This is a genomic window from Vibrio gazogenes, from assembly GCF_002196515.1.
GTDB lineage: Bacteria > Pseudomonadota > Gammaproteobacteria > Enterobacterales > Vibrionaceae > Vibrio > Vibrio gazogenes_A.
In genome coordinates this window covers 2478803-2709488 of the sequence record NZ_CP018835.1, presented here as the reverse complement: position 1 = coordinate 2709488, position 230686 = coordinate 2478803, and the positions used below count along the sequence as shown (strand labels likewise).

207 protein-coding genes, 6 tRNA genes, 3 rRNA genes and 1 pseudogene (2 of these 217 cut by a window edge) are annotated in these 230686 nt (G+C 45.8%); 81 read left to right on the top strand and 136 right to left on the bottom strand.

Annotation, left to right across the window (positions count from 1 at the left end):
- Both BSQ33_RS12385 and BSQ33_RS12380 read right to left on the bottom strand, forming a co-directional pair.
- Window positions 1-400: the 5' portion of a tyrosine-type recombinase/integrase gene (locus tag BSQ33_RS12385; protein ID WP_088134198.1), read on the bottom strand. It extends 554 nt beyond the left edge of the window; the window shows 400 of its 954 coding nt (coding positions 1-400); the start codon lies at window positions 398-400; its stop codon lies beyond the left edge, outside the window.
- Window positions 397-1026, bottom strand: coding sequence for a LexA family transcriptional regulator (locus BSQ33_RS12380; RefSeq protein ID WP_198298100.1), 630 nt, complete (start codon window positions 1024-1026; stop codon window positions 397-399). Before BSQ33_RS12380 ends, BSQ33_RS12385 begins: the two co-directional genes overlap by 4 nt.
- Window positions 1027-1193: 167 nt before the next feature.
- On the opposite strand from BSQ33_RS12380, the gene BSQ33_RS12375 reads away from it, so the two are divergent.
- Window positions 1194-1421, top strand: coding sequence for a hypothetical protein (locus BSQ33_RS12375; protein ID WP_021020732.1), 228 nt, complete (start codon window positions 1194-1196; stop codon window positions 1419-1421).
- The gene (locus BSQ33_RS12370; RefSeq protein WP_021020731.1) at window positions 1418-1615 is read left to right on the top strand and encodes a hypothetical protein; all 198 of its coding nucleotides are present in this window, start codon (window positions 1418-1420) and stop codon (window positions 1613-1615) included. The genes BSQ33_RS12375 and BSQ33_RS12370 overlap by 4 nt, the downstream gene beginning before the upstream one ends.
- A 110-nt stretch (window positions 1616-1725) precedes the next feature.
- Here BSQ33_RS12370 and BSQ33_RS12365 read toward each other — a convergent pair whose 3' ends face one another.
- Entirely contained in the window at window positions 1726-2046 is a 321-nt protein-coding gene (locus tag BSQ33_RS12365; RefSeq protein ID WP_021020729.1) for a hypothetical protein, read from the bottom strand.
- Between the two features lie 27 nt (window positions 2047-2073).
- Between BSQ33_RS12365 and BSQ33_RS12360 the strand changes: the two genes are divergently transcribed.
- From BSQ33_RS12360 to BSQ33_RS12285, 17 genes are all read left to right on the top strand, one after another.
- Window positions 2074-3954 carry a replication endonuclease gene (locus BSQ33_RS12360; RefSeq protein ID WP_088134196.1) on the top strand — a complete coding sequence of 627 codons (1881 nt, stop codon included), beginning with the start codon at window positions 2074-2076 and terminating at the stop codon, window positions 3952-3954.
- A gap of 2 nt (window positions 3955-3956) precedes the next feature.
- Complete coding sequence (locus tag BSQ33_RS12355) at window positions 3957-4136, top strand: hypothetical protein (protein ID WP_088134195.1); 180 nt, start codon at window positions 3957-3959, stop codon at window positions 4134-4136.
- Window positions 4129-4512 (top strand): hypothetical protein, encoded by a 384-nt coding sequence (locus BSQ33_RS12350; RefSeq protein ID WP_088134194.1) that lies wholly within the window; start codon window positions 4129-4131, stop codon window positions 4510-4512. Before BSQ33_RS12355 ends, BSQ33_RS12350 begins: the two co-directional genes overlap by 8 nt.
- A complete protein-coding gene (locus BSQ33_RS12345; protein WP_088134193.1) occupies window positions 4512-4994 on the top strand; it encodes a hypothetical protein in 483 nt (160 codons plus the stop codon). The genes BSQ33_RS12350 and BSQ33_RS12345 overlap by 1 nt, the downstream gene beginning before the upstream one ends.
- Window positions 4981-5640 (top strand): ATPase, encoded by a 660-nt coding sequence (locus BSQ33_RS12340; RefSeq protein WP_088134192.1) that lies wholly within the window; start codon window positions 4981-4983, stop codon window positions 5638-5640. Before BSQ33_RS12345 ends, BSQ33_RS12340 begins: the two co-directional genes overlap by 14 nt.
- A 244-nt stretch (window positions 5641-5884) precedes the next feature.
- On the top strand, window positions 5885-6691 hold the full coding sequence (locus tag BSQ33_RS12335; protein ID WP_088134191.1) for a major capsid protein P2: 807 nt from the start codon (window positions 5885-5887) through the stop codon (window positions 6689-6691).
- Between the two features lie 10 nt (window positions 6692-6701).
- Window positions 6702-6968 (top strand): hypothetical protein, encoded by a 267-nt coding sequence (locus BSQ33_RS12330; protein ID WP_021020721.1) that lies wholly within the window; start codon window positions 6702-6704, stop codon window positions 6966-6968.
- Between the two features lie 9 nt (window positions 6969-6977).
- On the top strand, window positions 6978-7136 hold the full coding sequence (locus BSQ33_RS21590; protein WP_157721391.1) for a hypothetical protein: 159 nt from the start codon (window positions 6978-6980) through the stop codon (window positions 7134-7136).
- Window positions 7133-7354, top strand: coding sequence for a hypothetical protein (locus BSQ33_RS12325; protein ID WP_088134190.1), 222 nt, complete (start codon window positions 7133-7135; stop codon window positions 7352-7354). The genes BSQ33_RS21590 and BSQ33_RS12325 overlap by 4 nt, the downstream gene beginning before the upstream one ends.
- A complete protein-coding gene (locus BSQ33_RS12320) occupies window positions 7351-7764 on the top strand; it encodes a hypothetical protein (protein ID WP_088134189.1) in 414 nt (137 codons plus the stop codon). Before BSQ33_RS12325 ends, BSQ33_RS12320 begins: the two co-directional genes overlap by 4 nt.
- Window positions 7764-8240, top strand: a complete 477-nt coding sequence (locus BSQ33_RS12315) for a hypothetical protein (protein ID WP_088134188.1) — start codon at window positions 7764-7766, stop codon at window positions 8238-8240. Before BSQ33_RS12320 ends, BSQ33_RS12315 begins: the two co-directional genes overlap by 1 nt.
- A complete protein-coding gene (locus BSQ33_RS12310; protein WP_157721390.1) occupies window positions 8237-8851 on the top strand; it encodes a hypothetical protein in 615 nt (204 codons plus the stop codon). Before BSQ33_RS12315 ends, BSQ33_RS12310 begins: the two co-directional genes overlap by 4 nt.
- Window positions 8848-9690 carry a hypothetical protein gene (locus tag BSQ33_RS12305; protein WP_088134186.1) on the top strand — a complete coding sequence of 281 codons (843 nt, stop codon included), beginning with the start codon at window positions 8848-8850 and terminating at the stop codon, window positions 9688-9690. Before BSQ33_RS12310 ends, BSQ33_RS12305 begins: the two co-directional genes overlap by 4 nt.
- A gap of 61 nt (window positions 9691-9751) precedes the next feature.
- The gene (locus BSQ33_RS12300) at window positions 9752-10162 is read left to right on the top strand and encodes a virion protein (protein WP_088134185.1); all 411 of its coding nucleotides are present in this window, start codon (window positions 9752-9754) and stop codon (window positions 10160-10162) included.
- 91 nt (window positions 10163-10253) lie between these two features.
- Entirely contained in the window at window positions 10254-10475 is a 222-nt protein-coding gene (locus BSQ33_RS12295; RefSeq protein WP_088134184.1) for a hypothetical protein, read from the top strand.
- Between the two features lie 300 nt (window positions 10476-10775).
- Window positions 10776-11138, top strand: a complete 363-nt coding sequence (locus tag BSQ33_RS12290; protein ID WP_157721389.1) for a hypothetical protein — start codon at window positions 10776-10778, stop codon at window positions 11136-11138.
- Complete coding sequence (locus tag BSQ33_RS12285; protein WP_088134182.1) at window positions 11135-11455, top strand: hypothetical protein; 321 nt, start codon at window positions 11135-11137, stop codon at window positions 11453-11455. Before BSQ33_RS12290 ends, BSQ33_RS12285 begins: the two co-directional genes overlap by 4 nt.
- A gap of 44 nt (window positions 11456-11499) precedes the next feature.
- On the opposite strand, the gene BSQ33_RS21585 is transcribed toward BSQ33_RS12285, so the two are convergent.
- The 11 genes from BSQ33_RS21585 to rluD all read right to left on the bottom strand — a co-directional run bounded on the left by BSQ33_RS21585 (window position 11500) and on the right by rluD (window position 22471).
- Complete coding sequence (locus tag BSQ33_RS21585; protein WP_021020706.1) at window positions 11500-11667, bottom strand: hypothetical protein; 168 nt, start codon at window positions 11665-11667, stop codon at window positions 11500-11502.
- Window positions 11668-11999: 332 nt separating this feature from the next.
- Window positions 12000-12076 (bottom strand) — tRNA-Trp (locus tag BSQ33_RS12280).
- Window positions 12077-12105: 29 nt separating this feature from the next.
- Window positions 12106-12182 (bottom strand) — tRNA-Asp (locus BSQ33_RS12275).
- A gap of 91 nt (window positions 12183-12273) precedes the next feature.
- Window positions 12274-12389 (bottom strand): 5S ribosomal RNA (gene rrf / locus BSQ33_RS12270).
- Window positions 12390-12468: 79 nt separating this feature from the next.
- A 23S ribosomal RNA gene (locus tag BSQ33_RS12265) occupies window positions 12469-15358 on the bottom strand.
- Window positions 15359-15658: 300 nt separating this feature from the next.
- Window positions 15659-15734 (bottom strand) — tRNA-Ala (locus BSQ33_RS12260).
- A gap of 94 nt (window positions 15735-15828) precedes the next feature.
- Window positions 15829-15905 (bottom strand) — tRNA-Ile (locus BSQ33_RS12255).
- Window positions 15906-15967: 62 nt separating this feature from the next.
- Window positions 15968-17509: ribosomal RNA gene (locus BSQ33_RS12250) — 16S ribosomal RNA — on the bottom strand.
- The 16S, 23S and 5S rRNA genes sit together here with 4 tRNA genes alongside, the layout of an rRNA operon.
- A gap of 581 nt (window positions 17510-18090) precedes the next feature.
- Window positions 18091-20664 (bottom strand): ATP-dependent chaperone ClpB, encoded by a 2574-nt coding sequence (gene clpB, locus BSQ33_RS12245; protein WP_088134181.1) that lies wholly within the window; start codon window positions 20662-20664, stop codon window positions 18091-18093.
- Window positions 20665-20774: 110 nt separating this feature from the next.
- Window positions 20775-21494: a peptidoglycan editing factor PgeF gene (pgeF, locus tag BSQ33_RS12240; RefSeq protein ID WP_088134180.1), complete on the bottom strand. Its 720-nt coding sequence runs from the start codon at window positions 21492-21494 to the stop codon at window positions 20775-20777.
- On the bottom strand, window positions 21491-22471 hold the full coding sequence (gene rluD / locus BSQ33_RS12235; RefSeq protein ID WP_021020661.1) for a 23S rRNA pseudouridine(1911/1915/1917) synthase RluD: 981 nt from the start codon (window positions 22469-22471) through the stop codon (window positions 21491-21493). Before rluD ends, pgeF begins: the two co-directional genes overlap by 4 nt.
- A 151-nt stretch (window positions 22472-22622) precedes the next feature.
- Between rluD and bamD the strand changes: the two genes are divergently transcribed.
- The 8 genes from bamD (at window position 22623) to BSQ33_RS12195 (ending at window position 31380) form a co-directional block, all read left to right on the top strand.
- The gene (bamD, locus tag BSQ33_RS12230) at window positions 22623-23351 is read left to right on the top strand and encodes an outer membrane protein assembly factor BamD (protein ID WP_021020662.1); all 729 of its coding nucleotides are present in this window, start codon (window positions 22623-22625) and stop codon (window positions 23349-23351) included.
- A 366-nt stretch (window positions 23352-23717) separates the two neighbouring features.
- Window positions 23718-24047 (top strand): ribosome hibernation-promoting factor, HPF/YfiA family, encoded by a 330-nt coding sequence (gene hpf, locus BSQ33_RS12225; RefSeq protein WP_021020663.1) that lies wholly within the window; start codon window positions 23718-23720, stop codon window positions 24045-24047.
- Window positions 24048-24272: 225 nt separating this feature from the next.
- Window positions 24273-25448, top strand: coding sequence for a prephenate dehydratase (gene pheA / locus BSQ33_RS12220; protein WP_088134179.1), 1176 nt, complete (start codon window positions 24273-24275; stop codon window positions 25446-25448).
- A 178-nt stretch (window positions 25449-25626) separates the two neighbouring features.
- Window positions 25627-26676 (top strand): polyamine ABC transporter substrate-binding protein, encoded by a 1050-nt coding sequence (locus tag BSQ33_RS12215; RefSeq protein ID WP_088134178.1) that lies wholly within the window; start codon window positions 25627-25629, stop codon window positions 26674-26676.
- Window positions 26660-28984, top strand: a complete 2325-nt coding sequence (locus BSQ33_RS12210) for a putative bifunctional diguanylate cyclase/phosphodiesterase (RefSeq protein WP_157721388.1) — start codon at window positions 26660-26662, stop codon at window positions 28982-28984. Before BSQ33_RS12215 ends, BSQ33_RS12210 begins: the two co-directional genes overlap by 17 nt.
- Complete coding sequence (yjjX, locus tag BSQ33_RS12205; RefSeq protein ID WP_021020667.1) at window positions 28984-29532, top strand: inosine/xanthosine triphosphatase; 549 nt, start codon at window positions 28984-28986, stop codon at window positions 29530-29532. The genes BSQ33_RS12210 and yjjX overlap by 1 nt, the downstream gene beginning before the upstream one ends.
- Before the next feature lie 67 nt (window positions 29533-29599).
- Window positions 29600-29980 carry a hypothetical protein gene (locus tag BSQ33_RS12200; RefSeq protein WP_021020668.1) on the top strand — a complete coding sequence of 127 codons (381 nt, stop codon included), beginning with the start codon at window positions 29600-29602 and terminating at the stop codon, window positions 29978-29980.
- A gap of 17 nt (window positions 29981-29997) precedes the next feature.
- Window positions 29998-31380 carry a class II fumarate hydratase gene (locus BSQ33_RS12195; protein WP_088134177.1) on the top strand — a complete coding sequence of 461 codons (1383 nt, stop codon included), beginning with the start codon at window positions 29998-30000 and terminating at the stop codon, window positions 31378-31380.
- A 95-nt stretch (window positions 31381-31475) separates the two neighbouring features.
- Here BSQ33_RS12195 and trpR read toward each other — a convergent pair whose 3' ends face one another.
- Complete coding sequence (gene trpR / locus BSQ33_RS12190; protein ID WP_027694243.1) at window positions 31476-31775, bottom strand: trp operon repressor; 300 nt, start codon at window positions 31773-31775, stop codon at window positions 31476-31478.
- Window positions 31776-31834: 59 nt separating this feature from the next.
- Window positions 31835-33781 carry a transglycosylase SLT domain-containing protein gene (locus BSQ33_RS12185; protein ID WP_088134176.1) on the bottom strand — a complete coding sequence of 649 codons (1947 nt, stop codon included), beginning with the start codon at window positions 33779-33781 and terminating at the stop codon, window positions 31835-31837.
- 248 nt (window positions 33782-34029) lie between these two features.
- On the opposite strand from BSQ33_RS12185, the gene ettA reads away from it, so the two are divergent.
- Both ettA and BSQ33_RS12175 read left to right on the top strand, forming a co-directional pair.
- On the top strand, window positions 34030-35697 hold the full coding sequence (ettA, locus tag BSQ33_RS12180) for an energy-dependent translational throttle protein EttA (RefSeq protein WP_021020672.1): 1668 nt from the start codon (window positions 34030-34032) through the stop codon (window positions 35695-35697).
- Window positions 35698-35812: 115 nt separating this feature from the next.
- On the top strand, window positions 35813-36187 hold the full coding sequence (locus tag BSQ33_RS12175; RefSeq protein WP_021020673.1) for a PilZ domain-containing protein: 375 nt from the start codon (window positions 35813-35815) through the stop codon (window positions 36185-36187).
- A gap of 108 nt (window positions 36188-36295) precedes the next feature.
- Here the strand turns inward: BSQ33_RS12175 and tyrA are convergent, their stop codons facing one another.
- Together tyrA and BSQ33_RS12165 are read right to left on the bottom strand one after the other, a co-directional pair.
- Window positions 36296-37423, bottom strand: a complete 1128-nt coding sequence (gene tyrA, locus BSQ33_RS12170; protein WP_088134175.1) for a bifunctional chorismate mutase/prephenate dehydrogenase — start codon at window positions 37421-37423, stop codon at window positions 36296-36298.
- Window positions 37424-37434: 11 nt separating this feature from the next.
- Window positions 37435-38502: a 3-deoxy-7-phosphoheptulonate synthase gene (locus tag BSQ33_RS12165; protein WP_021020675.1), complete on the bottom strand. Its 1068-nt coding sequence runs from the start codon at window positions 38500-38502 to the stop codon at window positions 37435-37437.
- A gap of 247 nt (window positions 38503-38749) precedes the next feature.
- Here BSQ33_RS12165 and BSQ33_RS12160 point away from each other — a divergent pair, with 247 nt between their 5' ends.
- Both BSQ33_RS12160 and btsR read left to right on the top strand, forming a co-directional pair.
- Window positions 38750-40420, top strand: coding sequence for a sensor histidine kinase (locus tag BSQ33_RS12160; RefSeq protein WP_021020676.1), 1671 nt, complete (start codon window positions 38750-38752; stop codon window positions 40418-40420).
- Window positions 40421-40443: 23 nt separating this feature from the next.
- Window positions 40444-41154: a two-component system response regulator BtsR gene (btsR, locus tag BSQ33_RS12155; RefSeq protein ID WP_021020677.1), complete on the top strand. Its 711-nt coding sequence runs from the start codon at window positions 40444-40446 to the stop codon at window positions 41152-41154.
- 13 nt (window positions 41155-41167) lie between these two features.
- On the opposite strand, the gene nagZ is transcribed toward btsR, so the two are convergent.
- A complete protein-coding gene (gene nagZ / locus BSQ33_RS12150) occupies window positions 41168-42154 on the bottom strand; it encodes a beta-N-acetylhexosaminidase (protein ID WP_088134174.1) in 987 nt (328 codons plus the stop codon).
- Between the two features lie 218 nt (window positions 42155-42372).
- On the opposite strand from nagZ, the gene BSQ33_RS12145 reads away from it, so the two are divergent.
- Window positions 42373-43491: an anhydro-N-acetylmuramic acid kinase gene (locus BSQ33_RS12145; protein WP_027694246.1), complete on the top strand. Its 1119-nt coding sequence runs from the start codon at window positions 42373-42375 to the stop codon at window positions 43489-43491.
- 20 nt (window positions 43492-43511) lie between these two features.
- Window positions 43512-44432: an N-acetylmuramic acid 6-phosphate etherase gene (gene murQ / locus BSQ33_RS12140; RefSeq protein ID WP_021020680.1), complete on the top strand. Its 921-nt coding sequence runs from the start codon at window positions 43512-43514 to the stop codon at window positions 44430-44432.
- An 82-nt stretch (window positions 44433-44514) separates the two neighbouring features.
- On the opposite strand, the gene BSQ33_RS12135 is transcribed toward murQ, so the two are convergent.
- Window positions 44515-44871 (bottom strand): DUF2799 domain-containing protein, encoded by a 357-nt coding sequence (locus BSQ33_RS12135; RefSeq protein ID WP_021020681.1) that lies wholly within the window; start codon window positions 44869-44871, stop codon window positions 44515-44517.
- A 282-nt stretch (window positions 44872-45153) separates the two neighbouring features.
- Between BSQ33_RS12135 and BSQ33_RS12130 the strand changes: the two genes are divergently transcribed.
- Window positions 45154-46641 (top strand): carbon starvation protein A, encoded by a 1488-nt coding sequence (locus tag BSQ33_RS12130; protein ID WP_088134173.1) that lies wholly within the window; start codon window positions 45154-45156, stop codon window positions 46639-46641.
- An 84-nt stretch (window positions 46642-46725) separates the two neighbouring features.
- Here the strand turns inward: BSQ33_RS12130 and ispH are convergent, their stop codons facing one another.
- The 6 genes from ispH to murJ all read right to left on the bottom strand — a co-directional run bounded on the left by ispH (window position 46726) and on the right by murJ (window position 54345).
- Entirely contained in the window at window positions 46726-47688 is a 963-nt protein-coding gene (gene ispH / locus BSQ33_RS12125; RefSeq protein WP_039837488.1) for a 4-hydroxy-3-methylbut-2-enyl diphosphate reductase, read from the bottom strand.
- A 30-nt stretch (window positions 47689-47718) separates the two neighbouring features.
- Window positions 47719-48177, bottom strand: a complete 459-nt coding sequence (gene fkpB, locus BSQ33_RS12120) for an FKBP-type peptidyl-prolyl cis-trans isomerase (protein WP_088134585.1) — start codon at window positions 48175-48177, stop codon at window positions 47719-47721.
- A 90-nt stretch (window positions 48178-48267) separates the two neighbouring features.
- Window positions 48268-48768 carry a signal peptidase II gene (gene lspA, locus BSQ33_RS12115; RefSeq protein ID WP_088134172.1) on the bottom strand — a complete coding sequence of 167 codons (501 nt, stop codon included), beginning with the start codon at window positions 48766-48768 and terminating at the stop codon, window positions 48268-48270.
- A 22-nt stretch (window positions 48769-48790) separates the two neighbouring features.
- Window positions 48791-51652: an isoleucine--tRNA ligase gene (gene ileS / locus BSQ33_RS12110; protein WP_021020687.1), complete on the bottom strand. Its 2862-nt coding sequence runs from the start codon at window positions 51650-51652 to the stop codon at window positions 48791-48793.
- Window positions 51653-51713: 61 nt separating this feature from the next.
- The gene (gene ribF, locus BSQ33_RS12105) at window positions 51714-52649 is read right to left on the bottom strand and encodes a bifunctional riboflavin kinase/FAD synthetase (RefSeq protein ID WP_088134171.1); all 936 of its coding nucleotides are present in this window, start codon (window positions 52647-52649) and stop codon (window positions 51714-51716) included.
- A gap of 178 nt (window positions 52650-52827) precedes the next feature.
- Window positions 52828-54345 (bottom strand): murein biosynthesis integral membrane protein MurJ, encoded by a 1518-nt coding sequence (gene murJ, locus BSQ33_RS12100; protein ID WP_420070634.1) that lies wholly within the window; start codon window positions 54343-54345, stop codon window positions 52828-52830.
- Between the two features lie 492 nt (window positions 54346-54837).
- Between murJ and rpsT the strand changes: the two genes are divergently transcribed.
- The gene (gene rpsT, locus BSQ33_RS12095) at window positions 54838-55098 is read left to right on the top strand and encodes a 30S ribosomal protein S20 (RefSeq protein WP_021020689.1); all 261 of its coding nucleotides are present in this window, start codon (window positions 54838-54840) and stop codon (window positions 55096-55098) included.
- Window positions 55099-55178: 80 nt separating this feature from the next.
- Here rpsT and BSQ33_RS12090 read toward each other — a convergent pair whose 3' ends face one another.
- Together BSQ33_RS12090 and nhaR are read right to left on the bottom strand one after the other, a co-directional pair.
- Complete coding sequence (locus BSQ33_RS12090; protein WP_021020690.1) at window positions 55179-55472, bottom strand: ArsR/SmtB family transcription factor; 294 nt, start codon at window positions 55470-55472, stop codon at window positions 55179-55181.
- 192 nt (window positions 55473-55664) lie between these two features.
- A complete protein-coding gene (gene nhaR, locus BSQ33_RS12085; RefSeq protein WP_021020691.1) occupies window positions 55665-56555 on the bottom strand; it encodes a transcriptional activator NhaR in 891 nt (296 codons plus the stop codon).
- 189 nt (window positions 56556-56744) lie between these two features.
- Here nhaR and BSQ33_RS12080 point away from each other — a divergent pair, with 189 nt between their 5' ends.
- Entirely contained in the window at window positions 56745-57578 is an 834-nt protein-coding gene (locus BSQ33_RS12080; protein ID WP_088134170.1) for a thymidylate synthase, read from the top strand.
- A gap of 89 nt (window positions 57579-57667) precedes the next feature.
- Here BSQ33_RS12080 and BSQ33_RS12075 read toward each other — a convergent pair whose 3' ends face one another.
- Genes BSQ33_RS12075 through rppH form a run of 5 tightly spaced genes read right to left on the bottom strand, consistent with a single transcriptional unit; the run spans window position 57668 to window position 62876 of the window.
- Window positions 57668-58402, bottom strand: coding sequence for a hypothetical protein (locus BSQ33_RS12075; protein WP_088134169.1), 735 nt, complete (start codon window positions 58400-58402; stop codon window positions 57668-57670).
- Window positions 58403-58439: 37 nt separating this feature from the next.
- Window positions 58440-59246 (bottom strand): prolipoprotein diacylglyceryl transferase, encoded by an 807-nt coding sequence (gene lgt / locus BSQ33_RS12070; protein WP_021020694.1) that lies wholly within the window; start codon window positions 59244-59246, stop codon window positions 58440-58442.
- Between the two features lie 48 nt (window positions 59247-59294).
- Window positions 59295-60089 (bottom strand): sulfite exporter TauE/SafE family protein, encoded by a 795-nt coding sequence (locus BSQ33_RS12065; protein WP_021020695.1) that lies wholly within the window; start codon window positions 60087-60089, stop codon window positions 59295-59297.
- 19 nt (window positions 60090-60108) lie between these two features.
- On the bottom strand, window positions 60109-62355 hold the full coding sequence (gene ptsP / locus BSQ33_RS12060; protein ID WP_021020696.1) for a phosphoenolpyruvate--protein phosphotransferase: 2247 nt from the start codon (window positions 62353-62355) through the stop codon (window positions 60109-60111).
- A 2-nt stretch (window positions 62356-62357) separates the two neighbouring features.
- Window positions 62358-62876 carry an RNA pyrophosphohydrolase gene (gene rppH / locus BSQ33_RS12055; protein ID WP_027694250.1) on the bottom strand — a complete coding sequence of 173 codons (519 nt, stop codon included), beginning with the start codon at window positions 62874-62876 and terminating at the stop codon, window positions 62358-62360.
- Window positions 62877-63503: 627 nt separating this feature from the next.
- Here rppH and mutH point away from each other — a divergent pair.
- Window positions 63504-64169 (top strand): DNA mismatch repair endonuclease MutH, encoded by a 666-nt coding sequence (gene mutH, locus BSQ33_RS12050; RefSeq protein ID WP_088134167.1) that lies wholly within the window; start codon window positions 63504-63506, stop codon window positions 64167-64169.
- Window positions 64170-64404: 235 nt separating this feature from the next.
- Window positions 64405-65454 carry an NADP(H)-dependent aldo-keto reductase gene (locus BSQ33_RS12045; protein WP_021020699.1) on the top strand — a complete coding sequence of 350 codons (1050 nt, stop codon included), beginning with the start codon at window positions 64405-64407 and terminating at the stop codon, window positions 65452-65454.
- Window positions 65455-65555: 101 nt separating this feature from the next.
- Here the strand turns inward: BSQ33_RS12045 and BSQ33_RS12040 are convergent, their stop codons facing one another.
- The 5 genes from BSQ33_RS12040 to brnQ form a co-directional block, all read right to left on the bottom strand.
- Window positions 65556-65807 (bottom strand): DUF1127 domain-containing protein, encoded by a 252-nt coding sequence (locus tag BSQ33_RS12040; RefSeq protein WP_088134166.1) that lies wholly within the window; start codon window positions 65805-65807, stop codon window positions 65556-65558.
- Window positions 65808-66376: 569 nt separating this feature from the next.
- Complete coding sequence (gene vpsR / locus BSQ33_RS12035; protein WP_021020701.1) at window positions 66377-67708, bottom strand: cyclic-di-GMP-binding transcriptional regulator VpsR; 1332 nt, start codon at window positions 67706-67708, stop codon at window positions 66377-66379.
- A 354-nt stretch (window positions 67709-68062) separates the two neighbouring features.
- Window positions 68063-69595, bottom strand: a complete 1533-nt coding sequence (gene lysS / locus BSQ33_RS12030) for a lysine--tRNA ligase (protein ID WP_021020702.1) — start codon at window positions 69593-69595, stop codon at window positions 68063-68065.
- A 30-nt stretch (window positions 69596-69625) separates the two neighbouring features.
- Window positions 69626-70724, bottom strand: a protein-coding gene (prfB, locus tag BSQ33_RS12025) for a peptide chain release factor 2 (RefSeq protein WP_096325360.1) whose coding sequence is annotated in 2 segments (ribosomal slippage) — window positions 69626-70648 and window positions 70650-70724 — 1098 coding nt in all. Because the reading frame shifts where the segments join, the coding sequence is not laid out codon by codon here.
- Between the two features lie 213 nt (window positions 70725-70937).
- Complete coding sequence (gene brnQ / locus BSQ33_RS12015; protein ID WP_021020705.1) at window positions 70938-72254, bottom strand: branched-chain amino acid transport system II carrier protein; 1317 nt, start codon at window positions 72252-72254, stop codon at window positions 70938-70940.
- 616 nt (window positions 72255-72870) lie between these two features.
- Between brnQ and BSQ33_RS12010 the strand changes: the two genes are divergently transcribed.
- Together BSQ33_RS12010 and srmB are read left to right on the top strand one after the other, a co-directional pair.
- The gene (locus tag BSQ33_RS12010; RefSeq protein ID WP_088134165.1) at window positions 72871-73593 is read left to right on the top strand and encodes a tRNA1(Val) (adenine(37)-N6)-methyltransferase; all 723 of its coding nucleotides are present in this window, start codon (window positions 72871-72873) and stop codon (window positions 73591-73593) included.
- 152 nt (window positions 73594-73745) lie between these two features.
- A complete protein-coding gene (srmB, locus tag BSQ33_RS12005) occupies window positions 73746-74990 on the top strand; it encodes an ATP-dependent RNA helicase SrmB (protein ID WP_027694238.1) in 1245 nt (414 codons plus the stop codon).
- Window positions 74991-75079: 89 nt separating this feature from the next.
- Here srmB and prfC read toward each other — a convergent pair whose 3' ends face one another.
- From prfC to ubiT, 30 genes are all read right to left on the bottom strand, one after another.
- The gene (gene prfC / locus BSQ33_RS12000; protein WP_021020655.1) at window positions 75080-76669 is read right to left on the bottom strand and encodes a peptide chain release factor 3; all 1590 of its coding nucleotides are present in this window, start codon (window positions 76667-76669) and stop codon (window positions 75080-75082) included.
- A gap of 346 nt (window positions 76670-77015) precedes the next feature.
- Complete coding sequence (locus BSQ33_RS11995; protein WP_021020654.1) at window positions 77016-77999, bottom strand: hypothetical protein; 984 nt, start codon at window positions 77997-77999, stop codon at window positions 77016-77018.
- 351 nt (window positions 78000-78350) lie between these two features.
- Complete coding sequence (locus BSQ33_RS11990) at window positions 78351-78893, bottom strand: porin family protein (protein WP_088134164.1); 543 nt, start codon at window positions 78891-78893, stop codon at window positions 78351-78353.
- A gap of 276 nt (window positions 78894-79169) precedes the next feature.
- Window positions 79170-79892 (bottom strand): response regulator transcription factor, encoded by a 723-nt coding sequence (locus BSQ33_RS11985; protein WP_027694237.1) that lies wholly within the window; start codon window positions 79890-79892, stop codon window positions 79170-79172.
- A gap of 229 nt (window positions 79893-80121) precedes the next feature.
- Window positions 80122-81690, bottom strand: coding sequence for a polysaccharide deacetylase family protein (locus tag BSQ33_RS11980; protein ID WP_088134163.1), 1569 nt, complete (start codon window positions 81688-81690; stop codon window positions 80122-80124).
- Between the two features lie 351 nt (window positions 81691-82041).
- Complete coding sequence (locus BSQ33_RS11975; protein WP_088134162.1) at window positions 82042-82488, bottom strand: low molecular weight protein-tyrosine-phosphatase; 447 nt, start codon at window positions 82486-82488, stop codon at window positions 82042-82044.
- 19 nt (window positions 82489-82507) lie between these two features.
- Window positions 82508-83290, bottom strand: coding sequence for a DUF2057 domain-containing protein (locus BSQ33_RS11970; protein ID WP_157721387.1), 783 nt, complete (start codon window positions 83288-83290; stop codon window positions 82508-82510).
- A complete protein-coding gene (locus BSQ33_RS11965; RefSeq protein WP_021020648.1) occupies window positions 83262-84218 on the bottom strand; it encodes a porin in 957 nt (318 codons plus the stop codon). Before BSQ33_RS11965 ends, BSQ33_RS11970 begins: the two co-directional genes overlap by 29 nt.
- Before the next feature lie 265 nt (window positions 84219-84483).
- Window positions 84484-85914 carry an O-antigen ligase family protein gene (locus BSQ33_RS11960; RefSeq protein WP_232471921.1) on the bottom strand — a complete coding sequence of 477 codons (1431 nt, stop codon included), beginning with the start codon at window positions 85912-85914 and terminating at the stop codon, window positions 84484-84486.
- An 84-nt stretch (window positions 85915-85998) separates the two neighbouring features.
- Window positions 85999-86475, bottom strand: a complete 477-nt coding sequence (locus BSQ33_RS11955) for a hypothetical protein (protein WP_088134159.1) — start codon at window positions 86473-86475, stop codon at window positions 85999-86001.
- A gap of 301 nt (window positions 86476-86776) precedes the next feature.
- Complete coding sequence (locus tag BSQ33_RS11950) at window positions 86777-87592, bottom strand: polysaccharide deacetylase family protein (protein ID WP_157721386.1); 816 nt, start codon at window positions 87590-87592, stop codon at window positions 86777-86779.
- A 17-nt stretch (window positions 87593-87609) separates the two neighbouring features.
- A complete protein-coding gene (locus tag BSQ33_RS22115; protein WP_106406978.1) occupies window positions 87610-88053 on the bottom strand; it encodes an acyltransferase in 444 nt (147 codons plus the stop codon).
- 62 nt (window positions 88054-88115) lie between these two features.
- Window positions 88116-88589 carry a glycosyltransferase gene (locus BSQ33_RS11940; protein WP_021020643.1) on the bottom strand — a complete coding sequence of 158 codons (474 nt, stop codon included), beginning with the start codon at window positions 88587-88589 and terminating at the stop codon, window positions 88116-88118.
- On the bottom strand, window positions 88586-89035 hold the full coding sequence (locus tag BSQ33_RS11935) for an oligosaccharide biosynthesis protein Alg14 (RefSeq protein ID WP_021020642.1): 450 nt from the start codon (window positions 89033-89035) through the stop codon (window positions 88586-88588). Before BSQ33_RS11935 ends, BSQ33_RS11940 begins: the two co-directional genes overlap by 4 nt.
- Window positions 89025-89771, bottom strand: coding sequence for a heparin lyase I family protein (locus BSQ33_RS11930; RefSeq protein WP_157721385.1), 747 nt, complete (start codon window positions 89769-89771; stop codon window positions 89025-89027). Before BSQ33_RS11930 ends, BSQ33_RS11935 begins: the two co-directional genes overlap by 11 nt.
- 15 nt (window positions 89772-89786) lie before the next feature.
- Entirely contained in the window at window positions 89787-90812 is a 1026-nt protein-coding gene (locus BSQ33_RS11925; RefSeq protein ID WP_021020640.1) for a glycosyltransferase family 4 protein, read from the bottom strand.
- A gap of 2 nt (window positions 90813-90814) precedes the next feature.
- Complete coding sequence (locus BSQ33_RS11920) at window positions 90815-91354, bottom strand: serine O-acetyltransferase (RefSeq protein WP_021020639.1); 540 nt, start codon at window positions 91352-91354, stop codon at window positions 90815-90817.
- Window positions 91355-91463: 109 nt separating this feature from the next.
- Window positions 91464-92630 (bottom strand): glycosyltransferase, encoded by a 1167-nt coding sequence (locus BSQ33_RS11915; RefSeq protein WP_088134157.1) that lies wholly within the window; start codon window positions 92628-92630, stop codon window positions 91464-91466.
- The gene (locus BSQ33_RS11910; protein WP_088134156.1) at window positions 92627-93709 is read right to left on the bottom strand and encodes a glycosyltransferase family 2 protein; all 1083 of its coding nucleotides are present in this window, start codon (window positions 93707-93709) and stop codon (window positions 92627-92629) included. The genes BSQ33_RS11915 and BSQ33_RS11910 overlap by 4 nt, the downstream gene beginning before the upstream one ends.
- On the bottom strand, window positions 93699-95030 hold the full coding sequence (locus tag BSQ33_RS11905) for a flippase (RefSeq protein WP_088134155.1): 1332 nt from the start codon (window positions 95028-95030) through the stop codon (window positions 93699-93701). Before BSQ33_RS11905 ends, BSQ33_RS11910 begins: the two co-directional genes overlap by 11 nt.
- Window positions 95027-96262, bottom strand: coding sequence for a hypothetical protein (locus tag BSQ33_RS11900; RefSeq protein WP_088134154.1), 1236 nt, complete (start codon window positions 96260-96262; stop codon window positions 95027-95029). Before BSQ33_RS11900 ends, BSQ33_RS11905 begins: the two co-directional genes overlap by 4 nt.
- 71 nt (window positions 96263-96333) lie before the next feature.
- The gene (locus BSQ33_RS11895) at window positions 96334-96732 is read right to left on the bottom strand and encodes a VanZ family protein (RefSeq protein ID WP_021020634.1); all 399 of its coding nucleotides are present in this window, start codon (window positions 96730-96732) and stop codon (window positions 96334-96336) included.
- Window positions 96733-97443 carry a hypothetical protein gene (locus BSQ33_RS11890; protein ID WP_021020633.1) on the bottom strand — a complete coding sequence of 237 codons (711 nt, stop codon included), beginning with the start codon at window positions 97441-97443 and terminating at the stop codon, window positions 96733-96735. It abuts the gene before it with no gap.
- Between the two features lie 31 nt (window positions 97444-97474).
- Window positions 97475-99667, bottom strand: a complete 2193-nt coding sequence (locus BSQ33_RS11885; RefSeq protein WP_088134153.1) for a GumC family protein — start codon at window positions 99665-99667, stop codon at window positions 97475-97477.
- 37 nt (window positions 99668-99704) lie between these two features.
- A complete protein-coding gene (locus BSQ33_RS11880; RefSeq protein WP_088134152.1) occupies window positions 99705-100268 on the bottom strand; it encodes a polysaccharide biosynthesis/export family protein in 564 nt (187 codons plus the stop codon).
- A 46-nt stretch (window positions 100269-100314) separates the two neighbouring features.
- Complete coding sequence (locus BSQ33_RS11875; RefSeq protein WP_021020630.1) at window positions 100315-101718, bottom strand: undecaprenyl-phosphate glucose phosphotransferase; 1404 nt, start codon at window positions 101716-101718, stop codon at window positions 100315-100317.
- A 722-nt stretch (window positions 101719-102440) separates the two neighbouring features.
- A complete protein-coding gene (rimI, locus tag BSQ33_RS11870) occupies window positions 102441-102884 on the bottom strand; it encodes a ribosomal protein S18-alanine N-acetyltransferase (protein ID WP_088134151.1) in 444 nt (147 codons plus the stop codon).
- Window positions 102881-103285 carry a DNA polymerase III subunit psi gene (locus tag BSQ33_RS11865; RefSeq protein WP_088134150.1) on the bottom strand — a complete coding sequence of 135 codons (405 nt, stop codon included), beginning with the start codon at window positions 103283-103285 and terminating at the stop codon, window positions 102881-102883. The genes rimI and BSQ33_RS11865 overlap by 4 nt, the downstream gene beginning before the upstream one ends.
- Window positions 103286-103363: 78 nt before the next feature.
- Window positions 103364-103864, bottom strand: a complete 501-nt coding sequence (locus BSQ33_RS11860) for a GNAT family N-acetyltransferase (protein ID WP_021020627.1) — start codon at window positions 103862-103864, stop codon at window positions 103364-103366.
- Window positions 103848-104378 (bottom strand): ubiquinone anaerobic biosynthesis accessory factor UbiT, encoded by a 531-nt coding sequence (gene ubiT / locus BSQ33_RS11855; protein WP_021020626.1) that lies wholly within the window; start codon window positions 104376-104378, stop codon window positions 103848-103850. The genes BSQ33_RS11860 and ubiT overlap by 17 nt, the downstream gene beginning before the upstream one ends.
- A 193-nt stretch (window positions 104379-104571) precedes the next feature.
- Between ubiT and BSQ33_RS11850 the strand changes: the two genes are divergently transcribed.
- The 3 genes from BSQ33_RS11850 to BSQ33_RS11840 all read left to right on the top strand — a co-directional run bounded on the left by BSQ33_RS11850 (window position 104572) and on the right by BSQ33_RS11840 (window position 108641).
- Entirely contained in the window at window positions 104572-106623 is a 2052-nt protein-coding gene (locus BSQ33_RS11850) for an EAL domain-containing protein (RefSeq protein ID WP_088134149.1), read from the top strand.
- A gap of 103 nt (window positions 106624-106726) precedes the next feature.
- Window positions 106727-107740, top strand: coding sequence for a ubiquinone anaerobic biosynthesis protein UbiU (ubiU, locus tag BSQ33_RS11845; protein WP_021020624.1), 1014 nt, complete (start codon window positions 106727-106729; stop codon window positions 107738-107740).
- A 13-nt stretch (window positions 107741-107753) separates the two neighbouring features.
- Complete coding sequence (locus BSQ33_RS11840) at window positions 107754-108641, top strand: U32 family peptidase (protein ID WP_021020623.1); 888 nt, start codon at window positions 107754-107756, stop codon at window positions 108639-108641.
- A 41-nt stretch (window positions 108642-108682) separates the two neighbouring features.
- Here the strand turns inward: BSQ33_RS11840 and BSQ33_RS11835 are convergent, their stop codons facing one another.
- The 16 genes from BSQ33_RS11835 to rlmE all read right to left on the bottom strand — a co-directional run bounded on the left by BSQ33_RS11835 (window position 108683) and on the right by rlmE (window position 126108).
- A complete protein-coding gene (locus tag BSQ33_RS11835; protein ID WP_021020622.1) occupies window positions 108683-110008 on the bottom strand; it encodes an MATE family efflux transporter in 1326 nt (441 codons plus the stop codon).
- 126 nt (window positions 110009-110134) lie between these two features.
- On the bottom strand, window positions 110135-111037 hold the full coding sequence (gene nlpI, locus BSQ33_RS11830) for a lipoprotein NlpI (protein WP_021020621.1): 903 nt from the start codon (window positions 111035-111037) through the stop codon (window positions 110135-110137).
- Between the two features lie 115 nt (window positions 111038-111152).
- Window positions 111153-113288, bottom strand: coding sequence for a polyribonucleotide nucleotidyltransferase (gene pnp / locus BSQ33_RS11825; protein WP_021020620.1), 2136 nt, complete (start codon window positions 113286-113288; stop codon window positions 111153-111155).
- 270 nt (window positions 113289-113558) lie between these two features.
- Window positions 113559-113828 carry a 30S ribosomal protein S15 gene (gene rpsO, locus BSQ33_RS11820; protein WP_027694233.1) on the bottom strand — a complete coding sequence of 90 codons (270 nt, stop codon included), beginning with the start codon at window positions 113826-113828 and terminating at the stop codon, window positions 113559-113561.
- 131 nt (window positions 113829-113959) lie between these two features.
- Window positions 113960-114898 (bottom strand): tRNA pseudouridine(55) synthase TruB, encoded by a 939-nt coding sequence (gene truB, locus BSQ33_RS11815; RefSeq protein ID WP_021020619.1) that lies wholly within the window; start codon window positions 114896-114898, stop codon window positions 113960-113962.
- Window positions 114898-115293 (bottom strand): 30S ribosome-binding factor RbfA, encoded by a 396-nt coding sequence (rbfA, locus tag BSQ33_RS11810; RefSeq protein WP_021020618.1) that lies wholly within the window; start codon window positions 115291-115293, stop codon window positions 114898-114900. Before rbfA ends, truB begins: the two co-directional genes overlap by 1 nt.
- Before the next feature lie 122 nt (window positions 115294-115415).
- On the bottom strand, window positions 115416-118118 hold the full coding sequence (infB, locus tag BSQ33_RS11805; RefSeq protein WP_021020617.1) for a translation initiation factor IF-2: 2703 nt from the start codon (window positions 118116-118118) through the stop codon (window positions 115416-115418).
- Window positions 118119-118142: 24 nt separating this feature from the next.
- The gene (nusA, locus tag BSQ33_RS11800) at window positions 118143-119630 is read right to left on the bottom strand and encodes a transcription termination factor NusA (protein ID WP_021020616.1); all 1488 of its coding nucleotides are present in this window, start codon (window positions 119628-119630) and stop codon (window positions 118143-118145) included.
- Between the two features lie 21 nt (window positions 119631-119651).
- Window positions 119652-120107, bottom strand: coding sequence for a ribosome maturation factor RimP (gene rimP / locus BSQ33_RS11795; protein WP_021020615.1), 456 nt, complete (start codon window positions 120105-120107; stop codon window positions 119652-119654).
- Between the two features lie 235 nt (window positions 120108-120342).
- A tRNA-Met gene (locus tag BSQ33_RS11790) sits at window positions 120343-120419 on the bottom strand.
- A gap of 58 nt (window positions 120420-120477) precedes the next feature.
- Window positions 120478-120561 (bottom strand) — tRNA-Leu (locus tag BSQ33_RS11785).
- 9 nt (window positions 120562-120570) lie between these two features.
- Complete coding sequence (gene secG, locus BSQ33_RS11780; protein ID WP_021020614.1) at window positions 120571-120912, bottom strand: preprotein translocase subunit SecG; 342 nt, start codon at window positions 120910-120912, stop codon at window positions 120571-120573.
- A gap of 254 nt (window positions 120913-121166) precedes the next feature.
- The gene (glmM, locus tag BSQ33_RS11775) at window positions 121167-122507 is read right to left on the bottom strand and encodes a phosphoglucosamine mutase (protein WP_088134148.1); all 1341 of its coding nucleotides are present in this window, start codon (window positions 122505-122507) and stop codon (window positions 121167-121169) included.
- Window positions 122508-122526: 19 nt separating this feature from the next.
- Window positions 122527-123360 (bottom strand): dihydropteroate synthase, encoded by an 834-nt coding sequence (gene folP / locus BSQ33_RS11770; protein ID WP_088134147.1) that lies wholly within the window; start codon window positions 123358-123360, stop codon window positions 122527-122529.
- Between the two features lie 61 nt (window positions 123361-123421).
- Entirely contained in the window at window positions 123422-125380 is a 1959-nt protein-coding gene (ftsH, locus tag BSQ33_RS11765) for an ATP-dependent zinc metalloprotease FtsH (protein WP_088134146.1), read from the bottom strand.
- A gap of 98 nt (window positions 125381-125478) precedes the next feature.
- Entirely contained in the window at window positions 125479-126108 is a 630-nt protein-coding gene (rlmE, locus tag BSQ33_RS11760) for a 23S rRNA (uridine(2552)-2'-O)-methyltransferase RlmE (protein WP_027694231.1), read from the bottom strand.
- A gap of 122 nt (window positions 126109-126230) precedes the next feature.
- Between rlmE and yhbY the strand changes: the two genes are divergently transcribed.
- Complete coding sequence (gene yhbY, locus BSQ33_RS11755) at window positions 126231-126527, top strand: ribosome assembly RNA-binding protein YhbY (RefSeq protein ID WP_021020609.1); 297 nt, start codon at window positions 126231-126233, stop codon at window positions 126525-126527.
- Window positions 126528-126595: 68 nt separating this feature from the next.
- Here yhbY and greA read toward each other — a convergent pair whose 3' ends face one another.
- Window positions 126596-127069, bottom strand: coding sequence for a transcription elongation factor GreA (greA, locus tag BSQ33_RS11750; RefSeq protein WP_021020608.1), 474 nt, complete (start codon window positions 127067-127069; stop codon window positions 126596-126598).
- Between the two features lie 573 nt (window positions 127070-127642).
- Between greA and BSQ33_RS11745 the strand changes: the two genes are divergently transcribed.
- Entirely contained in the window at window positions 127643-128647 is a 1005-nt protein-coding gene (locus BSQ33_RS11745; RefSeq protein ID WP_088134145.1) for a porin, read from the top strand.
- 99 nt (window positions 128648-128746) lie between these two features.
- A complete protein-coding gene (gene dacB / locus BSQ33_RS11740; RefSeq protein ID WP_088134582.1) occupies window positions 128747-130198 on the top strand; it encodes a serine-type D-Ala-D-Ala carboxypeptidase in 1452 nt (483 codons plus the stop codon).
- A gap of 23 nt (window positions 130199-130221) precedes the next feature.
- On the opposite strand, the gene tyrS is transcribed toward dacB, so the two are convergent.
- Window positions 130222-131409, bottom strand: a complete 1188-nt coding sequence (gene tyrS, locus BSQ33_RS11735) for a tyrosine--tRNA ligase (RefSeq protein ID WP_088134144.1) — start codon at window positions 131407-131409, stop codon at window positions 130222-130224.
- A gap of 128 nt (window positions 131410-131537) precedes the next feature.
- Between tyrS and BSQ33_RS11730 the strand changes: the two genes are divergently transcribed.
- Window positions 131538-132830, top strand: a complete 1293-nt coding sequence (locus tag BSQ33_RS11730; RefSeq protein ID WP_021020604.1) for a peptidoglycan DD-metalloendopeptidase family protein — start codon at window positions 131538-131540, stop codon at window positions 132828-132830.
- Between the two features lie 170 nt (window positions 132831-133000).
- On the opposite strand, the gene erpA is transcribed toward BSQ33_RS11730, so the two are convergent.
- Window positions 133001-133342 carry an iron-sulfur cluster insertion protein ErpA gene (gene erpA / locus BSQ33_RS11725; protein WP_027694229.1) on the bottom strand — a complete coding sequence of 114 codons (342 nt, stop codon included), beginning with the start codon at window positions 133340-133342 and terminating at the stop codon, window positions 133001-133003.
- Window positions 133343-133734: 392 nt separating this feature from the next.
- Between erpA and hemL the strand changes: the two genes are divergently transcribed.
- The 3 genes from hemL to rsmC all read left to right on the top strand — a co-directional run bounded on the left by hemL (window position 133735) and on the right by rsmC (window position 137411).
- The gene (gene hemL, locus BSQ33_RS11720) at window positions 133735-135024 is read left to right on the top strand and encodes a glutamate-1-semialdehyde 2,1-aminomutase (protein WP_021020602.1); all 1290 of its coding nucleotides are present in this window, start codon (window positions 133735-133737) and stop codon (window positions 135022-135024) included.
- A 200-nt stretch (window positions 135025-135224) separates the two neighbouring features.
- Entirely contained in the window at window positions 135225-136298 is a 1074-nt protein-coding gene (locus tag BSQ33_RS11715) for an AI-2E family transporter (RefSeq protein WP_021020601.1), read from the top strand.
- Window positions 136299-136370: 72 nt separating this feature from the next.
- Entirely contained in the window at window positions 136371-137411 is a 1041-nt protein-coding gene (gene rsmC / locus BSQ33_RS11710; protein WP_088134143.1) for a 16S rRNA (guanine(1207)-N(2))-methyltransferase RsmC, read from the top strand.
- A gap of 89 nt (window positions 137412-137500) precedes the next feature.
- Here the strand turns inward: rsmC and BSQ33_RS11705 are convergent, their stop codons facing one another.
- The 6 genes from BSQ33_RS11705 to hrpB all read right to left on the bottom strand — a co-directional run bounded on the left by BSQ33_RS11705 (window position 137501) and on the right by hrpB (window position 147998).
- Complete coding sequence (locus BSQ33_RS11705; RefSeq protein WP_021020599.1) at window positions 137501-138730, bottom strand: ammonium transporter; 1230 nt, start codon at window positions 138728-138730, stop codon at window positions 137501-137503.
- A gap of 27 nt (window positions 138731-138757) precedes the next feature.
- Complete coding sequence (gene glnK / locus BSQ33_RS11700; protein WP_021020598.1) at window positions 138758-139096, bottom strand: P-II family nitrogen regulator; 339 nt, start codon at window positions 139094-139096, stop codon at window positions 138758-138760.
- A gap of 239 nt (window positions 139097-139335) precedes the next feature.
- Window positions 139336-139704: a YacL family protein gene (locus BSQ33_RS11695; protein ID WP_027694227.1), complete on the bottom strand. Its 369-nt coding sequence runs from the start codon at window positions 139702-139704 to the stop codon at window positions 139336-139338.
- Window positions 139705-139909: 205 nt separating this feature from the next.
- Window positions 139910-142510: a bifunctional aconitate hydratase 2/2-methylisocitrate dehydratase gene (gene acnB, locus BSQ33_RS11690; protein WP_021020596.1), complete on the bottom strand. Its 2601-nt coding sequence runs from the start codon at window positions 142508-142510 to the stop codon at window positions 139910-139912.
- Window positions 142511-142859: 349 nt separating this feature from the next.
- Window positions 142860-145127 (bottom strand): penicillin-binding protein 1B, encoded by a 2268-nt coding sequence (gene mrcB, locus BSQ33_RS11685; protein WP_232471979.1) that lies wholly within the window; start codon window positions 145125-145127, stop codon window positions 142860-142862.
- Window positions 145128-145559: 432 nt separating this feature from the next.
- The gene (gene hrpB / locus BSQ33_RS11680) at window positions 145560-147998 is read right to left on the bottom strand and encodes an ATP-dependent helicase HrpB (protein WP_088134141.1); all 2439 of its coding nucleotides are present in this window, start codon (window positions 147996-147998) and stop codon (window positions 145560-145562) included.
- 100 nt (window positions 147999-148098) lie between these two features.
- On the opposite strand from hrpB, the gene sfsA reads away from it, so the two are divergent.
- The 7 genes from sfsA to panC all read left to right on the top strand — a co-directional run bounded on the left by sfsA (window position 148099) and on the right by panC (window position 154179).
- The gene (sfsA, locus tag BSQ33_RS11675) at window positions 148099-148842 is read left to right on the top strand and encodes a DNA/RNA nuclease SfsA (protein ID WP_021020593.1); all 744 of its coding nucleotides are present in this window, start codon (window positions 148099-148101) and stop codon (window positions 148840-148842) included.
- A gap of 124 nt (window positions 148843-148966) precedes the next feature.
- Complete coding sequence (gene dksA / locus BSQ33_RS11670) at window positions 148967-149413, top strand: RNA polymerase-binding protein DksA (protein WP_021020592.1); 447 nt, start codon at window positions 148967-148969, stop codon at window positions 149411-149413.
- A gap of 125 nt (window positions 149414-149538) precedes the next feature.
- Window positions 149539-150411: a tRNA glutamyl-Q(34) synthetase GluQRS gene (gene gluQRS / locus BSQ33_RS11665; protein ID WP_088134140.1), complete on the top strand. Its 873-nt coding sequence runs from the start codon at window positions 149539-149541 to the stop codon at window positions 150409-150411.
- 107 nt (window positions 150412-150518) lie between these two features.
- Window positions 150519-151880, top strand: a complete 1362-nt coding sequence (pcnB, locus tag BSQ33_RS11660; protein ID WP_088134581.1) for a polynucleotide adenylyltransferase PcnB — start codon at window positions 150519-150521, stop codon at window positions 151878-151880.
- Window positions 151877-152377 carry a 2-amino-4-hydroxy-6-hydroxymethyldihydropteridine diphosphokinase gene (gene folK / locus BSQ33_RS11655; protein WP_021020589.1) on the top strand — a complete coding sequence of 167 codons (501 nt, stop codon included), beginning with the start codon at window positions 151877-151879 and terminating at the stop codon, window positions 152375-152377. Before pcnB ends, folK begins: the two co-directional genes overlap by 4 nt.
- Window positions 152378-152389: 12 nt before the next feature.
- A complete protein-coding gene (gene panB / locus BSQ33_RS11650) occupies window positions 152390-153184 on the top strand; it encodes a 3-methyl-2-oxobutanoate hydroxymethyltransferase (RefSeq protein WP_088134139.1) in 795 nt (264 codons plus the stop codon).
- Between the two features lie 86 nt (window positions 153185-153270).
- Window positions 153271-154179 (top strand): pantoate--beta-alanine ligase, encoded by a 909-nt coding sequence (gene panC, locus BSQ33_RS11645; protein ID WP_088134138.1) that lies wholly within the window; start codon window positions 153271-153273, stop codon window positions 154177-154179.
- An 87-nt stretch (window positions 154180-154266) separates the two neighbouring features.
- Here panC and BSQ33_RS11640 read toward each other — a convergent pair whose 3' ends face one another.
- The 17 genes from BSQ33_RS11640 to BSQ33_RS11560 all read right to left on the bottom strand — a co-directional run bounded on the left by BSQ33_RS11640 (window position 154267) and on the right by BSQ33_RS11560 (window position 171418).
- Window positions 154267-155013 (bottom strand): IclR family transcriptional regulator, encoded by a 747-nt coding sequence (locus BSQ33_RS11640; protein ID WP_021020586.1) that lies wholly within the window; start codon window positions 155011-155013, stop codon window positions 154267-154269.
- 174 nt (window positions 155014-155187) lie between these two features.
- A complete protein-coding gene (locus BSQ33_RS11635; protein WP_088134137.1) occupies window positions 155188-155676 on the bottom strand; it encodes a YhcH/YjgK/YiaL family protein in 489 nt (162 codons plus the stop codon).
- Between the two features lie 9 nt (window positions 155677-155685).
- Window positions 155686-156570 carry an SMP-30/gluconolactonase/LRE family protein gene (locus tag BSQ33_RS11630; protein ID WP_021020584.1) on the bottom strand — a complete coding sequence of 295 codons (885 nt, stop codon included), beginning with the start codon at window positions 156568-156570 and terminating at the stop codon, window positions 155686-155688.
- Between the two features lie 11 nt (window positions 156571-156581).
- Entirely contained in the window at window positions 156582-157697 is a 1116-nt protein-coding gene (locus BSQ33_RS11625; RefSeq protein ID WP_027694224.1) for a substrate-binding domain-containing protein, read from the bottom strand.
- Window positions 157697-158734: an ABC transporter permease gene (locus BSQ33_RS11620; RefSeq protein WP_021020582.1), complete on the bottom strand. Its 1038-nt coding sequence runs from the start codon at window positions 158732-158734 to the stop codon at window positions 157697-157699. The genes BSQ33_RS11625 and BSQ33_RS11620 overlap by 1 nt, the downstream gene beginning before the upstream one ends.
- Complete coding sequence (locus BSQ33_RS11615; RefSeq protein WP_021020581.1) at window positions 158721-160259, bottom strand: sugar ABC transporter ATP-binding protein; 1539 nt, start codon at window positions 160257-160259, stop codon at window positions 158721-158723. Before BSQ33_RS11615 ends, BSQ33_RS11620 begins: the two co-directional genes overlap by 14 nt.
- A gap of 338 nt (window positions 160260-160597) precedes the next feature.
- A complete protein-coding gene (locus BSQ33_RS11610) occupies window positions 160598-161467 on the bottom strand; it encodes an L-ribulose-5-phosphate 3-epimerase (RefSeq protein WP_021020580.1) in 870 nt (289 codons plus the stop codon).
- Between the two features lie 18 nt (window positions 161468-161485).
- Window positions 161486-162250, bottom strand: coding sequence for an IclR family transcriptional regulator (locus BSQ33_RS11605; RefSeq protein WP_021020579.1), 765 nt, complete (start codon window positions 162248-162250; stop codon window positions 161486-161488).
- A gap of 9 nt (window positions 162251-162259) precedes the next feature.
- Window positions 162260-162910: a 3-keto-L-gulonate-6-phosphate decarboxylase UlaD gene (locus BSQ33_RS11600; RefSeq protein ID WP_021020578.1), complete on the bottom strand. Its 651-nt coding sequence runs from the start codon at window positions 162908-162910 to the stop codon at window positions 162260-162262.
- Window positions 162907-164394, bottom strand: a complete 1488-nt coding sequence (locus BSQ33_RS11595) for an FGGY-family carbohydrate kinase (RefSeq protein ID WP_088134580.1) — start codon at window positions 164392-164394, stop codon at window positions 162907-162909. Before BSQ33_RS11595 ends, BSQ33_RS11600 begins: the two co-directional genes overlap by 4 nt.
- Before the next feature lie 46 nt (window positions 164395-164440).
- Complete coding sequence (locus tag BSQ33_RS11590; RefSeq protein ID WP_088134136.1) at window positions 164441-165139, bottom strand: L-ribulose-5-phosphate 4-epimerase; 699 nt, start codon at window positions 165137-165139, stop codon at window positions 164441-164443.
- 93 nt (window positions 165140-165232) lie between these two features.
- Complete coding sequence (locus BSQ33_RS11585) at window positions 165233-166207, bottom strand: DctP family TRAP transporter solute-binding subunit (RefSeq protein ID WP_021020575.1); 975 nt, start codon at window positions 166205-166207, stop codon at window positions 165233-165235.
- 12 nt (window positions 166208-166219) lie between these two features.
- The gene (locus BSQ33_RS11580; protein ID WP_021020574.1) at window positions 166220-167500 is read right to left on the bottom strand and encodes a TRAP transporter large permease subunit; all 1281 of its coding nucleotides are present in this window, start codon (window positions 167498-167500) and stop codon (window positions 166220-166222) included.
- On the bottom strand, window positions 167497-168015 hold the full coding sequence (locus BSQ33_RS11575) for a TRAP transporter small permease (RefSeq protein ID WP_021020573.1): 519 nt from the start codon (window positions 168013-168015) through the stop codon (window positions 167497-167499). Before BSQ33_RS11575 ends, BSQ33_RS11580 begins: the two co-directional genes overlap by 4 nt.
- Before the next feature lie 86 nt (window positions 168016-168101).
- Window positions 168102-169103, bottom strand: a complete 1002-nt coding sequence (gene yiaK, locus BSQ33_RS11570) for a 3-dehydro-L-gulonate 2-dehydrogenase (RefSeq protein WP_021020572.1) — start codon at window positions 169101-169103, stop codon at window positions 168102-168104.
- A 553-nt stretch (window positions 169104-169656) separates the two neighbouring features.
- On the bottom strand, window positions 169657-170427 hold the full coding sequence (locus BSQ33_RS11565; RefSeq protein WP_021020570.1) for an ABC transporter permease: 771 nt from the start codon (window positions 170425-170427) through the stop codon (window positions 169657-169659).
- 13 nt (window positions 170428-170440) lie between these two features.
- Entirely contained in the window at window positions 170441-171418 is a 978-nt protein-coding gene (locus BSQ33_RS11560; RefSeq protein ID WP_088134135.1) for an ABC transporter ATP-binding protein, read from the bottom strand.
- A 421-nt stretch (window positions 171419-171839) separates the two neighbouring features.
- Between BSQ33_RS11560 and can the strand changes: the two genes are divergently transcribed.
- Complete coding sequence (gene can / locus BSQ33_RS11555) at window positions 171840-172508, top strand: carbonate dehydratase (protein WP_021020568.1); 669 nt, start codon at window positions 171840-171842, stop codon at window positions 172506-172508.
- 97 nt (window positions 172509-172605) lie between these two features.
- On the opposite strand, the gene hpt is transcribed toward can, so the two are convergent.
- The gene (hpt, locus tag BSQ33_RS11550; RefSeq protein WP_021020567.1) at window positions 172606-173139 is read right to left on the bottom strand and encodes a hypoxanthine phosphoribosyltransferase; all 534 of its coding nucleotides are present in this window, start codon (window positions 173137-173139) and stop codon (window positions 172606-172608) included.
- 424 nt (window positions 173140-173563) lie between these two features.
- Here hpt and BSQ33_RS11545 point away from each other — a divergent pair, with 424 nt between their 5' ends.
- Window positions 173564-174184: a LuxR/HapR/OpaR family quorum-sensing transcriptional regulator gene (locus BSQ33_RS11545; RefSeq protein WP_021020566.1), complete on the top strand. Its 621-nt coding sequence runs from the start codon at window positions 173564-173566 to the stop codon at window positions 174182-174184.
- A gap of 126 nt (window positions 174185-174310) precedes the next feature.
- Here BSQ33_RS11545 and lpdA read toward each other — a convergent pair whose 3' ends face one another.
- The 7 genes from lpdA to xerD form a co-directional block, all read right to left on the bottom strand.
- Window positions 174311-175735 (bottom strand): dihydrolipoyl dehydrogenase, encoded by a 1425-nt coding sequence (lpdA, locus tag BSQ33_RS11540; RefSeq protein ID WP_021020565.1) that lies wholly within the window; start codon window positions 175733-175735, stop codon window positions 174311-174313.
- A gap of 245 nt (window positions 175736-175980) precedes the next feature.
- Window positions 175981-177852, bottom strand: a complete 1872-nt coding sequence (gene aceF, locus BSQ33_RS11535) for a pyruvate dehydrogenase complex dihydrolipoyllysine-residue acetyltransferase (RefSeq protein ID WP_088134134.1) — start codon at window positions 177850-177852, stop codon at window positions 175981-175983.
- A gap of 16 nt (window positions 177853-177868) precedes the next feature.
- Window positions 177869-180529, bottom strand: a complete 2661-nt coding sequence (aceE, locus tag BSQ33_RS11530) for a pyruvate dehydrogenase (acetyl-transferring), homodimeric type (RefSeq protein ID WP_021020563.1) — start codon at window positions 180527-180529, stop codon at window positions 177869-177871.
- A 65-nt stretch (window positions 180530-180594) separates the two neighbouring features.
- Window positions 180595-181365, bottom strand: a complete 771-nt coding sequence (gene pdhR, locus BSQ33_RS11525) for a pyruvate dehydrogenase complex transcriptional repressor PdhR (protein ID WP_021020562.1) — start codon at window positions 181363-181365, stop codon at window positions 180595-180597.
- A gap of 320 nt (window positions 181366-181685) precedes the next feature.
- Complete coding sequence (gene recJ, locus BSQ33_RS11520) at window positions 181686-183425, bottom strand: single-stranded-DNA-specific exonuclease RecJ (RefSeq protein ID WP_088134133.1); 1740 nt, start codon at window positions 183423-183425, stop codon at window positions 181686-181688.
- A gap of 323 nt (window positions 183426-183748) precedes the next feature.
- On the bottom strand, window positions 183749-184483 hold the full coding sequence (gene dsbC, locus BSQ33_RS11515) for a bifunctional protein-disulfide isomerase/oxidoreductase DsbC (RefSeq protein WP_088134132.1): 735 nt from the start codon (window positions 184481-184483) through the stop codon (window positions 183749-183751).
- A 14-nt stretch (window positions 184484-184497) separates the two neighbouring features.
- Entirely contained in the window at window positions 184498-185352 is an 855-nt protein-coding gene (xerD, locus tag BSQ33_RS11510) for a site-specific tyrosine recombinase XerD (RefSeq protein WP_420070633.1), read from the bottom strand.
- A gap of 254 nt (window positions 185353-185606) precedes the next feature.
- On the opposite strand from xerD, the gene fldB reads away from it, so the two are divergent.
- The gene (fldB, locus tag BSQ33_RS11505; RefSeq protein ID WP_088134131.1) at window positions 185607-186125 is read left to right on the top strand and encodes a flavodoxin FldB; all 519 of its coding nucleotides are present in this window, start codon (window positions 185607-185609) and stop codon (window positions 186123-186125) included.
- Between the two features lie 34 nt (window positions 186126-186159).
- On the opposite strand, the gene ampD is transcribed toward fldB, so the two are convergent.
- Window positions 186160-186705, bottom strand: coding sequence for a 1,6-anhydro-N-acetylmuramyl-L-alanine amidase AmpD (gene ampD, locus BSQ33_RS11500; RefSeq protein ID WP_021020557.1), 546 nt, complete (start codon window positions 186703-186705; stop codon window positions 186160-186162).
- Between the two features lie 145 nt (window positions 186706-186850).
- On the opposite strand from ampD, the gene nadC reads away from it, so the two are divergent.
- From nadC to BSQ33_RS11425, 15 genes are all read left to right on the top strand, one after another.
- A complete protein-coding gene (gene nadC / locus BSQ33_RS11495; RefSeq protein ID WP_088134130.1) occupies window positions 186851-187741 on the top strand; it encodes a carboxylating nicotinate-nucleotide diphosphorylase in 891 nt (296 codons plus the stop codon).
- A gap of 151 nt (window positions 187742-187892) precedes the next feature.
- On the top strand, window positions 187893-188459 hold the full coding sequence (locus BSQ33_RS11490; protein ID WP_157721384.1) for a hypothetical protein: 567 nt from the start codon (window positions 187893-187895) through the stop codon (window positions 188457-188459).
- 182 nt (window positions 188460-188641) lie between these two features.
- Window positions 188642-189082, top strand: coding sequence for a pilin (locus tag BSQ33_RS11485; protein WP_021020554.1), 441 nt, complete (start codon window positions 188642-188644; stop codon window positions 189080-189082).
- A gap of 84 nt (window positions 189083-189166) precedes the next feature.
- Complete coding sequence (locus BSQ33_RS11480; RefSeq protein ID WP_198298099.1) at window positions 189167-190999, top strand: GspE/PulE family protein; 1833 nt, start codon at window positions 189167-189169, stop codon at window positions 190997-190999.
- Window positions 190977-192203 (top strand): type II secretion system F family protein, encoded by a 1227-nt coding sequence (locus tag BSQ33_RS11475; RefSeq protein ID WP_198298098.1) that lies wholly within the window; start codon window positions 190977-190979, stop codon window positions 192201-192203. Before BSQ33_RS11480 ends, BSQ33_RS11475 begins: the two co-directional genes overlap by 23 nt.
- Window positions 192204-192309: 106 nt before the next feature.
- Window positions 192310-193182: a prepilin peptidase gene (locus BSQ33_RS11470; RefSeq protein WP_088134126.1), complete on the top strand. Its 873-nt coding sequence runs from the start codon at window positions 192310-192312 to the stop codon at window positions 193180-193182.
- A gap of 1 nt (window position 193183) precedes the next feature.
- Entirely contained in the window at window positions 193184-193792 is a 609-nt protein-coding gene (gene coaE / locus BSQ33_RS11465) for a dephospho-CoA kinase (RefSeq protein ID WP_021020550.1), read from the top strand.
- A gap of 32 nt (window positions 193793-193824) precedes the next feature.
- Window positions 193825-194565 (top strand): cell division protein ZapD, encoded by a 741-nt coding sequence (gene zapD / locus BSQ33_RS11460; RefSeq protein ID WP_088134125.1) that lies wholly within the window; start codon window positions 193825-193827, stop codon window positions 194563-194565.
- Between the two features lie 98 nt (window positions 194566-194663).
- Complete coding sequence (gene yacG / locus BSQ33_RS11455; RefSeq protein ID WP_021020548.1) at window positions 194664-194867, top strand: DNA gyrase inhibitor YacG; 204 nt, start codon at window positions 194664-194666, stop codon at window positions 194865-194867.
- A gap of 247 nt (window positions 194868-195114) precedes the next feature.
- Window positions 195115-195741 (top strand): RNA polymerase factor sigma-70, encoded by a 627-nt coding sequence (locus tag BSQ33_RS11450; protein ID WP_021020547.1) that lies wholly within the window; start codon window positions 195115-195117, stop codon window positions 195739-195741.
- A complete protein-coding gene (locus BSQ33_RS11445; protein ID WP_021020546.1) occupies window positions 195738-195935 on the top strand; it encodes a zf-HC2 domain-containing protein in 198 nt (65 codons plus the stop codon). Before BSQ33_RS11450 ends, BSQ33_RS11445 begins: the two co-directional genes overlap by 4 nt.
- 85 nt (window positions 195936-196020) lie before the next feature.
- Window positions 196021-196296 carry a DUF2282 domain-containing protein gene (locus BSQ33_RS11440; protein ID WP_021020545.1) on the top strand — a complete coding sequence of 92 codons (276 nt, stop codon included), beginning with the start codon at window positions 196021-196023 and terminating at the stop codon, window positions 196294-196296.
- Between the two features lie 15 nt (window positions 196297-196311).
- Window positions 196312-197262 (top strand): DUF692 domain-containing protein, encoded by a 951-nt coding sequence (locus BSQ33_RS11435; protein WP_088134124.1) that lies wholly within the window; start codon window positions 196312-196314, stop codon window positions 197260-197262.
- Window positions 197246-197995 (top strand): putative DNA-binding domain-containing protein, encoded by a 750-nt coding sequence (locus BSQ33_RS11430; protein ID WP_088134123.1) that lies wholly within the window; start codon window positions 197246-197248, stop codon window positions 197993-197995. The genes BSQ33_RS11435 and BSQ33_RS11430 overlap by 17 nt, the downstream gene beginning before the upstream one ends.
- Window positions 197996-198005: 10 nt before the next feature.
- Window positions 198006-198482, top strand: a complete 477-nt coding sequence (locus BSQ33_RS11425; RefSeq protein ID WP_021020542.1) for a DoxX family protein — start codon at window positions 198006-198008, stop codon at window positions 198480-198482.
- Between the two features lie 88 nt (window positions 198483-198570).
- Here the strand turns inward: BSQ33_RS11425 and parC are convergent, their stop codons facing one another.
- The 6 genes from parC to nudF all read right to left on the bottom strand — a co-directional run bounded on the left by parC (window position 198571) and on the right by nudF (window position 205526).
- The gene (gene parC, locus BSQ33_RS11420) at window positions 198571-200862 is read right to left on the bottom strand and encodes a DNA topoisomerase IV subunit A (protein ID WP_088134122.1); all 2292 of its coding nucleotides are present in this window, start codon (window positions 200860-200862) and stop codon (window positions 198571-198573) included.
- A 2-nt stretch (window positions 200863-200864) separates the two neighbouring features.
- Window positions 200865-202745, bottom strand: a complete 1881-nt coding sequence (parE, locus tag BSQ33_RS11415; RefSeq protein ID WP_021020540.1) for a DNA topoisomerase IV subunit B — start codon at window positions 202743-202745, stop codon at window positions 200865-200867.
- A 245-nt stretch (window positions 202746-202990) separates the two neighbouring features.
- Window positions 202991-203575 (bottom strand): esterase YqiA, encoded by a 585-nt coding sequence (gene yqiA / locus BSQ33_RS11410; RefSeq protein WP_088134121.1) that lies wholly within the window; start codon window positions 203573-203575, stop codon window positions 202991-202993.
- Between the two features lie 41 nt (window positions 203576-203616).
- Entirely contained in the window at window positions 203617-204438 is an 822-nt protein-coding gene (cpdA, locus tag BSQ33_RS11405; RefSeq protein ID WP_088134120.1) for a 3',5'-cyclic-AMP phosphodiesterase, read from the bottom strand.
- Between the two features lie 12 nt (window positions 204439-204450).
- On the bottom strand, window positions 204451-204909 hold the full coding sequence (locus tag BSQ33_RS11400) for a DUF1249 family protein (RefSeq protein WP_021020537.1): 459 nt from the start codon (window positions 204907-204909) through the stop codon (window positions 204451-204453).
- Window positions 204897-205526 (bottom strand): ADP-ribose diphosphatase, encoded by a 630-nt coding sequence (nudF, locus tag BSQ33_RS11395; RefSeq protein WP_021020536.1) that lies wholly within the window; start codon window positions 205524-205526, stop codon window positions 204897-204899. Before nudF ends, BSQ33_RS11400 begins: the two co-directional genes overlap by 13 nt.
- Window positions 205527-205759: 233 nt before the next feature.
- Here nudF and tolC point away from each other — a divergent pair, with 233 nt between their 5' ends.
- A complete protein-coding gene (gene tolC / locus BSQ33_RS11390) occupies window positions 205760-207067 on the top strand; it encodes an outer membrane channel protein TolC (RefSeq protein WP_021020535.1) in 1308 nt (435 codons plus the stop codon).
- 109 nt (window positions 207068-207176) lie between these two features.
- Here the strand turns inward: tolC and hldE are convergent, their stop codons facing one another.
- The 4 genes from hldE to BSQ33_RS11370 all read right to left on the bottom strand — a co-directional run bounded on the left by hldE (window position 207177) and on the right by BSQ33_RS11370 (window position 214802).
- Window positions 207177-208607: a bifunctional D-glycero-beta-D-manno-heptose-7-phosphate kinase/D-glycero-beta-D-manno-heptose 1-phosphate adenylyltransferase HldE gene (gene hldE, locus BSQ33_RS11385; protein WP_088134119.1), complete on the bottom strand. Its 1431-nt coding sequence runs from the start codon at window positions 208605-208607 to the stop codon at window positions 207177-207179.
- 77 nt (window positions 208608-208684) lie between these two features.
- Window positions 208685-211531, bottom strand: coding sequence for a bifunctional [glutamate--ammonia ligase]-adenylyl-L-tyrosine phosphorylase/[glutamate--ammonia-ligase] adenylyltransferase (gene glnE / locus BSQ33_RS11380; protein ID WP_021020533.1), 2847 nt, complete (start codon window positions 211529-211531; stop codon window positions 208685-208687).
- Between the two features lie 164 nt (window positions 211532-211695).
- Window positions 211696-212952, bottom strand: coding sequence for a methyl-accepting chemotaxis protein (locus BSQ33_RS11375; RefSeq protein ID WP_021020532.1), 1257 nt, complete (start codon window positions 212950-212952; stop codon window positions 211696-211698).
- A gap of 329 nt (window positions 212953-213281) precedes the next feature.
- On the bottom strand, window positions 213282-214802 hold the full coding sequence (locus tag BSQ33_RS11370) for an inorganic triphosphatase (RefSeq protein WP_021020530.1): 1521 nt from the start codon (window positions 214800-214802) through the stop codon (window positions 213282-213284).
- A 201-nt stretch (window positions 214803-215003) separates the two neighbouring features.
- Between BSQ33_RS11370 and BSQ33_RS11365 the strand changes: the two genes are divergently transcribed.
- The 4 genes and pseudogenes from BSQ33_RS11365 to BSQ33_RS11350 all read left to right on the top strand — a co-directional run.
- The gene (locus BSQ33_RS11365) at window positions 215004-215684 is read left to right on the top strand and encodes a TIGR00153 family protein (protein ID WP_021020529.1); all 681 of its coding nucleotides are present in this window, start codon (window positions 215004-215006) and stop codon (window positions 215682-215684) included.
- 130 nt (window positions 215685-215814) lie between these two features.
- Complete coding sequence (locus BSQ33_RS11360) at window positions 215815-217074, top strand: inorganic phosphate transporter (protein ID WP_021020528.1); 1260 nt, start codon at window positions 215815-215817, stop codon at window positions 217072-217074.
- A 156-nt stretch (window positions 217075-217230) separates the two neighbouring features.
- Complete coding sequence (locus BSQ33_RS11355) at window positions 217231-217839, top strand: TIGR04211 family SH3 domain-containing protein (protein WP_021020527.1); 609 nt, start codon at window positions 217231-217233, stop codon at window positions 217837-217839.
- 72 nt (window positions 217840-217911) lie between these two features.
- Window positions 217912-219129: pseudogene (locus BSQ33_RS11350) on the top strand (multifunctional CCA addition/repair protein); the annotation flags it as partial.
- A gap of 69 nt (window positions 219130-219198) precedes the next feature.
- Here BSQ33_RS11350 and eno read toward each other — a convergent pair.
- The 5 genes from eno to rlmD form a co-directional block, all read right to left on the bottom strand.
- On the bottom strand, window positions 219199-220500 hold the full coding sequence (gene eno, locus BSQ33_RS11345) for a phosphopyruvate hydratase (RefSeq protein WP_088134117.1): 1302 nt from the start codon (window positions 220498-220500) through the stop codon (window positions 219199-219201).
- 73 nt (window positions 220501-220573) lie between these two features.
- The gene (locus tag BSQ33_RS11340) at window positions 220574-222214 is read right to left on the bottom strand and encodes a CTP synthase (protein WP_021020524.1); all 1641 of its coding nucleotides are present in this window, start codon (window positions 222212-222214) and stop codon (window positions 220574-220576) included.
- A gap of 201 nt (window positions 222215-222415) precedes the next feature.
- Window positions 222416-223225, bottom strand: a complete 810-nt coding sequence (gene mazG, locus BSQ33_RS11335) for a nucleoside triphosphate pyrophosphohydrolase (RefSeq protein WP_021020523.1) — start codon at window positions 223223-223225, stop codon at window positions 222416-222418.
- Window positions 223226-223310: 85 nt separating this feature from the next.
- Window positions 223311-225530 carry a GTP diphosphokinase gene (gene relA, locus BSQ33_RS11330; protein ID WP_021020522.1) on the bottom strand — a complete coding sequence of 740 codons (2220 nt, stop codon included), beginning with the start codon at window positions 225528-225530 and terminating at the stop codon, window positions 223311-223313.
- A gap of 104 nt (window positions 225531-225634) precedes the next feature.
- Window positions 225635-226954, bottom strand: a complete 1320-nt coding sequence (gene rlmD / locus BSQ33_RS11325; RefSeq protein WP_088134116.1) for a 23S rRNA (uracil(1939)-C(5))-methyltransferase RlmD — start codon at window positions 226952-226954, stop codon at window positions 225635-225637.
- A gap of 345 nt (window positions 226955-227299) precedes the next feature.
- On the opposite strand from rlmD, the gene barA reads away from it, so the two are divergent.
- Window positions 227300-230089 carry a two-component sensor histidine kinase BarA gene (gene barA / locus BSQ33_RS11320; RefSeq protein ID WP_088134115.1) on the top strand — a complete coding sequence of 930 codons (2790 nt, stop codon included), beginning with the start codon at window positions 227300-227302 and terminating at the stop codon, window positions 230087-230089.
- A 2-nt stretch (window positions 230090-230091) separates the two neighbouring features.
- On the opposite strand, the gene acpS is transcribed toward barA, so the two are convergent.
- The gene (gene acpS, locus BSQ33_RS11315; RefSeq protein ID WP_088134114.1) at window positions 230092-230484 is read right to left on the bottom strand and encodes a holo-ACP synthase; all 393 of its coding nucleotides are present in this window, start codon (window positions 230482-230484) and stop codon (window positions 230092-230094) included.
- Between the two features lie 3 nt (window positions 230485-230487).
- Window positions 230488-230686: the 3' portion of a pyridoxine 5'-phosphate synthase gene (gene pdxJ / locus BSQ33_RS11310; protein WP_021020518.1), read on the bottom strand. It continues 533 nt past the right edge of the window; only the last 199 of its 732 coding nucleotides appear in the window; its start codon lies beyond the right edge, outside the window; the stop codon is at window positions 230488-230490.

Below are 230686 nucleotides of genomic sequence, written 5' to 3'. Positions count from 1 at the left end.
GGTTGTCATAATCGATCACACCGAGGCGCTTAAGCTCATTGAACATTGCCCGTAAGTAAGCGTGCTCTCGGTTCGCAGTGGTTGTACTGACTTCCTGTGTGCGCTGCTCGCGGTACTTGGCAAAGTGTTCATTGGTCAGGTCGGAAGCTATCGGATTACCGAGCCGTTCAGACATTCGATAAAGGAGTTTTCTCAAACGGATATGGTCACGAAGCGTCTTGCCGTGGAGCCGATACCAAATACTGACCATCTCATCGAGCCGTCGAGTATCTCGATTCGGGTGTAACTCTTCATCACGTAATGTCAGGGTGATTTCGTGGTTCTTGGCATCCCGTTCGCGAGCAAAAAAACGGTTTGGATCATGGGTGGTAAAAAACCCCCATTCGCTCGGCTTTATCATGCAACTTGCTTCACTCTCTGCAACACACGGACAACCTGACCAATAATTTTAAAATCCCCTTTAAAATCTTTACTTAATTCAATATTTTTATACCGCTCGTTATCGCTTGAAATCAGGAATTTCCCTTCCGCGTAGTCGTATTGAACCCGTTTGACTAAGACATCATTATCAATCCGAATCACACAAAGCCCGTCTCGTACTTCATCATGACGAACCAGAATCAAATCCCCATCATAAAGGCTGGGTTCCATACTATCGCCCATGACTTGAACAATAGAGAGCCTCTTACCATATAACCCCTGCTGACGTAACCAATCAGCACTAAAGCGAAATTCAGCAACAGGATTTTCATGTTCAACCAATGCACCATTTCCGGCACTCACCCGTAAATCATATTGGTAAATAATGACCATATTTTCATCTGGGATTTCGCCTGTGGTTAACCATTCTAATGACTTCCCAGAAGCATCAGAAATCGCAACTAATCGATCAAGCGTCGGATAGCTTTTTTCGTTCACATAATCGCGCAGGGTTGTGGCAGATACACCACTCATTTCAGAAAAAGAGCGATAAGAATGTTCTCCTAATGCCTCTTTAAGTCTTAAATGGAAATTTTTTAAGTACATTTTATTTTTATCCATCAATAACATAGGCCAAACCTTCCAAATTGTTCGCACGGATATCCGCGCAAAAAGTTGACTAGAGCGGATATTTGAAATAAATTAAAAAACGCGCGGATAATCGCGCACTGTATTTAAAAACCGATTACGCCCGATATTAGGAGGTTTGATCCATGTCTGCAAGCGTTCAGACAATCAATAAATTCTGTGAAGAAACCGGAATGAGCCGCACCAAAGTCAAAGAGCTAATCAATGACTGCATCATCCCCACCATTCCACAGGAGCAATCAGGCGGATTGGTATTGATCAACAAACTTGAGTTTGACCGACGGATCGCAGCAAATCAGATCATGCTGCCCATCCCGCCAAGAAAAAGAAAACTGTTGGATAGTGAAGCATGAAACACGAAATCAAATACCGCAAAAGCATGACAGGCGGCATTGTCTGCCAAGTCGGAAACATCAGCGTATTCATCGATGAAATCAAACGGGTAAACGGGGGCGAATGGCTCGCGCTGCACTCCTTTCACGGTGACATTATCGGTATGGCGGAAGGCCAGCAAGCGGATGATATAGAGGCGCAATTCTATGGATGAGCAGATACCAAAGCAACTCACTGAATTAAAACTGTTGGTAAAACGTAACCAGTACAAAAACGCCAAACTAGAACGAACCAAAGAGCTGATAAAGATGAAAGCTGAACGTATTAAGCGACAGGCCTAGGCAAAGGATAAACATAAATCATGTCAAAACCTTTTGTCGGATAGTTGTCTCGCTTGTTTATACATACAAAGCCTAACTGCTCCAATTTCTCGATTAATCCAAATCCTGCCATGAATTCAGATTCAATGATCCTGTAAGGCTCAGGGTTTCCAATTGTCTTCCAAGGTTTATCAAGGATGGCAAAACGCATAAAGCGACCATCATCATGATGGGATGACTGTTGATTATCAAGAAATGACATAAGCAAACGGTCAGCCTCAATCACGGCTGTTCTGTCGGATTCAAAAACGAGTTCTGTTTTCAAATTTATTTACCTGTATTGGATAAAGAAATGATTGTATCAACCTTTCAAACACATTTTTACCCGTTGTTACCGAAGCTTGTAGTCAGTGACATCAATAAGAAAGTGTATGCGCGTTCTCTGCGTGAAAACGCTACACGCGAAAGTCTTGAACGGTTTGCAATTGATATCACAAGAAAAAGCTTTCGTCTTGCTGAGTTCATCGAACATCGTTACCCGTTTACCAATCGCAGACTTGACCGTCAGGAATACAAAAAAATCAGCCGCTACAATGAGCGTAAAAAGAAGCGCACAGGCAAAATTCAGACAGGCATCAAAACAGAAATGCTTTCGCTCACTCATGACATTTTAATGATGGATGAGCAACGCAAAGAATACGGGCTTAAACTTGTTAATTACCTGCACAGACAGGTTTTGAATCATGAGGGTGACGGAGACGAAAAACATCTGGCACAAATCTTTGAGAACTTGGCTCAAATCGTACGCAGCCACCATATCACACCACCGCACGTATCGAAGAACCCGACCTTTGAGCAGTACTTTTCTGCAATCCAAAAGATGACTACTGACGACTGGATTCATACCCGTCTAGCACGTTTAAAGTTTGAATATATCGAATATTCACAAATCGCTCTGAACCGAGTTGGCCACCAAAAAAATCAGTCAAAATATGTCAGTGAAATGACGCTGAATAACTTCCTTGAAGCACAGGCCAGACAAGAAAAATTCTTAGCTGATTACTGCATTTACAACGAAGAGGATGATATCAGCGTCGATTTGCAAGAGGTGTTTAAATCCAGCACATCAAACCCTGAAAACCGCCGTATTGAAATGATGGTGAGAAGCCGAGGATTTGAAGAGTTAGCCGAATTGCAAGGCTATACCGCTGCTTTCATTACTTGGACGTTGCCAAGTAAATACCACCGCAACAGTGACAAGTGGAACGGAGCAAGCCCGAAAGATGGGAACAGAAACCTTATGGCGCAATGGGCCAGAGCCAGAGCGCAACTGGCGAAAAAAGGAATTGATTACTTTGGTTTTCGGGTCGCAGAGCCACATAAAGACGGCACCCCACACGCCCACTATTTTCTGTTCTGCAAAGCAGAAGAAAAAGAAATTATTGCTTCAACGTTGGAAGCCATTGCCATTGAAGAAGACAAAGACGAGCTGTTTTTCAAGGCCATGAAGGGTAAGCAGGTCAGACGGTTCAAGCCAGCGTTACGGGCGCGTTTCCTCTGCAAATACTGCGACCCGAAAAAAGGCGGGGCAACCTCCTACATTGCGAAATATGTAGCCAAAAACCTTAACGGGTCGCATATGTCTGACGCTGAGAAAAAATCCGCTCAATCAGTACGCGCTTGGGCGTCACTGTGGCGTATCCGTCAGTTTCAGCAATTCGGTGGTGCTCCGGTTTCAATCTGGAGAGCACTACGCAAAGTATCAGAAGAAGAAATTTTAACTTATGAGTGTGAACAGTTATCCGAGCTTCACAGCCATGCGGATAAATCACGCTGGAAAGAGTTTGTTCAGAATATTGGTAACGCCAAGATTGAGTATGAAGAAAAAACCAACCGCTATTTTGAGCCAGTAAAGAAAATCATTGGATTTTCATTCATGGGTAACACCATTTCGACTATCAAAGCGAAGTGGGAAATCATGCGTAAATCCGATGCGGAGGCTATCGCCAAAAGGCGCGGAGCGCCGTCTCGGAGCACTGAAAATAAGTGTAACCCTCCCTCAGAAACGGAAATTTCAACCCTTGAAAAAGCGCTTATCGAGGCCACCGGATGGAGCGTGAAAGGCGTTCAGTGTCTGATTGCCCCGTTGATGCGCGGGGCAACGATAGCCATTGACCGCTATGTCTCCCTGAAACTCAGCAATCACCGATTAATCACCGTTACAGACAGGTAAACATGAGCAAACTACAAGCAAAAACAAGCCAATTACTGGAAGAGATGGACACCGAAGCACAAGCCTATAAGCCCCCGTTAGGCTTCGGGTTTATCAAGCCGTGGCTGACCAAAACCATTTGGTTATTGAAGGCATTTAACCACCGACTCACCACACTTGAAGGAGACAACAAGCATGACTGAATCTGACGATATTCTCGGGTATGTGGTTTGCCATACCTGCAAACACCCCAAAGCCATTAAGCAAGGCAAAGGCAAACGCTCGGCCTTTGTTCACGGTCGCTGTGACTGTGGCCCAGATACCCGAACCGGCAAAGCAGCCCAAGCGGAAATGAAAGCCTTTCAGCCCCTTGAAGCGGTTCAGGCTCAGATTGACGAGATGAACCAACCGGAATCATTGCCAATCCAGACGGAAAAACAAACGGAAAATAAACCCAATCCGGAACCCAAACCAGAAGCGGAATCAAAGCCAATGACCACCCTTGCCTGCATGGGATTAGGGGGCGCTTTAGGCGTGGTGTTCGGGGGTCTGATTAAAGCAATCAAGGTGGTGTCTTAATGGAAAATCTAACGGAATATTCAGAAAACGATGCACAACATGAGATCGGTTTCGAAACCCATTCAAAAGCCGATGAAGATGCATTACTGAGTGAAATCACCGAGCAGGATTTTAACCCTGATGAAGCCATAGCCAAAACCGACCCCAAAGAGGCGGCAGCACTGGCAACAGGTGAAGCAACATCAATGGCGGTGATAGGCGTCACTGAAGAAGTGATCCGGCAGTTCGTACACAAAGATTTTGTATTTGATGAAGCCCAGGTTAAAGGGGTGGCAGGGGCAGCCGCGCCACTGTTTGTCAAATACGGGGGTGAGCTTCCCCCGTGGCTTGTCCAGTACAAAGAAGAGCTGACCTTTGTCATGGCTGCGGGGGCACTCGGGTTTTCATCGTATCATCAGGTGAAAGAACTCAAAGCCCTTGACCGAGCCAAAGAAATCCAAGCGGCCAAAGAGGACGGAGAGCCAGACCATGCAGCCGATTAACCCTAATAATGCGCTGCACAATGGTCATGTCTATGCGGTTGGGATGAGTGGCAGCGGTAAGACCTCAGCCGCAAAGAAACTCTTTATCCACGCCACCGATCAAGTCGCTATCTTTGATCCAGTCGGGGACTATACCGGCACACTGGCGGGGCGAGTCGTTCGGGGGTATGACAACATCAAAGACTTTGCCACCGCCATGATTGCAGGACGTAAAACACGGCAGGGGTTTAAGATAGCCTACCAACCGAAGCATGAAACCACCGTCAAAGACTTTGACCGCTTTTGTAGGGTGGTTTGGGGCTGTGGGAATGGTAAACATCCAAAGCCGCTCAAAATCATTTGTGAAGAAGTTGCCGAGCACAGCGAGAATGCAGGAAAAGCCACCGGTTATCATGGCAAAATTTTGCGACTGGGACGCAAGTTCAATCTGCATTCGATTAACCTGTTTCAGCGCGGTCAGGAGGTTTCCAAAACCATCATTGATAACTGTCAGCGCGCCTGTGTGATGATGCAAAAAACCCATACCAGTGCAATTTATTTAGAAAAAATGACTGGCATATCAGCCGATGAAATCGACCGGTTAAACCCGCTTGAGTATCTGCTACAGGATGGAAAAGCCTATCAAAAAGGGGCGATTCGATGGTGAAATGCGACTCAAATCACATTTATTCTAAACCCGATTCACAATCGGGTTAGGCATCGGTTGTGAATCGTGTGCTTTGATACAGACCGCCTAATGTTGGGCGGTTTTTTATTGGAGCAAACATGAGATTATCCGCAAAGAATATCGCTGTGGTCGGCCTGATTGCCGCAGTGGTTGCCGCTGGCGTGGTCTGGGCATCAAATAACGTTGATTCTGTTGAAGACGCGATCGGTTAAGGGGAGAGCGTATGAATTCAGTGATGCGACTTAATTCATTTACGGGCGTCGCCTACGGAGAAAAAGCCTCAATGGTGATCCCAACCGGCCCCGTCTATGAAGAAATCTTTCTTGAAACCAACCTGTCACCGGAGCAGATTAAACGGGTTTCGATTACCTTAAACGGTGATGAAATCATTGTCCTTGACGGCAAGTTGATGAAATCCCTTGAAGCTTACAAAGGGATGCCGTCAATTGATGGTTTTTATCATATTCCACTGGCTGACATTACCGCCAAAACGAAAAACGGGATGCGTTACACCGCCCTTGTGACCGAGGCCGGAGACAATATTATCCTTGAGGTGGAGATTGCACCGGATACGAGCGGCAATGCATCAGGTGTGGTGCTCAAAGGTCATGCGACCGTCTCCCCCGCTCAGGGTGTACGCATTGTCGTGCCGCAAATCAAAAAACAAACCATGCAAGCGACATCAACCGAAAACGAATTTCTCGATCTTGTATCAGGTCCGTTATTGCTGGTTCGTCGGATGCATTTCTTGTCAGAAACTGTGAACTCACTCGAAATTCACCGCGATTATATCAAGGTGTACGACACAACCCGCGCAGTTGAAACGATGCGTGCCAAACGCAATCGTCGATTCTGGCAATCAGGGATGTATCACTTCGATCCGATTATGCGCGGTTATTTTATTGATGAACTATTTCAGACCGCGCACACCAACGAGCTGAAATTTACGGTGAAAACCGACAGTGCTGTCGGCTCGATCCCGATCATTGTTGAGTCCGTCAAAATCGTTCGCCCCGACCTGATTAAGTAAGGGGGCAATCATGGCGTTCTTAGATGATTTAAGTAATTTTGGCTCCGGCTTACTCGATAGCGTCGGTGAAGGCTTCGACAACCTTGTCGGAGCCGCTACCAGTGATAACAGTTCGGTCAACGCCAATACCCAGCCACAGGCAACCCATCAGGCCGATGATAACGGCAACAAAGTCACACCGGCACCACAAGGCAATGACAAGACCCTCCTGTATATCGGGGGCGGTCTGGGTGCATTACTCCTGATTGGGATTGTGGTCATGGCGGCTAAAAAATAGGGGGCGGCAATGCCAATACCATTGATTTATCTGATCCCCGTTGCAACAGGGGTACTAGGGTTCGGGGGTGGTTTCTGGGCTGGCTCCGGTGTGGGGAAGTTAGTCAAGCTGTCAGCCATTGGGGGCGGGTGTTATCTCACTTACCGGCTGGTTAAGGAGATGAAATGATCCCAACTATCGGAGGCGGATTGACGAACTCCGGCACCATGCCGATTAATGCGGGCGGTGGTGCTGCCGGTGATGCAACGGCAACCGCCAGAAATTCCATCGGGGGCATCACCAACGGGGCGATTAACTTCAGCGGCAGTGCGGGACAGCGTTTGATGCAGAACCTGCCGATCATCCTTGTGATTGCTGCAATTACGTTTGTGGTGGTGAAGAAATGAAATTTACACTTATCCGCCCGAATCGGGCTGATATCAAAGCTCAGTTTTCTTTGCTCCGTCCGGCCTTCAACCGCCTGAAAGATGCAAAATATGAATACAAGTTTTGCTGTGATGCCGTCCTGAGTAAACGCGCCAGCTTCTACCAGTTAAAAGGTAAAGGGGTTGCGGTGCGCTTCGTCGGCTATGTGACCGATGAAAACGAATATCTGATTCTGGCGCTGACCGGCAAAGGGCTCAAACAAGCGGCACCCGTGATAATCGATGCGGTTCGCTCTCAAGGGTATCAATGCGTGAAATATCACACGGTTCGTCAAGGGATGACCCGAATTTTAAGACGCTTTGGTTTTGTGACGACTGAAACACACGGTGATGAGTCGGTCTTGTGTCTGCAATTTACAGGGGGTGATTAATGGGCGGTGGCGGAAAGTCAAACAGCAGTAACACAACCAATACCACATCGATCAGCGGCACCAATGCGGTACAAGGCGATAATCTGGGAATACTCCTGAGCGGGGTTCAAGGCAGTGTCGGAAATATTACCGTCACCGATCAAGGGGCGGTCAATGCGGCTAAAGAAACCGCCAAAAAAGCCCTTGAGACCAGTGCCGACACCACCAAAGAAGCGCTCTCTTTTGGTAAAAACTCGCTGAAAGAAGCATTTTCATTTGGTGAAAAGTCCCTGTCAGCCAATAAAAGCGCCATTGATGCAATCAAGTCGGTTGCAAATCAGGCCAGTGAAAACACACGCACCGCCCTTGCCGTTGCAGGTGCCGCCAAACAGCGTGAGCAGACAGGGCTGGATAACAGTAGTTACCTGACTCAGTTTGCAATCGCGGCCTGTGTAGTCGGTGGTGTTCTGGGTGTTGTCGCACTAAGGGGAAAATGATGATTTTACAACCCAATACTGAAACCCCGATCTCTGTCGGGGGACGGGGAAAATATTTGATTGTCCGGTCAACGACGGCACCGGTTTTTATTTCTGCCGACGGTCTGAAACCGCAGCGGCTTGAATCCGGGGACAGGATTCAGGTCACTGAGTTTGAGAATATGTTTCTGACCCATCATTCACCCGACACCGTGAATTTTGACTATCAGATTTCAGACTTAGAGCACAAACCGGCCTCCACGTCGGGGCTGGTTGTTCAGCGGATCATTGAACCGTTGAAATTTAATGCAAAGGTCACGGTTACTGACGGGCAAAAAGTAGAACTGATTTCCCCATCGGCCATGACCACTCAGCCAGATATTGAAATTGCTGCCGGCGAAAAAGCCAGACTGACCATAGGCGGGTATCGTCAACTGACAATTCAGGTCATCAGTGATGAAGTCACAACATTACGTATTGGTGACTTCAATGTGTCCAGCAATCGCGGCCTGATGGTGATGGGGAGTCATAATGCTGTCGGTTCTGTCTCATTGGATTTTTCAGGGGAGCTGTACGCCTATAACGCCAGTGCCACCCATGCACGCCTGACCGTTACCGGAGTGAAATCATGAATATTACTAATCCTGTATTCAATCAACCTCAAAACGGTATTGATGACATTACCGGTCTGAGTGAAAAGCTCACCGCACTGTCGAATAAGGATGCGCAGTTTATCAAAGATATTCTGAGTCTGAATCAGTCAAGCCAGCGTCTGACCCAAACCAGCCAGACGCTTGCAGACAGAGACAGCGAGCTGGAAAAGAAGATTGATGCAATCATCCATCAGACACCGGTCAGACCGACAAGTGCCCGGAATCTGTTGATTAATCCTGACTTTCAGGAAAACCAGCGCAATTTCAAAGGGGACTGGTCAGCACTCAAAACCGGGCAATACGGATTTGATTGTTGGTGCAAAACTGCATCGGGGATCGCCCAGATGGTTGAGGACGGAGACTATCAGCCTCAGACGGTTTATACACTGTCCGGGGAAAATATGACTACCCGGCAACTGACCAGCCCGTCATCGGGGCACTGGCGGATTGATGTTCCGGCAGGTGCCCGAAAAATCGTTCTCAGCGAAGGTAACACGGCAACGCCCTATCAGGCACCGGATCGGACGCTCAACCGTCTTATGTGCTGGGCGCGTTATTACGATGTCGGCAGCAAAGTCACCGCGACGCTGACTGAAGTTGGCGGCATGCGCTGGGCATATATTGAAATCACCCTGCCGGTACAGATGCGCACCAAGCCAACCGCCGGATATAACAGTTATAAGGACTTCAACCCAGCCCCGACTATCGGTACGTGGTCAAGCGGAAAACGGGTTTATGTCACAGGAAGAGCGACGCTCAGAGGGGCAGATCCGAGTGTTACAGGGCTGCGGTTTGATGCAGAAATCCCGCTGGCATAAGGCCATAACTATGACACTGAAATCAGTTTTAATTTTTATCGGAGCAGGAGGACTCACATATATGCTTTACCGCTCAACGCTTCCGCGTGGCGTTCGCAACAATAACCCGCTTAACATTCGTGACTCAGCGAATGATTGGGAAGGTAAATCAGGATTTAACCGTGATAAAGAATTCGAAGAGTTCAAACACCCTGTCTACGGCTTTCGGGCTGGCGCACGGATACTGAGAAGTTACAGCCGCCAAGGATACAAAACTCTCAGTCAAATGATTTACCGCTTTGCACCAGACAATGAGAATGATACCGCGCTCTATGTGCAGCAAATCAGCCAATGGACGGGGCTCGCTCCAAATCAGACGGTTGATGTCAATGATAATGGCCAACTCGCCCTCCTACTTTATGCCATGAGCCGTAAAGAGGTCGGCAATTATTACGGCCTGAGCATGGCACAACAAGGGGTTGCAATGGCATGACAAAGCAAGACATGAAACGGATCGCCCTGTCGGTTGCCGGTGCAATTCTGGCAGCGTACACCATCAAATATCTGAAAAGGAGCCATCTATTATGAGCGATTTTTTCAAAAACAAATTAGGCATCGATATTAGCCAAGCATCGACCAAAAAGGGATTCGCGTTAATCGGTGCCGGTGTCGCACTAGCGGCTGGACACCCTGAACTATTAACTGCCAGTATCACACCGGACGGGGTTCACTATGGCGGTTTAATTGGCACCGCTGCCCCTTTATTCATCGGTATCTGGGAAACGCTGAGGGATGAATTTAAGTAATGGGAGAATATCAGACTTTAATCATTGCGGCTGTCAGTGCATTATCCAGCGGCATAGGTGTCGGGGTTACACTAAAAACAGATGTGAAGTGGCTCCGCTTGATGATGGAAAAATTGGATGTTCGTATAACTCAGTTAGAACAGAGGAAATAAAAAGAGTTTTAAAATTAAATATATAGCTCTATTGGAACGAATATAGAACCAAAATCTCACCATAGCAATATTCCCCCTCTTAAAGGTCTCATATAGCTGAACGTATGATAATATGAGCTATCATTAGATCTATAAGATGGGGCTTCTCATGGCTAATAACAAACTAGCCGGTTTTATGTTTGTTTTCACTGTGCTATCTATCGCACTCGCAACAGCATTTGATTATATCGGTACAACGATTGAGCAGGTGATCCAGTTTATCACTCAATTAATGACATTTTTTGTGATTATTGCATTATTTGGGGTATGGAAGAAAATTGATTTATTTTCTCACAAATCAATGAAGATAATTGCCATTTTATACCCCGTTATAATTATAATTCGAACAATTTACCCTGTAATTGAGTATACAGAGCAAACTATACCTCGTGTTTATATTTTTGCTCAGTCAATAGAAATAATATTGTCTTTAGTTATTGCAGGTATCTTCCTTAGGGAGATAAAGAAATGAATAGTTTTGATACGGCAAAAAAATTGAAATCAAGCCCTTTGGGTAGCATCTTCATTGCAATGTTAGAAAGAATTAAAAATTTATATAATGCAAATGAACAATATAAGGAATTAGTCGTATCATTAAATGGCTTACTAGATGCCGGATATCATTTTAATTCGCCAGAAGTTCAGGGCATCGTGAATGTATTACGAGGTTTACCTTCATATGGGACAAGACAGCGTAATTTTGAAAGAATGTATCTGCAAGATGAATATACGTTGAGAAAACTTCCGCGTGACCCTCGTAAAATTCCTTATGGATATTGGGCAAGATAATAAAATTCAAATGATTTAAGGCTCACATTACAGTGAGCCTTTTTTTATCTCTGTGGATTTTCCTGCTCATCAAATGTGATCAGATTATTGAGATAAACCAACACTTCTCTTAATTCGTTTAAATCTTCTTGCTTAGCGTAAGCAATCAAATCAATAAGGTGTAAGCGTGCTGTATGAGCTAAATCGAGTCTTTTAAGGTTTGTTTCTGGCATCCTACCCTCTGAGTGAATATTTTAACCATAGACACCACCGCGAAGGTTCTAAGCTAAGGGGTGGTGAGCTGAATAAGGTTAGAACCCCGTCCACTCAGAAGACGGCGCGCATAAAGCGCCCTTACCCAACTCACCATAATATTGAAATGAGAGAGCAATACATAAAGCTCTTAAATTGCCTTTATGCTTCTGAGTTAAATTAAACAGGGTTCTACGCCTGTGGGTTTAAAAAATACTCACCACACAGATCTGTGTCAACTCTGTTACCACTCAAAACACAAAAAACCCGCTCAATGAGCGGGTTTCGTTTTGCATAATTATGCAATTTGTAATGGCAGGGGTGGAGGGATTCGAACCCCCAACACGCGGATTTGGAATCCGCTGCTCTGCCAATTGGAGCTACACCCCTGTAATCGCTAAAAGCGAAATATAAATAAGTGGCGGAGCGGACGGGACTCGAACCCGCGACCCCCGGCGTGACAGGCCGGTATTCTAACCAACTGAACTACCGCTCCACTCAATTTTTTACCAAATAAAGTCTTATTGATTAGATGCTTTATTTAGTTTTGCCTTCAGATGTTTCAAAATCTAAAAACAAGGAAGTAAGCCTGGCGATGTCCTACTCTCACATGGGGAGACCCCACACTACCATCGGCGCTGTTTCGTTTCACGTCTGAGTTCGGCATGGAGTCAGGTGGGTCCAAAACGCTATCGTCGCCAAGCAAATTCTTTCAATTCGAAAAGCTGATTCTCTCTACACAATCAAGTCTCTTATGAGCCCTAAAACCCCTTCGGTGTTGTATGGTTAAGTCTCACGGGCAATTAGTACAGGTTAGCTCAACGCCTCACAGCGCTTACACACCCTGCCTATCAACGTTCTAGTCTCGAACAACCCTTCAGGACGCTTTAAGCGCCAGGGAGAACTCATCTCAAGGCTCGCTTCCCGCTTAGATGCTTTCAGCGGTTATCGATTCCGAACTTAGCTACCGGGCAATGCGATTGGCATCACAACCCGAACACCAGAGGTTCGTCCACTCCGGTCCTCTCGTACTAGGAGCAGCCCCTTTCAATTCTCCAACGCCCACGGCAGATAGGGACCGAACTGTCTCACGACGTTCTAAACCCAGCTCGCGTACCACTTTAAATGGCGAACAGCCATACCCTTGGGACCGACTTCAGCCCCAGGATGTGATGAGCCGACATCGAGGTGCCAAACACCGCCGTCGATATGAACTCTTGGGCGGTATCAGCCTGTTATCCCCGGAGTACCTTTTATCCGTTGAGCGATGGCCCTTCCATTCAGAACCACCGGATCACTATGACCTGCTTTCGCACCTGCTCGAGCCGTCACTCTCGCAGTTAAGCGGGCTTATGCCATTGCACTAACCTCACGATGTCCAACCGTGATTAGCCCACCTTCGTGCTCCTCCGTTACTCTTTGGGAGGAGACCGCCCCAGTCAAACTACCCACCAGGCACTGTCCTCACCCCGGATAACGGGGCCAAGTTAGAACATCAAACATACAAGGGTGGTATTTCAAGTTCGGCTCCACAATCACTAGCGTGACTGCTTCAAAGCCTCCCACCTATCCTACACATGTAGGCTCAATGTTCAGTGCCAAGCTGTAGTAAAGGTTCACGGGGTCTTTCCGTCTAGCCGCGGGTACACTGCATCTTCACAGCGATTTCAATTTCACTGAGTCTCGGGTGGAGACAGCGTGGCCATCATTACGCCATTCGTGCAGGTCGGAACTTACCCGACAAGGAATTTCGCTACCTTAGGACCGTTATAGTTACGGCCGCCGTTTACCGGGGCTTCGATCAAGAGCTTCGACCTAAGTCTAACCCCATCAATTAACCTTCCGGCACCGGGCAGGCGTCACACCGTATACGTCATCTTACGATTTTGCACAGTGCTGTGTTTTTAATAAACAGTTGCAGCCACCTGGTATCTGCGACTCTCAATAGCTCCATCCGCGAGGGACTTCACCGTCAAGAGCGTACCTTCTCCCGAAGTTACGGTACCATTTTGCCTAGTTCCTTCACCCGAGTTCTCTCAAGCGCCTTGGTATTCTCTACCCGACCACCTGTGTCGGTTTGGGGTACGATTTCTTGTGAACTGAAGCTTAGAGGCTTTTCCCGGAAGCATGGCATCAATGACTTCACATCCGTAGATGCTCGACATCGTGTCTCAGCCTATTGTGGGACCGGATTTGCCTAATCCCACAGCCTACGCACTTGAACCTGGACGACCGTCGCCAGGCCCACCTAGCCTTCTCCGTCCCCCCATCGCATTCACAACAAGTACGGGAATATTAACCCGTTTCCCATCGACTACGCTTTTCAGCCTCGCCTTAGGGGTCGACTTACCCTGCCCCGATTAACGTTGGACAGGAACCCTTGGTCTTCCGGCGGGGAGGTTTTTCACCCCCCTTGTCGTTACTCATGTCAGCATTCGCACTTCTGATACCTCCAGCATGCTTTACAACACACCTTCAACGGCTTACAGAACGCTCCCCTACCCAATGCGATAAATCGCATTGCCGCAGCTTCGGTTTACAGCTTAGCCCCGTTACATCTTCCGCGCAGGCCGACTCGACTAGTGAGCTATTACGCTTTCTTTAAATGATGGCTGCTTCTAAGCCAACATCCTAGCTGTCTGAGCCTTCCCACATCGTTTCCCACTTAGCTGTAATTTGGGACCTTAGCTGGCGGTCTGGGTTGTTTCCCTCTCCACGACGGACGTTAGCACCCGCCGTGTGTCTCCCGGATAGTACTTACTGGTATTCGGAGTTTGCAAAGGGTTGGTAAGTCGGGATGACCCCCTAGCCTTAACAGTGCTCTACCCCCAGTAGTATTCGTCCGAGGCGCTACCTAAATAGCTTTCGGGGAGAACCAGCTATCTCCGAGTTTGATTGGCCTTTCACCCCTAGCCACAAGTCATCCGCTAATTTTTCAACATTAGTCGGTTCGGTCCTCCAGTTGATGTTACTCAACCTTCAACCTGCCCATGGCTAGATCACTCGGTTTCGGGTCTATATCCAGAGACTAAACGCGCAGTTAACACTCGCTTTCGCTACGGCTCCCCTAATCGGTTAACCTTGCCACTGAATATAAGTCGCTGACCCATTATACAAAAGGTACGCAGTCACACCACGAAGGTGCTCCTACTGCTTGTACGTACACGGTTTCAGGTTCTATTTCACTCCCCTCACAGGGGTTCTTTTCGCCTTTCCCTCACGGTACTGGTTCACTATCGGTCAGTCAGGAGTATTTAGCCTTGGAGGATGGTCCCCCCATCTTCAGACAGGATATCACGTGTCCCGCCTTACTCGTTTTCACTCAAACAACGCCTTCGGTTACGGGGCTATCACCCTCTATCGCGTGCCTTTCCAGACACTTCACCTAACGCTGTAAAAGCTTAAGGGCTACTCCGATTTCGCTCGCCGCTACTTTCGGAATCTCGGTTGATTTCTTTTCCTCGGGGTACTTAGATGTTTCAGTTCTCCCGGTTCGCCTCATCAGGCTATGTATTCACCTGATGATACATGCTGCTGCATGTGGGTTTCCCCATTCGGAAATCGTAGACTCAAGTGGCTCTTACTGCCTCATCTACGCTTATCGCAAGTTAGTACGTCCTTCATCGCCTCTGACTGCCAAGGCATCCACCGTGTACGCTTAGTCACTTAACCATACAACCCGAAGAAGTTTCGAGCTGCATTATCAGTAACCTAGGTGTCTCTCATTATTTTACATGAGTGAGAGACTGGTTTTGCCGGACTCAATTGAATAGACACTAAATCGTGTCATTCCAAGAACACTTGATTGTGTTGGTCTTTCTCTTTCGAGAAAGGATTGAGAACTTTTACAAATAATCGTCTGTTTCCAAAGAAACACACATTATTTTGTCAGCTTTCCAAATTGTTAAAGAGCAAAGATTTTGTATATTACAAAACCATTTTTAAAGATTCTGTCTTAAAAACCTTTAAAGATGGTGGAGCTATGCGGGATCGAACCGCAGACCTCCTGCGTGCAAGGCAGGCGCTCTCCCAGCTGAGCTATAGCCCCATCTATAGGTAAAATCATTGAAGAGCAAGGCAGTTTTCGAGGACGTGTATCGTTTATACACAACGAGGAAACTAACGCCGCTATTCGAAGATTTTGGTGGGTCTGAGTGGACTTGAACCACCGACCTCTCGCTTATCAGGCGAACGCTCTAACCACCTGAGCTACAGACCCAAACTCTCTTTGCTTATAAACCAAATCAATCTGTGTGGACACTCATCTCAAATATCTTTTCGTAAGGAGGTGATCCAGCGCCAGGTTCCCCTAGCGCTACCTTGTTACGACTTCACCCCAGTCATGAACCACAAAGTGGCAAGCGTCCTCCCGAAGGTTAAACTACCTGCTTCTTTTGCAGCCCACTCCCATGGTGTGACGGGCGGTGTGTACAAGGCCCGGGAACGTATTCACCGTGGCATTCTGATCCACGATTACTAGCGATTCCGACTTCATGGAGTCGAGTTGCAGACTCCAATCCGGACTACGACGTACTTTTTGGGATTCGCTCACTTTCGCAAGTTGGCAACCCTCTGTATACGCCATTGTAGCACGTGTGTAGCCCTACTCGTAAGGGCCATGATGACTTGACGTCGTCCCCACCTTCCTCCGGTTTATCACCGGCAGTCTCCCTGAAGTTCCCACCCGAAGTGCTGGCAATCAAGGATAAGGGTTGCGCTCGTTGCGGGACTTAACCCAACATTTCACAACACGAGCTGACGACAGCCATGCAGCACCTGTCTCAGAGCTCCCGAAGGCACACCAGAATCTCTTCCGGCTTCTCTGGATGTCAAGAGTAGGTAAGGTTCTTCGCGTTGCATCGAATTAAACCACATGCTCCACCGCTTGTGCGGGCCCCCGTCAATTCATTTGAGTTTTAATCTTGCGACCGTACTCCCCAGGCGGTCTACTTAACGCGTTAGCTCCGAAAGCCACGGCTCAAGGCCACAACCTCCAAGTAGACATCGTTTACGGCGTGGACTACCAGGGTATCTAATCCTGTTTGCTCCCCACGCTTTCGCATCTGAGTGTCAGTATCTGTCCAGGGGGCCGCCTTCGCCACCGGTATTCCTTCAGATCTCTACGCATTTCACCGCTACACCTGAAATTCTACCCCCCTCTACAGTACTCTAGCCTCCCAGTTTCAAATGCAACTCCGGGGTTAAGCCCCGGGCTTTCACATCTGACTTAAAAAACCACCTGCATGCGCTTTACGCCCAGTAATTCCGATTAACGCTCGCACCCTCCGTATTACCGCGGCTGCTGGCACGGAGTTAGCCGGTGCTTCTTCTGCAGCTAACGTCAAAATGTAACTCTATTAAAGCTACACCCTTCCTCACTGCTGAAAGTACTTTACAACCCGAAGGCCTTCTTCATACACGCGGCATGGCTGCATCAGGCTTGCGCCCATTGTGCAATATTCCCCACTGCTGCCTCCCGTAGGAGTCTGGACCGTGTCTCAGTTCCAGTGTGGCTGATCATCCTCTCAGACCAGCTAGAGATCGTCGCCTTGGTGAGCCCTTACCTCACCAACTAGCTAATCCCACCTGGGCATATCCCGACGCGAGAGGCCCGAAGGTCCCCCTCTTTGGTCCGTAGACGTTATGCGGTATTAGCCATCGTTTCCAATGGTTATCCCCCACATCAGGGCAATTTCCCAGGCTTTACTCACCCGTCCGCCGCTCGTCAGCAAAGAAGCAAGCTTCTTTCTGTTACCGCTCGACTTGCATGTGTTAGGCCTGCCGCCAGCGTTCAATCTGAGCCATGATCAAACTCTTCAATTAAAGTTTTTGTGACACCGAAGTGTCGGCTCAATGAATACTGCTTTTCGTCTCCGCTTAAAAAAAAGCAGAAGCAAAAAGTGACATTACATAAGTAATGTTGAATTGACTGTGCTCTTGTCAGATAACAGTAAACTGTTTTCCAACTTGATATTGGTCACTCGGTTCATTGATAAAATCTTATTGGATATTTATCGACGAGTGCCCACACAGATTGATTGGTCTATATTGTTAAAGAGCTTAGCTCCGAAGCGCTTAATCAGCACTTGAAGCGGACGGACATTTTAGCGAGATAAATCTTGGTGTCAAACACTTTTTTATTCTCTTTTTTGAGCACTTAAGACTCAAAATCCGTCATTGAATCGTGACTGAATCCCGAGACAACGAGGCGCATTATATGGCGTTAATTTAACTTAGCAATAGCAAAAACTATAAATTATCGCTTTTTTTGTCCAACAGATTAAATATCAATCGAAGCGGTTAGTTTTATAGCACTTTCATTCGGGTTATCACGTATTTTACGCACCTCTCATGTAAAAAGAGGTGCCATAAGACACCTCTTTTGTGATTTCAACCCAGCCGAACTACTGTGACATTACAATCTGACTATCTTCAACTGAAAGACGAATCGGTACCCCTGGTAGCAATTCTCCACTCAGAATTGATTTCGCTAATGGGTTTTCTATGGATTGCTGTATGGCTCGTTTAAGTGGTCTCGCACCATAAACTGGGTCATAACCAACTTGAGCAATCAATTCTAATGCGACATCTTCAACGTCAAGATCATAATCTTTTTCCTGCATCCGTTGACGCAGATGTTCAATCTGAATAGATGCAATCGACTTGATTTGCCCTCTGCCCAATGGATGAAATACCACACATTCATCAATCCTGTTGAGGAACTCAGGACGGAAATGTTTACTGACAACATCCATCACTTGTTCCTTCATTGATTCATAATTCAGTTCTTTAAAGTGTTCCTGAATATGTGAAGAACCTAAATTAGAAGTCATGATCACTACGGTATTACGAAAATCGACCGTTCGCCCCTGCCCGTCAGTTAATCGTCCATCATCCAAAACCTGAAGCAGAATGTTAAAAACGTCAGCATGTGCTTTCTCAACCTCATCCAATAAAATGACAGAATAAGGTTTTCTGCGGACGGCTTCTGTCAAATATCCACCTTCTTCGTATCCGACGTAGCCGGGAGGTGCACCAACTAAACGAGCGACAGAGTGTTTCTCCATAAATTCGGACATATCGATTCGCACCATGGCATCATCACTGTCGAACATAAAGTTGGCGAGCGTTTTACACAATTCTGTTTTACCAACCCCGGTTGGCCCCAAGAATAGGAACGAACCGATAGGTCGATTGGGATCTGATAAACCCGCCCGGCTGCGGCGGATCGCATTGGATACAACCTCAACGGCTTCCCCTTGCCCAATAACCCGTTTGTGCAACGCATCTTCCATACGTAGCAGTTTTTCTTTCTCAGCTTCAAGCATTTTTGAAACTGGAATACCAGTTTGCCTTGACAGAACTTCTGCAATTTCAGCATCCGTTACTTTATTCTTCAATAAGGTCATTTCCTGCATTTCGGCTTGAGTCGCGAGATCCAACTGCTTCTCTAATTCAGGAATGCGCCCATACTGAAGTTCTGACATTCGGTTTAGATCAGTTGCTCTACGAGCAACTTCAAGATCCAAACGGGCTTGTTCAAGTTCGGCTTTAATGTGTTGAGTACCAGAAAGCGCCGCTTTTTCAGCATTCCAGATCTCTTCTAGCTCCGCATATTCCCGCTCTTTCTCTTGCAATTCATCATTGAGAATATTCAGTCGTTTTTCACTGGCATCATCATGCTCATTACTGAGCGCCTGTTGTTCTATTTTTAACTGTACGATCTTACGCTCTAGTTTATCCAACGCTTCTGGCTTTGAATCAATTTGCAGACGAATGCTGGAAGCAGCTTCATCGATTAAGTCAATAGCTTTATCGGGAAGCTGCCGATCCGAGATATATCGGTGAGAAAGACTTGCTGCCGATACAATCGCCGGGTCAGTAATCTCGACGTGATGATGGAGCTCGTAACGCTCTTTCAGGCCACGTAAAATCGCAACCGTATCTTCAACACTCGGTTCAGAGACCAATACTTTCTGGAAGCGACGTTCAAGCGCAGCATCTTTTTCAATATACTGACGATATTCATCCAAGGTTGTGGCGCCAACACAGTGAAGCTCTCCTCTGGCTAATGCAGGTTTCAACATGTTACCAGCATCCATTGACCCTTCACCTTTACCGGCACCGACCATGGTATGTAGTTCATCAATGAACAGAATGACGTTCCCTTCTTCTTTAGCAAGCTCATTCAGGACAGACTTCAAACGTTCTTCAAACTCACCCCGATATTTTGCACCAGCGACCAATGCTCCCATATCAAGAGAAAGTACCCGACGTCCGCGAAGACCTTCCGGTACCTCACTATTGATAATTCGCTGCGCTAATCCTTCCACAATAGCGGTTTTACCCACCCCTGGCTCACCAATGATCACAGGGTTATTCTTAGTCCGGCGCTGAAGAACCTGAATCGTCCGTCGGATCTCATCATCACGACCGATAACCGGGTCTAATTTTCCCTGCTCTGCTCGCTCAGTCAGATCTATCGTATATTTTTCAAGCGCTTGACGTAGCTCTTCCGCATTCGGATCATTAACCTTCTGACCGCCACGGATTTTCTCTATTGCGTCTGAAACTTTTTTTTCAGTCAAACCGATTTCTTTCAGTAATTTTCCAAGAGGCCCTCTGTCTTCTAAAGCTGCTAACAGAAAAATTTCGGAAGAGATATAAGCATCTTGTCGTTTCTGGGCCACCTTGTCACACATGTTCAAGACTGTACCCATAGTATTGGACAATTGAACTTCACCACCAATACCACTGACTTTAGGAAGTCGATCGAGCATTTCTCCAAGTTTGGAGCGTAAATGCATAACATCGACATCCAACATGGTTAAAAGCGGTCGGATAGGACTGCCATTTTGATCAAGCAAAGCGACCATTAAATGAACAGGCTCTATATATTGGTGATCACGCCCAAGTGCGAGTGACTGGGCATCAGAAATAGCAATTTGAAATTTACTGGTAAATCGATCAAGACGCATATCTATCTCCTGCTTGTTTCGGAGCAATAAAATTTCACTGTTAGAAAAATGGATACGCCTGATCGTTTTTTCAAGGGGGGAGAGAACAAATCACCACCATAAAAAGATGGTTATTTGATCCAAATAAATGAAGCTTGTCTTCCCGTCACACCATCCCGTCGAAAAGAAAAAAAGTTATGGCTATCACTGTATGTACATAAACCACTGACGGCAACACGTTCAACCCCGATTCGGTGTAGTCGTTGTTGCGCCAATCGCACCAAATCCGCGGACCACTTTCCATCTTGCTGACGTGGTTGAAATGCTTGTTCTGCCAGTGGGTCTGCCTGAGTAAACGCGGCGACCACATCATCACCGACCTCAAAAGCAGCTTTACTGATCGCAGGCCCTACCCATACCATCACATCCTCGGAGAAGCAGGCGACAGCCTCTTCAAGAATACCGTGTGCTAACCCTCGCCAGCCGGCATGAACCGCTGCAACCTCAGTTCCTGACGTATTCGTCATCAGAACAGGTAAACAGTCTGCCGTCATCACCGCACAAACAACACCCGGTGTCCGAGTGAAAAGTCCATCGGCATCCAGCACATCAGTAGTTGGTTGATGAACAGGAAGCACTTGTGTTGAATGAGTTTGATTCATCCATACCGGTGTTGAAGGCATGTCTGCATAACCGATCATCCGTTGACGATTTTCTGCAACATGTTCCGCAGAATCACCGACATGCATTCCCAAGTTAAGGCTGTGATATTTCCCGGTGGACACACCCCGTTGGCGCGTCGAAGAAACTGCCCGAACATTTTGAGGAAGCTGCCAGTCCGGGATAATCATGATGAATACTCATCTTTTCCATATTTGTTGATATCATCACGTAATGCTTCGGTCAGAATCACCATATCTTCTGGCACAGGGGCATGAAATTCCAGTTCTTCTCCTGTCATCGGATGTTCAAACCGCAACATAACCGCGTGTAGCGCCTGACGATCAAAGTTTCTGATCAACGATACAACCTCGTCATCTGCACCTTTCGGAATTCTGACTCGCCCGCCATATGCAATATCGCCCAACAACGGATGCTGAATCGATGCCATATGTACTCGAATCTGGTGAGTTCGTCCGGTTTCCAAGCGCAATCTAATCCGCGTATGCTCACGGAAATGTTCTGCCACCCGGTAATGCGTCACGGCTGGTTTTCCCATCGGGGATACGGCCATCAATGTTCGTTTAGTCGAATGCCGACCAATCGGTTGATCAACCAACCCGCCAGCGGTCATTGTTCCGATTGCAATCGCTTCATATTCTCGGGTGATTTTTCGCTTCTGAAGCGCCCGAACCAAACGAGTTTGAGCCGGAACGGTCTTGGCAACCACCATCAGGCCAGTCGTGTCTTTGTCCAGACGATGGACAATTCCCGCTCTCGGTACTTCCGCAATTTGTGGGTAATGATGCAGTAATGCATTCAACACCGTGCCATCGGGTGTTCCTGCACCGGGATGAACCACAAAATTACGAGGTTTATTAATCACCAAGATATCATCATCTTCATAGACGATATCCAACGCAATATCCTGAGGAAGCCAGCGCTCTTCATCTTCCAGTTCAGCGTGAAGGACAATTTCTTCCCCTCCCATCACTTTCTGACGAGGTTTAATCACCACTTCGCCATCAACAACCACTTTGCCGGCAAGTAACCATTCTTTAAGACGAGAACGGGAAAAATCAGAAAACAGTTCGGCAATCGCCTGATCGAGGCGTTGTCCTAACTGGCTATCTCTTACGGTACTCTTTAATTCAATCTGCTGAGCCATATCGAACTTTTTAAAAAACAAGGAGACTAATAGTCCCTAGTATGGATAAAATGATGCACTATTGTATCTGTTACCACAGAGAAAGTAACGTAACCTTTTCCAAAGAGAACTTTCACTGAACTATTTTGAATTAAAGGAAGCCACTTCTGACATGAAATACCAAGCTTTATCAGGTCTACTTGCGCTGACACTTCTAGCGGGATGCTCCAGCAGTGAACACGTTGTTCCCGATATCCCTCCTTCACAGCTCTATTCAGAAGCCAAAGTCTCTTTGCAAAACGGTAATTGGACCAGTGCCATTGAAAAATTGGAAGCCATGGACTCACGCTATCCGTTCGGAGCGTATTCAAAACAGGTCCAGCTTGATCTGATCTACGCTTATTATAAAAGTGATCAGCTCGCGATGAGTCTGGCAACAATTGATCGCTTTATGCGCTTGAATCCAACGCACGATAAAATCGATTGGGTGCTCTATATGCGGGGCTTAACCAACATCGCCCAAGATGCCAATTTTATGCAGGATCTGTTTAATATTGATCGGTCAGATCGCGATCCTGAACCCGCGAAAGAAGCTTTTGCCGATTTTAAAAAATTACTTGAGCGCTACCCAAACAGCCCTTACGCCAAAGATGCTCATCAACGCCTTTTGGCACTAAAGAACAGGCTGGCTAATTACGACTTGGCAACGGCGGATTTTTATTTGAGAAGGGAAGCATGGATAGCAGCGATCAGACGTTGTCAGGAATTACAAAAAACCTTCCCAAATACTGAAGCTGCAAGAAAGTCATTGCAAATACAATTGCAAGCCTATCAACAACTGGGGTTAACTGACGCAGTGAAGCGGACGCAGACACTCATCAAATTAAACCCCGTCAAATAAACACACGAATAAAACAGGCTGATACAGATTGCTCTTCTTCACTTTGGAGGAGCAATCCATTTTTGGAGAAGCGATGCGAATTGGCTGAGCAGCCGGTTTGATGATGTTTTAACCAACGGCTTTTTATCAGGCTGAAAAAAACCACTAAAAAACAAATATTTTTCAGTTCAACCTTCTTCTAATCTAACGTGACGTAAAATATTCTCAACCCTTTTCTCACTTTCTCTCGATGACTCTTTGCGACAGATCACGTTTGGTTCGACGTCAGAATTTACCACCCATTTAAGTGATTTTGATCACATTTTTTCCATATCAAACAGGTAATCTGAAGGTAATCCAGATGGGATAGCTACAGAGGAATTATCTATGAATGTAAACATTATCGGTAAAAATATTGAAGTCACCTCTGCAATCCGTGAGCATATCGAAGGGAAAATCAAAAAACTGGAAAAATGGCAAGTTGATATCATTGGCTGTCAAACCACCTTCCAAGAAGAGCCGGATAAAAAGAAAAAATTCGAAGCTGTTATTTCGATTCCCAAAGGACAACTTGTTGCATCGGCCACACACGAAGATCTCTATATCGCTGTAAATGAAGTTGAACAGAAACTAGAACGTCAGCTCAATAAACTGAGACACAAACCAGAAGCTAAACGTACCGATAAAGACAAAATTGACCCATCGACAACCTTATAAAAAAGAAATCATTTCTCATATCAAACAGCGCTGAATCAGCGCTGTTTTTTTGCTTGACGCCTTATGACACCTTGCTTATTGTGTGACTACTTACGATTTTCGACTTTAGATTCACTGGATGAATCAGCGCTGAAACTCCGAATCAAATGACAATCATTGCGCATATAAAATAACAAATGGAGACCGCCTCTCTGTACGGAGGTCTTTTCTTATGAGGATATATTAATGACGTCTCAGAAGTACTCTTTGCAGGATATTCGCTTAAGACTGAACGAGTTAGACGATCAGTTACTTCAATTACTTTCAGAACGCCGTAAATTGAGCATTGAAGTTGCCAAAAGCAAGGTGGAAACAGCCAAACCCGTGCGTGATGCCGACAGAGAACAACAATTACTGGTGAAACTGATCAATAATGGTAAAGAAAAATACCAGTTAGATGCGCCCTATATCACCAAAGTGTTCTATACCATCATTGAAGATTCAGTATTACTCCAACAAAACTATTTACAAAATTTAGCCAACCCAGTGCACAGAAAACCAACATCTCGCGTCGCTTTTCTGGGGGCCAAAGGTTCCTACTCACATTTGGCAACGCGTGAATATTTTAGTCGGAAAAATGTCGAACTGATTGAGATGAATAGCGAGCAGTTCAAGGATGTGACCAAAGCGGTTGAGTCAGGCCATGCAGATTATGGTGTATTACCGATAGAAAATACCAGCTCTGGTTCAATCAACGAAGTGTATGATCTACTCCAGCGCACAACATTACACATTGTCGGGGAATTAACCTTACCGATAGAACATTGCCTGTTGGCAACGCAAGATATTCCTCTGGAAGAGATTAAAGTCCTTTACTCCCATCCACAACCTCTGCAACAGTGCAGTGAGTTTTTAGGTTATATGCGTCATGCCACACTCGAATCTTGCATCAGTACCGCGGATGCCATGCAAAAAGTCAAAGCGATGAATCGTCATGATGTTGTCGCCATCGGCAATGCTTCCAGCGGAAAACTGTATGGGTTACAACCGATCAAAACCAATATTGCCAATCAAACCGAGAATTATACCCGTTTCATTATCGTGGCTCGCAAATCGGTCGAAGTTTCCTTACAAATCCCCGCGAAAACAACCCTTATTATGGCAACATCCCAAGAAGCAGGCGCTCTGGTTTCAACGCTTCAAGTGTTACAAAAGCTGGGAATTAATATGACTAAACTAGAGTCGAGACCAGTAATGGGCAACCCTTGGGAAGAGATGTTCTATGTTGACTTAGCTGCACATTTGGCCTCTCCCGAAATGCAGAAAGCTTTGGAAGAACTGACCCACTTAACCAAATTCCTCAAAGTGCTGGGATGCTACCCGATTGAAAATGTAAAACCGACCCAAGTGGAACAATATTGAGAAACAGGTAATTTCCTGCCTTGGTCAAGCTGACAATACGACATCGACAACATAGAATGAATTTCCTCACCTCAACATAGTCTTTTGTCGTATTGTTATCTTAGATACAGGATAAAGTAGCAAATAGCACCTATCTCATTTTTAGGATCGGCATACGTCAGGTTCGAACGTATACATAATGGTAAAAAAACTGGTTAGAATACTGATTATTACCCTTGCGGCTTTTCCTTTAACCGTCACGGCTTCAGAACTTAATATTTATCTATGGGAAGACACACTATCAACACATGTCATATCGCAGTGGGGTAAATATTTAAATATCCCTTTACATCTGTTCCATTTTGATAATGATGACGAACGCAGCCTTCTCATGCTGAAAAGTTTTCAACTTCCTTTTGATATTATTGTTTTAGATAATGTTTCTGCGCAAATTTTTGCCCGCCAGGATGCTTTTGAAGATCTGTCATCGCTAGAAAACCGTCGATATATCGATCCGCGTTGGAATCAAGTCTGTGGGACTCATGCCATCCCTTATTTTTGGGGAAGTGTCGGGATTGTCTATCGAAAGAATAAAATATCTTCACCTCCGCGCACATGGTCTGAATTTATGAATCCATCACCAATGGTGAAAGGACACATCGGCATGATACAAGACAGTGTTGAAACATTATTACCTTTCTTATTTGCGCAGCACTTATCTCCGATAACCGATTCTTTACCTGAATTAAGAGCCGCTTATCATGCGATGGAACGTTTCAACGCCAATGTTATCACTTATGAATATGCACTCAGCTACGTGAGAAGCCACCACAAAGATAATGACAATCTTTACATGGCATTAGGATATAGTGGCGATCAATATTCACTCAATCGATATTTTAACAATAACAATTGGGAATTTATCACACCTGCTGGTCCGCTATTTATTTGGGTAGATTGTATGGCAATCAATAGTAATTCAGAAAACAAAAAAGCAGCGAAAGATTTCCTGAATTATCTGATGCAACCGGATGTCGCGGCTCAAAATGCGCTGGATATTGGTGCAGCAACACCCAATATGGAAGCACTCAAACGACTTCCAGCAAGTTTTGTTCATGATGAGAGTATATTTCCCCCTATCGGGAACGTGAAAAACATCATCATTGATACGGAACTTTCGCCCTTGAATTTAAATATTCGATCCAAAATAATCAATAGTTTAATTAATCAGCATGAAGCTCAGCCATAGAATATTATTACTGATCGCACCTGTTATTTTATTGAGTGCCGCAGCATCCAATTACATTATTTATGTCACGCAAAAAGATGCACTGATAAAACGAACCGATAGTTATTTACAACTCAACATGGAAAAATTAGCAGGGTATTATCGTCAGACGAATACACTGCTAAGTAGCTATGCCTACACACTGGCTAAAAGCGATATTATTCGCCACTATATTCACCATGAACAGAATCCGTTTCGGGAACTTGAACTGATTGATAATCTGAATGATACCATTTATGCACTTCAGCCCAAGCAGCAACAGTTCATCGCATTATCGATTTTGGACAGTCAACATAAGGTTCTTTACTACGCGGACACCAGTCATGATCCTTTTGCCCAGATGGATCCCAAACTTCTAAAAGACACCGAGCAAGTTTATCAGCAGACCAAAAAACCAACTTATGTTGGCTATAATGAAGATTCATCAGGCGAAGATGTTTTAATTCGTTATGATGTTTTAGATACCAAGACACTGCAAACACCGCTGAGCTATAACCAGAATGAAGTCTTTTTTGTGCTTGTCTACGCAACGCTTGATCGTTTCAATCATCTGAAAAAGGTCCTTGAATACGACAACCAAACCACCATTTTTTTCACACATCAACCTTCGGAAAATCAATCGGCCCAAAAAGAAGACCTGATTCAAACCGTTGAACTTCAGTCCGGCTGGTTCGCAACGTTGGCACCAGCACCATTGATTCTGAATCAACACCTCAATGCCATTCAGAAAGAATTAATCTTAGCATTTAATATCTCTGCATTTTTTACCGTGGTTCTGTTATTGCTTCTGCTGTACCGACATGTCATAAACCCTATAACCCGGCTGGATCATCAATTACAGCAAGTTGAAAATAAACAGCGCAAAAATATTGAAGTTCTGTCGAGTAACGATGAAATCGGACGCTTATCATCACGATTTTACGTGATGTATACCGAACTAGAAAAAACCTACCAGCAAACCAAGTTATTGGCAGAAAACGATCACCTCACCAACCTGGCGAATCGACATCAGTTTCAACGTCACGCGAAAGCCATTCTGGCTCAGGATCACACATATGTCTGGGCACTCTATATTGATTTAGATAACTTTAAATACGTCAATGATAAGTACGGACATCAAATCGGGGACTCTCTGCTGATTAACTTTGCCAATCATATCGAAACCCTATGCCAGCACTTTAATCAAACCTATCAAGTGCATTGTCTGGCTGCGCGGCTTTCCGGAGATGAATTTGCTATTCTGCTGCAGTCATCGACTCAACAATCGGAAATTGCAGATAGATTTGCAGAACAACTATTAGAACCCATACAAAACCGGACTCATTCACCAATCGGACATTTTCCGATTACCGCCAGTATTGGGATTGCGACCTTCCCGGAAGATGGTCAACATATAGAACAACTCCTCTCCAATGCGGATACAGCGATGTATCAGGCAAAGAATGCAGGTAAAAACCAGATCGCACACTACTCAAAAGCACTCGATAAAATTATTCAGCGTCAGGCGAATATTGAGCGAGCACTGAGAAACTGCACTTTCGATGATGAGTTTAGCTTGGTCTATCAACCCTATTTCACCTGCTCCGGAAAAACTATCACTGGATTTGAAGTTCTACTACGCTGGGAATCAGCTCAGTTGGGTGAGATCTCTCCTGACGAGTTTATTCCTATTGCAGAACAAACCGGATTGTTTGGTGATATCGACCGCTGGGTTATCCATAAGACCTTTGCAGAGTTTGCAATGCTTCAAGATATTCAGGATGAACCGAAAAAAATCGCAATCAACCTCTCTTCCGCAGAGTTGAACTCCTTACAACTAGCAGAGTATATCGAAACTCTTGCGTACACTTATCAGATTCCTGTCTATTTGGTAGAGTTTGAAATTACTGAAACATTCGCAGCTGAATCTCAGGGATTCCCTCTATTACACCAATTGTCGAAACTCGGATTTGGTCTGACGATCGATGACTTTGGCTCTGGATACACATCGATTTCTCAGTTAGTTCAATATCCAGTCCAAAAAATAAAATTAGATCGTCATTTTCTTGATACTTTAATAGCGACCCAAAAACATCAGGTCGTGAAACCATTAATTGACTTGTGCCACTCTCAAAGTATGGAAGTCACCGCTGAAGGGATCGAAACAGCAAGCATGTATCAATGGCTACAGAAATACCAATGTGATTATCTACAGGGCTATTACTTCGGTAAACCACTATCAATCACTCAACTGACGACACTTGCAGAACAATCAAAAGGAACAGCATGATGACCCGAATTATTGTTGCATCACTCAACCCAGTAAAAATCAAAGCTGTAGAGAATGCCTTTCAGGAAGTATTCCCGGCCGTTGAGGCACAAGTGATCGGTATATCCGTCCCCAGTGACGTTGCAGATCAACCCATGAGTGATTCAGAAACACGTTTAGGCGCATTAAACCGCGTTGCCAATGCCCGAAAGCAAGCCCCGGACGCTGATTTCTATGTGGGTCTGGAAGCGGGTGTAGAAGGACAATTTACTTACGCGTGGATGATTGTCGAATCAGGACAAAAAAGAGGAGAATCACGTTCTTCCAGTCTGCCGCTTCCACCTGAAGTGATTACCCAATTAGATACTGAAACCGAGCTCGGCAGTGTTATGGACGACCTGTTTCAGACCACTAATATCAAACAACAGGGCGGTGCTATCGGTTTACTCACCAACCATCTTCTCACTCGCGGCTCTGTTTATCATCAGGCTTTGATTCTGGCACTTGTACCTTTTGTCAATCCGGCACTTTATCCTGACAATCTACCCCTCGTACCGAATGCCTTCTAATGGGCAGAGTCCCCTTGCATTCGGCACAGTATAATGATAATAATTATCATTATACTGTGAGGTGACTATGCATCGAGAAGAGAACTTATATAACGCGTTTTTCAAAGCTCAGGACCGGTTCATTCAACATCACTCAATGCTGGGTTTCGAGCCTGAGATTATTCAGGAATATATTCAGAGTGGTCTGCTACTCGCGTCGTTTTACCGTCCCGAGACACATGATGAAAATGCGCTGCTCTATGAATTGTTTCTCCGGCAGGTATTCTTTCATCTTCTGGACGCAATTCAAGACCCCATTTACAGCCGAATTTTTCGCCGAATCTGTCTCGATTCGATCCACATTCCACTCCTCACACTCAAACGTTACTATCGTCAGTTAAATGATGGTGATATCAAACTGATGGCGTTACAACAACAGTTAAGAAGTATTCAGACCATACTCGATTAATCAATAGGAGCGCACTTATGAAACAAACATTCAGAACTGAAACCGACAGTATGGGAGAAGTGCTGGTTCCTGCGGATGCCCTCTATCAGGCACAAACACAACGCGCTGTGAATAATTTTTCCATCAGTAAACGGCCGATGCCTCGTGGATTCATTCAGGCTTTAGCATATATCAAACAAGCGGCAGCACAGACTAATGTCCAATTAGACTTGCTCGCTGACGATATTGCCAACGCAATTCATCTCGCATCTCAACAAATCATTGATGGGCAGCACCTTGAACAGTTTCCGATTGATATTTTTCAGACCGGATCCGGGACCAGTTCAAATATGAATGCCAATGAGGTGATTGCGACTCTTGCTTCCCAGATTCTCGGCACACAAATTCATCCGAATGACCATATCAACATGGGACAAAGCAGCAACGATGTCGTTCCGACAGCCATCCAAATCAGTAGTGCCCTTTCGATCGAACAACAGCTACTCCCTGCGTTAAATCACTTGGTTGAAACCCTCAATCATAAAAGTACTGAGATTGGTCATCATGTCAAAACAGGACGCACGCACCTGATGGATGCGATGCCGGTTACATTTGCTCAAGAACTCAGTGGCTGGGCACATCAGATTCAACACGCGATACAAGGCATTGAGCATAGTCTCACATCAGTGAAAGCTTTAGCACAAGGCGGAACAGCTGTAGGGACGGGAATCAATGCAGATCCTCGCTTTGCGGCAGCCTTTGTCGAACATTTATCTCAAAAAACCGGGATTCAGTTTGCCAGCAGTGAGAATTTCTTTTTCAACCTGAGTAGTCAGGATGCCATTGTTGCTCTGTCAGGCCAGTTAAAAACAACCGCTGTCGCGCTCATGAAAATATCCAATGACCTGCGCTGGATGAATTCAGGCCCACTCGCAGGTTTAGGAGAAATAGAACTACAAGCACTACAACCCGGATCTTCGATCATGCCCGGCAAAGTGAATCCCGTGATTCCGGAAGCCACAGCAATGGCAGCGGCTCAGGTCATCGGCAATGATGCAACCATTACCATTGCAGGACAGGCCGGTAACTTTCAGCTCAACGTCATGTTACCGGTCATTGCTCATAATATTCTGGAAAGTATCGAACTTCTGACCAACAGCGCTACAGCATTAGCCGATAAAGCCATCGCTACATTTACGGTTCGTCAGGATAATTTGGAGATTGCTTTAGCGAAGAATCCGATTCTAGTCACCGCACTCAATCCGGTCATCGGCTATTCCAAAGCGGCTAAAATCGCGAAACAAGCTTACCAACAACAACGGGCAATCATTGATGTCGCAGCTGAGGAAACCGATCTCAGCAGAAAAGAATTGGAAAAACTCCTCGACCCACAGAAACTGACTCAGGGCGGGATCGGCTAACAGATCGGGAATCACAAGTAAGACGCGAAAAACAAGCCGATTGGGGCGTGACCGAATTGCGGTTGCCAACATCAATCGGCTTGATTCAAATGAGGCTAATTCTCTCCAAGTAGCAGCGCTGTCAAAGCTGCTTTATTCTCTTCAGAACATGATTTCAGTTCGTTCGAACCTCTGGTAATCGTTGCGACACCAACCCCCAGCATTTGACTAATCTGTCGCTGGGACAAATCACCTTTGAGTAACTCATAAAATATATTGATTCTGGAAACTAACGTTTCCCGCTCATCTGAACTCATCATCATCGTCAACACCATTGCCATACGATCCTGTTCCGATGCTTCTCTCAGCAGCTCCAATAAAGCCTGCCAGTCAGTAAATTTTGGTTGCTGTAACATGACTGTACTCGTTGATTGATACACTTCATCCATTGTAGTAGTTTTATCGCCCAATGGAATCAATATTTTGTCTCCACTTCCATATGCTGTAAAAAATCGCCTTTCACTCCCATCAAATAGCGGTAATAGTTTTCGAACATCAGGACATTTTGCACATATCCCCGAGTCTCGTAGAAAGGGATCGATTCGATGAAGCGATATACATCCAACTCACCACCCGATTCTTTCAGCCATTGATCAACCCGGTATGGCCCGGCATTGTATGCAGCAAAGGCCAAGACCCGATTGCCATCATATCGCGTCAGCAATTCATGAAGGTACTGGCTACCCAGCTCAATGTTTTTTTCCACATTAAACAGATCACTGGCACTGTGATATTGCAATCGATACTTTTTGGCCACATGTCGGGCCGTAGATGGCATGATTTGCATCAGCCCCTTCGCTCCCACCGGAGAATGCGCTTCAATATCCATTGCACTTTCCTGCCTTGCCAAAGACATCAGTGAGATCGGGTCAACGTTGTTTTTATTACCAAAAAACTCAAACCATTTGAGATACGCTCTGGGAAAACGCAGATCCAAGTTTTCCCACAATTTGGCCTGAATCGAAGCCACCACGGCCAAATGATACCAATGGGCTGTGGCAGCATAACGTGCCAACATTGCACGTTCTTCCACTGAAACTCGCCGAAGTAGCCAACGCCATTCACTTTTAGATGCTGCTATCTTTTCCCGCTCAATCAATTCCTCAATCCGAATCAGCGCCTTTTGATAGGGTTCAATCAAATCAGGGTTGTAGTTCAGTGTACTGGTTCGATAGACAAATGGCTGTTGCAGGATTTCAGACGCTGCGACCCCATAGAAATTCCGCAATTCGGTAAGCGCAGCTAACTGATTGATCCCTTCAGCTTCATTGCCCAATTCGATCTCACTGCGACCAAGCCAGAATTGCCATCTGGGCAACTGTTGCAGCAATTCAGGCAAATAGCCGATCCAACGATGAATATGATGCCAGTCGCCCTGCCTGATTTCCTGACGAATACGCTGCTCAATTAACTGAATATCACCACTTTCTGCTATCACTTGATCCCGCCATTTGGTCATGCCTGATGTAGATTCTTCATCCAGCAATTGCTTGGCGATATAAAGCGCAAGATCATTCTGTTGTTCGGGAGTCAGCAACGTCAGGTGATGCTGTGCGATCAGTGAGTACACCGCAATAGGCTTCGCTGTGGCCCATTTTTTCAACCCAAGCAAGACAGTTTTAGAATCATCAGCACTCAATGTACTCTCGCTCATGAGTGCCAGAACCCGCTTCGGATGACGATAGACATCAAGTAATCGCTGCGCTTGAACATGCGCTTGATCTGTTTTCAACTGTCGATTCAAATATTTCATCAGAGAAAAATTTCGCTGTTCAAAAGCGAGAAACATTCGGTCAATCACTTGTCGGTCAGTAAAAAAACGAGTTTTCTGCCACTGAGAAAACAGAAAGTCACACGCATCATCAACGCTGTCACCACTCAACCACAGTGACTCAGCCCCCTGATATGCTTGATTTTTTCTGCCTGTATGCCACATCGCGGTATAGTAATAGCAACGATATTTTTCTTGTTTGGGCGTCGATTTTTGATAGGTCAGTAATACCGACCACTTCTTTTGCTGAGCCAACGCATCCAAGTAAGGCGCACTAATTCGTCCGGCAAATGGGAAGTTACGATGACTATCAATAAAATTTTTAATCACCAGAGGCGGCTTATCACCGATGTTGACCAAAATAGAGCGATAATCGAGATAAGGTGTTAAAGGATAATCCAGCAGTTGGTCACGGATACGATGGTATTTTTTGACTTCTTGTTGATCCAGCCAGAGTTGAGCACGCTCGTACAATTGGCGCTGTTGTGCCAGTGTCAAATCACTTTGAGCAAAACTACGTGGAGCAAAGCAACTACCGATAAAAATACCCATGACAATCGGCAATATGGCGCGACGCCAAGACTCGTTCATAAACGATATAATTGACCTGACTCCTCTAAAACGACTTTTTAACATTTTAGCCATAATTTCCTCATTTATTACATGAGAGAGGCTAAATTAACAAAAAATCTCAAACAACATTAATTTGCATATTTTTTCACAAATCATCTGATCCGCCCAAAGTCTGTATGAAAAAAATGTCTGTCAGTAACAAATGTCATCTGATTAGTATAAAATGGCCGTTTTGGTCTACGAGTAACAGTTAGGAACGATCAGTAATGGCTGAATACGTGTATACAATGTCTCGGGTGAGCAAAATCGTGCCGCCGAAAAGACAAATCCTGAAAGATATCTCTCTAAGCTTTTTCCCTGGTGCCAAGATTGGTGTTCTGGGCCTCAATGGTGCAGGGAAATCAACGCTACTGCGCATCATGGCTGGCATTGATACAGACATTGATGGCGAAGCACGTCCACAACCCGGATTGAATGTCGGCTATCTGCCACAAGAACCCGTACTGGACGAAAGTAAAACGGTCCGTGAAATTGTTGAAGAAGCCGTTTCTGATGTCAAAAATGCTCTTGAGCGCCTCGATGCGGTTTACGCAGCTTATGCAGAACCAGATGCAGATTTTGATGCGCTAGCCAAAGAGCAAGGGGATCTGGAAGCCTTAATTCAGGCAAAAGACGGCCATAATCTGGATAATATACTGGAACGTGCCGCAGATGCACTGCGTCTGCCTGAATGGGATGCAAAAATCAGTAACCTTTCTGGTGGTGAGCGACGCCGAGTGGCAATTTGCCGTCTGCTACTGGAAAAACCAGACATGCTGCTATTAGACGAACCAACCAACCACTTGGATGCAGAATCCGTTGCTTGGCTGGAACATTTTCTGGTCGATTACAGCGGTACCGTGGTCGCCATTACCCACGACCGTTACTTCTTGGATAATGCTGCGGGCTGGATTCTGGAGCTTGACCGTGGTGAAGGGATTCCATGGCAAGGGAATTATACCTCTTGGCTGGAACAGAAAGATGCGCGTCTGAAGCAAGAAGCATCTCAGGAAAAAGCTCGCCAGAAAACCATCGAGAAAGAGCTTGAATGGGTTCGTCAGAATCCGAAAGGTCGTCAGGCCAAATCCAAAGCCCGGATGGCTCGTTTTGAAGAGTTGCAAAGCGGTGATCATCAAAAACGTAATGAAACCAATGAACTATTTATCCCGCCGGGTGAACGTTTAGGTGAAAAAGTCATTGAAGTGGCAAACCTCACCAAGTCATTCGATGGCAGAGTGTTAATTGATGATCTGTCATTCTCTATGCCGAAAGGGGCGATTGTCGGTATCATTGGTCCCAATGGTGCAGGAAAATCAACACTGTTCAAGATGCTCAGTGGCACCGAACAACCTGACTCCGGAACCATCGACATCGGTGATACCGTGAAGCTTGCTTCGGTTGATCAGTTCCGTGACAGTATGAATGATAAGAATACGGTCTTTCAGGAGATTTCTGAAGGTGCCGATATCATTCGGATCAATAACTTTGAAGTGCCGGCGCGGGCTTACTGCTCTCGCTTTAATTTTAAAGGTGTGGATCAGCAGAAAGTCATCGGGGAGCTCTCTGGAGGAGAGCGGAACCGCGTCCATCTGGCAAAACTACTCAAAGCTGGCGGTAACGTCTTACTGCTTGATGAACCAACCAACGATCTCGATGTAGAAACACTCCGGGCACTGGAAGAAGCGTTGTTAGAGTTTCCGGGATGCGCCATGGTGATTTCGCATGACCGTTGGTTCCTTGACAGAATTGCGACACATATTCTTGATTACCGTGATGAAGGGCAAGTCAACTTCTATGAAGGTAACTATACTGAATACTCGGAATGGCTAAAACAGACTCTGGGTGCTCAGGCGGCAGAACCGCATCGCATTAAATACAAGCGTATTGCGAAATAGTGTTTTCTGTTGATGTAAGAGGCCGCAGTTGCGGCCTTTTTTATTAGGAAAAGACAAAATGACGGTGCATTTTCCGTAACTGGGTTCCCTTCCCCCCACATACAGAGGCAGAGATATGGCAGAAAAACGTCGATTTTCACGGATTATCTACCGAGCTCCGGCTTTACTGACCCAAGGGTCAGTCCACATTTCAACAACAGTTCAGGATCTCTCACTACACGGGATTCTGCTATCTATCCTTGGTGAATCGAGACTCGATCCACAACAACCTGTTTATATTGAATTTCCACTCCCCGAAAGTGACATCTCGATTCAAATGACGGCAAATATCGTCAATTTGGAAAACAATACATTGCACGCGAGTATTGCTTATATCGATGTTGAAAGTATTTCTCACCTGAAAAGACTGATTGAGCTGAATGTGGGGAATGACGCCCTCTTACATCGAGAACTCGAACACCTGACTGATTTAGGTGATGACGAGGATTGATGATACGTCTGGTGCAGACTCAATCGAGGGGAATATCGTGAACAATGTAAAAAGAGCGGGTGAACCGCTCTTTTTTCAGTGCTTTCCGTGAAGACTACGACTGAAAATTTACCCACGATGAATCGTATCATTGGCATGCTTGAGCAAACTCTGACTCTCTGACATAAACTTCTGCGAGTAATCACCAAACCACTGACTGGTTTTAGAAAAGCTCTCAATAAATCGCCCTTTGTCTTTTTCATCAATAATAGTCATTGCTTCCGTAAAGCACTGATAAAAACGACGAATCATGGCGATGTTTTCTTCTGAAGAGAAGATGATGTCACCATAAAGGTTCGGGTCCTGACCAAATAGACGTCCAACCATCACTAATTCCAGCCGGTAAATCGGAGAACTGAGCTGAAGGAGTTTTTCTAAATCTGGGCTTTCTTTCGATAGATGCAAGCCATAGACATAAGATGTAAAGTGTCTCAGCGCCTGAATCAATGTCATCCCATGATCATGATCTTCAGCCCGAATCTGACATAAGCTGGCTCCCCAAATCGAGATCTGCTGAATCAGCCACTGATAACACTCTGCACCACGGCCATCACAATAAACTACAACCTGCTTCGCAAGGCTTGGTACATCAGGACCAAACATCGGGTGTAATCCGACAACCGGTCCGGCATGCACATCCAACATCGCTTGTAATGGCTTCGATTTGATCGAAGTCAGATCGCACAAAATACAATCTTCAGGCAGGTGTTTAAGCTTTGATATAACGTCCAGTGTCAGATGAATCGGCACTGTCACAACCACCATTCCCGCATCATGCAGGAGATCGTCGGCACGATCCCAGTCCTGACTGCCGAGGATTTTTACCGTATAACCGGACAAACGGAACATCCGTGCGAATAATCCCCCTAATTGTCCATTCCCACCGACAATCACAATCGGACGCAACTCGGGATTCAAACACTTAAAACCCGCATCTTTCTCACTCGCATAAGACTCACGCATCGTCCGGCGCAGAATATCTTCAATCAGTTGAGCAGGAACCCCCTGTTTCTCAGCTTCTTCACGACGTGCCGCCAGCATCGCAGCTTCACGTTCCGGGGCATAAATCGGTAAACCGTGCTGACTTTTCACTTCACCGACTTTTTCAACCAACGCCAGACGACGGGCAAGCAGTTTGATCATCTGCTGATCGACTTCATCTATCTGATCTCGTAACGCGTTGAGCTCAACTGACATGAACAACCTCTTTAATCTTGCAAACGTTTCTCTAAGAATGGAACCAGATCCTGATGCGCACGACGCAGCAAAGAATCTGTCACTTCCCAACTGATACATGCATCCGTGATGGAGACACCGTACTGCATTTCCTCACGAGGCAAATCAGAGGATTGGTTCCCCTCATGAATATGACTTTCGATCATCAACCCGATAATCGAGCGATTTCCCTCACGGATCTGATGGATCACATCTTCAGCAACCAATGGTTGACGTCTGAAGTCTTTACGAGAGTTCGCATGGCTACAGTCTACCATCAATGCCGGGTCAAGTTTTGCATTGTGCATTTCTGCTTCACACTCGGCAACAGAAACTGAATCATAATTGGTTTGCTTACCGCCACGCAGAATCACATGCCCGTTTGAGTTCCCTTGGGTCGTGAGCAACGCAACCTGACCTTCAGCGTTAATTCCCATGAAACGGTGACTCGATGAAGCCGCCTGCATAGCATTGATTGCTGTCGATAAACTGCCATCTGTACCATTTTTGAACCCGATAGGCATTGAAAGACCGCTGGCCATTTCCCGGTGAGTCTGAGACTCCGTGGTTCTTGCCCCGATAGCAGCCCAGCTAAATGTGTCAGAGAGATATTGAGGGCTGATCGGATCAAGCGCTTCCGTCGCAAGCGGAATGTCCATTTCGGCCAGTTCGACGAGTAATTGTCGACCAACATGTAACCCGTGTTCAATATCAAAGGTACCGTCCATATGCGGGTCATTGATCAACCCTTTCCAACCCACGGTTGTCCGTGGCTTTTCAAAATAAACCCGCATGACTAAATACAGCTGATCACTGACAGCTTCAGATAATGCTTTAAAGCGTTTGGCATACTCTTTGGCCGCGTCCAGATCGTGAATCGAACAAGGGCCACATACAACCAGTAAACGGTGATCCCGTTTATGAATAATGTCAGCAATTGTCTGACGAGACTGATGAATGAATTGCTGTGCCTTCTCACTCAGAGGCAGCTTCGCTTTCAGTGCTTCTGGTGTAATCAAAACCTGTTGGTCAGTTATATTAATATCATTGAGTTCATTCATCGTTGCCACCTGTACAAAAAAATTTACACACCATTCTCTATTAACGAGAATTAAATCACATATGCGGCTTAAATTACCAGTAAAAACAGCCTTTGTGAATGTAAAATAATAATAACATTAAATGTAAAATATAGTTCACACAACTCTATCAACCTCATTCCATCACAATTCACTGATTGGTGAGTATTTTATTGCTGTACCTTCCCCTAGAATAAGCAAACAGTTTATAAGATGTTCTGTATGACCAATGGATGTGATTATTTCCCTGCTGCAACAAATGTGCGTTTACCTTGTTCTTGCTTATATGCTCAGTAAAACGCCGCTATTCCTGCCAATCCTGAACATTTCTTCTCGTTTAGAGCACAGACTGTCAATTTATGTGCTTTTCTCGCTGTTTTGCATTTTGGGAACCTACTTTGGCCTACAGATCGATGATGCTATCGCAAATACCCGGGCGATTGGTGCCGTCATGGGTGGATTGTTCGGCGGGCCGGTTGTCGGTTTTGCCGTTGGTCTGACCGGAGGGCTTCATCGCTACGCACTCGGTGGGTTTACCGACTTAGCCTGTGCGATTTCAACCACAACCGAAGGCCTCATCGGTGGATTACTGCATACTTATCTAATGAGAAGATGCCAACGGGAACGTTTGTTTCATCCGGGCGTGGTCTTCGGGGTTACTCTGTTCGCAGAAGTGATTCAGATGTTGATTATTTTATCGGTTGCCAAACCATATAACCAAGCATTTTCACTGGTTAGTACCATTGCTGCCCCGATGATTATTGCCAACTCAGTCGGAGCGGCACTGTTTATGAGTATTCTCAAAGATAAAAAATCGATTTATGAAGAATATTCTGCAACTTTTTCCCGCAAAGCATTACGCATCGCTGAACGTTCCGTCGGGCTACTATCCGAGGAGTTTACCGCCAAGACAGCAGGGCCAGTTGCCCGTATCGTCTATGAGGAAACCAATGTCGGCGCTGTATCAATTACAGATCGAGAAAAAATCCTCGCCTTCATTGGTATCGGAGATGATCACCATCATCCTAATACTCCTATCTCATCGCCCAAAACACTGGAGTCGATTGAACAAAATGAAATAATCTATCTCGACGGATACGAGCGCCCCTATCAATGCTCTCTGTCACCAGACTGTAAATTAGGCTCTGCACTAATCATTCCGCTCCGCGTCGATGATCGTGTCATCGGGACCATCAAACTTTATGAACAGAAGCGCAAACTATTTTCATCCATTAATATGTCAATGGCTGGCGGTATCGCACAGCTATTGTCGAGCCAAATCCTTCATGGTGAATATCAACAGAAGAAAACATTATTGGCTCAGTCAGAGATCAAACTCCTTCACGCGCAAGTGAACCCTCATTTTCTCTTTAATGCGTTGAATACGATCAGTGCGATCGTTCGCACCGATCCCGGTCAAGCTCGCGAACTGATTCAACATCTGGCCCATTTTTTTCGCAGCAACTTAAAGCAGAATATAGAAACGATAACCCTTGCAGAAGAGCTGGCCCATGTGAATGCTTACTTGATGATTGAGCAAGCTCGCTTTTGTGATCGCCTTGATATTGAGATTCAGATCGATCCCGCCCTGATGGAACGACAGTTGCCTACATTTACCCTCCAGCCTTTAGTCGAAAATGCTATCAAACACGGCACCTCCAATTTACTTGGACAGGGTAAAATTCGTATTTATAACCAGCCAACAGCACATGGACACCTTATCGTCGTTGAAGATAATGCGGGTCTGTTCCGTACTTCACCGAATCAAACACATGGGCTGGGAATGCAAATCGTTGAAAAACGGCTGATCAATTACTTTGGTCATTCATCGCAATTGCAAACCGACGTCCAACCGGATGTCTCGACCAAAATGCAATTTTTACTCCCAAACCTAACCTGAAATGCCTTTGAGAGAATATCTGAATGCAAGTACTGATTATTGATGACGAAATACATGCCAGAGAAGCACTAATCCAACTGCTTGAAGAAGATGAGACATTGACAATTGTCGGTCAGGCTGCGAATGCGATTGACGGCTTGAAACAGATTAATCAGCTCAAACCGGATGTCGTTTTTCTTGATATCCAAATGCCTCAACTCTCTGGTATCGAGCTATTAGCAATGCTCGATCAAGAAACGATGCCGAGAGTGGTGTTTGTCACCGCCTATGATCAATACGCGATTCAAGCCTTTGAAGACAACGCATTTGATTATCTGCTCAAACCCATTGATGAACAACGTCTGCACAAAACCCTGCAACGGCTCAAGCGAGACATGCAACGACAGGATTTTTCTCCCATTATTCCTAAATCACTGGAACAGATCCCCTGCACCGGACTCAACCGGATTGTGATTATCCCAATACAGGCGGTCGAGTTTGTCAGTAGTGATCTGGCAGGGGTGCATGTCCAGACCAGCGATAAAAAAGCCACCAGCCAGCTCACGCTGAAACATCTGGAAGAAAAGACCCCGCTGCTTCGCTGTCATCGTCAATATTTGATTCATCCGAAAAATATTCAGGAGATCAAACTCCTCGAGCATGGTCTGGCAGAAGTGCTGACCGTTTCGGGATATACCGTCCCTGTCAGTCGGCACTACCTGAAAAATTTAAAAGAAACGCTCGGCATCAGTTAAACGCAACACGCATTTACCGCTCCGTCAGTGGTTCAAGTGCTGCCACTGCGTGTTTCCATTGCGGCGTTGCTTTCAGTTCAGCCGGACTAAATGCGCGCTGCTTTTGCAGGCATTCAGCACCAGACACCGCCATCATCGGCAGATGATCCAAAACCCGGACAGACGCCGCACGATCATTACACAGCAGTAACATATCGCACCCGGCGGCCAAAGCTTGCTGGGAACGAGCAACCGCATCTCCCATAACAGAGGCACCTTCCATCGCCAAGTCATCAGAAAAAATGATGCCATGAAAGCCAAGTTTGTGACGCAGTATCTGCTTCAGCCAGAATGTTGAACCACTTGCAGGTTGTTGATCGTAATGAGAATAAATCACATGTGCTGGCATCATCGCATCTAATAAATTCGCCTGAATATGCTGCTGAAACACCTGCATATCGGTCTCAAAAATATCCTCACGATGATCATACGGGGTTTCTTTGTGTGAATCTTCCACTACACCACCATGTCCCGGAAAGTGTTTCCCCGTTGTCGCCATGCCCGCAGACTTCATTCCTTGCATATATGCCTGACTCATCGATATGACCGTCTCACGATCTTCACCAAAAGCACGATTCCCTATCGCCCGACAGGAGAATCCCGTATCAAGAACCGGGGCAAAACTTAAATCAATATCATGCGCAATCAGTTCACTGGCCATCAACCACCCGCCAAGTTGCGCGAGCTGTTCACTCTCTGCACAACGCGCATAGTTTGCGGCAGCCGGTAGCCGAGTGAATCCATCCTGAAAACGTTGAACACGACCACCTTCTTGATCGACACCAATCAGGATTGGCTTTTTTGCATACTGACGAATTGACTGAGTCAAAGCCTGTAGTTGTCTTGAATCAAAATAGTTTCTGGCGAACAAAATCACGCCACCAACAGTCGGATGTGCCAACATTTCTTTCTCTTCGGCACTCAACTCACATCCTTCCATATCTAGCCACAGCGGCCCCATACCTATCTCCCGAATCCGAATGATTGATTTGAGCCGATTATATACACAACCACACTCGGATGCAGTTCTATTCGCAATACCAACACCGCCTTTCCGCCGGATGATTAACGCTCTGAGCAGTCAATAAAAAAGAGCCATCCGCAAAGATTTGCATGCACAGTGGTGCTGCGACAAAAATCAATTACAATGCAATGATGTTCCACCAGTGGGAAGTAATCATGGCCCAGAAAGAATTGTTTATTGGCGTGATGTCCGGCACGAGCCTCGACGGGGTTGATGTTGCTCTGATTGAAATCGACGGTCGTGACATTCGGCTACTTTCATCCGCGATGTATCCTATACCGGAAGCAATCAAACAGAATATTCTGGATATTTGTACTGGTCAGCCGACCCATCTCCCTGCAATTGGCAGACTCGATCATCGTCTTGGTCATTTGTTTGCCGATGCAGTCAATGCACTATTGGCACAAAGCGGATACCAGGCTAAGGATATCCGAGCCATTGGATGTCATGGACAGACGGTCTACCATCACCCGACAGGGGATACACCGTTCACAATGCAGCTTGGTGATGCCCATATTGTCGCCACAAAAACAGGCATTGATACCGTTGCAGACTTTCGCCGTAAAGACATGGCGCTGGGCGGTCAGGGCGCCCCGCTCGTTCCGGCGTTTCATCGGGAAGTGTTTCCGCAGGATGACGCAACCTTGGTCGTGCTTAACATTGGTGGCATTGCCAACATTTCAGTGCTCAGACCGAATCAGCCGCTATTAGGCTATGATACAGGTCCCGGTAATATCCTGATGGATGCTTGGTGCCAATACCACACACGGGAAAAATTCGATCAAGATGCACAGATGGCCCGCAGCGGAGAAATCGATGGACCGCTGCTGGAACAGATGAAGCGGGATAGCTATTTCTCGGCACATGCCCCAAAAAGTACCGGCAGAGAATACTTCAATCTGGATTGGGTTCAGTCGAAAATCAGATTATTGAACCATCCCATCCCTCCCGAAAATGTGCAAAGAACACTGTGCCGGTTGACGGCTGAGACCATCGCCGATCAAAGCTGTTTATATGCCAGCGGTCTTCAGCCCCGACTATTTGTCTGTGGCGGTGGTGCCAACAATCCATTATTGATGCAGGAGTTACAAGCTCTGTTGCAAGACTGGCAGGTCTGTAATACATCGGCACAAGGTGTTGATAACGATTATATGGAAGCCATGGCTTTTGCCTGGCTGGCACATCAACGCATTCATGCACTTCCGAGTAACGTGCCTGAAGTCACTGGCGCGATCAAAGCCGTATCACTGGGCGTCATCTACACACCCCAATAAAATCAGAAGAGTAAAAGCTTATGACAAATGATGCTTTATTGTCCGCATTGTCTCAGTTGGTTTCTGAAGGCCGGAACCCGGAAACCATGGATATCGATTTGTTATCCACTGAAGCCATTCTTGAACGACTGAATCAACAGGATAAGACCGTGCCTTTTGCGGTAGAGAAAGTCATCCCGCAAATCGCCACAGCCGTCGATGCTATTACCACGGCATTTAAAAATAAAGGGCGGTTGATTTATATCGGTGCCGGTACCAGTGGCCGTCTGGGAGTACTGGATGCCTCAGAATGCCCCCCGACTTTCGGAGTGTCCGATCAGATGGTGATCGGTTTGATCGCCGGGGGGAAAGAAGCCATGTTTAAAGCACAAGAAGGCAGTGAGGATTCCCCGAGCGCGGCAAGTCATGATCTCCAAAACATTGCTCTGAGTCAGCACGATGTTGTCGTTGGTATTGCCGCCAGTGGCCGAACCCCTTATGTGATCGGTGGGCTGGAATATGCCAATCAAGTAGGTGCGACAACCGTTGCCGTCTCTTGTAATCCAGACTCAAGCATTGCGGCTATTGCACAGATAGCCATCTCACCGCTGGTTGGCCCGGAAGCATTAACCGGTTCTACGCGACTGAAGTCCGGTACGGCACAAAAGCTGATCCTGAATATGCTGACCACCGCGAGCATGATCCGCTTAGGCAAAAGCTATCAAAACCTGATGGTTGATGTACAGGCAACCAATAAAAAACTGAAAGCGAGGGCCGTGAGAATCGTAATGCAAGCGACAGACTGTGAGAAAACACGAGCGGAGCAGTTACTGACGCAGAGCCAAAACAATGCAAAAATCGCAATTCTGATGCAGTTGACCGATATGAGTTATCAGGAAGCGCTGGACAAACTCTCACAATCCGAAGGGGTCTTACGCAAAGCAATCCAACCGCCAGCTTAAAGACCCGACACCAGGCCGATTGACGGCCTGTTGCCCGTTTCAATACCGTGTCACTGAGAGACGGCCATACACAGGCCATCGCTCAGTGATTGGTATATTGCTCCCAACCCCGTTGCCACTCCATACGGAACTGATTCCCCGCTGGCGTTCCGGCACAAACGCCATCATAAAATTGACCGGACAACCCGATTTGATAGGCAAAATCTGGATTACAATATTGGGTAACACCGTCATCATATCCTTCATCATAATCGGCCATTTGGACGGCCCCCAACTGATGAAGTACTCTATAGGATCGCTGTTGATGCCCCGCAATCCCATCACGATAACCAATTTGATACCAGTCTCCTTGTGTAGCGAGTGATTGCTCCGATGCAGAACATCCTAACAGCAGCAAAGAAATCACGATTCCACTGAGCCAATTACGAAAATTTATCACGACATCAACACCTTGTTTTAAATTTATCTCTCTTCAACCATATACGCTTTCGACGAAAAACACCAAACAGCGATGTCCAGTTTCCGATACAGCGCATTGATATTGATATGAGAAATATCTTCCATTCAATCAATACACTATAAAAATAAAAACCACTTCCTGTGGATAGAAGACCACTTAATTCTTCATAGAACCACTCAGTTGACTTTCCCATGCATAACGCTTCTGGTCAGACTAGTCTATTGATAGAACGTCTCTGTCCACCAACAGAAGGAAAATAATATGCTGTGGTTCTTTGTCGCCTTAATCGCTTTAATCGGGGGTTACTTTATTTACGGTACTCTTGTCGAAAAAATATTTGGTATTAATGAGCAACGCCAAACACCAGCCTACAGTATGAGGGATGGTGTTGATTATGTCCCGATATCAACACCGAAGGTCTACCTTGTTCAGTTACTGAACATTGCCGGTGTTGGTCCGATATTCGGCCCGATAATGGGGGCGCTATATGGCCCGGCGGCATTATTGTGGATTGTCATTGGCTGTATTTTTGCCGGCGCAGTCCATGATTATTTCTCGGGGATGCTCTCAGTCAGAAACGGCGGCGCCTCAGTCCCGAACATCAGCGGTAAATATCTTGGCAATGGCGCAAAACATTTCATGAATGCCTTTGCGATTATTCTCTTACTGCTTGTTGGGGTTGTGTTTGTTTCTGCGCCTGCTGGTATGATTACCAACCTAGTCAATGAGCAATTATCACTCAATATCGGCACTGGTCTGATGGTCATCATCATTTTTGCTTACTACATTTTGGCAACGATCGTTCCAGTCGATAAAATCATCGGACGTTTATATCCATTATTCGGTGCCCTGCTCATCTTCATGTCTGTTGGATTAATCACTGCAATCATGGTCTCTGACAAACACACTATCATGGGTGGTTTCACCATCAGTGATCTGTTTAGCAACCTAAATCCGCGTGACATGCCATTATGGCCGGCTCTCTTCATTACAATTGCCTGTGGTGCAATTTCAGGGTTTCATGCCACCCAGTCACCGCTGATGGCACGCTGTATGGAAAATGAAAAAAATGGCCGCTTCGTATTCTATGGTGCCATGATTGGCGAAGGTGTGATTGCGTTAATCTGGTGTACGATTGCTTTGTCCTACTTCGGCTCACTAGACGGGCTTTCTGAAGCGATTGGTCAAGGTGGCCCGGGTAATGTGGTCTACAGCTCTTCGTTCGGCCTACTGGGCGTATTCGGTGGTATTCTCGCGTTCCTTGGTGTCGTCATTCTGCCTATTACTTCTGGTGATACCGCTTTCCGCTCCAGCCGTCTGATCTTAGCAGAGTATTTTAATATCGAGCAGAAAACCCTGCGCAACCGATTACTGATGGCAATGCCTCTCTTTGTCATTGGTGGCATTCTGACTCAAGTCGATTTCGCAATCATCTGGCGTTACTTTGGTTTTGCCAACCAAACAACCGCAGTCGTGATGTTGTGGACTGCTTCAGCTTACCTCTTACGCCACCAGAAATTCCATTGGATTACAACCGTACCGGCACTGTTCATGACGACAGTCTGTGTCAGCTTTATTCTCAACAGTAGTACGCTGGGATTAGGTTTGCCTATGCAGATTTCGACAATCCTTGGCTTCCTTGCTTCTATTGCGATGCTCGCCTACGTACTCAAAGTGGCAAAAGGCCATGATAATACGACCGTTTCAAACCCGAAAAACACATCAGATAAGCAGACGAAAACCGCGTAACTTAACGCTGTTCTCTGGCAATACTTCATATAAGAAGGGCTCCCTGAGGGAGCCCTGATTCGATCATCGCTAAAAAAATGCTGGTCAGTCAACCATCTTCATTTGCAACTCTTTCGGAACTTCAAAAAACATGTTTTCTTCTCGTCCCAACACTTCTTCAACGGAAACTGCGCCCAATTCTTTGATGCGATCAAGAATCTGATTGACCAGCGCTTCCGGTGCTGAAGCACCTGCTGTCACGCCGACAAGCTGGACATCGGATAACCACTCCGGTTGAATATCTTCCGGTCGGTCCGTGAGAAATGCAGCGGTCCCCAGTTTTTCAGATAACTCTTTCAAACGCGTCGAATTCGACGAATTCTTAGAGCCAACCACGATCATCACATCCACTTGCTGAGCCAGAATCCGTACTGCATCCTGACGATTCTGTGTGGCATAGCAAATATCATCTTTACGCGGGCCCTGAATGTCAGGAAAAATACGCCGCAATTCATCAATCACATCCGCAGTTTCATCAACTGAAAGCGTAGTCTGACTAACATAGTGAAGATTATCCGGATGTTTGACTCTCTCTTTCAGCCCGACAACATCTGCTGGTTTTTCAACCAAATACATACCACCAGTCTGACTGGCATACTGCCCCATTGTACCTTCAACTTCAGGGTGTCCGGCATGGCCAATTAAAATGACTTCCAGATGCTTTCTACTGGCTCTGGCGACTTCCATGTGAACTTTAGTCACGAGCGGACAAGTCGCATCAAAGACGGTCAATGCTCTGGATTTGGCTTCATTTCTGACCGCTTGAGAGACACCATGCGCAGAAAATATCACAATTTGGTTGTCAGGAACTTCATGCAACTCTTCAACGAAAATAGCGCCGCGCCGCTTCAAATCTTCAACAACAAACCGGTTGTGCACGACTTCATGACGGACGTAGATTGGTGGCTGATACATCTCCAAAGCGCGCTCGACAATACTGATGGCCCGGTCAACACCGGCACAAAAGCCGCGAGGGTTTGCTAATAGTATTTTCATATCATTGCTCATGGTTTTTTACTCAACTCACGACATCCGTCGTTATTCACCCGATTCAACAGCTAAAATTTCAACATCAAAAGTAACATCCTGACCAGCCAACGGATGATTAAAATCAACGGTGACGGATTCACCTTCAATGGCGGTCACAATACCGGGAATCTCCATGCCATCAGGGCCGCTAAACCCCATGATGACACCAACGTCAAGTTCTGCATCCCCAGCAAACTTCGTGCGATCCATATGGTGAATATTATCAGGATTTGGTAGACCGAATGCATCGGCTGCGTTCAGTTCGATCGTACGTTGATCACCCGCTTGCAAACCGAACAGACATTGCTCAAAGTTGTCGCTTAAGCTGCCATCCCCGATGACTAATTTCGCGGGTTTCCCCATCTGATGCGTACTGTCAGCAATCGAGCCATCTTTCAGTTTAATTGTAAAATGAAAAGTGACAGCACTCCCTTTCCGTATCAATTGAGCTTTGTTTGTATTTGTCATGTGACTTGCTTTCCCCTGCTTTGATGCAAAAAGCGCTATCCGGTTCAACAGACAGCGCTTCGGGTGATTCATTCAATGAATCTGGATAGACTATTTGGGTTCATCTTTACGACGGAAACCATCAAGAATGAGCATAATCGCGCCAATACAGATCGCACTGTCAGCCAGATTAAAAGCTGGCCAATGGTGGCCTGCCCAGTAGAAATCGAGGTAATCAACCACAAATCCATGCACAATGCGATCAAAGACGTTGCCCACAGCGCCGCCAATAATCATTGCATAAGCACTGTTTGTCCATCGTTCTGAGGCTGGTTGCTTGCGCATCCAGTACATCAGTAACAGCACAACAAGCAATGCAATACCGGTAAATAACCAACGCTGCCATCCGGTCTGATCACTCAGAAAACTGAATGCAGCACCATAATTATGAACGTACAACAGATTAAAAAACGGCAGCACCTCAATACGGTGTTGCCATCCATAATCCATATGATTCATGACGACCAGTTTGATGATAATATCAAGCGCGAAAACCACAACCGCCAGCCATAACCAGCGGATCCCTGAACGCTTAAGTGTCAGTTCTGTCATATTGATTCCGTCAGTCGACTGATTATGCAAATTTACGGACTTCGCCAGCACCTTCGATATTAGAGACACAGCGACCGCAAATGTGTTCATGTCCGGCAATCGTACCGACATCATCCGTATGGTGCCAGCAACGTTCACATTTCTCTGCTTCAGTCGCTGAAACCATGACAAACAAACCATCAATCTCGGTACTCTGCGCTTGTTCCGTTTTCTGCGAAACCGGTTGAACAACGGCTTTCGAGGTCAACAACACAAAACGGAGTTCATCTTCAAGTCGATTCAGTTTATCTGCCAGCTCACCATCAACGTACAGCGTTACTTCCGCTTGTAATGAACCACCGATGATCTTCTCACTCCGCGCTGTTTCCAGCAACTTATTGACGACACCACGGACATCTTGAATGCTACTCCAGAATGCGTGATCCAAAGACTCACCATCCTGCAAATCGAAAAGGCCTTCGTACCATTCTTCAGCGAAGACAAACGGATGACGTGTTGCACCGTTTGCTTGTAGTTCTGGCATTTCACGCCAGATTTCATCCGCAGTGAATGACATAATCGGTGCCATCCAACGAACCAAAGCTTCAACGATGTAGAATAATGCTGTTTGACAACTTCTTTGTGCATGTCCGCCGCACTTGGCAGTGTATTGACGGTCTTTAATCACATCGAGATAGAAAGAACCCATTTCAATCGAACAGAAATGCATTAAGCGCTGAACAACAGCATGCGTGTTATATCCATCATAAGCTTTGATGATTTCTTGCTGGGTTGCGAGCGCACGAGCGACAGCCCAGCGATCCAGTGCAACCATCTCTTCCATCGGAACAATATCTGTTGCCGGATTAAAGCCGTTCAGGTTCGCCAAGAAGAAGCGGGATGTATTACGAATCCGGCGATATGCATCCGCAGAACGCTTCAAAATCTCATCAGAAACGGCAACTTCACCGGTATAATCCGTAGAAGCAACCCACAACCGTAAAATATCTGCACCCAATTTATTGACGACGTCTTTCGGGGCGATGGTGTTGCCGATCGATTTAGACATCTTACGACCTTGTCCATCTACCGTGAAACCATGCGTCAACACTTCTCGGTATGGTGCTTTGTCTTTCATCGCAATCGATGAGATCAGCGAAGACTGGAACCAGCCGCGATGTTGATCGGACCCTTCCAGATACATATCCGCCTGTGCACCGTGGAACTCTTCACGGGAATCGACAACTGAATAATGAGTCACGCCAGAGTCAAACCAAACATCCAGCGTATCCAATACTTTTTCATACTGCTGCGCGTCATCACCCAACAGTTCTGCAACATCCAGATCCCACCATGCCTGAATACCTTTTTGCTCTACCCGTTGAGCAACCTGCTCAATCAGCGCAGAAGAATTCGGATGTAATTCAGACGTCTCTTTATGTACAAATAGTGCAATTGGTACACCCCACGTTCTTTGCCGGGAAATACACCATTCAGGACGACCTTCAACCATACTTTGAATACGGCCTTCACCCCAATCTGGCATCCATTTGATACCTTTGATTGCTTCCAGCGCTTTGTGGCGCAATCCCGCCTGATCCATCGACACAAACCACTGTGGTGTCGCGCGGAAAATAATCGGTGTCTTATGGCGCCAACAATGAGGATAGCTATGTTCATAAGCATGATGATGTAACAGCGCGCCTTTTTCTTTCAGGACTTCAATCACTGTATCATTGGCTTTAAACACGTGCTGACCAGCAAACAATTCAGTATCCGGCAGATAAACACCATTTGATCCCACAGGGTTTGCAACTTCCAGTTGATACTTCTGACCAACAACAAAGTCTTCCTGACCGTGGCCGGGCGCGGTATGCACCACTCCAGTCCCTGAATCTGTCGTAACATGATCGCCCAAAATAGCAGGCACAGTGAAATCATAGAACGGGTGATGGAAGCGGGTTAATTCTAAATCCGCTCCGCTTGCAAACCCTAGATGATGGAAATGTTCAATCCCGGCACGATCCATCACATCTTTGGCCAGCTCGGAAGCAACAATAATCCGCTCAGCCTGACGCCCTGTTGCTTCATCCGCTTCAATCTGAATCAAAACATATTCCAGATCATCGCGTAAACAGACAGCACGGTTTGCCGGCAAGGTCCATGGCGTTGTCGTCCAGATGACGATAGAGAGATCGCCATCGCCTTCATGCCCTTGATTTAAAGTGAATTTAGACAACAGCGCCGGTACATCAACCGCTTTGAAACGTACATCAATTGATGGCGATTGTTTATCTTTATATTCAACTTCGGCTTCGGCAAGGGCACTGCCACAATCAGTACACCAGTGAACCGGCTTAAAACCTTTGAGCAGATGCCCGTTATCAGCAATTTTGCCTAAAGCACGGATAATGTTCGCCTCAGTGGCAAAATCCATCGTGAGATAAGGTTTATCCCACTCACCAAGGATGCCGAGACGTTTAAAGCTCTCTTTTTGTCCTTCAACTTGGCCGGCAGCATACTCACGACATTTTTCACGAAATTCAGCGGCCGTGACTTTTTGTCCCGGTTTGCCCACTTTCTTTTCAACCATCAACTCAATCGGTAATCCGTGACAGTCCCACCCCGGAATATAAGGAGAGTCAAAACCGGAAAGCGTTTTGGATTTGATAATAATGTCTTTAAGAATCTTATTCAGAGCGTGACCAATATGAATATCACCGTTGGCGTAAGGAGGGCCATCATGTAATACGAAAGATTTTTTGCCTTTTTTAGCTTTACGGATAGCACCGTAAAGGTCCTCTTGATACCAACGTTTCAGCATATCCGGCTCGCGTTGCGCCAGATTGCCACGCATTGGAAACCCTGTTTCAGGTAAATTCAGGGTATCTTTATATTCACTCATCGATTCTTAATTCCGTTATACTGGGCGAAGTTAGACATTATGTCAGCCGAATATATCTCGGCTAACCCTCATACTGAAGCAACCACACCCTTGCAGCTTCAGCATCCAATTCTATTTGTTGTTTCAATGCTTCAAAGGAATCAAATTTATGCTCCCCTCGAAGTTTATGTAAAAGTGCGACTTCTAACTGTTTACCGTAAATATTGCCATGAAAGTCAAACAAATGAACTTCCAGTTGCTGACGAACACCGCTCACCGTTGGTCGGTGGCCGATATTTGCAACACCATTAATCGGTGTTTCAGTCAGCCCAGAAACCTGCACGGCATACACCCCGGAAACAGGTGAAACACATCGTTTCAACGGGATATTTGCAGTCGGAAAACCAATCGTACGTCCGAGCTTCCGCCCATGAGACACTCGGCCGCTGATACTGTAATGACGCCCAAGCATCTCTTTGGCAGCGGCAAGCTCATCATGCGCCAATGCCTCACGAATCGCAGTACTACTGACCCGCAGGCGATCAACACAGAAACTTTGTGTACTAACCACATCGAAACCGAATTTCTCTCCGGCTTGTTGCAACATCGCAAAATTACCGCGCCGTTGCCGACCAAAACAAAAATCATCGCCAATGACAAGAAACTTAACACCCAAGTGCTTGACCAACAAGTCATGAATAAAGGTTTCTGCATCTAACTGAGCAAATTGATGATCAAAATTAACACAAAGCAGGCGATCAATGTCGAGTCGACTCAACTGCACAAATTTATCGCGCAGGCGTGTCAAACGAGCCGGAGCATGATGTTGATTAAATAGCTCCATCGGCTGTGGTTCAAAAGTCATCACCATCGATGGAACACCCAATACACGGGCTTGTTCTGACACTAACCGCAGTACCTGTTGATGTCCGAGGTGGACACCATCAAAATTCCCGATTGTCAGCGCACAACCGTGGTGCTGAGTACGTATGTTATGAATACCTCGGATTAATTCCATATCGGACGTTTAAAACCTATGATTCAATTCTCTGGTGATGAAACCGACGGATTATATAACCTCAGCTCAGGAGAAGAAAGTCAATCAAGCCAACAAATGCGTTCCACATCCTGCTTTAATGATGTGACTGTCTCACAGAAAGACCAACTTTCCCCAATATAAACACGCGAGGCTACACCTACTGGGTCACTCGGATATCTTTCAACCGAATCCCGCTGATGAGGCTGACGCCCCCATAAATACAGGCACCGGACACGATCAACCCTGCCAACATAAGCGCCCGTTTTAACGTCCCCCACTCAGCCCAAGTCGCCAGATGGTCTGCTCCCAACGCAAGACATACACTCATGATGAGACTGGCAACAAAAATCCGGCCAATAAATAGAATGGTCGAACGCTGCATCCGATATACAGCGGCTAAATGTAGTCCTCGATATAGTAAGGACATGTTGACAAATGCTGACAATGCAGTCGCCATTGCCAAACCGACATAACCGAAAAACCAAGCAAATACAGCATTAAAAAACATGTTGGTGACCATTGCCACAATCCCATATTTGACGGGCGTTTTAGTATCTTGACGAGAGTAGTATCCCGGAGCCAGTACTTTGATCAACATAAAACACAGTAGACCGGAAGCGTATGCCTGTAGCGAAAGCGCAGCCTGCTGCACATCGACTAAAGTAAACTCACCACGCATAAACAAGACCATAATCATCGGTTGAGCTAACACGATCAAACCAAGCGTGGCAGGGATTCCCAACAGACAAACCATCCGGACCCCCCAATCCATTGTATTCGCAAATCCGATAGGCTCAGCATCGACATGCTTTCTTGATAATGCCGGCAAAATCACGGTAGCAATGGCGATACCAAATAATCCGAGCGGAAATTCCAACAAGCGGTCCGAATAATACAGCCAGCTAATTGACCCTGTTTGCAAAAAGCTGGCGATAAAGGTATCAAACAATAAATTGATTTGACTAACAGACACACCGAATAGCGCCGGGATCATCAAGGTTCTGATTTTTCGTACTCCGGGATCATTCCATCCCCATTTCGGCCAGACAAAAACACCAGCTTTAATCAGAAAAGGTAACTGAAACAGAAATTGAACCAGTCCACCGAGAAATACGCCACAAGCTAAACCAATCTCTGGTTGTGCCAGTCGAGGGGAAATCAACAGTGCTGAACCAATAATCATCACGTTCAGAAATACCGGCGTGAATGAAGAAACCGCAAATTTACCCAACGTATTTAAAATCGCACCAGACAACGCAACAAAGGTGATAAACCATAAATAAGGAAATGTAATTTTGAGAAGTAAGCTAGCCAGCTCAAACTTTGCGGCTGACGGTCCGCCATGTAACCAATCGAGGAACCAACCAGCCCCGAAAACAGCCGTCACAACACTAGACCCAAGAACCCCCAACAACGTGACGATCGAAACGAGAACGCCCAACGTCCCCGAAGCCCGGGCAATTAACAGGCGTGTTTTGTCCATATCCCCCTGAGCGTGATATTCGGTCAATACGGGGACAAAAGCCTGTGAAAAAGCGCCTTCAGCAAATAAACGGCGTAAAAAATTGGGGATTTTATTGGCAAAGAAAAACACATCGGCACTCGCACCGGCCCCCATAAGATTCGCAACCACGATATCTCGAAATAATCCTAAAACACGCGAGAGCAGTGTCATGGTACTGACAATCAGTCCAGACCTGAGAAGACGTTGACTCACCGTTACCTCTATTTATATGTCAAATCGCATCCGAGATAATCCCGGTGACTTTACTGATATAGCAGGATGAAAAGCATCGCGCTGGCTTTATCCGGCGTGCTGAAAATACTTTCTGCCTGTGTGCAGTTTTTTAACGTAGAATGCGCTGCTTTTCAAATCATAGTTGTGTCAACAATATGTCGATTGATTCAAACCGAACGATACAACATCACGCTTGTACAGAGACATATAAACACCAAAAAAGATGACGATTGAAAGAGCAGATTAAGTATTAGCATTCAAAAAAGAATGCTGTTAGAATCCCCGCCATCTTAACCGCGAATGTCCAACGATACCAAAAATGTTTTGGTCCGTTGTGTTTTTGCACAAATGAATTGACATTTTTAGGTAAATAAGGGATAGTTCCCGCCCTTAAAATGTCACTGAACTAAAGTTTTTGGGAGTAGACCCTTGGCAAATAGTAAATCTGCTAAGAAGCGCGCTATTCAGGCGGAAAAAAATCGTCAACACAACGCGAGCCGCCGCTCAATGATGCGCACTTATATGAAAAAAACTGTCGCTGCTATTAAAGCTGGCGACAAAGAAGCTGCAACTGCTGCACTAACTGAAGCAACACCAATTCTTGATCGTATGGCAACAAAAGGCCTGATCCACAAGAATAAAGCAGCTCGTCATAAAGCTCGTTTTGTTGCTGCAATCAAAGCGCTGTAATGCATTAATTGCTTCATACAAAAATAAAAAACCGACATTTTGTCGGTTTTTTTATTTCTCTGATATCAATCAACGCCTGTTTACGAACAATAAAGACGATACAACAACTCGATCATTTCTTTCACTTCATGACTACTGAGCGAATAGTAAACCGTCTGCGCTTCTTTCCGCGTCGCAACTAATTTCTCCCGACGGAGTAACGCCAAATGTTGCGATAATGCAGACTGACTCAACTCAAGCTTCTCACTCAACTCACCTACTGAAAATTCCTGTGCTAACAGTAAACATAATATCTGGAGGCGTCTCTCATTCGCCATTGCTTTGAGCAATACAACGGCTTTAGCTGATTTTTGTTCCATTTCCTGAAGATTCACGAAAGGCTCCCTTTATGGACAGGTTCATTTCATACATAGCGGCTACAACCCTGCAGCCTTACAAAATCACTCTACTTTCTGTTCATTCACCGCGATTAATGGTTATTATTTTCGCTACGGCATCACAAAACTTGTACTTATATAATAAGCAAGTACTAGATATTAAAGCAATTACTCATGGAAAAGAACCAATTATACTGATAAATAACTAAAATCTTCACTACATATACGTTTCACAGCCGGATGTTGAATCATCCGCTCAGCAAAGATAACGAAATATTCTTCCTTCAACTCATCAATTATATCGATCAAATGTATCGGCAAATCACCATTCCCTCCCTCTGTATAGAGTGACGGTGCTAAAAAAATGACCTCTCGATGTTCTCTGGCGAAGGCTTTCATCAGCGCGACATCATCAAACTCCCCCATAATATTAGGTTGAATGCCCTGGCTATCAAACCAGTGCATCACACTTCTTCCCATTGCGGTCCGACTCCCCGGAATTAGTATTTTTCCACCAGACAAGCATTCAATGAGTGAGCGCTCTTGAGGCATCGTATATGAGAAAAAGCACATTTGATTTTCCCCCAGCTTTTTACTAAATAAACCGGGACTACGAGCAGAATCCACTGGGCAATCAGACAGAATCATATCCAGTTTATGCTGCGAAAGCTGCTCAAGCAGCAGCTCATGTGTCGATTCAAAGCAACGCAAATGAATATGTTCATCTTCAGGAACGGCGCACGACAAAATCTTACTGACGATCTGTTTAGAAATGGCATCAGCAACCCCAACATCGAGTAATAGATTTGCCCGCTGACTATAGTTGACGATATCGAGCATCTCATAGCTCAAGCCATACATACGATCTGCATATTTATAAACCAGCTGTCCCAGCTCTGTCGGTTCAACCCGTCGCCCAGCACGTTTCATCAACTGACCATCCATACGTGCCTCAAGCGCTTTAATCTGCCCGGTCACTGTTTGTGGTGTCAGGAATAAAGCTTGGGCGGCTTTCGTGACCGATCCTTGTTTACAAACCATCCAAAAATAATATAAGTGATTGTAATTCAAATGAGACATATACCCAGACCATCAATCAGATTCAATTTAGAGTAGTACAGCGTATTCTATCATCAGCATGATCGAAATGATCGTCGTTTTCAATCTATAGCATCGATATATCCGAACATAAAAATATCTTCGATACTGCCCCTTACAAGTCTTCGGGAAATTCATTAAACTGATAAAAAATTCGTGAATAGGCAAGTTATGAAGCAGTACATTGCATTATTGGAAGATATTCTGGAAAACGGTGATGTCAAAGGTGATCGTACCGGCACCGGTACACTTTCGGTGTTTGGCCGTCAAATTCGACACAACCTCCAAGAGGGTTTTCCTCTCATTACAACCAAGAAGCTCCACTTCAAAAGTATCGCAAACGAATTAATTTGGTTCCTGAGTGGCGACACCAATACCAAATGGCTCAAAGCGAATGGTGTTTCGATCTGGGATGAATGGGCGACGGAAGATGGTGACTTAGGCCCGATCTATGGCAAGCAGTGGACAGCATGGCCAACACAATCAGGTGAGAGTATCAATCAAATCGATTATGTCGTGGATGCTTTAAAAAATAATCCCAACAGTCGCCGTATTCTATTCCACGGCTGGAATGTTGAATATTTACCGGACGAGTCCATGGCGCCTCAAGACAATGCCAGTCAGGGGAAAATGGCACTCCCACCCTGTCATTTGCTATATCAGTTTTATGTCTCAAACGGCAAGCTCTCTGCACAATTATACATTCGTAGCTCAGACAGCTTCCTCGGGTTACCTTATAACATTGCCTCATTGGCGTTGCTCACCCATATGCTCGCCCAACAATGCGATCTGATACCTCATGAAATTGTGGTCAGTTTTGGTGATTTACACGCGTATTCGAATCATATGGAACAAATTAAAACACAGCTCACCCGAGAGCCACGACAGTTACCGGAATTGCGCATTTCACGCCACCCCGAGTCGATTTATGACTATCGTTTTGAAGATTTCGAAATCGTTGGCTATGACCCGTATCCATCGATAAAAGCCCCCGTCGCAATATAACGACACAAGGCCTTCGACCAATAACTTAAGTCGAGGGCCTTTACTTGAGAATGTCTCAGCAAGTGCCCCCAAATACGCCTCATCCCCAACTAGCTTTCGACCGGACTAACAACGCCATGGGCATCAATTTGTTCCCCAACCCATACGAATAAACGGCCCAGAAACTGGTAAACCGCCTCTTCATACTCGTGTACAGGGTAGTCTAAGAGAATCATCGAAAGCCCCTCCTTATCGGCAAAACGAGGAAAAGCAGCCAAAGTACTATCAACCTGATAGAGATGTTTGATTTTATTGTTAACGACCCGAAGTTCATTAACGGTGTCGTAATGCGTGAGCAAATTCAGTGTCAAACCAAATTCATGATAAGCATTTTCGATCAAATCCCATCGATAAGGCGGATTCACCGTTGATGCTTCAACGCCGGATAAATTGGATTTCAGCAGCACATACGCCCGCTTAGAGAATTGCTCGACAATAGCCCACAAACCGATAATGGCTGATTCATCAGCAAGGTTTTTGACTCGCTGTACATCCATATCATTTGAACCAATAAATTGAGAAGCACGATACTGAAGATATTCTCGTTCTTCATCATCATCTGTCACTTCAAGCTGTGCCTTAACCTTCGCAGAAAAATGATTCAATGCTTCACATTTGCGGTTTAGTTCTTGATAAGCGACTTCATGAAACAGACAAAAATTATCGATCCTTTCGCCCAATTCAACACTCAAACTATGCGTTTTATAATGACAAGTATCAAACGGGGCTCTCGCATCCCCGGTCATATGTCTCGATAACTTCGTCTTTAATGCGTTTAAAGCCATTTAGCCAACCTAATAATCATTATTCTAAGATGTCGATTTATTGTGCTGACACACCTGAATGACGACGATAAGCCCAAACCATCAACAGTGCCCCGGCTAGAATCATCGGTAAAGAAAGAATTTGCCCCATCGAGATGAATCCGGCAAACAAGCCCAGTTGTGCATCCGGCTCTCTGAAATACTCAACAAATGTGCGGCATGCACCGTAACCAATCAGAAATAGTCCGGCAACCGAACCCGCTGGACGAGGTTTGCGAATAAAGAGGTTCAGGATGATAAACAAGAGGACACCTTCCAAAAAGAACTCATACAACTGGGAAGGATGGCGTGGCAGTGGCCCCGCACCGGGAAAAACCATTCCCCAAGGCACATGTGTCACTCTTCCCCACAACTCCCCATTCATAAAATTCCCTAAACGCCCCATCGCAAGTCCGAATGGAACCAGTGGTGCGACGAAGTCCGCAACGGCAAAAAACTGGCGATGATTGCGCCTTGCATACCAGAACATTGCCGTAATCACACCGAGTAAACCACCATGGAAAGACATCCCTCCGGTCCAGACCTTAAACAGATATAATGGATCGGCCAGAAAATATTCAAATCCATAAAACAGGACATAGCCTACACGCCCGCCAATCACCACACCTACAAATCCGGCAAACAAAAGGTCAGAAACCTGCTCTCTCGTCCACCCGCTGCCTTCCTTATCTGCTCTTCGGTTCGCAAGCCAAGTCGCAAAGAGGAACCCTAGCAGATACATAACACCATACCAACGGATCGAAAGTGGTCCAATGGAGACTAAAACAGGATCAATATTCGGAAAGTGCAGGAATTCCTGAGACATAAATCATTACTCTTTATTCAATATAAAATGGTTTATGACATACCACGCTCAGCGCAGCAACATATAAACAGATATAAACATCAGAAAAACAGAAAACACTTTTTTCAATACTGATGTCGGTAACTCACTCGCTAACTTGGCTCCGACTTTGGTCGTAAATATCGACGCACAGGAAACAAACAGCAAAGCAGGTAAATAAACATACCCGAGACTAAATTCAGGCAGGTTTTTCACTGAAAAACCGTGCCAGATAAACCCCACCATACCAGACAATGCAATCACACAGCCACAGAGTGATGATGTGCCAACTGCCTTACGCATTTCTACGCCATGTTTGTTGAGATAGGGCACCGATAGCGCCCCGCCACCGATACCAGCCAAACTGGCAATCATACCAATTAAGCTTCCACTCAATAACATCGCACCTTGCCCGGGCATCGGTTTCGTAACCTGCTGACGAATCGAGAGAAACATTTGTATCGCCAGAAAAAAAACAATCATCCCAAATACTTTGGGCAGGTATCCGCTCGGCATCTCGTCAGCAAGCGTCGCGCCAATCAATCCTCCGGCAACAATTCCGGGCGTCAGCCATTTCACGGCTAATAAATCGATATTGCCATAGCGTAAATGATTCAAGGCCGAAGAGCCGGAGGTCAGAATAATACAGGAGAGAGAGGTTGCCAAAGCCACTTGCATCGCGATATCAGGTGCGATGCCGATATGAGGAAATAACAATAACAGGGCCGGAACAATAATTAAGCCACCACCGATACCCAATAGCCCAGCCATCACGCCGACAAAAGCACCTAACACAATCAACAACAAGACAAAAGTGATGGTCACGCTCGTTCCTTACATTAATTTAATGTTTACCGGCGCGGATAAAGCCAGCAAAACCGAACTCTTCAAAATAAGTCCGCATCATACTATAAATATCATGACCATAGCTTTGCATCAGTGCTTGCGATGCAAGTTTTTCCAGCGTTTTGACTTCTGAATGACGAATGAGGTATTTCACTTTCGCAACGTTCGCGGTGTTCATACTCAATGTCTGATACCCCATACCGATCAGAAGCAATGCCCCTATCGGATCCCCTGCAAGCTCACCACACACACAGACATTAATCTGATGCTGATGGCACACATCAGAGATATGCTTTAACGCCATCAAGACTGACGGATGCATGGATTCATAGACATCAGCAACTCGGGCATTGTTCCGATCAACCGCTAATAAATATTGTGTCAGATCGTTTGTTCCCACTGAAATAAAGTCAACCCGATCAGCCATCTGAGGTAAAAGGTAAATCATCGATGGCACTTCAAGCATAATCCCGATTGCAGGCATTTTCACTCGGTCATCCACTGCCGAGACTTCCATAAATGCTTGTTCAATAAAAGCCAGCGCATCATCGAGTTCTTTCATGCCAGAAATCATCGGTAACAAAATACCCAGATTACTCGTCTCTATACTGGCTTTGAGCATTGCCCGAAGTTGAATCAGAAAAATATCCGGATGATCAAGTGTGAAACGGATACCACGCCACCCTAAAAATGGATTATCTTCTTCAATTGGCAGATAAGGTAAAGGCTTGTCACCGCCGACATCTAACGTTCTCATCACAACCATCTTGTCGGGGTGCGAGCATAGAACCTGACGATAAATTTGAGTCTGTTCTTCTTCGGAAGGAAAACGATTCTGTAATAAGAACGAGATTTCGGTCCGGTACAAACCGACACCATCCACCCCTTGATTCACTGCGGTATTGTTTTCGGTATTCAGCCCTGCATTCAGCAAAATATTGACCGGATATCCATCGCTCGTAATCGCTTTCTCAGCAAGGCTTTGATTGACCATTTCGGACAACTCACCTTCTTCTTCCATCAGCTCTTGGTATTCGGCCAGAACCTCAGAATCCGGTGAGATATGAATGAAGCCACTGTAACCATCGACAATCGCTAATTGATTATTAATTTCTTTAAAATTTAAGGAAACGCCCATGATGGCAGGAATTCCCAAGGCTCGGGAGAGAATCGCAGCATGGGAGTTAGCAGCACCTTCGAGTGAGACCACCGCCAAGAGTTTATCTTTTGGAATACTGGCCAGAATTGAGGCGGTTAATTCTCTGACAACAAGAATGATCGGCTTTTCCAGCGCCAACTCATCCTGTTCACTGTTGTACAAAAAGTACAACATCCGCTGCCCGAGCTCCCGGACATCTTGAGCTCTTTCTCGCAGGTAAACATCCGACATTTGGGAAAAGCGTTCGACATATGCCTCAACCACCTGACGTAAGGCCCAGTCCGCTCGATCACCTTTGAGGATCTGCTCTTTCAGATCTTTACGTAACATCGGATCATTGAGTAAATGGGTAAACAGATCAAAAATAGCCAGCGTTTCTTTGTGAATGTCACCATCCAATTTCTTACGCATTCGCCGAAAATCGCTCAGAGCCATTTCAACCGCTCTGGATAACCACTCCTGTTCTTTCTTGACGTCGAGCGTCGATGCTGGCAAAACATTCTCTAGCTCCGGTTGAGAGTTATCCCACCAGAACTCACCAATAGCGACCCCCGGAGACACCCCAATACCACGCACGACCGGTTGTTGTTTTGCCAGAGACCAAAGACCTTGAGACTGCGCATGGGCGACCAAAACAGCTAACTGAGCTGAAAGCGTCACCATAAAGGATTCTTCGATTTCACTAAATTGACGGGGAGAACGTTGCTGGACAACCAAAACGCCCAGCACTTGTTTGCGGTAAATAATAGGGGCACCTAAAAAGCTTTGGTACACCTCTTCGCCAAGTTGTCTGAAGTATTTGAAGCTAGGATGTTTAGAGGCTTCGGCCAGATTGATCGGTTCAGCAGAACGTTTAACTAATCCGACCAACCCCTCGTCAAAACCGATATGTATTTTGTTGCCTTTAAATTTCAGCCCTTGCGTCGCTATCAATTCAAGGCGTAATTTTTCTTCATTAGCGAGATAAATCGTGCAGCATTCAGTATTCATTGCTTCACAGGTTTGTTGCACCAGAATATCAAAGGCCTGATGAACATCTTCAACTTTTGAAACCTGTTCCATAATGTCCCGAAGCTGAGAGAGCATGTTTATCCTCTTTTCCCTTTCCGTTTACCTTTTACTTTCCGTGCTTTAAATGGCATCGCAATAGAGGCAAACTCTTTCATTGCTCGCCGATAAACATCGCGTTTAAAGGAAACAACCTGCCTTACCGGATACCAATAACTCACCCAACGCCAACCATCAAATTCAGGGGTTACTCCACGCTGCATGTTAATTTTAGACTCATGACACTCTAAACGCAGAAGAAACCATTTCTGTTTTTGTCCAATACAGACAGGTTGAGAATCCCAGCGTACCAATCGTTTGGGAAGTTTGTACTTTAACCAATGACGACTAGAACCAATGACCTTCACATCCGTTTTTGTTAAACCAACCTCTTCGTATAACTCTCGGAACATCGCTTGTTCCGGAGTTTCACCATGATCAATTCCGCCCTGAGGGAATTGCCAAGAGTGTTGTCCGTATCGTTTCGCCCAGAATACCTGACCATGGTTGTTGCAGATTACAATTCCGACATTCAGTCGATAACCATCGCCATCTATCACTGGCAAACCTCTAATAAAAATTAACTTCTCCTGATTTTTTCATAGATCCCCAGATGTAGCAAATATCCATTGACAATAAAAACAAAAATACCCGGTGGACTAAATTTGATATTTCATAGCAGATAAGTAACTTATTAACACAAGATGACAAATTTAGCGGATCTTATTCACCTTTTCTGTGAGTAACTATGTGAAAAAGTGATAGATTACTCACAATATTTAGATTCTATCCTCGCAACAAATCTTTTAACGACCACGACGCAAATTAAATTAGCCTTTATTTATCAATGATTTAAATTAAAATACATCACACTTATGATCCCAATTTGATTCACAAGGATCAATCACCTCACCACATTGAACAAAGATCAACCACCACCATATTTATCCACACGACAATCGCGATTTTGCTGAAAAAATAACAGAACCCGCCGAAAAAACCTGTATATACATCCATATCCTGAAGCAATAAATCATTACACATCAGCATCCTGTGGATAAACTGAGGACATCATCAGCGAAAAGCACTTTCAGAGAACCCATGACGACCTCTCATTTCATCTGTTAAACTAACGCGTATTACATCCTGAACGGATGCACTTCCACGACGAATATCCGAAAAATCTTATGAGACCAGAACCAAAGACAGAGCGTGAATTACTTGACAGAGCTTGGGAGATAGCCGGACTCAGTTTTGCAGAACTTGCAGACATGGCCCGGATGAAAGTCCCGATGGATCTGAAAAAAGATAAAGGCTGGGTCGGGCAACTTCTCGAATGGCATTTGGGGGCAACAGCAGGAAGTAAACCGCAACAAGATTTTGAAAAACTGGGCATTGAACTAAAAAGTATTCCCATCAGCTATGTTGGCAAGCCACTCGAAACCACATTCGTCTCCGTAGCACCACTCACAGGTGTCCATGGTTTGACGTGGGAAAACAGCCATGTCAGGAACAAATTGTCACGAGTCCTCTGGATCCCCGTTGAAGGAGAACGCGATATTCCGCTTTCTGACAGAAAAGTCGGTGCACCACTATTATGGAGTCCCTCACCAGAACAAGAGGCACAACTCAAAAATGACTGGGAAGAGCTCATGGAGTTCATTGTTCTAGGACAGATCGAGCAAATCACCGCCAGACATGGAGAGATCCTTCAATTACGCCCGAAAGCAGCCAATGGTCGTGTCAAAACGGAAGCTTACGGTTATAACGGAAAATTAATCCGTACACGTCCCCGAGGGTTTTATCTACGGACGCAATTTACCGCACAGATCCTCGCTCATCATTTCATATAGCGACAGTATCATTTACTCCTTACAACACACCACAACGCACAGCCCCCTCATCTTGAGTGATTCAGCGTGATACTGGTTATTCTTCATCAATGATTTACGATTAATTTCTATTTCCTTTTCGATAGGAATTTCGCTTATAGTGAATGGCGAAGCATATATAACCACGCTCAAACCTAATGAAGATATGCAGTCGGAGCTACTGGATAATTGGTCCTCTAACAAGAAAGGAAGTCATATGCATTATACAAAGCTGCCTCACTCAACATTAGAAGTCAGTAAAATCTGCCTTGGCACCATGACCTTCGGTCAACAAAATACATGTGATGATGCTTGCAGCCAACTTGACTACGCCCTCGAACGAGGCGTGAATTTTATCGATACCGCTGAAGTCTATCCCATCCCCCCTTCTCCGGAGACTCAGGGAAGAACAGAAGAATTTATCGGCCACTGGCTTGAAAAGTCAGGTAAGAGAGAGAAGATCGTTCTGGCAAGCAAAGTTGCCGGGCCAGTGAACGCCGGACCAAGAAATCCACTTCAGATCAGGGAAAATATGGCCCTGGATCACCGTAATATCCATCAGGCCATTGACGATAGTCTCGCGCGCTTGAAAACCGATTATATCGATTTGTACCAACTCCACTGGCCGCAACGCCAGACAAACTGTTTTGGAACACTCAACTATCCCGAACTTCCGCAACAAGAAGAAGTCACATTGATTGAAACGCTGGAGGCGATGACGGATCTCGTCCGGGCAGGAAAAATTCGCTATATCGGTGTTTCTAATGAGACCCCTTGGGGCGTGATGACCTATCTTCGCTTAGCCGAAAAACATGATTTACCTCGGATTGTCACCATTCAGAATCCATATAACCTGCTGAACCGTAGCTTTGAGATCGGCCTGTCAGAAATCAGCCATTTTGAAGGGGTGCAACTACTGGCTTACTCCCCACTTGCATTTGGTATTCTCAGCGGGAAATATCTTGATGGCGCCAAACCGGAAGGGGCACGTTGTACACGCTTCGAACGTTTTAAACGTTACTTCACTCCTCAAGGGATCAAAGCAACAGAAGCTTATATTCAACTTGCCCGAGATTATCAACTTGATCCGGCACAAATGGCGCTGGCTTTCGTCAACCAGCGCTCTTTTGTCGGTTCCAACATCATCGGTGCGACGACATTAGATCAATTAAAAAGTAATATCGATAGTATTGATGTCACATTGTCGGATGAGATTATTGGCAAAATTAATGACATTGCCACAACCTACTCTAACCCTTGTCCGTAATTTTTACTGATATTGATTGCCCTAAACCTTATCGAAGGTCACCGATGGGCTGATTGAGTACCAGGCCAAAAGGATTAAAATCCCCTTTTGGCCTGTTTCAGTTATGTCGGTATTCGCAATGATATAAACTGACTGAGCAGGTGCATACGACGAGCTACACGCTGATCTTCATTGATTGAACGACCAAAGGGGCGACCATCAGCTTCCAGACCGATATCACGTAATAAATATGGGTTATCCCATGGAATATCGTAAGCACTTCGACTTACTTTTCTTCTCCATACCCGTTCTTCACGACGTAAATCGACTCGGATGAGCCATGCTGCAAGTGATAAATAAAGTGAATGACGCATAGTAGTATCTCCTGAGGATCATTGGCCGGAGGAAATCTAGCGACACTTAACAGAATGCAGAATAGGGAATTGAATTCTTTGACTTATTAAGCTGCTACATTTCCGCAGCCTAATAAAAAAGCTTACGGATTGATTAACTAAAAATATCTCGTTTCATTTGTCGCGGCATGCAATGCTTAGCACTTGCCAGCAAGTTACAAACAGAATGAGATGAAGACACACAAACAGAAATAATGCAGAATATAGATTTCATAGCGTGTCTCCTTTAGTTATTACAATCCAGTTAATATTATGGTCGAAACCACAACGATAATTTAATGGCAATAAGCCAATAAATCAATCAATGAACGAATGATATTCTGAAAAAAATAGATTAGTTCAATAATCAACAATCATCCATCTATTCATGATGACATTTAACTAGAATAAATTATTTTACTGAAACAATTCACTGACACTATTTTAAGTCATACGAATATTTGATAAAACGAAAAAAGCCTTACTGAAATCATAAGGCTTTCAAACTGTATCATACAACTTTGCTAAAATAAGATGTTCAAAAAATATAATTAGTTTATATCTTCAGAAATTAAATTATGTTTATTCAACAAACGATACATTGTCGCTCTTGATATACCTAACTCTTTTGCTGCCTGAGTAATTTGCCCGGAATTAGACTCAAGCACCAACATCAACGCCTCTTTTTCTGAACGTTCACGGATACTTTTCAGACTTAATTTCCCATCCCCAAATTTTGGCAAATCCAGATTACTCTCACCGAGCATAACGGTATCAGACATCAAAACCATTCGTTTTACCTGATTAATTAACTCACGAATATTCCCTGGCCAATGATAGCGGGAAAGTATTTTGAGAGCATCTTCTGTAAAATCTCGGGCCTGAGCATTATATTCTTTTGAAAATTGCTGAAGATAATGACGGGCAATTAAAGGAATATCGGAAACACGTTCTTTCAAGCTGGGCACATTGATTCGCAGTACATTAATATAGTGATATAGCTCATCATTGAAATTACCATCAATCAAAGCCTTCTCTATATCTGTCGCATTTGCGGCCAATATTCGGACATCAGCAGTCTGAAGTCCTCTCGATGTCTCAACCGTCCCTTCTTGGAAAAAGCGGAGCAAATTTAACTGCTGATCTTTCGTAATCGATAAAATATCATTCAGAAGAACCGTCCCCCCATCTGCTTTTTCCAGAATGGAAACAAAATCATCATCAGCATCGATACCAAACAACTCCATCGCAAAACGTTTTTCGGACATTGCTCGGCAATTCACAGAGATAAATGGCTTTTTGGAACGGGAAGAGGAATGATGGACTGCTTTGGCAACCAACTCTTTCCCTGAACCACTTTCACCATGAATCAAAATACTCACATCGGTCGGTCCAATTCTTTTGATCTGATCACGGAGTCGTTTCATTGGAACCGACTCGCCAATCAAGCCAAAATTATCGTTTAACCCATAGTGAGGCCATACTTTTTTCTCAAGCTTCAACATTCCAAGCTGATGTCCAATCGTGCTCAATAACTGCGCATCAGGAATTGGCGCTGTAAAGAAATCAATACAAAAGTTTACAATAAATTGACATATTGTATCTGAGCTTAATTGTGACTCGCGAATGAATGCCAGCCATCGAACTTGTCTATGACTACTAACTAAGTTCGCAACCCCATTTAAACTGAACTCATCGTGACTTAAATCGACAATACCAATACAAGGACCGACTTCATCAAAAAAGACATCTGCCTTTCTTAAATCGCCGACTTGAGAACATCGCCAACCAACTTGTTCTAATACCGAAAGCCATGGTTCATACGTGCCACCAACCACGATAAGAGAACCTGGCACAGAGTCCATACGGAACTGATTACCCATGAACTATTCCTTATCATTTATTCATATTGTTATGTTATTTGGGGGCTTATATAGTATTAATTATTAATAATTACGCTACCATAGGCACGAATTAAAAAACGCATATTCTTAATTATGAGACTAACATAAGAAATTACATAAAAAGAACAGAAGCGATAAAATACTACGACCCGTTTTCCTTATCCGATGACAACTACTTAAATATATCCCCCCTTTCAACTCCTCTAATATATGAAATCATCACTGGTCTAATCATCCTACCTTCTCTTTCAGATAAAACAAAGCCTTTCCCGAAGGAAAGGCTTTCCGTATTTTTTAGCACTTTAATCCATAACAAGTGATAAATTTAGTCAATTATCCCTGATGACGCATTGCTGGAAATAAAATCACATCTCGAATCGTATGCGTGTTTGTAAACAGCATCGCCAAGCGATCAATACCGATCCCCTGTCCGGCAGTCGGTGGTAAGCCATGTTCTAGCGCAGTAATATAATCCGCATCATAGAACATTGCTTCATCATCACCAGCATCTTTTGCATCCACTTGAGCTTTAAAGCGTGCATCCTGATCTTCAGCATCATTCAGCTCAGAGAAACCATTGGCAACTTCTCGGCCACCGATAAAGAACTCAAAGCGATCCGTCAGGAATGGATTGTCATCACTACGGCGAGCCAATGGGGAGATATCAGCCGGATAACCAGTAATGAACGTCGGTTGAATCAGTTTGGGTTCAGCCGTCTCACCAAAGATCTCCTCGAGTAACTGACCACATGTCCAGAATGGTTCAACATCGATATGTAACGATTTAGCAATCGCGACCATCAGGTCACGATCCTGAATCTTGTCATTATCAAGGCTTTGAATATCAGCATGGTCAGGGTTGTAGTGCTTCACTGCCTCTAACATGCTCATCCGTGTATAACGGCCACCGAACTCAACCATTTCATCCCCATAAGGCATGGCGGTCGAACCCAGCACTTCCTGAGCAACCGAACTCAGCATCTCTTCCGTCAAATCCATCAAATCGTTATAGTCAGAATAAGCCTGATAGAATTCCATCATCGTAAATTCAGGATTATGCCGAGGGGACAGCCCTTCGTTTCTGAAGTTACGGTTGATTTCAAATACACGGTCAAAGCCACCCACGACCAAACGCTTCAAATAGAGCTCCGGCGCAATTCGCAGATACATTTCCATATCTAACGCATTATGGTGTGTAATAAACGGACGTGCCGCTGCACCACCGGGGATGCTCTGCATCATTGGTGTTTCGACTTCAATGTAGCCTTTGCCAATCATAAAATGACGAATCGCGCTAATCAGTTTAGAACGAATAATAAATGCTTGGCGCGAATCTTCGTTCATAATCAGATCCACATAACGTTGACGGTAGCGCATTTCCTGATCCGTCAGACCATGAAACTTCTCTGGCAATGGACGCAGCGCTTTCGTCAGCAATTGATAGGATTCCATATTGACATACAGATCGCCTTTACCGGATTTATGCAGCGCACCTTTCACACCAATAATGTCACCGATATCCAAACCTTGATACTTGGCTTTCAGCGCTTTCTGCACATCTTTACCTGCATAGGCTTGAATCCGACCGGAAGTTTCTTGAATCACCAAGAAAGGCCCGCGTTTTGCCATAATTCGTCCGGCAATGGCGACAACATGATTCAATGCTTCCAATTCTTCTTTTGTCTTTTCACCGAATGTTTGTTGCAAATCACTGGCTAAACTATCACGTCTAAAGTCATTGGGATGACCGTTTGCCTTACAATCCTGACGGATATAATCTAACTTGCCGCGTCGTTCTGCGATAAGTTTATTCTCTTCTTGTCTGTTACTTTCTTGAGTCGTTTCGTTTTGAATCGCATCAGTCATTTCGATGTACCTGTCATATCGGTGAAAAGCTTAAAGACCTGATTTCAGGCTTGCTTCAATGAATTTATCTAAGTCTCCATCCAGAACCGCCTGAGTATTGCGGTTTTCGATCCCCGTTCTCAAATCTTTGATTCGCGAGTCATCAAGCACGTAAGAACGAATCTGACTGCCCCATCCGATATCAGATTTGGCATCTTCGTTCGCTTGCTTCTCGGCATTCTGTTTATGAAGTTCAAGTTCAAACAGCTTCGCACGAAGTTGCTTCATCGCTTGATCTTTGTTTTTGTGCTGGGAGCGGTCCGTCTGACACTGAACAACTGTATTGGTCGGTAAATGCGTAATCCGTACCGCAGATTCAGTCGTGTTGACGTGCTGACCACCCGCGCCTGAAGCCCGGTAAACATCGATACGCAGATCAGCAGGATTAATATCAATAGCAATGTTTTCATCAACTTCCGGATAGACGAATGCAGATGCAAAAGAAGTATGACGACGGCCACCTGAATCAAACGGAGATTTACGCACCAGACGGTGAACACCGGTTTCTGTCCGCAGCCATCCATAGGCATATTCGCCAATGATCCGCACCGTGACGGATTTCAGACCAGCGACTTCTCCCTCGGAGACTTCAATTACTTCCGTCTTAAAACCTTTGGCTTCGGCCCAGCGCAGATACATCCGCAACAGCATCGACGTCCAGTCTTGTGCTTCCGTACCACCGGAACCGGCCTGAAGGTCAATATAACAGTCGGATGAATCATGCTCTCCTGAGAACATGCGACGGAATTCCAGCTTCTCCAGATTTGCTTCTAGCTCATCCAGTTCAGGGCCGATCTCATCGAATGTTTCCTGATCTTCAGCCTCAACCGCCAGTTCAAGCAAACCTTCGACATCATCGACACCACGATCCAAGAGATCGATGGTTTCAACAATAGCCTCCAACGTGGCTCGCTCTTTTCCTAGCGCCTGAGCCCGTTCGGGTTCGTTCCATACTTCGGGTTGTTCAAGCTCTGCGTTGACTTCTTCGAGACGTTCTTTTTTTACATCATAGTCAAAGATACCCCCTCAGGACATTTGTGCGTTCAGACACGTCCTGCAGGCGGTTTTTTATCGGGTTGATTTCAAACATGATTGCTCAATCGTTTATTAGAGTAGAATTTAACCGAAGAATTCTACTGAAAAATGTGATGAAGATACAGGAAAAATTGCTGGTTCCACATGAGTTTCCAGCACGCGATAGAATCGAACTGAACGCCCATGTTCTCAGGAATCATGCACGTTCAGTGATTTGGGGAGAAGAATCGCTGTGATGAATCGTAAGCAAACGCTCACTCACGACATATCAATTGGCTGCTTCGTTAACTTCCATGGGTTGCTCTGAACGAGACATGCCAAACATCGCCACAAAAATAATTGCAGTCGGTAATATCCAACCCATACCAATATTAAACAGTGGTAAGAAGCTGAAAAAGGAAACATCCACGCCGACAAACTTAAAAGCGTCGATCAATGCAAACAGAAAAGACACCAACAAAGCGACTCGGTAAGCAACTTTAGGATTCGGTAACTTATTTCGGACAAATGTCAGCGCAACCAGCGTAATCGCCACCGGATACAATGCAAATAAGACCGGAATCGACAGTGAAATTAACTGACTCAACCCCACATTCGCGATCACAGCACAAACGACACTGTTCACTATCACCCACTGGTGATAACTGAATCGCGTCAGAGAGCTAAAGTAATCAGAACACGCTGAAATCAAGCCAATCGCAGTCGTCAAACAAGCCAACAATACAATGATCGATAAGACAAACTGACCGAAGTAACCAAACATCGCCTGCACATACAGACTGAGTATCACCCCACCGTTGTCAGCTCCGCTAGCAATAGCAGAACTGGTTGCTCCCAGATAGAACAATGAAATATAGACAAATGCGAGTCCGAAAGCCGCGATAAAGGCAGCAGCAATCAGATATTTGGTGGTCGCTCGGGATTCAGTAATCCCTTTGCCCCGCAGAACATCAACCATCAACATCCCGAACATCAACGAAGCGAAGGTATCCATCGTGTTATAACCTTCGAGAAAACCAGTGGTTAAAGGCTTTTCCAGATATGCCCCTTGCGCCGCAGTAATGGTTCCTTGTGGATGAATAAACACGCCAACAGCGACAATAATCAGACCGATAAACAACGTCGGGGTTAAAACCTTACCAATCAAATCAATCAGTTTCCCCTGAGACCAGGAGAAGAAAGCCGCAATCACAAAAAATAGGACAGAGAAAAAAGTAAGATTAGAGAAGCTACTTTCACCGACTAATGGTTTAAACGCCATCTCAAAAGCAACCAGCCCTGTACGAGGGGCGGCAAAAGCGGGGCCGATAATGATAAAAATCAATACCGCCATAATCGTTGATACTTTGAGGGGCAAATCTTTGGTTAGGTGTTGCCAGCTTCCGCCAGCCACAGCGACCGCAATAATCGCAATCAGCGGGAGTCCGACAGCTGTCAGTAAAAAGCCCCCCATTGCAGATGACAGGTTTTCGCCGGCCATTTGTCCGGCAAGCGGCGGAAAGATAATATTGCCTGCGCCAAGAAAAAAAGCGAACAGCATAAAGCCGACCGCCATAATATCGGTTAATTTCAATGTCTGTTTCACAGATCACCTTCTTATGTTGATGTTGTGTTTGTAACTGCGACAGTAGACTGCCTTTCATTTTTTGCGCGATCATGAACAAACAGAATGAAATAATCAATAACACAATAACAATTAGTCAATCGATCCATGTAAATTCACATTTACTAGAACAATAAACCAATAAAAACGCAAAATATTGATACAAAAACACACATCATTTGGTACAAAACATTCACAAAAACAGCCACAACGAAATGGCCTTGAAAGGTGATGCGATTCCTGCCAACATCTCGCCAAAATGTACGTCTTATACCCAAATGACCTCAAGATGCAGTTTCAGCGAGAATCACTGGGCTCAGAGGCAAAGCAGAGATTTGAGTCATAGCCATTCTATGGCGAGAATCTCTAACACAGTCTCTGAGCTCAGTGAACTCGCCCTTCGGGAGTGCTTGAATCGGCGCCTTTCTGCGTCAAATGCCATTGAAATGGGAAGGCCATTCCTGCCGACATTTTCCTTGAATGAAGCCGATTGAAGACACTCTGAATCCTGCATCTTGAGGTTACTTGGGTATATGGACTGAAAATCGTTCAAAAACGGCTTCAAGAAATGAAGTCTGTTACGGGTAAAATAATCTTTATGAAGCAACAATCACAGCATCCCAAAACATTCCATTTCAAACAATTTTCAGTATCCGGCGGAGAATGTGGCATGCCCGTTAGTACCGATGGCGTGTTATTGGGCGCTTGGATGAAGGGGGAAAACCTCCGCTCGATTCTCGATATCGGTACCGGCACAGGCTTACTCGCTTTATGTTGTGCCCAACGTTTTCCGGAGGCACACATCACGGCACTCGATATTGATGAACAAGCGATTCAGACCGCAATCCATAACTGCAACCATTCCCCGTGGGCTTCACGGATCGCGATAAAACATCAAGATATCTTAACCTTTGCCCCCCACTCGAATTATGATGCGATCATCTGTAACCCGCCCTATTTTACCAACGGACAGGTGTCCATTACCCCGGCGCGAGCCCTTGCCCGCCATGTTGCTGGCTTTTCCCACCAACAGCTCTTACATCACTGCCAGCATTTACTTTCTCCGTCAGGGCAAATCAGCTTGATTCTGCCTTGTCAGGAAGCAAATACATTAATTGAGCAGGCCAAACAACAAGGCTGGTTCTTAACCCGATATTGTCTTGTTTCACCGACAACAACAAAGCCACCGACGCGATTGCTATTCTCACTCAGTCGATCGGCACACGATACTTGTGAAGTCACCAACCTCACCATCCGGGCACAAAACCGCTATACCGCTGCATTTACCGAACTCACCCAAGCGTTTTATCTGAAGATGTAAAAAAGGATGTAAGATCGTGATGGAAGTCTCTATAATGCCGAGCTTTAGTTTTGCCATCCCGATTGCACAGGTTACTGATAACGGATAGCTTAACAGATAGTTTGATGAATGAGCGTTTTGATGCAGAGCGTTCGACAAGCAGAGAAATAGCCGTGATTAAAAATTTTTCAGACTTAGAACTCGATCCCTGTCTTCTTGAAGCCATTGAAAAAGCAGGATTTACTCGCCCAACACAAGTTCAGGCCGAGTCCATTCCTTACGCTTTAGACGGTCGGGATGTCATGGCTTCTGCCCCGACAGGCACAGGAAAAACCGCAGCGTTTGGCCTGCCCGCGATTCAGTACTTAATCGATTTTCCCCGTAAAAAACCGGGGCCAGCTCGGATTCTGATCCTCACGCCGACTCGTGAACTGGCCGCTCAGGTCTCGGAACAGATTCAAACACTGGCTCAGTTTACCCATCTAAAAATCGTTACGATTACCGGTGGTGTCCAATATCAGCAACATGCTGATCTGCTGAATGCAACACAGGACATTGTGGTCGCGACTCCCGGCCGGTTGATGGAATACATTGAAGCTGAGCGTTTTGATTGTCGGGCAATTGAGTGGCTGATCCTGGATGAAGCGGATCGGATGCTGGATATGGGCTTCGCACCGACCGTGAATCGCCTTTCTTCTGAATGTCGTTGGCGTAAACAGACCTTGTTGTTCTCTGCCACCCTCGAAGGCAAAGGCGTTGATGGGTTTGCTGAAGATCTATTGAATGAACCGGCAGAAGTTCGCGCGGAACCACCACGCCGGGAAAGAAAGAAAATCACTCAGTGGTATCACCGGGCAGATAGTCTGGTGCATAAAAATGATCTGCTGAAAGAGATTCTGACCACCCAGTCTCAGCGAGCTATCGTATTCGTGAAGACCCGTGATCGACTGGCAGATCTACGTACAGAACTAGAACGGAGTCAGATTCCCTGTGCCTGGATTCAGGGAGAGATGCCTCAAGAACGTCGAAACAATGCTATCACCCGTTTTCGCGAGGGTGATATCAATATTTTACTGGCGACCGATGTTGCTGCCCGTGGCTTAGACATTTCTGATATCAGCCATGTCATCAATTATGATATGCCCCGGACCGCAGATGTGTTTCTGCACAGAATTGGCCGGACCGCGCGGGCCGGTAAAAAAGGGATCGCAATTTCTCTGGTCGAAGCGCATGATCAACCAATGATCGAACGGATTCAGCGTTATATGAACGAAGAGATTAAAGAACGGTTTATTGATGGGTTACGACCCAAACATAAAAAGCCCGTCTTCAAAAAGAAAAAGTCTCCGGAGAAGAAGAAATCGGCCACCAAAGATAAAAAATCCGTGAAAAAGAAAGTCGCTAAAAAGAAGAAATAACATCGGTTAAACGTCGTGATCAAAAAAGCTCCCTGAGGGAGCTTTTTTGTTTCTATCGAGACAAAATCGTTAAAAAGACGATACTGCGATTAATGCTCACGCGTTGCTCGGAAATCAATGTCCGGGAAGCGCTCTTTCGCCAGATTGAGATTGACCATTGTCGGTGCAATATAAGCCAGATTATCGCCACCGTCTAAAGCCAGATTCGCCTGATTCTTACGCTGGAATTCATCTAACTTCTTGGTATCATCGCACTCGACCCAGCGCGCGGTTGCAACGTTAACACTCTCGTAAATCGCTTCCACGTTGTACTCGGATTTCAGACGCGCAACGACCACATCGAACTGCAACACCCCGACCGCACCGACGATCAGATCATTATTTTGCATCGGACGAAAAACCTGTACAGCACCTTCTTCTGATAACTGCACCAATCCTTTCAGCAACTGTTTCTGCTTCAATGGATCTTTGAGACGAATACGACGAAACAGTTCCGGTGCAAAATTGGGGATTCCGGAAAACTTCATCGCTTCACCCTGCGTAAAGGTATCACCAATCTGAATCGTACCGTGGTTATGTAAGCCGATGATATCTCCGGCAAATGCCTCTTCAGCCCGCGATCGATCACCCGCCATAAAGGTGACTGCATCAGAAATACTAATCTGTTTACCGATTCGGACATGATTGATTTTCATGCCTTGCTGATAAGAGCCGGACACAATCCGCATAAAAGCGATCCGGTCACGATGTTTGGGATCCATATTGGCCTGTATTTTAAATACGAATCCAGAGAATTTCTCTTCGGTTGCCTCGACTAAGCGTTCAGATGTTTCACGCGGCAACGGTGCCGGCGCCCACTCAGTCAAACCATCGAGTACATGATCGACTCCGAAGTTCCCCAACGCAGTACCGAAGAATACCGGTGTCAGTTCCCCCTGAAGAAACAGCTCCAGATCAAACTCATTCGATGCCCCGACGACCAGTTCCAGTTCCTCTCTTAACTGTGTTGCCAGATCATCCCCTATCGCTTGATTGAGTGCCGGATTATCGAGACCTTTGACGATGCGCAACTCTTGGATGGTGTGCCCCTGACCAGTAGAATACAAAATGGTCTCGTCACGGTGTAGATGATAAATACCTTTAAAGTTTTTACCGCAGCCAATTGGCCAAGTGATCGGCGCACAGAGAATATTCAGCTCATTCTCAACTTCATCCAGCAACTCCATCGGATCGCGGATATCCCGGTCCAACTTGTTCATAAAGGTCACGATCGGTGTATCTCGCAGACGGGTTACTTCCATCAGCTTACGCGTCCGATCCTCGACCCCTTTTGCGGCATCGATCACCATCAGACAAGAGTCAACCGCTGTCAGCGTGCGATACGTATCTTCAGAAAAGTCTTCGTGTCCGGGGGTATCGAGCAGGTTGACCAAACAATCATTGTAAGGAAACTGCATGACTGACGTGGTAATCGAGATTCCCCGCTCTTTTTCCATATCCATCCAGTCTGATTTCGCATGTTGATTCGAGCCACGCCCCTTTACGGTACCGGCTTGTTGAATCGCACGTCCGAACAACAGCACTTTTTCAGTAATGGTGGTTTTACCCGCATCCGGGTGGGAAATGATAGCAAAGGTTCTTCGCTTATTAACTTCGTTAAGAAAATTCTGGTCAGCCATGAATAAAATCTTTTATCTGTACACGGATTTGTACACATGTTTCAAGCTGCCTTTCGGGCGCGCCGCAGATCAAATCCGTCATGTGAATCGTAAGAGGCTGCTATTCTCGCTGATCTTGGCTGTTTAAACAATCAATGGTTATTGATTCGGTCAGCATTTACTTTCAGCGTGCACCGATGCTCAGTTGTCGCGGTTTGCAATCATTGCATCTTCAGCTCATAAACGACTGTGACTCAACCACAAATTCCTTCGCGACTAAAAATCGATGATGTTTGTCGAACGACACCAATAAGGGTGTTGTTGCCGTTGATCGGTATGACAGGGGATTAAGAGCCCTTAATACGGGTCAATGAAGATAATGATGTCCCAACAGAATAGTTAAAGACAAAGTTAAAGAATACTCTGGCCGATAGCCATTCCCAGCATCATCTGTAACTTGAGGTTTCACTGCGCCAATCAGCCAGTTTTTATGTAATACTCGAGTGTATTCTACATAATATAAAAAGCTGGCCGGTTTGAGCTTTGATCGACCAGACTGTAAAAGGCTAATATTATAGCCAATACTACTTTTTTCGTTTAGTTTTTGATTAACAAAAAAATTCTCTCTTGAGTATAGTCGTTCCGTCTGATCCACGACGGTCAGCTCGAAGTCTGCTCCATACTGAAAAGTCTCATGAGCAAAATTATTAGCCGCCAGTCGGTAACGAGCCCCGGCCCCTTTAGAGTAATAGGCAAACAGACCTGTTTCCTGAGCAATTTCCCAGCTTTCCGTTGTATACCGTTGAGGAAACCGAAATTGAACAAATGGATCCAAGGGTAAAGAGACTAACACCCCAAACTCCATTCCCCAGTACTGTTGTGCATATCGCACTGCGGCAGTTGCATGCGTTCTCAATGCCGAGTCAGCGACTTTATCCCATTGAGAGGACTCATTTAAAGCATTCTCATCTGATGAATCAAAGTATTGATTTAATGAATCAGCATAACCCTCAAACACTAAGTCTAACTGATTACGCGTATCGGGTAAGTGAAATGTCGCGCCGACATCATAAAAGCCAGCTGTATGCCCCCCCTTGATTATCGTACCGCCTCTCAGGCTGACATCGCTTTCATTCGGTTCGCTTGCCTCTTTTCCTGACAAAAACGAGTCAATCCCTCTGGCCCAAGATTCAACCCCCTCAGAAGCTGATTCATGAGCACTCTGCCACCAAGCTAGTCCACTCGTCCCATCGTTTTTTAAGTCAATTGCATTACCACTTGCGAATAAAAACGGAGAATAAACACTTGTCAAAAAAACGATCAATCCCTTTTCAAATCGCCAAGAAGTCATCTATTGAGTCCTTTACTACTGATTAAAAATAATAGAGAAGAAATCAGTTTCCTCTCAAATATCCACGAAATACGTTGGCATAAAATGACAGTAGCCGTTTACTGTATAAGTATTTAAAATTTCGTTTAGTTTGATATTTTTACACAATTTATTATTTTTCCTGACGACAGATTAAACGATTAAAAAATGTTGTAAATAAAGATTAGCAAGCCTGACGTATAATGTCCGACATGAAGGAAAGGCAGAGATGAACACTCTCGTTAGATCATGATGTCGTCAACGAATGCACTCCCGGCGGCACTTTTCATCAGATGAAAAGTGCCGCCGTCTTCTATACTGAACCGGTGAAGATTAAAAGCGATACATCAACCCAACATTGGCGGAGTTAACATCCACATCACTCATCCCTAAACGTTGCAGACCGACGTTGACCGAAAAGCGTTGATTTAAACGAAATAACCATCCCGCTCGTAAATTGTAGCCAATTCCATCGTCATCAATGGTTTTGACGCCATGCAGCTCAACCTCTGTCTGGTTATAATTCATCCCCACAGACGCATAAAGAAACTGGCGTTCCGTGAGGTAAAAGTTTCGGTTGAGACTCAGCGATAGTGCGCGGTAATCAAGCTCCTCTTCTGACTCGGTGATCTCACCGATTTCTTTGCGTGGTATGCTACTTCCCCCACCCATATGTGCACCGACCAATACACTCCAATTCTGATTCAAATCCACACCGGCCTGAATCGCCCCTGTCCATGAAGTATCAATACTGTCCGATGCAGATTCATAATCAGACGAACCGATCCCTGTTTCAATTCCAACCCATGTTGCCGCCTCACTCGTTGATGCGAGTAATACACTAGCAGCGCCTAACAGACTTATGATTTTTTTCATTACTTTTCCTCTGACTACAATGAAAATGGACAAAATGCATCACAACGTCATTATCATTGAACAAAGGCTGAGATTTGAGAGGCTTATGGTGACGCTGTGTGACAGTCTGTAACAGCGTACAGAGGACTCAGTACAGCGCATTGGGTCGTTGGTCGTTCCCAATTGCTATACACAGGCAAGATATGATTTGTCAGAGGGGAAGAGAGGCCCTGTTTACGGCACAGACAAAACGTTCGTGCCCCGGTGGGGTTAAGATTAGGTTTCGGATCGGTCCGCTCAATCCGAATAAACACAGAGTTGGTAGCCGACGCCTCTGACCGTTTTGATCAGCTCTTTACCATTGTCCAGCACCAGTTTTTGTCGCAGGCGGGATATTCTGCGATCAATCGACCGATCTAAACCATCGTACTCAAAACCGCGTATTTTCTGTAAAATCTCATCCCGGCTCACCACTTGACCAACCGTACTCGCCAGTAAAACCAATAGTTCAAACTCTGCGGTCGTTGTCTCAACGGGGAGCTGATTCAACACGACCGTCCGATTACTTAAATCAATCACCAACGGCCCACACATCAGGGTATTCGCTTCTATCGTCGTACTGGCAGGCGGTAATTTTCGTTCTGAACGCCGTAATAAAGCATAAATCCGGGAAAGTAATAAATGGGGCTGCACCTGCTTGATCACATAATCATCAGCACCAATTTCTAATCCCCTCATCTGATCAGCGTCATCGTCTAGAGCCGTTTGCATCAAGATATAGCCGGTATAGAAACGACGTATCGTTTGACAGACTTCCATACCGTTCATTCCCGGTAGCATCACATCAAGAATCACCAAATCCGGCTGAAGATCAGCGACTTGTTTCACCGCATCCGTCCCATTATTCACCGTTATCACGTCAAAACCGTAACGAGACAAAAAATCCGCGATCAAGCCAGCAAGCTCAGTGTCATCTTCAACTAAAAGAATCCGTTTATTGTAATTCGGCAGGGGGGTCATTGATTTCTGGCTCCGCAAAATAAAACGACGTTTGAAACCAGTGTAGCGAAATTCAGCCAAAAAGAATGTAGCAGTTTGTATCAAATCAACCCATTCGGTACTGAATGGGCAGTAACCAGACATCCCCTTTCCGCGACAGCTATAACACCACTTGGTGAACACGAAAAGGGAACACTGTCCGATCTCAATCTGATGTTAGAAAATCAGACCTTGTTAGGCATCGACGCAATTATAATTCGGGAACCGTTTTATCAATATCCCGCTCATACCACTGTGGTTTGGTCAACACAACCAGCTCTCCGGCCTGAACCTTTTCAGCGACGGTATCAACATAAGCTTTGAAAAATGACTCATAAACATCGATCCCCGGATTCGGTGTATCCGGTGTCCATCCTTCTGCGGGATCAGGTACAATCCGATGGAAATAAGTTTCCATGGTGGTACCGCGCAAAATGACTTGCTCTAGCAATGGCGAAAACTGGTTAAATGTCATGTAAGAGACACCTTGACCAATGGTCGTCATCTCTCTGCCACCAAAACCAAACCGGGTATACATATCGCCGCCGACGGTAATCCGTCCTGATTTAAATCCTGCTTTACGTAATGCTGTCGGCAATTTATCTAAATAGAATTCCCCGGATTCGTCATTAAACATGGCAGGTAAATTCTGTGGCGGAATTTTTTGAGACAAAGTGACCGAAGCAACCGATTCCCCACCACCATTAATCACATAGGTATTCTTGGGAATATTCGACCCGTAGACGCGCATCCCGACATGGATAGGATAGTTGTTATCCAGCGTCACCACGTTTGAACCATCCGACATCATGGATGTCACCTGAACCGGTCGAACAGACGTATCGAAAAATCTTCCTTCGGGATAGCACAGATGGAACATCGCTTCAGAATCAAGCCCATGCTGTTCCAATTGATTCCATGAGGAAATCGCGTTGGCAACTGCTGTGCCCACATCCGCAGCATCGGTCATCGGTGTATCATCCGGAGAACCATCCACACTAATCGCCCAGCCAGCGTCTGACAGCATCGAAATTTGCTCCCAAGTCAGTCGATTCACCCAACCAACTTGCTGGGTCGGAACATAGATTGTGCCGACCAACCCATACTGGGCCATATAGGGATATGCAATGCTTGCTATCGTATCTGCCCCATCATCAAACCCAATCACGACTGTGGGTTGACCTTTCGCATTGGCATAAAGGGAATCAATCTTATTGTTAATCATATACGGGGGATTGCGAGACGGTGAACTGACTCGAACTTTTGTCACATCCACCGATTGTGACAGCAATGGATCTTCTGACTGGTGAAACGCAACCCAATACGTTTTCAATGGCGCATTCGAGTTCAGGTTAGCCACATTGAGATGATAATTGACACCGGTGTACGAACCACCAGCCGTGCTAAATCTGACATTCAGATTGCTCGTCACGCGCGGCAAAACTTTACGTACCGCAAAGGCAATCACCCCCATATCCTTCGAATTGACCGGCGTCTGTAATGTCTTCTGAGCAGTAGCATGGGACAGTTCTTCCCCCCTGCCGAGAACAGCCATTGCACCCTGCCCTTCGGTGACCGGGCAGACCTGCTGAAAAACGCCTCCGCGATTGACGGACCATCCCGTCATAGAATCGAAACTTTCCAGTAATTGAGGTGTGGGCAGATTCGTTGTTTCAACCTCACTGGCCTGAACCGTGACAGCACCCACGGCCAAACACACCATGAACAAACCACCGTAGAATCCGTAATGTAAAGATAAAAGCCACCTAGCTAACTTCATATTTTTCTCTCCCTCACTGTTAAACAGACTATTTCATTCATCATGAACCGGGGAGAATCCCCGAGTTACCTCCGGTGCAGTTTCAGCGAAAATGACTGAAGAAAGACACCAAGAAATCCATTTAATTTCAATAAGTAACATCATTCATTCGTCAAGCGTGATCATGCATGGCAAAACAACTTGAAATAACAGAGAAAAGTAAGATTGTTGTATGTCTATGTTTAACCTCTTTATTTTGGAAAGAACGACAAAAGATAGGGGGATTTTATTATGCTACATGTTTATAAATATGGCACAGACTGGCCGAATTGGCTAAAAAATAACCAACTCGTAACATTAGGGAGGGGCGGTTTAGTGACTGATCTTCTCAGCCCAAGCTTGCGCAGCACGGTCAAGAACAGCATAAACCTGTTGAAAAACCGCGGAGGATTTCTGATAGGGATCATCAATTTGGCTGACACCAATCCAATGACCAAAAAGCATCGTTTTATGGCGTGCTTTCGGAAACATTCGGCTCAGCATATCAATCTGATTTTGGTTCATGGCTAAGATTAAATCACAGTCATCGACCATGGTCGCGTGAATTGGCTGTGCCTGATGAGCAGTCAGATCGATCCCTAATGAGCGGGCAATAGCTTGCGCCTCTGGGGCAGCCGAAGCACCGACCAGCCCACTTTTTTCGGTAAGCAATCCGGCAGAGTGCACCGTATGAGAGGGCATGAGACGCCGAAGTCGCTCGGCGGCATAAGGAGAACGGCAGATATTCCCTGCACAAATCACGAGAATATTTTCAAACATAAGAGATCTCTTCAAAGCATTATTGCTGCTCAATCATCCATTTGAGTAAAGCTTTACGTTCTGCATCCGTCGCTTGTAAATACCAAGCCTGAATCTGAGGCACAAAATCACCAGCATATTGGGTATCTGATGCGTCATGAGTAACCGCTTGACGGGAGTTTATCGGGGGTTGTGGTTTCGTGGTCATTTGTCCCTGCACGGTTCTCATCACCATGCGATCAGATGACATCGAAATACCATGCTGGCGATTATAGCGTCCGATGGCGGCTTCAATATTCTGATAGGGCAAAAAGCCGGGATTACCGGGCAGTTCAACCGGATGAAGATCCGTCAACTCGCCCTGTGGATCAACGACTTGCCACTCAACGGTGCCATTCTCAAATGCTGATGCTGCGGCTGAATAGTCACGGAAACGAGAATGGTGTAGCACCATCTGTGTTGATTCAGAAAATGGAATTGAGACAATCAAAGGCGTTGACTGATATTTTTTCTTATGAGAACCGAAACGCAGTGATTCTTCATACCGAAACACGAACTGATGCTGCCCTTCCGGCAGCTTAACCACCGCTGTATGAGCAACTTTCTGACCATCAAGAGCCAATAACTCAACACTTCTCGGTAAGGTCAACTCTGCTGCAAGTGCTGCGCAAGAAAAGCTCCCGGCAAGCACACCTAAAATAAATACAATGCGTTTCAAAATGACTTCCTTTAATGATGTTGATGTATTCATAAATCGATGGTGACTCGACCAACGAGCCACCATACCGACATCATCAGAACGTCGTGTCCATCCCGATGACATAACCCGTTTCTTGATCATTTGCATCGGTCAGACCGACTTCGGCATAGAGCGCGACATCATTTGACAAAGCATAAGTCACATTGACATAGAAATCATTGACATCACCGTTTGATACAGCATTGCTAATGCTATGATCTGTCTCAACAACGGCCCATCCGGCAGCATATTCCAACCGACCGCCATCACTATAGCTCACGGTCAAACCATACGTTGATTTATCCCGATCGGATGCATTTTCCTGCTCTGTCGAAGAGATACCATATGTTGTGGCAAACTGCCAGTCACCATACAGATAGCGGATTTCCAGATCATAGGTACTGATATCAATCTCATTCTTCTGGGCACGTGCAAGGAAAATGGTAAAGTCAAAATCTTCTACTCTTGCACCTAAATTGCCATCGAGCTGATAATCATCGTTACTACCGGTGGTATTATTCTTATTCTCTAAATATGCCAACCCGCCATAAAACATTTCACCGCCGTCATATTTATATTTAATGACCTGATCCCCTTCATTTTTCGCACTTTCAACGAAGGAGGTAAAACCGAATTCATAGTCATCCCCGATCCCGGCGTCGTCCAGAATCGTGGGTTGCGCACCAAAACTAATCGTATGCGACTGAAGGTAGATGATCTTGCCATACACATCACCACGTCTGATCGAACCATTGTCTTCTTCATCATTGGCATCAACATTCATATGTGAGCCAACAACCAAATCTTCGGTCATCTCATAAGTCATATCAAAACCAAACTTCGCTTCGTTCACATTCCATTCAGAATGCTGACTTTTATCCTGAGATTTATAATACTGCACATCCACTTCACCGGATAAATCAACGGTAACACCATCCAGTGAATATATTTCCGCAGCATGCGCCACCGAAGCACAGCTTGCCACTGCTAAAGCAATTAATGTCTTTTTCATTTTATTCCCCGATATTTTAATCGTCCTGACGTCCGACTCACTCCGACAAACAATTTCAGAAAAAATAATTTACGACACAGGCCAAGTGTCATATTTATCGTATTCTGAACGACTTGCAGGATTAATCCATAAATTGAGTGCTTGGACGTCAATTTCATGAAAGTTCTTGTTCAACGTTAAATAAATAAAAATTTTTATTGTGTCATTCTTATAAATAAAACAAATTCTCGGCTGATCTCTCCGTTATCGAATAAAATCACAACGCTCAAATGGTCAGTTTTTCACTGGACATGCTTTCAACGGACAAGTTTTCAACCGCAGCCTGATGACTTTCCGGACGGATTTGAATCTGTCTTACACAGCCAGACAACACGAGCATCAAAATAAATGTCACAGCATTCGCGGGCGCCTGTAGATGAAAATCGACGCTAATTTGTGCCATCATGGCCAAAATCCCCATCAGGCATCCTAACGCAGTGCCTTTTAATGTTTTGCTATGTCTGGTTCTGATCACGTTGAAACAAAACCACAGAGCGACCAGTATCGGTAAACTTAACAAGATCACCGCCGGGATCCCTGCTTCAGCAGCGAATTGAACATAGTCATTATGGGCATAATTGTAATAGCCGATATTGTAGTGCGTGTAGTGCGGGAAAGTAGAATAGAAGCTCCCTAACCCCGTGCCGGTTAACGGATAATCGCGAATAATATCCAGACTCCACTGCACCGCCTGATCGCGAGTCTCCGTTTCAACGGAAGTGGCTTCGATACGCTGCTTGACCTTATCAATACCAAACAACGTCCCCACCAAAAATGTATCAATGATCATCATGGAGATGATTAATGCCGTTAACGCTCTCGGCCTTCTCTTATAAAAACAGAGAGCAATGACTCCACCGAACGCGATCACAGAAAAGAAAACTGCATTGCCCATCCGAGAACGCGTCATGATCAAAGCAATAACCATCACAATCAGACACAAACGGATCATCATTTTGGCGGACATCAGTGCACTGAACCACCGCCTGATACGCACATGCCACGACCCGGATTCAGTCTGATGTAACTGTGAGACAATCAGGCCGATCCCCAGACACAAACACATCACCAGATAATTGGCAAAGTGGTTGAAATACACAAAGGTTCCCGTCGCCCGATGACCTTGCGGCAAACCAAATAACCAGCTTTGATGGCTATTTAATAATACGGTCAAGACGCCATAAAATGATTGGAAAGTCCCGCTGATAACCAGCGCATACAGCACGGTTTTTACACGCTTGACGGAATGGATCAGAATCACTGCATTGAACGCAAATAATGTATAGGCGATCCCTTTCATCAGTCCTGTCAATGTTGCATAGCGGTCGTAGGAAAGACTCCCGACGTCCGCACCGACCTGACGATAAAGCTGAGCCACATCCGGTGCAATGACCCGGAGTATCTCAACCGGTAATGGCATTGCCTGAATCGCAACCCAACACTGAAAGAGACTCAGCGGAGCCAGCAGCCAGACAAATTGTCTGATTTTCCGCCAAGGGAACCGATGCCACAAAGACACACTGAGTAACAGCGTCTGACAAGATATCCAGATTTCAAATATCGACCACGACCACATCCGGTGGCTGCCAAGTGGAATCGGCAGCCAGATCAACATGAGCAATAAAGAATACCAGCACCAACGTTCACTATGAGTCACGGTCTTCCTCCCTCAAGGTCACGTCCTTCATTCTAAATACTGACGGTAAGTAAGGAAGTTACAGCTGCACATCATGATCCGGTATTAACTGGGAGAGATCCCGCTTCCCCGGGAGTGACGTCTGATGATGGGTTCGGGTTGTGTCTCGGCAGGCCCCGCTGCGGTTGCTTGGGCAACAGTCGTCGGGTCAATATTAGCGGCAATGGCAAGTTCCGGTAAAAGCGTCGCATCTAACCCCAAATCAAGTGCCATTGATGCAATCGCCAACGCAGCTTCAGGCGCTGCTTGAAACGCGGTTAACACAAGGCTCTCAAGAGAAACATTTGGCGCTTTACGATACACGGCCTGAAGAATCATCGGTGCGTCAAGCGGTGCTTCCTCTGCCATGAGACGAACCACATCAAGCGGGGCACGCTCAGCAAGCTGTTGCGCGACCTGTTGCCCGATTCGTGCTTGTTGATCCGAAACGGCAGCCGCTGAAACGGTATCAGCCTGCGTCGTCCCGTTATCCGGTGCGGCCATGACGGAAGATGCCAATCCGACACTCCATAAAATATTCACTACCAATCCTTTGCGTTTCATCACAATTACCCGTTGTTATGCCAATTCAACCATGGCAGTCTGCTCCGATAATAAATATAACAATCCATCTGTTGATAAAATTATTATATTCATTCAATAAGGCAAACTATAGGATTAGGCACCAGGACAAACAAGACACCTGAATTGGTAATTGGAAATAATATCAATAGTGAGACAAATATGAGCGGAAATAGACATAAGTAAGACTCATTAATCGCATTACACTCGGATCAATGAGTCTTCTATAAGAGACGAGAAATAAAAATCGCAAGGGAAAGGCTCATTGCTGATGGATATAATCAACAATGTTTTTGTAGGTTGTTACCCAATATTGGTCACGATGCTTCGCCAAATATTGCACTAATTCACGATGTGCTTCGTTACTGATGGATAAATAATCGCCGCCAACACCGTGAAATTTAATGCCAATAATTTTAGTCTGTGGATTCGCAGCTGAACGTTTAATATAATTGATGAGTTGCCGACCAGAGACATTATGGGCAGACCAGTAAACTTCCTCTGGCTTGGGTAATGTGCGCCCATATACCCCCGCGACCAGCGGCCGGACAGCCGATAAATAATCACCACTCTGCGTCATGGTCTCAAAACACGGCGGTGTAAATGTACGACTTTTTTGGCTGTCGAGTAAAAACAGGAACGTATTCGCCATTTTCACTTCAGCCGCCATCCATTCAGGTGTTCGCTGCTCCAGAGAGGCATAAGGTTTGACCCAACTCCGCTCAGGGCCTTTGGATGAACAGGGATGAAACACCGTATGATTACCCAGTTCATGGCCGTTCTGTGCTGCTTTCTTCCACGCTTCAACCTGACGTTCATTATTGAGTGTTGCTGAACCCGGTAATAGATAGAAAGACGCTTTGATATTGTATTTATCAAGCGTGGGAATCGCATGATCCAACTGAGATGACAGTCCATCATCATACGACAAATGAATCGCAACATGTGCTCCATTCGGATATGTGATGGTGTCAGCACTGACTTGAAAAACAGTCACCAAAGCCATGATGATCCCAAAATAAAAACGGCCAAATTTTAACTTTAGCCGATGTTTGTATTGATGATTGATAACGCTCATTAATTTCACCACCATGATTAAACTGAATCTTTCGGAAGAATTCCCAGCCGATTGAGGTGAATGCCCTCTTTCTTAACAATTGCCGGATTGCCAGCCACTAACGTATTTGGCGGAACATCTTTCGTCACAACGGCCCCCGCAGCCACAATGCACGAATCTCCAATCGTCACTCCGGGTAAAATCAGTGAATTGCAGCCGATATGACAGTTCTTACCAATCCGGACATCTGCTTTGAGATGGCGACACATATCATGTGCCAAAATCGCCACCCCAAACGCAACGTATGTTCCTTCATCAATATAGATCCCGTCACCATTGCGTTTATCGATTTTGGCTTTTAAAGAAATTCTGGCTGTTGCATCGATGTGTGTCCCGAAAAAGCGGTTGAGGTACCACACATTCAAAGAAAGCAGACGTTGTCGGAGCTGAATTTGTATCAAGTCTTTAATTTTTTTCATCATCGTTCGTATCAACATATCGTTCGTATCAATATATCGTTCGTGTCAATATATGGACGAGGCAATCATGCACTTGCCAGTGACAGAATATATTGCGCCAATTGATCACGTTCTGGCGTATCCAATCCATCGGGTGCTTGTAATGTCTGATAATTGCTCAGCAATGCTTCAAGCGCTTGTTCATCCCGGGCGGTATAAATTCCTTTCACATTGGAAAATGAATTCAGTGTATCCAACTGATGATCATTGCGATGTTCCTGATACTGGGCCAGCCGGGGGAAAATAATTAACGGCTTGCGGATGCGTAAGCAATTGATAATTGTCCCCATCCCTGCATGAGAGATGATCAATTCAGACTGACGAAACTGGTCGTCGAGTTCATCCGGTGCGAAAAACTTGGCGCTCTGAATTGATTTGGCCTGATAGTCCGACTCACCAATCTGGCTACAAACATCCAGATGATATGTTTCTGCCAATTGATCAACCGTTCGAACCAATCGATCAAACGGTAATTGTGTACCTACGGTTAAAAAAATCATATTACTCTTCCTTGATAAGTCACCTGATGGGACTGAGCGACCTCTTGCCATTGTGAGACAACATGGATACGACACTTCGCGGCCAGCCGCCCTGACAATGACAGCTTTTTCGAGTTGGCAATACTGTCAACCCAGACGGTGTTTATCCCACGCATTTTACTCAGCAGTGCCATCACCAGACCGGGGGCTGCACCAGTGGTCACCACCAGAGACGGTCGTTCTTTGTTCAGGATCTTCAGACACTGGAATACCACTTTTACCGCCAGATAAGCGGTATCGCGGCTAAAATCCGAAATTTGGTAATACCGCTCTCCCGCCATAAAACCGGGCTGCTTATCATAAGTCCCTGCAACGATCCTTTCACAGCAATCAAGCTTTTCAGAAAGCAGGCTCAACTGAACAAAGTGCCCGCCCGGAGAAGCCACCAACAATATCTTATTTTTCATCGTCTACCTCATTGATCGTCAGTGACTTATATTCGATACCCATCAACTCATCGATATTTTTGTCACGGTATAAACCAAACTTAAAATAGTGGTAATAATCGTTAATCATGATGTCATCGGTAAAATCAAACGGATGCCGAACGCCATCCACATCACACCAGCCTGATACCCGACCATCGGTCTGATAGAGCCAGTGCACCTGAGTGCGACAGCTAATTTGCTGCTCGGGCCGGACAGGAATTCTTTCATCGTGATTATCCGTATGTAGTACCAGATAGAGTTGGTCATCATATTCGAGATGATAGGAAAGCGGTGGCGGGCCACTCTTATAGTTTGACCAAGTCTCTCCTTTTCTCGGATCGGGTTGATCATGCCACTGGGCGACAATCACCCACACCCCATCCCATCCTTGAGAAAAGACCGGCGAATCCAATAGCTTAAAAGAGAATTGATAACGAACCGTATCACCGACGTCATACGGGCTCTGGACACTCACTTCCGAACGTTCACCATTAAAGATATAAGAATTATTCCCCGTCAGAATAAACTGTATCCCATCGTCTTTCAGCGCAATGGCTTCAGGACTGGTTTCAAAAAAGAACTGTTCGGCGGGTTGGTTATATCCAAGTACTTGTTTCAACTTGGCAGATTGCTGCTCGTCAGTGCAACAGGCCGCAGCTGTTGCGGCATAACTCCCCAAAACTCCAAAGAGACATAGATATAGAATTTTCTTCATAATCATAACCTAACCTTAGCTGACATATAGTTTTTCTAAGCGCGGCATCACAACCGACACATCATAATTTTGTTGATAAAGCGCTCTCGCATTGTCGGCCATGCTGAACCGATTATCGTCATCGAGCGCCTGGCGGATCATCGTGGTTAACTGTTCAATATTGCCCGGTTCCACCAGATAACCGGTTTGTCCGGGCATAATCACCTCAGGAATACCGCCAACCGGTGTTGACAAGACAGGGAGCCCCGACGCCATCGCTTCAAGAATCACCACCGGCAATCCTTCATTATAAGATGGCAGAACCAACAGCTGCGTTGCGGCCATTAACTGGGCTTTCTGCGCATGATCAATCCAGCCATGAAATACCAACTGTTTTTCAACCCCGAACTCAGCGACCGCTTGCTGAAAACGCGCCACATCACCACCGCCACCGACATGTAAAATCACATCCGGTAGATCGCGTAAGGCACGCAACAGATCAAAAATACCTTTCCGCTCGATCAAGGCCCCCAAAAACAACACATGATTCTGCTGTCCTTCAGATTCAGGAGACGGTGCGACAACGGCAAAATTGGGAAGGACCACCAGATTAGCTTGCTGTGACGACTCAAGGATCGACTCGATATACTCACGCCATGATTCTGAAAGAACGATAAAGGCATCCGCATCACAGATCAGTTGGCGGATCTTCTGCTGCACGTTAGCATCACTGGCCTGATAGAATTTTTTAAATTCAGAGCCGTGTAAGTGGATCAGCACCTTACGACCAAAAAAGTGAGCCACTTTCTGGTACATTCTTTTACGCCAGAAACTGCCGCGATAAGACATATGCAGATGAAAGATACGTTCTCCGGGAAGGAGTGATAACCAGAAAACAACCCACAACCCCCATAGTGCCAACAGCAGGTCGAATAATTTATTGCCCCCTTTATGGCTGATAAACCGACGATAGCGAAACTGCTGATTTAAATTGAGCTTCAGATTGTTAATCACAGCATCAATCCCGCCATTCTGACCGGTTCCCAATACAATAATATCCATACTCAGTCACTCCATGGGTTAACGATGAAATCGGCAGAACCTTTCTCTGACACGACTTTGGCCGGAATGCCGGCAACAATGGCATTGTCGGGAACATCTTTGGTCACGACTGCATTCGCACCCACCACCACATTATTACCAATGCGAATCCCACCGAGAATGCAACAGCCAGTGCCGAGATAGACGTTGTCACCAATGATCGGCCATGCACCGTCTTTACCGGCGATGGTAACGTTATGCACAATCGTCGCATTCCGACCAATCGTGACATGTTCGCCCCAAGTGGTACCGAAGACATGGTGCATTCTCAGTCCCGGTCCTATCGAAGCGCGATAATTCACATCACTGGTATAAATGATCTTAGATACCTTATAGAGCAAGATAAGTACGACATTGAGCGCCGGAATGCGCCGACCATAATTTGCCAAGCGCATGAGCAAAACAAAACGAAATCCCTTCTGACTAAGAAAGGCCTTCACCAGCAGTAACCTGCTGTATTTTCCATACCAGCGAAATACATCCGCCCTGATATTATTCACCATCTCCGAAAACCTTTAAGCGCGTTCATTATTTTCAAAAGCCCACTGAATGTTAAAGTCCGCCATCGGTACAACATGGCATCATTCAACCGATTCGTTGTCTTGCAACCCTTTAGACCAATGCTTCAAACAGTGTTTTATACCGTTCACTGATCTCACGTTCAGAAAACTGCGCAGCGCGTTCTAAACGTGCCTCACGAGTACAAGATGGTCTATCGAGTTCATCAGCAATCGACATTGCCAACGCGGTACTATCTCCAACGGTGACCAACCGGCCAAACCGGCCATCTTGTAAAATTTCAGCAGGTCCACTGCGACAATCGGTAGACACAACCGGCACACCAAACGCGAGGGCCTCGACAATCACATTGCCAAACCCTTCCCACGCGGAAGACAGGACAAACAGATCCGCTTGGGCGTAATAACGCTCAACCTGATCCGAAAAACCGACAAACGTGATGTAAGGTTGTAACTGATGCAGTTCGATATACTCGGTTAACCGGGTCATTTCGGCCTTATCATGTGTGCCACCGACAATCATGACTTGTATATCATCTTGATGTTGAGTCTCTATCAGGTAACGGACAGCCCGAAGTAAAGTCATGTAATCTTTTTGTGGCGTCACTCGTCCGACAGCCAAAATGGTTTTAGACGTACCACGTTTTACCGCGCCAGCAGCAGCATCGGTTCGAGCAAGAATCGGTTGCTGGGCATCCGTAGGTTGGCGGACGGGTTGTGAATCGAACGCAGGAGCGGTCTGATCAAAGCGCACCGGATTGTGAATGAAACAGCATTTATCGGCACGTTTGATGAGCGGCACGATATCGTTCATCACCCCTTCAGACACCGCCACAACCTGATCCGCCATACGATAGAGACACTGCACAATCAGACGAACTTTCAAACGAGTCAATACAGATTTATGCTGAAAATGTTCAACGATTGAGGCATGTTCAGTGACGACGACTTTGGCCTGATGCCGAGCCATCGCGGCGGACAAAAGACAAGCTGCATTGGTATCGGGATAAGCCGAAAGTATCACGTCAGGTTTAAATTCATCGATCACACGCTTAAAGCGTAACAAACTCATGAAGGTTCGCTTCACATCCAGACTGCGTACCGGAATATTTTCGTTCAACAGTGTGGTGTAACTTGACCCTTCTGCGCGATCCGTAACAAATAGCACGTCATGCGCCTGCATCAGTGTTCTGGCGACAGACAAAAACACCTGTTCTGCTCCGCCAAATCCCATATAAGAAATCCGAAAAATAATTCTCATCGCCGTTTCATCCTATGACCGAAGAAATAAATCGAGGGAAAGAGACAGATCATCGTCTTACGACGGGATAACAGACCTTGGGTATAGAGTCTGCATATCGTCAGCAGCGGCAAACGTCGCACCTGACGGCAAAATTCAAAGAATGGCATGGTGCGTTTACCTGCCGAGTGGCACATGTAATACAAATTCGCATCGACAATCGTTTTCAGGTGCGCGGTATTAGTTTGCGCAGCATTGGTTTGTGCAAAATGGGTTTGTGCAGAATGGGCTTGCGCAGTACCGTCTGATTGCTCACCATTGGCTCGATAATCATGAAACACATGTGAATGAAGAAACTCGCGGACCTGCTGACACTGCGCCATCGTGACCCGGGAAATCGCACTGGTTTCACCGATCCGATAACGATATAACGCCAGGTCACTGGCATAACATGATCGGGCCTGCGCATACACGGCACACAAGTACATCAAGTCTTCACAGTATTTCACCCCGGCCGGGAAAGTCGCCTGCTTTGCCACATCTGCTTTAATCAGGCGGCACATCACCAGCCAGACAAAGGATGAAACCGCACCTTCAAATGCCGGTTGTCTGGTATTGAATCCTCGACAATGTGTCACATGTCCCCGCCCCAGTACGGTATCAACCTGATGGCGAAAAGTCTGATAGCCAAACTCGAAGATATCGACATCCGGATGCTGTTGAATCAGTTCATAGAGACGGATGAGGTAATCATGCTGAACCGCATCATCGGCATCGACAAAGGTAATATAACGCCCTTGAGCGAGATTCAGTCCGGTATTCCGCGCCACGCTGACCCCAGCATTTTGTTGGTAGTGATAGCACAACCTGCCGCTATCGAGTTGCTGAGCAAAATGTGCATCCAATTGTGCTTGGGTTGCATCACTTGAGCCATCATCAATGACAATCACTTCAAAACGACTATCTTCTTCAGGACAACTGGCAAAAATAGACCTGAGCGTATCAGGCAAAGTTTCGGCTGCATTGTATGCCGGAATAATAATACTAATGTCTGTCACACCCATGTCTGTCATACTAATGTCTGTCATACTAATGGCCATAACGCTGACGCCCCTCTACCAAAAATGCCACACTCTGTCTGAACGCCTCGACTGGCCGGACAATAATACGTACCAGCTCTTGTACAACCACCACGAAAAAAATACGTGTCCGGGCAAATAACAGATAAGCGAATAAATCAGCAATTGCATAAGAAACCACGGATACCGTAGCCACACCGGTCGCTCCCCAGATCTGCACAGCTATCATCGATGCACAGAGAGAAATCGTTGAAGCAACCATGGTTTTAATCAGTTCAATACGGGTCCACTGTCTGATGATCAGCACCCGGGAAAACAGTGCCCCAAAGTAAGAAAACACCAGTTTCCAAATCAGGATTTTAAGAATGATCCCTGCGCCCTGATACTGTTCTCCGTAAAGCAGGTGAACAATATAGTCGCCGGTTAAACTGACGAAAATACCGCCACCGACAGAACAATAAATCATCAGTCGGACAATGTTTCTGAAAATATAACCATCCAACTGCTGTTCATTGAGTTCTTGGTTGAGACGGGTAAAAAATGCAAAGACAAAAATATGACCAACGAATAGCAACTGCATGACTAACTTCGTTGCGACACCGTATAACCCAACCGCTTCAGGAGAGAGGAATTTCTCGATGATCACCACATCAAAGTACATGAAGATCGGAAACAGAATTGAAGAGAAAAACACAAACTTCGACTCGCTCAGTAACTGTTTTCCATATCGAAGACTCTCTGCAATCGCAGGGAATCCCTCATCTTTAGTCTCGCGATAAAATTCACATAGTAAGATCACCTGAGCAACCACCGAATACACAACCAGATAGAAAATTGCCCAGATAAAACTCAGCTGAAAGTAAATCACCCCCAGAATATAGGCGATGGCTGCCACACGCGACGCCACCGTAGAAATGGACAGTACCCGGGGTTGTTCGGTCGCTTGAAAATAGAGCCGAAATGCAGACGACTTGCCGAAATAAGTGGTGACACAAGCGGTGAATGCCAGCGCCAACACCAGCTCATCCGGTGTTTTACTGAAAAAATAAGCCCAACCAAACACCGCACCAAAGAATACGATACCACCAACCAAACGCACCAGAGAGACCGCATAAAACACCCGTTTTTTATCACGATGCAGCACATATTCTTTCATGACGACGTTATCCATTCCCAGAATAAACACGCAAGAGAGAATACTCGCCAATGCTTGAATATAAGAGAGGTATCCCATATTCGTCGGCCCATATATTCTGGCAATAAAGACGATACTGAACAATCCAAACAATACCCCACCAAGGTTGTCCAGACTGAACCAAATTAATTTTCTAATATTACTCATGACGACACTTTATTTTTTAAAATATGCTCTTTGCCTGTGATGTATTTCAACAACACATAGCTAAAGAGAAAACAAAACCAGCTAAAGCCGGAACCCAATAAAAACTTCGTCTCCGTGACATTATTCAAAACAACAAACGTGCCGACACAAAAACATAACTTCGTGATTGCGACGTTTTTCTGAGTGCGTAGTGATGTATAGAAAGTTATAAAAAAATCACCAATGGTATAGACGAAAAGCGCGGTCCCGATAGCACCGATAGAAATAAGCATGTCGATATAACCACCATCCGATGCGGCTAGCTTTTCCACCCACTCCGGTGCATATTTTGCGAGTTCTGTACCTTGGATCAGGTTGTTGTCGCCCAATCCCCAAACCGCGGAGTAACCCACGCCCAAAAACAGCTTTTCATAGGATTGATTCAACATGACCAACCAAAGCTTACCGCGGCCAGTCAACCATTCATCCCGAACATGCATCAACAGCCAGTCCACCATGTCCCGGTAATAGAGCACCAGCATCAGCACTAAAGCGACCGAGATACCAACCCCGAAGATGCGACCACTGCCGTAATAAAGCCGACGGAAACGGTGAATCAGTAGCTTGTCCCAGTAAAAAATACTCCAGGCAAGTAAAGTGACCAGTACAAAAAGTGCAATCGATGTTTTGGATACTGTCGCCAACAGCATTAACAAAGTCACCAGCAACATGCCTACTCTCAATCCATTCCATCGCTGAACCGAATAGATATAAAAAAACAGGAAGACACTGATAATCGGCCCTAAATTATTTTTATTGGCAAATGCACCGGATATCTCCAGCACCCGTCCGGCCAACACGTCATTTTTGAGCACTAAAAGACAAGTTAAAAATAGCCAGACACAGAAGGTGTAATAAACGACACGCTGGGCATTGATCGCGTAAAAATGGATCACAAACAGCATCACATAACCGAATAAGATCAATTGCCAAAGCAATTCATAGTAAGTCGCTTTCGGCCATGACGACCATTGGCCTGTCACCGCACACCATGCAAAAACAATCATGAGTGGATAACAGCGCCGACATAATGAAAACATCTGTTTGATGACCGACGGTCGCAGTGACAACAACAGAAAAATCAGTAAATATAACGTCAGAATAGGACGTTTGAACAACCCATTAGACAGCGTCAAAAATAACAAATTAGACGAAATTAACAGACTATATAACGTGTTTTTATGGAATCTCATTGAACTCACTTCTGTGTTCGATTGCTATCTGTCTGCAATTGCTCTCTGCCTGAATACGTCATACTCAGGGTTTAGTCATCAGAGCGCGCTTTGTTTGACAGGATGTAATTCACACTCGTTGCAACACACAGTGCAATCGCAACACCAAGCAGGTTGGTCATCATGTCATCAACTGAAAATTCACGCCTCTGCAGCCAAAACTGAGAGCCTTCATCCAGCATCATGAGCACAACAACAACCAAGGTTGGCCAACCGATCAAACGCATCGTCTTACGATTGCGCATACGAGGTCTGGTCACCCAGACCGACAGGCAAGTCAAAACAAAGGCACACAAGAAATGGAGATATTTATCTCCACCTAAAACCTGTTCCAGAGCAATCACATGTTGTGCCCCAAAACCGATACTTTTACTCAGAGAAATCGAACCAACCACCACCACAGCCAAAATCAGTACCCAGTATTGCTTCATTCAGACGCCCTCCTGAATACGCGGATCATTGCGGGCAGCATCCGAGAAATTGCCACACGTCCACAACGGTAAACGCATAAAAATAGCCAGACTACAAAACTGTTGTTTGTAAGGGGAGACTTTGAATATTTCATTCAACCGCCACCGTTTCAGCCCATATTTTTCATGCGCAGTCATATAATGAATCGCATTCAGACGCTGTTGCTGAGACAACTGCGCCCAATACTGAAACAACACATTCATTGCAGTTTCGGCCGTATATTTTTCATAAGGTCCGTACGTCTCAGCCATATTCAAAACCCGGACAACCTCATCAAATGGCTTTTCCCATAAGGCAAGCAGTTCCGTTTCCTGCGCATAGCCGTCAGGAAACATCGGTCTGCGCCGGATCGATTGCCAGTTATAATGATCGCTTTGCTGCAAATACTGCTCTCTTAATTCTTGTGCAGAAAAACTATTAAGCAAAGCCGTATAAGCAGCCATTGACAGGTTTTCCGGATTGTCGTCATCCCATGACAACATGTGATCTTTGAATTGATTCAACTGTACAAGTGTATCGGCGCTCACCGGATGATCTGATTGGTCGAGGCGCTCAATTTCCAGATGGACGACATTGCTATACAAACTCCCCATCAATGCCTGTACCGAGAAAATAATCATCCATACAGAAATCGCGATCAGCGCATATTGTGAAATTTTCGAGCAATTCATTCTCATCATCCCTGAGTTACATTACCCAATTTCAATTTTCCGCATAGCCATAATACTGACCATACTCACTCTCAAGCGCACCAGATTTCTGACTGACCTGATTGATAACCACCCCGGCAAGCGTGGTTTGATGACTGATGAGTTTGGTCATCGCTTTTTTCACGAACGCCTGCTTGGTCGCATTCGCTTTCACCACCAGCACAACAGAATCGACATGCTGTCCGATGATTAAAGAATCACTAATTGGCAATGTTGGTGGTGTATCAATAATAATCCGGTCATAGCTACCTTCGAGCTCTGTCAGTAGTGTTTTCAATTGATGAGAACTCAACAGCTCTTGAGGATTAGACGCTAACATGCCAGCGGGTAACACAAATAAACCGGATGCTTCGTCTTTAAAGATGCACTCACTTAACGGTGTATTCATCAATAAATGATTCGTAAGCCCTTGCTGATATTTCTTATAGCCAAACCGTTCGGCAACCGCGGGTTTACGCAAATCGAGATCAATGAATAAAACTTGCTCAACTTTGGCAAATGAAATTGCCAAATTGAGAGAAAGCGTGGTTTTGCCTTCTTCGGGTAATGATGACGTCACCGCAATCTTCCGGTGTTGTCTATCAATATGACTGACCAGCAAAGAGGTTCGAATTGAACGAATCGACTCACTAAAAACCACCTCATGTTCATCGGTAAAGATACTGCTATCGATCGGTTTCTTACGGAACCGCTTTGATTTCACCACCGGAATGCCACCCATCGGAATCAAACCGAACTTATCTTCAAAATCACCGGTGGATTCAATGGTATTTTTCAGCAAATCAAGCATGATAATAAAACCAATCGCCATCCCGATACTGGCAATAAATGCAGCAATAACAATTAGTTTGCGTTTCGGTGCACTGGGTAACTGTGGCACCAAAGCCTGATCAGTAAATCGGGCACTCGTCGAGTCGAAATCACTCGTCGCTGTGGTTTCTTTTTGCCGCGTTAAAAAGAGGTTGAGAATCTCCCGATTGGTTTCAACTTCACGCTGCAGTGAATCATATTTGCTTTTCTTGACCGTCAACGTCTGGAAATCATTCTTCTCTCGCATGACTTCCTGAACCAACAAGGCTTCTTGCTCTTTCGTTGCCTGCAGCTCTTTGCCAATGCCTCGAATCAGTTTCTGAGTGACACGTTGGGCCTGATCCTCAATCGATTTTAATTTAGCTTGTGCTGCGATCATTTTGTCATGCTTCGGCCCATAGCGTTTACTCAACTCATTAACTTCATTCTGGGCTTCCAGCTCCGCATTCCGAATATCGATCACCTGAGGGTGTTGGGAGATCGAAGGAATCGCTGACAGAGAAGCAATATCTTTCACGTCTCCCGTGGTTAATGCCTTGTAGGCTGACTCTGTCTCTATCCGCTCATCGCGAACTTGTGCCAACCGCTCAGTCAAACTTGCCAATTGTTTGCTGGCAAGAGATTCAATGCCACTATCGTCGATCAATTTCTCTTTGATCAAAAAGTCAGAGAGTGCTTTTTCAGAATCGGCTAACTGATCTCTTAATTCAGACAAACGTGACGTTATCCAGCTCGACGCATATTGAGTTGCGGAAAGTTTCGACTCGAGATTATTTTCGATATAAGCGTAACCAACTTCATTGGCGATTTTGGCAGCCAGTTTTGGATCCTCGGATGTAAAACTGATGCTGACCAACTGAGTCTTTAAAATCGGTGTAATCTCAAGGTTTTTCTTAAAGGCATTTAATACTTTCTGACGCACATATTCAGGATCCGGCGCTTCGTCTTCACTTGTCGAACCAAGCAATCCAGCAATAACCGGATAAGACTTTATCGTCTCGATAATGCCTTTATCCTGACTCAGTAATGGATTAAATTCTTCCTTCTGATCCAAAGCCAATTTATGAATGACTTTTTCAGCAATCTGATTGGATCTCAATATTTCAAATTGTGTTTGATAGTATTCTTTTTGATTCGGTTCGATACCGACAACATCTTCAATTGAAATCGCCTGTCTTTCTTTTGATTCAATCAGTAAGGTAGCTGTTGCGGTATATTTCGATTTTAAAGACAGCGCAATAAATACTGACAGCCCGGTCACCAATACTGAAAATATAAATATTGAGAACCAGTTTCTTTTGATTAAATTCAGATAATGTGTCAGATCAATCATATCATTCTGTTGATTGGCATTATCTTCAAAGTGCTCTTGCATTGTTTACCTTGCCTTCATCTATTTTATATTTTCAGACTTACCAAAAAGAACTCACCACATAAATCGTATCACCGGGATGTACAGCTTCATTCAGTTCAACTTCATGTTTACCTTTCAGTAATTCCTCAATCTGATCCTGGGATAACCCTTCAATTTCTTCATCTTTGGTTAAATAGATACCACGCGTTTTGCGGTATTTCGCGAGAAATCCGCCAGCCAGAGCAATTGCTTTCTGAACGGTCAGTCCCGGTTGATATTCGTATCCACCCGGAGAATTCACGACACCATTCACATAGATATTTCGATATTTCACAATGTTGATTGTCACTTTTGGATCGACGAGGTACTGACCTTTCAAACCGTTAACAATCATATTTCTCAGTTCACTAAGTGTTTTATGTTTGAGTTCCAGATTCCCTAAATAAGGGTAATCCATTGTTCCACCACTATCGATGAGGTATTGCTCATACGATAAATCGGGCTCCCCATATACAGAAATTCTGATTGTATCTCCAGCACCTAACCGATATTCAGCTGCACTGGCAAAAACAGAAAAGAATATGCAGCACAACACCATGCTTTTTAATATTATTTTCAACATCACTTACCTATCAGAACTCTAAACCCCATTCTCGGAAAACAGTCGTTCAATAGGCTGTTTTTCCGACAAATCCTTTCAATACCGTCAAAAATATAATTTTCAAATCAAGCCATAGAGACCATGTCTGGATATAGCTCAAATCAAACTCAACCCTTTTTTCCATCTTATCAAGTGTATCTGTTTCTCCTCGGTAGCCATTAATTTGTGCCCAGCCTGTAATGCCCGGTTTGACATGATGACGGAGCATGTACTTATCGATCAGCCCACGATATTCCTCATTGTGTGCGACAGCGTGCGGCCGCGGACCGACAATCGACATCTGTCCGGTAATCACATTAATAAACTGCGGTAATTCATCCAAAGAAGTGCGGCGAATGAAAGCCCCGAATGGGGTCACACGAGGATCATTTTTGGTTGCCTGTTTTACCACTGAACCATTATCCATCGCCCGCATTGATCTGAATTTCCAGACTTTGATTGGCTTGCCATCGAGACCATAGCGCTCCTGCTTGAAAATGATGGGGCCCGGAGACGACAGTTTCACGCCAATGGCAACAAATAGCAGGACGGGACTAATTAACGTGATAATGATTGAGGCGAGAATAATGTCTTCAATGCGTTTGATCAGTGAAGTAAAACCGTAGAAAGGTGTGTCATACACACTCAATGTGACCACTTTACCAATATTTTTCAGCCGCGACTGCATCAGATCAAAAGTGAAAAAGTCAGGAACAACATAGACATGAGCATTTGAGTCAGCAAAGGCATTTAAGATTTGTTTGATTCGTTTGGCAGCTTCCATCGGCAATGCAATATAAACCTTCTGGACACTATGGCTTTTCGCCAGCATCAGTGCATCATCGATTTTTCCGCGTAGTGGAGAAGAGAGACGATGTAAGCCGATTCGATCCAGACTGCGATCATCATAGAAACCGACCAAAACTTCCCGACTTGAGCGATGCTGTTTGAGCTCCTGAGCCAATTGGATCCCCGATCCTGTTGCCCCGATGATGATGGCTTTACTGCGATGTTTATCTCCGGGGAAAATCACTCGGAACATGCCGTGAACCAGCCAGCGCCACCCCACCAGACAGAACGGGGTTAGGCCAAACCATAAACCAATCACCAGACGAGAATAGTCTTCGCTCACTTTAAGGAAAAAACCAACAATGAGAGATAATGCGACACAAATACTCCAAGTCATCAGTATCGCAACGAAATTTTGTTTAAATGAAAGGTATTTATATGGCCGATACACACCTGCGACATCAGATACAACAAAATAGATAACAGCAAAAAGACTTAATATTAATTGATAAATCGTTGTAAAACTGTCTAAGTATGACTCTGACAATAAAAATAAAATTATTGAAATAACAAAAATATCAACAACCTTAAATCCGACTGATGACTCTTCTCCATAATATTTAATTCGACTACCATATCCCATCTGACATCCCACCTAACCAATATAAATTTAAGTATGCTACCGCCCTTGGGTGAAGCACCCCACAAACTGAATAAATGACGCTATGGCATAACGGCTGAAAACATATAACTCATTGTTTATTTTCTACTTTTTAAAAAACAAGTTAGCATTCACTTACCAAAATCAAATAAGCGACTTCACTTTGTTTGTCAAAATGTGAAGTTGACCGCGATCAAAGTATGCGACATCAGTCACTATTATTTCAATCTTAATAAAGGCAAATCATACTTATATTTTCGCCATTCTTAAAAATGAGACGCGCGATTCACACAACAACAAATGATGATAAAATACGTTATAAAAACATTATTTATAGCATTGTTTTTATTGACTACAGGGTCAATTTATATCGATACAGAATCGAATCAGCATCAGGTCAGATACATAGAAATGTTATTTTGTTGTCAGAATATCAGTAATGAGACATGCTGCTCAAAAGTATTTATTTAAAACGATAAATAATTCAGCTATTTTTAATTAAATATACCCAAATGACCTCAAGATGCAGTTTCAGCGAGAATCACTGGGCTCAGAGGCAAGGCAGAGATTTGAGTCATAATTACTGAGATCACGATTGTTTTGAAAAGGGTATTTATTTTGAAAACAGTCTGTTGCTGAAAACCGATGAGCGGAAAGGATGAGATGGTGGACAATGTGTCAGACGAGGCGTAATCCGCGCGTCGTTATAGAAAATAGCTCATGATAATCGCATCTTCACGTCCATTTTCCGTCGGATAGTAGCCAAAGCGTCGGTCCACTTCATTGAACCCTGCATTGAGGTACAGTTGATATGCTGGCCGATTGCTCGCTCTGACTTCCAGCCACACGCTTTCTACAGCATGCTGTTCACAAACATCGAGAAAAAATGTAAGCAGTTGTCGGCCAAGTCCTTTGCCCTGATACGCAGGATCCACTGCAATGTTGAGCAGCGAGACCTCTCCGACAATATTCTGAGCATAAAAATAACCACCGACACGCCCATCAATCAACAACGTATGATGACAAGCGCCACGACTATCCAGAGCCCGAATGATCGACTCTTTCCAAGGAATTGAGTGCGCCCGGCACTCAATTGAGTAAATCTGATCCAAATGATCAGAGGACATTGGGATAATTGAAATATTCATGAAGCTTGATAAGCACAGATTTGACGCCAGAGCTCCCGACGATGTTGAGGATGACCATCGATCTGACTTAGCAAAGGTGACGTGAGCAGTTTTGCGGTGATCCCCTCCGGTGCAGAGCAACCGGCAAACCAAATCCATTCAATATCAGTCAAAGCAACTAAATCAAGTGAATGAGGATCAACATGTCGAGCTTGTTGAAGAGAAACATCAAAACTCTTAAGCACTTTCTCAAACATCACCGCCTGAGAACCTTCAGGCAAAACCGGACTGACAAGTAATAATTTACAGGTCGATGGCAGCTCATACTGTGTGTGGACAACACCCTGCATTCGATCAGGATGAACGAGCCGCCAGCTCTGAATGCCCATTTCCTGTAAATAATATTGTTGACGCTCTTGCATGAATGTCAGCCCAATGAACCAATAAAAGAGAGTCAGTATACTAACAAATTTCCCTTTGAAGCAGAAGCTGGGAAAGACTCATAGGAGTGAGGAATCAAAATCAATCTGATGCTCACCCATTTCATCGACGGTCCCTTGAACCATTTCACAAATGAGTAATTGATTGGGCAGTGACAACGAATGTACAGCATTGAAACCAAAATCTTTCCCCGGCAGAAAGCCAAGTGACTGATAGTCTTCATAGACACCAAACACCGAACACACCGGATAACCGAACTCATACAGTGAATTTAGCCCTTCAGTAACCAACTGCTGTCTCATATCATCCTGAGCTTGTGGGTCAACAACCAACCACCGCAGGTGCTGCCAGTGATGAAACGCGCCATCATGAGCAATCGGTGTAAACAGAATATATCCCAGAATCTGTCCTTCATCATCGCAGGCCACCAGAGACAATGTGATACGACTACTTTCCCGGTAATCCATCACCCGATCAGCGATTTCCTCGCTCTTCAGCGATATGCGTAATAACTGATCAATGGGTAAAATATCTGCGGGAGCTTCAGTGCGAATAAGCATTCACAGTTCCTTTATGGTTTGAGTGTTCTGACTGCATACCTTTATACACAAAATCAGAGAGCTGATTCAAAGAATATTTGATTGGCACAGGAAATGTCTCCAGATCGACACTGTCCATCATATTTTTGACTTCAAGTCCCAGCTCTGTATCCCCTTCAATCGAGAGGCGTCGCTGAAAAAACAGGGTGTCCGGATCTTCTTTTCGCCCTGCAATCAATACAAAGTCATTCAGTGAACCACTAAAACAGGCATCGGGTTCAACCATCGGGTCTGCAATCACCAACTGCGCTTCACGACAGGTCAGATGCCAAGAGAGCCCTAAATCTTTCACTTCGACTTTCAAACACTTACTCTCCAGGAATTCAAAATCCCCGTCTCCCAGCGCTTCTTTAAAAATGGTATTCAAAGCCTCTAACAGAATTTTATTTTGCACAAAACTTGGCAAAAAGCGCGCCGGTGTTTTCAAAAATGAAGCGGCATTTTGCACCATGTAGAACTGAATCTTATTGAACACTATCGTTATCCATTAAGTTGATATGAATAGCATTATCATACTGAAAGATTGAACTTGAATTGCTGTTGTGAATCAAAAAACCCAAGACCGTCACGCGCTTCACTAATGTTACAAAGACGGTTATAGTGACGTACTCCGTATCGATTGATAAATGCTGAGTACCTATCTGGTTTCGAGGCAATGAATAGTTGGCATGATTTCACAAGAATTTCACCGCTGGTTTACACAGCTAACGTCACACAGCCCTTTCTTTTTTGCCATTCTCGATGCCCAGCACAATTACACGATGGTAAATGAACGCTATTGTGAAATATCAGGTCTCACTGGCGAGCAACTTATCGGCTCCAATGATCTGGCTGTCTTTGGGGAATCATTCTATCAAGCGATTCACCCCTATTATCATCGAGCCCTTGACGGTGAAGTCATTGAAACCGAGCTGACGCTCAACAACATGCAGCTCGCAACAACACTGCTGATATCTCTGTCACGACTGCAATTCGATAATCATCCCCCAAGAATCATCTTTCAGGCCGTTGATGTCTCTGAAAAGCGGATGTTACTCGATGCCATTGACGAGTCAGAAAAAAAATTCGCCACATTAGTTTATATGTTGAAGGAATCGGTGCTTATTGTTGAAGACAATACCGTCATCTCCTGCAATCCGTCGGCGGCTCATTCGCTGGGACTGAATACTGCAGATGAACTATACGGGGAGCAGCTCTCAGAGATTTTCATTCAGACATCAACCCAGAAACCTTTTGTTCTCAATACTTCTCTGGCGGTGCAACATCCGATTGCTTGTCATACGACTCAAGCCTATGGTGAAGGACGCCAAGTGACACTTCGGATTGAAACCACCAAGATTTTGGGGAGCCAGGCATTTTTTGTCCTCATCCAACCCCAAGAAAAAAAGATGCCTGCGTTATTACACCACCCATCGATTGATGCCCACATTGACCCATTAACCGGCTTGTATAACCGAACTGGTTTTACCAAACGGCTTGATATGTTCATTGCGGATAAAATCCCGCTGGTGATGCTCTATCTCGACATTGATAACTTTAAAAACATCAATGACTCTCTGGGACATCATATCGGTGACAAAGTGATCCGAGAGGTCGCAGCCCGACTCAAACGGTTACTTCCTCAAAATGCAATTTTAGGTCATTTGGGGGCTGACGAGTTTGGTTTACTCTTGCCTGAGCCGGAGAAACCCCGCTCCGCAGAAATGCTGTCCGAACGGATTATTGCGTTGGTCAATCAGCCTTTCGATTTGAACTATTTTAGTAAAAGACTTGCTTGCTCTATTGGCAGTGTGGCTTACCCCGGTGATGGCAGCGACGCACGAATCTTACTGCAAAATGCCGACACGGCGATGTATGAAGCCAAAGCGAGAGGACGTAACCGGATGATTCGCTTCAGTTCGCGGATGAATAAAGAAGCAAGAACCCGGTTGTGGCTGGAGATTGAGCTGCAAAAAGCGCTGCAAAACAGTGGTCTTGAAGTTTGGTATCAACCGAAAGTCAGTGCGAGAGATTTTAGTATCAACGGTGCAGAAGCGTTAGTGCGATGGAAACATCCGGTTGAAGGGTATATCAGCCCCGGCTCGTTTATTCCCGTCGCAGAAAAAGCTGGATTAATCGAACATTTGGGCCGGGCAGTCATGCGGGATGTCTTTACGACAGTCAAGCGTTGGAAACAACAAGGGATCCTTCCCGGCCCTGTCGCGATAAACCTCTCTCCGGAGCAGTTCGGCAACCCGAAACTGATCGATTTCATGGAAAAACTCCTGCGCTCGACGCAGCTGGATCCGAGCTGTATTACCTTCGAGCTGACCGAAAGTGCAGTCATGAGTAACAGTGAACACACCGTGCAAATGCTAAATGCCATCAAAAAACTCGGTTTCACTTTATCGATTGATGATTTCGGTACGGGTTACTCATCTCTCTCTTATCTCGCCCGCTTTCCGATTGACGAGCTCAAAATTGACCGTGCATTTATTACCGAAATCGATCAATTACCCAAGCAATTGACCGTTATCGAAAACATTATCAACCTCGGCCAATCTTTACGGTTAAAAGTCGTAGCAGAAGGGGTAGAAACCCAGCAACAGGCTATTTTACTCGCCAACCTGCACTGCCATTCTATCCAGGGATTTCATTTTCATCGTCCGCAACCCAAGCAGGAAGTCGAAGCATTATTCGCTCAAAACCGTCGTCACGCTTCCTCATCCTCGTCTTCATAAATAGCGATAAATCAAGAGCAAACCTGCCTCACATCAATTCACTCTATCTTACTTTTCCATACAATACAGCCACTTCAAGAGCTACCAATGAAATTAAGTTACTATGGAACTGCTTTGTCCTGCGGGAAACCTCCCCGCCCTAAAGACGGCAATCACCAATGGTGCCGATGCGGTGTATATCGGTTTTAAAGACGACACCAATGCCCGCCATTTTGCCGGCTTAAATTTCTCAGGAAAAAAATTGGAAAGTGCTGTTCGGTTCGTTCATGAACACCACAAAAAAATTCATGTTGCTCTCAACACATTTGCCCATCCTGATCGGTTTAATCACTGGACAGCGGCCGCAGATAAAGCGGTTGATTTAGGCGTTGATGCGTTGATCGTTGCCGATATTGCACTGTTGGAGTACATCTCTAATCGCTATCCGCATCAGGAAATTCACCTTTCCGTTCAGGCTTCAGCCACCAATAGCGCAGCCATTGCGTTTTATCACCAGAACTTTCACATTAAACGAGTTGTTCTCCCCCGGGTGCTATCGATTCACCAAGTCAAACAACTCTCTCAATCTATTGATGATGGGATTGACTTGGAAGTATTTGCTTTTGGGAGCCTCTGTATTATGTCGGAAGGTCGCTGCTATCTCTCTTCATATATGACGGGAGAATCGCCCAATACTGTCGGAGCGTGTTCACCCGCAAAATTTGTCCGCTGGCAAGAAACACCGCATGGGATGGAAACGCGGCTGAATAACATTCTGATTGATCAATACAAACCCGGGGAGAATGCTGGCTATCCAACCTTATGTAAGGGCCGCTTTGTCACCGAGCTGAACGGCCAACAGCAGTGTTATCACGCCTTGGAAGAACCGACAAGCCTCAATACACTGTCGCTCTTACCGGAGCTCTTTGCTGCGAATGTCGCCTCAGTCAAAATTGAAGGCCGCCAGCGTAGCCCTGCCTATGTTGAGCAAGTCACCAAAACATGGCGGGCAGCGATTGACCATTACTTGTCGGCTCCGCAAAGCTATCGGGTCGATGAAACATGGAACCGGACTCTTGCCAACGTTTCCGAAGGCACTCAGACAACACTCGGTGCCTACCACAGAAAATGGCAATAAAGGGAGATCACAGATGAAATATGCATTAGGTCCATTACTCTATTTCTGGCCCAAAACAGAGGTGGAACAATTCTATCAGCAAGCACAGAGCGCCAACGCTGATATCATTTATCTGGGAGAGACCGTTTGTTCCAAGCGTCGGGAGTTAAAAGCACACGACTGGCTGGCAATCGCACAGGAAATCGCCCGGAGCGGTAAACAGGTCGTCCTGTCAACGATGGCACTGCTTGAGTCACGTAGTGAGCTCACCGTGATGAAAAAATACATTGATAATGGTGATTTTCTGATTGAAGCCAACGATGTTTCAGCCGTTCATCTTGCTAATGAACAGCGAGTACCATTTGTTGTTGGGCCAGCGATCAACTGTTACAACGCTCATACCCTGAAATATTTTCTGCGCCAAGGCATGATTCGTTGGTGTATGCCGGTAGAACTCTCCCACTCGTGGCTGCAACAGGTGCTGCAACAATGTGAAACGTTAGGGATTCGTGATGCATTTGAAGTTGAAATATTCGGCTATGGTTATCTGCCACTCGCCTACTCCGCTCGCTGTTTTACAGCCCGGGCTGAAAACCGCCCGAAAGATGAATGTAAGACATGTTGTATCCATTATCCCAATGGGATCCGAGTCCAAAGTCAGGAAGGACAAGAAGTCTTCAACCTGAACGGGATTCAGACGCAGTCAGGCTACTGCTATAATTTGATTAACGAACTCCCCGGAATGACAGATAGCGTTGATGTCGTTCGTCTCAGCCCCACTGGCGTGGAAACCCTGACAACCATTCAAGCATTCCGCGATAATGAGACAGCGGCGCAGTCCTATCCGTTAGACAACCACCAATGTAACGGTTACTGGCACCGCATCGCGGGGCTAGAGAGCGTGACCTCACATTCTCAGTGAAGGATATCGCTTCACCATCACTGCCCCTTCGCGCCATCCTATCAGGCGGCTGAATGAAATAACCGCCTGATATCTTTATACAAGATCACTGAAACCACTAACGACAAGACAATGTTCGAAATCGGAAATGCAAGCCATACGCCGGTCAGCCCCCATCCCAGCGGCAGCAACAATAAGAATGGTGGTTGAACAAGCATATTACCCAATGAAATACTCACCGCTTTTTTGCCCCGGTGAATTGATTGATAAAATGAAGATGCCACAACAATGAAACCATCTAAACATAATGCAATAAAGTGTAATCGTATCCCTGTGGTGGCCAAATCGCTCAATTCAGAGTTATCACGATTAAAAATAGCGATAATTTCATGCGGATAAAGATTCATAATCGCCGTAACGATCAATCCGAATACGACAGATAAGCTCATCGCCATTAACAACAGTTTTTTAATATTTGCTAACTGATTCGCACCGTAGTTAAAACTTACTAACGGTTGCATCCCATTCGCAAATCCTTCCACCGTCAAATAATAGAACGTCACGACATAACCAAGAATGGTGTATGCCCCCAAAGCTGTCGTACCGCCGTAGGCCGCAAATTGACTGTTATGCAAGGCCACCATCACGCTCCAATAGAGATACATGAAAAAACTTGAAAGACCGACCAAAACAATCTGACGAATATCCTGCCACCGGAAAAACAGCAGATCAGCACGCCTTAAACGTAAAGATGCCGCAGGAGAAAAGAAGTAACTGAGTCCGACAATGGTGACCACAGCCTGTGAGATTGCGGTCGCAATCGCTGCCCCCTGCAACGCCATATCCCAGACCACAATGAACAGATAATCAAAAACAATATTCAAACATCCACCGATGATCATCAAATACGTCGCAAATGCCGGACTGTCATCGTTTCTCATTAAAAATGGTAATGCCGTCGCAGAAAGAGTAAAACAAGAGGTAAACACCACCACTTGCATGTACTGCATCGCCAGATGAAAGACATCGGGATCCTGTGTTTGCCAATTCAGAATATCCGCCATAAAGAAGCGCAGCCCCAGAGACAACAACAGCGATAACAGGATCAACAAGATCAACCCTGTACTGATCGTCTGTCGGGCAGCGGATAAATTCTTCTGTCCTTTGTAAATGGAGGTAATCGCACCCGTCCCGACCCCTACCATTAAACCGATACCAACCAGTACGGCAATCATGGACCAAGAGATATTAATGCCGGCTAATCCATCAACCCCAAGATACTGACCAATGAAAATACCATCAATGAGCTGATATAAGCCATTGACTAACATCGCTGCAACGGTTGGAACGGTATAGCGAAAATACTGTGAATAGATAGACTGCTGCATAAATTCAACCCAAACCTGAAATACAAACAGCCTGCAAGAATCAATGCAGGCTGTTCACCACAAACCCAACCTCGGACGATAAATTCAGATCCTGAGGCCGTGATTTCAATCAAGAAAATATCAATGTTACGATGAATGATCGTCCTTAATCGTATGGTATATCCGTTCCAGTTCTAAAAAGGCGTAGCGATGTTCAATATATTCGTAAACATTCATTGAAATTGCGAGTTTATATAAGGCGACCGCCTCAGCATACTGTGCTTGCATCTCATAACGCTTTCCGAGATAAAAATAAGCTTCCGTCAAGCGGCGGGCGAGCACCGTATTATCACTGGTCTCTTGCAGGAGCTGTTTGAAAACCGCTGAATCATCGGTTTCCCCTAACATCATGGCAACCAAAGACCATCCCCAAGCATTATCTTGCTCAGGCTGACGGGCATGATAACTTTGCATCAATTCTTTTCGAGCCGTTTCAGCATCCATCTCATTCACGATCATGTATCGCCATAAGACACTAAAAGGATCCGCTGAATTTTTTGCAATGACCTGTTCGATTTCATCCCGTGCCAAACGGGAGCGACCACCGTAATACAACGCAATCGCAAGATTTCTGCCAGCATACACACTCTCCGGTGCCAGCTCTAATGCGGAATCAAATGACTCATAAGCAGCATCGAAATCGTTAATTTCTGTGTAATAGACGCCAAGCATGTTAAACACTTCTGGCTGAGAGGGATAAAAGCGCAAAGATTGTTCGAAGTCCAGACGCGCCAGGTTCTTTAAACCCAGCATATCGTAACTATTACCACGCTCATGAAAAACTTTGGCCCGAATTTCATCGGTGAGCTCTTTTTGCTGTAGCAGTTGGCTCAGCCGCAAGATCTTTACTTCTTGTTGAATTGTCGGTTGTAATGGCCGGGCCATCGGGGCATAAAGCCACTCTGACTCTTGCTGATGCACAAACGATGAGCACCCAGCACTCAAAAGTAAGCCGAGTCCTGTCAATATCGTAAGAAACCACTTCGCCAAAATTATTCTCCTCAACGCGGGCATAAAAAAAGGGAGCAAAACAGCTCCCTTTATAACATCATGCTTAACAATAAAAAAGCAACCCAATGGATATATCGAATCCAGAGGTGCGTTTCTATTCTGCGTCAGATTGTTCTTGTTGTGGTGCGTCTTCAGCCGCTGGTTTTACAGCTGCTTCTTTCATACTCAAACGGATACGGTTCTGACGATCAATTTCCAGCACTTTCACCTGAACTTCTTGACCTTCTTTCAGGTAATCCGTCACTTTCTCTACACGTTGATCTGCGATTTGAGAGATATGAACCAGACCTTCTTTGGCACCAAGAACAGCGACAAAAGCACCAAAGTCAACGATACGAGTGACTTTACCAGTGTAGATACGACCAACTTCAACTTCAGCCGTCAACTCTTCAATACGACGAATCGCATGTTTAGCCGCTTCGCCTTCTGTCGCAGCGATCTTGATTGTTCCATCATCTTCGATTTCAATCGTAGTGCCGGTTTCTTCTGTCAGTGCACGAATGACAGCACCGCCTTTACCGATAACATCTTTGATCTTATCAGAACTGATTTTCATCGTATGGATACGTGGCGCAAACTGAGAAATGTCATCACGTGCACTGTGAATCGCTTTATCCATCACAGACAAGATGTGTAGACGAGCACCTTTAGCCTGATTCAAAGCGATCTGCATGATTTCTTTGGTGATCCCTTCGATTTTGATATCCATTTGCAGTGCAGTCACACCGTCAGATGTACCCGCAACTTTAAAGTCCATATCACCAAGATGGTCTTCATCACCTAAGATGTCAGACAGAACCACAAAATCATCTTCTTCTTTGACGAGTCCCATCGCGATCCCAGCAACAGAGGCCTTAATTGGCACACCAGCATCCATCAATGCCAGCGATGAACCACATACTGAAGCCATTGAAGAAGAACCATTTGATTCAGTAATTTCAGAGACCACACGAATGGTATAAGGGAATTCATCAATCGATGGCATAACGGCCTGAATACCACGTTTCGCCAAACGACCATGACCAATTTCACGACGCTTTGGAGAACCGACGAAACCTGTTTCACCGACACAGTAAGGTGGGAAGTTATAGTGGAACAGGAAGTGCTCTTTCCGTTCACCGGTTAATTCATCAATAATTTGCGCATCACGCTGAGTTCCCAGCGTCGCTGTCACGATAGCTTGTGTTTCACCACGGGTAAATAATGATGAACCATGGACGCGAGGCAAAACACCCGTGCGGACATCCAGTGCTCGAACCATATCTTTCTCACGACCGTCGATACGCGGTGCACCAGACAGAATACGGCTACGAACGACTTTCTTCTCTAATGAACTCAGCATGTTACGAAGTTCATTTTCATCCAGAGCTGCATCTTGCTCAAGTAATGTCGCGATAACATCAGATTTGATCTGACCCACTTGCTCGTAACGCGCCATTTTCTCAGTGATTTGATATGCTTCAGCAAAGCGAGCTTCCGCATGTTCAGCGATTAATGCTTTCAGGCTGACATTGACTTCAGGAGCGCTCCATGACCATGCAGGTGCCGCAACTTCAGCAGCAAATTCATTGATAGCTTGAATCACAGCCTGTTGCTGTTCATGACCAAATACGACTGCTGAAAGCATCTCTTCTTCAGAGAGAATATCTGCTTCTGATTCAACCATCAGTACCGCATTTTCTGTTCCGGCAACCACGAGATCCAGACGAGATTCTCCCAGCTCTTTCGCACTTGGGTTCAAAACAAGCTGTCCATCAATGTGACCGACACGAGCCGCACCAATTGGACCATTGAATGGGATACCAGAAATTGCCAGCGCGGCAGAAGTACCGATCAAGCTTGGGATATCAGGCTGAACATCAGGGTTTACGGCCATAACAGTGGCAATAATCTGAACTTCATTGGTGAAACCATCGGGGAACAGAGGGCGAATCGGACGGTCGATCAGACGAGCTGTCAGAGTTTCACCTTCTGAAGGACGGCCTTCACGTTTAAAGAATCCACCAGGAATCTTACCGGCAGCATAAGTCCGTTCCTGATAGTTCACTGTCAGCGGGAAGAAGTCTTGACCTTCTACCGCTTCTTTTTTCCCAACCACTGAAACGAATACAGATGTATCGTCCATGGTGACCATAACTGCTGATGTTGCCTGACGTGCAATCACGCCAGTTTCAATCGTGACGGTGTGATTGCCGTATTGAAACGTTTTCACAACTGGTTTTTCAAACATTATTATTCCTTTGCCTAGGTTAACCTAGAAATGGGTTATCAATACTCAAGGCATCACAAATCGCGACTAGTAAAAGGATACTGAAATGCCAGTCTCCTTTGAATAGTCGCGACCTTTTGGCCGACTTCGGTGACTGTCATGCTTTGAGTCTGTGTATTGAAATCAATGAACTGACTTCAACGGTCGCTAGTATAAACTACTCAGGCGCCCTTTGGCTAAATTTAGCCATTAAAAAAGGGGCTTTCGCCCCTTTTTTGTACAAATCCAATCTTAGCGACGTAGGCCAAGACGTTGGATAAGGTCGTGGTAACGATCCAGACTTTTACCTTTCAGGTAGTCCAGAAGCTTACGACGACGAGAAACCATGCGTAAAAGACCACGACGGCTATGGTGATCGCCTTTGTGCTCTTTGAAGTGACCTTGAAGGTGGTTGATTGAAGCTGTCAATAGAGCAACTTGAACTTCTGGTGAACCAGTGTCGCCTTCGCCACGTGCGTAATCAGCAACGATTGCTGCTTTAGTTTCTGCATTCAGAGACATAATTTCTCTCCTAAGAGTTAGAGTTTTAGTTTGTGTCAGCCAATCTCTGATTCAGCCGACACGAGGAGCGGGGATTATAGAGAATATTCCCTATCCCCGCAATAGCGAATCATTTGAAAAATAGCCCGATGTCATTCACGAAAAACGACTAACCGTTTCGGTGCTACTTTTCCGTCATCATCGATGTCACCGACACCAATAAAGTGTTGTGCTTCACCAACCGTCATACGCACCGTACCACTTGTTGGTATACCGAAGACTTGTACAGCCTGCCCTTTCTGGACCATTTCGGCCAAATCAGGAATTAAATTCACTTCAGGTAATGACTGGACCGCTGAATCCATCGGTAACAGGAGCGGATCAAGTAAAACTCTTGGAGCAACATCCTGTTCACGAGCGGCTTCAAGGATATGTTCAAGCGCCTCGAGAGTGACCATCCGCTCTGCCGGATATTGTGCGACAGCCGTACGACGCAAATACGTCACATGGGCTCCACAGCCTAACATTTCACCAAGGTCATCAACGATGGTACGAATATAGGTCCCTTTGGAACAATGAATTTCCATCTCAACTTCATCGGCTTCGTAGCGGATCAGTTCGATGGAATAAACCGTGATCTGACGTGACTCTCTGGGAACTTCGATACCTTCCCGTGCATACTCATATAAAGGGCGCCCCTGATACTTTAATGCAGAGAACATCGAAGGAATCTGAGCCGTTTCGCCTTTAAATTTCTCGATAGATTGCATCAATAACGATTCAGAAATTTGAACTGGGCGGGTCTCAACAATCTCACCATCTGAATCCGAGGTATTGGTACGAATACCCAACTTTGCAATCACTCGATACTTCTTATCTGAATCGAGGAGAAACTGGGAAAACTTGGTTGCTTCCCCCAGACAAATCGGTAGCATCCCCGTCGCTAGAGGATCTAATGCACCGGTATGCCCAGCTTTTTCAGCAAAGAAAATACGCTTCACTTTCTGGAGGGCATCATTGGATGAAATCCCCGTAGGTTTATCCAATAAAATGATGCCATCAACCGGACGACCTTTCCGACGACGAGCCATTACGCCTCCTCATCCGAACCTGATTCATCCCTTTTCCGTTTGTCTTCATCAACCGCTTGATTGACCAGATTCGACATCCGCATCCCTTCAACCAAAGTATCATCATAAACAAAACGGACTTCAGGCGTCAGACGCAGACGAATCCGCTTACCTAACATCATACGAATATGAGATTCATGCTCTTTTAAAGCTTTCAGGCAACTTTCTGGTGTTTGTTCCCCGACACATAAGAAGGAAACATACACTTTGGCATAAGCCAAGTCCCGGGAAACTTTTACCTCAGAAATCGTCACCATACCGAGGCGAGAATCTCTGATTTCACGCTGCAATATCATTGCAAGCTCTTTTTGCAGCTGCTGAGAAACGCGCTGCGTACGACTAAAATCTTTTGCCATATTTTAACTTTCTCATAGAAAGAATGGGGGGATGGTCTAGCCAACCCCCCATGGTGTATTCAACAACCAACGATGCATTCAACAACCGATTGTGTGGTATACCACTTAACCATCAATATCGGTTAGTCGATTGACCGTTTAATTTCAATTGTCTCAAAGACTTCGATCTGGTCACCAACGCGGACGTCGTTGTAGTTTTTCACACCGACACCACATTCATAACCACTCTTCACTTCTGCAACGTCATCTTTAAAGCGGCGGAGTGACTCCAACTCACCTTCATAAATGACCACGTTATCACGCAGCACGCGAATAGGATTATTCCGTTTGATCAGTCCTTCAGTAACCATACAGCCAGCGATAGCACCCAGTTTCGGAGAACGGAATACATCACGAACTTCTGCCAGACCGATAATCTCCTGTTTAAATTCAGGAGCCAACATACCGCTCATCGCCTGTTTCACTTCATCAATCAATTGATAGATGATGGAGTAGTAGCGCAGATCAAGGTTCTCAGCTTCAATGGTTCGACGGGCAGATGCATCAGCACGGACGTTAAAGCCCAGTACGATTGCATTCGATGCCGCAGCCAGTGTCGCGTCAGTTTCGGTAATACCACCGACACCTGAGCCAACAATGTTAACTTTCACTTCATCAGTAGAAAGTTTAACCAATGCATCGGTAATCGCTTCAACCGAACCTTGAACATCAGCTTTCAGCACGATATTCAATTCAGCAACTTCACCAGCTGTCATATTAGAGAACATGTTCTCTAGTTTAGCTTTCTGCTGACGCGCCAGTTTAACTTCACGGAATTTACCCTGACGGTAGTTCGCAACTTCACGCGCTTTACGTTCATCACGGACAACAGTCGCTTCATCACCGGCAGCAGGAACACCAGAAAGACCGAGCACTTCGACCGGAATTGATGGGCCAGCTTCCAGCACTTCATCACCGACTTCGTTACGCATCGCTCTGACTCGGCCATACTCCTGACCACAAAGCAGGATGTCGCCTTTACGCACTGTACCTGACTGAACCAGAATCGTTGCAACAGGGCCACGGCCTTTATCCAGTCGAGACTCGACAACAACACCAGTTCCCATGCCGTCAGCAACAGCTGTCAGTTCCAGAACTTCGGCTTGAAGAAGAATCGCTTCTAACAACGCCTCTACGTTCGTTCCCTGCTTGGCAGAAATATGAACGAAAATATTTTCACCACCCCACTCTTCAGGAATAATGTCATATTGTGCCAGTTCATTTTTCACATTGTCTGGATTGGCATCTTCTTTATCAATCTTGTTCACAGCAACAATTAGTGGAACTTTCGCTGCTTTTGAGTGCTGAATGGCTTCAATGGTTTGAGGCATAACGCCATCATCAGCCGCAACGACCAATACCACGATATCCGTTGCCTGAGCACCACGTGCACGCATGGCCGTAAACGCCGCGTGTCCCGGGGTATCAAGGAAAGTGATCATACCGTTGTCAGTTTCAACGTGATAAGCACCAATATGCTGGGTAATACCACCCGCTTCACCAGATGCAACGTGCGTACGACGAATATAATCCAGTGTTGAAGTTTTCCCGTGGTCAACGTGTCCCATAATGGTAACAACAGGTGCACGAGGAACAGCTTCAGAAGTGCTGTCACGATCAGAAAGAACCGCTTCTTCCAGTTCATTTTCTTTACGGAGAATCACCTTGTGACCCATTTCTTCGGCAACAAGTTGTGCAGTTTCCTGATCAATGACTTGATTGATCGTTGCCATCGCACCCATTTTCATCATGACTTTGATGACTTCGGTGCCTTTTACTGACATTTTCTGAGCCAGCTCGGAAACAATAATTGTTTCACCGATAACAACGTCAGATTTTGCAACAGTTGCATTTTTATCAAAACCTTGCTGCATTGACGAAGGTTTTCCCCGACCTCGATTCGAGTTACGTCCACCTTTTCCACCGCGAGGACGCATATCACGTTCTTGGCGTTGTTCATCGCGAGCAGAAGCTTTTTTCTTCGCTTTTGCGCGACGACTACCTTCATCACGACGGTCTGCTTCGTCTTCTGCCTCTTGGGCATAACGGGAAGTAGTTAGATGGTAATCTGTAGTTTCGTCTTCCATAGCACCTTTTTTCTCTTCTGCAGCAGACCAACGCTCTTGATTCTTTTCAGCCAATTCACGCGCTTTTTCGAGCTGACGCTGACTTTCCTCTTCAGCTTTACGTCTCAATTCTTCTTCCTGACGACGCTTCAGTGCTTCGGCTTCTTGTCGCGCTGCCTCTTGCTTGGATTTCTCTTCATCAGAAAGTTCAACTTTCTGACTGTGTTTCTCTTCACGTTTCGCTTTTTCTTCGGCTTCACGCTTCATCTGCTCTTCAGCTTCCCGTTTCGCTTGTTCTTCAGCTTCACGCTTCGCTTGAGCTTCTAATCTTGCTTTTTCAGCTTCTAACTTCGCTTTCTCTTCAGCTTCACGTTGGGCAGCTTCTTCTGCCAGACGTTTTGCTTCATCTTCGATTGTACTACGCTTAACATACGTACGTTTTTTGCGCACTTCAACCTGAACATTCTTACTTTTACCACCTCCCGCATTCACACTCAGTGTGCTGCGAGTTTTTCGCTGTAATGTTAAACGAGTCGGTTCGTCCTTTGAAGAGCTGCCACCGTGCTCTTTACGAAGGAAAGTTAATAGTTTCTGTTTTTCATCTTCAGAAACACTATCCGCTCCCGTCTTTGTCATTCCTGCGTCAGCAAGTTGCTCTAATAAGCGGTCAACTGGTGTACCAATCTCTTCACTCAGTGCTTTAACTGTAAGTTCTGTCATGCCGCTTTCTCCCCTTGCTGAAAATTACGCGTCTTCGCCAAACCAACAAATATTACGCGCAGCCATAATCAATTCTCCAGCGCGTTCTTCTGTCAGTCCTTCTATACCTTCAAGATCATCAATTCCCTGGTCAGCCAAATCTTCAAGAGTAATCACTCCTTTTGCTGCCAGTTTGTAAGCCATATCACGCTCAAGACCAGATAGATTTAGCAGGTCCTCAGCTGGCTCACCTCCATCCAGTGATTCTTCTCTGGCCAAAGCAAGAGTTGTCAGTGCATCTTTTGCACGAGTACGCAATTCTTCAACAAGGTCTTCATCCAACCCGTCAACTTCAAGCAACTCATTCACCGGTACATAGGCAACTTCTTCTAATGTAGAGAAGCCCTCTTCAACCAACAATTCGGCAAAGTCCTGCTCAATAGACAAATGCTTCATGAACAACTCAATTGACTCAGTTGATTCTTCTTGATGTTTCTTCTGAAGATCTTCTACTGTCATGACATTGAGTTCCCAGCCAGTCAACTGAGAGGCCAGACGAACATTCTGTCCACTACGGCCAATCGCCTGAGCTAGATTGTCGGCTTCAACAGCAATGTCCATCGAATGAGCATCTTCATCAACGATGATAGAAGCAACATCAGCAGGTGCCATTGCATTAATTACAAATTGAGCTGGGTTGTCGTCCCACAGCACGATATCAATACGCTCACCACCGAGTTCACCGGAAACCGCCTGAACCCGGGCACCACGCATACCAACACATGCACCAACTGGGTCAATGCGCTTATCGTTGGTTTTCACTGCGATTTTAGCTCTTGAACCCGGGTCGCGAGATGCGGCTTTCAGCTCAATTAATTCTTCACCAATCTCAGGGACTTCAACACGGAATAATTCAGCCAACATTTCAGGCTTAGAACGAGTGATGAAGAGTTGGAATCCACGCGCTTCAGGTCTAACCGCATAAAGCAGGCCACGAACGCGGTCACCAGGACGGAAGTTTTCTCGGGGAAGTTGATCTTCACGCAAAATTACAGCTTCTGCGTTATTGCCGAGATCAAGAATGATACTATCCCGGTTAACCTTCTTTACTGCGCCGGTGACAAGTTCACCTTCATTATCAATAAACTGCTCAACGATTTGTGCCCGTTCAGCTTCACGAACTTTCTGGACAATAACCTGTTTTGCTGTCTGAGTCGTGATTCGGTCAAACTTAACCGATTCAATTTGATCTTCAATAAAATCATCTAACTCAATCGAATCATCATCAAATTGAGCGGCTTCGACTGAAATCTCTTTGGTCGGATTCTGAACTTCTTCTACAACCAACCAGCGACGGAAAGTTTCAAACTCTCCAGTCTTTCTATCAATCTCAACGCGAACATCAATATCAATGTCGTATTTTTTCTTAGTCGAGGTTGCTAACGCAGTTTCAAGCGCTTCAAAAATACGTTCACGAGGAACAGCCTTCTCGTTTGAAACCGCCTCAACTACCGCTAAAATTTCTTTACTCATTATTTCCAGCCTCTTTAAGACTTAAAATTTAGGGATCAGATTAGCTTTTGAAATATTGCTGAGCGCGAATGGTTCTTCTTGCCCATCAACAGTAACCACAATGGTTTCACCATCAACCGATTGGATGATACCTTTCCATTTGCGGCGGTTTCCAACAGCCATTTTCAAAACAATATTGACCTCGTGACCAATAAATTGCTCATAGTGTTCAGATTTAAATAAAGGTCTGTCTACGCCAGGTGAAGAAACTTCAAGGTTATAGGCCACTGAAATAGGATCTTCTACATCAAGCACAGCACTGACCTGACGACTAACCTCAGCACAGTCATCTACAGTAATACCATTGTCGTGATCAATATAAATTCGTAGTGTCGAATGTGCTCCGGCACGGACAAATTCTAATCCGACTAATTCATAACCTGCAGCAACAACAGGTGCTTCAAGTAATTCAGAAAGTTGTTTTTCTAACCCTGTCATTTAAACGACTCCAGAAACAAAAAAAGGGCTATGAGCCCAATTTCAATTCCAAGCAAACAGACCAAATCTTCGATATATGAACAGTGATGACTGCTCATACACAAGAATCAGATAACAAAAAACCCCGATAGTCGGGGTTTTTATCTATGCTGGACCCTGAATGTTAAGACGATGTCTTAACATATAGTGAGATAATCTTTCTCACTATCAAACCTGCAACAACCAATTCAAGAATTGGTTGCGGGGGCCGGATTTGAACCGACGACCTTCGGGTTATGAGCCCGACGAGCTACCAAACTGCTCCACCCCGCGTCCGACTTGCTGAGCATTATACGCTCTCAATCTTCATTTACAAGTTTGTAAAGAATAATGGTGCCGAGAGAGGGACTCGAACCCTCACACCATAGGCGCTAGCACCTCATGCTAGTGTGTCTACCAATTTCACCATCTCGGCCAAATTCTTTTACTGTGGTATTTCGCTGCCGTTTGAATCATCAGCAGGAACACCATCATCAGTCTTCGTTTGCTCTTGGACAGCTTTGCCCTGAGCAGGATCAACCCACTGCGATTTCGCTTTATGTGTTGATAAATTCCCTAAAACCAGACTAACGATTAGGAATACAACTGCAAAAATTGCAGTCATTCGGGTTAAGAAATTTCCAGAGCCACCGGCACCAAATACTGTATTTGAAGCACCGGCCCCAAATGAGGCTCCCATATCTGCGCCTTTACCTTGTTGAATCAACACCAATCCGATGATAGCAACCGCTGCCAACAGGTAAATCACAAGTAGAACTGTAAACATAACATATCCACCTATGTTCCAAATTGTTGAGCCAGCGCCGTTCTTATCTATCGACTTGAACTAGGCTAGCGACCTCCGTATCGGAAGTGGGGGCAATACTAACGAAAGGATTGAAGACTGGCAAGAGGATAAATTACTTTTTTTTCAAATTCATGGTTAAGCGGTTAAAAAAGGGACAACCATGGTGTTTTCATCATTCAGAGCGGATGAATTCAAACAGAAGGAACCGTCATTTAACGATTCCTTCCACGTATTTAACAGTTTGACTTCACAATGTCAGCAATCTTTAAGGCCGATTCCCGAACGAGCGTTTCATCTTCTCCTTCAACCATCACGCGAAGTAATGGTTCAGTACCTGATTTTCTCAACAATACCCGTCCTTTATCCCCTAATTCAGCTTCAACAGCCTTAACACACTGTTTCACAGCCTTTGCATCGAGCGGATTAGAATCGCCACTGAAGCGCACATTTTCCAATACCTGTGGGAAAAGTTTCATGCCGTTGGATAATTCATTCAGTGACATCTCACTATCTACAACAGCGGTCAAAACCTGTAGCGCAGCTACAATTGCATCTCCGGTTGTCATCTTATCCAATAAGATCACATGCCCTGAGTTCTCTGCACCAATTTTCCAGTTTTTCTCCAACAGTTTTTCCATAACATACCGATCACCAACAGCAGCCCGGGCAAAGGGGATTCCTAGTTGTTTCAAAGCAACCTCCATACCGAGGTTGGTCATCAACGTGCCGACAACACCACCTTTCAGCTCTCCCTTGCGCAGCAGATAGCGGGCAATGATATAAGCAATTTGATCGCCATCGACTTTACATCCTAAAGCGTCAACCATGATGATACGATCACCGTCGCCATCAAATGCCAGCCCGATATCTGCTTTCTCTTCCAGTACTTTATGCTGAAGCGCGCGAATATCGGTCGCACCGACCTGTTCATTGATGTTTAAACCATTTGGATTGACGCCAATAGCAATGACATCTGCGCCCAACTCTCTGAAAACACTTGGTGCAATATGATAAGTTGCGCCGTGAGCACAATCGACAACAATTTTTAACCCCGCCAAACTTAATCTGGATGGGAAAGTACTTTTGCAAAATTCAATATAGCGTCCGGCAGCGTCAGTTAAGCGTGAAGCTTTGCCTAATTCAGCAGAAGGAACACACTCAATCACTTTATCTAGCTCTTGTTCAATCTCGAATTCCACCTCATCAGGTAACTTTGTTCCCTCAGAGGAAAAAAACTTGATGCCGTTATCATCATATGGATTATGAGATGCAGAAATCACGATACCGGCTTCAGCACGGAAAGTTTGTGTCAGATAAGCAACTGCCGGGGTGGGCATCGGGCCAGTTAACGTTGCTTCGAGCCCGGCCGCAGCCAAGCCAGCTTCCAAAGCTGATTCCAACATATAGCCGGAGATGCGAGTATCCTTACCAATAATGACTTTGCGGGTTCCCTGTTTCGATAGAACCCGACCGGCAGCCCATCCAAGCTTCATGACAAAATCAGGGGTGATAGGGAATTGTCCTACCTTTCCCCGGACGCCGTCGGTACCAAAATAACGCCTGTGATTCGACATCGATATTCCTATTTTCTTATCATTGATTGGTTTGAATCATACTGATTATTTTCATCGCTTCAACGGTTTCATCGACATCATGAACCCGGAAGATCTGTGCACCTTGCGTTGCAGCAACCGCAGCACAAACCACACTTGCGACCATGCAATCAGCGGGGTGTTTGCCCAGAAATTGATGCAACATCGATTTTCTGGACAGACCAATCAACAGCGGCAGACCAAACTGATGAAAGGTATTTAGATTGGCTAATAAATGGTAATTATGCGTAAGGGTTTTACCAAATCCAAAGCCAGGATCAAGAATAATATTTTCTCGTCGTATACCAGCTTCCTCGCATACGGCAATTCTATCCTTCAAAAATGTGTAGACTTCCTGAATAACATCACGATATTCAGGACGTTCCTGCATCGTTCCGGGCTGCCCTTGCATGTGCATTAAACAAACAGGAATATCCGCTTTTGCAACAACAGCTAATGCGCCCGGCTCCTGAAGTGAACGAATATCGTTAATCAGATCTGCGCCCACATCAATGCTCTGCTGCATAACTTCAGCTTTACTTGTATCAACAGAAATCCATATGTCCGGGTACTTTTCTCGAATAGCACTGACAGCAGGAATCACTCGGTTTAATTCTTCTTCAACGGTCACTTCAGCAGCACCGGGACGAGTTGATTCCCCACCGACATCAATAATCGTCGCACCAGCCTGAATCATCGAGTCTGCATGAGCTAATGCTTGCTTCAGAGAGACAAACCGCCCGCCATCAGAAAAAGAATCAGGCGTCGTATTCAAAATCCCCATCACCTGAGGCTCATTTAAACTTAAGGTTTTATTGGATGTCCGAATATCCATAATACTCCCATAATAACAAAAGCCCCGACAAGACCGGGGCTTTTTTCAGCGACCAAACGATTTACTCGGTTCGTCCTTGATCATCATTATCTGATTTGTCCTGTTGTTCCTCATTTTGAGTATCATCAGGTGTCGTATCATTTTTCGGTTCAGTAGGCTTCACTTTTTCCTGGGCGCTTAAATCCTGTTCAACCCATCCGGCTGGATCCCTGATTTCAGATTTTCGATCCATCAAATCATCGATCTGACCAGCATCGATTGTTTCATACTTCATCAAAGCATCTTTCATCGAATGCATGATATCCATATTATCTAACAGGATTTTTTTCGCTCTCTCGTAGTTTCGGTCAATAATCTTCCGAATCTCGTCATCGATCAGCTTGGCCGTATCATCAGACATATGCTTCGTTTTTGTCACACTCCGACCAAGAAAGACTTCACCCTCTTCTTCGGTATACAACAACGGACCTAATTTTTCCGAGAATCCCCACTGAGTCACCATTTTACGTGCAATATCAGTCGCGCGCTCAATATCGTTCGACGCACCAGTTGATACTTTATCCACACCATAGATTAGTTCTTCAGCCAGACGTCCACCATAAAGGCTGGAAATCATCGATTCCAAATGTTGCCGAGACATACTGATGCGATCTTGCTCCGGTAAGTACATCGTGACACCTAAAGCCCGACCACGCGGAATAATCGATACTTTATACACAGGGTCATGCTCTGGGACCAAACGTCCGACAATCGCGTGTCCTGCTTCATGGTACGCTGTTGATGCTTTGATTTCCTCTGACATCACCATGGAACGCCGTTCAGCACCCATCATAATTTTGTCTTTCGCCAGTTCAAACTCAACCATCGAGACATTGCGTTTATTCCCACGCGCCGCAAACAGTGCAGCTTCATTGACCAGGTTGGCCAAGTCTGCACCTGAGAACCCAGGTGTACCACGAGCAATCAGTGAAGCATTGACATCATTAGAAATCGGCACTTTACGCATGTGGACTTTCAGGATTTGTTCACGTCCACGGATATCCGGCAGTCCAACCACAACCTGACGGTCAAAACGACCGGGACGTAATAAAGCGGGGTCTAATACATCCGGACGGTTGGTCGCAGCGATAACAATAATCCCTTCGTGCCCTTCAAAACCATCCATTTCAACCAACATCTGGTTCAATGTCTGTTCGCGTTCGTCGTGCCCACCACCGACTCCGGCGCCACGCTGACGCCCGACAGCATCAATTTCATCGATGAATATAATACAAGGAGAAGCCTTCTTGGCTTGCTCAAACATGTCTCTGACCCGAGAAGCACCGACCCCAACGAACATTTCAACAAAATCAGAACCTGAAATGGTAAAAAACGGAACTTTCGCTTCGCCGGCAATTGCCTTCGCTAGCAAGGTTTTCCCGGTACCGGGAGGACCAACCATTAAAACACCGGTTGGAATTTTTCCGCCAAGTTTTTGAAAGCGGCTCGGATCACGTAGGTAATCGACAAGCTCTTTCACATCTTCTTTCGCTTCATCACAACCAGCGACATCACCGAACGTTGTTTTAATCTGCTCTTCCGTCATCATGCGGGCTTTGCTCTTGCCGAACGACATGGCACCTTTACCACCACCGCCCTGCATCTGTCGCATAAAGAAGATCCAGACCCCGATCAAGAGAATCATCGGGAACCAAGAGATGAAAATTGTCCCCAGTAAACTTTGTTCTTCAGGAGGCGTCCCTTGAACTTTTACATTCTGATTAATCAGATCATCGAGTAGTTTCTGATCGTACACTGGCATGTACGTGACATAATGAGTACTACTGCCTCGGCGGGTAAAAGTAATCTCACTATCTTTGAATTGAGCTTCCTGAATTTGACCCTGCCCCACTTCTTTCACGAAAGTGGTATAGTCAACCGCCCTGCCACTATTATCTCCAGGGCCAAAGCTCTGAAATACGGACATTAAGACAACGGCGATAACCAGCCATAATATTAAATTTTTTGCCATGTCACTCAAGGTGTAAGCCTCGCGATAACTAGTTGTAATTAAAGGTAGGGTACTACAGATTATAGTATGTCGCTACCGTATCGGTAGCGCCCGAGCCCCGTAAATGGTTACCCTTTGTAACCAGTTGCTACAATATAGACTTCCCGAGAGCGAGCTCTCGATGAGTCTGGTTTTCTTATTTTTACCACTTTAAACAGTGACCGGACATCTTTCACGTATTGGTCAAAGCCTTCTCCCTGAAACACTTTGACGATAAAGCTACCATTCTCAGCAAGTACTTGTCGACACATGTCGAGTGCCAATTCTACCAAATACATTGCTCTGGGCTGATCCACGGACAAATTTCCAGCCATATTCGGTGCCATATCAGACATCACAACATCGACAAGGTTCGGAGAAATTCTATCGAGTAAGGCATTTAGAATGGCCTCTTCCCGAAAATCACCTTGAAGAAAGGCAACGCCGGCAATTGAATCCATCGGCAAAATATCACACGCGATAACCTGCCCCGAATCACCGACAATATTCACAGCATATTGAGACCACCCACCAGGTGCTGCCCCCAAATCAACCACGGTCATGCCAGATTTGAGCAGTTTATCTTTCCCTTGGATCTCTTCTAGTTTGAAGATAGCACGGGAACGATAACCTTTCTTCTTCGCATCATTTACATATTTATCATCAAAATGCTCTTTCAGCCATCGGCCTGAGCTCGCAGAATGCTTATTTTTACTCATTTCTGTTCCAATACAAATCACTTCACCAGATAAACAAAGGACGGAAGATGTGGTCATCTTCCATAGATGGCGCTAAAATAGTTGTTTTCAACCCTAATATAGTAAATTAAATTGGCTGCATCATGAACCTAAGCACAAAACAAAAACAGCATTTAAAGGGCTTAGCCCACCATTTGAAACCCGTCGTTCTCATGGGCGCAAATGGCCTGACAGAAGCCGTGCTTGCAGAGATCGAGATTGCACTTGATCATCACGAATTAATCAAAGTCAAAGTTGTCTCAGAAGATCGGGAAACCAAGCAGCTGATTATTGATGCAATTATTCGCGAAACCGGTGCTGAAAAAATTCAAACCATCGGTAAAGTGCTGGTATTATATCGTCCTTCAGAACAGCGAAGAATTGAAATTCCCAGAAAATAAAAAAAGCCGCTGAAGCGGCTTTTTTTATTACATGGCAGCAAAATATCGATAAATTATCATTGCCGTTTTTACTTATACTCGACTTTATCGATATCGAAAGTTTTTTCACCACCGGGGGTGACGATAGTGACCTCATCCCCTTCAACCTTGCCAATCAGTCCCCGGGCAATCGGAGAACTGACCGAAATACGTCCCGCTTTTATATCAGCTTCATCATCACCGACAATCTGGTAGCTCTTTTCTTCATCGGTTTCCACATCGACTAAAGTGACCGTTGAACCAAAAATAATTTTGCCGGAATTATCAAGCTTAGTCACATCAATCACTTGAGCTACGGAGAGTTTATATTCGATATCACGAATTTGGGCTTCACAGATTCCCTGCTCTTCCCGGGCTGCATGATATTCTGCATTTTCTTTCAGATCTCCCAGTTCACGAGCTTCCGCAATCGCCTGTGAAATCTTTGGCCTTAATTTCAGGAGTCGGTCAAGCTCTTCACGAAGGAGTTGCTCGCCACGAACCGTCATTGGAACTTTTTCCATTTTATACCTCGAAACCAAAGTTATCTTTGGACAAAACAAAACTACCCAATCCCAAGGATTAGGTAGTTTTTCATTCAAATTGATTATCTCAGTGTAAACAAAGTTGGTAACGAAATCATCTAAATTCAAGACCCCAATTTAGAAATCTTTGACACCGCCAAACCTGCACACTGAGTTACTTCTGTAGAAAATTGATCCATGCCACAGAACATTATTCTAAATATGAAGTAAAAGTCGTAAAAAAAAATAAATATAGATTAAATTTTTCAAGTAACGGAACTTTATGATGTATATAGAAAACCATTTAAAAACATGCGTTTGATATTTATTTATATTCAAAAAATACCGTTCATCGCGTCGATTTATATCATTTTACTAACTTCATCCCCACCTTTGCATGTACAACTAGGCTACGAAAAAGGCGAAAAGTTCAATGTTTCGTAGTTTTATATTTACGCTACGTTGCGCGCATTCGCATTACAGATGATGGACGATAGTCGCTCCAATACCTCGATAGGTTAGACCGATTATGTTCTTCAACGTTTATGGACAGTAAATTTTAGGATTAACAAGATGAAAAAAACTCTGATCGCTCTTGCAGTGGCAGGTGCTGCAGTGGCAACTGGCGTGAACGCTGGTGAACTATACAACCAAGACGGCACATCCCTAACGATGAAAGGACGTGTCGAAGCTATTCTTTCTCTGAAAGATGGCGATGCAGCAGACGAATCTCGTGCTCGTTTGGGTTTCTTAGGTAAGCAAGAAATCAACGATAACCTGTATGGCTTAGGCTATTTTGAAGGCCAATTCACATCTGCTGATGGTGATGATGCAGGTGACGTAAGAAACGATAGAGACAGTAAAGTTGAAGATCGTTATACCTATGCAGGTCTGGGAGGTACATACGGTTTAGTCACTTATGGTAAACAAGATGGTGTTCTGACTCCACTGTCTGATTTTACTGATATCATGTCATATCACGGTGACAACGCAGTTAAAAAACTTACTGTGCTTGATCGTGTTGATAACCAATTAAAATATGCTGGTTCATTTGACAATCTGAATATTTTTGCTGAATATCGTTTCGCTGACCGTGTTGAGAACGGCACAACTAACACTATTGATAATAATGATCAAGATGGTTATGGTCTGTCCGCAACTTATGCATTGGCAGATATCGGTGTTGATTTAGGTTTAGGTTACGGTGCACAAAATGATGACGATCAAATCGTTGCCACTGTTGCTTATACCCTGAATGACCTATACCTGTCAGCGTTGTACAGCCATATCGACTTCGATGCAGCTGGTGCTGATGACTACGATGGTTATGAACTTGCAGCTTCTTATACCATTGACAAAACTAAACTGATTGCCACATATAACTATGGCGAAACAGATAAAGATGTAGCTAATTATCTTGCTCTAGAAGTTGCTTATTACTTCCAGCCAAACTTCCGCAGCTATGTGTCTTACAACATCAATATGCTTGATAAAGATGATGTTAACCTCACCGGTGGCGCAATTGGTGATAATGGTACTGAAGATGATATGGTTGTAGGTCTACGTTACGACTTCTAATCTGAACCAGATTCAATACGCTTAAAACGCCCGCGCTAGCGGGCGTTTTTTTATCTGGTTATACTAGTCGCATGACATGATGATAGATTGGATTACTTTGTGCTACGGACACTTCTGTTTACTATTGCCTGTTTTATTCTGAGCGCTGAATTGTGCGCTGCTCAGGCGACACCTTATGCCAGTCTGTTACCACCGACCAGCAGAACCGCTCTGATTGTTGAACAACTGGATACGCCCCTGCGAGAAGTCGATACCGATAGTCAGTCATTCTATCCCCCCGCCAGCACCATGAAACTGATTACTGCGCTGGCGGCTAAATTAGAACTGGGCGATCAATTTCGTTTCAAGACTTTATTAGGCAAAGCAGACCATGATTGGGTGCTCCAATTTAGTGGTGATCCACAGCTCACAACCTATGACTTGAAACACATGTTTGTGACGTTGAAACAGCAAGGTATCAAAAAAATTGAGGGTAACTTGTGGCTCGATAATTCGTTATTTAGCGGCTATGAAAGGGCTGTCGGCTGGCCGTGGGACATTTTGGGGGTATGTTACAGCGCCCCGTCGAGTGTCATCGTGTTAGACGAAAACTGTGTGCCCGGCTCAATTTATACACAAAAAGATGGCAACACTCGTGTTTATATTCCTGAACAATACCCCATTTATGTAACAACTCAGGCGAAAACCGTATCATCACAAGAACAAAAACAACAGCTGTGCGATCTTGAGCTACGTAGTCGTGCCGAAAACAACTATCGCCTTTCAGGATGTCTGGTTCAGCGAAATTCACCGCTCCCCTTAAAATTTGCGATCCAGAATCCCAGCCTTTACGCGACTCGTATCGTTTACAGAATTCTCAATCAGCTAGGGATCACTCTCACCGGAGAAGTGCTCGTCGGACGTCCCCCAAAGCCATTACAACAAGTTCTGGTTCAGCATACATCTCAACCACTCGTTGCGTTACTTGATACGATGTTGAAAGAGTCTGATAACCTGATTGCGAATAATGTGACAAAAACATTGGGTCATCAATTTTTTGTTCAGGCGGGCAGTTTTGCCAACGGCACAGAAGCAATCAAACAAATCTTATATGCCAAAGCGGGCATTGACCTTAAAAGTGCACAACTGGTTGATGGTTCTGGGTTGTCACGCAATAACCGAGTCACCGCCAATCAAATGGCTGAGGTTTTACATTATATTTGGCAGCATGATGCATCACTTCATCTGATTGAGTTGTTACCGGTTGCAGGACAAAGCGGTACGCTGAAATACCGGAAAAGTATGCGTTCTTCGGTTGTCAGAGGTCATTTGAGTGCTAAAAGCGGCTCGCTATATGGCAGTTATAATATGGCGGGATATGGACTGGATAAAAAAGGGCAGCCTCAGGTACTTTTCGTCCAGTTTGTCACCGACTACTTCCCTGATGATAAAGCAGAAACTGTTCGGGCTCCGTCACCACTAGAACAGTTTGAAGAACAACTGTATCGGGATATCATTCAGATGAGTCAGCAAAAGAAATCGTACCTCTCAAATATAAAGCCTGACTCATAACATCAGGCTTTATTGGACGATATTTACTGAATGGTCACACGGGCGAATTTGCGTTTGCCAACCTGCAGCACATAGGTGCCATGCTCAGGAATCCATTTGGTATCTTGGATTTTTTCACCAGCCGCTTTGGCAGCGCCTTGACGAATCATCCGCATCGCATCCGATGTTGAACCCACCAGACCTGCATCCTTCAGGATATTGCCGATGGCAATACCGGATGCAAATGTGAACTCAGGCATCTCATCAGGAATAGCACCTTTCTGGAACCGTGCAATGAACTCTTGCTCAGCCGCATCCGCTGCTGCTTCATCATGGAAACGTGCAATGATTTCTTTCGCCAGCAAGATTTTAATATCACGAGGATTCTTACCAGCTGCAACATCTGACTTGAATTGCTGGATCTCAGAAATAGGTCGGAATGACAACAAATCGTAATAACTCCACATCAATTCATCGGAAATAGACATGATTTTGCCAAACATTTCTCTGGGCGCCTCATCGATGCCGATATAGTTGTGAGCCGACTTCGACATTTTCTTCTCGCCGTCCAAACCAACGAGTAGTGGCATCATCAGTACAACCTGCTGTTTTTGACCGTGTGCTTTTTGCAATTCACGCCCCATCAGCAAATTAAACTTTTGGTCTGTCCCACCCAGCTCAACGTCTGTTTCCATCGCTACGGAATCATAGCCTTGCAGGAGCGGATACATAAATTCATGAATCGCAATCGCCTGACCACTATGATAACGCTTTTTAAAATCATCCCGTTCTAACATGCGGGCAACCGTCTGATTAGCTGCCAGACGAAGCATGCCTTCGGCTCCTAATTGAGAAAGCCACTCGGAATTAAACTGAATTTTTGTTTTTTCAGGATCGAGAATTTTAAAAACCTGCTCTTTGTATGTTTCAGCATTACGAATTACATCTTCGCGGGTCAGTGGCGGGCGCGTGGTATTTTTACCTGTCGGATCACCAACCATACCGGTAAAATCACCAATAAGAAAAGTCACCTCATGTCCCAGATCCTGAAATGCGCGTAACTTATTCAGGATAACAGTATGGCCCAAATGAATATCCGGTGCAGTTGGATCGGCACCCAACTTAATTCTTAACGGACGGCCTTCTTTCAGTTTTGCGATTAATTCCTCTTCAGGAATCAACTCTTCAACACCGCGCTTGATTTCAGCTAATGCGGTTTCAATTGTCGCCATTCTCGTTCACTCCACAAATTTGGCAGAAATTTATTAGTTAGACATATTACTTGAATAGCGATGCATTTTGAAACCAGTTAAACTATTGTTCTAAGGATTTTATGAACCATCGGTAAAACGCTGTCTATATGTTGTCTATTTTTGCTCGTCTGCCACGATTACATCAAACACTGATTGGGTGTTTCTCCGCTTTAATCGTGATCGCTATTTTTTTTCTGCCCAATCCCCAAGAGCTTCAAGGAAAAGAAAAACATCTTGAAATCGGTCGTCATTATCCACTCTCAATCAATGCAGAAGCGCTTTCTCCCGGAGTAGCGATTGCACCGACAGCAACGCTCAGATGGGAACAATATCAGGTAAAGTCCGGAGAAAGTGCAGCCATTTTATTTCAGCGTATCGGACTATCATCTCGCCTCTTGTATGAATTAACCGCTAGTGATCCGGAGATCAAACAACAACTCACCCGACTCCGCCCCGGAGACGAACTCAGCTTCGGCTTTGATGAAAATGATCAACTGGTGCAATTGCGACGAAGTCTTTCGACCTACGAAGCGTTTATGATTACCAAGTCAGAGCATGGCTTTACCGCCAAATTAGATAAAAAGGAAGTGCACTATCAATATAATTACGCTGAAGCCCAAATCACATCGAACTTCTGGAATGCTGCGGTCAATGCAGGCTTAACCCCAAATCAAATTATGGCACTGGCTGGTATTTTTGGCTGGGACATTGACTTTGCCTTGGATATTCGCAAAGGAGATACATTCAGCCTGCTTTATCTGGAAGAAGTGGTCGAAGGTGAAATTGTCGGTAAGGGCAATATCATTGCCGCAACGTTTACCAATCAGGGGACAACATTTAAAGCGATTATCAACGATGATAATGGTGATTATTATGATGAGAATGGGCGTGCCATGAAAAAAGCATTCTTGCGCTCCCCGCTCGATTTTCGTCGTGTCTCATCAAACTTCAATCCACGCAGGCTGCATCCGGTTACTGGCAGAGTCAGACCTCATCGCGGCACCGATTATGTCGCCCCGGTCGGGACACCCATTTGGGCAGCCGGTGATGGTGTCGTCGTGAAGTCGAGTTATAACCGCTTCAACGGGAATTATGTCTTTATCAAACACAGTAATACCTATATGACCAAATACCTTCACCTGAAACGCCGATATGTAAAAACCGGCCAACGGGTGAAACAAGGGCAAAAAATCGGTGCCCTGGGTGGTACAGGCCGAGTCACAGGGCCACACCTGCACTACGAATTCCTCGTTCATGGTGTACACAAAAATCCGCGGACAGTGTCTCTTCCTCAATCGGCATCACTTTTGGGGCAATCAAAACGGACATTCATCGCCAATGCTAAAATCAGATTACAACAGCTAGAACGCTTCAGTCATCTGATGTACGCCAAACGTTAAGGCATCGCTGCGTTACACAACAATTGTGAGTCAGAATGATATTCGTCGAGCTTTGAACCATATGATTGGGCAGTATCGATGGACAGTGTAACCCGTTAGAATTTGAACACAGAACAGCCATGTCGGCTCGAATACAACGATCCGACATGGTTCATCAGGATGAGATAGCGTCAGACACTAAATGAGGCACCACAACCACACGTGGTTGTCGCATTTGGGTTATTGACGAAAAAGCGAGACCCTTCAAGTCCTTCGGTATAATCGACCTCGCCACCAATCAGATATTGCAGACTCATTGGATCAACCACCAATGTGACGCCACAATTTTCGATAGTCATATCCCCATCATTTACATTTTCATCAAACGTAAATCCATACTGAAAACCGCTACAACCACCACCGGTAATATAAACCCGTAGTTTGAGCTCCTGATTTTCTTCTTCGGCAATTAACGCTTTCACGCGCTTCGCTGCCGCATCAGAAAATGTCAGCGGTATATTTAAATCACTCACAACGACCTCTCTCATGCTTCGATATCTCTTGCTAACATAGTTTCAGTCAACGGAACCACAGTCAACATTGTTGCATCAGATATACTTTATTATCCGCCTTGATTATCTAATACCTGACTGAGTCGTTCAAGTATTCACCGCATACATCAAACGAACTTTCTTTTTCAGATGGCAATGAGTCTTCCCCAACCGCCCCCTGTGATGTGATAGCCTCGGCCGCATAAAACCTTGGTATCATTCAGTACAACCCGCTGAACAGAGATAAATTCAGTAACAAAGTGTGTTCATCTATTGGCATTTCGGGAAAAAATCGAAAAAAATATTTCTCTTCGAACGATGAATAGTACAATGCTTGCCAAGTTGGTCCAACCACTCAAAAGAGGATAATCCCCATGACCAAATCATCTGATCTATATCAACAGGCACAAACCACCATTCCCGGTGGTGTAAATTCGCCAGTACGCGCCTTTAATGGTGTCGGTGGCACGCCGATTTTTATCGACAGAGCAGACGGTCCATTCGTTTTTGACGTTGATGGTAGAGCTTATATCGACTACGTCGGTTCATGGGGGCCAATGATTCTAGGTCATAATCATGGCGTCATTCGTGAATCGGTGATTGGCGCGGTACAAAAAGGATTGAGTTTTGGTGCACCGACTGAACAAGAAATAGCGATTGCTGAGCTGGTTTCACAACTCGTTCCATCGATGGAACAGTTACGCATGGTCAACTCAGGCACCGAAGCGACCATGAGTGCCATCCGTCTGGCACGCGGATATACTGGCCGCGATAAAATTATCAAATTCGAAGGATGTTACCACGGCCATGCTGATAGTCTTCTGGTCAAAGCCGGGTCTGGTGCGCTCACACTCGGCCAGCCCAGCTCTCCCGGAGTGCCTGCTGACTTTGCCAAATACACATTAACGGCTCGTTTTAATGATCTCGATTCAGTCAAAGCCTTATTCGATGCCAACAAAGACGAAATTGCCTGCATTATTGTCGAACCCGTTGCCGGTAACATGAACTGCATTCCACCAGTTGAAGGCTTCCTTGAAGGGCTCAGAACCCTCTGTGATGATGCCGGTGCCTTGTTGATTTTTGATGAAGTCATGACGGGCTTCCGGGTTGCCTTAGGCGGTGCGCAAGCACACTATAATATCAAACCTGACTTAACCACATTAGGTAAGGTCATTGGGGGCGGGATGCCTGTCGGTGCTTTTGGTGGCCGAAAAGAGATCATGCAATATATCGCCCCAACCGGCCCTGTTTATCAGGCAGGAACACTCTCTGGAAATCCAGTCGCGATGGCTGCCGGTTATGCATGTCTTAGTCTGTTAAAAGAAGAAGGCAACGAAAAACGCCTGACATCCAAAACCAAACAGATTGCAGATGGTTTTAAGTTTTTCGCTGACAAACATGGTATTCCACTGCTGGTACATCAGGTCGGTGGAATGTTTGGCTTTTTCTTTACCGATCAACAACAAGTGACTTGCTATGAAGATGTCGCCCGTTGTGATGTTGAGAAGTTTAAACGCTTCTTCCATCTGATGCTTGATCATGGTGTCTATATGGCCCCATCAGCGTTTGAAGCCAGTTTTACTTCTCTGGCGCACTCCTCTCAGGAAATCGAAGCAACATTAGAAGCCGTTGATCGTTGTTTCGCCATGATGGCAAATGACTAAGTGATTTCACGATAACTACATTTCAGGCGCTCCCACCAGAGCGCCTTTTCTTTATCAGATTCGTCCCTAAAATAGCTGAATAAAGACAATTTATGGCAGGTGTTTACCATTTCTAACATGCCGATGATTGATAACAATCTGAATTGTCGTCATGATACAAACCTATATCTGAAATATAAGTCATCGAAGGTAGACATAACGTGAATACCATTTCCAGTCATCGAGTGATTGTCGCGGCATTGCTTGTTGCAGCCATCGCATGTTATCTACTCATTGAGCCCTATATCAATTCGATTGTGCTGGCTTTTATTATTTCCTTACTGATTTATCCGCTTCACCAATATTTGGAACGTAAGCTGAATCCTTATCGAAATTTCGCTTCATTTTTATCCTGTATCATTCTGACTTTTATTATTGTACTGCCACTGTTGTTGGTGTTTGGTGCCATAGCTCAACAAGGCGCTCGTTTCTCACAGACGCTTTATCAGTGGGTGACTCACGGTGGTATTCAGGAAGTGTTCAATCATCCTTGGGTTGTCAAAGCAATGGATTTTGCGAATACCTACCTGCCATTCGATACCATCGATCCAGCCGCGATTGCAGAAAAAGCGGCCAAAATGTCGAGTCAAGCTGGTACAGAACTTGTCGGCTTCAGCGCCAAGCTCGTTGGTGATGCGACAGCATTCATCATTGACTTTTTCCTGATGCTGTTTGTGCTGTTTTTCCTGCTACGCGATTATGAAAAAATCATCACCACATTGCGCCATGTTCTGCCTCTCTCTCGTAGCCAAGAGGATCGGTTGCTGGAAGAGATAGAAAAAGTGTCTAAATCAGCGGTGATGGGCTCCTTTCTGACAGCGCTCGCACAGGGTGTAGCCGGAGGTATCGGCATGTGGCTTGCGGGGTTCCCCGGTCTGTTCTGGGGGACGATGATAGGCTTTGCTTCCTTTATTCCGATTGTCGGTACCGCATTGATATGGATACCGGCCAGTGCTTATCTGTTGCTGACCAACGATATTTCCTGGGGGATTTTCCTCGCAGTCTGGAGTATCGTGGTGGTCGGCTCAATCGATAACTTACTACGCCCCTTTCTGATGCAAGGAAGCTCGGGGATGAATACCCTCATGATCTTTTTCTCATTACTTGGTGGCATTCATCTGTTTGGTCTGATGGGATTAATCTACGGTCCCCTGATCTTTGCAATCACCATTGTGCTGTTCAATATCTATGAAGAAGAGTTCCAGTCATTTCTGAACCGACAGGATAAAAGTTAAATGACTTCAAGCTATCCACAGATTGTGAGAAAATCGCGCCTCTTTTTGTGATACCGAATGTAGAGCACAATCATGTCGAGCGAATATTTCTCAGCACAGAATTCAGCCCCAAGCCAAATTGCTGAACGTCAACTCTCCTATTTTCAGGGAAAACATCTTCTGGTTGCAGGCGAGATCGAAGATCAGTTTCCCCTGCAACTGCGACAGACCTGTCAGTCTGTCGCCATCTTTACCACACACTATGGCTACTATCGGCAGATCGCGGACGATTCAAACGTTACGGCCTACTTTGGCGCGATATTAAGTGATGACTGTCATGCCGATATGGTATTGCTCTACTGGCCAAAAGCGAAGCAGGAAGCAGAATACCTGCTTGCGATGCTCATGACCAAACTCGGTCCGGGCACTGAAATTGTGGTGGTCGGTGAGAATCGCTCCGGTATAAAAAGCGTTGAAACATTATTCGCATCCTACGGAATCATTCGTAAATATGATGCGGCACGTCGCTGCTCTTTCTACTGGGGAGAATGTAGCCAGACGCCGGAGCAGTTCAATATGCAAGAGTGGTTTAAAACTTACACCGTCAATTATCAGCAAAAAGCGCTCATCGTAAAAAGTCTGCCCGGGGTGTTCAGCCATGGAGAGTTAGATCTTGGCAGTCAGCTATTGTTAGATAATCTATCCGACATGCATGGCGATGTCTTAGATTTCGGATGTGGTGCCGGTGTCATTGGTACTGTCATTGCCGCACAATATCCATCAGTCACCCTATCGATGTGTGATGTCAGTGCATTGGCGATTGAATCCAGTAAAGCAACGCTGGCTGCAAACGGGCTGAGTGGTCACGTTTTCCCATCAGATATCTACTCAGATGTGACCGATCGTTATGATCATCTCATCAGTAACCCACCGTTTCATTCCGGACTGGGGACAAGTTATCATGCCAGTGAAACATTCCTGACTCAGTCCCCTCATTATCTGAAACCACAAGGCAAGTTATCGATTGTTGCCAACAGTTTCCTTAAATATCCCCCACTGATTGAACAAGCTCTGGGGAACTGTGACACGCTAGCTAAAACCAATAAGTTCGCCGTTTACCAAGCAAGCAATTAATTTTATCCATCATTACGATTTAATTCTTAGCTCAGCAACATAAAAAAACCTGTCCAGGAAGGACAGGTTTTTATCTCGATAGAGAGAACTTATTTCGCAGTCACGAATTCAGGATAAGCACCGACACCACAGTCGTGCATGTCCATTCCTTCCATCTCTTCTTCTTCTGTGACACGAATACCCATGGTTGCTTTGAGGATCCCCCAAACAACCAAGCTGGCTCCGAATACCCAAGCAAAGATAACCACCGCACCCAGTAATTGAGAGCCAAATGATGCATCCGCATTGCTGACAGGCACAGCCATCAAGCCAAACAGACCACAAACACCATGAACTGAAATCGCACCCACTGGATCATCGATTTTTAATTTATCCAACGCGACAATCGCGAAGACAACAATCACACCGGCAACAGCACCAATGGCAACCGAGTACATTGGCGACGGAGAAAGTGGATCAGCCGTAATCGCAACTAAACCAGCCAACGCACCGTTCAGTACCATGGTTAAATCCGCTTTACCCCAAGTGGTTTTACAAACTAATAACGCGGCTAATGCGCCTGCTGACGCAGCAGCATTGGTATTCAAGAAGATCTTACCGACCGCTGACGCATTGGCAGCATCCGAAATCATCAACTGTGAACCGCCGTTGAAACCAAACCAGCCGAACCACAAAATAAAGGTTCCCAGTGTTGCCAACGGCATGTTTGAACCCGGAATCGGATGAACTTCACCATTTTTACCATATTTGCCTTTGCGGGCACCCAGTAGCAAAACACCCGCTAAAGCAGCCGCGGCACCAGCCATGTGAACAATACCTGAGCCTGCAAAGTCACTGAAACCAGCAGCAGAAAGGAAACCACCACCCCATGTCCAATAACCTTCAACAGGATAGATAAAGCCAGTCAGGACCACAGAGAAAATCAAGAATGCCCACAGCTTCATCCGCTCAGCCACCGCGCCAGAAACAACGGACATCGCTGTTGCAACAAACACAACCTGGAAGAAGAAATCTGATTCTAAAGAGTGGTCTGCATCTGCAGCTTGAGAGCCGATCAATCCACCAAATGAAGGCAACCAACCGCCGTCAGCATTATCCACATACATAATGTGATAGCCGACGATGAGATATAAAGTACAAGCAATTGCGTATAATACAAAGTTCTTCGTCAGAATCTCAGTGGTATTCTTTGAACGAACCAAACCAGATTCCAGCATTGCAAATCCAGCAGCCATCCACATGACCAGTGCGCCCGAAATGAGGAAGTAAAAGGTATCAAGCGCGTAACGTAACTCCGTTACTGTTACTGATAATTCCATAATAGTCTCTCCAATCCTTAGAATCTTTTAAAGTGCTTCTGAATCTGTTTCACCGGTACGGATTCGCACCGCCTGGCTCAGATCATAAACAAAAATCTTACCATCACCGATTTTTCCTGTGTGTGCAGCTTTCATGATGGCTTCAACGACACGGTCAACATTGTCTCCCTGTGTTGCGATTTCAAGTTTAACTTTCGGTAGAAAATCAACCTGATACTCGGCGCCACGATAAAGCTCGGTATGGCCTTTCTGACGACCAAATCCCTTCACTTCTGAGACGGTCATTCCCTCGATCCCCACATCAGATAAGGCCTCACGGACATCGTCTAATTTAAAAGGTTTTATAATTGCATTAATTAATTTCATGGCGTCCTCTCTCGAGCTGTACTCCGGTTACTGACTCTTGAATCCAAGGTACGTGCCAACTTTTTAACTAATTGATTATAATCGATAAAGTTAACAACAGGAGTAAAAGCCAACCATCAACGCACCAATAAGGTGCATTGATTTCACAAAAATAAAGCGGGTTTCGAAAAGCTCACCACGGTTGTGCAAGATGAAATGATTTGTTTCGGGATAAAACGATTGATGTGGACTGAAGATGATTAATTCTGCGTAAACTGTTGCCATTGCATAAGCATCGATTCGAAATCATCGAGACCGCAGGTCGCAATACTTTCACTTTCATATAACTCAAATTCATCTTCAAAATCATGATGATTGGCATGTGTCAGGGTATTTTCAAAAATCGTCACTTCTCCTTCCAGAATCTTGAGTGATATCTCTCTGCCAAACCAGACTTGTTCAGTGAGATCATCTTGATATGCGGATTGCAGCAATTGTAAAACCTGCTCAATCATTGTGCGATCCGCACCTAGTTCATCTTCAAGAAAACGGGAAATAACTGCGTGCTCCATATTAAATGCAGCGTAATACTCACCTAATAAAATATTTTTTCTAAATTCAAATTCCATAATACTGAGATTCATCAAGACCCATTCAAACCGCCCCTAGTATATACGGAAGTCGCATCAGATACAGGTATCTATCCTCCTACATCCGTATCATTGTTCACAGACAATCGCTCAGCGGGGCATCAAAATAGGATATAAGAGAAAGAAATTTCTGATAAAAAAATCCCTCCATGCGGAGGGATTCTCTATTGAACAGAACCAGAGCTTATGCAGGCTCTTGGAAAATCACGGTGTCTGCTTTTTCGGTATACTGATTCATCTTATGGAAGTTCAGATAACGATAGGTATCCGCAGCAGTCGCATCGATTTTCGCAGCGTACTCAAGGTACTCTTGCGTGGTTGGAATGCGCCCTAATATTGCACCAACGGCTGATAGCTCCGCAGAAGCAAGGAAAACATTCGCTCCAGCACCAAGGCGGTTCGGGAAGTTACGCGTTGAAGTAGACATCACCGTTGATTTATCAGCAACTCGGGCTTGGTTCCCCATACACAAAGAACACCCAGGAGTTTCGATCCGAACGCCAGAACGGCCAAAGATACCGTAATAGCCTTCTTCAACCAGTTGGTCTTTATCCATTTTGGTTGGCGGCGCTACCCACAAGCGTGTTTCCAACTGACCAGAGTAATTATCCAGCAGTTTACCCGCGGCACGGAAATGGCCAATGTTCGTCATACAAGAACCGATAAAGACTTCATCAATCGGTGTACCTTGTACTTCTGACAGTAAACGGGCGTCATCCGGATCGTTTGGTGCACACAAAATCGGCTCATTGATATCGTCTAAATCGATTTCCAGCACGTGTGCATAATCGGCATTGTCGTCGGCATGCATCATTTCTGGCTTATCCAGCCATTCTTGCATAGCACGCACACGACGCTCGATCGTCCGCACATCACCATAACCTTCAGAAGCCATCCATTTAAGCATCACAATGTTCGATTGCAGATACTCTTCAATCGACTCTTGAGACAGTTTCACCGTACAACCCGCAGCACTCCGTTCAGCGGAAGCATCAGACAACTCAAACGCTTGCTCAACAGTTAAATGCTCCAGACCTTCAATTTCGAGGATCCGGCCTGAGAATTCATTGATCTTGCCTGATTTCGCAACCGTGAGCAGACCATCCTGAATCGCAAAATAAGGAATCGCATGAACCAAATCACGCAGCGTAATGCCCGGCTTCATCTTACCTTTAAAACGCACCAAGACCGATTCAGGCATATCCAACGGCATAACACCCGTTGCAGCAGCAAACGCAACCAAACCAGACCCTGCCGGGAAAGAAATCCCCAGAGGGAAACGAGTATGTGAATCACCACCAGTTCCGACTGTATCCGGTAACAACATACGGTTGAGCCATGAGTGGATGATACCATCACCCGGACGAAGCGAAACACCGCCGCGATTCATAATAAAATCAGGCAAGGTATGATGCGTATTCACATCAACAGGCTTCGGATAAGCCGAAGTATGACAGAATGACTGCATCACCAAGTCAGCCGAGAAACCGAGACACGCCAAATCTTTCAATTCATCGCGCGTCATTGGACCGGTGGTATCTTGCGATCCGACAGTTGTCATTTTCGGTTCACAGTAAGTACCGGGACGAATGCCTTCAACACCACAGGCTTTGCCAACCATTTTCTGAGCCAGAGTAAAGCCTTTGCCGCTGTCTTTCACTGGTGAAGGACGACGGAAAACATCCGATGCTTCAAGACCAAGAGATTCACGTGCTTTATCGGTTAAACCACGGCCGATAATGAGTGGAATTCGACCACCGGCACGCACTTCATCAATCAGGACATTGGTTTTCAGTTTGAACTCAGCCAACACCTTATCGGTACCGTGTTCACAAACTTTGCCTTCATAGGGGTAGATATCGATCACATCGCCCATATTGAGCTTGGAAACATCGACTTCGATCGGCAATGCGCCCGCATCTTCCATGGTGTTAAAGAAAATCGGTGCAATTTTACCACCGAGAACATAACCACCCGCACGTTTGTTCGGTACATAAGGAATGTCTTCGCCCATAAACCATAGCACTGAGTTCGTGGCTGACTTCCGTGAGGAACCCGTCCCGACGACATCACCGACATAAACCAGTGGATGTCCTTTATCTTTCAACAGCGCTTCCATTTGTTTGACAGGGCCGACTTTCCCAACTTCATCGGGTTCAATGCCTTCACGCTCATTTTTGAGCATTGCTAAAGCATGAACAGGAATATCAGGACGAGACCATGCATCTTGTGCCGGAGACAAATCATCAGTATTGGTCTCTCCGGTCACTTTAAATACAGTCAAGGTTACCTTTTCAGGCATACTTTCTTTCGACAAGAACCACTCAGCATCAGCCCAAGATTGAAGCACCTGTTGAGCATAGGTATTTCCTGCTTTAGCTTTTTCTTCGACATCATAGAAAGCATCGAACATTAACAGCGTATGAGATAAAGCCTTCGCAGCTGTAGGGGCTAATGTTTCATCATCAAGAAAAGAAACCAGTGGTTCGATGTTGTATCCACCTTGCATCGTTCCCAGCAGCTCAGTTGCTTTGACTCGGTCAATCAGCGGAGAGGTCACTTCTCCTTTTGCCACAGCAGCAAGAAAACCAGCTTTGACATAAGCAGCTTCATCAACACCAGGGGGAATACGATTTTCAAGCAGATCAAGAATGAATGCTTCTTCTCCTTGCGGAGGAGACTTTAATAACTCAACCAGACCAGAAACTTGTTCAGCATCCAGAGGTTTAGGAACAACTCCTTCTGCGGCACGCTCTTCGACGTGTTTACGATAGGCTTCAAGCACGACTTTTTCCTCTCATTGCGGTTCATTCACTTTATTATAGCTATAGGAACGAACGTCCTTGGAAACTTGGCACTCCGTGCAGAGACAAACTCAAATTATCTTAGCCGAGGAGGCCAAACGGTTGATGCAGAATAGCAAACTTACATATAAATGGAAATGTATACTCTTTGACCCACGCAACAACTTCCGACGAAACTTTTCATAGTAGTTTCAAGCCAAACCCAAAAACATCTCGCCACACAAAAATTACGGCTGAAAAAACCGATGATAAATGGTCTTTTCAGCCGTGTATCATGAGGTCGATACTGCGCCTGTACTGACAGCCACCCAATAACCGTTTATAAAAACGCTACCATTCGAAAATATTTCTCAGCCAACGTAACGGCTTATCACCCTCTTCACACCGTTGTTTCCATGTATGGTCCGCATCCCATACCGGAAGTTTGAATTTATCATCACAGTCGAGACTGAGCACACCATGACGGTCTTTATCAAACCCAATCATGGTGATGCCCTGCGGCCATGGCAAGTGCAAGACCTTCGGGACGCGTTTTTGCAGATAATTGGCATACACACGTAAAGCCCCGCTCGCCCCCGTTAATCCAGTTGGTTTATTGTCATCGCGGCCAACCCAGATGGTGGTCACTTCACGGCCATCGACACCAACAAACCAGCTATCCCGATAGTCATTACTGGTGCCGGTTTTACCGGCAAGCATCGCCCAGGAAAAACGATTGTGCAGATACCGACCGGTTCCTTCAATCACGCCCCGCTTCATTGCGTAGGTTGTCAACCAAGCCGCCTGCTGTGAGACGGCCTGCGTACTTTTCGGAATCGACTGATACAAGACATTACCATCCAGATCAATCACCGAACGCAATGCCGATAGCTTGGAGCGTCTGCCGGAGTTGGTGAGCGTCTGATACATTTGTGCCACTTCAATGGGAGTGAGTGAAAACGAGCCCAAAAACATCGAAGGCACCGGACGAATCTCTTGCCCATCGACACCGAGGTCCACCAGCGTATCACTGACCTGCGGAATGCCCAGAGACATCCCCAACTTAATCGTTGGAATATTGATGGACTTTGCCAACGCCAGATAGAGCGGGACTTCACCGCGGAACTGATGATCAAAATTCTTCGGTGTCCAGATATCACCGCTATCAGATTTCAAACGAATTGGCTGATCATCCAGTGTAGTCGCCAAATTATATTTGTCCGGTTCGTTCAATGCGGTCAGGTAAATGGCAGGTTTCACCAGTGACCCGATTTGCCGTCGGCCATTCAGCGCCCGATTGAAGCCATCAAACCCGATCCGAACCCCACCGACCATGGCTCGGATTTCACCACTCTGGCGATCGACTGCAATCGCAGCAGCTTCCAAATTTTTCCCCAACTGTGGGACTTTCTTCTGTACGGCATCTTCGAGCTCAGACTGAGAAACCGGATCCAAAGTGGTAAATACTCTCAGCCCTTTGTCGGATTTAAACTGGTCACCCACTTTATCTTTCAATTCAATTGCCAGTTGCTGGAAATAAGCAGGCTGACGTCTGGCAATATGCGGATTTTTCTGAATATCTAACGGACGTTCAACCGCCTGAGCATACTGCCTTGCGGTCAGGATATCTTGTTGCAACATCAGTTTCAGCACGAGATCACGCCGCTCTCTGGCACGCTCTGGATAACGGACAGGATTGTAATAAGATGGTCCTTTCACCATACCGACCAGTAACGCCAATTGATCAATTCTCAATTCTTGCAATGGCTGCCCGAAATATAAACGGGATGCAAGACCAAAACCGTGCACTTCTTCGGCACCATTCTGCCCCAGATACACTTCATTCAGATAGGCTTCAAGAATGCGATCTTTACTGAAACGATAATCAATGATGAGCGCCATATAGGCTTCTTGCAGCTTTCTCACGAGGGTTCTTTGGCTAGAGAGAAAAATATTCTTCGCCAACTGTTGAGTCAGCGTACTGCCCCCCTGAACCGTCCGTCCTGCACGCACATTCGCCACCAAAGCCCTGAGGATAGCAAACGGCGAAACCCCTTCATGCTGATAAAAATTCCGGTCTTCCGTCGCCAGTAATGCATCAATCATCACTTCCGGAAACTGCTCCCGGCGCAAAAATAAACGCTGCTCGGTAATGTTTTTCTCCAGCATTCCCAGCATCTTCGGTTCCAGACGTAAGAAACCGATATCCTGACGTTTGTCCAACGACTGCATCCGGGTTAAACCATTATCGTCAAAATAGAGCATCACATGCCGATCCGGTTCTGGCCCGTCGGCAAACTCAAAGGGACGGCGAATCAATTCAATCTTGGTTGAAGATGCCGAGTACTCTCCGGCATAACGCGGCCGGGCCACTTTGCGATAATTTAAAATATCCAGCTCATGTCGCAGCGCGTCCAAACTGATCTCATCACCGGGAGACATCGATAAAATTCGGGCATAGACAACAGTCGGAAGATCAAAAAGTTGGCCCTCAAATTTCTGACTGACGAGACTATTCAGATAAACCCCATAGAACCCAATCACAATCCCAAGCGTTAATCCGACTTTCCATCCGATACGCCACAGTTTACTAAACCACCCTGTACGTTTAGCGGCCATTTTGTGACTCGAACTCTGCGCTTTTTGGGTCTCGGATGTGCGACGATCAGTTCGTCGCCTCTTCTGCTGATTTTTTTGACTACTCATTGAATTAATTATCGCTTCGTTTCTATCTCTGCTCTGGATAATTCGCAACTTTCGCTGCGATGTCATCGGTTCGCAGTTATGTTACCTGATGTATTGGAGCATGAACATGGTTGGAGATTGTCCATCTTGTGTACTAAGCCTATGGTTTAATGTCAATTTGAACGGCTTGGTTTGACACAATATTAACAGCCATGGCACGTTTATTGACATCGTTGACACTCACCACTCACTTCACTTTCAGCAATAAGCCAAAGCCCCCGCAGAACATCCGGTGATAAACCTTGAAATTTATCAATCTTTATCAATTTTTATCAACCAATGCAGCGAGGCACCACCAAGCGATCGCTACAGATGTTTTTTGATCTTTTTGGTCGGTTGATGATTGGCTGGATCATCCGGCCAGGGATGCTTGGGATATCGGCCTTTCATCTCTTTCTGTACTTCACGGTAGGCCCCTTGCCAGAAAGCCGCCAGATCACGGGTAATTTGCAACGGCCTTTGTGCCGGTGAAAGTAATTCAAGCACCAAAGCAATTTGGCCCTGGGCAATCCGAGGAGAAGACTGTTCTCCGAACATCTCCTGTAATTTCACCGCCAGAGCCGGCGCTTGTCCTTGTTGATAACGGATGGGATAGCGTGAGCCCGTCGGCACCACATAGTGCGTAGGCAACGCATGGTCGAGTCGTTGCTTCACATCCCACCCAATACGCGCCTCAAGCGCTGCGACTAAATCGAGTTGTGCTAACGCCTTCAATGTTTTCATCCCTGTCATATAAGGCAGTAGCCATTGCGCTGCTTCGTTAAGCAGCGTTTCATCATCCATTGCGGGAATACCTAACTCGGGTAACCACTCTCGTGCACATCGCGATCGCTCAAGTAAGTTCTGTGCGGCCGGATTCCATGGCAAAATCGATAAGCCTTTTCGCACCACTGCATTGAGCAAAGCTTCAGCAGCCTTATCGGCATCAGGTTCACCTAAAGACTGGCGTTCCAGCACTAACTTTCCACAACACAGGTGCTTTTCTGCGGTCAGTCGTCCTTTATTATCATCCCAATCGAACCATTCCCGCCACGTAAACAAATGGGGGAGTACCTGTTGCAACATCGCTTGATCGGCACGGACCGCTGAAAAAATCCGACTATCGCCCTGCTGCGTTTTGACAATGTCAGCCACGACTAATAATGCTTCATCAGCCAGAGGTTCATCTGGCAACATCATCGCCCCCTGCCCATTGGCTAATCGATAACGACTAGACTGCCCACGCGATAAGGCAATCCGGTCGGGAAAACCAGCTGCCAGCAAAGGAGCGACCCATTCATGCGAGACCTTGAGCGGCTGAGCTGAATACCCGAGTTTCGTGAATAACTTCCTCGCACGTTTTAAGTAAAACTGGCTACGAGGCAAAGCACCACTTTCAACTAAGTTCAGTTGAAAATGCAAATCAGGATTTGCGTTTCCTCTTAGCGGTTCTTCGAGTAACGCCACTAACATCACTGCCGTCGCTGCCACGGACGTACCATGCTGTTTGGCGCGCCATAACATTGCCCCGTGCCGCGGCTCAACCCCGAACTGTGAAATAGCACTGCCTATCTCAGTCAGTCGTCCATCATCATCAGTCACTCCCAGCCGGGTCAATAGCGACTCTGCTTGTTTGAGTGCCGGTTCTGGCGGGCAATCTAACCACTGTAAATCCAAAGGTGAACGGCATCCCCACTGTGCCAGCTCCATCGCCAGTGAAGTGAGGTCAGCCCGTAAGATCTCCGGCTGTTGTGCCATCGGCTGTCGGGCTAACATTTCCTCACTGTAAAGACGCAGACAAATACCGGGCGCTAACCGCCCGGCTCGTCCGGCTCGCTGTTCAGCAGATGCACGTGAGATACGCACAGACTCAAGTCGGCTAATCCCCGTTTTCGGATCCCATTGAGCAAGCCGTTCAAGCCCGCAATCGACAACCATGCGTATCCCTTCGATGGTCAAACTGGTTTCAGCAATATTGGTTGCCAACACGATTTTTCGTTTGCCTGTCGGTGCCGGTGCTATCGCCTGCTGTTGCTGGGACACAGAAAGCTGACCATAAAGCGGACACACCAACACATCCTCAGCCAATTGCCCGTCAAGCTGTTGGGCAAGACGTTGAATCTCGCCAGCCCCAGGTAAAAAGACCAGCATCGAGCCGGTTTCACGTAAAAACAGCGATGAGATTTCTTTCGCAGCAGTTTCAATCAGCCGTCCCCCGGCTGCGGGCGTCTTATAATACACTTCGACCGGATAACTGCGCCCTGTCGATTCAATATAACCCGCCGCCGGTAATATGCCCTGTAAAGCCGCGCCATCGAGCGTGGCCGACATAATCAGTAATTTCAGATCGTCTCGTAATGCTTCTTGTACTTCTAATGCCAGTGCCAGTGAGATGTCCGCATCTAAGTTTCGTTCATGAAACTCATCAAATATCAGTAAATCAATCCCTTTCAGCTCGGGATCTTGTTGCAGCATCCGCGTCATCACGCCTTCGGTCACAATTTCAAGTCGTGTATGAGCGCTCACTTGAGTCATGCCCCGAACCCGAAGTCCAATGGTTTCGCCAACTGATTCTCCCAATTGTGAAGCCAGATAATTGGCAATATTCCGCGCTGCGAGTCGACGTGGTTCCAACATAATCATTTTGCCGGTAATGGTCTTTTGCTGAAGTAAAGCAAGCGGCAAACCTGTGGATTTCCCGGCCCCCGGGGGGGCTTTCAAAATCACTTGAGGACAATCGGCAATCGCTGCCAGTAATTCAGCCATGACGGCTTCTATGGGTAACTGAGATAATGCTGACGACTGTGACAAAACATCACCCTTGTGATTAAATGAGAAAATGATTGTACCGAAAAAACGTGAATAAATGCAGTTTGCTCCCCCGTTAAGTCCCGCTGTCCTGTTAAAACGTTACAAACGTTTTCTGGCTGATATTCAATTGCCCGATGGCACGACCACCACTATCCACTGTGCCAATACAGGCGCGATGACAGGCTGTGCGACGCCCGGTGACACGATATGGTTTTCGCGTTCGGATAACCCCAAACGCAAGTATCCGTTCAGTTGGGAGTTGACGGAAACAACACACGGACATCGGATTTGTGTCAATACGATTCGTGCCAATACACTGGCTTGTGAAGCCATTGAGTCAGGGGTCATAGAGGAGCTTCAGGGATACGACACCTTACGTACCGAAGTGAAATATGGTCAGGAGAACAGTCGGATTGATATTCTCCTTAGTGCCGACTCACGGCCGGACTGCTATATCGAAGTAAAAAGTGTCACGTTACTTGAGTATTCTCCCCTAGATGCCAAGCCATCCGGTCAGGGATACTTTCCGGATGCGGTCACGATTCGAGGACAAAAACACCTTCGAGAACTCATTGAGGTTGCTCGAAATGGAAAACGGGCCATACTTTTGTTTACTGTACTACACTCAGGGATTGAAAAAGTATCGGCTGCCCTCCATATAGACGCGACATATTCACGTTTGTTGGAAGAAGCTCAAAAGGAAGGCGTGGAAGTCCTGTGCTACAAAGCAGAACTCTCCAAATATGAAATGAAACTTGTATCAAAGATAGAATGGATCAGCGAATCAATAAAATATTGATATTGTCTGCACATTGGTAACAAGTTTACAACGAGTGTTTGCCACCCCCTTTTCTTTCTGGTATAGATACCCGCCTTAAGTAGACTGCTCTCGCAGTTGACTAGGTGTTAGTAGGAGATGCTGTATGACAGAATCCAAAAAAAAATCGCTAGGCATCCTAGCCATCGCAGGTGTTGAGCCATATCAGGAACAACCGGGTGAAGAATACATGTCACCGGCCCAGATCGCTCATTTTACAAAAATTTTACAAGCTTGGCGTAACCAACTTAGAGAAGAAGTTGAACGGACTGTCCACCATATGCAGGACGAAGCTGCGAACTTTCCTGATCCTGTTGATCGTGCATCTCAGGAAGAAGAGTTCAGCTTGGAGCTTCGCAATAGGGATAGAGAGCGTCGTTTAATCAAGAAAATCGAAAAAACACTGAATAAGATTGAAGAAGAAGACTTCGGTTTCTGTGAATCTTGTGGTGTTGAGATTGGTGTTCGTCGCCTTGAAGCCCGCCCAACCGCTGATTTGTGCATTGACTGTAAAACGCTGGCAGAAATCAAAGAAAGACAAATGCAAGGCTAATCGAATTTTATTACCTCATGCAATACAAACAAGGGAGCAATTGCTCCCTTGTTTGTTATTGTCGTCCGGTTCAGAATACATCCATCGTAATATTTCACTGTATCATTCCCATACAATCGATGAACATGAGTAATTATATCGGGCGCTTTGCCCCATCCCCTTCCGGCCCATTGCATTTTGGCTCCCTTGTTGCCGCCTTAGGCAGCTATTTTCAGGCTCGCGCCATGAACGGAGAATGGTTGGTCAGAATTGAAGATCTCGACCCTCCACGGGAAATGCCCGGGGCTGCGGATCTCATCCTGAAAACCCTCGAAGCCTATGGACTTCACTGGGATCGGACAGTCTGGTATCAAAGTCATCGTCATCCGGTTTATCAAGCGCAAATTGATGAGTGGCTTGCTCAAGGTCAGGCATACTATTGTCGTTGTACCCGAAAACAAATCAAAGCCTCTGGCGGCTATTACGACGGCGCCTGTCGCCACCGACAACTGCCCCCGCAACCCGGCTATGCCGTTCGCTTACGCGTGGAGACACCAATTACTCAGTTTGACGATGAAAAACATGGCAAAATTGAGATCCCGCTAGCATTAGCGCAAGAAGATTTTACGATCAAACGCCGGGATGGTCTGTTTGCCTACAACCTGGCTGTGGTCCTCGATGATATTGACCAAGGCATCACACAAGTTGTCCGCGGTGCCGATTTGATTGAGCCGACCGGACGCCAGATCAGCCTCTATCAACAGTTGGGTCACCCTCCGGTCAGTTACCTTCATTTACCACTAGCCGTTGATCAGGCCGGCCATAAACTCTCGAAACAGAATCATGCACCAGCGATTGATCTGCACAACCCACGGCCAACCCTGATTCAAGCCATGAAATTTCTCGGCTTTCAGCTCCCCGTTGATATCGAGGCAGCAGAACTGTCGGAAATTGTTGCTTGGGGCTGTCAAAACTGGCATATTCATCAACTCCCAGAGACGCTTGAAATCACACGATGATTCTCAAATTGAGTCCAATAGGCTATGATTAGCCGCAAATTGACCCACAAAGACATTCTGTCAACAAAAGACAACAAGGTAGATATTTTTATCCTTGTCTGATGCTCATGAATAAAAACGATACTACAGAACAAGCTCATCGCATTTATCCGGATTTGACGCTAAATATCCTCACGCGACAAGAGCACAAAATCTCTCGCAAACAAATCAGCGAGAGTGCACTCAAAGTGCTTTACCGATTACAAAGTTCAGGCTACGAGGCCTATCTTGTCGGTGGCGGTGTCCGTGATCTTTTACTGGGGGAATCCCCGAAAGATTTCGACATTACAACCAATGCGACACCGGAACAGGTTCGTAAGCTGTTTCGCAACTGCCGTTTGATTGGCCGACGTTTTCGCCTTGCCCATGTCATGTTCGGGCGTGAAATTGTCGAAGTCGCCACATTCCGTGGTCATCATCAGGAAAACGACCGTCAGAAATCGAGCCAGTCGGAAGCCGGCATGCTACTGCGAGACAACGTCTACGGCACAATCGATGAAGATGCGGAACGGCGTGATTTCACCGTCAATGCCATGTATTACAACATCGCTGATTATACGATTCATGATTACGCCGGTGGCATTGAAGATATCGAAGACCGACTGATCCGTTTGATTGGCGATCCACAAACCCGTTACCGCGAAGATCCGGTACGGATGCTAAGAGCCGTTCGCTTTGCGGTCAAACTTGATTTCGATATCGAAGAAGAAACGGCAGCTCCTATCGAAGCACTGGCACCATTATTACAAGACATTCCTTCAGCCCGCCTCTATGAAGAGTCACTGAAAATGCTGCAAACCGGATATGGTCTGGAAACATACCATCAGATGCGGCAGTACAACTTGTTCCAGCAAATGTTCCCGATGATCTCTGCCTACTTTACCGATGATCACAGTTCTCCGACGGAAAAGATGCTTGATCTGTCGCTCGATTCGACCGATCAAAGAATTGAGGAAGGCAAAAGAATCAATCCGGCATTTATGTTTGCTGCGATTCTCTGGTATCCGATGATTCATTTGGCCGAAACATTTATGGAATCCAAAAACCTCTGTTATTACGATGCCGTGATGGAAGCGGGTAACAAAATACTGGATCAATTGGTCAAAACAATCGCCATCCCAAGACGCCATACCGCAACTATTCGTGATATCTGGCAGTTGCAACTGCGTTTCCCACGTCGTCATGGTAAACGAGCTTTCCGTTTACTGGATATCAATAAGTTCCGGGCAGGCTTTGACTTCTTAGTCATGAGAGGCATCGTCGAAGAGGGCGAAACGCAAGAACTTGCCCAGTGGTGGGAAACATTCCAAAATGCCGGAAAAAATATGCGTCAGGCGATGGTCAATGATATCGGCCGCATCAATTCCAAAAAAGCGAAAGCACGCCAACGCCAAACAGGGCCGAAAAAAAATAAACAGGATGTGTCATGATCACAGTTTATATTGCGATCGGAAGTAATATGGCACAACCGGACCAACAGGCCCGGCAAGCGATTCAGGCCTTAAAAAATCTGCCTGAATCGGAATTTATTCAAGCATCTCAGTTGTATAGCAGCACGCCTATGGGGCCAACGGATCAACCGGACTATATCAATGCTGTTGTTGAGATCAAAACGCATTTAAAACCACTTGAATTATTAGATCATACCCAAGCCATTGAACTGGATCAGGGACGAGTGCGAAAAGAGGAGCGTTGGGGCCCAAGGACCTTAGATCTCGATATTCTCTTATATGGTCATACGGTGATTAATTCTGAGCGACTGGTGATCCCCCACTATGGTATGAAAGAACGAGAATTCGTACTATATCCGCTTGCTGAAATCGCACCTCACTTAATTCTCCCGGATGGGACTGAGCTGAATCAACTTCTCCAACACGTTGATCAAAATGGACTCACGATTTGGCACGCACCTGCCGATGTCTCGTAAGGATGATGAATAATGAAAAAAATTACGATAAATAATTTAATGCGCTGGAAACAAGAAGGCCGTAAATTTGCATCCGTAACGGCTTATGATGCCAGTTTCGCGCAACTTTTCGAGAGCCAGGAAATGCCAGTGCTACTGGTCGGTGATTCTCTGGGCATGGTTCTGCAAGGCCAGACAGATACGCTGCCCGTCACGATTGAAGACATGGCTTATCATACGCGGTGCGTCAAAGCAGGCAGCCCCAATTCACTGTTAATGGCTGATATGCCATTCATGAGCTACGCGACGCCGGTTCAAGCGTGTGAAAATGCTGCTAAGCTGATGCAGGCTGGCGCAAACATGGTCAAGATTGAAGGCGGCCACTGGCTGGTAGAGACAATCAAAATGCTGACTGAACGCGCGGTCCCCGTGTGTGCACATTTAGGTCTGACACCTCAATCGGTGAATATCTTCGGCGGTTATAAAATACAAGGACGAGAACAACAACAAGCCGAACAAATGTTACATGATGCATTGGCATTGCAAGAAGCCGGTGCACAAATCGTGTTGCTAGAGTGTGTCCCTAGCAAGTTAGCTGCTCAGATTACCCAAGCACTCGATGTTCCGGTCATCGGGATCGGTGCCGGTGCTGATACCGATGGTCAGGTACTGGTCATGCACGATATGCTTGGAATTTCGGCCAACTACATGCCTAAGTTCTCAAAAAACTTTTTAGCGGAAACTGGCGATATCCGTCAAGCGGTCGCCAAATACATGGAAGATGTGGAACATGGTATTTTTCCTGATAAAGAACACACCATTGCCTAATACAGTATTAGCGAATACAGCATGGACGAATGCAATATTACCAGGCCAGAGATTGCCTAAACCCCGATTATCGGAAGGAGCAAGTCATGCAGACTTACACTGATATCTCAGCGCTCAAAGCGCAGATTAAACAGTACAAGCGTGATGGCCATACGATTGGTTTTGTCCCGACGATGGGGAATCTGCATGAAGGTCATTTAACGCTGGTGCGTAAAGCCAAAGCAATGGCCGATGTGGTTATTGTCAGTATTTTCGTCAATCCGATGCAATTCGATAAAGCAGAAGACCTGACCAACTATCCACGCACATTGGATGAAGATCTGGCTAAGTTGACTCAAGAGGGCGTTGAACTGGTCTTCACGCCTTCGGCAGACATCATGTATCCCGAAGGATTGGATAACCAGACATTTGTCGAAGTCCCTGGACTTTCGCATATATTGGAAGGCGATTCACGCCCGGGGCATTTTCGTGGTGTCTCCACCGTCGTGACCAAACTTTTTCATATCGTCCAACCGGATATTGCCTGTTTTGGTGAGAAAGATTACCAACAACTCGCGCTGATCCGTCAAATGGTGCTCGATCTCTGTTTTGATATTGAGATAGTTGGTGTCCCGACAATCCGGGAAGCCGATGGTTTAGCGATGAGTTCGCGCAATAATCTATTAACACTGGATGAACGTCAGCGTGCACCGGTTTTATCCAGAACCATGCGCTGGATCAGTAGTGCGATTCGAGGTGGACGGACAGATTTCGACACCATTATCGAAGATGCCATTGACCAGCTCAGAGCCGCTGATCTGGAACCGGATGAGATCTTTATTCGCGATGCCCGCACACTTCTGCCGATAACAGAAACCAGCAAACAGGCCGTGATCCTCATGTCAGCCTTTATGGGCAAAGTCCGCCTGATTGATAATCAGGTTGTCGAGCTCGCCCAAGGCAAAGAGGCAAATAAGAATACCAGCGAAGCAGAGAACAACGAAAGCGATAACTAATTGAGCGCTCTCATCCTGACCGAAGACAGCCCGCATCTGCGCGCTGTCTTCGGTATCTCAGCCTTGATTGATACACGTCGGATTAACCTATTTTCCTCTCAGCACCCCAACCACTTCGCGCAGCTGCGCCAGTAATTGCGTCTGACCAAAGCGATGAATTTCAGGCGTCAGGCCCGAGACACTGATGGCATAGTTGACCACTTGATCGGTTTCCAGTGGCACAGCAATACAAGTGATCCCGGATTCATTGCCTTCTCCGTCAACCGCAAATCCTTGCTGTCTGATCAGTGCCAGCTCTCGGTAAAAATCATTTTCCGTATGGATTTCTGCCTGACCGAAATGGCGAAAACTCGCCAAATCGTGTCGATGGCTCTCCCAGCACTTCTGCTGTTCATCCGGGGAGAAATAGGATAAGACCACTTTACCGCAAGCGGAATGTAACAACGACGATGCCAATCCGGCATGAGCATTGGTATGAAAGACCGAATTTTTAGGTTCTTCTTTTTTCAACAGAATCACTTTATCAAAATCACGCCGTTGTAAATTGACCGTAAAACCAGTCCGTTCAGCAAGGGTCGCCATATGGGGAGCGGCTTCCGTGACAAACGCATCATGATGGATCACCGAATAACCTAAGGTGATCATCTTTGTCGTCAGATAGTATTTTCCATTCTCTGCCTGACGGAGATAACCACACTGACACAGGCATTTACAGATTCTGTGTACCGTGGTTTTCGGATACGGTATCACCTTGCATAAAGCATCAAGGCTCATCCCATCCGAGGCGGTAGCAACAGTCTCCAGGACTTCAAAGGTTTTATGTACGGATTGCATAGTGACTCAATAGTGCTCGCGGCTTCCACCACACTTCAATTTCCAATGACGATGAAATACAGCCTTGTGAATCAATAGAGCGTGTCTTTGCACAAAACTGTATATTCAATATAAAACATGATATTCGATATGAAACATGCGCTCGATATAAAAATGGTCACACAGGTGACTGAATCAGGCCGGATACTTAATTTTAATCACAACTTTTCGAACCTGTGATGTCGTGGTGACCGAAAGATTCGGCATGTGGGCCGTTCTCGGTGTAAATAGGTAAAATTGCTCATGAGACATCGTCTCATAAGAGAGTGTCACCAGTTGTTGATCAAAGAAACAGATATCTTTTTGTTGGTCATAATGATAGTCATGCGATAGCTGCTGATGTTGCTCATCGGTCAATTCAGTCCAGCCAAACTGTTCTTCTCCCTGAATAATGAACTGAACATCACAATATTTGTGATGAAACTCAGGGCCTACCGGGCTTTCTGCCGTTGTTTGATAGTCGAGGATCATAAAAAAAGCATCATCCGGATCGATCTCGGGAATCGTATGTCGTCCAGAATCGAGAGCGTTTAAATCTTGGGCAATCACATAGTCAATCGCACGGACAAAAAGCGCGGGTAACAACGCACGATAATCAGAGGCATGAAAATGGCAAGCGAGCATAGTAATTCCTTATAATTCTGCCAATATCTGACAGTTGAGATCGATAGCATAAACCGAAGTCGATGCCGTGATATATAGCGTACTTTCGTCATGGTTCAGCGTACAGTTAGAAACCGTCTCAGGCACTGGGATACGTCCCACCAGCACCATGTCACGATTGAGCACTAAAACCCCTTCAGACGAACTGCAATAAAGTGTTCCGAAGCGATCCATGGTCATCCCGTCAGGGATACCGTGTTCCACTTGATAAACCAAACGCCCTTGAGAGAGCACTTTTCCATGTACATCAAAGGCTTTCAAGTGTTTTAACCCCCGCGTTGGAAAATCAACAATCGACATATCTGCCACATACAAGGTTGTTTCATCGGGAGAAAAGACCAGACCATTGGGTCGCTGAATATCAGTTGATGCAATCGTCAATGAATCATCTTGCGGATCATAACAGTAGATATAACACCCGACCATCTGACTTTCGGATTTATACCCCTCAGCATCACTAATAATGCCGTATGGCGGATCGGTAAACCAAATTGTTCCATCCGAGCGACGCTCAACCACATCATTCGGTGAGTTGAGCCGTTTCCCATCATACTTATCCACCAAAACCTTGGCGAGTGCCAGATTGTCTTTATGCCGAATGGAAAGACAGCGCCGCCCGTGTTCACATGTCACGACATCGCCATTGGCCAACGCATAGTTACCATTGGCAAAATGTGAGTAATCCGTGACGAGTTCTGTCTCGTGAGAATCAGGATGATAAAGATAGAGCGCATTCTTTTTCACATCCGAAAACAACAGCTGACCGGGGTGCTGCAACCATGCAGCCCCCTCACACCAGATATGATCGCCACTGACCTGATGCAGTGGCGACAACAGCGCTTCTTCAAAAGACATATTCACCTCACTCAGTCCACTTGCCAAGACGCTTGGTAATAATCTCGATAGCCATTCTCCGGATCGTATAAATTACGATCCCCGCCTGACTGATGAATATTATCTGCCGTAACTAAGTGCGCAGGTGTGACATACCCGCTGATGGGTTGATCATGGAACAGTCGATTGAGTTCATCGACTAACTGCCACCCATGCAGATTTAACGGCTCAGCAACGGTTGCGACCTGAAAATCACCGTTACGAATCCGCTCAAATGCAGATTCACTGCCATCTCCGGCAGAAATATTATACGGCCCTTCACCTTTTTTCTTACCGGATAGCGAACGAAGCGCTGGTGCCATGTAGTCGAAATAGAGGTCATTGATTGCCAGAGTATAGTTGTACTTCTCACCATATTTCTGAACCAATGAAAATGTCAGCGGTGGAATCCGTGCTGACGTATTTGCCAGTGGCGTATCTTCATAACTCAGCACAGAGCATCCGCTACATTTTTCAATATAAGACTTCATCACATCGGCTTTACGTACCGCGATGCTGTATAAACCATCCGTCAGAATGACGACATGCGCATGACCATTGGACTTGGCAATTGCATACATAGCCGATACTTTGGCAACATCATCAGCCGAACTGGTGATGTTATCTTCGATGTAAAGTTTCTTAATCGGGCCGGGCTCGGGGGTAGCGTGCCAACTGACAATCCGAATCCCCAGTTTGTGCGCCTGACGCAAGGTAGGAATCATTGTATTGGGCGTAAATCCACCAATAACAATCCCATCCGGCTGCAATGCGATGGCTTGCTTCAAGGCAGAAGACTGTGATGGCACACTGCCGGCCCCATCAAGCACTCGCACATGCCAACCAATCACTTTCGCGGCTTCCTGATAGCCTTTCATCACGCCTAAAACACCACTATTTTTCAGATCGGAAGCAATAAAAATAACCGTTTTATCCTTGGCGGCAACCGGCCCTTTGGGGAGTGAAAATGCAGCAGCACTGTCAGTAGATGCCTGTTTGACAACCTGTTTTGCCATCTCAACATAATCTGATGCTTCATCAGCAAGCACAGGGAGAGTTGTGAATGCAGCACCGATCACCATGGCTAGTATTTTGAATCGTCTTTTCATTATTTCACCTTCACATTATTTTTGGTTGCTGTTTGTTTACGTTTTTGGCTAAAGCCAGCCAAAGTGATGGAAATTAACAGAATCGCGCCATTGAATAGCGGCTCGACAAAGAATGGGGTTCCCCACTGTTGCAAACCTGAAATCCCGACGCTAACCAGAGAAACACCGATCAGAGTGCCCCAGACGTTGACCCGCCCGGCACGAAATGTAGTTGAGCCTAAGAACGCCCCGACCAATGCCGGTAACATGTAGTCCTGACCAACTGAAGAGGAGCCTATCCCAATATGAGAAGCCAACAACACACTGGCAAAAGCGATCAACCCATCTGAGACGACATAAGCGCCGATGTAACAAGAAGTCGTATTGATACCATTTAAGGATGCCGTATTCGGATTCGCACCGACGGCATAGAGTTTGCGTCCTAAAGCGGTGTATTCAGTGACCAGCCAAAGCAGCAGCGTGATCGCGAGTAGGTAAAAAACGATGATCGGAATGCCGGCAATTTCATAGCTGCTGAACAGATAGAAATTCTCCGGCAATGCACCAACAATTTGACGACCACCGGTATGCCATAGTGATACAGCATAAATCACGGTCCCGGTGCCTAACGTTGCCACGAAAGAGTCAATATCCGCCAATGCCACCAACATGCCATTGAATGCACCATACAAACACCCACACAGCACAACAATCAATGCTGCGGCTTCCCAGGAGAATCCGTACCATTGCTGTAAGGTAATGGCAAAGACATGCCAGAAGGTAACACCGAACCCAACATTGAGGTTCATTTTGCCGGTGATCATGGTCACCATTGCAGCTAAAGCAAGAATCGCAACAACACTCTTTTCACTCAAGATTGCCTGTAGCGTCAGCATTGAAAAAAAGGTATTGGTCGTCAGACTAAACAACAGGATTAAAAATACCGTCAATAGTAACAGCCCATAACGCATTGCAATCTGAGTGATGAAATTCCCAATCCCCAAAGAGAGGGTTACATCCGTCTCTAATGCGGTCGATTTAATATTAGACGTCGCCATGTTCGTCCTCTCCTACTTTTGAACCTGATGCATATTTCAATAAATTCGCTACCGTCACTTGCTGCTCCGTCAGCTCTTTCACGACTTTTCCCCGGTTAAACACTAACGCCCGATTTGATATATTCACCACCTCTTCAAAGTCACTGGAAATCACAATCACAGACAATCCCTGACGAATGGACTCACGCATGATTCGATAGATTTCAGAGCGGGCACCGATATCGACACCCGCGGTTGGATTATCCAAAATGACAATCGGTTTATTCAGATTGAACCAACGTGCCAGAATTACTTTTTGCTGATTGCCGCCGCTCATTGAACTGATCGCTATATCAGGATCCATCGGGCGAACCTCGTATTGTTTCATCGCCTCAAGGGTCTGACGATATTCTTGAGGTTTTGACAGGAAAGTCAGATAACCACCACCATTGATGGTCGGATTCAAGTTCAGGTTTTCCATCGCGCTCATTGAGCCACAGATACTCTCTTTGACCCGATCAGCAGCCACCATGGCAAATCCACTGCGAATACTTTTAGCGGGCGAACTGATATCGGCCTTTTCTCCGCGAATAAACACCTCACCGGACTTGATATTGAGACACCCAAATAACGCCTGCCCAATCGCTTCTTGCCCGGCATTGCGCAGACCAACTAAAGCAACCAGCTCACCATGCCGCAACCTCATATTGAATGGCTCTAAATCCCCGAGTTGTAGATTACGGACTTGTAAAATATCATCCTGCTCCGGCTGGAGTGGGGTCCGATAGTTCATCTCTTTTTGCGAACCGACGATCAAGGTCACCAGCTCATCAATGGTGTAGTCACTGACCAGCCCGGAGCCGACTAAACGTCCATCACGCAACACCACAACGTCATCACAAATATCATGAATTTCATCCAGCCGGTGGGAGACATAAATCATCCCGACGCCCTGCGCTTTCAGCCGTTTCAACACCTGAAACATCCGGCCGACATCGCTGGCAACCAAAGAAGCCGTCGGTTCATCTAAGATCAACACCTCCGCATCAGCGACCAAGGCTCTGGCAATCGCCAATAACGACTTTTCTGCCGCACTCAAGTTAAAAATACGCTCAGACGCTTTCACGTCTAACCCGACGAGATCCAGAACTTGCTGTGCTTTTTCTGCTGCGGCTTTCCAGTTGATCATGCCAAAGCGTTTCGGGAAACCCAGTGTTAAGCCAATGTTCTCCGCAACTGTCATCCATTCGATCAAGCCAAGATCCTGATGAATAAAAGCAATGGGAACTTGGTTGGCGGATGCTAAATGGGCGGCATCCTCAATCGATTCCCCTTTAAACCGAATCTCACCGGATGTTTTTTTATGAATCCCCGCCAGCGTTTTAATCAAGGTCGATTTTCCGGCACCATTTTCCCCAAGTAGCGCCACACAACGTCCCGGGTGTACATGGAAAGAAGCGGATTCCAATGCAACAAAATTAAAGAATCGCTTAGTTAACCGATCAATCGAGAGCAGACTTCCTTGTGGATTGTTGAGCAATTCCATAGATACCTCATGATGATATGACTGCTTCGCGGCTTATCAGCACACAGCCAATCACGTAATCAATGATATTAAAATTCCACATTGTGGAATAATATTATTATAAATTCCAAATTACGTTATAGCGTTTTCTATGTTTAAAAAGTGAGCAAGATCTGTATTTGATAGGGATATCGTTTGTTTTTGGCCTTTAAGTGAATCGGATCACACTTACTGCCAATCCGGTATCGGTGAGAGATCGTCATCGACGGTTATCACGGGATAAGGTGAAAAATAAGGCGCGTTAATACGCGCCTTATTAGGGACTGTTGAATCTGGAAAACTAACGAGTAGAAAACAGCCTATAACTCAAACCCGACGCTATGTGCCATCTCTGTTAAACGCTGTTTGGCGGTGATGATATTGTCTCGCCAGTGCTCATCATGAGCCCACATCTCAATCACGAACGGCGCACCGTAGTGAATCTCTTTGAGTGCCGTAAAAATGGCCGGAAAATCAACTTCGCCTTCACCGATCACCAAATCCCGGAACTTCCCGGAGAAACCATGTTTCACTTTCAGCGTATCTTTAAGGTGAATCTGCACCAGATGATCCCGGGCCAGTTTCAGCTCGGTACAAACATCGTGATTCCAGCCCGTGATATTACCGACATCGGGATAAGCCATAAAATAAGGGGACGGGACTTCGCGTTTTAAGACTTCAAATTTAGATAACGAATTCAGATAGGGCGTGTCCATAATTTCGACTGCCAGCATCACACCCGCCTGCTCTGCCAGCTTCGCTGCCCAGCGCATGCCGTCAATAAAACGCTGATGGGTCTCTACCGATTGAGACTCATAATAGACATCATATCCGGCCAATTGAATGGTTCGGATCCCCAGTCGATAAGCCAGTTTGATGGCTTTTTCCATAATCTCACGGGCTTTTTCGCGAACCTGTGGATGTTCAGAGCCGAATGGGAACTTACGGTGCGCACTCAAACACATGCTTTGTAATGGTATGTCGTACTGAAAACAGAGCTGACGAAGCTGTTCAATCTCATCATCTCCCCAGTCCAGCCGTTGTTGCCGAGCATCGGTTTCATCGACAGAAATTTCGACAAAATCGAAGCCAAGTGATTTCGCTTCTCTGAGACGATCTTCCCAGGATAGCGTTGCCGGCATCGCCTTTTCATATAAGCCGATGCGAGATTTGAGGGTATGGTTGTTCATCGCTGGTATCCTTTTCAATCACTGTTTAAACAGTTCTTGTTCTATCTTTTCTGTCGTTTGTTTGATCTTCTTCGCGAGATTATCCGGTCCGAAATTTCTTAACCGGGGGGTAAGTGTTGAGAGGCTGACGGCATAGGCCGGCGAGCCTGAACGGTCAAAAATCGGCACGGCGGTACAAGAAATGCCGGCTTCATTTTCTTCATTATCAATCGCATACCCTTGTTCTCTGATCTTCTTCAGCTCATTGATAAAATGGGTTTTGTCGATAATGGTATTGTCGGTCAGCTTCTGAATCAGACCGACATTGCGCTGCCAGTAATTCTCTTGATCTTCCTGCGTTGAAAATGCCAGAAAAACTTTTCCCGCAGCGGTGCAATACATTTCGGAATACATACCGACAAACGTCCGGGTTCTGAACGGCGAATGCTGAGGTTCCAGCTTATCCCGAAACACGATCTTATCCCCCTCACGGGAAATAAAGTTGATCGTTTCGTTCAGGTCTTTCACCAATTCATTCAACTTCGGCCGAGTCGTCGCCAAGACGTCAGAACTCAAAGCCGAATGACCGATATGCAGTAACTTCAGCGTTAACCGATAGTTCTTCGACGCTGAATGTTGGGCGACATAGCCCAACGCCTCAAAGGTACTGAGCATACGATAAGCCGAGGTTTTGTTGATGCCAGTCTGCTGCGCAATTTCATGCAACGCGACCCCATCGGGGTGGTGGCTAAGAAATTCCAGCACAGCCATAGACTTCACCAGTGATTTTACCTGCTCACTCATAAAGAAACCTTACCAGTAGTGGTTGATCTGTTTGCGAAATTCACGGGCTATGGTTTTGCCCTCATGATTTGCCAGTGCGCGTCCAGCGATGAACGATTTTGCACGGATATTCTTAAACAAATGAATATCTTCCGGAACAATACCACCGGTAATCGAGAGTTCAAGCCCGACCTCAGATAATTGCTCCATCAGCATCAAATCATGCTCACTCCACCCCACCCCGGCCGCTTGCGCATCCCGGGAACGGTGATAAATCGCTTGTGTTACGCCACTTTCTACCCAGAGTTTCGCGTCCTCAATCGTCCAGTGTCCGAACAATTCAATCTGAATTTCACCATCAAATTGCTGCGCAATTCGCTGAGCTGAGCGTACGGTTTCAATATGTGCGGCGGCACCGACGGTGATCCAGTTTGCCCCGCTGGCAAATGCCATCTCTGCTAATGTTTCTCCTGCATCAAGCAACTTCATATCACACACTAAAATATGCCGGGGATAACGTTGCCGAAGTGTTTTGACCGCACTCATCCCTTCAGAGAAAGCCAGTACCGTACCGACTTCAATCACATCGACGACATCCGCGACATGATGAACATCATTTAAAGCAGTACTCAGATCCGTCGAATCCAGTGCAATTTGTAAATAAGGTTGTGTCTGGCTCATACCATTTCCTCAAAATTTTTCAGCGTTTCGACATAGTGCAGATACCGTTGATACTGGCGTTGATAACTGGCATATAAATCAGGATTGGGGTGAACCGTTGCTATCGGGATATCAGATGCTGCCAATGCAGTGGCGAGATCAGAATAAGTACCACTGCCGACCATTGAAACAAGGGCTGCCCCTAATGCTCCGGTTTCTTCGACTGCGGGAATTTCGAGTGTCAGTCCGGTGAGATCAGCCAGCATCTGCATCCAAGTCGGGGATTGTGTGGTACCGCCAGTCACCCGTAACACACGGGTTTCCGGGAAACGACGTAACATTTTTTGCAGATGAACATTGTGACAACACAAGATCCCCAACCAGATCGCCTGAATGAGATGCGCTTTGCTGTGATAAGCCTGCAATCCATACAACGATCCTTTCAGCCCCAGCCCCGCGTTAGAGCCATACAGGAAAGGAACGAAAAGCACATCACTGGCTAACGGCACCAATGCGCTGACTAAACGCTCATTCTCCTGATGATCGATCTTCTCTCCGCCCAGATAAGGCGCGAACCATTCATAATTGCTTGCTGATGTCGGGCTGGCCTCATGGACAATATAAGCACCGGGCATCGCATAATGTCCGTAGACAAACTGCTCATCAGGATGATCTTCAAGAGCCGTCGTGATCCCGGAAGTTACCGACCAAGTCCCCATCACCGCATTCAGCATCGGTTGCCCGGCATCAATGCCGGAACAGATTGCAGTCGAGACTACATCGAATAACCCACCGTAGACCGGTGTGCCAACCATGAGTCCGGTCGCTTGGGCTGCGTCTTCGTTGACAGTCCCGGAACACGCTGAAGGATAAACCAGCTCGGGCAACGCCTCCCAAACCTCGTCAATACCAAAGATCGACAGCAGTGCCGGATCGTACTGTTGCTTGTCAGCATGGTAGAGATTACTTTCCGACATATTGGTCACTTCTGCCCGGATTTCACCGGTCAGGCAGTAACGTAAATAATCGTGGGACATCAAAACCGCACCGATCTGCGCATAGATATGGGGCTCATACTCTTTCACCCAGCGCAGAATCGAGACAGGGTGCCCGGTCCATAAAGTCTGACGGGTCAGCGGGTAGATCGTCTGAGGGATCCCTTCTTGTTGCCACTGTCTGACAATCTCGATAGAACGAGAATCAGACGATAGAATGCCATGACGCAGCGCTTTGCCGTGTTTATCCAGCAAATAGAGCCCTTTGCCTTGCGCAGAAATACTCAGCCCCTGAATCTGCTCTGGCCGGATACCGCTCTGCTTGATCACCCCTTGAATCGCACGACAGGCTTCCTGCCAATACAGGGTTAAATCCCGTTCGATCCAGCCCTGCTTTTCACGAATCACTTGGGTATTTTCACGATACAACGCAATTTGGCGTCCGTGGCGGTCAAACAGCCCTGCTTTCAGAACCGTACCACCGGAATCAATCCCAAGAAAATAATGCATTGTGCTTTGACCCATCTTCTGCTCCGTCATCAGTAAACCGACTGATTTATTTACTCTTTTGTCCGTAATAAGCATCTTTCCCATGCTTGCGGAAATAATGCTTATCCGACAGTTCTTGCTGCAACATAATGCCGGCATTCAGAGCGCGGGTGCCGAGAGCCATTGTTGCCACTTCTTCCAGAACCACGGCATTGTGGACCGCTTCATCGGCATTTTTTCCCCAACTAAACGGAGCATGACCAGAAATGAGTGCACTGGGGACTGCAACCGGATCAATCTGTCGCTGCTGTAATGTTTCAATCATCACCAAGCCGGTATTTTGCTCATAATCTCCCGCAATCTCCGCTGGCGTCAGCGGACGCGTGCAAGGGATGTTGCCGTAAAAATAATCGGCATGGGTGGTTCCGAGCGCAGGAATGTCCAATCCGGCCTGCGCCCAAATCGTGGCATGACGTGAATGGGTATGCACAATGCCTCCGACCGACGAAAATGCTTTATAGAGTTCAAGGTGGGTTGGCGTATCGCTTGAGGGATTCAACGTCCCTTCAACAATATTGCCATCCAGATCGACGATGACGATGTCATCGATAGTCATGTCATCGTATGCCACACCAGATGGTTTGATCGCGATGATCTGACGCGCCCGATCAATCTCAGAGACATTGCCCCATGTGAATGTCACCAGACCATAAGTCGGCAGACTCAAATTCGCATCGAGTACACGTTGTTTGATTTCAGAATACATACATGCTCCTATCGACAAACCTTGTCGATATTTCTCCTCTGAATTTCGGTGTACAGCAGCACCGCATACCGAAAACCTCATTTATCGCTGATTTTATTTTTGAGTCGCCAAAATGCGATTGATCATGTCGTCACCGTTTTCTTTGATAAATTCATTCCAAACCGGTTTAACCACTGCCTGAAATGCTGCACCATCGACATCACGGTTGACTTTCATGCCATGAGATTCCAATTCAGCGATCATCTGATCTTCTTTCTTGATACTCATTTGGCGCTGCATATTGACGGCTTCCGTTGCAACATCTGTGATAATTTTCTGTTCAGCAGCACTGAGTTTTTTGAAGCTCTTTAAATTCATGGTTAACACCAGCGGCGAATACGCATGCTGTGTCATACTCAGGTATTTCTGGACTTCATAGAATTTAAAGGAAAGGGTGACACCGAGAGGGTGATCCTGCGCATCAACCACGCCAGTTTCTAAAGCGGTATAAAGTTCAGAAACTGGAATCTGTTGGGGATTCGCATGCAGTGCATTGAACATATCATTGAGTGCCTTGGAGTTATTCACTCGCATTCTCAACCCGGCGACATCTGCCGGTTTACGGATAGGTCCACGATTATTGGTCATATTACGAAAACCGTTTTCCGGATAACCCAACCCTTTGATGCCATATTTTTCCATTGACTTAAGTACATCCCGACCCACATCACCGTCTAATGCTTCATAAGCGGCTTCCCGATTCGGAAAAATGAATGGCAAAGTGAAAGCTGCCGACTCAGGGATTAAACCAGACCAGTTATTCAGCCCAACCATCGAGATATCAATGATCCCTGCTCGGGTGCCATCAATCATCTGCTTATCATTTCCCAACTGTCCTTGAGGGAAGATATTGACTTTGATATCCCCATGAGAACGCGCTTCCACCTCTTTTTTAAAGAACAGTGACATGTCCTGTTGTAGATCTGATTCAGGTGCTGCATGGGCAAGCTTTAACGTGGTGGCATAAGACTGGGTCGAGAACACTGCCAGTGCTGTCACCAAACCTGCTACTTTCAGAATTGATTTCATGTTGTTTCTCCGTTATCCGATAATAAGTTTCATTGGTATTGTTATAATGCTCGGGAAGATGACGAACAGCGTGAGTAACACGGTGTACGCCAGAATAAATGGAAAGATGCCTTTGACCGCTGCCGACATTGGCACTTTTGCCACGCCACACACGACGTTGAGCACAGTGCCAACTGGTGGCGTAATCAAACCAATCGAACAATTGATCACGAACATCAGTCCAAAATAGGTTGGGTCGATCCCTGCCAGTTTGACAACCGGCATCAGGAGCGGCACCAGAATCAGAATGGTCGGGCTGAGATCCATGACCATACCGACACACAAAACCAGCAGCATAATGACCGCCATCAGCAGACGCGGACTGTCAACCAATGGTGCCAGCATCTGGGCTAATTGTTGGGGTAACTGAGCCACCGTAATCAACCAGGCAGCGACCATCGCACACCCGACCAAGAACATCACCATGGCGGTCGAACGTCCGGCATTGAGTAAGATGTGATAAAAGCTGCGTAGATTGATTTCCCGGTAAATCACCGCTGCCACAAAGATGGCATATACAGCAGCGACAACCGCAGCTTCTGTTGGGGTAAAGATACCAAAGCGAATCCCACCAATGATGATCACCGGTAGCAACAACGCCCAGATCCCATCTTTCAGCGCTGCTCGTTTTTCAGCACTTGAGGCTTTGGGCTGCACATCCAGATCTTCGCTTCTGACAGTGAACGCCCAGACAAACATCAATGTCAGTCCCATTAAAATGCCGGGCACGATCCCACCGAGAAATAGATTTTTGATAGAAATACCACCCGCGACCCCAACCAAGATTAATGGCAGAGATGGTGGAATGACCGGAGCGATGATGCCACCAGCGGCCAGTAGCCCCATCGATGAACTCTGCGGATATTTGGCTGCTTTCATCATCGGGTAAAGAATACTGACCAGTGCCGCGGCATCGGCAACCGCAGACCCGGAAAGCCCGGCAAGCAGAACCGATGTCATAATGGCGACATACCCCAACCCACCTTTACGATGGCCGACATAGCAGGTCGCCAGCCGGACGATCCGCGTCGATAATCCGCCAGCCGACATCACCTCACCGGCAACCAGGAAGAATGGAATGGCCAGCAATGTAAAGCTATCAACACCATTCACCAGCGACTGAGCCAGAATGTCAGAGCTGAACAGATCCATGTGGACCATCAGTGCGATTGACGACAGGAGTAATGCAAAGGCAACCGGTAATCCCAGCAGGATCGACACAATCAAGACGGTTAAGAAGATAAATAGCGTCATGATCTATCCTCCTGCGTCTCTTTTGTCGCTGTCGCGTCATGAGAAGCATGGTCAATCATCCACTGCGGGAAAAAGATGCGCCCAGCCGCCAGAATAGCCATCAAACCACCGGAAATCGTCCCGGCAAGATAAAATAGCGCGGACGGCAGACCGGTCAACGGTGAGATATCACGCCAGTTCGCCATCATCTGATTGAATGCGCCATAAAACAGCATCCCGACTGAGATCAAAATAATCAACCAACATAACCGTCTGAGGAATGGGACCCAGCGCGGCATGAGTTTCTCGGTAAATTCTTTGACCGCCAGATGCTCATCACGTTGGAGGACGATCACCGCCCCTAACATGACAACCCAGACTAACCCCAGACGGGACAATTCAACCGATGCCCTCAACCCTGAAGAAAATCCATACCTGAGTACTACATTGGTAAATACCAGCACCAACATGGCAACCAATATCGCTGCCATGATGATGTCAATACTGTCCAAAACCCATTTCAATCCCGTACGCATATACAACTCTCCGGCGATGCTTACTTGTCTGAATTATGCTTGTTATCGGATCAACTCTTGTTCTCAGATCGACTCATGCTGTCAATCTAGAGTGCAAGAATCTGTTGCCAAATCTCTTCGTGAATCTCGATTCCACCTTGCTGTTGATGCTTGTCGATATAAGACTGAATTTCAGATCCTGCAATCATCACTTTGCCACTTTCAGCAGGTTCTGAGGCGAGTACATATTCTCGGATGCGTTTCATCTCTTCGATCAGACGTTCGCCATCCATCGTTTTGCTGGTATCGATCGCAATCAAAAACTGTGAAACCCCGAATTCAGCTTGCATGTCTTCTGTGAGCGCAGGGACAGAGTAGCCACCGCTCACCGCTGTCAGTAGCATGTCCAGCACCACTGCCATTGATGATCCTTTCCAGAATCCCATCGGTAGTAGTCGTTTGTTTTCCCAGAGGACATGTGGATCAGTGGTGAGATGGCCGTCATCATCAAAGCCACCGACAACCGGGAGTTCTTTATCCGCCAGCACATAGTTTTGTAGTTGGCCATAGGAATACTGACTCATTGAACAATCCACCAATACCGGCGGATCACCTGCAACAGCCATAATTAATGGATTACTGCCAACGCGATGATCTTTCCCGCCCCAGGCAGGCATCACTGCGATCGAGTTGGTGGACGCAATGCCAGCCAATCCGGCACGCGCCATTTTGAGAACGTAAGTTCCACCACGCATCCAATGGTTTGAGTTGCGCATTGCGACCATGCCGATCCCGAACTGTTTCGCCAGTTCAATAGCACGATCAGTACAAATCAACCCATTCAGAACACCGGGACCAAAATGGCAATCCCACTGTTCTAAGGCACCAAGACTATTAACACACTCGGGTTCAGCATTGAGCTTGATGTGCCCTTGATCCACCTGAGAAATAAAAACTGGGAATCGGTTGATACCATGTGAGTAGGTTCCTTCATTCGCCATTTCAACAAAACCTTGGGCAAGTTTGGTTGCTGAATCGGCTTGCATGCCCCTTTTGAGCAAGGCACTTTCAAATTGATGTTGCAGTTCATTTAAGGATACGAGAGGCATTGCTTATCTCCAGTTCATTTCATATTACGTAATCGATGCTACGTTTTATTCCGAATTTTAAAATCTCAAATTGCTCACTTTGTGAGCCAATGATTTAAATTCAAAACAATTGGCAATTTTTGTTTCGCAATACGAAACGAATAGAAATGAAATAAAAAAACGCAATTAATATAAAAATCAGCCGATTAAACTAAAGATGAGATTAAAATCCACACAAACACAGAAAAGTGAAGGAAAATTACAACAAAAAAGCAATGAAAATGGATTAATCAGATAAAATAGAAGGATAAATACAATAGCGGTATTGATGTTCTGAGGAAAATGAAATGTCCGATATAAAACCTGTTCTGTTCTTTATCAGAATGAGCTTACTCATCACTCTGAGCGTATTATTCACGTCATGGCCTTTTCTGTAACGCACATCTTTATCAGATAATGTTCATATAAAACAACAGGGAGCACCGTCACCGGTGCTCCCTGTTGTTCAAATCGTTGTCGGTCTTGAATTGCCGAGTGAATCGATGAATCACGGCTCATTTGAGCTATAGTTTGATTACGTTCTCAGACCGATGCCCTTTTTCACCAGTGTATAAGACAATGAATACAGCACCACAATGAAGATCCCTAACACTGAAAACGATGCCTGAATACTCACATCGGAAATCCCCAGAAATCCATAACGGAATGCATTGACCATATAAACGATAGGATTGACCTTCGACACATACTGCCAAAATTCAGGCAACAGCGATAATGAATAGAACACACCACCCAGATAAGTCAGCGGTGTCAGGATGAACGTCGGGACGATCGAAATGTCATCAAAACTTTTCGCATAGATGGCATTGATAAATCCACCAAGAGAAAACACCACAGATGTCAGGAAAACAGTCACGACAATAATGCCCCAGTGTTCAACCTGAAGATCGACAAAAAACAGTGACACCAGTGTCACCATCACCCCGACACACAGTCCTCGGGTAACCCCGCCCATCACATAACCACCGATAATGATGTAAGTCGGTACCGGGGCAACCAGCAGCTCTTCAATATTTTTATGCATTTTGGCACTAAAAAATGAGGAGGCGACATTGGAGTAAGAGTTGGTAATCACCGACATCATAATCAGACCGGGGACAATATAGGCCATATAACTGACACCATGCATCATCCCGATGCGAGAACCAATCAAATTACCGAAAATAATAAAATAGAGTGTCATCGTAATTGCTGGTGGTACGAGGGTTTGCACCCAGATACGGGAAAAACGGACCACTTCTTTCCCCAGCAGACTGCAAAAGGCGGTCCAATAAAGCTTGTACATGCTTCCTCTCATTTTAGTTCGTTGACGTCTCGTGATCGGTGGTGTCCGCATCATCACTTGCGGTGTTGTGTCCACCCGTCGTCGACTCGTTGACGATGCGGACAAACAATTCTTCCAGTCGGTTGGCCTTATTCCGCATCGATAAAACCGGAATACCATGCTCACTTAACTGACGAAAAACATGGTTCAACCCTTGTGTTTTTTCGATTTCAATCTCCAGAGAGCCATCAATATTTTTCTGGCTGAGTACATCCGTCAGTTGTGGGATATCGGTCACTGTTGGCGCAATGTCCAGAATAAAAGTCTCCACTTTCAATTGCCCGAGTAACGCTTTCATCGACGTATTTTCAATCAACTCACCACCGTGAATAATCCCGATATTACGGCACAGCATTTCTGCTTCTTCCAAATAATGTGTTGTCAAAATAATAGTAATGCCTTGTCGGTTCAGTTGCTGTAGGAAATCCCACATCGAGCGGCGCAATTCAATATCAACACCAGCGGTTGGTTCATCGAGAATCAATAACTGAGGTTCATGCATTAAAGCCCGGGCAATCATCAAACGACGCTTCATCCCGCCGGAGAGATTTCTGGAGCGTTCTTTGCGCTTTCCCCATAAGTCGAGCTGAGTCAGATATTTCTTCGCCCGCTCCTTGGCTTCGGCACGTGGCACACCATAGTATCCCGCCTGTTGAATCACGATTTGCTCAACCGTTTCAAACTGGTTGAAGTTAAACTCCTGCGGTACTAACCCCAAAGAAAGCTTAGCCAGCTCCATTTCTTGGTCCAAATCATGGCCAAAAACAGCTACCTTTCCCGAGGTTTTATTGACGAGTGAGGAAATAATACCAATGGTGGTTGACTTCCCGGCACCATTCGGCCCCAGCAAGGCATAAAAATCCCCTTTTCTCACCGTCAGATTGAGGCCTTTTAGTGCTTCAAATCCACCGGCATACGTTTTACGTAAATCGGTTAGTTCTAATGCATTCATATTGAATAAGATCCTGTGTCATTGACATCGTCTGCTGAAGCAGCAACTGATGATAGGGATGCAAGTAGACGAATAGTTTCCATATGGAGGTTCAATCCATCAGTTTCAACCTTACATCAGAAAAAATGAAATTGTAAACTTGTCGCTAAAACTCAAAAAACCGGATTTAAATGAGGGTATTTACGGTGAAAATGCATAGTTCCCCCCGCCACGACTCTATATTTTGTCTGAGCCCTTCAAAGTTGGTGATTTTATCACCGATTTGTTTCCTACACTTAGCATATCTGATCAGATGAGTGAAAAAATTAATATATTCGCCACCAGATTGTGTATATTGATTCTCAGTTAAGCCTACCGAACAATCGGATTGATGATCTTTAGGCCGTGGGAAAGACATCCCATTGCTGATAAGGAAAGTAAGATGCCCCAGATTAAAACACTATTCGAAAACAATGCGAAATGGACCCAATCAATTAAAGCGGAGAATCCTGAATATTTCAGTAAACTGGCAGAAGGACAAAATCCGGACTTTCTGTGGATTGGTTGTTCCGATAGTCGTGTGCCGGCAGAGCGTCTGACAGGGCTTTATGCCGGAGAATTATTTGTTCACCGTAACGTTGCCAACTTAGTCATTCATACCGACCTGAATTGTCTCTCGGTCGTCCAGTACGCTGTTGATGTACTCAAAGTAAAGCATGTCATCATTTGTGGACACTATCATTGTGGTGGCGTGAATGCCGCAATTGATACGCCGAAGCTCGGCCTGATTAATAACTGGTTGCTTCACATCCACGATGTTTACTGTAAACACCGCACTTATCTTGACCAGATGCCGGAGCAAAACCGAGCGGATAAGCTGGCTGAAATCAATGTCGCAGAACAGGTATATAATCTGGGTAACTCGACCATCCTTCAGGGCGCTTGGGAGCGAGGACAACAGATCGAACTACACGGTGTGGTCTACGGCATCGAAGACGGAAAGCTAGAATACTTAGGCGTTCGCTGTCACTCACCACAAACGGTTGAAGATAGCTACCATCAAGCGATGGAAGAAATTCTCAATCCAGACTACGAGTTACTCTGTCGCTGAGCGCCCCATTCTTGTCATTCATCGCCCGGATAAAAATAAAAGCCCTAACGGGCTCTTATTTTCACAAGGATCAACATGATCTTGGTCTGGGAAAATCTTATGACTCTTGTAGTGTGACCCGACCGATATAAGGCAGGTGGCGGTATTTCTGGGCATAATCAATGCCGACACCGACAACAAACTCATCCGGAATTTCAAAGCCAATCCATGCCACATCAACCGGCACTTCTCTACGGGAAGGCTTATCCAGCAATGTACAGATACGAATCGAACGTGGTTCGCGAAGCGACAGGATCTCTTTCACTTTATTTAAGGTATTGCCGGTATCGATAATATCTTCAATCAACAATACATCTTTCCCTTTAATGTCATCATCGAGATCTTTCAGGATACGAACATCTCGTGAACTCTCCATTTCGTTCCCATAACTGGAAGCCGTCATGAAATCGACTTGATGCGTCAGTTGAATCGCTCGGGCTAAATCAGCCATAAAAACGAATGATCCGCGGAGCAATCCGACAAGAACCAACTCTTCGCTATGCTGATAATATTCGGTAATTTCCTTCCCTAGGGCTTGTACACGTTTCTGGACGTCCTGCTCAGATATCATGACTTCAACGGTATGCTTCATAAGAATCTCATTGCTTTGGTATGGCTTTTAAATGAATGCGTCTTGTCTCACTGAATCCGGCATTATTTGAATGATAAGCCTATCAATGAAGGAGGCGTATAGTACCACCTCTCAGATCAGAGTTAAACAAACCTGACAGGACGGTCTAGACTTACGCTATACGCAGCGAAAAAATGTCACACCGATCCACCCGGCTTCTGGATGAATAAAATTCATCTATAAAATAAAGACATAATTTCACGGTAATTATCACTTAATATGATTCATATTCTGTCACAAATGATACTTGAGGCACTGCACAAAAACTTTATATAAAGAATTGACCTGACACATATGCACCATTACACTCATATATCGAACACAAAATAATAAAATAATCATTAGAACACATATTCATTCAACGTAATTGGCAAGGAAAAAAACTATGGACGCTTCAATAGAAAAACGCCCTCGTACACGATTATCACCTCAGAAACGTAAACTTCAGCTAATGGAAATTGCGCTTGAAGTCTTCGCCAAACGAGGTATCGGACGTGGTGGACATGCAGATATCGCTGAAATTGCTCAGGTATCTGTCGCAACTGTATTTAACTATTTCCCAACTCGTGAGGATTTAGTTGATGATGTTCTCACTCACGTCGTTCACCAATTCTCAAACTTCCTCGCAGACAACATCGATGTCGATAGTTATATCAAAGATAACCTCTATCATCTGACACACAAAATGACAAAACTGGTCTTTGAAGATTGTCATTGGCTGAAAGTGTGGTTTGAATGGAGTGCATCGACTCGCGACGAAGTCTGGCCGTTATTCGTATCGACCAACCATACAAACCGTCTGTTGGTAAAAAATATGTTTACCAATGCAATCGAACGCGGCGATGTTAGCGATCATTATGATCCTGAACATTTAGTCACGTTGTTCCTCGGAATTTTCTATTCCCTGTTTGTGCAAGTGAACCGTTTACAAGATCAAAAAGAAATCGATGATCTCGTGAACAGCTACTTGGACATGTTATGCATTTATAACAACCGTCGGGCTTAACTGATTATCCAGAAATCGCTTCTCTTTGTGTTCGACTGGGAAACGTGTTCATTCCAGTAAGAGATTTCAGAGATAAAAAAAAACCGCTGTCATGACAGCGGTTTTTTATTGAAGCGGTTCAAACCATTATTTCTTTTTCGCTTTCGCGTTTGGCAGATCCGTAATGGTGCCTTCAAACACTTCAGCAGCCAGACCAACTGACTCATGAAGCGTTGGGTGAGCATGAATCGTTAACGCTAAATCTTCAGCATCACAACCCATTTCAATTGCCAGACCAATTTCACCAAGCAATTCACCACCGTTGGTACCTACAATCGCACCACCAATGACACGATGCGTCTCTTTATCAAAGATCATCTTCGTCATACCGTCAGAGCAGTCAGATGCGATAGCACGGCCTGATGCAGCCCAAGGGAAGGTTGCCACTTCGTAGCTGATCCCTTCAGCTTTCGCTTCTTTCTCTGTCTTACCAACCCATGCAACTTCAGGCTCAGTATATGCAATTGATGGGATCACTTTCGGATCAAAGTAATGTTTCTTACCGGCAATCACCTCAGCAGCAACGTGTCCTTCATGAACACCTTTGTGTGCCAGCATTGGCTGACCGACAATATCACCGATCGCAAAGAGATGAGGGATATTGGTACGCATTTGTTTATCAACATTGATAAAGCCGCGCTCATCAACTTCCACACCAGCTTTCTCAGCGTCGAGCATTTTACCGTTTGGTGTCCGACCGATAGCAACCAGTACCGCATCATAACGTTCTGCTTCCGCTGGGGCATTTTTGCCTTCCATTGAAACGTAGATACCATCTTCTTTCGCTTCAACCGCTGTCACTTTCGTTTCCAGCATCAGGCTGAACTTGTCTTTAATGCGTTTGGTGAACACTTTCACGACGTCTTTATCTGCCGCAGGAATCACCTGATCGAACATTTCAACGACATCAATCTGTGAACCGAGTGCATGATAAACCGTTCCCATTTCAAGACCGATAATTCCGCCACCCATGATCAGCATTTTCTTCGGCACTTCTTTTAGTTCCAGCGCGTCAGTTGAATCCCAAATCCGTGGATCTTCATGTGGGATAAATGGTAATTCAATCGGACGAGAACCCGCAGCAATAATTGCGTTGTCGAAGTTAATGACCGTTTTGCCATCTTCACCTTCAACTTCGATGCTATTCGGACCTGTAAACTTACCAAAACCATTGACGACGTTGACTTTACGCATCTTCGCCATACCGCTCAGACCACCAGTCAACTGATTAATGACTTTTTCTTTCCACAGGCGAATTTTGTCGATGTCTGTTGACGGTTCGCCAAACACGATGCCGTGTTCTGATAATGCTTTCGCTTCTTCAATTACTTTCGCAACATGCAACAGTGCTTTAGATGGAATACAACCGACATTCAAACATACACCACCGAGGGTGTTGTAACGCTCAATAATTACAGTATCCAGACCTAAGTCGGCACAACGGAAAGCAGCGGAGTAACCAGCAGGACCTGCACCTAGCACAACCACCTGGGTTTTGATTTCTTTGCTCATTTTGACCTCTTGTAGTCATTATCCCTTACAGGCTAATGGGGCTTCAAAAACATACGTCTAAAACATGTGAGGAGTAAATCCTAAAACCAATCCAGTTTACAGAGATGTTAATGATATGAAAAGATAAACCCCAAAGCCTGTGAGCCAGTCAACAATTAAAACCTGAGAATAACATTCCGGTTCAAATTGCCCTTTGATTCTATTGATTAAGGCGGCTATTCAGCCGCCTTATCATTTCACGATGATTACAGTACCAGACGACGGATGTCGCTCATGCAACCATTCAGATAACTAATGAAACGAGCACCTTCAGCCCCATCGATCACACGGTGATCGTAGGAGAGAGACAACGGAAGTTGCAGACGAGGAACAAAGTCCTTGCCATTCCAGACTGGTTTCATTTCTGACTTAGACACACCCAGAATTGCGACTTCAGGGGCATTTACGATCGGTGTAAATGCAGTACCACCGATACCACCAAGGCTAGAGATTGTAAAACAACCACCTTGCATATCTGATGCTGTCAATTTACCTGCGCGGGCTTTCTTAGAAACTGCCATCAACTCTTCTGAAAGCTCGTAAATACCTTTCTTATTCACATCTTTGAATACAGGGACGACTAAGCCATTCGGTGTATCGACGGCAATACCGATATTCACGTATTTCTTCAGAATCAAGCTTTCACCGTCTTCAGACAGAGAAGCGTTGAATGATGGGAAAGCTTCGAGTGCTTTGGCCGCGGCTTTCATAATGAAAACCAGTGGCGTGATCTTCATACCGGTATCTTTCTTCGCTTCAATCGCATTCTGTTCTTTACGGAATGCTTCAAGCTCAGTGATATCAGCATTATCCCACTGTGTGACGTGCGGGATCATCACCCAGTTACGGGCAAGGTTGGCACCGGAAATTTTCTTAATCCGAGACAATGGTTTAACTTCAGTTTCACCAAACTTGCTGAAGTCCACTTTCGGCCATGGCAGTAGGCCAAGTGCACTACCGTCACCTTGACCAGAAGCAGCACCCGACTCAAGACGTTTCAATGCTTCTTTGACAAAGTTCTGTACATCTTCTTTCAGGATACGACTCTTACGACCCGTTCCTTTGACTTTTGCCAAGTTAACACCAAACTCACGCGCCAGACGACGAACAACCGGAGAAGCATGGGCATATTCGTTATTTTCCTGGAAATCACCCGTTGCTGGTGCAGCGCTAGCAGCAGCTGGTTTGCCAGCATCTGCTTTTGGTGCAGCAGGCGCAGACTCTGATTTTTCAGGTGCAGCAGCAGGTGCCGCTCCGGCAACTTCAAAGGTCATAATCAAAGATGATGTTGACACTTTGTCGCCTTCTTTGATCTTGATTTCTTTGACCGTACCAGCAAATGGCGCAGGGACTTCCATTGAAGCTTTATCACCTTCAACAGTGATCAGCGACTGCTCTTCAGTCACCGAGTCACCCACAGCAACCATGATTTCAGTCACTTCAACTTCATCGCCACCGATATCAGGGACATGCACGTCTTTAGACGCTGATCCAGTTGAAACAGCAGCAGGTGCCGACTCATCAGAAGCGGCGGCCGGTGCAGTACCTGAACCCGCAACTTCGAAGATCATAATCAGAGAGCTGGTTGACACTTTGTCACCTTCTTTAATCTTGATCTCTTTGATGGTACCTGCAAATGGTGCCGGTACTTCCATTGAAGCCTTATCACCTTCAACAGTCAGCAAAGATTGCTCTTCTTCAACCTGATCACCGACAGCAACCATGATTTCAGTCACTTCAACTTCATCACCACCGATATCCGGAACGACAACTTCTTTCGTTGCCGTGCTTGCTGTTGATGCGGCTGGTGCTGGCGCTTCAGATTTCGCTTCAGTTGATACTGCACCTTCATCTTCAAAAATCATGATCAGAGAATCGGTTGACACTTTGTCGCCTTCTTTAATCTTGATCTCTTTGATGGTACCTGCAAATGGCGCCGGTACTTCCATTGAGGCCTTATCACCTTCAACGGTCAGCAGGGACTGCTCTTCTTCAACTTTGTCACCAACGCTTACAAGAATCTCAGTAACTTCAACCTCATCCGTACCGATATCTGGTACATTAACTTCGATTGTCATTGTTTTTCTACCTCAATTAAGCGTATAGCGGATTTGTTTTTTCAGTATCAATATCGAACTTCTTAATCGCTGCTGTCACAACAGATTTCTCGATATCGCCTCGTTTTGCCAGTTCATTCAATGCTGCAACGACGACATAACCTGCATTCACTTCGAAGTGACGACGCAAGTTTTCTCGGCTGTCAGAGCGGCCGAAACCATCAGTCCCCAGCACTTTATAAGATTCAGCAGGCACATAAGCGCGAACCTGTTCGGCATAATTTTTCATGTAGTCTGTTGCTGCGATTGCAGGCTCAGAACCCATGACAGTACGGATATAAGGTACTTTTTCTTCAGCTTCAGGGTGAAGCATGTTGTCACGCTCACATGTCTGACCATCACGCGTCAGCTCATTAAATGAAGTGACGGAGAAGACATCAGAAGCAACACTATATTCTTCACTCAGAATCACAGCCGCTTTACGGACTTCATTCATGATCGTGCCAGAACCCATCAACTGAACTTTGCCTTTGTCACCCGCATGCGTTTCCAGCTTATAAATCCCTTTACGAATGCCTTCTTCGGCACCTTCTGGCATTGCTGGCATTGCATAGTTTTCATTCATCAGTGTCAGGTAGTAGTAAACGTTTTCTTGTTCACCATACATACGACGGATACCATCTTGAATGATGACTGCCACTTCATAAGCAAATGTCGGGTCATAAGAAACACAGTTTGGAATCGTGCTAGCCTGAATATGGCTGTGACCATCTTCGTGTTGCAGACCTTCACCGTTTAGCGTTGTCCGTCCGGCTGTTCCACCTAACAAGAAACCACGTGCTTGTTGGTCGCCAGCCATCCATGCCATATCACCAATACGTTGGAAACCGAACATGGAGTAATAGATGTAGAACGGAATCATCGGTAAGTCATTGGTGCTGTATGATGTTGCAGCTGCAACCCAAGATGACATTGCACCCAGCTCGTTGATCCCTTCTTGTAATACCTGACCTGAAGTATCTTCTTTATAATAAGAAACCACACTCCGGTCTTCCGGTGTATATGTCTGACCTTGTGGGTTATAGATACCAATTTGACGGAACAGACCTTCCATCCCGAATGTACGTGCTTCATCGGCAATAATCGGAACAATATGCTTACCGATACTTTTATCTTTCAGCAGAATATTCAGCGTACGGACAAACGCCATGGTCGAAGAAATATCACGTTTCTGTTCTTCCAGCAGCGGCTTGAATTCATCCAGCGCTGGCGTCACCAATTCTTGGGTAAACTTCGGCAGACGTTGTGGGGTATAACCATGCAACGCTTTACGGCGGGCATGTAGATATTCATGCTCTTTTGAACCTTCTTCCAGCTTCAGATAAGGCAGAGATTTCACCGCTTCATCGGAAACCAGATCTTGTAGGCCTAAACGATCGCGCATTTTCAGAACATGGGTCATATCCATCTTCTTCACTTGGTGCGCAATGTTTTTCCCTTCAGCCGCATCACCCATGCCATAACCTTTTACGGTCTTAGCAAGAATCACGGTTGGACGGCCTTGAGTATCCTGAGCATTTTTAAATGCAGCAAACAACTTCGATGTATCGTGACCACCACGTTTCAGGGCGAAGATTTCATCATCGGTCATATCGGCAACCAGCGCTGCTGTTTCAGGATATTTACCGAAGAAATGCTCACGAACATAAGCACCATCTTTTGACTTGAATGTCTGGTAGTCGCCGTCAATGGTTTCATTCATCAACTGCAACAGCTTGCCAGAAGTGTCTTTTGCCAACAGAGAATCCCAGTTGTTGCCCCAAAGCACTTTCACGACATTCCAGCCGGCACCGCGGAAGAGACCTTCCAGTTCCTGAATGATTTTACCGTTACCCATGACCGGTCCATCCAGACGTTGCAGGTTACAGTTGATCAGGAAACAAAGGTTATCCAGCTTTTCACGCGCGGCAAAAGAGATTGCACCACGAGATTCCGGCTCATCCATTTCACCATCACCAAGGAAGGCATAAACACGCTGTTCAGAGGTATCTTTTAAGCCACGGCCATCAAGATATTTCAGGAAACGCGCCTGATAAATTGCAGAGATAGGTCCAAGGCCCATTGATACCGTTGGGAACTGCCAGAATTCAGGCATCAATTTAGGGTGCGGATAAGATGGAATCCCTTTGCCATCAACTTCTTGACGGAAATGATCGAGTTGCTCTTCAGTCAGACGACCTTCAACAAAAGCACGAGCATAGATTCCCGGAGAGATATGACCTTGGTAGTAAACCAGATCGCCACCATCTTTTTCGTTTGGAGCACGGAAAAAGTGGTTAAAGCATGTTTCATAAAACGCAGCTGAAGATTGGAATGAAGCCATATGGCCTCCCAACTCCAAGTCTTTCTTCGAAGCACGAAGAACAATCATGATTGCGTTCCAGCGAATAATTGACCGGATACGGCGCTCAAGTGTTGTGTCGCCGGGATAGGCAGGCTCCTGATCGGCAGGAATTGTATTGATATAGTTTGTTGTAACACCTGTTGGCATATCGACGCCATCAATACGTGCTTTCTCCAGAACTTCTTCTAAGAGAAATTGAGCACGTTCAACGCCTTCTTCACGGACAACTGACTCAAGGGCTTCTAACCACTCCTGAGTTTCCAGTGCATCTACGTCATGCTTCATGTCAGACATGCGATCTTTCCTTTTGTTGGTTTGATCAAAACAAATCAGTAATAAAGACCATTTGACTAAGGTAGTCAGTTAGACTTATTACCTTGCTGAATCCGACGTAACGAACGTTCTCGTCGAGTCTGTTCACGCGTAAGGTCCAGCAGTGTTTCTTCAATATAGGCGAGGTGAGAATGCGACATTTCACGAGCTTTTTCAGGTTCCCCGGAAACGATAGCATCTACGATACTTGCCCTATGTTTACTCACTTTCTCCACCACTTCAGGGCGGCGGTGTAATAATTTAAAATTCTGTAATACATTTTGCTCAAGCAGCGGCGCCAGACTACGAACGATATGTAGCAAAACCACATTATGTGCAGCTTCGGTCAGTGCAATTAAAAATTCGACAACACTGGATGATTCTTCTGCGATATTTTTTTCTGCTTGTTTTTCGCTGATTTTATCCAGACAGGCCTGAATTCGCACAAAATCTTCTTCTGTACCACGCAGAGCTGCAAAATAAGCTGATATCCCTTCCAGAGCATGGCGGGCTTCAAGTAAATCTAATTGAGTTTCAGAATGGCTAGATAATAAATCGAGTAAAGGATCCGAGAAACTTGTCCCTATACTGGCAGTCACAAATGTTCCTCCGCCATGGCGACGAGTCAACAAACGTTTCGCTTCAAGCCGCTGAATGGCTTCTCGGACGGATGGACGGGATACATCAAACTGTCGGGCTAGTTCTCGCTCAGGAGGAAGTTGCTGCCCAGGCGCCAATATTCCTTCCACAATCAGCCGCTCTAATTCTTGCTCTATCACATCGGCAAGTTTTGGCTGACGAATCCTTTGATAGGCCATACTTTTTGTTCTGCTATATTGTTATATTTTCATCTAGTCAATTGGTAATACCAATTCCCAACTGGTGCAGAAATTAACATATTCAAAAGTTGCCTGTCCAGATAAAATTTGACCCAAATCATGGAACCCATCACAATTAAACATACTAGCAACAATATTCATTCATAATTGCTAATAAACAGAGTGACATACGGTGATAAATTCATCAGAACTGACCAATGAGATGCGGCGATCAGCACCCAGATTATCCGGAAAACGTGAAGAGGAAATGAAGATGATTCCGCAAGCGAAATCATCTCATAAGAAGGGAAACAGACACACTAACGAGCTTCAATATGATCGACAATCAGCTGTAACGACTGATTACCACGAAACTCATTAATATCCAGTTTATAAACGATATGCACGGTTTTGACGGATCGATCTGGCCAACGGCGAACATCGACATTGAATGCAATCGCATCGATCATTTTATGCGTGGTATGTCCCAGATAAATCGGCTCAAGCATGAGTTTCAAATGCTTTTCTGCGACCAATTTCTGATCCAGCACTTTAAATTCACCATCAAATAGTGGCTCAGGAAATGCTTGTCCCCACGGACCACCGGCTCTGATCGTTTCCGCGGTATACATAGAAAACTCCTCTGGCAGCAGTTCTCCGTCAGACAAAAGCACGCCTTTAAGTGCTGATTCGTCAAGGTTATCGCGAACCACCCGATCAAACTGGCAAGAGAAATGTTCAAAGTCACTGGCTTTGATTGACAGCCCTGCAGCCATGGCATGTCCGCCAAATTTCAGGATCAAACCGGGATGCCGGGTATCGATTAAGTCCAGCGTATCACGCATGTGCAGACCGGGGATTGAGCGACAAGATCCTTTGAGTAAACCGTCTCCGGCATCCGCAAAAGCAATGACTGGCCGATGATAAGAATCCTTGATTCGAGAGGCCAGAATCCCGATCACGCCTTGATGCCAGTCTCGTTGAAATAATGCGATACCGAAAGGGAGTTCACTGCCCTCCCCTAATTTCAGTCGCTCGCAAAATGCCATCGCTTCTTGTTTCATTCCCGACTCGATCTCTTTACGAGTCTGATTCAGCGCATCCAATTCACTGGCCATTCTCCGTGCAGCATGAATATTGTCACACAACAACAGTTCAACACCGAAGGACATGTCATCCAGCCGACCTGCGGCATTGATTCTCGGCCCTAAAGCGAAGCCGAAATCAGCAGCAACCAGATGACGAGCGTCTCGTTTAGCAACTTCGATGAGCGCCTGAATTCCGGGTCGCACATGCCCGGCCCGAATCCGTTGAAGGCCTTGATGGACCAACACACGATTATTCTCATCGAGCGGCACCACATCAGCGACGGTTCCCAGTGCGACCAAATCCAGCAATTCCATTAATTTCGGTTCCGGTATACCTTGCTGCCCAAACCAATTTTGCCCACGCATGGCAACACAAAGCGCCATCATGAGATAGAAAGCCACCCCGACACCCGCCAATGCTTTTGAAGGGAACGGGCAACTGGGTAAATTTGGATTCACCATCGCATCCGCTTCAGGCAACACATGACCCGGCAGGTGATGGTCAGTCACGATCACCGTCAATCCCTGCTGCTTGGCATAACGAACCCCTTCAATCGAAGAAACCCCATTATCAACCGTCATGATCACTTCAGCATTCATCGCCAATGCCTGATCAACAACCTCCGGACTCAAACCATACCCATCATCAAAACGATTCGGCACCAGATAATCGACCCGATGACTTCCCATCATCCGCAGTGCCAAGACCGATAATGCCGAGCTGGTTGCACCATCAGCATCGAAATCACCGACAACGATGATTCGTTGCTGACGCTGTATGGCATCAAACAGAATGGCAACCGCCCGCTCAATTCCGTCAAGCAACTGGTAACTGTGTAAAGATTTAGCACTCTTCTCCAATTGGCTGACATGCTGGACACCACGCCCAATATACAAACGTCTCAGAATCGGAGGAATGCTATCCGGTAACAAGGAAATATCAGCGACAGGTCTTCTTTTTACTTCAATCATTTTTCTCTTCAATCATTGTTCACGACAAGATGATTCGGATACACAGATCATACCATGCTGACAAAGGATCGGTTCAGACCATCGTTCTCCCGACGAATATCCATGGCCTAAGCCATAAATAACCAGAGAACTCAATAGACTGAAAAGTGAATCGCCTGAGAAATATAAATGCCATTGAAATGGGAAGGCCATTCCTGCCGACATTTTCCTTGAATGACGCCGATTGAAGACACTCTGAATCCTGCATCTTGAGGTTACTTGGGTATAAATGGCCCGAACAAGCTCGGGCCAAATCGGTCTGTGCGGAGGAGCACTTGTATCGTTTAGATCGCTTTTAAATGCTCAAGTAATTTCTCTGGCGGTAAGTAGCCACCGATCATCTCTCCGTTCGGTAGGAAAATTGCTGGTGTCCCGCTAATGCCCAATTCCCGGCCAAGCTGATAATGATTGGCGACTTCCTGTTTACACTTGCCTATATCACCTTCTGGCTTCGCAATGTCGCGATTGATTTTGGCATTATTCAGTGCTTTCGCCGGATCATCGGCACACCAGATTGCAGCCATTTGCTCGGCAACCTGTCCGCTCGGTCCTTGACGCGGGAACGCCAGATAACGGATCGTGATCCCTAAATCATTATACGCTTTCAACTGACTGTGCAGACGGATGCAATAACCACAGGTAATATCCGTAAATACCGTGACCACATATTTTTCATGATCAGCTTTATACACGATCATCTGATCTTTCATTTGTTCAATTCGTTTGGCATTAATCGGTGCCTGACGTTTTGCAATCACATCTTCATACTGACCGTTGCCTTTCATTTTATACAGGGTTCCGGCGATGAAATAATCCCCTTTGGGAGAAGCAAACAGCACACCATTGGTGGTTTGAACTTCGACCAGACCATCAACATCAGCAGGGACAATGTCCTTCACACTCAATCCCAACGACTGGAATCGCTGCATTAATGCCTGTTTATCAAATGAATCAGCGGCTGACGCTGCCAGAGAGAAAAATACTAAACCTAATAAAACTAATTCGCGGATTGCGCGCATCATTGTCACCTTACTTAAGCCCTTGGATGATGTTCGTTGTGGAGCTGTTTTAATCTTTCAGTCGCCACATGAGTATAAATTTGCGTTGTCGATAAGTCACTATGCCCCAACAACATCTGTACGACCCTGAGATCTGCACCATAGTTCAGTAAATGAGTTGCAAATGCATGCCGTAGCACATGGGGCGATAACATGTCCGTATCGATACCTGCCTGAACTGCGTAATATTTAATCCGGTACCAAAATGTCTGACGCGTCATCTGACGGGCCCTGCGGCTAGGAAACAAGACATCAGATGAATGCTCACCCAACAAAATGCCTCTCCCTTGCTGCAAGAATGTCTGAATCCACTCAATAGCATTTTCGCCCATCGGTACCAGCCTTTCTTTGCCACCTTTACCGAATACTCTGACCACCCCCTGCCTCAGACTAATATTCTCCATCGTCAGCGTGACGAGTTCCGTGACCCGTAATCCAGTCGCATACAACAACTCCAGCATGGCTTTATCACGTAACTCGACGGGATCGTCAGGATTTGGGGCATCCAGTAATGCTTCCACCTGAGCTTCACTCAAATCCTTCGGTAAGCGTTTCGGTAACTTGGGTGTCACCAGCAAAGCGCTCGGATCATCCGTTCTGATCTTTTCACGATTCAAATATTGAAATAAACGACGAATCGCAGAAAGCATTCTGGCTCGGGATGTCTGTTTATAATTTTCATCCACCAGCCAAGCTTGAAACGCCTGTAGTTCAGGCGTCAGAACGGACGCAAGTCGATAGTCGTGACGCTGCATCCAACGCAACAGTTTTTCCAAATCATGACGATAAGATGCCAACGTGTTTTCCGATAAACCACGCTCCATCCACATCGCATCCAAAAACTGTTCAACCCAGCGCTGATCAGCAGCAAAAATCTCAGACACTATCAACCTCACTTTCATTTCAACTGCCCTTAATACCATAGAATCATCTTCCGACAGAAGAAACATCACCAAAAACAGATCAATTTTATCGCGAATCACTCATCTTGAGCTCGTCGGGGGATAGCGTTAGAATCCGACAACCTTGAGCACGTTGGCATACATTGATTTGCTGGAATAATTGATTTGCTGGAATAATTGTTATGAAGATTGGTCTTTTCTACGGTTCCACCACCTGTTACACCGAAATAGCAGCCGAAAAAATTCGCACGATGATCGGTGAAGACATCGTCGATGTACACAACGTGAAAGATATCCCTTTAACGCGAATGCAAGACTACGATCTGCTGATCCTCGGGATCTCGACTTGGGATTTCGGTGAAATTCAGGAAGATTGGCAAGCAATCTGGGATCACATTCAACAGCCGAATCTGGCCGGAAAGTATATTGCGCTCTATGGACTGGGGGATCAAGAAGGCTATGGTGAATGGTATCTCGATGCCATGGGATTGCTTCATGATGAACTACAACAATGCGGCGTCCATTTTATTGGATATTGGCCGAACGAAGGCTACAACTTCGATGCATCGAAAGCACTGACTGAAGATGGCCGCTATTTTGTCGGTCTCGCGCTGGACGAAGACTCTCAATACGAACTGAGCGACGAGCGCATCGCAAACTGGTGTGAACAAATACTTGTTGAATATCATGATGCGCTTTAGGGCGTATCATCTTCATCTCAGCATATCACTGACATTATTTTTTCAGCATGTGTCGATAGCGACGCCAATCAAAAGTTAACCCCGGATCTGTTTTGCGTAGCGGTGCAATATACTGATGACCGGTAATACGTTGCTGGGAGATCTGCGGATAGCGCGCTAGGATGGCTTGGGTTAACGTTGCCAGAGACTGGTACTGCGCATCGGTATAAGCGGTAAATTCGGTACCTTCCAACTCAATACCAATCGAATAATCGTTGCAGCGAGCCCGTCCGGCAAACGAAGATGCACCAGCATGCCAGGCTCGATCCAGAAAAGAAACAAACTGAATCACATGGCCGTCACGTCGAATCAGACAATGCGCAGACACCCGAAAATCAGCAACAACTTGAAAGAAGGGATGTTGTTCTGCCTGTAGTTTGCCCTGAAAAAGCTGCTCGATGTAAGGCCCGCCAAATTGCCCCGGTGGTAGTGTGATATTGTGGATCACCAACAAGGATATATCCTCAGGGCTTTCCCGTTGGTCATAAAACGGAGAAATCACTTGCTGAGCTTTATCGTACCATCCATTCGGATCGATCATTCCTGCATCCTCTCACTGCTTTTGTTTCGAATTTTACGCAAATTACCGGAAAATTCGAACACAATGGCTGAATTTCACATCCGGTCATCGTATGATGCCGCATCTATATCACTAAAAATGTCTAACCAACAGCGAAAGATCGTCGATGAAAAACAGCCATAATAGTCAGGAACGCCTCAGCTACCTCAAACAGCAGTTGCCTCTCGATATTACACGAGTCGTCAGAGAAACCCTTTATGAAGATCTGGGTGGCACGGTTGATCCAAGTGCCGACATTACAGCCAGTCTGATTCCGGCAGATCAACAGAATACAGCCACAATCATCACCAGAGAAGCCGGTGTATTTTGTGGTCAAGCTTGGGCGGATGAAGTTTTTCTGCAACTTGGTGGCAGCGTGACAATCGAATGGCATGTCCAAGATGGTGATCGCGTCGAGCCCAATCAAACCCTGTGCACCCTGCGCGGCCCCGCTCGGGTATTGTTGACCGGTGAACGAAATGCCATGAACTTTATTCAGACATTATCCGGTTGTGCTTCCAAAACTGCCCAGTATGCAGCGATGCTTCAGGGCACTGAATGTCGTCTGCTCGACACGCGAAAAACCGTCCCCGGACTGCGTAACGCACTCAAATATGCCGTCACCTGCGGCGGTGGATTGAACCATCGCATCGGGGTGTTTGATGCCTATCTGATCAAAGAAAATCATATTATCGCCTGTGGCGGAATTGCCGCTGCCATTCACACAGCAAAACGACTCAATCCCGGCAAACCCGTCGAAGTTGAAACTGAATCGCTGGCAGAGCTGCAACAAGCGATCGAAGCTGGTGCCGATATCATTATGCTGGATAATTTTGACTGTGACATGATGCGAGAAGCGGTACGAATTAATGCTGGCAGAGCTGCGCTGGAAACCTCGGGCAATGTGACTCTGACAACCATTCGTGAATATGCCATGACGGGCGTTGATTATATTTCTGTCGGGGCGCTCACCAAACATATTCAGGCGCTCGATTTATCGATGCGTTTTCAGGGATAGCAAGAGACGGTACCCTGTATATATCCCTTCAAGTTCATCAAGCATGCAGGAAAAGATAAAAAGTTCTGAACACTGACACACGGATTGTGTCTATTCATTCAGAATGCTGAATGTTCACGGTGAACGAGTACAGGATAAAATCACAACTGATATGATCAATGTAAAATCCCTGCTGCGTGCGACAAGCACGAAAATTGTCCTGCTGTTTCTGCTGATGATCTCGATTGGTCTTTGGCTGACGTCTCATTATCTGCTGACATTTCAGAATAAAGAAATGGACTGGGAATGGTACGATATCGGCGGTGTGCAGGTCACACGAACCTCGGATACCCATCAGTTACTGTTTCGCCGTGTTTATCCTTTTCAGCAAGCCGTTCTCTTTACCTCTCTGACGCTGGACAACCGCTTTGATCTGTTCACGATCTTCCAGCGCTCATGCACGCCAGATCAAACGTATACTGTCACCGTCCATCGTGACAAAGGGCCACAACAATACCCACTCATCTGCGATGAAAATGGCAGTGAACTCTCTTTTCGCCTGGTCATGACGACACCTCAGCCGTTATCCATCACCTTCAATCAGCAGTCGATCACTTTTCAGCCCCGCAACTGGGCATTGGCATTTCTGAAAAAAGACCAGTTCATTCAGAAAAATAAGCACTATTTCTGTACGAAAAAACACTTCGATGCCTGCGAATATGAGTGGTCCAGAGACTAACGCAAACAGGTTCTCACCCAATATTCGCACAAAAAATGCGGACTCTGTCGAAATATTCTGAGACTTATATGTCAGTCAGGAATGAGCGCTCTAGCGCTCTCCCGCATTCACAAATCCCCCCCGTTTCAATAACCCGCGACCGAATTATGCTGTGCTCCGTTCACTAACAACGGAGATCTTTTATGCCCTCAACAACCAGCCGACAACTTGGGTTTACCTTGGTTGAATTAATGATTGTCGTCACCATTATCGGCATTCTTTCTTCCATCGCTGTTCCGGCTTACCACAACTACATCCAGAAATCAGAAGTCACCGCAGGTGTCAGTACCACCAGCGCACTGACAACCAATATCGATTTATTCATACAGGAAAACGGCCAATTTCCGTCCCCAACAGAACTGAGCGAGATTGGTGCCAGTGCCACGATGAGCGCTTTGGGAACGCTATCGCTACTTCCGGATCCCGAGGTCGCGGAGCAAGGTGTGCTGGGGTTCGAATTTAATGACACAACTTCGGTTTCCGGGAAAAAAGTGCAATGGCAAAAAAGCATGACCACAGGATGGCAATGCCTTCAGAATGCGGCAGAACACATCAAAGGGTGTCAACAAGGCTCGATCATGTAAGACACCATCATGTTAGCCCCCCTCGATATGCCAGATATAGCCCAGACGGATAACCATGAACCAGAACGATCAGAGGCTCAAACCATGAGTATATTACTTCGGCTTCTCCACTCAGAACGCCACCTGACGCAAGAACAATTCACCATGATGACAGAACAATGCGGTCATCATGCAACCGCGCCACTGAGAGTCCTGTTAGATTCTCAACTGATGACCACAAGACAAATAGCAGATTTCATTGCCCAACATCTCAAACTACGGCAAATCGACATTCACGCTTACGCTTATACAGAAATTTGTCAACAATTAGAGATCAGTGATCTGATGCTGCTTTACTTGGCCCTGCCCCTATCAATTCAGCAAGAATGGCTGACACTGGCTGTCGGAGATCCAACCATCCCTCATCTTCGCGAAGATTTTCAGTTTGCCACCGGACTCAATATTGATGTGGTGGTTGCTGATGCAGAACAGTTACAAGCAGCGATCGCACACTACGAATCCAGCGACAAAGGCGGCCATACTCTCCCCGCTCAAGACCGATTGGATGAATACGTGATTCAGGAGGCGCATGATGATTACCAGACCACGGATATCCAGCCTAACGATGCCCCTGTCACGCAATTTATCCTACAGCTCATTCAGGAAGCCCATAAAAGACACGCTTCAGACATTCATTTCGAACCTTATGAAAACACTTATCGGATTCGCATGAGAATCAATGGATTACTGCTGACGACGCATACGCCATCAAATAAAGTCAGCCGCAGACTCGCATCTCGGCTCAAAGTATTAGCCAATTTAAACATTGCGGAACGTCGTTTACCGCAAGACGGACGGATCAAGCTCGGTGCTTTATTGACAATCGATGTCGATCTCAGGATCTCAACGCTGCCGACCCAGTGGGGGGAAAAGATTGTCATTCGGCTCCTCAATAGCCATCAAATGGCGCTACACCCGGATCAACTGGGATTCTCTGCGGTTCAACATGAGATATTTCTACAAGCAATTCAACATCCTCAGGGCATGATCCTGATTACCGGCCCGACCGGCAGTGGCAAAACGGTGACTCTCTATTCCGCACTGACTTGGCTCAACGATGAATCACGCAATATTTCAACCGTAGAAGATCCAATAGAAATCGCACTCTCCGGCGTCAATCAAATTCAAGTCAACGACAAAATCGGGATGTCATTCAGCCATATCCTCAGGGCGCTACTCCGGCAGGATCCTGACACACTGATGATTGGTGAAATCCGAGATCCGGAAACCGCAGAAATCGCTTTTCGGGCAGCGCAAACGGGACATCTGGTGTTTTCAACGCTGCATACCAACTCAGCACATGAAGCCTTGACCAGGCTCCTCTACATGGGACTGGAAACCTATCATATCCTGCCGACCATTCGTCTGGTGGTGGCTCAACGGCTACTCCGCAAGCTTTGCCCACACTGCAAAGTCGCCGTACAGCTGGCTCCTGAGTTGTACCAACGCTGGCCCATTTTAAATAACGGACAAATTTATCAGCCATCAGCGCAAGGCTGTCACGCCTGTATTGCCGGCTATCAAGGCCGCTTCAGCATTTATGACATGTACCAACCCACCCAGCTCACTTCCTTCTCAGATACTGCCTTCTCAGATGCTGGTTTCTCAGATAAAGCATCTCATCCAGTGGAAAAACACATACCATCTCCGGGAAACAGCACCACCTCAGGTCTGTGGCATGAAGGGTTAGAGAAAGTCCGTCAGGGTGTGACCGCTTATGAAGAAATCGTCCGGGTGCTGGGAACACCACCAGCCGAGGCCACCAAAGTCTGTTCAGCAACACCATCAGCACCACATCAGCCGACCTCATCTCAACATGCCGCAGAATCTCAATACACCACAGACAGAGGAGACAATGATGTCGTCCCCGACGCCTGAACTTCATCGCTATTACTGGCAAGGGATTCATCTCAACCAGCAACGCAAAGCCGGACATCTGTGGGCCTTCTCTCAGGAAGAAGCCCTCCGTCAGTTGCAACCAACATTGACGGCTATCCATATCATTCGCCCAGCACCGCCCAATCGACTCACCCGGTGGCTCAATCGTGCTCGCGTGAAAGATATTACAGACCTCGTACGGCAACTGGCAATCATGCTGAATGCAGGGCTTCCCATTGTTCAAGCGCTTCTTTTGATGGCCACACAATTCTCACGTTTTGGCGGAAAACTGATTGTATTACAAGCACACGATGCGCTGATGAACGGTGCATCAGTCACTGATGCACTCCAACAAAGTTCATCTGCTTTTCGCGGTCTGTACGGTGACATGCTCCATGCCGGTGAAATGACTGGGCGAATTGCGGAAACGCTGGCTCAAATTGCCGACTACCGGGAAAAGCACGCACAGCTGCGCGCAAAAATGATCAAAGCGGCAACCTATCCGTCGATTGTGCTGGCGAGCGCACTGCTACTCACCACCCTGATGTTAACCAAAGTCATCCCTGAATTTGCTCAGATGTTTGCCCATATGCACGCTGAGTTACCTTGGCTGACTCGCCAGGTTTTGCTTGTATCGGATATGTTACGATTCTGGGGGAAGTGGACTGTTGCTTTAATGATCGGTATGAGCTGCCTGTTAAGATGCTTCTGGCGTCGCCTCACAAGGCTCCAGACAATGGTTGAAATACTCCAGCTCAAACTACCGCTGTTCGGACCATTGAGAACAAAAGCAATCATGATTCGTTGTTGTCGCACTCTGGCAACCTGTTATGATTGCGGCATTCCTTTACTGGATAGCCTGAAAAGCGCACAAAATATTGCAGGGTCGCTGCGGTATCGAGCTGCATTAGACACAGTTTTGGCACAAGTATCTGCCGGAAGCAGCCTATATGTAGCAATGCAGAACAGTCACCACTTTCCTGAATTTGTCACACAGATGGTATTCATCGGAGAAGAATCCGGTACATTAGGTCAAGTGCTGACCAAAGTAGCCCAACAATACGAACAAGACATCGATCAGTCGATTGAACAGCTCGGAGAAATGATTGAACCCTTATTGATCGTATTGCTTGGCGGCTTGATCGGCGGGTTAGTCATCGCAATGTATTTACCTGTCTTTAACTTAATGCAGGTGATGGGATAGTATAATGCCCGCCATTGTCTACTCAGATAGACTCTGAGCCATCGGTCTGAATTGAAACCACCTCGTTAAACGGGGTGGATTATCGAATAACATTGAGCACAGTTGAATGGATGCATTTTTGATTTATCCTTGGTTATTTCCTGTTTTTGCGAGCCTCTTCGGCCTTATCATCGGCAGTTTTCTCAATGTCGTCATCTATCGTTTACCACGAATGATGGTCACAAGCTGGAAGCAAGAATTTGCCGAAGCTTTCCCCGAGTACGATATTCCTTCACCAACGAAGAAGGAACGGATTTCACTCAGTCTCCCGGCATCATTTTGTCCGCACTGCCATCACAGAATCCGGATTTGGCATAATATTCCACTGTTTGGCTGGTTATTACTCGGTGGTAAATGTGCAGATTGTGATGAACGCATATCGATACAATATCCGCTGGTAGAGCTCTTGACGGCGCTGGCAAGCTGCATCATCGCGATTCATGGCGGTATGACTTATTACACGCTGGCATTACTTATCTTTACTTACATCAGCATTGCCGCAGCATGTATCGATCTCAATCAGATGTTACTTCCTGACAATTTAACACTCCCGTTGATCTGGCTTGGACTATTACTATCACTGACCCACATCAATCCTCTGCCTTTATCCGATGCGGTAATCGGCGCGGTTGCCGGCTACTTATCTCTCTGGTCGATTTACTGGGTGTTTAAACTGCTGACCAAAAAAGAAGGCATGGGATACGGTGACTTTAAATATCTTGCAGCCTTAGGGGCATGGATCGGCTGGCAAACGTTACCGATGGTCATTTTGTTATCCTCGGTGATTGGCATCATTTTAGGTGTCACACTACTGTTGATCAGAAAACAAGGTCATCAGACGTTTCCATTCGGCCCTTCTCTGGCAATTGCCGGATGGATCTGTCTCCTCTGGGGCGATCCCATGATGAGCTGGTATACATCAATCGTGTTAGGAGCGTAATATGACATTCGTCGTCGGGTTAACCGGAGGCATATCGAGCGGCAAAACAACGGTGGCCGATCTCTTTCATCAACACTTTGCGATTGATATCGTTGATGCGGATGTCATTGCCAGAGAGGTGGTTGCCATCGGAACGACGGGGCTGGCTGCCATTACAGAACATTTCGGCCAAACCATACTCAACCATGATGGCACATTAAATCGCTCGCGGCTCAGAGAAATTATTTTTGCCGATCCCGATGAAAAATCATGGCTGGATCAATGCCTTCATCCGATGATCAGACAAAAGATGAAGCGTGCACTGACTCATACCACATCTCCCTACGCATTGTTAGTGATCCCACTCTTAGTCGAAAATCAGCTCCAGTCGATGGCTGACCGAATTTTAGTCGTTGATGTAGATGAAACGATACAAATCCAGCGCACAATGCGCCGTGACGGAATCAGTTATCCGCACGCTCAGAATATACTTTCTGCCCAAGCAACAAGAGCTGAACGCCTTGCAGTGGCCGATGATGTGATTAACAATAGTGCAGAAAACCATCAACTTCTGCCTCAAATCACAGAATTGCATCAAAAGTACCTAGCCATGAGCGGCAGAAATTTGTGAAAATAATACGGATATAAATAAAGGCTAGCGAAATGACGATCCATCAATTCGAACATCCCCTGAATGAAAAGACTCGAATTTATCTGAGAGTCGAAGCCCTGCTGGCCCAACTTCATCGTGCATCTCAATTTGATGATGGTGACCAATATCAGCTTTTTTTCCGGGCATTATTTGACCTGCTTGATATTTTTGAACAAATTCAGCTCCGCAGTGAACTGGCAAAAGATATCGAAAAGCAGCGTATCATGTACCGAAATTGGCTGAATGTTGACGGCGTCGATCAAAATACATTACTGGCGTTACTGAGAGAAGTTGATGAAGTCCATTCAAATCTGATGAATTCAGAACGCTTTGGTGTTTCTCTCAAAGAAGATCGCTTTCTGCTCTCCGTCCGTCAGCGATTCAATCTTCCCGGAGGTTCATGCTGTTTTGATCTGCCAGCCCTGCATTACTGGCTCCATACACCGACGGAACAAAAACAGCAGGATGCTTCAACTTGGCTCCAAACCCTGAAACCACTCTCATCAGCATTAAGCCTATGGTTGAAACTCGCTCGGGAAACCGGTCTGTACCGGGCTTATACCGCAAAATCAGGCTTTTATCAGAGCGATGCTGAGGATGCCAATATTCTCCGCCTGATGATTCCTCTGGAATATGGGGTTTATCCTATGATTTCAGGACACAAAAATCGTTTTGCGATAAAATTTATTGAATTTGAAACGAATCAAGCCAGCACCTGTGATATTCCGTTTGAACTGGCCGTTTGTTGCTAACAAATGATGTTATTAACGAGCTATGTTATTAACGTACGATGTTATTAACGTACGATGTTATTAACGAACTAGGCTGCTCACCAACTATATAGAGAATTATGACGAATCCAAAAATTACCACGGTTCAATGTCCTCAATGTGGCAACGCTGTTATTTGGGGGGAGCAAAGCCCCTTTCGACCATTTTGTAGTAAACAATGCCAAATGATCGACTTTGGCAGTTGGGCAAATGAAGAAAATGTTATCCCCAGCGCATCCGACATATCTGATACGGATGATTGGTCAGAAGACGACCTCGATTAACCTTCACATCCGCCCTCAATCGGGCGGATGTCTTTATTTTTCCTATCAATTTCCCGCTTTCTATTGCTCTCTGCTCAGACATAATTCAGCACAGGTTCACTCTTCAGCGCTCCCTTGTAATTGAAATACGCAACGCGACGACAGCATACAGCGTTGCTGTCAGATCGATAAAAATTAAAAATGGGTTGTAAGGAATTGATTCAAGATTCGTCTAAACTAACAGAGTTCCTTTCTATTGAGATATTGAATGACATTAGCTGACTCAGAGATTCAACCCAACACACATTCACGCCGCCTCTTTGATGATGAGCAGTTTATCCAACCATTAAGACAGCAGATGTTGAAATTTGCCCGGTTGCAGGTTCAAGACGAGCAACTGGCCGAGGACGCCGTTCAAGAAGCGATGATAGCCGCATATCAACATATCGATAAGTTTGAACAGCAAGCGGCGTTGAAAACTTGGATTTTTGCCATTCTCAAAAATAAGTTGATCGATTTACTGAGAAAAGAAAAACGTTCCACTGCTGCGAGTCAGCTTGAACAAGGGGACGGTATTCAAGGTGATGCCTTGATTGAAAAACTGTTTGATCAACATGGTCACTGGCATAAGCATGAACGTCCGGTGAAATGGCAACAACCTGAGAATTGTATTGAAAACGAACACTTTTGGCGTGTGTTCGATGCATGTCTGAATGCTTTACCGGAACGCTACAGTCGACTATTTATGATGCGAGAGTTCCTTGAACTGGAAACCCCCGAGATTTGTCACCATGAAGAGATATCGGTCAGTCACCTGAATGTCACGCTCTACCGTGCTCGTCTCAGACTCCGGGAGTGTTTAGAAAATAACTGGTATCTGTCGGAGGAACGATGATGATGAACTGTAAACAAGCCACACGCCTTCTTTCCGAACGCATGGAGCGCACACTGACAACCAAAGAAAAATTAGCCCTACGTCTTCATACAAGCATGTGTAGCAGTTGCCGCCGCTTCGGTAATCAGATGGATGATATCCGTTTATTATCAAAGCGTTACATGAGTGCCGAATTAAAAGATAAAGAAGAATAAAATTTTTTCCATTTTTTGTGTAATACCGACCCCTGTTCATCCGTCGAATAGGGGAATTAGACAGTACACTTGTGAGGAAAACACTATGAACACATCAAAAACATCTCTTGCTTTCGCGCTGACAACTGCGGTTGCACTTTCGGCAGTAACATTACCGGCCCAAGCGGCCAGTAAAGAAAAATGCTATGGCGTCTCGCTTGCCGGACAAAATGATTGTAAAGCTGGCCCCGGAACCTCTTGTGCCGGGACATCAAAAACAGACTATCAGGGAGATGCCTGGAAGTTTGTTCCTAAAGGAACTTGCATGGAGATGAAATCCGAAACCTCGCCGACAGGCCATGGTCAGCTCAAAGCATTCTAAGTCGGGGGGGTCACGATGATTCAATCTCATCTAACCCAATCTACCGAAGACGTGCAAACGTCTTCGGGCTTTCCTCGCCTGAGTGGGGTGAGCTTAAAACCCTGTCACTATCAGACAATTTTGACACAAAAACCGTCAGTCGGTTTTTTTGAAGTCCACGCTGAAAACTATCTCTCCGCCGGAGGGCCTAACCGCTACTATCTGGAAAAGATTCGGGAACATTATCCGCTCACCGTTCACGGGGTTGGCCTGTCGATCGGAGGCGAGTCACCATTAAACCGAGAACACCTGAAGAAGGTCGCTCAACTGGTGGAATGGATCGAACCGCTGGTCTTCTCTGAGCATTTAGCTTGGTCCAGCCATTGCAATCATTTTTTCAACGACTTGCTGCCACTGCCTTACACGGAAGAAACACTCCGACAAGTTTGTGCGCACATTGATCAGGTTCAGGAGCAACTGAAACGCCCGATGCTGCTTGAGAATCCATCCACTTATCTGCGTTTTAAAACAACCACGATGAGTGAGCTGGAATTTATCTCGACGATCATCGAACGGACCGGTTGCCAGTTGTTACTCGACGTTAATAATGTTGCCGTCTCCTGTTTTAATCATCAGCAGAATCCTTACCAATATATCGATCAATTTCCCGGTCAGGCTGTGCGACAAATTCATCTGGCGGGATATGCCATTGACCAGAATGAGGTGGTTCCACTGAGAATCGACAGTCATGATCGAGAAGTCACTGACGATGTTTGGCAGCTATATCAATATACCTTACAGCAGTGGGGAGATAAGCCCACGTTAATTGAATGGGACGGACAACTGCCGGAATTCGGAGTGCTTCAACAACAGGCCACTATGGCAGATCAGATCCGAACTCATATTCACGGTGCTTTTCAATCCAAGTTAAGCCAATCAAATTCAGGCCAACCAGAGTCAGGGGCAGACCATGCAACAGCAATTTAGCCAGTCGATCCTGATGCAAAACGACGAAGTGTTGCCACAAATCGACGCCATTTCAATTGCGGAAAAGCAAGCTCGCTTCGCTGTTTACCGCAATAATGTCTATCATTCACTGACTGAAGCGCTGGAAGAGATCTACCCAGTGTGCCAGCAGCTTGTCGGTGACGATTTTTTTCGAATACTGGCAGGTCATTTTATTCAACATTATCCGCCAGCATCGCCCGTTTTAAGCGAATATGGTGAACATTTTGCTGAATTTTCCAGCACCATCCCGCAGCTTTCATCATTGCCTTATTTCAGTGAATTAGCCAAGTTGGAATATCAATTACTGCAATTGACCCACTCAGCGGATAGCCCGGTGCTCTCCATCACTGACATTCAAAACCATCTGGCAGAATGCGCCGATCCGACGCAATCAATCTGGCAACTCACCGAGCCCTGTCTGTTATGGCAAACATCTTATGCGGTCGGGTTAATTTATCAGGCCCACCAGCCAGATTCAGGGCTCATACTTTCGGATATTCAATGGGATAAAAGTGAGTACCTACTACTCACTAAAAGAGAGCACTATGGGGTGTTCTATAAGCTTTCTGCGGATGAATTCCATTTACTTCAGCAGTTACAGCAAGGTGTCACGCTAGCGCAAGCGAGTCAGGCCATCGCACCTGCTCACTTCCCAGCGTTATTTTCAACACTCTTACAAAAACCCATTATTCGCGCGATTTTGCCACAATAGGAGCCTGTTTATGTCACTGCCATTGCTGAAGAAAATCTCGGCCTCTCCGTGGACAGCGTCGATCATTTTATTGCTGAGTCGTTTCGGTCTTGCTGCAATTTTCTGGCTATCCGGACAAACCAAAATTGAAGGCTTCGCGTTCAATTTGATATCCGGCCCAATTCATCTGGGTTGGCCGACGATCAAGGACAGCACATTTACCCTATTCGAATATGAATACAACCTGCCGATCATTCCTTATATGTGGGCCGCTTATCTGGCCACCATTGCCGAACATCTACTGGCCATATTACTACTCACCGGATTGATGACTCGCTTTGCCGCACTGGGTATTTTTGTGATGACGCTGGTGATTCAGCTTTTTGTTTATCCGGATGCTTATCCGACACATGCAACCTGGCTGGCGCTGAGTGCCTGGATTATGTATCAGGGTGCCGGGGCAATCTCATTAGATTCTTTGCTGCGCTTTCGCCGCCGCCATGATTAGGTTCATCAGTAAAAATTGATCGATAAAAAAACCGGGCAAGATTCATTGCCCGGTTTTTTTTACATGTCAGTAAAGTCGATTGATTCAATCAAGCATTATCATTGCCAGATGTTTGCCCATCGTCCTCAGCTACGACGTCTTCGATATCAATGCGGGTCACTCGTTGCAGACCGCGTGGCAGCAGAGAACCTCTCCGGCCTCGTTCACCACGGAAGTTGTCCAGATCGTCATGCTTCAGCCCGAGCTTACGCTTACCGGCATAGATCGTCATTGCAGCCCCTTGCGGCAGAACCATCAGATGAGAAACAAATTCTTCTCTTTCTTTGGCTTTCGCCGAAGGAATATTAATGATCTTGTTACCTTTACCTTTACCCAATTGCGGCAAATCTTTTATCGGGAATAACAACATGCGACCTTGATTGGTGATCGCCAGAATTTCATCCGATTCTAAATGGTTCAACGGTTGTGGCGTCATGATCAGTGCGTTATCCGGCAAATTCACCAACGCTTTACCGCTGCGGTTCTTGGAGAGAAAATCACTCCCTTTACACACAAAGCCATAGCCGGCATCTGACCCCACCAGCCACAGTTGATCATCTTCTCCCATGACCACCTGACGGACTTGCGTACCTTCAGCGATATTCAAACGACCAGTAATCGGCTCCCCCTGAGAACGCGCGGATGGCAAGGTGTGCGCTTCGAGTGAATAACTGCGCCCGTCACTGCCAAAGAACACCGCCTGCTGATTGCTTTTCCCACAAGCATGAGCCAAGTATTGATCACCCGATTTATAATTCAGGCCCTGGCAATCGATGTCATGGCCTTTGGCGTGGCGAATCCAGCCTTTATCCGACAAGATCACCGTGATCGGCTCACTCGGGACCAGTTCTCTTTCTGTCAATGCTCTTGCTTCAGCTCTTTCAACCAATGGCGAACGACGATCATCGCCATATTTCTCGGCATCGGCTTTCAACTCTTTTTTCAGCAGCGTATTCAAACGACGCTCTGAACCAAGTAGCTGCTCTAATTTATCCCGCTCTTTTTCCAGCTCATCTTGCTCAGCGCGGATTTTGAATTCTTCCAGTTTCGCTAAATGACGTAAGCGCGTATCTAAAATCGCATCCGCCTGAATTTCTGAAATCCCGAACCGAGCCATGAGAACTGCTTTCGGCTCATCTTCGTTGCGGATAATCTCGATGACTTCATCAAGATTCAGGTAGGCGACCAGCAAACCTTCAAGAATGTGTAATCTTGCCAGAACTTTATCCAGTCGGTACTGCAAGCGACGTTTGACCGTATTGCGGCGGAACTCAAGCCATTCGGACAAGATTTCCACTAAACCTTTCACCTGAGGACGATTATCCAGACCGATCATATTCAGGTTCACACGGAAGCTTTTTTCCAAATCAGTCGAAACGAACAGATGGTTCATCAAGACGTCACAATCGATTTTTTTCTTACTCGGTACAATCACGATGCGCGTCGGATTTTCATGATCAGACTCATCACGCAGATCTTCGACCATCGGTAATTTCTTCGCGCGCATCTGGCTGGCAATTTGCTCTAACAGTTTCGCGCCGGAAACCTGATGAGGCAGAGCGGTGATAACAATATCCCCCCCCTCTTTATGCCAAAGCGCCCGCATTTTGATACTACCGCGACCCGTTCGATATATTTTTTCAATATCGGTACGAGCAGAGACAATTTCCGCTTCCGTCGGGTAATCTGGCCCCTGAACATAACCCATGATCTCATCTAGACCAGCCTGAGGTTTATCAATGAGATGAATCACAGCATCGGCGATTTCCCGAACATTATGTGGCGGGATGTCTGTCGCCATCCCCACGGCAATCCCTGTCACGCCATTGAGTAAGATATGTGGTAAACGTGCCGGCAGCATTTGTGGCTCATTCATAGTGCCATCAAAGTTTGGCTGCCATTCAACCGTACCTTGTCCAAGCTCGCTCAATAGCACTTCCGAAAAACGGGACAGTTTGGCTTCGGTATAACGCATCGCAGCAAACGATTTCGGATCATCCGGTGCCCCCCAGTTCCCTTGACCATCCACCAGCGGATGACGGTAAGAGAAAGGCTGAGCCATCAGAACCATGGCTTCATAACAGGCCGAATCCCCATGGGGATGATATTTACCCAGCACGTCACCGACGGTCCGAGCCGACTTTTTATATTTGGCCGAAGCCGATAACCCAAGCTCCGACATTGCATAAATAATACGGCGCTGAACGGGTTTCAGACCGTCACCAATGTAAGGCAGTGCACGGTCCATAATGACGTACATCGAGTAGTTCAGGTATGCGTCTTCCGTAAATTTACGTAACGGCAGCTGTTCTACTCCGTCAAAACTGATTTCTGTTGCCATGTTTATACCTCTGCCAAGTCACCGTTGTGTTGCAACCAAGACCGTCTGTCGTCAGCTCTTTTCTTACCGAGGAGCATATCCATCATCTCATCAGTCGCTTCAACATCGTCGATCGTGAGTTGGACAAGACGGCGCGTATTGGGATCCATGGTTGTTTCACGTAACTGAAGTGGATTCATCTCCCCCAGTCCTTTAAAACGCTGCACGTTGATTTTGGCTTTCTTCTGACTTAGGCGTTCGAGTACGCCATCTTTTTCCTGATCATCCAATGCATAGTAGACCTCTTTCCCGCAATCGATTCGGTAAAGCGGAGGCATCGCGACATAGACATGTCCGGCACGGACCAATGCCGGGAAATGGCGCGTGAATAGCGCACACAGTAGGGTCGCAATATGCAATCCATCCGAATCCGCATCCGCGAGAATACAGACTTTACCGTAACGCAGGCTGTCTAGGTCATCGCTGTCAGGATCAATCCCCAAAGCCACAGAAATATCGTGCACTTCCTGTGAAGCCAGAACCTGATCGGCTGACACTTCCCACGTGTTAAGAATTTTCCCCCGCAGTGGCATCACGGCCTGAAACTCACGGTCTCTGGCCTGTTTCGCGCTCCCTCCGGCAGAATCCCCTTCCACTAAAAACAGTTCGGTACGACTCAGGTCTTGTACCGTACAGTCCGTCAGTTTCCCCGGCAGCGCTGGCCCCGAAGCTATTTTTTTACGGACAACTTTTTTACTGGCTCGCATCCGGCGATGGGCATTGGCAATACAAACCTCTGCCAATTGCTCCGCCAGTTGGGGTTTTTCATTCAGCCATAAACTGAATGCATCTTTGACGACGCCGGAAACAAATGCTGCGGTTTGACGCGATGATAAACGCTCTTTGGTTTGACCGGCAAACTGCGGATCTTGCATTTTGACAGACAACACATAGGAACAACGCTCAAAAACGTCTTCACCGGTGAGCTTGACGCCACGCGGTAATAAGTTACGGAATTCACAAAACTCACGCATGGCATCGAGTAATCCCTGACGCAATCCGTTGACATGTGTCCCGCCGAGCGCGGTCGGAATCAAGTTAACGTAACTTTCGGTGATCATATCACCACCCTCAGGTTGCCAAATGACAGCCCAAGTCGCCGCTTCAATTTCTGCTTTAAACTCACCGGTAAAAGGTTCTTCGGGCAACAGCGTATACCCTTTCACACCTTCCGCCAGATAATCTTTCAGACCATCTTCGTAGAACCAGCGGTAGTCATTGCCATTCACTTTATCTTCGAAGGTGATTTCAAGACCGGGACATAATACCGCCTTGGCACGCAGGTTATTAATCAGTCGAGTAACTGAAAAATTACCGGAATCAAAGTAGGTACTATCCGGCCAGAAGTGAACGCTGGTTCCTGTATTTCTACGACCACAGGTGCCAGTCACCGTCAAATCAGAGACTTTATCACCATGCTCAAACGCAATCTCATAAACTTGTCCGTCACGCCGGACGGTTACTTCGACACGTTTGGACAGGGCATTAACAACCGAAATCCCCACCCCGTGTAAGCCACCGGAGAACTGATAATTTTTATTGGAAAATTTTCCTCCGGCGTGAAGCTTACACATGATTAGCTCAACGCCTGAGACTTTCTCTTCTGGGTGAATATCAACGGGCATACCTCGCCCATTATCGAACACTTCCAGAGATTGGTCAGAATGAAGAATAACTTGTACCTTCGATGCATAACCGGCTAACGCTTCATCAACACTATTATCAATGACCTCCTGACCTAAATGGTTCGGACGTGCGGTATCGGTATACATCCCAGGTCTGCGACGTACTGGCTCTAAACCATTCAATACTTCGATGGCACCAGCATTATATTGTTCAGTCATATTTCGGGATGCTTATATCAATCAATGATTCTAACTTTGCGCTCAATCTGCAAACATTTCGAGACTATTTACAGTTGTCACTGAAAAAAGTTTATTTGTATGGAACTCATCATACGTGGGAAATGATAGGAACTTCAATCTGCCCCTTTCCCAACGATGTTTGAGGTATAGTCTGGAAGAGAAGGCTTTCTGTCAAGCCTCAGTCTGGCTTCGGCCTTAGTTTCTGACACTTTTCTCAATGCATGTCAAAGTTCCAGAAATTCAAGAATAGCAGCTGCGTAGCGTTCAAAGCCAACAAAACTGTGATCGCCGCCCTGTTCTACGATTTGTCGGGCATCGCGGAATTTTTCAACAGCCTGACGATAATCAAGCACTTCATCACCCATTTGTTGTAACAGCCAAAACTGGTTTGGGTCAGGCAGAACCTCAATATCCAGTGCTTTAAGCTCCTCAATATGACAAGCCTCTAGCGTATACTTTTCATGGGTGTATGGATTCACTTGTTCGCCAAGATAGTCTTGTAACAATTCGTAAGGGCGAACGGCTGGATTGATAACCACAGCTTTGAGATGAAACTGTGAATTCAACCAGACAGACAAATATCCCCCGAGCGAACTGCCCACCAAACCAATGCGATACGCTTGCTGTTTCTCTCGAATCAGTTCGGCAAGCATCTGGGCAGCGGCTTCAGGAAAACAAGGAAGCTGAGGCACGATCACTCTCATGTCAGGACGATAATCACGACAGTATTGCTGCATAATCATCGCTTTATGAGATAAAGGAGAACTGTTAAAACCGTGAATATAGATCAATAGAGAAGGTTTACGCATGGATTGCCTCATCTTCTGTTCACACAGGTCATTCGCTGTTATCAGTATCCGTTTGCTGAGAAATCAGGTAAGAAAAGACCTTGCTTCACACGACCAACCTGTGTCGTCAGTTGTCCGTCAGGATGGAGTTCTAATTCACGCCAGCCGGGAGAGACCAGATCCAGCGCAAATTCATTAGAATGCGGTTTAAACTGAACACAAGTTGAGGGCGTAGACATCACCTGAATCCCATGATAATCACGTTCCATCACCTGATGGACATGACCACATACTACACCTTTAACGTGAGGGTATTTCAGCACAACCTCCCAGAATGAATCACTGTTTTTCAACGTATGCTGATCCAACCAGCGACTGCCGACTAACAGCGGGTGATGGTGGAGTAAGATAAGCGTATGTCTTGCTTGCGTCTCACGTAACATGTCATCCATCTGTTGAAGCTGCTCAGGACTGATGTACCCATAAGGCACTCCGGAAACCTGAGAATCGAGCAAGATCATCTGCCAGTGGGGCCCCAACGTCACATGCCTCGGCTGGATAATTTGAGAATTCGCCAGAACGGTTTTCATTGCGGTCTGCTCATCATGATTTCCCGGCAGGCACAGACAAGGCTTCTGTAACGGCTCAATGCTGTCGACAAACAGCTGGTAAGACGCTTCTGAGTGATCCTGAGAGATATCACCTGTCGCCAGAATGAGCTGATAATCAACATTCCTTGCGATAACTTCTTGTATGACCGCTTTAAAACTATTTGCCGTATTGACGCTGAGCAGACTGCCCTCATCAGAAGCAAACAAATGAGTATCGGTCATCTGAAGCAGTTTTATACTATCAAGATGTTCGGTGTAAAACGATACGTCCAAATCTACTTAACCTTATGAAGATGATCGATCTCGGATATTAATCGGTGCACGAGTAATACCATGCTTTAAACAAAAGGTCAGCCAATCCCCCAAAAAACGGTTGGTCTGAGCCTTTTCATCTTTTTGTACCATGCTATCGTTCGGATAATCGTAACGAGGCTTTAATCGGTGTATCTGTTCAGCACTGCATACTTCAGCAACTCGCGCATCATGATATAACCTGACGGACATGGTCGGTAGAGGAAAGACAGCGACATCATCACTCTGACATATCTTGACCAATGTTGTATATTTGGTCACTTCCATCACTTCGAGTTGATAATTCATCCGCAAGGCTTGGTAACAACGCACATCCTCAGCGCTGTGCATTGATGGCAACAACGCATTCAGTTTCGCATAGTTTGTTTCATAAACCCGCATCAATTCCGGCAAGTCAACATGATACGGCTTTTTCATTGCTACTTCTGCCATTGTGTCTTCAGTTCTTCCCAATTTAATGCCAACCATTGTAACGCGATAATGGAGGCGCCATTTTCAATCTTACCCGTTTTCACCCAGTGATAAGCCTCTTCCCGGCTCAACACATGAACACGAATATCCTCATCCTCCCCGTCCAGCCCATGAATCCCATGCGCTTTAGAGGCGTCGACTTCACCAACATAGACGTCAATCATTTCATTGCATCCACCAGATGAAGGATAGTATGACGTCACCGGAACAACCTGTTCGAGGTTGAGGCCAGCTTCTTCAACAGCTTCGCGGCGAACCACATCTTCCGAAGATTCACCGTCTTCGACAATCCCGGCAACCACTTCAAACTGCCATGGATGCTGGTTTTCAAGTGCGCCAACACGGATTTGCTCAATTAAGACAACTTGATCAAGCACCGGATCATAAGGAAGCACTGCGGCAGCACGCCCCCGCACAAACATTTCCCGTTCAACAACCCGGCTCCAGCCACCTTCAAACTGTCTATATTTGAAATAATACTTTACCATTTTGAAGAAGCCGTTAAAAAGTGTCTCTTTTTTGACAACCTGCAAATCTTGAGTAGAAAATTGTGTCGGCTCTTTTCGTGATGATCGCATTCTTTCTATTCTCCATTTGAATCTTTAAATTTAACCATGTAAGGGGTTACTCACCAAGGATGCAGCTCAACTTTTTATATAAAAATTACTAAAATAGTTAAATTAAGTAATTTGTTTACTATACAGATGGATAATTAACCAGAAAAATGACAAACTCCCTGAGCACTTCTTAGCAAATTTAAGTTAAACTATCGAGCGCAATCTCTCATGACAATATTGCAGGAATAGGAAGAATGAAAAAACTGCTCCCACTATGCGTCAGTATCACCCTGGGAAGTCTGTCCCCAATCGTTTGGGCAGATACCCTTGCGGAAATCTATGACCAAGCCAAACAAAATGACCCCCAGTTGCTTAGCGCTGCGGCACAACGAGACTCAGCCTATGAAGCAATAAAGTCAACTCGGGGAGAACTATTACCACAAATTAATCTGACAACAGGTTACAACGTCGTCAGCAGTAATAAAGACGTTGCAGACAGCAAACTGTGGTCTGCAGGTGTGACTTTATCTCAGACGCTTTATGACAGAAACAGCTGGCTGAATCTGGGAATTGCTGAGAAATCAGCACGACAAGTCGATTCTCAATATGCACAGACACAGCAAAATCTTATTTTACGTGTTGCTCAAGCCTACTTTGAAGTGCTGAGAGCCAAAGATAACCTTGCTTTTGTGCGTGCTGAAAAAAATGCGGTCGCTCGTCAACTGGAACAGACCAAGCAACGTTTTGAAGTCGGTTTATCTGCGATTACCGATGTCCACGATGCTCAAGCCCAATACGATAGTGTACTGGCTGATGAGGTTTTAGCTGAAAATAGCCTGACCAACAGTTACGAAGCTATTCGGGAAATTACCGGTCAGGAACATCACCAACTCAGCTCATTGGATACCGATCGTTTCTCTGCCAGTAGAATGGACAAAACGATGACTGAGCTGGTCAATGAAGCCCAGAAGAAGAATTTATCGCTTTTGACGGCCAGAATCTCGCAAGACATTGCGCGTGAAAAAATTGCTTTAGCCAGTTCAGGGCACTTACCGAACCTAAGTCTGGATGCCGGTTATAGCACCAAGCATGAATATGAGAATTCCAACGCGAATTATAACGCTTTCGATCCGATCAATAATGTCAGTGTCGGTGTTAACCTTTCGGTTCCGCTTTACACCGGTGGTAAAATTACTGCGGAGACCAAGCGGGCGGAGTATGGTTTAACACAAGCCAGTGAAGATCTGGAAGCAAGTTATCGTAGCGTCGTGAAAAACGTTCGTGCATACAATAACAACATCAATGCTTCTATCGAAGCTATCCGGGCTTATCAACAAGCAGTCGTGTCGGCAAAATCAGCACTCCAGGCCACTGAAGCCGGTTTTGATGTCGGAACCCGGACCATCGTGGATGTCTTGGATTCAACCCGCCGCCTCTATGATGCCAACAGAAATCTCTCGGATGCACGTTATGACTACATCCTGAATGTACTTCAGTTAAAACAGGCAGTCGGAACGTTAAACGAGCAAGATATTCTCGCTATCAATGCGGGTCTGAAATAAATACTGGTCTGAAATCATTCAAGGCACATCAAACAGCCTGTGATATTGACCAAAAAGCCAGCGTGAACGCTGGCTTTTTTATTTGAATGCTGTCATTTATAGGGGGCTTTTAACCACGGCCACCTTTAATGGCTTCAATAATTTCAGAGGTCGAGCAGCCGTCTTCAAAGTTCAGTACTCGCACTTCACCACCCGCGTCAATGACTTCCTGACCACCGGCAATCTCTTCTGGACGATAATCGCCACCTTTGACCAGTAGATCAGGTAATACAGTCGCAATCAAACGTTGTGGTGTATCTTCGCTGAATGGGACAACCCAATCGACGGCACCTAACCCAGCCAGAACGGCCATGCGACGATCTGTCGGATTGACCGGACGACCCGGCCCCTTCAGTCGCTTCACCGACTCATCGGTATTCACTGCAACAATCAGACGATCTCCCAACTGTGCCGCATGATTGAGATAAGAAACGTGGCCGGCATGAAGAATATCGAAACAACCATTGGTCATCACGACTTTCTCACCACGGGCCTGCGCTTTTTTAACCGCTTCAATCAGTGTTTTCTCATTCACAACCCCGAAATCAGTGTCCTGACTCCCATGAATCGCTTCTGCCAGTTCAATCGTCGATACGGTTGATGTCCCGACTTTACCCACAACGATCCCGGCTGCCGCATTTGCCAGCGCACACGCTTCATCCAACGGTTTGCCAGCAGCAACCGAAGCTGCGAGAACAGAAATCACCGTATCTCCAGCCCCCGTCACATCATAAACTTCCTTCGCCAGTGTCGGTAAATGAAACGGTTCATAACCACGACGCAACAAGGTCATCCCATGCTCACTGCGCGTCACTAACAATGCGTCGAGTTCGTATTGGTCTATCAGTGCAAACCCTTTGGCAACCAGCTCATCTTCTGAATGAACCTTACCGACAACCATTTCAAACTCAGCCATATTCGGGGTTAATAGTGTCGCGCCACGATAGCGTTCGAAATCTGCGCCTTTCGGATCAATAAAGACAGGTACACCGAACTGTTTCGCTTTCTGGATAAACTGCTGTACATGCTCCAGCGCACCTTTGGCGTAATCAGAGAGGATAACAGAACGCACCTGAGGGAGAGAACTTTCCATCTGTGACAGCACCAGCTCGGGGTCGGTATTCTCGAATTTATCTTCAAAATCAAGGCGGATTAACTGCTGACCACGACTTAAGACACGTAACTTAGTGATCGTCGGGTAAGACGGTAAAGCCACAAAGTGGCAATGAACATTTAATGAAGTCAGCTTTTCTTCCAAAACTGCGGCAGGCTCGTCTTGGCCGGTTAATCCAACGATATGTGCCTGCCCACCAAGCGATGCAATATTCATCGCAACGTTTGCAGCCCCGCCCGGGCGTTCCTCATTGTGTTCGACTTTCACAACTGGCACCGGGGCCTCCGGTGAAATTCGCCCGGTCGGACCATACCAATAGCGGTCCAACATCACATCACCAACAATTAAAACACCTGCTTGGTTATAGTCAGGTAGAATTGGCTTCATTAGAAATCTCCAGTTTTTCGATTTGTTCAGAGTTTATCACAGCCCAATCACAGGCTGAATAACCACGCTCCGAGATATTATCCCAGCCACTGTTGCCAAGCTTGAATCACCACTTCACGTTCTGTCGAGAGTTTATCCTGACTGACATCCGCCTCAAGATTCAGCAAATTACGATGATGAATCTGATCTCTCATGGTGGTATAAGCTTCTGTGAGTGCTTGCATCTGTTCCGATGACATCATTCCGGTCATCATTAATGACTCGAAAATTCTGACATTATCCGACCACCGCGTCAGCTCGGGATGCTGGCGGCTATAGCAAAGCACTAAATACTGCGCTAAAAATTCAATATCTGTGATACCGCCTCGGTCCTGCTTAAGCATAAAACGGCCCGCTTTTTTCTCTGCAAGGTGCTGACGCATTTTCTCTCGCATCTCAACCACTTCTCGTTTCAGCACGGCTTCATCTCTGGCAAGACTCAATACCTGATGACGCGTTTGCACAAAGGCCTCCGACAGTGGTTCATCGCCATAAATCATGCGCGCTCGCACAAGGGCCTGATGCTCCCATGTCCACGCTTCCTGATGCTGATATTCGGCAAAAGCACTAACCGGTGCCACTAATAACCCCGAAGCACCAGAGGGTCTGAGGCGCATATCAACCTCATATAAAATACCGGAAGCGGTTCGCACCGAGAAAATATGAATGATGCGTTGTGCCAGACGTAAATAGAACTGGCGACCATCAATTTCTTTGTGGCCATCAGTATTAATATTGGCCGGACAGTCATGGAGAAAAACCAAATCCAAGTCGGAATTGTAACCCAGTTCCCATCCCCCGACTTTACCATACCCAATGACTGCAAACCCTTTGCCATCACGCTGATTCAGATGCGTCGGCTCACCATATTTCTCTTTTAATTGTTCCCATGCCTGATGAACAACGGCTTCAACAATCGCTTCCGCCAAATAAGTAAGGTGGTCACTCACTTTCATCACTGGCATGACGTCCGCGATATCAGCTGCGGCAATGCGCAGCAGACAAATCTGCTTAAACTGACGCAGCCCTTCCATTTGCTGCTCCATATCATCCTGAGGAATGCGAGCCAGAAAATCTCGCAGTTCCACGCGATATTGATCCAGTGGAATCGGATGATAAAGCTGATGCGGATCGAGTAATTCGTCGAGCAAAATGGGATAACGAGCCAACTGTTCAGAAATCATCGGACTCGCAGTACATAAGCGGGTTAACTGCATCAGTGCAGCGGGATGCTCATCGAGCAATTCCAGATAGGTGGTTCGGGTAGCAATTCTTTGTAACAGATACAAAACCCGGGGGAAACCAAACTGAGCGTCAGGGTGACGGAAAATAGCCTGAAACACTTTTGGCATTAAATGATTCATCACTTCCCGGCCACGAGGCCCCAACGTTTTTTTAGCCAACTCAGTCTTAAATTGCAGCAGTACATCCGCCACCTTACTTTCAGCCGTTAAGGCGAGATCTTTGTCGAGAATATCGGCGACAACTTCCGGTTTATTCGCCATATCCCAAAGCTCTTGATACACCGGCTCAACCGGCGTTTCTTCACTATCATCTTCATCACCGATCAAATCTCTGAAAATTTGATGTACACGGTGCATATGCGCCTGAATATCCTGAAGGAGCTTCTCCCAACTCTCTATCCCTAAAGCCGTCACGAGGCGCTGCTGGGAAGATGAATCATCAGGCAAGGTTTGCGTCTGCTTATCCGCCAAGGCTTGAAGTAGATTTTCTATGCGTCTTAAAAATAAATATGCTTGTTGCAGCGAAGTCACTTCGCGCTCACCGAGCAGCCCTAACGTCAGAATCGCGTCCAGTGTTTCTAATAAACCACGTTTTCGTAGCCCCGGTTCACGTCCTCCCCGGATCAATTGAAATGATTGGACAATGAATTCGATTTCCCGAATACCGCCCGCACCAAGTTTTATATTATTCACCAATCCCCGCCGACGAACTTCACTTTGAATCATCGACTTCATCCGGCGCAGCGATTGAATCGCACTGAAATCAATGTAACGGCGAAACACGAAAGGACGCAGCATCTGTCTCAGCTCCTGATAGCATGCATACATTTCGCGCCCCATCACGCGTGCTTTCACCATCGCATAGCGTTCCCAATCTCTTCCCTGTTCCTGATAATAATCTTCTAATGCTGCAAAACTCATCACCAACGGGCCACTATCCCCAAAAGGTCTGAGCCGCATATCAACGCGATAACAAAAACCGTCGGCTGTTTGTTGATCAAGACTTTTGATGATTCTTTGCCCCAGCCGCGTAAAGAATTGGGCATTCGCAATGCTTTTTCGCACCCCTTGCGTTTCACCGTTATCCGGGTAGGCAAAAATCAAATCGATATCGGAGGAAAAATTCAGTTCACCACCACCCAGTTTCCCCATACCGATAATTAACATGGGCTGCGTCTCTCCCGCTTGATTAACCGGCGTTCCCCAAAGCTTGCAGCAAAGTGCGTACTGCCATTGATATGTTTCAAAGATCAATGCTTCCGCCAATTCAGAGAGATGGTGCAAACTCTCTTCAAGTGACCAGTCCGCCAGAAAATCGCGCCAGGCAATGTAAAACATTTCCCGATTCCTCAGCGCACGAAGAATCTGTTCTCCCGCAGCTTCATCCGGCTCTGAGACCAACTGCTGCTGTAACTGCTGCCGATAACTATCAGCCCGGGATAGACTCTCGATCATGGTCGGAAAAATTTCACACAATTGCGCGTCACGCATTAACGCTTCATGAAGGAAATCACTCAATCCCAACACATATTTCAGTTGTTCGGTCAAAGGCAAGGACCAAGATAAGATCACCGGATGTTTTTCCGTCAATTGCTGATAGTTAAAATCGGATAGCGCTTGAAGTTCAGATGGTAATTGCATTCGCAGCCTCTTAGGATTGGTGCCCCACAAAACGGATGATTAAAAACAGCCCACTTGAAAATATGATGGCAAAAAAAACGCCCACTTGAAGAGATTGTGCTAACGTGATTCAACCACGACAGTTCAACAGCCTCTCAGTGAGCGCTTACCATTTCAAAACAAGATCAGACTTTGAATGACGTTATCTTCTGATCCAGTTCCCCAGCATTGTTCTGCATAATTTCAGAAGTTTCCAGCAACTCACCGACCACAGAAACTGAAGCTTCAACCAACTCACGGACATTGGTCAGATTCTGATTCATTTCCTCGGCAACACCACTCTGTTGACCGGCAGCACTGGCGATTTGGAAATTCATATCATTGATTTGTTGAATTTGTTCAACAATACCGTCCAGTTCATTGCCCGCATTCGCGACCAATTCCACACCGTCAGCCGCTTCAACAACACTCTTTTCCATCAGTTCTACAGCTGAATTTGCACTGCTTTGCAACTGAGAAATCATCTCCTGAATCTCAACCGTTGCCTGCTGAGTTCTCTGAGCAAGGTTACGAACTTCGTCAGCAACGACGGCAAACCCCCGGCCAGCTTCACCGGCACGCGCGGCTTCAATCGCAGCATTCAGTGCTAACAAATTAGTCTGTTCGGAAATACTTTGGATCGTACCAACAACACTACCGATGGCGACAACTCGTTCCTCAACCTGATTAACGGCTTGTGCAGATTCAGAAATATCAGAGGAAAGATCGCGCATTTTCAAGACTGTTCCTTGAACAAACTCCTGCCCCGTTTTAGCACGAGAAGAGGCCTGTTCAGTCAATGATGAGGCACTTTGCGCATGATCAGCAACCGTATGAACCGTAGACGACATCTCACTCATTGCTGTCGCTAATTGATCAATTTCATTGAACTCTTCTTGTGCCGAGTCTTTGGTCTCGGACATACTAATGGTCATCACTTCTGTCAGCCCCGATAATTCCTGAGAGCTGGTGATTTGCAGTTTAATCATGTCTTGCAACTGACGGCGCGTTTTCTCAAGTTCTCTGGCGACATCACCGTATTCATCTTTACATTCCATCTCAACTGGCTCAGATAAATCTCGGTTTGCCATGGTTTTAATTGCATCGCTGATAAACTGCGTTTGTCTTAACATCACTCTCGCTGCAAACAGTAACAGCACGATGAATACAACAATTAACAGTAACGTTTGCCAAACAACTTGCGTGATATAGGCTTCATAGTTCTGTTGTGCGACCTCAACATTGTGTGTGGCGTCTAAAAGAGCCGAGTAAAATACACTGGCATCCCAGAGTTGTTTTGCAACTATCAATATTGTACTGAATACCATCAGCATCACCATCTTGGGAACAAGACGAATATCCGTAATTACCCGTTCCCAAGGCTTAAAGGCCAGTTTTGTCATGATCCGTCTCCACTAAGTCCTAATTTCCCTAATTTTCCTAATTCAATCATTCTCGCTAAATCACTATGTATTATTTTTATAGTTGCAATAAAAAAGAGCATACCAAAATTCATCTTCAAACATTATGAAGGCCATCAACAACAGCGTAGATACCCTCATTTTTTCAAGGCTATCCACACTGACAAATTGATTTGGAACTCAAACGATGACAATTATATCGACTCATCGGAGCTGTTCTATAGTCTTTTCTTCATGTTAAATATGAAAAAAGACAAGCGGCGGGGATCATCGACTGCACCATCCCGACGCAGCGATGCGGTTTTCTCAGGTTATACATGTTTCCAATAAGGTGTCACGGCCATACTGATGTTTCTGGTTTGCTCCATGGCATGCAGGATCGAGTTTTCCTGACGAATCAACCAGCGTTTTAATTGCTCTTGCTGCTCGCCTTCAAGCTTGTCAACCTGCTGCTCTAATGGTTCAAGCGTTAAAAGATCATCAATCCCTTGCAATAAGTCAGCCCATGGCAATCGAAACGACTGGCGTTCACTTTCATTATAAAGACTGGCAAATCCAATACCGGTATATAAATTTCTCATCAGGCAATACTGCTGAATCAAATAATCCTGTTTGGAAAACGACTTATCCGCAGGAAACGCGGCTAACAACTCATTCCAGGTTCGCTCCAGTTGCTCGGCTGAAAACGGCTCAATCGATTCTGCCATCATGACTCGGGATTTATCATTGAGAAAAGGCTGCCACCCTTTGGTCAAAATCCAACGACTCAAGTCAAGAATCAAACCGACATAACGAGAGCAATAAAATAATTTCAACATATCTTGTGTTGACGGTAAGTCATCCCTCAAGGTCCGAAGCTCCGACAGTAAAAACTTTCGAGCGTCCAACTTGCGCAAAATATGGCCTTTGTCTTCACAGAGATAATTGAGATAATTGGACATCTTCAGCCAAGACAATTCCTGCTCCAGCCATTTAAGCTCTTGACGCAGGATCGCACTTGCACGCCGAGGCACGATATCACTATAAACAGCAAGCGTCTGACGAATAAAACAAATTGCATAACGTATTTCATGCAACGCTTCTACCGATGCCTTTTCGACATAAATCTGTTCATGATAATGCCAATGCTCTAAAGCATGTTCCAAAGAATTGATAAAGCAAGATTCAACCGAGTCATTGGCTGTTGTTTCAACCAAAGCTAAAGGCTTGGTTTCATCACCCATATATCCGAAAGCCAGTCGATAACCTCTGGCAGCCTTACTTAAATTTCCGAGACGAACGCCCCCTTCATCACTCAACGTTCTTGCCAGAGAAAACAGCGCGTCGGTCTGACCGGATTTCAGTTCCAGTTCAACCTCACAAATCGGGTCTTCCAACTCTCCGGCAACCACTTTCCCCTGATCGAAAGCGACTTCAATTTGACTGCCGTCAGGCATACCAACCAGCCACTGTTCACGTGTAAAATCAGTTGAGAAAAGAGGAAGAAGCTCTGCTTCCAGTTGCTCGGCACTGCGGTCTTCGGGCCAGATATCTTGGGGGTGGAGAGAAAGAGAGGGGGTATTGCTATCGTGTTCGGCATTGTATTCCGGTCGCTGATGTAACCCAGCAACAACCCGTCCAGCGGTTTTCACCGTCTGCACGTACACACCATCGCAACATCGGATTCGCAGACCGATATCATGTTGACGCAACCAATTGTCAGGCGTATCAAAATATATATTCTCTAATTCACGGCAACGATGCTGTAAAATTTTGGTCTCGGCAATCTTACGACGCAAAACATCTGAATATTCAGGAGAAACGAAAAACTTCAGCTCTATCTCAGTTTCCATAACAATACCTTTCGTGGCAGATAGCGACAGGATATTGCCAATTTCGGACAGGAGCAAGTGAGAAATAACATATCATTCATGCGCTAAAATGGTTTTAAAGCACCGTCGAATGAGTTACCATGCGCGCCTTTATAGCCAATGTTCAACATTTCATCATAATGTTGTATGTTCTTTTAAGGTTATATTTTTGGATTGAGTCACATGCCAGTGAATACAATTATGGGGTTGTTTGCAAAGTCCCCAATAAAGCCTTTGCAGAAACACGTTGTCTGTGTCAATGAATGCTGTTCTTACTTGATCAGCTTCTTTGAAGTTACTTTCCAAAAAGATTGGGAAAAAGCAGCCGAAATTCGGGCTCAAATCTCTCATCTGGAAAAAGAAGCCGACGTACTCAAACGTGAAATCCGCCTGAAACTACCGCGCGGGTTATTCCTTCCTGTTGATCGAACCGATATGCTCGAACTACTGACCCAACAAGACAAACTTGCGAATCTTGCGAAAGATATCTCAGGTCGGGTTTATGGTCGAGAACTGATGATCCCAGAACCACTTCAAAAAGATTTCATCGCTTATGTTAAACGTTGTCTGGATGCGGCGACTCAAGCCCAGAAAGTCATCGGTGAGCTCGATGAACTCCTTGAAACCGGATTTAAAGGCCGGGAAGTCACTCTGGTTGCGGAGATGATCAACCAACTTGACGCCATTGAGGATGATACCGACACGATGCAAATTCACCTGCGTCAGCAGTTGATGGCTATCGAGTCAAAATATAATCCGATTGACATGATGTTCTTATACAAAATTCTAGAGTGGGTGGGCGGTATCGCTGACCAAGCTCAACGTGTGGGAGCTCGCTTAGAGCTAATGCTCTCTCGTTCCTGAGATTATAGATTTTCACAATAACTAAGGGCACTCACACATTGCGTCTCTGAATCTAATTATTGTGGCTGAATGACATGCCACGGTAGAAAGTCGCGCGTGCTCCGCTAGTTATCAACAACTAGGTATTATGATGGATATCCTTGTACATTACGGATCTATCTTGATTCTTGTGGCAGCAGCCTTCGGTTTCTTGATGGCAATCGGCATCGGTGCAAATGATGTAGCAAATGCGATGGGTACATCGGTTGGCTCCAAAGCACTGACCGTAAAACAAGCTATCTTTATTGCGATGGTTTTTGAGTTCGCCGGCGCCTATCTTGCCGGTGGAGAAGTAACAGATACAATTCGTAAAGGCGTCATCGAGACCAATCTCTTTGTCGCACAACCTGAAATTCTTGTCTATGGCATGATGTCATCTCTTCTGGCTGCAGGTACATGGTTACTGCTGGCTTCTTATATGGGATGGCCGGTGTCAACAACCCACTCGATTATCGGGGCGATAATTGGTTTTGCCTGTATCACGCTGGGAACAGAAGCGGTTGACTGGCATTCAGTTCAAGGGATTGTCGGCAGTTGGATTATCACACCGATTATCTCGGGATTCTTCGCCTATGTCATTTTCGTCAGTGCTCAACGTCTGATATTCGATACAGAAAATCCACTACAAAATGCTAAGCGTTTTGTTCCGGTTTATATGTTCATCACCACGATGGTCATCGCACTGGTAACGATTAAGAAAGGTCTGAAACACGTTGGTCTTCATCTGACTACCGGTGAAGCATGGCTTGCTGCTATGTTTGTTTCTGCGCTCGTCATGGTCGGTGGCTACCTATATATTCAAAAGCGCTTCTCAAAGCGAGAAGAAGACCACAGTTTCTCTGGTGTAGAAAGTATTTTCAGTGTTCTGATGGTCGTGACAGCTTGTGCGATGGCATTCGCCCATGGCTCCAACGATGTCGCGAATGCGATTGGTCCATTGTCAGCCGTGGTTGCTACCGTTGAAAATCTTGGCCAGATTGCAGGGAAAACCCAGATTGCGTGGTGGATTTTACCACTAGGCGGATTTGGCATTGTTGTTGGCCTTGCAACACTGGGACACAAAGTGATGGCAACGGTCGGTACCGGAATCACAGAGCTGACCCCAAGCCGTGGTTTTGCTGCACAGCTTGCAACAGCCTCTACGGTTGTTCTGGCGTCAGGAACCGGACTACCGATTTCAACCACTCAAACACTAGTTGGTGCTGTTCTCGGTGTTGGTTTCGCCCGTGGTATTGCAGCATTAAACCTTGGTGTAGTGCGTAACATCGTTGCTTCATGGATCGTGACCTTACCGGCCGGCGCACTACTGGCTGTTATTTTCTATTATATGCTGGAGAAAATCTTCATTTAGGCTGTGCAACCGTCAGGCATTTGTCAGAACCATGTGATTATTGACTCAAATCTGCACAAAGGGAGGCTTGGCCTCCCTTCTTTGTTGCACCATATAAAGAAACTTTTTACTATTTGGATAGATTTACTTTTCAACCTTATCGTTAAAGGATTTATCGTGAAAAAACTGTTATTCATGTTGCTGCTTTCGCTTCTCACCACGCCCGCTTTTGCACAAGGACATTACATAGCAGATGACTTGTTTACCTATATGCATTCAGGCCCAAGCAACCAGTATCGAATTATTGGCAGTATCAATGCAGGTGAGAAAGTACAACTGCTGAAAACCAATAAAGAGACAGGTTATAGTGAAATACTCGATAGCAAAGGGCGTCAGGGTTGGGTACAAGACAAGTTTATTACCACCACTGAGAGTATGGCATCCCGTCTTCCCCGTTTAGAAAAAGAGCTCAAAGACGTGAAGGGACAGCTGTCTGATGCAGAGCATAAAGCCAGCCAAGAAAAAGCCGGGCTCGTCGAGTCTCTTGAAGTCCGTAACAAACAGATCTCTGAATTGGAAGAAAACTACAGTGGGATCAGCCAGAAACTGGCGACCGCGCAAAGTGAAACGCGTGAGCTGAGAGCGAAGCTGGACACTCAGAAAGAAGATCTGTTAATGAAATATTTTATGTACGGTGGCGGTGTTGCTCTCGGCGGTATTCTATTGGGAATCATCCTGCCGCATCTGATCCCAAGACGGAAGAAATCACACTCAAACTGGCTCTGATCGATGAAGAAGGCCGAGAATCGGCCTTCTCTAACGATTTCAACTCGTCCGTTTCAAAAGAGGCAAGCTGTGCAAGTCTATCTCGTCGGTGGCTCTGTTCGTGATCAGTTACTCGGTCTTCCTATTAAAGATCGAGATTGGGTTGTCGTCGGTAGTTCCCCTTCACTCATGCTTGAACAAGGTTTTATATCCGTCGGGAAAGACTTCCCGGTATTTCTTCATCCACAAACCAAAGAAGAATATGCGCTCGCCAGAACCGAAAAGAAAAGTGGTTCTGGCTATCATGGATTTGAATGCTTTTTCTCACCGGAAGTGACGCTTGAAGAGGATCTCATGCGCAGGGATCTAACCATCAATGCAATCGCACAAGATCCTCAAGGACAATTGATTGATCCTTACCACGGCCAAACCGATTTGGCACAGAGAATTCTTCGTCATGTATCAAGCGCTTTTGCCGAGGACCCGGTACGAATTCTTCGCGTTGCCAGATTCGCAGCAAGGTTTGCTTCACTTGGTTTTACTATCGCACCGGAAACAATGGCCTTAATGCGTCAGATGGTGCAGTCCGGAGAAGTCGCTCACTTAACCGCAGAACGTGTTTGGCAAGAGCTCCATCAAGCGCTTGCAACAGACCATCCCGACATCTTCCTATCCGTCTTAAGAGAGTGTGGCGCACTTGCGGTCATTTTCCCTGAAATCGACTGTCTTTTCGGAGTACCACAACCGCCAAAGTGGCATCCTGAAATTGATACAGGTGAACATACATTGATGGTGCTGCGTCAATCGACACGTCTTTCAACATCACTCCCGGTCAGATTTGCAGCGATGGTTCATGACCTTGGCAAAGGAAAAACGCCACCAAGTGAGTGGCCAAGCCATAAAATGCATACACACACCGGCTTAGCCTGTATCCGTGCACTTTGCGAACGGATTCGAGTCCCGGCGGAATATCGGGATTTAGCATTAATCGTCTGTGAACAACATAGCAATGTTCACAACGCTGCGATTTTGAAGCCGGCAACTTATCTCAAGATACTGAATAAAATGGATGTATGGCGCAAACCGGAGCGACTTGAAAGTGTGCTGCTTTGTTGTCAGGCAGATCATCAGGGGCGATTGGGCTATGAAGAAATCCCCTATCCACAAAAGTTACAGTTTGAAACCGCTTATCAGGCTGCACTTGCGATTGATGTTCAATCGATCATTGCCGAAGGCTTGAAAGGTTCTGAGATTCGGGATGAATTAGACAAACGCAGAATCGCAGCAATTAAAGCGGTTTTATCGCGGTAATCCAATCAGTAAGACCAAAAAAAAAAACGCCTCAGAAGAGGCGTTTTTTAATTCATGATAAAGCCGCGATTAAGCTTGACCTTTCACTTCTTTCAGACCGTTGAAAGGTGCACGTTCACCCAGTGCTTCTTCGATACGGATCAGTTGGTTATATTTTGCAACACGATCAGAACGGCTCATTGAACCCGTCTTGATTTGACCTGCAGCAGTACCAACAGCCAGATCAGCAATTGTTGCATCTTCAGTTTCACCACTACGGTGAGAGATAACAGCAGTGTAACCAGCATCTTTTGCCATCTTGATTGCAGCCAGAGTCTCAGTCAGAGAACCAATCTGGTTGAATTTGATCAAGATAGAGTTAGCAACACCTTTCTCGATCCCTTCAGCAAGGATCTTCGTGTTTGTCACGAACAGGTCATCACCAACAAGTTGGATTTTGTCACCTAACAGTTCAGTTTGGAATTTGAAACCATCCCAATCAGACTCATCCAGACCATCTTCGATAGAAACGATCGGATATTCTGCAACCAAGCCTTCCAGATATTTAGAGAACTCTTCAGAAGAGAAAGTTTTACCTTCACCTTTCAGGTCGTAAATGCCTTGCTCTTTGTTGTAGAACTCAGAAGCAGCACAGTCCATCGCCAGAGTGACGTCTTTACCCAGAACATAGCCAGCTTTCTCAACAGCTTCTTTAATTGCAGCAAGTGCAGCAGCATTTGATTCAAGGTTCGGCGCAAAACCACCTTCATCACCAACAGCAGTGTTCAAGCCTTTTGTTTTCAGAACTTTAGCCAAGTTATGGAAAACTTCTGCACCGATGCGCAGAGCTTCTTTCAATGTGCTTGCACCAACAGGTTGAATCATAAATTCTTGAATATCAACGTTGTTATCTGCATGCTCACCACCGTTGATGATGTTCATCATTGGCAATGGCATAGAGAATACGCCAGGAGTACCGTTCAATTCAGCGATGTGCTCATACAAAGGCATCCCTTTTGCTGCAGCTGCAGCTTTTGCATTCGCCAAAGAAACAGCCAGAACCGCATTCGCACCGAACTTAGATTTGTTTTCAGTACCGTCCAAATCAATCATAACCTGATCGATAGCAGCCTGATCTTTTGCATCTTTACCAATCAGCGCTTCAGCAATTGGTCCATTGACAGCTTCAATCGCTTTCAGAACCCCTTTACCCAGGAAACGAGACTTGTCGCCATCACGAAGCTCAAGCGCTTCACGAGAACCAGTAGATGCACCTGATGGTGCAGCAGCCATACCTACGAAACCGCCTTCTAGGTGGACTTCAGCTTCTACAGTTGGGTTTCCGCGAGAGTCGATGATTTCACGACCTAGAATTTTAACGATCTTAGACATTAATGTTTCCTCTCTTTGAATTTAAATGTCAAACCTTAGGGTAACCGTATTCCCTACCGTTACCCGTGTCCTTTTATTTCTCAATAGTACGACGCTGATACTCACCAGCGGCTTTTACAAACCCAGAAAACAGCGGATGTCCATCTCGAGGTGTTGAAGTAAACTCAGGGTGGTATTGAGAAGCCACAAACCATGGATGATCCGGATTCTCAATCACCTCAACCAGTTTTTTATCCGCAGATAAACCAGAAACTTTCAGTCCCGCTGCTTCAATTTGAGGGCGAAGCACGTTATTCACTTCATAACGATGACGGTGACGTTCATAAATCGTTTTACTACCGTATAGAGCATGGACTTTACTGCCTTCTTCAAGATGGCACAACTGCGCACCTAAACGCATTGTTCCACCTAAATCTGATTTCTCAGAACGTTCTTCAACTTGCCCTTCAGAATCGATCCACTCGGTAATCAGCCCCACAACCGGATATTGCGTTGCCCGATTAAATTCGGTTGAATGTGCCCCTTCCATGCCCGCAACGTGACGCGCATATTCAATTAAGGCAACCTGCATTCCCAGACAAATGCCCAGATAAGGGATCTTATTCTCACGCGCATATTGAGCGGCTAAGATCTTACCTTCGATGCCGCGATCACCAAATCCGCCCGGCACCAGAATTGCGTCCAGACCTTCGAGCAGTTCAACGCCTTTATTCTCCAGATCCTGAGAATCAACATACTTGATCTGAACACTCAAACGGTTTTTCAGACCCGCATGTTTTAAGGCTTCATTGACTGATTTATACGCATCAGGCAACTCGATATATTTACCAACCATGCCAATGACAACTTCACCGGTCGGGTTGGCTTCTTCATAAATGACCTGTTCCCATTCAGACAGGTCAGCTTCCGGTGCTTGAATACCGAAGCGAGAGCAAACTAAATCGTCCAGCCCCTGCGACTTGATCAACTGAGGAATTTTATAAATAGAATCAACATCTTTCATTGATATAACGGCTTTTTCTGCCACATTACAGAATAGCGCAATTTTTTTCCGCTCATTAGCAGGAATGATGCGATCAGAACGACAGATCAAGATATCTGGCTGAATCCCGATAGAGAGTAACTCTTTCACGGAATGTTGGGTTGGTTTCGTCTTCACTTCTCCGGCAGCGGCTAGGTAAGGGACTAAGGTTAAGTGCATAAACATGGCATTTTCACGACCAATGTCTACAGCAAGCTGACGAATTGCTTCGATAAACGGTAGCGATTCGATATCACCAACCGTACCGCCAATTTCAACGATTGCGACTTCATGCCCTTCAGCACCGGCAATCACACGGTCTTTAATCGAATTGGTAATATGAGGAATGACCTGAATAGTCGCACCGAGATAGTCACCACGACGCTCTTTGCGTAAAACATCCGCATACACACGACCAGCGGTAAAGTTATTCCGTTTGGTCATTTTGGTCCGGATAAAGCGCTCGTAATGCCCCAAATCCAGATCGGTTTCCGCACCATCTTCAGTGACGAATACTTCACCGTGCTGAGTCGGACTCATCGTGCCAGGATCCACGTTAATGTATGGATCGAGCTTCATGAGGGTCACTTTCAGACCACGCGCTTCTAAAATCGCTGCAAGAGATGCTGCTGCAATGCCTTTACCTAGAGAGGATACGACCCCGCCAGTCACAAAAATATACTTTGTCGTCATGTTTAACCTGAAATTGGTTGAATGAGGGAAATGGATTTCTTCTGGACGGGATGTAAATATACCAGAACCCCATTAACGCCACAACGTGAAACTTATCACACTCTCACTTTTTCTTTTTTGCTTCAAATCAAATCCAATCAGCACAATTGTAGCTCATTCTGATTGGGCTACATTATAAGGACTTCAATCCAAAGCCAGAGTTCAATCAGAACCCTGACTTTTCTCTTGAAGCTTCACCTGTTCCCAGAAGTGATCTAATTCACTGAGTGTATAGTCATCGAGTGATTGACCTTCCTGCTTAGCCAGTGCTTCGACACCTTGAAAGCGTCTGGAAAACTTCTGATTTGCTCGCGTAAGTGCAGACTCAGGATGATGCTTTAAATGCCGAGTCAGGTTCACGACCGCAAACAACAGATCACCCAACTCATCTTCAATAGCCGCAGGATCTTGCGGTGAGCAACGTACCTCTTCAATCACTTCATCCAGCTCTTCCCGCACTTTTTCCACAACCGGTGTCAAAGTATCCCAGTCAAACCCATGCTTGGCACACTTTGCTTGTAATTTATAGGCTCGGCTTAATGCTGGAAGCGATTTAGGCACCCCATCCAAAATGCTTTGCGCTTGCCGACCCGCACTGGATTTTTCTGCTGACTTAATTTTTTCCCAGTTGTCCCGAATGGCCGCTTCATTGTCAAAAACCTGATCAGAAAAAACATGCGGGTGACGACGGATCAGCTTCTCATTGACACTCCGAATCACATCATCAAAATCGAATAACCCTTGTTCTTGCGCCAGTTGACTATAGAAAATGGCTTGGAAAACAAAATCACCTAATTCTTCTTGAAGATTTTCAAAATCCCGGGCATGAATGGCATCGATCACTTCATAAGTCTCTTCCACGGTATGAGGAACAATACTTTCAAACGTCTGCTTTTGGTCCCATGGACAACCGGACTCAGGATCTCTGAGTTGTGCCATGATCTGCTTTAACTGTTCAATTGGATGAGACATAACCTTCCTTCTGCTTCAAAGAGAAAGCGAGGGATCACCCTCGCTTTCCATAACGGCTAAACGACCATGAGCATGTCAATACTCATTACCCCAGTCGTTTGACTGACAGGACATCTTTCGTCTGATCGATGCGTTGACAGACTCGAGTAAGCACTTCAACACTGGTTAGTTCCAAATCAAAATCCATATAAACAAGCTGACGTTTATGATCGGTTCGGCTCTTCATACTGGTCACTTTGATTTTCTCATTCGCCAACAGCGTCGTAATATCCTTTAACAATCCGCCCCGCTCCATCGCTTCAACCCGCACGGTCAACACGTAAGAACCAAGCAGTCCGCGTCCCCAAACGGTATCAATAATCCGTTCCGGCGCATGATGACTGAGCTCTTCTAACTGTTCACAATCACTCCGGTGGACGGAAATACCCCGTCCCTGAGTAATGTAGCCTTTAATTTCATCACCGGGAATCGGGCGACAACAACGCGCCAAGTGCGTCATTAAATTATCGACACCTTCAACCACCACAGCATCTTTACTCGGTGCCGGCGTGGCTGTTTTCAGTTCCTTCTCCTGTAACTTTTCAAGAACCAGTTGATCTTCTTCTTCCGCTGTCGGCTTGTTAACTAAGGCATTAATGTGATTGACGATCTGGTTGATCCGTAAATCACCGCTGCCGATCCCGACATATAATTCATCGGGCGAATTGACGTTAAAGCGCTTCAGCGCATATTCACTGGCATCTTTCAGTGTCGCACCAATTTTTGCCAGTTCCGTTTCCAGAATCTCCCGCCCGGCTTCAAGGTTCTTCTCTCGGCTTTGCTTTCTAAACCAAGCGTTAATCTTCGCCCGGGCTCGTCCGGAATGGACAAAACCCAATGCCGGGTTCAGCCAGTCTCGCGATGGGTTCGGCTCTTTGGCTGTGATAATTTCAACCTGATCTCCCATCGTTAGTTTATGGGTAAACGGCACGATTCGTCCGGCGACCTTCGCCCCAATACAACGATGCCCCACTTCTGAATGAATATGGTAAGCAAAATCCAGCGGTGTTGCCCCCATCGGTAAATCGACAACATCCCCTTTGGGCGTAAAGGCGTAAACCCGGTCATCAAATACCTGACTGCGCAACTCATCCAGCATTTCACCGGAATCCGACATCTCTTCCTGCCAGTCAAGCAGCTTACGCAACCATGTGATTTTCTCATCATAGCCACGATGTCCGGCAGAACTACCCTCTTTATATTTCCAGTGGGCAGCAACCCCCAGTTCCGACTCTTCATGCATCTGGCGAGTCCGAATCTGAATTTCAATCGTTTTCCCTTCAGGGCCAAGAATCACCGTATGAATCGACTGATATCCATTCGGTTTCGGGTTGGCAACATAATCATCAAACTCACTGGGTAAATGTTTATATTTGGTGTGAACCACCCCAAGAGCCGCATAACAATCCTGAAGTTTCTCGGCAATAATCCGAACCGCCCGAACATCGAATAACTCATCGAATGCCAGGCTCTTTTTCTGCATCTTACGCCAGATACTATAAATATGTTTCGGACGTCCGCTGACTTCGGCATGAATGTTTGACAAATGCATTTCTTCACGCAGATCTTCAACAAACTCCTGAATATATCTTTCACGAACAATCCGTCGTTCAGACAACTGCTTGGCTATCTGTTTATAGGTATCCGGTTGTTGATAGCGAAATGCATAGTCTTCCATTTCCCATTTCAACTGACCGATTCCCAGACGGTTGGCTAAAGGCGAATAAATATTGGCACACTCTTTTGCCGCCTGACGTCTGATTTCGTCAGGTTGATCTTTCACTTCACGGAGATTACAAATTCGTTCAGCGAGCTTAATCACGACGCAACGGAAATCATCAACCATCGCCAGAAGCATCCGCCGGACATTATCCACTTGCGTTGAGGCTTCACTGCCTTGCATCGTGACATTCAATTGCCCGATAGCGGCCATCTCCTCAACACCATCAATCAACTTGATAATGTCTTTGCCATAGCGTTCTTGCAAAATTTCAGCATCGAGCAATCCACCAGAAACAATCGGAAAGAGTAACGCTGCGACTAACGTTTCTTGATCCATCGATAGCGTCACCAGTATTTCGATCATCTCGCGACCACGCCACAGTAACAGTGGCCCAGCCGGATGATCGACGACTAAGTTCTCCATCTGTCGATAGACCTGTTTCAGTCGCTCCGCGATTTTCGGGTCTCGCACAATACTGGCGATCCACTTATCGGGTTCAAATTGTTCGTCTGGATTCAGATGTGCGCTTCTTACCGCAACCATTATTCTCTATTTCGTCCTAGTTTTATGTTCGTTTATTGAGAGCCTATCATTTGACCCTCTCGCTATTGATGAGTTCACCTCACCTGACTGTTTCACAATCCACGTTACATTTTGGTAAACAAAGCCATCGATTCCAGATGACTTGTGTGAGGAAACATATCCAGCATCCCCACTTTCTCTAACTGATATCCTTGCTGTAACAACTGCTGACTATCTCTGGCCAGCGTCGCAGGATCACAGGACACATAAACCACACGCTGAGCCCCGAAATCAGACAGCAATTCTATAACACCTTTCGCGCCAGCTCTGGCAGGATCGAGCAATACTTTATCAAATTTCGCCTGTGCCCACTCGATGTCGATCAACGTTTTCTCAAGATTCGCCTGATAAAAAGCTGCATTGTGAATCTGGTTGAGTGCTGCATTATTACGCGCTTGAACAACCATTTCTTCAATGCCTTCAACCCCGACAAGCGACTTCACTTGTCGCGCGATTGGCAGGCTAAAATTACCAACACCACAGAATAAATCTAGCACACGATCTTCCTCATTGAGTGCCAGCCAAGCAAGCGCCTGATGTACCATTTTCTGATTAATGTGTCGATTTATCTGTATGAAATGGTGGGGCTGGAAAGAGATTTCAATCCCTGTATCGCAATAAACAGGTTCATCCCCATCCAGTAAACGAGGATTGCCAGCCTCGGTCATCATATAGAGTGAAACATGCTGTTGCTGCGCAAAAGCAACGATATCAGCCTGATCCGCATCCGTCAGCGGACCGAGAGTACGCAGCAGCATCACAGCCCCGTTATCAGCCGCAATCAATTCCAGATGCCCGAGTTTTTCTGGCTGCGACATCGACTCAAATAACACTCGGAGCGGCAGAATTAGTGACGCTAAAGTGGGTGCTAATACCGCACAATGTTCAATATCGACAATACGGTTACTACTTTTCTGACGAAAACCGAATGCCAGACGTTTCGACTGAGAATCCCACTTCAAACTGAACCGTGCCCGACGCCGGTATCCCAAATCAACGTCAGAAACAACCGGAGAAAGTGGCACAGATAATCCGGCAAACTTACTCAGCAGTTGTGATAGCGATTCCTGCTTGTATCTCACTTGCTCCCGGTGACTCAGATGTTGCAGGTTGCAGCCGCCACAACGATGATAATGCGGACAAAACGGTTTGGTTCGTTCTGCACTTTCCTGTTGTACTTGGATCAATTTCGCTCGGGCATACTTACTTTTATTCTCTGTCAGTTGAATCAGAACTTGTTCTGTCGGCAAAGCACCTTCGATAAAAACCGGCTTTCCTTCCAGATAAGCGATACCCTCGCCATGGTGGTCCATGCGTGCTACCTGAACCGACTGATGCTTTTTATTGATCGTAGATTGTTTTTTAGGTTGGAAAAAACGAGCCATATAAATACATTACCGCTTGTGATGTTACCGAATACCGTGTTCACCCGGCCCGTTTGAGCCGACGATATCACAGTAGAGACTTGCAAATTTTTTGCTATTTTCCCATATCCACATCACGATGTTTAGCAAATAATCCGCCGAGAAAAAAACGGACAATCAAACGGCATAAAATTTCGTGAAATCGTCTCTATTCTTAACAAGAATCAATTGTGAATTGTTGATGACTTGATTAAGCTAGCAACTCAAATAAAGCTTCTCCGTGACGGAAGAAAACCTCAACCAAAAGCAGAAAAGTGCATGATTCGATGCGTTATTTCTGATCTTCATTATGATAATTAGAGACTCATGACCACCAAATATGGCTTGCGCACTCGCGTCATCACACTCACGCTGGCACCGACTCTCATCATCGGCCTGCTGTTAAGTGCATTTTTTTCTTATAATCGTTACCACGATCTTGAGTCTCAGGTGATCAATGCCGGCTCAAATATCATCGAGCCGCTGGCTATCGCGAGTGAAGAAGGGTTAGAAAAGCATAGCCGCGAATCAGTCAGACGAATTATCAGTTATGCACACCGCAAGAATTCTCAATTTGTCCGAAGTATCGCGGTTTTCGACAAGCACCATGAACTATTCGTCACATCTAACTTCCATCCTGATTTCGAGTCGCTGACTTATCCGAAAGACAAGCCAATTCCAATTTTGGGCAGTTCGGAAATGAGGGATAACAATACCTTAATTCTTCGCACACCGATTCTGGCAGAAAGTCGGCTGATTGACGGCAGAGCCAATGCCGAGACCTTACCGGTCCTTGGCTACATTGTCATTGAACTCGATCTCTCATCGCTGAGGCTCCAGCAATATCAGGAAATTTTTTCCGCAATTTTAGTCTTGATTCTGGGCTTGGCACTTTCCGGTGCTTTCGCTTTCCGTTTACTCCATGATGTCACCCGGCCAATTACCCATATGAAAAATATGTTGGACCGGATTCGACGCGGCCATCTGGATGTTCGTATTGAGGGAGAAATGCATGGCGAACTGGATGAACTGAAAAAAGGGATCAATGCTATGGCGGTGTCTCTGTCGGAGTACCATGTCGAGATGCAACATAGCATTGATCAAGCGACCTCTGATCTAAGAGAGACGCTCGAGCAGCTTGAAATTCAAAACGTTGAGCTGGATATCGCTAAAAAACGAGCTCAGGAAGCCGCCCGCGTCAAATCTGAGTTTCTGGCCAATATGTCTCACGAGTTAAGAACGCCATTGAATGGTGTGATTGGCTTCACCCGACAAATTTTGAAGACCCAACTCACGAATAGCCAGAAAGATTACCTGCAAACCATTGAACGTTCAGCCAATAACCTTTTAACGATCATTAATGACATTTTGGACTTCTCTAAACTGGAAGCCGGTAAACTGGCGCTCGAAAATGTTCCGTTTGAATTACAAGAAAACCTTGAAGAAGTCGTTGATTTACTGGCAACCAGCGCGCATGAAAAAGGGCTGGAAATTAATCTGAAAGTTGATCAGAAGATTCCGGTCGGTCTGGTCGGTGATCCACTGAGAATCCAGCAAGTGATCACCAACCTTGTCGGTAACTCGATTAAGTTTACGGAACGAGGGAATATTGATATCAGTGTCGAGCTTCGTTCGGTCCGGGATGATTTGGTTGAGCTCCAGTTTATGGTTCGGGACACAGGGATTGGTATTTCAGAACGACAACAGGCACAGTTATTCCAGGCATTTAGCCAGGCAGATGCCAGTATCTCCCGCCGTTATGGCGGCACAGGACTTGGACTAGTCATCACCCAAAAACTAGTCAGTCAAATGGGGGGCGAAATCAGTCTGACCAGCCGTCTGCACCGCGGTTCAACGTTCTGGTTCACCATCCGCCTCCATCCGACCGATATCATGATGGGTGAGTGGTACACGCAAAAACAACTGGCGGGTAAAGAAGTCCTGTTGATCGAGTCACACATGCAGTCGGCTTCTATCTTACAACAAACCCTGACTCAATCTGGCTTACGTGTTAACTACATGACCACTTTCCCAGACAATCCACCTCAGTCAGACTATGTGATTCTCAATTTCTCACCGACCCAGAAATTGGTATCCGAAGAAGCGGAAGCGCTGGTGAAACAAGCGGTTGCATGTTCTGAACATGTTTTAATCGGGATCCCGAGTACCGAACTGGCACTCGCGGATCATCTGATGACGCACTATCCGATCAAGTGCCTCACCAAACCTCTCGCACGTAAGAAACTGTTACAGCTCATGTTGGATATTCACCCTGAGTTATCTGCTTTCCGGGAAGAGAGTACGCTTTCAACATCGATTGAGAAGATGCCGTTAACGGTCATGGCTGTCGATGATAATCCCGCGAATCTGAAATTGATCACGGCCCTATTACAGGAAAGGGTGGATACAGTAATTAGCTGTACTAACGGAGAAGAAGCCGTCGAGATCGCGACTCGCCAGAAGTTTGATATTATCTTCATGGATATTCAGATGCCCAAAATGGATGGGGTCACCGCCTGCCAGGAGATCAAGAAATTACCGCTCAATACAACCACGCCGATCATTGCCGTCACCGCCCATGCGATGGTAGGAGAACGGGATCGTTTGCTCAATGAAGGCATGGACGATTATCTGACTAAACCGATAGATGAACATGTGTTGCAACAGGTATTGGTACATTGGAATCCTCAACCACAACGGCCGCAACAAGATCCCTCGCCTGTCCTTCATTCGCAATCTGCTGATGTTGATAACACACAGCCAACATCATCACCATCCTCGGTGATTGACTGGCATATGGCTTTAAAACAAGCAGCAAATAAAGAAGATTTGGCCAAAGATATGCTGACGATGTTGGTTGACTCGATCCCAGAAGTTCATCAGATCATTGAATTGTCTTTGAATGGTGAATCCGATCAGGAAGCATTACTGCATCATATCCATAAGCTCCATGGCAGTTGTTCCTATAGTGGGGTTCCCAGATTAAGAAAAATCTGCGCAACACTGGAACAATCACTACGTTCAGGCGCGGCCATCAAAGACCTTGAGCCTGAACTATTTGAATTGCAAGATGAGATGACAAAAGTGGCTGAAGCCGCACAACGCTTGATGACCTGAAATCAATGACCGGCGTTGTTTTCAAGAATCACGGAAGCAACGGCGTAGCGTCGCTCATCTGAGATCGAAAGATGAATGGCGTTTACGCCAAATGACTGAGCAAATTCTTCGGCTTTACCACTCAACTGTAGCCACGGTTTACCGAGTTCATCATTCACTACAGTAAAATCCTGCAGTGACACGCCTTGCGCGATCCCGGTTCCTAATGCTTTTGAGGCGGCTTCTTTGACCGCAAACCGTTTCGCTAAAAATCGCTCCGGTTTCTTACTCTGCGTATAAATCGCAAACTCACTCTCACTCAGAATACGCTGTGCAAAAGCGTCTCCGTTTCTGGAAATCGCCGCCGCGATCCGATCGATCTCGACGATATCCGTACCAAAGCCGACAACTGCCATAAATTAGCGCCGGGCCTCTATCATTAAGGTTTTCATATCTGCCACAGCCTTGGCAAGCCCATCGAAAACGGAACGACCAATAATCGAATGGCCGATATTCAGTTCATGAATCTCCGGCATAGCAGCAATGGCAGCAACATTATGGTAAGTCAAACCATGACCGGCATTGACGATCAGGCCGATATCACTGGCATAACTGGCT

Bases quoted from the DNA above. Each gene is read 5' to 3' on its own strand.
- BSQ33_RS11605 (WP_021020579.1), bottom strand. From the start codon at position 162,250: ATGAGTGAGCAGGTAAAATCACTGGTGAAGTCTATGGCTGTGCTGGAA.
- BSQ33_RS11610 (WP_021020580.1), bottom strand. From the start codon at position 161,467: ATGAACAACCATACCCTCAAATCTCGCATCGGCTTATATGAAAAGGCG.
- BSQ33_RS12305 (WP_088134186.1), top strand. From the start codon at position 8,848: ATGAATATTACTAATCCTGTATTCAATCAACCTCAAAACGGTATTGAT.
- mazG (WP_021020523.1), bottom strand. From the start codon at position 223,225: ATGTCTCATCCAATTGAACAGTTAAAGCAGATCATGGCACAACTCAGA.
- pdhR (WP_021020562.1), bottom strand. From the start codon at position 181,365: ATGGCCTATCAAAGGATTCGTCAGCCAAAACTTGCCGATGTGATAGAG.
- trpR (WP_027694243.1), bottom strand. From the start codon at position 31,775: ATGTTACAGCAACCAAAATTTACTGACTGGCAGGCTTTATTGGAGCTG.
- BSQ33_RS11865 (WP_088134150.1), bottom strand. From the start codon at position 103,285: ATGCAAGAGCGTCAACAATATTATTTACAGGAAATGGGCATTCAGAGC.
- BSQ33_RS12285 (WP_088134182.1), top strand. From the start codon at position 11,135: ATGAATAGTTTTGATACGGCAAAAAAATTGAAATCAAGCCCTTTGGGT.
- BSQ33_RS11435 (WP_088134124.1), top strand. From the start codon at position 196,312: ATGATTCAATCTCATCTAACCCAATCTACCGAAGACGTGCAAACGTCT.
- coaE (WP_021020550.1), top strand. From the start codon at position 193,184: ATGACATTCGTCGTCGGGTTAACCGGAGGCATATCGAGCGGCAAAACA.
- BSQ33_RS12350 (WP_088134194.1), top strand. From the start codon at position 4,129: ATGACTGAATCTGACGATATTCTCGGGTATGTGGTTTGCCATACCTGC.
- tyrS (WP_088134144.1), bottom strand. From the start codon at position 131,409: ATGGCGACAATTGAAACCGCATTAGCTGAAATCAAGCGCGGTGTTGAA.
- vpsR (WP_021020701.1), bottom strand. From the start codon at position 67,708: ATGGGTAATCAGTTCCGTATGGACTCTGTGCCAGGTTCTCTTATCGTG.
- BSQ33_RS11730 (WP_021020604.1), top strand. From the start codon at position 131,538: ATGTTGTCTATTTTTGCTCGTCTGCCACGATTACATCAAACACTGATT.
- recJ (WP_088134133.1), bottom strand. From the start codon at position 183,425: ATGATTGAAGTAAAAAGAAGACCTGTCGCTGATATTTCCTTGTTACCG.
- BSQ33_RS11565 (WP_021020570.1), bottom strand. From the start codon at position 170,427: ATGTACAAGCTTTATTGGACCGCCTTTTGCAGTCTGCTGGGGAAAGAA.
- BSQ33_RS11445 (WP_021020546.1), top strand. From the start codon at position 195,738: ATGATGATGAACTGTAAACAAGCCACACGCCTTCTTTCCGAACGCATG.
- BSQ33_RS12380 (WP_198298100.1), bottom strand. From the start codon at position 1,026: ATGTACTTAAAAAATTTCCATTTAAGACTTAAAGAGGCATTAGGAGAA.
- mutH (WP_088134167.1), top strand. From the start codon at position 63,504: ATGAGACCAGAACCAAAGACAGAGCGTGAATTACTTGACAGAGCTTGG.
- zapD (WP_088134125.1), top strand. From the start codon at position 193,825: ATGACGATCCATCAATTCGAACATCCCCTGAATGAAAAGACTCGAATT.
- fldB (WP_088134131.1), top strand. From the start codon at position 185,607: ATGAAGATTGGTCTTTTCTACGGTTCCACCACCTGTTACACCGAAATA.
- BSQ33_RS11940 (WP_021020643.1), bottom strand. From the start codon at position 88,589: ATGATTTTTTTAACCGTAGGTACACAATTACCGTTTGATCGATTGGTT.
- aceE (WP_021020563.1), bottom strand. From the start codon at position 180,529: ATGTCTGACATGAAGCATGACGTAGATGCACTGGAAACTCAGGAGTGG.
- BSQ33_RS11975 (WP_088134162.1), bottom strand. From the start codon at position 82,488: ATGTTTGAAAATATTCTCGTGATTTGTGCAGGGAATATCTGCCGTTCT.
- BSQ33_RS12080 (WP_088134170.1), top strand. From the start codon at position 56,745: ATGAAGCAGTACATTGCATTATTGGAAGATATTCTGGAAAACGGTGAT.
- secG (WP_021020614.1), bottom strand. From the start codon at position 120,912: ATGTTTACAGTTCTACTTGTGATTTACCTGTTGGCAGCGGTTGCTATC.
- rpsO (WP_027694233.1), bottom strand. From the start codon at position 113,828: ATGTCTCTGAATGCAGAAACTAAAGCAGCAATCGTTGCTGATTACGCA.
- panB (WP_088134139.1), top strand. From the start codon at position 152,390: ATGAAAAAAATTACGATAAATAATTTAATGCGCTGGAAACAAGAAGGC.
- folK (WP_021020589.1), top strand. From the start codon at position 151,877: ATGATCACAGTTTATATTGCGATCGGAAGTAATATGGCACAACCGGAC.
- panC (WP_088134138.1), top strand. From the start codon at position 153,271: ATGCAGACTTACACTGATATCTCAGCGCTCAAAGCGCAGATTAAACAG.
- BSQ33_RS11340 (WP_021020524.1), bottom strand. From the start codon at position 222,214: ATGACGACAAAGTATATTTTTGTGACTGGCGGGGTCGTATCCTCTCTA.
- BSQ33_RS11910 (WP_088134156.1), bottom strand. From the start codon at position 93,709: ATGGCCATTAGTATGACAGACATTAGTATGACAGACATGGGTGTGACA.
- BSQ33_RS12075 (WP_088134169.1), bottom strand. From the start codon at position 58,402: ATGGCTTTAAACGCATTAAAGACGAAGTTATCGAGACATATGACCGGG.
- BSQ33_RS12210 (WP_157721388.1), top strand. From the start codon at position 26,660: ATGAAGCTCAGCCATAGAATATTATTACTGATCGCACCTGTTATTTTA.
- BSQ33_RS11860 (WP_021020627.1), bottom strand. From the start codon at position 103,864: ATGCTTATTCGCACTGAAGCTCCCGCAGATATTTTACCCATTGATCAG.
- BSQ33_RS11560 (WP_088134135.1), bottom strand. From the start codon at position 171,418: ATGAATGCATTAGAACTAACCGATTTACGTAAAACGTATGCCGGTGGA.
- aceF (WP_088134134.1), bottom strand. From the start codon at position 177,852: ATGACAATCGAAGTTAATGTACCAGATATCGGTACGGATGAGGTTGAA.
- glnK (WP_021020598.1), bottom strand. From the start codon at position 139,096: ATGAAATTAATTAATGCAATTATAAAACCTTTTAAATTAGACGATGTC.
- yacG (WP_021020548.1), top strand. From the start codon at position 194,664: ATGACGAATCCAAAAATTACCACGGTTCAATGTCCTCAATGTGGCAAC.
- BSQ33_RS12315 (WP_088134188.1), top strand. From the start codon at position 7,764: ATGGGCGGTGGCGGAAAGTCAAACAGCAGTAACACAACCAATACCACA.
- murQ (WP_021020680.1), top strand. From the start codon at position 43,512: ATGACAAATGATGCTTTATTGTCCGCATTGTCTCAGTTGGTTTCTGAA.
- BSQ33_RS11360 (WP_021020528.1), top strand. From the start codon at position 215,815: ATGGATATCCTTGTACATTACGGATCTATCTTGATTCTTGTGGCAGCA.
- BSQ33_RS11895 (WP_021020634.1), bottom strand. From the start codon at position 96,732: ATGAAGCAATACTGGGTACTGATTTTGGCTGTGGTGGTGGTTGGTTCG.
- rlmD (WP_088134116.1), bottom strand. From the start codon at position 226,954: ATGGCTCGTTTTTTCCAACCTAAAAAACAATCTACGATCAATAAAAAG.
- fkpB (WP_088134585.1), bottom strand. From the start codon at position 48,177: ATGACAAATACAAACAAAGCTCAATTGATACGGAAAGGGAGTGCTGTC.
- hldE (WP_088134119.1), bottom strand. From the start codon at position 208,607: ATGAAGCCAATTCTACCTGACTATAACCAAGCAGGTGTTTTAATTGTT.
- BSQ33_RS22115 (WP_106406978.1), bottom strand. From the start codon at position 88,053: ATGATGAAAAAAATTAAAGACTTGATACAAATTCAGCTCCGACAACGT.
- nudF (WP_021020536.1), bottom strand. From the start codon at position 205,526: ATGCGATCATCACGAAAAGAGCCGACACAATTTTCTACTCAAGATTTG.
- BSQ33_RS12335 (WP_088134191.1), top strand. From the start codon at position 5,885: ATGAATTCAGTGATGCGACTTAATTCATTTACGGGCGTCGCCTACGGA.
- truB (WP_021020619.1), bottom strand. From the start codon at position 114,898: ATGGCTCGTCGTCGGAAAGGTCGTCCGGTTGATGGCATCATTTTATTG.
- BSQ33_RS12355 (WP_088134195.1), top strand. From the start codon at position 3,957: ATGAGCAAACTACAAGCAAAAACAAGCCAATTACTGGAAGAGATGGAC.
- BSQ33_RS11840 (WP_021020623.1), top strand. From the start codon at position 107,754: ATGAAATATGCATTAGGTCCATTACTCTATTTCTGGCCCAAAACAGAG.
- ubiU (WP_021020624.1), top strand. From the start codon at position 106,727: ATGGAACTGCTTTGTCCTGCGGGAAACCTCCCCGCCCTAAAGACGGCA.
- rluD (WP_021020661.1), bottom strand. From the start codon at position 22,471: ATGGCTCAGCAGATTGAATTAAAGAGTACCGTAAGAGATAGCCAGTTA.
- mrcB (WP_232471979.1), bottom strand. From the start codon at position 145,127: ATGGCCGCTAAACGTACAGGGTGGTTTAGTAAACTGTGGCGTATCGGA.
- BSQ33_RS12160 (WP_021020676.1), top strand. From the start codon at position 38,750: ATGGATGTGATTATTTCCCTGCTGCAACAAATGTGCGTTTACCTTGTT.
- BSQ33_RS11850 (WP_088134149.1), top strand. From the start codon at position 104,572: ATGATTTCACAAGAATTTCACCGCTGGTTTACACAGCTAACGTCACAC.
- BSQ33_RS11625 (WP_027694224.1), bottom strand. From the start codon at position 157,697: ATGAAAAGACGATTCAAAATACTAGCCATGGTGATCGGTGCTGCATTC.
- ampD (WP_021020557.1), bottom strand. From the start codon at position 186,705: ATGATCGATCCGAATGGATGGTACGATAAAGCTCAGCAAGTGATTTCT.
- dsbC (WP_088134132.1), bottom strand. From the start codon at position 184,483: ATGCGCGCAATCCGCGAATTAGTTTTATTAGGTTTAGTATTTTTCTCT.
- parE (WP_021020540.1), bottom strand. From the start codon at position 202,745: ATGACTGAACAATATAATGCTGGTGCCATCGAAGTATTGAATGGTTTA.
- hemL (WP_021020602.1), top strand. From the start codon at position 133,735: ATGACCAAATCATCTGATCTATATCAACAGGCACAAACCACCATTCCC.
- yqiA (WP_088134121.1), bottom strand. From the start codon at position 203,575: ATGCGTAAACCTTCTCTATTGATCTATATTCACGGTTTTAACAGTTCT.
- rlmE (WP_027694231.1), bottom strand. From the start codon at position 126,108: ATGAGTAAAAATAAGCATTCTGCGAGCTCAGGCCGATGGCTGAAAGAG.
- BSQ33_RS11485 (WP_021020554.1), top strand. From the start codon at position 188,642: ATGCCCTCAACAACCAGCCGACAACTTGGGTTTACCTTGGTTGAATTA.
- BSQ33_RS11995 (WP_021020654.1), bottom strand. From the start codon at position 77,999: ATGACTTCTTGGCGATTTGAAAAGGGATTGATCGTTTTTTTGACAAGT.
- BSQ33_RS11600 (WP_021020578.1), bottom strand. From the start codon at position 162,910: ATGAGCCAGACACAACCTTATTTACAAATTGCACTGGATTCGACGGAT.
- BSQ33_RS21590 (WP_157721391.1), top strand. From the start codon at position 6,978: ATGCCAATACCATTGATTTATCTGATCCCCGTTGCAACAGGGGTACTA.
- BSQ33_RS11595 (WP_088134580.1), bottom strand. From the start codon at position 164,394: ATGCATTATTTTCTTGGGATTGATTCCGGTGGTACGGTTCTGAAAGCA.
- hpf (WP_021020663.1), top strand. From the start codon at position 23,718: ATGAATGTAAACATTATCGGTAAAAATATTGAAGTCACCTCTGCAATC.
- BSQ33_RS11545 (WP_021020566.1), top strand. From the start codon at position 173,564: ATGGACGCTTCAATAGAAAAACGCCCTCGTACACGATTATCACCTCAG.
- BSQ33_RS21585 (WP_021020706.1), bottom strand. From the start codon at position 11,667: ATGCCAGAAACAAACCTTAAAAGACTCGATTTAGCTCATACAGCACGC.
- BSQ33_RS11925 (WP_021020640.1), bottom strand. From the start codon at position 90,812: ATGGATATTATTGTATTGGGAACCGGTCAGAATGGCGGGATTGATGCT.
- glnE (WP_021020533.1), bottom strand. From the start codon at position 211,531: ATGCAATTACCATCTGAACTTCAAGCGCTATCCGATTTTAACTATCAG.
- BSQ33_RS11890 (WP_021020633.1), bottom strand. From the start codon at position 97,443: ATGAATTGCTCGAAAATTTCACAATATGCGCTGATCGCGATTTCTGTA.
- ispH (WP_039837488.1), bottom strand. From the start codon at position 47,688: ATGAGCAATGATATGAAAATACTATTAGCAAACCCTCGCGGCTTTTGT.
- BSQ33_RS11365 (WP_021020529.1), top strand. From the start codon at position 215,004: ATGCCAGTGAATACAATTATGGGGTTGTTTGCAAAGTCCCCAATAAAG.
- BSQ33_RS12340 (WP_088134192.1), top strand. From the start codon at position 4,981: ATGCAGCCGATTAACCCTAATAATGCGCTGCACAATGGTCATGTCTAT.
- BSQ33_RS11935 (WP_021020642.1), bottom strand. From the start codon at position 89,035: ATGAAAAATAAGATATTGTTGGTGGCTTCTCCGGGCGGGCACTTTGTT.
- BSQ33_RS11620 (WP_021020582.1), bottom strand. From the start codon at position 158,734: ATGGCGACGTCTAATATTAAATCGACCGCATTAGAGACGGATGTAACC.
- pheA (WP_088134179.1), top strand. From the start codon at position 24,273: ATGACGTCTCAGAAGTACTCTTTGCAGGATATTCGCTTAAGACTGAAC.
- BSQ33_RS11920 (WP_021020639.1), bottom strand. From the start codon at position 91,354: ATGGTGAATAATATCAGGGCGGATGTATTTCGCTGGTATGGAAAATAC.
- BSQ33_RS12145 (WP_027694246.1), top strand. From the start codon at position 42,373: ATGGCCCAGAAAGAATTGTTTATTGGCGTGATGTCCGGCACGAGCCTC.
- BSQ33_RS12320 (WP_088134189.1), top strand. From the start codon at position 7,351: ATGAAATTTACACTTATCCGCCCGAATCGGGCTGATATCAAAGCTCAG.
- eno (WP_088134117.1), bottom strand. From the start codon at position 220,500: ATGTCTAAGATCGTTAAAATTCTAGGTCGTGAAATCATCGACTCTCGC.
- BSQ33_RS11835 (WP_021020622.1), bottom strand. From the start codon at position 110,008: ATGCAGCAGTCTATCTATTCACAGTATTTTCGCTATACCGTTCCAACC.
- BSQ33_RS12200 (WP_021020668.1), top strand. From the start codon at position 29,600: ATGCATCGAGAAGAGAACTTATATAACGCGTTTTTCAAAGCTCAGGAC.
- acpS (WP_088134114.1), bottom strand. From the start codon at position 230,484: ATGGCAGTTGTCGGCTTTGGTACGGATATCGTCGAGATCGATCGGATC.
- BSQ33_RS11480 (WP_198298099.1), top strand. From the start codon at position 189,167: ATGAGTATATTACTTCGGCTTCTCCACTCAGAACGCCACCTGACGCAA.
- BSQ33_RS11590 (WP_088134136.1), bottom strand. From the start codon at position 165,139: ATGTATTCTGAAATCAAACAACGTGTACTCGATGCGAATTTGAGTCTG.
- greA (WP_021020608.1), bottom strand. From the start codon at position 127,069: ATGGAAAAAGTTCCAATGACGGTTCGTGGCGAGCAACTCCTTCGTGAA.
- bamD (WP_021020662.1), top strand. From the start codon at position 22,623: ATGAAATACCAAGCTTTATCAGGTCTACTTGCGCTGACACTTCTAGCG.
- xerD (WP_420070633.1), bottom strand. From the start codon at position 185,352: ATGTGGATGGAGCGTGGTTTATCGGAAAACACGTTGGCATCTTATCGT.
- BSQ33_RS12300 (WP_088134185.1), top strand. From the start codon at position 9,752: ATGCTTTACCGCTCAACGCTTCCGCGTGGCGTTCGCAACAATAACCCG.
- barA (WP_088134115.1), top strand. From the start codon at position 227,300: ATGACCACCAAATATGGCTTGCGCACTCGCGTCATCACACTCACGCTG.
- BSQ33_RS11375 (WP_021020532.1), bottom strand. From the start codon at position 212,952: ATGACAAAACTGGCCTTTAAGCCTTGGGAACGGGTAATTACGGATATT.
- rsmC (WP_088134143.1), top strand. From the start codon at position 136,371: ATGTCGAGCGAATATTTCTCAGCACAGAATTCAGCCCCAAGCCAAATT.
- ptsP (WP_021020696.1), bottom strand. From the start codon at position 62,355: ATGCTCTCTCAGCTTCGGGACATTATGGAACAGGTTTCAAAAGTTGAA.
- murJ (WP_420070634.1), bottom strand. From the start codon at position 54,345: ATGACACTGCTCTCGCGTGTTTTAGGATTATTTCGAGATATCGTGGTT.
- tyrA (WP_088134175.1), bottom strand. From the start codon at position 37,423: ATGTCAGTTGAGCTCAACGCGTTACGAGATCAGATAGATGAAGTCGAT.
- pnp (WP_021020620.1), bottom strand. From the start codon at position 113,288: ATGTTTGAAAAACCAGTTGTGAAAACGTTTCAATACGGCAATCACACC.
- rimI (WP_088134151.1), bottom strand. From the start codon at position 102,884: ATGAATATTTCAATTATCCCAATGTCCTCTGATCATTTGGATCAGATT.
- BSQ33_RS12345 (WP_088134193.1), top strand. From the start codon at position 4,512: ATGGAAAATCTAACGGAATATTCAGAAAACGATGCACAACATGAGATC.
- tolC (WP_021020535.1), top strand. From the start codon at position 205,760: ATGAAAAAACTGCTCCCACTATGCGTCAGTATCACCCTGGGAAGTCTG.
- glmM (WP_088134148.1), bottom strand. From the start codon at position 122,507: ATGTCGAATCACAGGCGTTATTTTGGTACCGACGGCGTCCGGGGAAAG.
- yjjX (WP_021020667.1), top strand. From the start codon at position 28,984: ATGACCCGAATTATTGTTGCATCACTCAACCCAGTAAAAATCAAAGCT.
- nadC (WP_088134130.1), top strand. From the start codon at position 186,851: ATGAAAAACAGCCATAATAGTCAGGAACGCCTCAGCTACCTCAAACAG.
- BSQ33_RS11490 (WP_157721384.1), top strand. From the start codon at position 187,893: ATGATCAATGTAAAATCCCTGCTGCGTGCGACAAGCACGAAAATTGTC.
- pcnB (WP_088134581.1), top strand. From the start codon at position 150,519: ATGAATAAAAACGATACTACAGAACAAGCTCATCGCATTTATCCGGAT.
- lysS (WP_021020702.1), bottom strand. From the start codon at position 69,595: ATGACTGATGCGATTCAAAACGAAACGACTCAAGAAAGTAACAGACAA.
- BSQ33_RS11615 (WP_021020581.1), bottom strand. From the start codon at position 160,259: ATGGAATTGCTCAACAATCCACAAGGAAGTCTGCTCTCGATTGATCGG.
- BSQ33_RS11985 (WP_027694237.1), bottom strand. From the start codon at position 79,892: ATGACCCCCCTGCCGAATTACAATAAACGGATTCTTTTAGTTGAAGAT.
- sfsA (WP_021020593.1), top strand. From the start codon at position 148,099: ATGCAGTTTGCTCCCCCGTTAAGTCCCGCTGTCCTGTTAAAACGTTAC.
- ettA (WP_021020672.1), top strand. From the start codon at position 34,030: ATGGCTGAATACGTGTATACAATGTCTCGGGTGAGCAAAATCGTGCCG.
- BSQ33_RS12375 (WP_021020732.1), top strand. From the start codon at position 1,194: ATGTCTGCAAGCGTTCAGACAATCAATAAATTCTGTGAAGAAACCGGA.
- BSQ33_RS11905 (WP_088134155.1), bottom strand. From the start codon at position 95,030: ATGAGTAATATTAGAAAATTAATTTGGTTCAGTCTGGACAACCTTGGT.
- BSQ33_RS12195 (WP_088134177.1), top strand. From the start codon at position 29,998: ATGAAACAAACATTCAGAACTGAAACCGACAGTATGGGAGAAGTGCTG.
- infB (WP_021020617.1), bottom strand. From the start codon at position 118,118: ATGACAGAACTTACAGTTAAAGCACTGAGTGAAGAGATTGGTACACCA.
- BSQ33_RS11880 (WP_088134152.1), bottom strand. From the start codon at position 100,268: ATGTTGAAAATAATATTAAAAAGCATGGTGTTGTGCTGCATATTCTTT.
- BSQ33_RS12130 (WP_088134173.1), top strand. From the start codon at position 45,154: ATGCTGTGGTTCTTTGTCGCCTTAATCGCTTTAATCGGGGGTTACTTT.
- BSQ33_RS11400 (WP_021020537.1), bottom strand. From the start codon at position 204,909: ATGGCAGAAGTAGCAATGAAAAAGCCGTATCATGTTGACTTGCCGGAA.
- BSQ33_RS12165 (WP_021020675.1), bottom strand. From the start codon at position 38,502: ATGAATGAACTCAATGATATTAATATAACTGACCAACAGGTTTTGATT.
- parC (WP_088134122.1), bottom strand. From the start codon at position 200,862: ATGGCAACAGAAATCAGTTTTGACGGAGTAGAACAGCTGCCGTTACGT.
- can (WP_021020568.1), top strand. From the start codon at position 171,840: ATGCCCCAGATTAAAACACTATTCGAAAACAATGCGAAATGGACCCAA.
- BSQ33_RS11585 (WP_021020575.1), bottom strand. From the start codon at position 166,207: ATGAAATCAATTCTGAAAGTAGCAGGTTTGGTGACAGCACTGGCAGTG.
- dksA (WP_021020592.1), top strand. From the start codon at position 148,967: ATGACAGAATCCAAAAAAAAATCGCTAGGCATCCTAGCCATCGCAGGT.
- BSQ33_RS11900 (WP_088134154.1), bottom strand. From the start codon at position 96,262: ATGAGATTCCATAAAAACACGTTATATAGTCTGTTAATTTCGTCTAAT.
- nagZ (WP_088134174.1), bottom strand. From the start codon at position 42,154: ATGGGGCCGCTGTGGCTAGATATGGAAGGATGTGAGTTGAGTGCCGAA.
- BSQ33_RS11575 (WP_021020573.1), bottom strand. From the start codon at position 168,015: ATGCGTACGGGATTGAAATGGGTTTTGGACAGTATTGACATCATCATG.
- BSQ33_RS11425 (WP_021020542.1), top strand. From the start codon at position 198,006: ATGTCACTGCCATTGCTGAAGAAAATCTCGGCCTCTCCGTGGACAGCG.
- BSQ33_RS12370 (WP_021020731.1), top strand. From the start codon at position 1,418: ATGAAACACGAAATCAAATACCGCAAAAGCATGACAGGCGGCATTGTC.
- BSQ33_RS11990 (WP_088134164.1), bottom strand. From the start codon at position 78,893: ATGAAAAAAATCATAAGTCTGTTAGGCGCTGCTAGTGTATTACTCGCA.
- BSQ33_RS12040 (WP_088134166.1), bottom strand. From the start codon at position 65,807: ATGCGTCATTCACTTTATTTATCACTTGCAGCATGGCTCATCCGAGTC.
- lspA (WP_088134172.1), bottom strand. From the start codon at position 48,768: ATGACAGAACTGACACTTAAGCGTTCAGGGATCCGCTGGTTATGGCTG.
- BSQ33_RS11705 (WP_021020599.1), bottom strand. From the start codon at position 138,730: ATGGAATTATCAGTAACAGTAACGGAGTTACGTTACGCGCTTGATACC.
- BSQ33_RS12310 (WP_157721390.1), top strand. From the start codon at position 8,237: ATGATGATTTTACAACCCAATACTGAAACCCCGATCTCTGTCGGGGGA.
- BSQ33_RS11450 (WP_021020547.1), top strand. From the start codon at position 195,115: ATGACATTAGCTGACTCAGAGATTCAACCCAACACACATTCACGCCGC.
- BSQ33_RS11640 (WP_021020586.1), bottom strand. From the start codon at position 155,013: ATGCAATCCGTACATAAAACCTTTGAAGTCCTGGAGACTGTTGCTACC.
- BSQ33_RS12330 (WP_021020721.1), top strand. From the start codon at position 6,702: ATGGCGTTCTTAGATGATTTAAGTAATTTTGGCTCCGGCTTACTCGAT.
- BSQ33_RS11915 (WP_088134157.1), bottom strand. From the start codon at position 92,630: ATGAGAATTATTTTTCGGATTTCTTATATGGGATTTGGCGGAGCAGAA.
- BSQ33_RS11580 (WP_021020574.1), bottom strand. From the start codon at position 167,500: ATGACGCTATTTATCTTCTTAACCGTCTTGATTGTGTCGATCCTGCTG.
- BSQ33_RS11980 (WP_088134163.1), bottom strand. From the start codon at position 81,690: ATGAAGTTAGCTAGGTGGCTTTTATCTTTACATTACGGATTCTACGGT.
- hpt (WP_021020567.1), bottom strand. From the start codon at position 173,139: ATGAAGCATACCGTTGAAGTCATGATATCTGAGCAGGACGTCCAGAAA.
- relA (WP_021020522.1), bottom strand. From the start codon at position 225,530: ATGGTTGCGGTAAGAAGCGCACATCTGAATCCAGACGAACAATTTGAA.
- pgeF (WP_088134180.1), bottom strand. From the start codon at position 21,494: ATGATTATCCCGGACTGGCAGCTTCCTCAAAATGTTCGGGCAGTTTCT.
- BSQ33_RS11430 (WP_088134123.1), top strand. From the start codon at position 197,246: ATGCAACAGCAATTTAGCCAGTCGATCCTGATGCAAAACGACGAAGTG.
- BSQ33_RS12295 (WP_088134184.1), top strand. From the start codon at position 10,254: ATGAGCGATTTTTTCAAAAACAAATTAGGCATCGATATTAGCCAAGCA.
- BSQ33_RS12290 (WP_157721389.1), top strand. From the start codon at position 10,776: ATGGCTAATAACAAACTAGCCGGTTTTATGTTTGTTTTCACTGTGCTA.
- BSQ33_RS11970 (WP_157721387.1), bottom strand. From the start codon at position 83,290: ATGTCATCGGGATGGACACGACGTTCTGATGATGTCGGTATGGTGGCT.
- rbfA (WP_021020618.1), bottom strand. From the start codon at position 115,293: ATGGCAAAAGATTTTAGTCGTACGCAGCGCGTTTCTCAGCAGCTGCAA.
- BSQ33_RS12185 (WP_088134176.1), bottom strand. From the start codon at position 33,781: ATGAACGAGTCTTGGCGTCGCGCCATATTGCCGATTGTCATGGGTATT.
- BSQ33_RS11470 (WP_088134126.1), top strand. From the start codon at position 192,310: ATGGATGCATTTTTGATTTATCCTTGGTTATTTCCTGTTTTTGCGAGC.
- nhaR (WP_021020691.1), bottom strand. From the start codon at position 56,555: ATGTCTCATTTGAATTACAATCACTTATATTATTTTTGGATGGTTTGT.
- BSQ33_RS11745 (WP_088134145.1), top strand. From the start codon at position 127,643: ATGAAAAAAACTCTGATCGCTCTTGCAGTGGCAGGTGCTGCAGTGGCA.
- BSQ33_RS11930 (WP_157721385.1), bottom strand. From the start codon at position 89,771: ATGAAGAAAATTCTATATCTATGTCTCTTTGGAGTTTTGGGGAGTTAT.
- BSQ33_RS11440 (WP_021020545.1), top strand. From the start codon at position 196,021: ATGAACACATCAAAAACATCTCTTGCTTTCGCGCTGACAACTGCGGTT.
- BSQ33_RS11630 (WP_021020584.1), bottom strand. From the start codon at position 156,570: ATGTCTTTTGAAGAAGCGCTGTTGTCGCCACTGCATCAGGTCAGTGGC.
- folP (WP_088134147.1), bottom strand. From the start codon at position 123,360: ATGGATATTCGGACATCCAATAAAACCTTAAGTTTAAATGAGCCTCAG.
- BSQ33_RS11370 (WP_021020530.1), bottom strand. From the start codon at position 214,802: ATGGAAACTGAGATAGAGCTGAAGTTTTTCGTTTCTCCTGAATATTCA.
- BSQ33_RS11475 (WP_198298098.1), top strand. From the start codon at position 190,977: ATGATGTCGTCCCCGACGCCTGAACTTCATCGCTATTACTGGCAAGGG.
- clpB (WP_088134181.1), bottom strand. From the start codon at position 20,664: ATGCGTCTTGATCGATTTACCAGTAAATTTCAAATTGCTATTTCTGAT.
- prfC (WP_021020655.1), bottom strand. From the start codon at position 76,669: ATGGCTGACCAGAATTTTCTTAACGAAGTTAATAAGCGAAGAACCTTT.
- gluQRS (WP_088134140.1), top strand. From the start codon at position 149,539: ATGAGTAATTATATCGGGCGCTTTGCCCCATCCCCTTCCGGCCCATTG.
- BSQ33_RS11950 (WP_157721386.1), bottom strand. From the start codon at position 87,592: ATGAGCGTTATCAATCATCAATACAAACATCGGCTAAAGTTAAAATTT.
- BSQ33_RS11885 (WP_088134153.1), bottom strand. From the start codon at position 99,667: ATGCAAGAGCACTTTGAAGATAATGCCAATCAACAGAATGATATGATT.
- ribF (WP_088134171.1), bottom strand. From the start codon at position 52,649: ATGGAATTAATCCGAGGTATTCATAACATACGTACTCAGCACCACGGT.
- rimP (WP_021020615.1), bottom strand. From the start codon at position 120,107: ATGACAGGGTTAGAAAAACAACTTTCTGAATTACTTGAAGCACCTGTT.
- lpdA (WP_021020565.1), bottom strand. From the start codon at position 175,735: ATGAGCAAAGAAATCAAAACCCAGGTGGTTGTGCTAGGTGCAGGTCCT.
- BSQ33_RS11875 (WP_021020630.1), bottom strand. From the start codon at position 101,718: ATGGGATATGGTAGTCGAATTAAATATTATGGAGAAGAGTCATCAGTC.
- yhbY (WP_021020609.1), top strand. From the start codon at position 126,231: ATGAACCTAAGCACAAAACAAAAACAGCATTTAAAGGGCTTAGCCCAC.
- BSQ33_RS11635 (WP_088134137.1), bottom strand. From the start codon at position 155,676: ATGCTCGCTTGCCATTTTCATGCCTCTGATTATCGTGCGTTGTTACCC.
- btsR (WP_021020677.1), top strand. From the start codon at position 40,444: ATGCAAGTACTGATTATTGATGACGAAATACATGCCAGAGAAGCACTA.
- lgt (WP_021020694.1), bottom strand. From the start codon at position 59,246: ATGTCTCAGGAATTCCTGCACTTTCCGAATATTGATCCTGTTTTAGTC.
- BSQ33_RS12360 (WP_088134196.1), top strand. From the start codon at position 2,074: ATGATTGTATCAACCTTTCAAACACATTTTTACCCGTTGTTACCGAAG.
- BSQ33_RS12325 (WP_088134190.1), top strand. From the start codon at position 7,133: ATGATCCCAACTATCGGAGGCGGATTGACGAACTCCGGCACCATGCCG.
- yiaK (WP_021020572.1), bottom strand. From the start codon at position 169,103: ATGCCTCTCGTATCCTTAAATGAACTGCAACATCAATTTGAAAGTGCC.
- BSQ33_RS11695 (WP_027694227.1), bottom strand. From the start codon at position 139,704: ATGGAATTTGAATTTAGAAAAAATATTTTATTAGGTGAGTATTACGCT.
- BSQ33_RS12175 (WP_021020673.1), top strand. From the start codon at position 35,813: ATGGCAGAAAAACGTCGATTTTCACGGATTATCTACCGAGCTCCGGCT.
- ileS (WP_021020687.1), bottom strand. From the start codon at position 51,652: ATGAGTGAATATAAAGATACCCTGAATTTACCTGAAACAGGGTTTCCA.
- BSQ33_RS12045 (WP_021020699.1), top strand. From the start codon at position 64,405: ATGCATTATACAAAGCTGCCTCACTCAACATTAGAAGTCAGTAAAATC.
- BSQ33_RS12215 (WP_088134178.1), top strand. From the start codon at position 25,627: ATGGTAAAAAAACTGGTTAGAATACTGATTATTACCCTTGCGGCTTTT.
- hrpB (WP_088134141.1), bottom strand. From the start codon at position 147,998: ATGGCTGAATTACTGGCAGCGATTGCCGATTGTCCTCAAGTGATTTTG.
- BSQ33_RS12010 (WP_088134165.1), top strand. From the start codon at position 72,871: ATGAAGCAACAATCACAGCATCCCAAAACATTCCATTTCAAACAATTT.
- BSQ33_RS11965 (WP_021020648.1), bottom strand. From the start codon at position 84,218: ATGAAAAAGACATTAATTGCTTTAGCAGTGGCAAGCTGTGCTTCGGTG.
- nusA (WP_021020616.1), bottom strand. From the start codon at position 119,630: ATGAGTAAAGAAATTTTAGCGGTAGTTGAGGCGGTTTCAAACGAGAAG.